Origin of the sequence: Bariatricus sp. TF06-38A (genome assembly GCF_027690675.1) — a bacterium.
Lineage (GTDB): Bacteria > Bacillota > Clostridia > Lachnospirales > Lachnospiraceae > Allocoprococcus > Allocoprococcus comes.
In genome coordinates, this window is the sequence record NZ_JAQFCE010000003.1 from 57672 (window position 1) to 273123 (window position 215452).

At 44.7% G+C, this 215452-nt stretch carries 203 protein-coding genes and 1 tRNA gene (1 of these 204 running past the window's edge); 161 read left to right on the forward strand and 43 right to left on the reverse strand.

The features are described from left to right. The 44 genes from PG418_RS04095 to PG418_RS04310 all read left to right on the forward strand — a co-directional run. Positions 1-585: the 3' end of a peptide chain release factor 3 gene (locus PG418_RS04095; RefSeq protein ID WP_498837096.1), read on the forward strand. It extends 1008 nt beyond the left edge of the window; the window shows 585 of its 1593 coding nt (coding positions 1009-1593); the start codon falls outside the window, past its left edge; the stop codon is at positions 583-585. A 320-nt stretch (positions 586-905) separates the two neighbouring features. Beyond that, positions 906-1289 carry an Asp23/Gls24 family envelope stress response protein gene (locus PG418_RS04100; RefSeq protein ID WP_008369274.1) on the forward strand — a complete coding sequence of 128 codons (384 nt, stop codon included), beginning with the start codon at positions 906-908 and terminating at the stop codon, positions 1287-1289. A 13-nt stretch (positions 1290-1302) separates the two neighbouring features. Then, a complete protein-coding gene (gene nusB / locus PG418_RS04105) occupies positions 1303-1695 on the forward strand; it encodes a transcription antitermination factor NusB (protein WP_008369272.1) in 393 nt (130 codons plus the stop codon). 9 nt (positions 1696-1704) lie between these two features. Beyond that, positions 1705-2970, forward strand: a complete 1266-nt coding sequence (gene xseA, locus PG418_RS04110; protein ID WP_498837154.1) for an exodeoxyribonuclease VII large subunit — start codon at positions 1705-1707, stop codon at positions 2968-2970. A 4-nt stretch (positions 2971-2974) separates the two neighbouring features. After that, positions 2975-3211: an exodeoxyribonuclease VII small subunit gene (gene xseB, locus PG418_RS04115; RefSeq protein ID WP_008369268.1), complete on the forward strand. Its 237-nt coding sequence runs from the start codon at positions 2975-2977 to the stop codon at positions 3209-3211. Next, positions 3201-4091, forward strand: coding sequence for a polyprenyl synthetase family protein (locus PG418_RS04120; RefSeq protein WP_055155885.1), 891 nt, complete (start codon positions 3201-3203; stop codon positions 4089-4091). Before xseB ends, PG418_RS04120 begins: the two co-directional genes overlap by 11 nt. 14 nt (positions 4092-4105) lie before the next feature. Beyond that, a complete protein-coding gene (gene dxs, locus PG418_RS04125) occupies positions 4106-5986 on the forward strand; it encodes a 1-deoxy-D-xylulose-5-phosphate synthase (RefSeq protein ID WP_498837155.1) in 1881 nt (626 codons plus the stop codon). 6 nt (positions 5987-5992) lie between these two features. Next, positions 5993-6826 carry a TlyA family RNA methyltransferase gene (locus PG418_RS04130; protein WP_008369262.1) on the forward strand — a complete coding sequence of 278 codons (834 nt, stop codon included), beginning with the start codon at positions 5993-5995 and terminating at the stop codon, positions 6824-6826. A 6-nt stretch (positions 6827-6832) separates the two neighbouring features. After that, a complete protein-coding gene (locus PG418_RS04135) occupies positions 6833-7669 on the forward strand; it encodes an NAD(+)/NADH kinase (protein ID WP_195255481.1) in 837 nt (278 codons plus the stop codon). Positions 7670-7672: 3 nt separating this feature from the next. Beyond that, positions 7673-8125 (forward strand): arginine repressor, encoded by a 453-nt coding sequence (argR, locus tag PG418_RS04140; RefSeq protein ID WP_008369259.1) that lies wholly within the window; start codon positions 7673-7675, stop codon positions 8123-8125. Positions 8126-8137: 12 nt separating this feature from the next. Beyond that, entirely contained in the window at positions 8138-9814 is a 1677-nt protein-coding gene (gene recN / locus PG418_RS04145; RefSeq protein ID WP_173686272.1) for a DNA repair protein RecN, read from the forward strand. Between the two features lie 80 nt (positions 9815-9894). Continuing rightward, positions 9895-10965 (forward strand): SpoIVB peptidase, encoded by a 1071-nt coding sequence (gene spoIVB, locus PG418_RS04150; RefSeq protein WP_022220248.1) that lies wholly within the window; start codon positions 9895-9897, stop codon positions 10963-10965. A gap of 117 nt (positions 10966-11082) precedes the next feature. Next, positions 11083-11868, forward strand: coding sequence for a sporulation transcription factor Spo0A (spo0A, locus tag PG418_RS04155; protein ID WP_022220247.1), 786 nt, complete (start codon positions 11083-11085; stop codon positions 11866-11868). 66 nt (positions 11869-11934) lie between these two features. Further along, positions 11935-13371 carry a glycogen synthase GlgA gene (gene glgA / locus PG418_RS04160; RefSeq protein WP_008369250.1) on the forward strand — a complete coding sequence of 479 codons (1437 nt, stop codon included), beginning with the start codon at positions 11935-11937 and terminating at the stop codon, positions 13369-13371. A gap of 73 nt (positions 13372-13444) precedes the next feature. Further along, positions 13445-14311 carry a methylenetetrahydrofolate reductase [NAD(P)H] gene (gene metF, locus PG418_RS04165; RefSeq protein WP_008369248.1) on the forward strand — a complete coding sequence of 289 codons (867 nt, stop codon included), beginning with the start codon at positions 13445-13447 and terminating at the stop codon, positions 14309-14311. A 15-nt stretch (positions 14312-14326) separates the two neighbouring features. After that, positions 14327-14974 carry a vitamin B12 dependent-methionine synthase activation domain-containing protein gene (locus tag PG418_RS04170; RefSeq protein WP_349123232.1) on the forward strand — a complete coding sequence of 216 codons (648 nt, stop codon included), beginning with the start codon at positions 14327-14329 and terminating at the stop codon, positions 14972-14974. Between the two features lie 12 nt (positions 14975-14986). Continuing rightward, a complete protein-coding gene (locus PG418_RS04175) occupies positions 14987-17413 on the forward strand; it encodes a homocysteine S-methyltransferase family protein (protein ID WP_498837097.1) in 2427 nt (808 codons plus the stop codon). A gap of 134 nt (positions 17414-17547) precedes the next feature. Then, positions 17548-17679, forward strand: coding sequence for a vanadium nitrogenase (locus PG418_RS04180; RefSeq protein WP_498837098.1), 132 nt, complete (start codon positions 17548-17550; stop codon positions 17677-17679). A 118-nt stretch (positions 17680-17797) separates the two neighbouring features. Continuing rightward, on the forward strand, positions 17798-20437 hold the full coding sequence (alaS, locus tag PG418_RS04185; protein WP_055155890.1) for an alanine--tRNA ligase: 2640 nt from the start codon (positions 17798-17800) through the stop codon (positions 20435-20437). Positions 20438-20595: 158 nt separating this feature from the next. Beyond that, on the forward strand, positions 20596-20772 hold the full coding sequence (gene rpsU, locus PG418_RS04190) for a 30S ribosomal protein S21 (RefSeq protein ID WP_004054229.1): 177 nt from the start codon (positions 20596-20598) through the stop codon (positions 20770-20772). Between the two features lie 64 nt (positions 20773-20836). Beyond that, positions 20837-21451, forward strand: coding sequence for a putative ABC transporter permease (locus PG418_RS04195; RefSeq protein WP_368282105.1), 615 nt, complete (start codon positions 20837-20839; stop codon positions 21449-21451). A gap of 220 nt (positions 21452-21671) precedes the next feature. After that, a complete protein-coding gene (locus tag PG418_RS04200; RefSeq protein WP_498837099.1) occupies positions 21672-22913 on the forward strand; it encodes an aspartate aminotransferase family protein in 1242 nt (413 codons plus the stop codon). Between the two features lie 98 nt (positions 22914-23011). Continuing rightward, positions 23012-23296 (forward strand): hypothetical protein, encoded by a 285-nt coding sequence (locus tag PG418_RS04205; RefSeq protein WP_022219906.1) that lies wholly within the window; start codon positions 23012-23014, stop codon positions 23294-23296. A gap of 71 nt (positions 23297-23367) precedes the next feature. Then, positions 23368-24624: a D-alanyl-D-alanine carboxypeptidase family protein gene (locus tag PG418_RS04210; RefSeq protein WP_498837156.1), complete on the forward strand. Its 1257-nt coding sequence runs from the start codon at positions 23368-23370 to the stop codon at positions 24622-24624. A 15-nt stretch (positions 24625-24639) separates the two neighbouring features. Further along, complete coding sequence (locus PG418_RS04215) at positions 24640-25533, forward strand: metallophosphoesterase (RefSeq protein ID WP_498837100.1); 894 nt, start codon at positions 24640-24642, stop codon at positions 25531-25533. Positions 25534-25565: 32 nt separating this feature from the next. Next, positions 25566-26333, forward strand: a complete 768-nt coding sequence (locus tag PG418_RS04220; protein WP_008369228.1) for a segregation and condensation protein A — start codon at positions 25566-25568, stop codon at positions 26331-26333. Between the two features lie 6 nt (positions 26334-26339). Then, positions 26340-26909 carry an SMC-Scp complex subunit ScpB gene (gene scpB, locus PG418_RS04225; protein ID WP_055155895.1) on the forward strand — a complete coding sequence of 190 codons (570 nt, stop codon included), beginning with the start codon at positions 26340-26342 and terminating at the stop codon, positions 26907-26909. Positions 26910-26985: 76 nt separating this feature from the next. Beyond that, positions 26986-28386 (forward strand): D-alanyl-D-alanine carboxypeptidase family protein, encoded by a 1401-nt coding sequence (locus PG418_RS04230; protein WP_498837101.1) that lies wholly within the window; start codon positions 26986-26988, stop codon positions 28384-28386. 239 nt (positions 28387-28625) lie between these two features. Continuing rightward, positions 28626-30614 carry a 2-isopropylmalate synthase gene (locus tag PG418_RS04235; RefSeq protein WP_498837102.1) on the forward strand — a complete coding sequence of 663 codons (1989 nt, stop codon included), beginning with the start codon at positions 28626-28628 and terminating at the stop codon, positions 30612-30614. 281 nt (positions 30615-30895) lie between these two features. Continuing rightward, on the forward strand, positions 30896-32383 hold the full coding sequence (locus PG418_RS04240; protein ID WP_498837103.1) for a peptide MFS transporter: 1488 nt from the start codon (positions 30896-30898) through the stop codon (positions 32381-32383). 43 nt (positions 32384-32426) lie between these two features. Further along, positions 32427-33530 (forward strand): hypothetical protein, encoded by a 1104-nt coding sequence (locus PG418_RS04245; protein WP_498837104.1) that lies wholly within the window; start codon positions 32427-32429, stop codon positions 33528-33530. A gap of 11 nt (positions 33531-33541) precedes the next feature. Next, on the forward strand, positions 33542-34621 hold the full coding sequence (locus PG418_RS04250; protein ID WP_498837105.1) for a M24 family metallopeptidase: 1080 nt from the start codon (positions 33542-33544) through the stop codon (positions 34619-34621). 577 nt (positions 34622-35198) lie between these two features. Beyond that, entirely contained in the window at positions 35199-36437 is a 1239-nt protein-coding gene (locus PG418_RS04255) for an amidohydrolase family protein (RefSeq protein WP_195255095.1), read from the forward strand. Positions 36438-36615: 178 nt separating this feature from the next. After that, positions 36616-38052, forward strand: a complete 1437-nt coding sequence (locus PG418_RS04260) for an acyl-CoA carboxylase subunit beta (protein ID WP_022219913.1) — start codon at positions 36616-36618, stop codon at positions 38050-38052. Positions 38053-38066: 14 nt separating this feature from the next. Beyond that, complete coding sequence (locus tag PG418_RS04265) at positions 38067-38846, forward strand: OadG family transporter subunit (RefSeq protein ID WP_498837106.1); 780 nt, start codon at positions 38067-38069, stop codon at positions 38844-38846. Positions 38847-38873: 27 nt separating this feature from the next. Then, positions 38874-39239 carry a biotin/lipoyl-containing protein gene (locus tag PG418_RS04270; protein WP_008369209.1) on the forward strand — a complete coding sequence of 122 codons (366 nt, stop codon included), beginning with the start codon at positions 38874-38876 and terminating at the stop codon, positions 39237-39239. A 36-nt stretch (positions 39240-39275) separates the two neighbouring features. Further along, complete coding sequence (locus PG418_RS04275; RefSeq protein ID WP_008369207.1) at positions 39276-40427, forward strand: sodium ion-translocating decarboxylase subunit beta; 1152 nt, start codon at positions 39276-39278, stop codon at positions 40425-40427. Between the two features lie 182 nt (positions 40428-40609). After that, complete coding sequence (locus PG418_RS04280) at positions 40610-42019, forward strand: oxaloacetate decarboxylase subunit alpha (protein ID WP_055155903.1); 1410 nt, start codon at positions 40610-40612, stop codon at positions 42017-42019. A gap of 183 nt (positions 42020-42202) precedes the next feature. After that, positions 42203-43102 (forward strand): MurR/RpiR family transcriptional regulator, encoded by a 900-nt coding sequence (locus PG418_RS04285; RefSeq protein ID WP_008369203.1) that lies wholly within the window; start codon positions 42203-42205, stop codon positions 43100-43102. Next, on the forward strand, positions 43099-44331 hold the full coding sequence (locus tag PG418_RS04290) for a BaiN/RdsA family NAD(P)/FAD-dependent oxidoreductase (RefSeq protein ID WP_211133452.1): 1233 nt from the start codon (positions 43099-43101) through the stop codon (positions 44329-44331). Before PG418_RS04285 ends, PG418_RS04290 begins: the two co-directional genes overlap by 4 nt. Before the next feature lie 79 nt (positions 44332-44410). Then, on the forward strand, positions 44411-45067 hold the full coding sequence (cmk, locus tag PG418_RS04295) for a (d)CMP kinase (RefSeq protein ID WP_195509398.1): 657 nt from the start codon (positions 44411-44413) through the stop codon (positions 45065-45067). A 285-nt stretch (positions 45068-45352) separates the two neighbouring features. Continuing rightward, on the forward strand, positions 45353-46774 hold the full coding sequence (locus tag PG418_RS04300; RefSeq protein WP_498837107.1) for a sugar transferase: 1422 nt from the start codon (positions 45353-45355) through the stop codon (positions 46772-46774). Positions 46775-46916: 142 nt separating this feature from the next. Further along, on the forward strand, positions 46917-48038 hold the full coding sequence (locus PG418_RS04305) for a glycosyltransferase family 4 protein (RefSeq protein ID WP_498837108.1): 1122 nt from the start codon (positions 46917-46919) through the stop codon (positions 48036-48038). A gap of 301 nt (positions 48039-48339) precedes the next feature. After that, positions 48340-49410 (forward strand): acyltransferase family protein, encoded by a 1071-nt coding sequence (locus PG418_RS04310; protein WP_498837109.1) that lies wholly within the window; start codon positions 48340-48342, stop codon positions 49408-49410. A 63-nt stretch (positions 49411-49473) separates the two neighbouring features. Here the strand turns inward: PG418_RS04310 and PG418_RS04315 are convergent, their stop codons facing one another. The 11 genes from PG418_RS04315 to PG418_RS04365 all read right to left on the reverse strand — a co-directional run bounded on the left by PG418_RS04315 (position 49474) and on the right by PG418_RS04365 (position 57894). After that, positions 49474-50982 carry a recombinase family protein gene (locus tag PG418_RS04315; protein WP_118653084.1) on the reverse strand — a complete coding sequence of 503 codons (1509 nt, stop codon included), beginning with the start codon at positions 50980-50982 and terminating at the stop codon, positions 49474-49476. Between the two features lie 89 nt (positions 50983-51071). After that, positions 51072-51248 (reverse strand): hypothetical protein, encoded by a 177-nt coding sequence (locus PG418_RS04320; RefSeq protein WP_165483719.1) that lies wholly within the window; start codon positions 51246-51248, stop codon positions 51072-51074. 133 nt (positions 51249-51381) lie between these two features. Then, positions 51382-51585: a hypothetical protein gene (locus PG418_RS04325; protein ID WP_044927990.1), complete on the reverse strand. Its 204-nt coding sequence runs from the start codon at positions 51583-51585 to the stop codon at positions 51382-51384. A gap of 507 nt (positions 51586-52092) precedes the next feature. After that, positions 52093-52515, reverse strand: coding sequence for an RNA polymerase sigma factor (locus tag PG418_RS04330; protein ID WP_182457315.1), 423 nt, complete (start codon positions 52513-52515; stop codon positions 52093-52095). A gap of 439 nt (positions 52516-52954) precedes the next feature. Continuing rightward, complete coding sequence (locus PG418_RS04335) at positions 52955-53416, reverse strand: hypothetical protein (RefSeq protein ID WP_118626713.1); 462 nt, start codon at positions 53414-53416, stop codon at positions 52955-52957. 5 nt (positions 53417-53421) lie between these two features. Beyond that, positions 53422-54237 (reverse strand): ABC transporter permease, encoded by an 816-nt coding sequence (locus tag PG418_RS04340; protein ID WP_118626710.1) that lies wholly within the window; start codon positions 54235-54237, stop codon positions 53422-53424. Positions 54238-54249: 12 nt separating this feature from the next. Further along, complete coding sequence (locus tag PG418_RS04345) at positions 54250-55044, reverse strand: ABC transporter permease (RefSeq protein WP_118626711.1); 795 nt, start codon at positions 55042-55044, stop codon at positions 54250-54252. Continuing rightward, entirely contained in the window at positions 55037-55963 is a 927-nt protein-coding gene (locus PG418_RS04350) for an ABC transporter ATP-binding protein (protein WP_007860248.1), read from the reverse strand. The genes PG418_RS04345 and PG418_RS04350 overlap by 8 nt, the downstream gene beginning before the upstream one ends. A gap of 134 nt (positions 55964-56097) precedes the next feature. Then, entirely contained in the window at positions 56098-57015 is a 918-nt protein-coding gene (locus PG418_RS04355; protein WP_118626712.1) for a sensor histidine kinase, read from the reverse strand. Between the two features lie 5 nt (positions 57016-57020). Continuing rightward, positions 57021-57713 carry a response regulator transcription factor gene (locus PG418_RS04360; RefSeq protein WP_117802754.1) on the reverse strand — a complete coding sequence of 231 codons (693 nt, stop codon included), beginning with the start codon at positions 57711-57713 and terminating at the stop codon, positions 57021-57023. Continuing rightward, the gene (locus PG418_RS04365; protein ID WP_097780854.1) at positions 57706-57894 is read right to left on the reverse strand and encodes a helix-turn-helix domain-containing protein; all 189 of its coding nucleotides are present in this window, start codon (positions 57892-57894) and stop codon (positions 57706-57708) included. The genes PG418_RS04360 and PG418_RS04365 overlap by 8 nt, the downstream gene beginning before the upstream one ends. Before the next feature lie 153 nt (positions 57895-58047). Here PG418_RS04365 and PG418_RS04370 point away from each other — a divergent pair, with 153 nt between their 5' ends. Beyond that, complete coding sequence (locus PG418_RS04370) at positions 58048-58407, forward strand: helix-turn-helix transcriptional regulator (RefSeq protein ID WP_036626676.1); 360 nt, start codon at positions 58048-58050, stop codon at positions 58405-58407. A gap of 169 nt (positions 58408-58576) precedes the next feature. Here the strand turns inward: PG418_RS04370 and PG418_RS04375 are convergent, their stop codons facing one another. Both PG418_RS04375 and PG418_RS04380 read right to left on the reverse strand, forming a co-directional pair. Next, positions 58577-59992, reverse strand: coding sequence for a relaxase/mobilization nuclease domain-containing protein (locus tag PG418_RS04375; protein ID WP_118653080.1), 1416 nt, complete (start codon positions 59990-59992; stop codon positions 58577-58579). 79 nt (positions 59993-60071) lie between these two features. Continuing rightward, positions 60072-60362, reverse strand: a complete 291-nt coding sequence (locus PG418_RS04380) for a CD1845 family protein (RefSeq protein WP_005927606.1) — start codon at positions 60360-60362, stop codon at positions 60072-60074. Positions 60363-60550: 188 nt separating this feature from the next. Here PG418_RS04380 and PG418_RS04385 point away from each other — a divergent pair, with 188 nt between their 5' ends. Beyond that, positions 60551-61378, forward strand: coding sequence for a hypothetical protein (locus PG418_RS04385; RefSeq protein ID WP_015553877.1), 828 nt, complete (start codon positions 60551-60553; stop codon positions 61376-61378). Between the two features lie 47 nt (positions 61379-61425). Here PG418_RS04385 and PG418_RS04390 read toward each other — a convergent pair whose 3' ends face one another. The 21 genes from PG418_RS04390 to PG418_RS04490 all read right to left on the reverse strand — a co-directional run bounded on the left by PG418_RS04390 (position 61426) and on the right by PG418_RS04490 (position 78763). Then, positions 61426-61767 carry a plasmid mobilization protein gene (locus PG418_RS04390; RefSeq protein WP_012741672.1) on the reverse strand — a complete coding sequence of 114 codons (342 nt, stop codon included), beginning with the start codon at positions 61765-61767 and terminating at the stop codon, positions 61426-61428. Continuing rightward, complete coding sequence (locus PG418_RS04395; protein WP_003500078.1) at positions 61767-61949, reverse strand: DUF4316 domain-containing protein; 183 nt, start codon at positions 61947-61949, stop codon at positions 61767-61769. Before PG418_RS04395 ends, PG418_RS04390 begins: the two co-directional genes overlap by 1 nt. A gap of 12 nt (positions 61950-61961) precedes the next feature. Beyond that, positions 61962-62552, reverse strand: coding sequence for a defense against restriction DarA-related protein (locus tag PG418_RS04400; RefSeq protein ID WP_243101484.1), 591 nt, complete (start codon positions 62550-62552; stop codon positions 61962-61964). A gap of 132 nt (positions 62553-62684) precedes the next feature. Beyond that, on the reverse strand, positions 62685-63086 hold the full coding sequence (locus PG418_RS04405) for a cysteine-rich VLP domain-containing protein (RefSeq protein ID WP_025543447.1): 402 nt from the start codon (positions 63084-63086) through the stop codon (positions 62685-62687). Next, positions 63087-63278 (reverse strand): hypothetical protein, encoded by a 192-nt coding sequence (locus PG418_RS04410; protein ID WP_025543446.1) that lies wholly within the window; start codon positions 63276-63278, stop codon positions 63087-63089. Between the two features lie 2 nt (positions 63279-63280). Continuing rightward, positions 63281-63928, reverse strand: a complete 648-nt coding sequence (locus PG418_RS04415) for a DUF4366 domain-containing protein (protein WP_118653076.1) — start codon at positions 63926-63928, stop codon at positions 63281-63283. Then, positions 63915-64181 (reverse strand): DUF4315 family protein, encoded by a 267-nt coding sequence (locus PG418_RS04420; RefSeq protein WP_005927622.1) that lies wholly within the window; start codon positions 64179-64181, stop codon positions 63915-63917. The genes PG418_RS04415 and PG418_RS04420 overlap by 14 nt, the downstream gene beginning before the upstream one ends. Before the next feature lie 22 nt (positions 64182-64203). Then, entirely contained in the window at positions 64204-65871 is a 1668-nt protein-coding gene (locus tag PG418_RS04425; protein WP_118653074.1) for a C40 family peptidase, read from the reverse strand. A gap of 279 nt (positions 65872-66150) precedes the next feature. Next, complete coding sequence (locus PG418_RS04430; protein ID WP_498837110.1) at positions 66151-68580, reverse strand: VirB4-like conjugal transfer ATPase, CD1110 family; 2430 nt, start codon at positions 68578-68580, stop codon at positions 66151-66153. After that, positions 68498-68884: a PrgI family protein gene (locus PG418_RS04435; RefSeq protein WP_003500106.1), complete on the reverse strand. Its 387-nt coding sequence runs from the start codon at positions 68882-68884 to the stop codon at positions 68498-68500. Before PG418_RS04435 ends, PG418_RS04430 begins: the two co-directional genes overlap by 83 nt. A gap of 44 nt (positions 68885-68928) precedes the next feature. Then, positions 68929-69582: a DUF7007 domain-containing protein gene (locus tag PG418_RS04440; RefSeq protein ID WP_118278676.1), complete on the reverse strand. Its 654-nt coding sequence runs from the start codon at positions 69580-69582 to the stop codon at positions 68929-68931. 9 nt (positions 69583-69591) lie between these two features. Beyond that, positions 69592-70233 carry a septation protein SpoVG family protein gene (locus PG418_RS04445; protein ID WP_158579726.1) on the reverse strand — a complete coding sequence of 214 codons (642 nt, stop codon included), beginning with the start codon at positions 70231-70233 and terminating at the stop codon, positions 69592-69594. A gap of 42 nt (positions 70234-70275) precedes the next feature. After that, a complete protein-coding gene (locus PG418_RS04450; protein WP_117762130.1) occupies positions 70276-71142 on the reverse strand; it encodes a VirB6/TrbL-like conjugal transfer protein, CD1112 family in 867 nt (288 codons plus the stop codon). A gap of 40 nt (positions 71143-71182) precedes the next feature. After that, entirely contained in the window at positions 71183-71398 is a 216-nt protein-coding gene (locus PG418_RS04455) for a Maff2 family mobile element protein (protein ID WP_016306504.1), read from the reverse strand. Between the two features lie 89 nt (positions 71399-71487). After that, on the reverse strand, positions 71488-73311 hold the full coding sequence (locus PG418_RS04460; protein ID WP_118653064.1) for a VirD4-like conjugal transfer protein, CD1115 family: 1824 nt from the start codon (positions 73309-73311) through the stop codon (positions 71488-71490). Then, positions 73308-73778 (reverse strand): PcfB family protein, encoded by a 471-nt coding sequence (locus PG418_RS04465; protein WP_025543433.1) that lies wholly within the window; start codon positions 73776-73778, stop codon positions 73308-73310. Before PG418_RS04465 ends, PG418_RS04460 begins: the two co-directional genes overlap by 4 nt. Before the next feature lie 91 nt (positions 73779-73869). Then, complete coding sequence (locus PG418_RS04470) at positions 73870-74919, reverse strand: DUF8626 domain-containing protein (protein WP_118653062.1); 1050 nt, start codon at positions 74917-74919, stop codon at positions 73870-73872. 14 nt (positions 74920-74933) lie between these two features. Then, positions 74934-75647, reverse strand: a complete 714-nt coding sequence (locus PG418_RS04475; RefSeq protein ID WP_118626794.1) for an antirestriction protein ArdA — start codon at positions 75645-75647, stop codon at positions 74934-74936. Between the two features lie 4 nt (positions 75648-75651). Further along, positions 75652-76737 (reverse strand): DNA cytosine methyltransferase, encoded by a 1086-nt coding sequence (locus PG418_RS04480; protein ID WP_118653060.1) that lies wholly within the window; start codon positions 76735-76737, stop codon positions 75652-75654. Next, the gene (locus PG418_RS04485; protein ID WP_173015368.1) at positions 76724-77080 is read right to left on the reverse strand and encodes a DUF7768 domain-containing protein; all 357 of its coding nucleotides are present in this window, start codon (positions 77078-77080) and stop codon (positions 76724-76726) included. Before PG418_RS04485 ends, PG418_RS04480 begins: the two co-directional genes overlap by 14 nt. A gap of 309 nt (positions 77081-77389) precedes the next feature. Next, a complete protein-coding gene (locus tag PG418_RS04490; protein WP_498837111.1) occupies positions 77390-78763 on the reverse strand; it encodes a ParB/RepB/Spo0J family partition protein in 1374 nt (457 codons plus the stop codon). Positions 78764-79095: 332 nt separating this feature from the next. Between PG418_RS04490 and PG418_RS04495 the strand changes: the two genes are divergently transcribed. The 20 genes from PG418_RS04495 (at position 79096) to PG418_RS04590 (ending at position 97622) form a co-directional block, all read left to right on the forward strand. Continuing rightward, positions 79096-80322 (forward strand): glycosyltransferase, encoded by a 1227-nt coding sequence (locus PG418_RS04495; protein WP_498837112.1) that lies wholly within the window; start codon positions 79096-79098, stop codon positions 80320-80322. Continuing rightward, complete coding sequence (locus tag PG418_RS04500; protein ID WP_498837113.1) at positions 80300-81154, forward strand: capsular polysaccharide synthesis protein; 855 nt, start codon at positions 80300-80302, stop codon at positions 81152-81154. The genes PG418_RS04495 and PG418_RS04500 overlap by 23 nt, the downstream gene beginning before the upstream one ends. Before the next feature lie 50 nt (positions 81155-81204). Continuing rightward, positions 81205-82134, forward strand: coding sequence for a capsular polysaccharide synthesis protein (locus tag PG418_RS04505; RefSeq protein WP_498837114.1), 930 nt, complete (start codon positions 81205-81207; stop codon positions 82132-82134). 28 nt (positions 82135-82162) lie between these two features. Continuing rightward, positions 82163-82696, forward strand: a complete 534-nt coding sequence (locus PG418_RS04510; RefSeq protein ID WP_498837115.1) for a serine acetyltransferase — start codon at positions 82163-82165, stop codon at positions 82694-82696. A 27-nt stretch (positions 82697-82723) separates the two neighbouring features. Continuing rightward, positions 82724-83917, forward strand: coding sequence for a glycosyltransferase (locus tag PG418_RS04515; RefSeq protein ID WP_498837116.1), 1194 nt, complete (start codon positions 82724-82726; stop codon positions 83915-83917). A gap of 36 nt (positions 83918-83953) precedes the next feature. Continuing rightward, positions 83954-85108 (forward strand): glycosyltransferase family 4 protein, encoded by a 1155-nt coding sequence (locus PG418_RS04520; RefSeq protein WP_498837117.1) that lies wholly within the window; start codon positions 83954-83956, stop codon positions 85106-85108. After that, positions 85105-86106, forward strand: coding sequence for a GHMP family kinase ATP-binding protein (locus PG418_RS04525; RefSeq protein WP_498837118.1), 1002 nt, complete (start codon positions 85105-85107; stop codon positions 86104-86106). Before PG418_RS04520 ends, PG418_RS04525 begins: the two co-directional genes overlap by 4 nt. 13 nt (positions 86107-86119) lie before the next feature. Further along, the gene (locus tag PG418_RS04530) at positions 86120-86806 is read left to right on the forward strand and encodes a D-sedoheptulose-7-phosphate isomerase (protein ID WP_498837119.1); all 687 of its coding nucleotides are present in this window, start codon (positions 86120-86122) and stop codon (positions 86804-86806) included. Further along, positions 86803-88002, forward strand: a complete 1200-nt coding sequence (locus PG418_RS04535; RefSeq protein WP_498837120.1) for an O-antigen ligase family protein — start codon at positions 86803-86805, stop codon at positions 88000-88002. The genes PG418_RS04530 and PG418_RS04535 overlap by 4 nt, the downstream gene beginning before the upstream one ends. Further along, positions 87999-89186, forward strand: coding sequence for a polysaccharide pyruvyl transferase family protein (locus tag PG418_RS04540; RefSeq protein ID WP_498837121.1), 1188 nt, complete (start codon positions 87999-88001; stop codon positions 89184-89186). The genes PG418_RS04535 and PG418_RS04540 overlap by 4 nt, the downstream gene beginning before the upstream one ends. Positions 89187-89199: 13 nt before the next feature. Next, positions 89200-90735, forward strand: coding sequence for a lipopolysaccharide biosynthesis protein (locus PG418_RS04545; RefSeq protein ID WP_498837122.1), 1536 nt, complete (start codon positions 89200-89202; stop codon positions 90733-90735). 23 nt (positions 90736-90758) lie between these two features. After that, entirely contained in the window at positions 90759-90941 is a 183-nt protein-coding gene (locus tag PG418_RS04550) for a hypothetical protein (protein WP_498837123.1), read from the forward strand. A gap of 131 nt (positions 90942-91072) precedes the next feature. After that, positions 91073-91288: a DapH/DapD/GlmU-related protein gene (locus tag PG418_RS04555; RefSeq protein ID WP_493314592.1), complete on the forward strand. Its 216-nt coding sequence runs from the start codon at positions 91073-91075 to the stop codon at positions 91286-91288. A 6-nt stretch (positions 91289-91294) separates the two neighbouring features. Next, positions 91295-92626 carry a D-glycero-beta-D-manno-heptose 1,7-bisphosphate 7-phosphatase gene (gmhB, locus tag PG418_RS04560; RefSeq protein WP_498837124.1) on the forward strand — a complete coding sequence of 444 codons (1332 nt, stop codon included), beginning with the start codon at positions 91295-91297 and terminating at the stop codon, positions 92624-92626. Positions 92627-92686: 60 nt separating this feature from the next. Continuing rightward, positions 92687-93589: a sugar phosphate nucleotidyltransferase gene (locus tag PG418_RS04565; RefSeq protein ID WP_498837125.1), complete on the forward strand. Its 903-nt coding sequence runs from the start codon at positions 92687-92689 to the stop codon at positions 93587-93589. A gap of 6 nt (positions 93590-93595) precedes the next feature. Then, positions 93596-94207, forward strand: coding sequence for a VanZ family protein (locus tag PG418_RS04570; RefSeq protein ID WP_498837126.1), 612 nt, complete (start codon positions 93596-93598; stop codon positions 94205-94207). 170 nt (positions 94208-94377) lie between these two features. After that, positions 94378-95682, forward strand: a complete 1305-nt coding sequence (locus PG418_RS04575; RefSeq protein WP_055296729.1) for an FRG domain-containing protein — start codon at positions 94378-94380, stop codon at positions 95680-95682. 251 nt (positions 95683-95933) lie between these two features. Continuing rightward, entirely contained in the window at positions 95934-96326 is a 393-nt protein-coding gene (locus tag PG418_RS04580) for a pyridoxamine 5'-phosphate oxidase family protein (RefSeq protein WP_498837127.1), read from the forward strand. A 121-nt stretch (positions 96327-96447) separates the two neighbouring features. After that, the gene (gene gloA2 / locus PG418_RS04585; protein WP_498837128.1) at positions 96448-96831 is read left to right on the forward strand and encodes an SMU1112c/YaeR family gloxylase I-like metalloprotein; all 384 of its coding nucleotides are present in this window, start codon (positions 96448-96450) and stop codon (positions 96829-96831) included. A 2-nt stretch (positions 96832-96833) separates the two neighbouring features. Further along, entirely contained in the window at positions 96834-97622 is a 789-nt protein-coding gene (locus PG418_RS04590; protein ID WP_498837129.1) for a hypothetical protein, read from the forward strand. A 302-nt stretch (positions 97623-97924) separates the two neighbouring features. Here PG418_RS04590 and PG418_RS04595 read toward each other — a convergent pair whose 3' ends face one another. Together PG418_RS04595 and PG418_RS04600 are read right to left on the reverse strand one after the other, a co-directional pair. Further along, the gene (locus tag PG418_RS04595; RefSeq protein WP_498837130.1) at positions 97925-98662 is read right to left on the reverse strand and encodes an NUDIX hydrolase; all 738 of its coding nucleotides are present in this window, start codon (positions 98660-98662) and stop codon (positions 97925-97927) included. Next, entirely contained in the window at positions 98608-99807 is a 1200-nt protein-coding gene (locus PG418_RS04600) for a hypothetical protein (RefSeq protein ID WP_498837131.1), read from the reverse strand. Before PG418_RS04600 ends, PG418_RS04595 begins: the two co-directional genes overlap by 55 nt. A gap of 234 nt (positions 99808-100041) precedes the next feature. On the opposite strand from PG418_RS04600, the gene PG418_RS04605 reads away from it, so the two are divergent. The 20 genes from PG418_RS04605 to greA all read left to right on the forward strand — a co-directional run bounded on the left by PG418_RS04605 (position 100042) and on the right by greA (position 117911). After that, the gene (locus PG418_RS04605) at positions 100042-100704 is read left to right on the forward strand and encodes a hypothetical protein (protein WP_498837132.1); all 663 of its coding nucleotides are present in this window, start codon (positions 100042-100044) and stop codon (positions 100702-100704) included. After that, on the forward strand, positions 100679-101647 hold the full coding sequence (locus tag PG418_RS04610; RefSeq protein WP_498837133.1) for a glycoside hydrolase family 25 protein: 969 nt from the start codon (positions 100679-100681) through the stop codon (positions 101645-101647). The genes PG418_RS04605 and PG418_RS04610 overlap by 26 nt, the downstream gene beginning before the upstream one ends. 96 nt (positions 101648-101743) lie before the next feature. Continuing rightward, positions 101744-103261 (forward strand): Y-family DNA polymerase, encoded by a 1518-nt coding sequence (locus tag PG418_RS04615; RefSeq protein ID WP_498837134.1) that lies wholly within the window; start codon positions 101744-101746, stop codon positions 103259-103261. Then, entirely contained in the window at positions 103258-103677 is a 420-nt protein-coding gene (locus PG418_RS04620) for a hypothetical protein (RefSeq protein ID WP_498837135.1), read from the forward strand. The genes PG418_RS04615 and PG418_RS04620 overlap by 4 nt, the downstream gene beginning before the upstream one ends. Positions 103678-103759: 82 nt before the next feature. After that, positions 103760-104797 carry a [FeFe] hydrogenase H-cluster radical SAM maturase HydE gene (gene hydE, locus PG418_RS04625; RefSeq protein ID WP_498837136.1) on the forward strand — a complete coding sequence of 346 codons (1038 nt, stop codon included), beginning with the start codon at positions 103760-103762 and terminating at the stop codon, positions 104795-104797. A 666-nt stretch (positions 104798-105463) separates the two neighbouring features. Beyond that, positions 105464-106894 (forward strand): DUF512 domain-containing protein, encoded by a 1431-nt coding sequence (locus tag PG418_RS04630; RefSeq protein WP_211134071.1) that lies wholly within the window; start codon positions 105464-105466, stop codon positions 106892-106894. Between the two features lies 1 nt (position 106895). After that, the gene (locus PG418_RS04635) at positions 106896-107570 is read left to right on the forward strand and encodes a YoaK family protein (protein WP_022220568.1); all 675 of its coding nucleotides are present in this window, start codon (positions 106896-106898) and stop codon (positions 107568-107570) included. After that, positions 107561-108235, forward strand: a complete 675-nt coding sequence (tsaA, locus tag PG418_RS04640) for a tRNA (N6-threonylcarbamoyladenosine(37)-N6)-methyltransferase TrmO (protein ID WP_211134070.1) — start codon at positions 107561-107563, stop codon at positions 108233-108235. The genes PG418_RS04635 and tsaA overlap by 10 nt, the downstream gene beginning before the upstream one ends. Then, positions 108232-109167, forward strand: coding sequence for a tRNA dihydrouridine synthase (locus PG418_RS04645; RefSeq protein ID WP_498837137.1), 936 nt, complete (start codon positions 108232-108234; stop codon positions 109165-109167). Before tsaA ends, PG418_RS04645 begins: the two co-directional genes overlap by 4 nt. Positions 109168-109432: 265 nt before the next feature. Next, positions 109433-109954 carry a CarD family transcriptional regulator gene (locus tag PG418_RS04650; RefSeq protein ID WP_055260490.1) on the forward strand — a complete coding sequence of 174 codons (522 nt, stop codon included), beginning with the start codon at positions 109433-109435 and terminating at the stop codon, positions 109952-109954. A gap of 42 nt (positions 109955-109996) precedes the next feature. Beyond that, positions 109997-110128, forward strand: coding sequence for a hypothetical protein (locus PG418_RS04655; protein ID WP_256170983.1), 132 nt, complete (start codon positions 109997-109999; stop codon positions 110126-110128). Between the two features lie 2 nt (positions 110129-110130). Beyond that, positions 110131-110859 carry an amino acid kinase family protein gene (locus PG418_RS04660; RefSeq protein ID WP_008372369.1) on the forward strand — a complete coding sequence of 243 codons (729 nt, stop codon included), beginning with the start codon at positions 110131-110133 and terminating at the stop codon, positions 110857-110859. An 11-nt stretch (positions 110860-110870) separates the two neighbouring features. Beyond that, complete coding sequence (locus tag PG418_RS04665) at positions 110871-111782, forward strand: DMT family transporter (protein ID WP_172680476.1); 912 nt, start codon at positions 110871-110873, stop codon at positions 111780-111782. A 436-nt stretch (positions 111783-112218) separates the two neighbouring features. After that, positions 112219-112914 carry a UMP kinase gene (gene pyrH, locus PG418_RS04670; protein WP_022220574.1) on the forward strand — a complete coding sequence of 232 codons (696 nt, stop codon included), beginning with the start codon at positions 112219-112221 and terminating at the stop codon, positions 112912-112914. 27 nt (positions 112915-112941) lie between these two features. Beyond that, a complete protein-coding gene (frr, locus tag PG418_RS04675; RefSeq protein ID WP_008372365.1) occupies positions 112942-113493 on the forward strand; it encodes a ribosome recycling factor in 552 nt (183 codons plus the stop codon). Positions 113494-113583: 90 nt separating this feature from the next. Beyond that, positions 113584-114303: an undecaprenyl pyrophosphate synthase gene (uppS, locus tag PG418_RS04680; protein ID WP_022220575.1), complete on the forward strand. Its 720-nt coding sequence runs from the start codon at positions 113584-113586 to the stop codon at positions 114301-114303. Beyond that, positions 114296-115093, forward strand: coding sequence for a phosphatidate cytidylyltransferase (locus tag PG418_RS04685; protein WP_008372362.1), 798 nt, complete (start codon positions 114296-114298; stop codon positions 115091-115093). The genes uppS and PG418_RS04685 overlap by 8 nt, the downstream gene beginning before the upstream one ends. Positions 115094-115111: 18 nt before the next feature. Further along, the gene (gene dxr, locus PG418_RS04690) at positions 115112-116257 is read left to right on the forward strand and encodes a 1-deoxy-D-xylulose-5-phosphate reductoisomerase (RefSeq protein WP_022220576.1); all 1146 of its coding nucleotides are present in this window, start codon (positions 115112-115114) and stop codon (positions 116255-116257) included. 3 nt (positions 116258-116260) lie between these two features. Further along, a complete protein-coding gene (gene rseP / locus PG418_RS04695; protein ID WP_498837138.1) occupies positions 116261-117289 on the forward strand; it encodes an RIP metalloprotease RseP in 1029 nt (342 codons plus the stop codon). A 118-nt stretch (positions 117290-117407) separates the two neighbouring features. Then, on the forward strand, positions 117408-117911 hold the full coding sequence (greA, locus tag PG418_RS04700; protein WP_008372359.1) for a transcription elongation factor GreA: 504 nt from the start codon (positions 117408-117410) through the stop codon (positions 117909-117911). A gap of 44 nt (positions 117912-117955) precedes the next feature. Here greA and PG418_RS04705 read toward each other — a convergent pair whose 3' ends face one another. Then, on the reverse strand, positions 117956-118678 hold the full coding sequence (locus PG418_RS04705; RefSeq protein WP_070098601.1) for a hypothetical protein: 723 nt from the start codon (positions 118676-118678) through the stop codon (positions 117956-117958). Between the two features lie 386 nt (positions 118679-119064). On the opposite strand from PG418_RS04705, the gene PG418_RS04710 reads away from it, so the two are divergent. The 14 genes from PG418_RS04710 (at position 119065) to PG418_RS04775 (ending at position 133001) form a co-directional block, all read left to right on the forward strand. Beyond that, entirely contained in the window at positions 119065-119820 is a 756-nt protein-coding gene (locus PG418_RS04710) for a nucleotide-binding protein (RefSeq protein WP_022220578.1), read from the forward strand. Between the two features lie 5 nt (positions 119821-119825). After that, positions 119826-121106 carry a nitrogenase component 1 gene (locus PG418_RS04715; RefSeq protein ID WP_008372356.1) on the forward strand — a complete coding sequence of 427 codons (1281 nt, stop codon included), beginning with the start codon at positions 119826-119828 and terminating at the stop codon, positions 121104-121106. Between the two features lies 1 nt (position 121107). After that, a complete protein-coding gene (locus PG418_RS04720) occupies positions 121108-122148 on the forward strand; it encodes a nitrogenase component 1 (RefSeq protein ID WP_055156577.1) in 1041 nt (346 codons plus the stop codon). Continuing rightward, positions 122149-124479, forward strand: a complete 2331-nt coding sequence (gene hypF / locus PG418_RS04725) for a carbamoyltransferase HypF (protein WP_455346682.1) — start codon at positions 122149-122151, stop codon at positions 124477-124479. A 403-nt stretch (positions 124480-124882) separates the two neighbouring features. Further along, a complete protein-coding gene (locus PG418_RS04730; protein WP_022220582.1) occupies positions 124883-125092 on the forward strand; it encodes a HypC/HybG/HupF family hydrogenase formation chaperone in 210 nt (69 codons plus the stop codon). Beyond that, entirely contained in the window at positions 125092-126144 is a 1053-nt protein-coding gene (gene hypD, locus PG418_RS04735) for a hydrogenase formation protein HypD (RefSeq protein ID WP_498837139.1), read from the forward strand. The genes PG418_RS04730 and hypD overlap by 1 nt, the downstream gene beginning before the upstream one ends. A 99-nt stretch (positions 126145-126243) precedes the next feature. Beyond that, positions 126244-127263, forward strand: coding sequence for a hydrogenase expression/formation protein HypE (hypE, locus tag PG418_RS04740; RefSeq protein ID WP_008372341.1), 1020 nt, complete (start codon positions 126244-126246; stop codon positions 127261-127263). Between the two features lie 51 nt (positions 127264-127314). After that, entirely contained in the window at positions 127315-127587 is a 273-nt protein-coding gene (locus tag PG418_RS04745; RefSeq protein WP_008372338.1) for a TM1266 family iron-only hydrogenase system putative regulator, read from the forward strand. Next, positions 127584-128351 carry a nucleotide-binding protein gene (locus PG418_RS04750; RefSeq protein ID WP_008372336.1) on the forward strand — a complete coding sequence of 256 codons (768 nt, stop codon included), beginning with the start codon at positions 127584-127586 and terminating at the stop codon, positions 128349-128351. Before PG418_RS04745 ends, PG418_RS04750 begins: the two co-directional genes overlap by 4 nt. Continuing rightward, positions 128345-129685 carry a nitrogenase component 1 gene (locus tag PG418_RS04755; protein ID WP_498837140.1) on the forward strand — a complete coding sequence of 447 codons (1341 nt, stop codon included), beginning with the start codon at positions 128345-128347 and terminating at the stop codon, positions 129683-129685. Before PG418_RS04750 ends, PG418_RS04755 begins: the two co-directional genes overlap by 7 nt. Further along, entirely contained in the window at positions 129682-130875 is a 1194-nt protein-coding gene (locus PG418_RS04760; RefSeq protein ID WP_055260498.1) for a nitrogenase component 1, read from the forward strand. Before PG418_RS04755 ends, PG418_RS04760 begins: the two co-directional genes overlap by 4 nt. 378 nt (positions 130876-131253) lie before the next feature. Beyond that, positions 131254-131778 (forward strand): prepilin peptidase, encoded by a 525-nt coding sequence (locus tag PG418_RS04765; protein ID WP_498837141.1) that lies wholly within the window; start codon positions 131254-131256, stop codon positions 131776-131778. 67 nt (positions 131779-131845) lie between these two features. Then, on the forward strand, positions 131846-132241 hold the full coding sequence (locus tag PG418_RS04770; RefSeq protein WP_082424107.1) for a helix-turn-helix domain-containing protein: 396 nt from the start codon (positions 131846-131848) through the stop codon (positions 132239-132241). Positions 132242-132296: 55 nt separating this feature from the next. Next, positions 132297-133001 (forward strand): IS3 family transposase, encoded by a 705-nt coding sequence (locus PG418_RS04775; RefSeq protein WP_156337652.1) that lies wholly within the window; start codon positions 132297-132299, stop codon positions 132999-133001. A 159-nt stretch (positions 133002-133160) separates the two neighbouring features. Here PG418_RS04775 and PG418_RS04780 read toward each other — a convergent pair whose 3' ends face one another. Beyond that, complete coding sequence (locus PG418_RS04780) at positions 133161-133967, reverse strand: ABC transporter permease (RefSeq protein WP_055156586.1); 807 nt, start codon at positions 133965-133967, stop codon at positions 133161-133163. Then, positions 133960-134727 (reverse strand): ABC transporter ATP-binding protein, encoded by a 768-nt coding sequence (locus PG418_RS04785; RefSeq protein ID WP_055156588.1) that lies wholly within the window; start codon positions 134725-134727, stop codon positions 133960-133962. The genes PG418_RS04780 and PG418_RS04785 overlap by 8 nt, the downstream gene beginning before the upstream one ends. 188 nt (positions 134728-134915) lie before the next feature. Between PG418_RS04785 and PG418_RS04790 the strand changes: the two genes are divergently transcribed. The 12 genes from PG418_RS04790 (at position 134916) to PG418_RS04845 (ending at position 149188) form a co-directional block, all read left to right on the forward strand. Further along, the gene (locus PG418_RS04790) at positions 134916-135578 is read left to right on the forward strand and encodes an epoxyqueuosine reductase QueH (protein ID WP_055248342.1); all 663 of its coding nucleotides are present in this window, start codon (positions 134916-134918) and stop codon (positions 135576-135578) included. 76 nt (positions 135579-135654) lie between these two features. Next, positions 135655-137034: an argininosuccinate lyase gene (gene argH, locus PG418_RS04795; RefSeq protein ID WP_498837142.1), complete on the forward strand. Its 1380-nt coding sequence runs from the start codon at positions 135655-135657 to the stop codon at positions 137032-137034. Positions 137035-137217: 183 nt separating this feature from the next. Further along, positions 137218-138303 (forward strand): aspartate-semialdehyde dehydrogenase, encoded by a 1086-nt coding sequence (gene asd / locus PG418_RS04800; RefSeq protein WP_008372310.1) that lies wholly within the window; start codon positions 137218-137220, stop codon positions 138301-138303. A gap of 100 nt (positions 138304-138403) precedes the next feature. After that, complete coding sequence (gene ppk1 / locus PG418_RS04805; protein ID WP_055248284.1) at positions 138404-140509, forward strand: polyphosphate kinase 1; 2106 nt, start codon at positions 138404-138406, stop codon at positions 140507-140509. 115 nt (positions 140510-140624) lie between these two features. After that, a complete protein-coding gene (locus PG418_RS04810; RefSeq protein WP_175305721.1) occupies positions 140625-142676 on the forward strand; it encodes a DNA topoisomerase in 2052 nt (683 codons plus the stop codon). Beyond that, positions 142673-143344, forward strand: coding sequence for an LbetaH domain-containing protein (locus tag PG418_RS04815; RefSeq protein ID WP_498837143.1), 672 nt, complete (start codon positions 142673-142675; stop codon positions 143342-143344). Before PG418_RS04810 ends, PG418_RS04815 begins: the two co-directional genes overlap by 4 nt. Positions 143345-143350: 6 nt before the next feature. Then, positions 143351-144154, forward strand: a complete 804-nt coding sequence (locus tag PG418_RS04820) for an MBL fold metallo-hydrolase (protein WP_055156598.1) — start codon at positions 143351-143353, stop codon at positions 144152-144154. Positions 144155-144546: 392 nt separating this feature from the next. Next, complete coding sequence (gene recA, locus PG418_RS04825; protein ID WP_173686341.1) at positions 144547-145617, forward strand: recombinase RecA; 1071 nt, start codon at positions 144547-144549, stop codon at positions 145615-145617. Positions 145618-145625: 8 nt separating this feature from the next. Next, entirely contained in the window at positions 145626-146237 is a 612-nt protein-coding gene (locus PG418_RS04830; RefSeq protein ID WP_498837157.1) for a regulatory protein RecX, read from the forward strand. A gap of 72 nt (positions 146238-146309) precedes the next feature. Then, a complete protein-coding gene (rny, locus tag PG418_RS04835) occupies positions 146310-147860 on the forward strand; it encodes a ribonuclease Y (protein ID WP_008372294.1) in 1551 nt (516 codons plus the stop codon). Between the two features lie 180 nt (positions 147861-148040). After that, positions 148041-148580, forward strand: coding sequence for an NUDIX hydrolase (locus tag PG418_RS04840; RefSeq protein WP_195254974.1), 540 nt, complete (start codon positions 148041-148043; stop codon positions 148578-148580). 65 nt (positions 148581-148645) lie between these two features. Further along, entirely contained in the window at positions 148646-149188 is a 543-nt protein-coding gene (locus tag PG418_RS04845; protein WP_243002775.1) for a stage II sporulation protein M, read from the forward strand. A 97-nt stretch (positions 149189-149285) separates the two neighbouring features. Here PG418_RS04845 and PG418_RS04850 read toward each other — a convergent pair whose 3' ends face one another. Further along, positions 149286-150593, reverse strand: a complete 1308-nt coding sequence (locus PG418_RS04850) for an oligosaccharide flippase family protein (protein WP_498837144.1) — start codon at positions 150591-150593, stop codon at positions 149286-149288. Between the two features lie 137 nt (positions 150594-150730). Here PG418_RS04850 and PG418_RS04855 point away from each other — a divergent pair, with 137 nt between their 5' ends. The 10 genes from PG418_RS04855 (at position 150731) to PG418_RS04900 (ending at position 161744) form a co-directional block, all read left to right on the forward strand. After that, positions 150731-151174 (forward strand): RrF2 family transcriptional regulator, encoded by a 444-nt coding sequence (locus tag PG418_RS04855; protein WP_055260503.1) that lies wholly within the window; start codon positions 150731-150733, stop codon positions 151172-151174. Continuing rightward, positions 151167-152351 carry a cysteine desulfurase NifS gene (gene nifS / locus PG418_RS04860; RefSeq protein WP_022220116.1) on the forward strand — a complete coding sequence of 395 codons (1185 nt, stop codon included), beginning with the start codon at positions 151167-151169 and terminating at the stop codon, positions 152349-152351. The genes PG418_RS04855 and nifS overlap by 8 nt, the downstream gene beginning before the upstream one ends. A gap of 35 nt (positions 152352-152386) precedes the next feature. After that, the gene (nifU, locus tag PG418_RS04865; protein ID WP_008372281.1) at positions 152387-152830 is read left to right on the forward strand and encodes a Fe-S cluster assembly scaffold protein NifU; all 444 of its coding nucleotides are present in this window, start codon (positions 152387-152389) and stop codon (positions 152828-152830) included. A 23-nt stretch (positions 152831-152853) separates the two neighbouring features. After that, a complete protein-coding gene (gene mnmA, locus PG418_RS04870) occupies positions 152854-153933 on the forward strand; it encodes a tRNA 2-thiouridine(34) synthase MnmA (protein WP_195488138.1) in 1080 nt (359 codons plus the stop codon). Positions 153934-154043: 110 nt separating this feature from the next. Further along, positions 154044-154847 carry a histidinol-phosphatase HisJ family protein gene (locus PG418_RS04875; protein WP_195488139.1) on the forward strand — a complete coding sequence of 268 codons (804 nt, stop codon included), beginning with the start codon at positions 154044-154046 and terminating at the stop codon, positions 154845-154847. 137 nt (positions 154848-154984) lie between these two features. Then, on the forward strand, positions 154985-155998 hold the full coding sequence (gene gap, locus PG418_RS04880) for a type I glyceraldehyde-3-phosphate dehydrogenase (protein ID WP_117834545.1): 1014 nt from the start codon (positions 154985-154987) through the stop codon (positions 155996-155998). 261 nt (positions 155999-156259) lie between these two features. After that, positions 156260-157453 carry a phosphoglycerate kinase gene (locus tag PG418_RS04885; RefSeq protein WP_022220114.1) on the forward strand — a complete coding sequence of 398 codons (1194 nt, stop codon included), beginning with the start codon at positions 156260-156262 and terminating at the stop codon, positions 157451-157453. A gap of 41 nt (positions 157454-157494) precedes the next feature. Then, positions 157495-158244 (forward strand): triose-phosphate isomerase, encoded by a 750-nt coding sequence (tpiA, locus tag PG418_RS04890; RefSeq protein ID WP_195488140.1) that lies wholly within the window; start codon positions 157495-157497, stop codon positions 158242-158244. A gap of 149 nt (positions 158245-158393) precedes the next feature. Next, positions 158394-159932 carry a 2,3-bisphosphoglycerate-independent phosphoglycerate mutase gene (gene gpmI, locus PG418_RS04895; RefSeq protein WP_055248296.1) on the forward strand — a complete coding sequence of 513 codons (1539 nt, stop codon included), beginning with the start codon at positions 158394-158396 and terminating at the stop codon, positions 159930-159932. 507 nt (positions 159933-160439) lie between these two features. Then, positions 160440-161744 carry an aspartate aminotransferase type Ic gene (locus tag PG418_RS04900; RefSeq protein ID WP_055248298.1) on the forward strand — a complete coding sequence of 435 codons (1305 nt, stop codon included), beginning with the start codon at positions 160440-160442 and terminating at the stop codon, positions 161742-161744. 364 nt (positions 161745-162108) lie between these two features. Here the strand turns inward: PG418_RS04900 and PG418_RS04905 are convergent, their stop codons facing one another. After that, positions 162109-166350: an acyl-CoA dehydratase activase-related protein gene (locus PG418_RS04905; protein WP_498837145.1), complete on the reverse strand. Its 4242-nt coding sequence runs from the start codon at positions 166348-166350 to the stop codon at positions 162109-162111. A 261-nt stretch (positions 166351-166611) separates the two neighbouring features. On the opposite strand from PG418_RS04905, the gene PG418_RS04910 reads away from it, so the two are divergent. The 10 genes from PG418_RS04910 (at position 166612) to PG418_RS04955 (ending at position 177295) form a co-directional block, all read left to right on the forward strand. After that, entirely contained in the window at positions 166612-167445 is an 834-nt protein-coding gene (locus PG418_RS04910; protein WP_172676475.1) for a DUF1751 domain-containing protein, read from the forward strand. A gap of 43 nt (positions 167446-167488) precedes the next feature. Next, positions 167489-168925 carry a pyruvate kinase gene (gene pyk, locus PG418_RS04915; protein WP_055156614.1) on the forward strand — a complete coding sequence of 479 codons (1437 nt, stop codon included), beginning with the start codon at positions 167489-167491 and terminating at the stop codon, positions 168923-168925. 20 nt (positions 168926-168945) lie between these two features. Beyond that, positions 168946-170247 (forward strand): diaminopimelate decarboxylase, encoded by a 1302-nt coding sequence (locus PG418_RS04920; RefSeq protein WP_022220112.1) that lies wholly within the window; start codon positions 168946-168948, stop codon positions 170245-170247. 93 nt (positions 170248-170340) lie between these two features. Next, a tRNA-Leu gene (locus tag PG418_RS04925) sits at positions 170341-170423 on the forward strand. A gap of 245 nt (positions 170424-170668) precedes the next feature. Then, on the forward strand, positions 170669-173293 hold the full coding sequence (gene polA / locus PG418_RS04930; protein WP_498837158.1) for a DNA polymerase I: 2625 nt from the start codon (positions 170669-170671) through the stop codon (positions 173291-173293). Between the two features lie 12 nt (positions 173294-173305). Beyond that, positions 173306-173896 carry a dephospho-CoA kinase gene (coaE, locus tag PG418_RS04935; RefSeq protein ID WP_055248320.1) on the forward strand — a complete coding sequence of 197 codons (591 nt, stop codon included), beginning with the start codon at positions 173306-173308 and terminating at the stop codon, positions 173894-173896. Between the two features lie 20 nt (positions 173897-173916). Further along, positions 173917-174714, forward strand: a complete 798-nt coding sequence (locus PG418_RS04940; protein WP_022219875.1) for an MBL fold metallo-hydrolase — start codon at positions 173917-173919, stop codon at positions 174712-174714. Positions 174715-174756: 42 nt separating this feature from the next. Then, positions 174757-175029 (forward strand): ACT domain-containing protein, encoded by a 273-nt coding sequence (locus PG418_RS04945; RefSeq protein WP_022219876.1) that lies wholly within the window; start codon positions 174757-174759, stop codon positions 175027-175029. An 11-nt stretch (positions 175030-175040) separates the two neighbouring features. Continuing rightward, positions 175041-176405: a PFL family protein gene (locus PG418_RS04950; RefSeq protein ID WP_055248324.1), complete on the forward strand. Its 1365-nt coding sequence runs from the start codon at positions 175041-175043 to the stop codon at positions 176403-176405. A 17-nt stretch (positions 176406-176422) separates the two neighbouring features. Next, complete coding sequence (locus tag PG418_RS04955; RefSeq protein ID WP_498837146.1) at positions 176423-177295, forward strand: DegV family protein; 873 nt, start codon at positions 176423-176425, stop codon at positions 177293-177295. Between the two features lie 76 nt (positions 177296-177371). On the opposite strand, the gene PG418_RS04960 is transcribed toward PG418_RS04955, so the two are convergent. Further along, a complete protein-coding gene (locus PG418_RS04960; RefSeq protein ID WP_498837147.1) occupies positions 177372-178670 on the reverse strand; it encodes a nucleotidyltransferase in 1299 nt (432 codons plus the stop codon). A gap of 200 nt (positions 178671-178870) precedes the next feature. Between PG418_RS04960 and PG418_RS04965 the strand changes: the two genes are divergently transcribed. From PG418_RS04965 to PG418_RS05020, 12 genes are all read left to right on the forward strand, one after another. Next, entirely contained in the window at positions 178871-180058 is a 1188-nt protein-coding gene (locus PG418_RS04965) for an acetate kinase (RefSeq protein ID WP_008372212.1), read from the forward strand. Between the two features lie 97 nt (positions 180059-180155). Then, positions 180156-180683 (forward strand): YceD family protein, encoded by a 528-nt coding sequence (locus tag PG418_RS04970; protein ID WP_055156626.1) that lies wholly within the window; start codon positions 180156-180158, stop codon positions 180681-180683. Between the two features lie 3 nt (positions 180684-180686). Then, on the forward strand, positions 180687-180869 hold the full coding sequence (rpmF, locus tag PG418_RS04975; RefSeq protein WP_008372209.1) for a 50S ribosomal protein L32: 183 nt from the start codon (positions 180687-180689) through the stop codon (positions 180867-180869). A gap of 141 nt (positions 180870-181010) precedes the next feature. Further along, the gene (gene plsX, locus PG418_RS04980) at positions 181011-182036 is read left to right on the forward strand and encodes a phosphate acyltransferase PlsX (RefSeq protein WP_022219879.1); all 1026 of its coding nucleotides are present in this window, start codon (positions 181011-181013) and stop codon (positions 182034-182036) included. A 21-nt stretch (positions 182037-182057) separates the two neighbouring features. After that, the gene (gene acpP / locus PG418_RS04985) at positions 182058-182288 is read left to right on the forward strand and encodes an acyl carrier protein (protein ID WP_008372189.1); all 231 of its coding nucleotides are present in this window, start codon (positions 182058-182060) and stop codon (positions 182286-182288) included. A 67-nt stretch (positions 182289-182355) separates the two neighbouring features. Then, positions 182356-183051 carry a ribonuclease III gene (gene rnc, locus PG418_RS04990; RefSeq protein ID WP_022219880.1) on the forward strand — a complete coding sequence of 232 codons (696 nt, stop codon included), beginning with the start codon at positions 182356-182358 and terminating at the stop codon, positions 183049-183051. Between the two features lie 7 nt (positions 183052-183058). Then, entirely contained in the window at positions 183059-186619 is a 3561-nt protein-coding gene (gene smc, locus PG418_RS04995; protein WP_498837148.1) for a chromosome segregation protein SMC, read from the forward strand. A gap of 16 nt (positions 186620-186635) precedes the next feature. Then, complete coding sequence (gene ftsY / locus PG418_RS05000) at positions 186636-187589, forward strand: signal recognition particle-docking protein FtsY (protein ID WP_022219882.1); 954 nt, start codon at positions 186636-186638, stop codon at positions 187587-187589. 4 nt (positions 187590-187593) lie between these two features. Continuing rightward, complete coding sequence (gene ilvA, locus PG418_RS05005) at positions 187594-188808, forward strand: threonine ammonia-lyase (RefSeq protein WP_008372180.1); 1215 nt, start codon at positions 187594-187596, stop codon at positions 188806-188808. A gap of 476 nt (positions 188809-189284) precedes the next feature. Further along, on the forward strand, positions 189285-190673 hold the full coding sequence (locus PG418_RS05010) for a hydroxymethylglutaryl-CoA lyase-like TIM-barrel protein (protein WP_215633646.1): 1389 nt from the start codon (positions 189285-189287) through the stop codon (positions 190671-190673). A 22-nt stretch (positions 190674-190695) separates the two neighbouring features. Further along, a complete protein-coding gene (locus PG418_RS05015; RefSeq protein ID WP_055248874.1) occupies positions 190696-191334 on the forward strand; it encodes a GntR family transcriptional regulator in 639 nt (212 codons plus the stop codon). A 19-nt stretch (positions 191335-191353) separates the two neighbouring features. Next, complete coding sequence (locus tag PG418_RS05020) at positions 191354-192550, forward strand: NADP-dependent isocitrate dehydrogenase (protein WP_498837149.1); 1197 nt, start codon at positions 191354-191356, stop codon at positions 192548-192550. 57 nt (positions 192551-192607) lie between these two features. Here PG418_RS05020 and PG418_RS05025 read toward each other — a convergent pair whose 3' ends face one another. Continuing rightward, a complete protein-coding gene (locus PG418_RS05025) occupies positions 192608-194515 on the reverse strand; it encodes an ABC-F family ATP-binding cassette domain-containing protein (RefSeq protein ID WP_022219886.1) in 1908 nt (635 codons plus the stop codon). A gap of 158 nt (positions 194516-194673) precedes the next feature. Here PG418_RS05025 and PG418_RS05030 point away from each other — a divergent pair, with 158 nt between their 5' ends. The 17 genes from PG418_RS05030 to rlmH all read left to right on the forward strand — a co-directional run bounded on the left by PG418_RS05030 (position 194674) and on the right by rlmH (position 215381). Then, positions 194674-195321, forward strand: coding sequence for a redox-sensing transcriptional repressor Rex (locus PG418_RS05030; RefSeq protein WP_022219887.1), 648 nt, complete (start codon positions 194674-194676; stop codon positions 195319-195321). Positions 195322-195401: 80 nt separating this feature from the next. Then, a complete protein-coding gene (locus PG418_RS05035; RefSeq protein ID WP_498837150.1) occupies positions 195402-196925 on the forward strand; it encodes an NAD(P)H-hydrate dehydratase in 1524 nt (507 codons plus the stop codon). After that, a complete protein-coding gene (alr, locus tag PG418_RS05040; protein WP_055156700.1) occupies positions 196922-198085 on the forward strand; it encodes an alanine racemase in 1164 nt (387 codons plus the stop codon). The genes PG418_RS05035 and alr overlap by 4 nt, the downstream gene beginning before the upstream one ends. 90 nt (positions 198086-198175) lie before the next feature. After that, a complete protein-coding gene (locus PG418_RS05045) occupies positions 198176-198523 on the forward strand; it encodes a type II toxin-antitoxin system PemK/MazF family toxin (RefSeq protein ID WP_022219890.1) in 348 nt (115 codons plus the stop codon). A gap of 22 nt (positions 198524-198545) precedes the next feature. After that, positions 198546-199388: a hemolysin family protein gene (locus tag PG418_RS05050; protein ID WP_118217805.1), complete on the forward strand. Its 843-nt coding sequence runs from the start codon at positions 198546-198548 to the stop codon at positions 199386-199388. 51 nt (positions 199389-199439) lie between these two features. Beyond that, on the forward strand, positions 199440-200174 hold the full coding sequence (locus tag PG418_RS05055) for a YebC/PmpR family DNA-binding transcriptional regulator (protein WP_022219892.1): 735 nt from the start codon (positions 199440-199442) through the stop codon (positions 200172-200174). Positions 200175-200197: 23 nt separating this feature from the next. Then, positions 200198-200959, forward strand: a complete 762-nt coding sequence (locus tag PG418_RS05060) for a CFI-box-CTERM domain-containing protein (protein WP_195368148.1) — start codon at positions 200198-200200, stop codon at positions 200957-200959. Between the two features lie 248 nt (positions 200960-201207). Continuing rightward, positions 201208-201939 carry a ClpP family protease gene (locus tag PG418_RS05065; protein ID WP_055260573.1) on the forward strand — a complete coding sequence of 244 codons (732 nt, stop codon included), beginning with the start codon at positions 201208-201210 and terminating at the stop codon, positions 201937-201939. A gap of 143 nt (positions 201940-202082) precedes the next feature. After that, positions 202083-204737 carry an FtsK/SpoIIIE family DNA translocase gene (locus PG418_RS05070; RefSeq protein WP_498837151.1) on the forward strand — a complete coding sequence of 885 codons (2655 nt, stop codon included), beginning with the start codon at positions 202083-202085 and terminating at the stop codon, positions 204735-204737. A 32-nt stretch (positions 204738-204769) separates the two neighbouring features. After that, positions 204770-206437: a formate--tetrahydrofolate ligase gene (locus PG418_RS05075; RefSeq protein ID WP_055156706.1), complete on the forward strand. Its 1668-nt coding sequence runs from the start codon at positions 204770-204772 to the stop codon at positions 206435-206437. A gap of 33 nt (positions 206438-206470) precedes the next feature. Continuing rightward, complete coding sequence (locus PG418_RS05080) at positions 206471-207844, forward strand: chitobiase/beta-hexosaminidase C-terminal domain-containing protein (protein WP_055248863.1); 1374 nt, start codon at positions 206471-206473, stop codon at positions 207842-207844. Between the two features lie 295 nt (positions 207845-208139). Then, positions 208140-209321: an iron-containing alcohol dehydrogenase gene (locus PG418_RS05085; RefSeq protein WP_022219898.1), complete on the forward strand. Its 1182-nt coding sequence runs from the start codon at positions 208140-208142 to the stop codon at positions 209319-209321. Between the two features lie 293 nt (positions 209322-209614). Next, positions 209615-210502 (forward strand): sulfide/dihydroorotate dehydrogenase-like FAD/NAD-binding protein, encoded by an 888-nt coding sequence (locus tag PG418_RS05090; protein WP_055156711.1) that lies wholly within the window; start codon positions 209615-209617, stop codon positions 210500-210502. Then, the gene (gene gltA, locus PG418_RS05095) at positions 210502-211887 is read left to right on the forward strand and encodes an NADPH-dependent glutamate synthase (RefSeq protein WP_022219900.1); all 1386 of its coding nucleotides are present in this window, start codon (positions 210502-210504) and stop codon (positions 211885-211887) included. The genes PG418_RS05090 and gltA overlap by 1 nt, the downstream gene beginning before the upstream one ends. A 255-nt stretch (positions 211888-212142) precedes the next feature. Further along, complete coding sequence (locus PG418_RS05100; RefSeq protein WP_498837152.1) at positions 212143-212817, forward strand: HAD family hydrolase; 675 nt, start codon at positions 212143-212145, stop codon at positions 212815-212817. Between the two features lie 2 nt (positions 212818-212819). Beyond that, positions 212820-214862 (forward strand): HelD family protein, encoded by a 2043-nt coding sequence (locus PG418_RS05105; RefSeq protein ID WP_498837153.1) that lies wholly within the window; start codon positions 212820-212822, stop codon positions 214860-214862. A gap of 39 nt (positions 214863-214901) precedes the next feature. After that, positions 214902-215381: a 23S rRNA (pseudouridine(1915)-N(3))-methyltransferase RlmH gene (rlmH, locus tag PG418_RS05110; protein ID WP_022219903.1), complete on the forward strand. Its 480-nt coding sequence runs from the start codon at positions 214902-214904 to the stop codon at positions 215379-215381. Positions 215382-215452 lie beyond the last annotated feature (71 nt).

Below are 215452 nucleotides of genomic sequence, written 5' to 3' on the forward strand. Positions count from 1 at the left end.
AGGAAAGTCCGTCTGTCACAGCCACAGCAGATGATGGCGAGTGAACGCCACATGATCGATACCGCTTATGGTGGAGACATCATCGGTGTATTTGATCCTGGTATCTTCTCCATTGGAGATACACTGACCAATTCAGCGGAAAAATTTGCATACGAAGGAATTCCGACTTTCGCACCGGAACATTTTGCCAGAGTACGCCAGGTGGATACGATGAAGAGAAAGCAGTTCATCAAGGGAATCAACGAGATCGCGCAGGAAGGCGCGATCCAGATTTTCCAGGAATTCAACACCGGTATGGAAGAGATCATCGTCGGTGTAGTCGGTGTCCTGCAGTTTGATGTATTAAAATACCGTCTGGAAAATGAATATAACGTGGAGATACGTCTGGAACCACTTCCATACGAACATATCCGCTGGATCGAGAATGAAGAAATCAATATGGACAAGCTGGTCGGAACATCCGATATGAAGAAGATCAAGGACCTGAAAGACAGACCGCTTCTCCTGTTTGTCAACAGCTGGAGCATCCGTATGGTGCTGGAACGAAACGAAGGACTGAAACTTTCCGAATTCGGACGTTCCTAAAAAACTTTCCAATAAGGATCTTTTATGTTACAATGAACGCATAGCGACGAGCGCAGGGAAGGGAAGAAAGTGATCGGCTGCTCGCAGACGAATCACTTTCAGCCCAGACCTATGTGAGTGCAACGAACATCGAGGAACCGAAAGGTTCCGAGATGAGCGCGAGGAGCGTAAAAAAGCGCAGGGAAGGGAAGAAAATGATCGGCTGCATGCAGACGAATCATTTTCAGCCCAGACCTATGTGAGTGCAACGAACATCGAGGAACCGAAAGGTTCCGAGATGAGCGCGAGGAGCGGAAGAACCGCAGACAGGAGGACTTATAATGAGTAAAGAAGAGAGAAATACCTATAAGATAGAATCAGATGAGAACCTCGGAGAAGTACAGATTGCTGATGAAGTAGTTGCAATTATCGCAGGACTTGCAGCAATGGAGGTAGAGGGGGTATCTTCCATGGCAGGAAATGCAACCAGAGAACTGATCGCAAAGCTTGGAATGAAGAGCCTTTCCAAAGGAGTAAAGGTAGACGTGCTGGAAGGTATCGTTACCGTATCCCTTGCCCTGAACCTCAAATATGGTAGCAGTATCAAAGATACTACTTTAAAGGTACAGGAAAAAGTAAAGGCAGCAATCGAGAATATGACAGGTCTTACCGTTGCAGACGTAAACATCCGTGTTGCAGGTGTGGACATGCCGGAAGAAGAATAATTGGAGAGAGAACATGCGAAGAAGTAAAGTCAGAGAACATATATTTAAAATGCTCTTCAGCATCGGATTTGATGCGGCTGATGCAGACGAACAGATCGAACTGTATCTGGAACAGGTAGAAGAAGCAAGTGAGGAAGAACGCGGATATATGCGCAAAAAGGTCAAAGATATCGCAGCACACGAAGAAGAAATCGATGCGATGATCAATGAACATACAACCGGTTGGAAAACCGGACGTATGAATAAAGTGGATCTTTCTGTTCTTCGTCTTGCCGTATATGAGATGAAGTGGGATGACGAAGTGCCGGTCAAAGTAGCGATCAATGAAGCAGTTGAGCTGGCAAAGAATTTTTCAGGAGATGAGGGACCGGCATTTGTCAACGGTGTACTCGGAAAGCTTGCATAAGAATCAGAAATCATGCGAAATGTATATACTGTAAAACAGGTCAATGCGTACATTAAGAATATGTTTACGCAAGACTTTATGTTGAATCGAATTTATATCAAAGGGGAAGTGTCAAACTGTAAGTACCATACTTCAGGACATCTGTACTTTTCACTGAAAGATGAGTCCGGAACGATTGCCTGTGTTATGTTTGCCGGGCAGCGCAGCGGGCTTTCTTTTCGTATGCAGGAAGGGCAGCAGGTAATCGTGCTTGGAAGCGTCAGCGTCTATGAAAGAGATGGCAGATATCAGGTTTATGCAAAGGAGATCGTACTGGATGGTGCGGGACTTCTCTATGAAAAATTTATAAAGCTCAAAAAAGAGCTGGAAGAAATGGGAATGTTTGCGCCGGAATATAAAAAGCCGATTCCAAAATATGTGCGGACAGTTGGTGTTGTAACGGCACCAACCGGAGCGGCAGTGCGCGATATTATCAACATTACCAGGCGGAGAAATCCATATGTGCAGATTCTTCTGTATCCGGCACTGGTACAGGGGGATGGCGCGTCTGAAAGTGTGGTACGGGGAATCCGTGCACTGGAGGAAGCAAAGGTTGATGTGATGATCGTTGGCAGAGGCGGGGGGTCTATTGAAGATCTGTGGGCATTTAACGAGGAAAAGGTAGCGCGCGCAGCTTTTGAATGCAGTGTACCGGTTATTTCGGCAGTAGGACATGAGACGGACACGACGATCATAGATTATGTAGCGGATCTTCGTGCACCGACGCCTTCTGCTGCGGCAGAGCTTGCAATCTGTAATTACCGGGAACTTCTGGAAACGATCCGGACAGAACAGGAAAGGATGCACCGAAGTATGAGGAGAAAGATGGAGGTTGCATCACTTCATACAGCGCGGTATGCAGAAAAATTCCGTTACTTAAGTCCGTCAGGGAAACTTAAGTCCATGCGCCAGCAGCTTGCAGACTATGAGGAGCAGATCCCAAAAGCCATGCATCAGCGGTTGGAACAGGAACAGGAGAGGACCCGGAAAGTGCAGGAGATGCTGCCGCTTCTGATAGAGCGGAATCTGCGGGAAAGCCGTCAGCAGCTTGCAATCCGGATCGAACGGATGAAGGGACTTTCTCCGCTTGCCAAGCTGAACCAGGGCTTTTCCTATGTACAGGGATCGGAAGGAACCGTAAAGAAAGTAGCGGATGTAAAAAAAGGAGACTGGCTTCGGATTTATGTGACAGACGGGCAGATCGAGGCACAGGTAACAGATACCAAGAAGGAGTAGGAAAATGGCAGATAAGAAAAACGAGATTGCAGAAGAAATGCCGGAAGAATCTCTGGAAGAGCTTTTTGCAAAGCTGGATCAGGTGGCAAAAGAGCTGGAATCGGGAGATACTTCGCTGGAAGAGTCCTTCGGACTGTATCAGAAGGGCATGGAAATGCTGAAGCTTTGTAATGAGAAGATTGATACAGTAGAGAAAAAAGTGCAGGTGCTGGAAGAGAATGGAGAAATACATGACTTTTAAAGAAGAAATGAAAGAAAGAACAGAAGTGATTGAAAAGCTTCTTGTAAAATATCTGCCGAAAGCAGAAGGTTACCAGAGCCAGATCATGGAGGCGATGGAGTACAGTGTGATGGCAGGCGGAAAGAGACTCCGCCCAATGCTGATGCAGGAGACATACCGCCTTTTCGGAGGAGAAGGAAAAGAAATCGAGCCGTTTATGGCAGCAATGGAGATGATCCATACTTATTCCCTGGTGCACGATGATCTGCCGGCAATGGACAATGACGAGTACCGTAGAGGAAGAAAGACAACGCATATCGTATACGGGGAAGCAATGGGAATTCTTGCCGGGGATGCACTTCTGAACTATGCGTTTGAGACGGCGGTAAAGGCATTTGAAATCGCACCTGAAAAGAGTCTTCTGATTGGAAAAGCTTTAAAAATCCTTGCAGAAAAAGCCGGTATTTACGGGATGATAGGCGGTCAGGTCGTGGATGTGGCTTCCTGCGGTGTGGGACTTGATGAAGGCATGCTGAACTTTATCTATGAACTGAAAACCGGAGCGCTGATCGAAAGTTCGATGATGATCGGGGCACTTCTTGCAGGTGCAGAGGATGCAGAGCTTGAGAAAGTGCAGAAGATCGCATCGGATGTGGGGATTGCTTTCCAGATTCAGGATGACATCCTGGATGTGACAAGTACTACAGAAGAGCTTGGCAAACCGGTCCACAGCGATGAAAAGAATGAAAAAACAACCTATGTTACATTAAAAGGTTTGGAAAAAGCAACCAGAGATGTGGAAGTTATTTCACAGGAAGCACTGGAGCTGCTTTCCGGACTGGACAGAGAAAATGCGTATCTGACACAGCTGATACGGGAACTGATACACAGGAAAAAATAAGCGGGGTGGATGAAGTGTATCTGGAGCAGATTCACGAAGCGAATGATATCAAAAAATTAAATGAACGGGAACTGGCAGGGCTTGCAGAAGAAATCCGTACCTTTCTTGTTGAGAAGATCAGCAAGACAGGAGGGCATCTTGCGTCCAATCTGGGTGTGGTAGAGCTTACCATGGCAATGCATCTCTGTTTTCAGCTTCCGGAGGATAAGATGATCTGGGATGTAGGGCATCAGTCTTATACGCATAAGATTCTGACCGGAAGGAAAGAAGGATTTGATGGTTTGAGAAAATACGGCGGTATGAGTGGTTTCCCGAAGAGGAAAGAAAGTGACTGTGATGCCTTTGATACCGGTCATAGCTCCACTTCGATTTCGGCCGGACTTGGATATGCCAGAGGGAGGGATATCCTGGGACAGGATTATTCCGTGATTTCTGTTATCGGTGATGGATCACTGACCGGAGGAATGGCTTATGAAGCACTGAATAATGCTGCGGAGATGAAGACGAATTTCATCATCGTACTCAACGATAACCATATGTCTATTTCCAAAAATGTCGGTGGAATGTCCAGTTATCTCGGGGAGCTGCGCACTGCCCAGGCCTATACCGACCTGAAGGATACCGTGGAAAATGTACTTGGCAGTATTCCGTTTGGCGGTGAAAAGATGGTGCAGCATATTAAGCGCACCAAGAGCAGCATCAAGCAGCTTTTGGTTCCGGGAATGTTCTTTGAAGATATGGGAATCAAGTATTTAGGACCGGTGGACGGGCATGACCTGAAGGCGCTGCGCCGTGCGTTTACCGAGGCAAAAAGGGTAAAAGGACCGGTGCTTGTCCATGTACTGACGAAAAAGGGGAAAGGGTATCTCCCGGCAGAAGAAAACCCTTCCCGTTTCCATGGAACAGGTCCGTTTGATATCCAGACAGGAGAGCCGATTTCCAAAAGTGGAAAGGATTCCTGTACAGATGTGTTTTCCAAGGTTATGCTGGATCTGGCAAAAAAAGATGACAGACTGGTAGCAATCACGGCGGCAATGGAAGACGGTACCGGCCTGGCAGCATTTCACAGATACTATCCGGACCGCTTTTTTGATGTGGGGATCGCAGAGGGACATGGCGTGACCTTTGCGGCAGGACTTGCTGCGGCAGGATTGCATCCGGTATTTGCTGTATATTCTTCGTTTTTACAGAGAGGATTTGACCAGATGATCCATGATGTCTGTCTGCAGAAGCTTCCGGTCGTATTTGCTGTGGACAGGGCAGGACTTGTGGGAAGCGACGGGGAGACCCATCAGGGGATCTTTGATCTTTCTTATCTGTCAATGATTCCGAATATGACCGTCCTTTCTCCGAAAAATAAATGGGAACTGGCGGACATGGTGCGGTTTGCGGTGAGACTTGGAGCACCGGCAGCAGTGCGCTATCCAAGAGGCAGCGCATTTGACGGATTCCGTGAATACAGAGCACCGATCGAGTATGGAAAGAGTGAGCCGGTCTATGAAGAAGAGGATATTGCGATCATCAGTGTCGGACATATGTTTGAGCAGGCAGTTCAGGTTCGGAAGCGTTTGAAAGAGATTGGATATAACTGTACCCTGATCAATGCCCGGTTTGTAAAGCCGGTGGATGAGGAGATGCTCCGGAAACTGACGGTGGAACACCGGCTGATCGTGACACTGGAAGAGAATATCCGCAGAGGCGGATTCGGAGAATTTGTGACTGCTTATCTGGCAGGTCTTGAGACAGACGCAGAGGTTCTGAATCTGGCACTGCCGGATGACTATATCGAACACGGAAGTGTAGACCTACTTCGCAGTGAGGTGATGCTGGATATTGAATCCTGCGTGGCCAGGATTATCACTGCATATATAGCAGAAGAGAGCAGGAGGGATTGATAGAGAATGAAAGAACGGTTGGATGTATTACTTGTAAAGAGAAATCTGGCATCCTCCAGAGAAAAGGCAAAAGCGATCATCATGTCCGGCAATGTATTCGTGGACGGGCAGAGAGAGGATAAAGCGGGAACTTCCTTTTCGGAAGAGGTTCAGATCGAAGTCCGTGGACATGCACTTCCGTATGTCAGCCGCGGAGGACTTAAGCTGGAAAAGGCGATGAAGAATTTTGATGTATCCATGGAAGGAAAGGTATGTACTGATGTGGGATCTTCGACAGGAGGATTTACAGACTGCATGCTGCAAAATGGAGCAGTCAAGGTGTTTGCCATCGATGTGGGACATGGTCAGCTGGACTGGAAATTACGTCAGGATGAAAGAGTGGTCTGCATGGAAAAGACCAACATCCGTTATGTACAGCCGGAAGATCTGGGAGAACCGATTGATTTTTCATCGATTGATGTTTCTTTTATTTCGCTGACGAAGGTACTTCTCCCAATCCGCAATTACCTGAAAGAGAACGGAGAGATCGTTGCGTTGATCAAGCCACAGTTTGAAGCCGGACGTGAGAAGGTTGGGAAAAAAGGTGTGGTAAGGGAAAAGAGTACCCATATCGAGGTCATCGAAAAAGTAACCGATTATGCAGTATCGATCGGCTTTGAAGTAGCAGCACTTGAATTTTCACCGATCAAAGGACCGGAAGGGAATATCGAGTATCTGGTACATCTGAAAAAAAGGCCGGAGGAAGAGGCAAGGATTGTGGAGAGCGTAGACATTCGGGGGACTGTCGATGCTGCTTTTGACACACTTGCAAAAAAGGATCCGGCTGAGGAGAAGAAATAAAAAGACATGGAAAAGTTTTACATTATCACGAATGATATGAAGGATGCAAATCGGAAGATCACCGTGAAAATAAAAAAATGCATTGAATCCTACGGGAAGAAATGTTATCTGGAAGAGCAGCCGGAAAAAGGAAATTTTTCAAAGATCAAGATTCCAAAGGATATTGATTGTGTGTTGACGGTAGGCGGAGACGGAACCTTTATCCAGGCATCCAGACGTCTGTTCGGGCGGGATCTTCCGATGCTTGGAATCAATATGGGTACCCTTGGCTATCTGACCGAGGTAGAGGTGCAGAATGTAGAAGAGGCTGTAAAACAGCTCGTAGAGGGCAATTATACGATTGAAGAGAGGATGATGCTGTATGGATCCGCTGCATACCGCAATGTAAGGGATGTGGCACTTAATGATATTGTCATGACGAGATCCGGCAGCATGAAGATTGTTCATTTTAATCTCTATGTTAACGGAGAGTTTCTGAACTCCTATGATGCGGACGGATTGATCGTGTCCACACCAACGGGTTCTACTGCGTACAATCTGTCTGCAGGAGGACCGATCGTGGAGCCGACAGCATCATTGATCGTTGTGACACCGATCTGCTCGCATGCACTCAATTCCCGCAGTATCGTTTTCTCGGACAAAGATGAGATCGTGATCGAGATTGGTGCAAAACGGGAAAATCAGATCGAGGAAGCAGTGATTGCATATGATGGTGCGGATGAAGTCCCGCTTCATACCGGTGACCGGATCCGGATCAAAAAGGCGTGGGAGACAGCGAAAATCGTAAAACTCAGCAAAGTGAGCTTTCTGGAAACATTACGTGAAAAGATGAAAGGAAACTAGAAGATGAAAGTAAACCGACATGCCAAAATTGTAGAATTGATCAACAAATATCAGATTGAGACACAGGATGAGCTTGCTGAGTATCTGAATGAAGCGGGATTTAAAGTGACGCAGGCAACGGTATCCAGAGACATCCGCGACTTAAAGCTCACCAAGGTTCCGGCAGAAAACGGCAGGCAGAAATATGCGGTACTCCAGAGTGCACAGAACGGAATGACTGAAAAATATGTGCGCATTTTGCGGGATGGATTCAGCTCTATGGATATGGCTCAGAACATTCTGGTACTGAAAACGGTATCCGGTATGGCGATGGCGGTGGCTGCGGCACTGGATGCGATGAACTGGAATGAGATTGTTGGATGTATTGCCGGGGATGATACGATCATGTGCGCTGTGCGGACCGTAGATGATACGATTCTACTGATGGAAAAGATCAAGAAACTACTGGAACAATAGACAGGAGAAAGAATGTTACAAAATTTGCATGTAAAAAATCTGGCGCTGATCGATGAGGCGGAAGTGGATTTCTCTGGTGGACTCAATATCTTGACCGGGGAAACCGGTGCCGGAAAATCAATTATCCTGGGGAGTGTCAGTCTTGCCCTGGGCGGAAGATATTCAGCAGATATGCTTCGTAAGGGAGCCGATAAGGGACTTGTAGAACTGACCTTTTATGTGGAAAATCCGGAAACGGTACGGAAGCTGGAAGAGATGGATCTTTCGCCGGACGGAGGGCAGATCATTATCACCAGACGGTTTAACGGAAACCGAAGTGTGAGCCGGATCAATGGAGAGACTGTGACACTGGGGCGGCTAAAGGAAGCAGCCCAGGTTCTGATCGATATTCACGGACAGCATGAGCATCAGTCACTGTTATATAAAAAAAATCATCTGGCAATTCTGGATGCATTTGCAAAAGAAGCCGGAGAATGGAAGAAAAAAGTGGCGGATTCATACAGGGAATACCGCCGGCTGGAAAAAGAACTTAAGGAAGCCGATAAAGACGAGGCTGAGAGAGCCAAAGAGATTTCTTTTCTTGAATTTGAGATTGATGAGATTGAAAATGCAGGAATCACTGCGGCAGAATGCCAGTCGGTAGAAGAAGATTACCGGCGGATGATGCAGGGGAAAAGAATCGCAGAGAATCTGGAAGAGGCGTATCTGTATACAGCAGGAGAAGGCGGTATAAGTGCGGCAGAAGCGATCGGACGGGCAGTACGTGCGGCAGCTGTGGCGGCAGAACATGATGACAAATCGGGAGAACTGTATGAACAGCTGGTCGAAGTGGAGAATCTGATCGGGGATTCCGGGCGCGAGCTTCGCTGTTATCTGGACAGTCTTTCCTTTGAACCGGAACAGTTCTATGAGACGGAGAGCCGGCTGAATCAGATCAATCATCTGAAGGTCAAATACGGAGATTCGGCAGAGGCAATCCTGCAGCATAAGGCGGATGACGAGGAGCGCCTCCTGATTTTAAAAAATTATGATGAATATTTAAATGAATTAAAGGGAAAACTGAAAAAATCAGAGGAACGTCTGCAAAAAGAATGCGAGGGTCTGTCGAAGATCCGTAAAAAAGAGGCAAAGCTTTTGCAGGCAAAGATCGCAGAAGGACTTCAGGATCTGAATTTCCTGGATGTCTGCTTTGAAATTCGGTTTTCAAAAACCTCCGGGTACACAGTAGAAGGAACGGATGAGGTGGAATTTATGATCTCCATGAATCCGGGTGAACCGACAAGACCGCTTGCAACTGTGGCATCCGGCGGTGAACTTTCCCGCATCATGCTTGCAATCAAGGCAGTCATGGCGGATAAAGATGAGATCGAGACACTGATCTTTGATGAAATCGATGTGGGGATCAGCGGTCGTACCGCACAGAAGGTTTCCGAGAAGATGTGCCTGATCGGCAGGAAACATCAGGTGATCTGCATTACGCATCTGGCACAGATTGCTGCAATGGCAGATACTCATTACCTGATTGAAAAACGGGTGGAAGATCAGATGACAAAGACCAAGATCCGGCAGCTTGACGGGGAAGAATCTGTGCAGGAGCTGGGAAGGATCCTTGGAGGCGCAAAGATTACGGATGCGGTGCTGGAAAACGCACGGGAGATGAAAATTCTGGCATCCGGTTTGAAAAAATAAGATTGAGCACATACTAGAGGCAGGAGAAAAAATCCTGCCTTATTTTTTGCGGAATTTTAGGAAGGAAAAAGGGGTGTGTAATGTCGGTTAGAAGTTATCGGAAAATGTTAAGTGTGTTATTAGCGGTAATTGTGGTTATAGGAGGCGGCTATTGCTACAGGGAATGGCGGGCTGAGAAAGCGGAGAGGGAGGCTTCGGTCAGTGAACTTTCGGGAAACCTTCTGATTCCGGGAGGGATGCCGGTTGGGATCTATATGGAGACGGATGGCGTGATGGTGCTGGGGACGCAGGAAATTAAGGGAAAAGATGGGATCGGTGTGAATCCGGCGAAGCATCTGGTGAAGGAGGGAGATTATATTGTCGGAGTTGATTCTGACAGTATTTATAATAAATCTGAGCTTATCGAACGGGTTAAAAAATTATCGAATAAGTCCGTCATCTTACACATTCGTCGAAAAAAAGTGTATATTGATGTACAACTTCATCCGACAAAAGATGAAGGCGGGGCATATAAACTTGGAATCTGGGTGCGTGATAACGCGCAGGGACTCGGCACAATCACTTTTCTGAATGCGGATAGTGAATACGGTGCGTTGGGACATGGAATACATGATGTAGATACCGGCAAACTGATCGAAATGTCAACGGGAAGATTATATGATACCAGCATTCAGAATATTAAAAAAGGTGAGAACGGAAATCCCGGAGGGATGGAAGGGATCATTGTCTACAATCATTACAATATTTTAGGTTCGATTACTACAAACACAGAGACAGGGATTTATGGGAAATTAGACAGGATTGAGAGAATATTTGACAGCAAAGAAGCTTATCCGGCTGTGGCAAAGGAAGAAATTCAGGTCGGAAAGGCGTATATCCGCTGTGCGGTAAGCGGAAAGACAGAAGATTATACAGTCAGAATCACAAAAGTTGACCTGGATGCCAGGGAGGTGAATAAGGGGATTGAAATTCAGGTTACTGACAAACGGTTACTTAAACTGACCGGTGGGATTGTGCAGGGAATGAGTGGAAGCCCCATCATGCAGAATGGAAAGATTATAGGCGCAGTAACACATGTTTTCGTACAGGATGCGACAAAAGGATACGGAATATTTATCGAAAACATGCTGGAAAATCTGAAAAAAGATTGAAATATGCGAACCTTGTCAGATTTCTGCGACACAATTTGCTTGTATTCGCAGAATACAGAAGGTTATAATAGGTTACATTCCAGTGCAAATTGTCACTTTAAGGAGGGGAAAGGCTTTATGGAAAAACTGAATGTAGCGATTGCTGACGATAACGAAAGAATGTTGAATTTACTAGGAGAAATTGTAGAAAGTGATAAAGATCTCAAACTGGTGGGAAAAGCCAGGAACGGAGAAGATATTTATCACATTATAAGAGATAAACAGCCTGACGTTGTACTTCTTGACCTGATCATGCCGAAAATGGATGGAATCAGTGTGATGGAAATGATAGGCGCAGATAAAACAGTAAAGAAACAGCCGAATTTTATTATTGTAACTGCGATTGGACAGGAGAGGATCACGGAAGATGCCTTCGAAAAAGGAGCAGCCTACTACATCCTGAAACCATTTCGCAATGAAACAATCCTTCAGCGGATCAAAAGCTCCGGACATGCGGAAAAGAGTGTAGCGCCTTACACAGATTATACCGTATATGCGGAACCTTCTGAGGAGGACCTGGAAACACAGGTGACAGAACTGCTCCATGAAATCGGAATCCCGGCACATATAAAAGGGTATCATTATCTGAGGGATTCCATTCTGATGGCGGTTGACGATATGGAAGTTTTAAATGCGATCACAAAGATCCTGTATCCGACAGTCGCGAAAAAGAACCAGACCACATCGAGCCGTGTTGAACGGGCGATCCGCCATGCAATCGAGGTTGCATGGAGCAGGGGAAAGCTGGATACCTTAGAAGCTCTTTTCGGTTATACAGTAAGTAACGGGAAAGGAAAACCGACCAATTCTGAATTTATTGCTCTGGTCGCAGACACGATCAGACTGAAATCAAAGCGCAGATAATTCTTTTCAAACTAATGAAATTGCGGTATAATTATAAATAAGCCGCGAGAGTAAGGAGGGTGTTAAATGAAAAAAGTATTATTTGTGTCATCTGAATCAGTTCCGTTTATCAAAACAGGAGGATTAGCCGATGTAGTGGGATCACTACCAAAATATTTTGATAAGAACAAATACGATGTACGTGTTATGCTTCCAAAGTATATGTGCATGAAAGACGAATGGAAAGATAAACTTTCTTACAGACTTCATTTCTATATGGATCTGAACTGGAGACAGCAGTATGTAGGGCTTCTTGAACTTCAGTACGAAGGAATCACTTTTTATTTCATAGACAATGAATATTATTTTAATGGTTCGAAGCCATATGGTGATATTGCATACGATATTGAGAAGTTTGCATTCTTTTCAAAAGCAGCCTTAAGTGCACTGCCACTTCTGGATTTCAGACCGGATATCATTCACTGTCATGACTGGCAGACCGGGCTTGTTCCGATTTATCTGGATAATTTCCGCTATAACAATGAGTTTTTCCGTGGAATCAAGACTGTGATCACCATACATAACCTCAAATTCCAGGGTATCTGGGATAAGAAGACGGTTATGGATATCACCGGACTTCCGGCATACTATTTCTCACCGGATAAGCTGGAAGCATATGACAATGCCAACTATCTGAAAGGCGGAATTGTCTACGCTGACCGTGTGACAACGGTAAGCAGCAGTTACGCGGAAGAGATCAAGACACCGTTTTACGGGGAGAAGCTGGAAGGACTGATGCAGGCAAGAGCAAACTGCCTGTCAGGAATTGTCAATGGTATTGATTACGGTGATTTTAATCCGGCAACAGATACCAACATTGCAAGAACTTACTCTGTCGAAAACTTCCGCAAGGAGAAAGTGAAAAATAAAATGGCGCTGCAGGAAGAACTCGGACTGGAGAGAGATCCGCACCGTATGATGATCGGTATCGTATCCAGACTGACCGACCAGAAGGGCTTTGACCTGATCGACTGTGTGATGGATGAACTTTGCCAGGATGCGGTTCAGATCGTCGTACTCGGTACCGGAGATGAGAGATACGAGAACATGTTCCGTCATTTCGCATGGAAGTATCCGGATAAGGTATCTGCACAGATCTATTATTCAGAGCCGATGTCTCACAAGATCTATGCATCCTGTGATGCATTCCTGATGCCGTCATTATTTGAACCATGTGGACTGAGCCAGCTGATGAGTCTGAGATATGGTACGGTGCCGATCGTAAGAGAGACAGGCGGACTCAAAGATACTGTAGAAGCTTACAACGAATACGAGAAGACCGGAACCGGATTCAGCTTCACCAATTACAATGCGCATGAGATGCTTGCAACCGTAAGATATGCAGAACAGATTTACTATGACAAGAAGCGTGACTGGAACAAGATTGTAGAGCGTGGTATGGAAAAAGACTTCTCATGGAAGAATTCAGCCAAGCTTTACGAAGAACTTTACGAAAATATGTAAAATGCATTCTGGTAATTTACCGGAAAATATGGTATCATGAAATGAAAAAATTTACAGAGGAGAAACATTCGTTATGAGGATTATAGACAAAATTAAAGCAGACGGAGTACATATTTCCTTTGAAGTGTTTCCACCGAAGACGGATGCGGGCTTTGAATCCGTGTTAAAAGCAACGGATGGGATCGCAGAACTTACCCCGTCATTTATCAGTGTTACCTATGGAGCCGGTGGTGGAACCAGTAAGAATACGGTTAAGATTGCAAGTCATATCAAGAATGACCTGAAGATTCCGGCACTTGCACATCTGACCTGTGTGTCCTCAACCAAGGAAGAGGTACATAAGGTTATCGGACAGCTTCAGAAAGAAGGGATTGAGAATATCCTTGCACTCAGAGGAGATATCCCGCAGGATGGACAGTTTCCGCTTCCGGGACAGTATTCTCATGCCTGTGAACTGATCGAAGACATCAAAAAAATGGGAGACTTCTGCATCGGAGCTGCATGCTATCCGGAAGGACATGTAGAGATGGAACACAAGAAAGATGATATCCGTTATCTCAAAGAAAAGGTAGATTGTGGAGTGGATTTTATTACCACACAGATGTTTTTCAATAATGATATTTTCTATAATTTCCTGTATCGTATCCGTGAACAGGGAATCATGATACCGGTGCTTCCGGGAATCATGCCGATCACAACGAAAAAGCAGCTCGCAAGAAGCTGTGCCCTTTCAGGAACTGCTGTTCCGCAGAGATTCCGTGCGATCGTAGATTATTTTGGAGATGATCCGGCAGCGATGAAGCAGGCGGGAATTGCATATGCGACCGACCAGATCATTGACCTGATCGCAAATGGAGTCCGCAATATCCACGTATATTCGATGAATAAACCGGAAGTAGCTGCTGCAATCATGCAGAACCTTTCAGAAATCGTAAAATAAAGGAACATAAGAAAGATGACAGATGCCAGAACGAAAGAAGCAATTCGTTATCTGGGATATGGAAGACATGCGGTAGATGAACAGACGCTTGTGCTGATCGATGTTTCCTTCGGGGAGCTCGATCAGACTACGCAGGCAAAATCCGTCTATCGCATTTTTGACTGTAAAGTTACAGGAGAAGACCAGGTGACGATCGGAAAAATGAATATTAAAAGCAGAAGTCTCGGAAAGAATCTCAGAGGCTGCAAAGAGGCAGTTGTATTTGGTGCAACACTCGGTACCAGTGTCGATATACTGATGAAACGTTATTCACTGACAGATATGGCGAAATCTGTCGTATTGCAGGCATGCGCAGCTGCATATCTGGAGGAGTACTGTGACGATCTGCAGCTTTCGATCGGAGAAGAGTTAAAGGCACAGAATAAATGGCTCAGACCGAGATTCAGTCCGGGATACGGTGATTTTGATATCCATCATCAGGACGATATCTTACGGATGCTGGATACGGCAAAGAAGATCGGACTTACCATGACAGACAGCTATATGCTCACACCGACAAAATCGGTGACTGCAATCATTGGGATCAGTGATACGCAGGAAAAATGCCACATCAAAGGCTGCGAAGTGTGTGAGAAGAAGGACTGCATTTACAGAAGAAATTAAGGAGCGTAGGGTATGAATATCAGAGAACGTTTGGGAAAAGAACTTTTATTTTTAGATGGCGGAATGGGAACTCTTCTGCAGGCAGAAGGACTTGCACCGGGAGAACTTCCGGAGACCTGGAACATCGAACATCCGGAAAAGGTGGAAGCGATTCACCGCAGATATTACGAAGCAGGAAGTGATGTGGTTCTTGCAAATACCTTTGGCGCTAATGTCTGCAAATTTCATGATGACAGATATACGGTTGAAGAAGTGATCCGTGCAGGGATTGCAAATGCAAAAAGAGCAGGAGAGCAGATTGGAAAAGAGACTTATGTGGCACTGGATATGGGACCGACCGGAAAGCTATTAAAACCAATGGGAGATCTGGATTTTGATGATGCTTATGAAGCATTTGCAGAAGCCGTCCGCTATGGAGAAAAGTACGGTGCAGACCTGATCCATATCGAGACCATGAGTGACACCTATGAAGTAAAGGCAGCCATTCTTGCAGCAAAAGAAAATTCTTCTCTTCCGGTATTTGTAACCATGATCTTTGATGAAAGAGGAAAGCTTCTGACAGGTGGGGATGTCCCTTCTGTTGTGGCAATGCTGGAAGGACTCCGCGTAGATGCACTGGGGCTGAACTGTGGACTTGGGCCGAAACAGATGCTTCCAATCCTGAACGATTTAAGAAGATATACCTCCCTTCCGATCATTGTGAAGCCAAATGCCGGACTTCCGAAGCAGAAGAACGGGGAAACGTATTACGATGTAGAGCCGGATGAGTTTGCCCGGATCATGCAGGAGGTTGTAAAAGGAGGAGCCTGTGTGATCGGCGGATGCTGCGGAACGACACCGGAGCATATTAAAAAGCTGGTAGAAAAATGCAAAGATCTTCCGCTGCGCGAGATCGAGAAAAAGCATGATACGATCGTATCTTCTTATGGACAGGCTGTGATCCTGGATGATATGCCGCGTATCATCGGAGAAAGAATCAACCCGACCGGAAAGAAAAAATTCAAAGAAGCACTGAAAAATGAAGATATGGACTACATTCTGAAAGAAGCGATCACGCAGCAGGATAAGGGCGCGCACATTCTGGATGTCAATGTAGGACTTCCGGATATTGACGAAGTTGCCATGATGGAAAAAGTTGTAAAAGAACTGCAGAGCGTGACCAGTCTTCCACTTCAGATTGACACAGTAGATGGAAAGGCTATGGAACGTGCAATGCGTATCTACAATGGAAAGCCGATGATCAACTCTGTAAACGGAAAGCAGGTTTCTATGGACGAAGTCTTTCCTCTGATCCGGAAATATGGAGGTGTGGTTGTCGGACTGACCATTGATGAAGAGGGGATTCCGAAGGATGCAGAAGGCCGTGTGCGTGTTGCAGGTAAGATCATCAACGAAGCAGCCAAATACGGAATCGACAAGAAAGATATCGTGATCGATGTGCTGACCATGACCATCAGTTCGGAAAAGGACGGGGCAAAGGTTACCCTGGAAGCATTGAAGAGAGTACGGGAAGAATTCGGGGTCAGAACCGTTCTTGGAGTATCGAATATTTCTTTTGGACTTCCAAGGCGCCCGATCGTCAACAGCTATTTCTATGCGATGGCAATGCAGAACGGACTGACGGCAGGAATCATCAATCCATCCTCAGAAGATATGATGAAAGCTTATCGTTCTTATAATGCACTGATGGGCTTTGATGAAAATTGTACGAATTATATCAGTACTTATGCGGGAACCACAGAGACGGTGACAGTCCAGACATCGCAGGCAGCTGCAGCAGCCGGAAATGCACCAAAAGCTGCAGGCGTTGAGATGACACTCAAATATGCGATCGAGAGAGGGCTGAAAGAAGAGGCGCATCATATCACCCGTGACCTGATCGGTACGAGGGAACCGCTGGATATCATCCAGGAGGAACTGATCCCGGCACTCAATGTAGTCGGTGAAGGTTTTGAAAAGGGAACCGTCTTCCTTCCGCAGCTTCTGATGAGTGCGGATGCTGCGAAGATTGCCTTTGCGGTTATCAAGGATGTGCTTGCTTCATCCGGACAGGAAGAAGAAAAGAAGGAGAAGATCATCCTTGCTACCGTAAAAGGTGATATCCATGATATCGGAAAGAATATAGTGAAAGTTCTTCTTGAAAATTATGGTTTTGATGTGATCGATCTCGGAAAGGATGTGCCGCCGGAGGCAATCGTAGAAAAAGCAGTTGAGGAGAATGTCACTTTGGTAGGCTTAAGTGCGCTGATGACCACAACTGTAGTCAGCATGGAAGAGACGATCAAACTCTTAAGAAAGAAGAAACCGGACTGCAAAGTCATGGTAGGCGGGGCTGTTCTGAACCAGGATTACGCGGATATGATCGGGGCAGATTTCTATGGAAAAGATGCCATGCAGTCCGTACACTATGCGCAGAAATTTTTTGGCATGGTGGAGTAGGAACTGCAAAGCAGATACAAAAGGTCGAAATTGTATGTGAAAATGCTAAAAAAGTTTGGAAAATTTTTTTGTATATGCTATAATATGCATAAATCAAGGAGAAAAGAAAATGATAGCATGGGAGGCATGACAAGATGGCATTTTTTTCAACACTGATCTCTACGGTATTGAAGATGCTCTTTATCGGAGTGTTTGCAGTCGGAGGGGCTTTTGCAGGCAAGAAGCTTCGCGAAAGAAAAGACGCAAAGAATTCAGAGACTAAGTAGAATGGAAAAAAGAAGGAATCGCAGAAAATGCGGTTCCTTTTTAAATTTCATTATATTGACAAGCCATCAAAATCTCTTTATAATTAGAATTTAGCTGATAGAAGCGAGGAGGATAAAGATGAAAGCTTACGGAGTTAACGAACTTAGACGCATGTTTCTTGACTTTTTTGAGAGCAAAGGTCATTTAAAAATGAAAAGCTTTTCGCTGGTGCCGCACAATGATAACAGCCTTCTGCTGATCAATTCAGGAATGGCACCGCTGAAACCATATTTTACAGGACAGGAGATCCCACCGAGACGCCGTGTGACAACCTGTCAGAAATGTATCCGTACAGGAGATATCGAGAACGTAGGAAAGACTGCACGTCACGGTACTTTCTTTGAAATGCTTGGTAACTTCTCATTCGGTGATTACTTTAAGACAGAAGCGATCCACTGGTCATGGGAATTCCTGACAGAAGTGGTTGGACTGGATCCGGATCGTCTGTACCCGTCCGTATATGAAGACGATGATGAGGCATGGAAGATCTGGAACGAAGAGATTGGTATTGCACCGGAGAGAATTTTCCGTTTCGGAAAAGAAGACAACTTCTGGGAGCATGGATCAGGTCCGTGCGGTCCGTGTTCAGAGATTTACTATGACCGTGGAGAAAAATACGGATGCGGTAAACCGGGATGTACAGTAGGCTGCGAATGTGACCGTTATATGGAGATCTGGAACAACGTATTTTCACAGTTCGACAATGATGGACATGGAAACTACAGCGAACTGAAGCAGAAGAATATTGATACCGGTATGGGACTTGAGAGACTTGCATGTATCGTACAGGATGTAGACTCTATGTTCGATATTGATACTTTAAAAGCACTGCGTGACCAGGTATGTGAGGTCGCAGGAGTATCTTATGGAGATAATGAAAGCACAGACGTATCTCTGCGTGTAATCACAGACCATGTGCGTTCTGTATCTTTCATGATCTCTGATGGTATTATGCCGTCTAATGAAGGAAGAGGATATGTTCTTCGCCGTCTTCTCCGCCGTGCATGCCGTCACGGAAGACTTCTGAACATTGCACCGGGATTCCTTACAGATCTTGCTGCAACTGTGATCGAAGGCTCTAAAGATGGATATCCGGAGCTGGAAGAAAAGAAAGACTTTATCATGAATGTCATCCGCAAGGAAGAAGAGCAGTTTGAGAAGACCATCGACCAGGGGCTTGTCATTCTGAATGAGATGAAAGAAAAGATGGCAGAAGAAGGAACAAAGACTCTGTCCGGAGAAGATGCGTTCAAATTATATGATACCTATGGATTCCCGATCGATCTTACCAAAGAGATCCTGGAAGAAGAAGGTATAGATATTGATGAAGAGGGATTTAAAGCCGCAATGGAAGTTCAGCGCCAGACTGCAAGAAAAGCACGTAAGGCAACGAACTACATGGGAGCAGATGCAACCGTATACGAATCCATCGATCCGTCTGTAACTTCTAAGTTTGTCGGATACGAGCATCTGGAATATGAATCGAAGATTACGGTACTTACCACAGAAGATGAGATCGTAGACGCTCTTTCTGACGGTGAGAGAGGAACCATCTTTGTAGATGAGACTCCGTTCTATGCAACAAGCGGTGGACAGGAAGCCGACCACGGTGTGATCAAATGCGGTGACGGTGAATTTGTTGTGGAAGATGTGAAGAAGATGCTTGGTGGCAAGATCGGTCATATCGGTTATATGGCAAAGGGTATGATGAAGGTTGGAGATCAGGTTACTCTGACCGTTGATTCGCAGAGACGTGTGCTTTGTGCAAGAAACCACAGTGCGACCCATCTGCTTCAGAAAGCACTCCGTACCGTACTTGGTACACATGTAGAACAGTCCGGATCTTATGTAGACGACAAGAGACTTCGTTTCGACTTCTCTCATTTCTCGGCAATGACACCGGAAGAACTGCAGAAAGTAGAAGATATGGTAAATGAAAGCATTTCCAGATCTCTGCCGGTTGTTATTAAGAACATGCCGATCGAAGAAGCAAGAAAGACCGGAGCACAGGCTCTGTTCGGTGAGAAATACGGCGACATCGTCCGTGTTGTAAATATGGGAGATTACTCTATTGAGTTCTGCGGTGGTACACATGTTGCCAATACAAGCGAGATCGGAGCATTCAAGATCCTGTCTGAAAGTGGTGTGGCAGCAGGGGTACGCCGTATCGAAGCACTTACATCCAAAGGACTGATGGATTATTATGGAGAACTGGAACAGTTGCTTCATGAAGCAGCCAAGCTCCTGAAAGCAACTCCGGATACTGTGTCTGAGAAGATCGCACACCTTCAGGCTGAGAACAAAGAACTTCACAGTGAAGTAGAAAGCCTGAAGAGCAAGCTTGCAAAAGATGCCATGGGTGATGTGATGGATCAGGTAGAAGAAGTAGCCGGCGTAAAAGTGATTGCTGTCAGCGTAGAAGATATGGACATGAACGGACTGCGTGACCTTGGAGACCAGCTCAAAGAGAAGATCGGAGAAGGCGTGGTCGTGATCGCATCCAGCGCGAACGGCAAGGTAAGCCTGATGGCTACAGCAACAGATGAAGCAATGAAGAAGGGTGCTCACGCAGGCAACCTGATCAAGGCAATCGCTTCCTGTGTAGGTGGTGGCGGCGGTGGACGTCCGAACATGGCACAGGCTGGCGGAAAGAACCCGGCTGGAATCCCGGATGCCCTTGCAAAAGTCAAAGAGGTACTGGCAGAACAGATAAAATAATGCCGGAAAATGACAGATTTATGCATATTTTTCCTATTTTTCAAAAAATTCTTGACTGAGATGAAAAATATGATATAATCTAATGTAGTGCAATAAATATACCCGAACAGTCGTATGATGCACAATACCAGGCTGGAGGGGAGGTTAGGTGTGAGACTATGTCAAATGTAATCGTTAAAGAAAACGAAACGTTAGATAGTGCTTTACGCAGATTCAAAAGAAACTGTGCCAAAGCAGGAATTCAGCAGGAGATTCGCAAAAGAGAACATTACGAAAAACCAAGCGTTAGACGTAAAAAGAAATCTGAAGCTGCTAGAAAACGTAAATATAACTAATATGTGCAGAACAATAATGGAGGGTTTATGATTCATAAACCCTCCATTTTTACAGGAAAATTTTATGTGGTGGAATAGGATAATATTTGGAATAGATGGATATGAGGTTGTGATGTGGTTTCTGACTTACAGCATGATGGGATGGCTGGTGGAATCCATCTATATGTCATTTTGTAATCATAAGATTACGAACAGGGGATTTGCAAAAGGTCCGTTTTGCCCGATCTACGGGTTTGGTGCTCTTACGGTGTTTTTTATATTACGTCCGTATAGCGACAATAGTATACTGCTGTTTTTCCTGGGATCGTTTCTTGCAACGACGTTGGAATTTCTGACGGCACTTGTGATGAAGCGCATTTTCGGTGAGATCTGGTGGGATTACCATGAGAAGCCATTTAACTACAGGGGGATCATCTGTCTGGGGAGTTCGATCGCATGGGGATTCTATACGTTGTTCCTTTTTATGTTCCTGCAGAACATAGTTGCAGCGTTTGTTGCCATGATACCGGTTCGTGCAGGGCGTGTAATTGGCAATCTGATCCTGATTGGATACATTATGGATTTTTCCGCGACAATTTATCGCCAGAAAAAAGAAAATCTTCAGGAAAGCATGGATGAGGAACAAATACAGCAGATTGAACAAGCAAAAGACAAAATGAAAGATAATTTTTTGACATAATTGTTGTTGACAAAACCATAGACTGTGGTCTATACTGTGTCTTGTAAACGACAAGGACGTCATGTACAGTTAGTACATGGCGTCTTTTTGTTTAGCGGTAAATTCCGAAGGGATTTCCTGCTAAACAAAAGGCACATTCTTTTACACATTTTTATTCGAAGTCCGGAACGAATAGCATGAAGTAGTATATGATCAAAAGAAGGAAAGCGAGGAGATTCTTATGAAACTCAAAGACACAGGACTCACAGCAGAAGAATTAAAGGACATTGTAAAAAAATATATGGTAGAAACCTATGCAAGATATGATTTTATCGCAGAACGTGCAGAAGGTATGTATCTCTACGATGAAAAAGGGGTAGCTTACCTCGACTTTTATGGTGGAGTTGCCGTAAATACACCAGGTAACAGAAATCCGAAGGTTGTCGCAGCAGTAAAAGACCAGCTTGATGACATCATGCATACATTCAATTACCCATACACAATTCCACAGGCACTTCTCGCAAAGAAGATCTGTGACACGATCGGAATGGATAAGATTTTCTTCCAGAACTCAGGAACAGAAGCCAACGAATGTATGATCAAGATGGCAAGAAAATACGGCGTTGAAAAATATGGCCCGGAACATTACCATATCGTAACAGCAATCAATGGTTTCCACGGAAGAACATACGGAGCACTTTCCGCAACAGGACAGCCGGATAACGCATGCCAGCTTGGATTCAAACCGATGCTTCCGGGATTCTCCTACGCAGAATATAACAACCTTGAAGATTTCAAGTCAAAAGTAACAGATAACACGATCGCGATCATGATCGAGCCGGTACAGGGCGAAGGTGGTGTACATCCGGCAACACAGGAATTTATCGAAGGACTTCGTAAACTCTGTGATGAAAGAGGTATGCTTCTCCTTCTCGATGAAGTACAGACCGGATGGGGACGTACAGGATTTCCAATGGCATTCATGGGATATGGTGTGAAACCTGACTGTGTAACGATGGCAAAAGCTATGGGAGGCGGAATGCCGATCGGTGCATGCTGCGCAAGCGAAGAAGTAGCTGCAGTATTTACATCAGGAACACATGGCTCTACATACGGTGGACATCCACTTGCATGTGCCGCATCTCTTGCTTCCATTTCTGAAATCCTCGACAAAGATTTAAGTGGAAATGCAAAAGTAATGGGTGAATACATGAAAGAAAAACTTGCAGAGCTTCCACATGTAAAAGAAGCAAGAGGAAAAGGACTTCTGGTAGGATGCGAATACGATATTCCGATCGCTCTTGAAGTAAAATGGGCATGCTTCAGAAGAAGACTTCTGATCACAGCGATCGGCGACAGCGTAAACCGTATGATCCCGCCACTGATCCTTGCAAAAGAACACGTAGATCAGGCAATCGAGATCATGAGAGATGCAATCAACGAAGCTGCTGCAAAATATGAGACAGATCAGATGACTGCATAGTATAGACATTCCTCCGACTTATTGATATAATTGTATAAAAAATAGAGTACCGGCACAGAAATCCCCCAGTTTCTGTGCCGGTTTTTGAGGTGAAAAATATGTTAGAAAGAATGCAGCTTTTTCCGCTGAATTTTTATAAAAAAGCGAAATTTAACGGAAGTATGGGAAAAATGAACTATCGCCTGGCGAAAGAAGAAAAAAAGACCGATGAGGAAAATTCAGAAACGATTCTTGTCGGAAGTATCTGGGAAGGACCGTTTATTTATGATAAGATTCCACAGGAAAAGATCACAAAGAGAGAATTCCCATTTGCAGAAGAAGGAATCTGTCAGGCAATGGACTGGTTCAATGAGGAAGGCGAAAAAATGAACCGGGAAGTGTAAAGAAAGGTTCTATTTTCCTGTCAGAAGGCTTATTTATATAGTATCGATGGATGGAAAAAAGGAGTCTTATGATGCGCAAATTTCTGGCAGGTCTGCTTGGCATGGTTCTGTGCGTGCAGACCGTATATGGGATCCCGGTCCGGGCGGCAGATGTTTTCGAGCCGGGAGAAAGACCGAAAGCTATGCAGGATGTGATCCGGCAGGAGGATCCGGAGCAGACGAACAGAGACAATTCGGGCAATCTGACCGGTCTGGAACTATCTGCTGAGTCTGCAGTTATTATGGAAGCTTCCGGAGGTCAGGTTCTCTTAGAAAAAAATGCGGATGAGAAAAAGCCCCCGGCGAGTGTGACAAAGGTTATGACGCTGCTTCTGATTTTTGATGCACTGGCAGACGGAACGATCACGCCGGATACCGAAGTCACAACTTCTGAGTACGCTGCATCGATGGGCGGATCCCAGGTATTTCTGGAAGCTGGTGAGAAGCAGACTGTGGATACAATGATCAAGTGCATTGCTGTGGCAAGTGCCAATGATGCCTGCGTGGCGATGGCAGAAAAGATTGCCGGGAGTGAACAGGCTTTTGTGGAAAAGATGAATCAGAGATCGGCAGGACTTGGAATGACGAATACCCATTTTGTCAACTGTAATGGACTGGACACGGAAGGGCATCTGACGACAGCGAGAGACATTGCATTGATGTCACGGGAACTGATCACGAAGTATCCACAGATCGAGGATTACTCAACGATCTGGATGGAAAATATTACCCACATTACGGCAAAGGGCAGCAGTGAATTCGGACTGAGTAATACCAACAAACTGATCCGGCAGTATGAATACGCAACCGGACTGAAGACCGGATCCACAAGCGGTGCGAAGTTCTGCCTGTCTGCAACGGCAAGAAAAGACGGGGTCAATATGATTGCGGTTGTGATGGCAGAGCCGGATTCTAAGACACGGATAAAGGATGCCATTGCCATGTTAAACTATGGCTTTGGGAAATGCAGTATTTACCAGGATGAAAAGGCACTGGAAAAAATTGTGTATGCCGAAGTGAAACATGGAATGCAGGAGAAGGCAAAGGGAGAGACGCTGGAGGGCTTCCGGTATGTGGATACCAGTGGATCAGATCTGTCTGCCGTGGAAAAAGAGGTACAGATACAGAAACAGACTGCCCCGGTAAAGAAAGGCGACCAGATCGGAGAAGTCATTTACCGGCTGAATGAGAAAACCATCGGAAGCGTTCCGGTTTATGCGACAGAAGGTGTCGGGGAGTTGACATTTGGGGGCGCATTCCTTAAAATTCTGGAAGAAATGATGGTATAACGAAAGAGGGAAGAGATGAAGACAACAGGGATTATCGTATTGATACTGGTGATTTTTGCAGCAGCAGTTCTTGCAGAAGTATGGCGGGAGCTGCACTGCTTCAAGATTACAAGATACCGGATCAGAACCAGTAAAATAAAGGGAGATGCCGGAAAAGTACGGATTGCTTTCTTAAGTGATCTGCATAATCATGTCTATGGAAAAGAGAATGAGGAGCTGCTTTTGGCGATCAGGGAAGCAAAGCCGGATCTGATCCTGTCAGGCGGCGATATGCTGGTCGGGAAAGCCGGAAGAGATTGGACACCGGCAGCGGATTTGATGAAAAAACTTCCACAGATCGCACCGGTCTGGTGTTGTAATGGCAATCATGAGCAGAGAATGCATGAGCAGCAGGAGATTTACGGCAAAGAATATGGATATTATGAGAATGAACTGAAAAAGGCAGGAATTCATGTCCTGGTGAATGGATCAGAAGAGATCCCGGTAAACGGGATGAAGCTGCGCTTATATGGGATGGAGATTCCATTTGGATGCTATAAAAAAGGATGGAAGGTGTGTCCGCTTACGACTGGCGAGATGGAAGAACGGATTGGCAGTGCAGAGACGGACGCATACTGCATTTTAATGGCACATCATCCGCTTTACGCAGAAACCTACTGGAAGTGGGGAGCAGACCTGGTGCTGTCCGGACATTTACATGGCGGGATTGCCAGACTTCCACTGCTTGGCGGTGTGATCAGTCCGCAGTTCCGTCTGTTTCCACGCTACAGCGGGGACTGTTATGAAAAAGACGGGAAATATATTGTGGTCAGCAAAGGGCTCGGAACCCACACGATCAATTTCCGCTTCTGGAATCCGGCAGAGTTAGTCGTACTTGATATCATCCCGGCTTTCCTGTATAATAAATAAGGTTATCGACAATTTGACTGGAAAGGATATCTATGGGAAAAGGAATACCGGTAAAGCTGCAGGTTTTTGAGGGACCTCTGGATCTGCTCTTACATTTGATCGATAAAAATAAAATAGACATCTACGATATTCCGATCGTAGAGATCACCAACCAGTATATGGAATATATCCAGGCGATGGACAGAGCAGACCTGAATGTCATGAGTGAGTTTCTGGTCATGGCGGCGACACTTCTGGACATCAAATGCAAGATGCTTCTTCCAAAGGAAGTCAATGAAGAGGGCGAGGAAGAAGATCCGCGTCAGGAACTGGTAGAGCAGCTTTTGCAGTACAAGATGTACAAATATATGTCTTATGAACTGCGTGACCGCCAGGTGGACGGAGAAAAGCTGTTCTATAAGGGAGCGACCATTCCGGATGAAGTAAAGGAATACGAAGAACCGGTAGATCTGGATACGCTTCTTGACGGGCTGACCCTGACGAAGCTGAATGATATTTTTCAGGATATCCTGAAAAGACAGGCAGATAAGACGGATCCGATCCGAAGTAAGTTCGGCAAGATCGAGAAAGAAGAGGTTACGCTTCCGGAGAAACTGGAATATGTTTATGAGTATGCAAAGGTACATCACAGATTCAGTTTCCGGGATCTCCTGAAAAAGCAGGCATCCAAGGTACAGATCATTGTCACCTTCCTGGCAGTGCTGGAGCTGATGAAGACAGGAGAAATACAGGTATATCAGGAACATACGTTTGATGATATCATCATTACATCGGACGAGGGACTGCGGCAAGGAGTATAGAAGAAAATGAGAACAAAACAGTTGGAGAGTATCATAGAGGCAATCCTGTTCACTATGGGAGATTCGGTCGAGGTGAGTAAGATCGCATCCGCGATCGAACAGGATGTGCCGACGACGGAGAAACTTATCCATAATATGATGGACAAGTATCAGAAAGAGGAGCGTGGCATCCGGATCATCGAACTGGATCATGCATATCAGCTCTGTAGCAAACCGGAGATGTATGAGTATCTGATCCGGATCGCAAAGCAGCCGAAAAAGTATGTCCTGACAGATGTCATGCTGGAGACGCTTTCGATCATTGCTTACCGTCAGCCGATCACCAAGCTGGAGATTGAGAAGATTCGCGGAGTCAAATCGGATCATGCGGTAAACAAGCTGATCGAGTACAATCTGGTCTGCGAGCTTGGGCGCCTTGATGCACCGGGACGTCCGCTGCTTTTTGGAACAACCGAAGAATTTCTGCGCAGATTCAGTGTGCAGTCTTTAGATGATCTCCCGGGCATTGAACCGGAGAAGCTGGAGACATTCAAAGAAGAAGCGGAAGATGAGGCACAGATCCGGCTGAATATTTAAAATGGAATCCATAGTATAAACGCCCGTCCCTGTTCATAAAATGGAACAGAAAAGAGCAGGAGGGAGACCGGGGCGCATGAAAAAGAAAGAAAAGAAGAGGAATGGAATACCGGCACGGACCAGAAGAGGGATTCTGGCAGCGTGCATGGTATTCTTTTTTAGTTTGCAGATTTTTCAAGGAAAGATGCTATGGAGAGAATCCACAGGAGAAAGTCCGGGTAAGGTCTTATCCGGGAAAGTGCTTGCGGAAGAAAATGAACGGACGCAGATAATGGAGACTACGCAGCAAAAGGAACCCGTCTCGGATGCGCAGACTGCACAGGAAAAAGAAACCCGTGAGCAGGAAAGGGAGCAGCTTCTTACCCGGCTCTATGCCCGTTCCGCTGCGCTGGTGGATGCGGACAGCGGCAGGGTTCTGCTCGGAAAAGAAGAGCATGTAATGCGCCCGATGGCAAGTACAACGAAGATCATGACCTGCATTCTTGCGCTGGAAAAGGGAAATCCGAAGGACCTGGTGACAGCCTCTGCAAATGCGGTCGCACAGCCGAAGGTTCATCTGGGAATGCACGAAGGGGAAGCGTTTTATCTGGGGGATCTTCTATATTCCCTGATGCTGGAATCCCATAATGATTCTGCAGTGGCGATCGCGGAACACCTTGCAGGATCCGTTCCGCAATTTGCCGGGTGGATGAATGAAAAGGCAGAAGAGATCGGATGCACTGAGGCACATTTTGTTACGCCAAACGGATTGGATGGAGAGGATGTGGGCGGTGTGCACAGCATTTCAGCTGCAGATCTGGCAAAAATCATGAGCTACTGTGTCCTGCGTTCTCCCAAAGCTGCAGAATTTCTTGCGATCACGCAAATGCCGGTATACAGCTTTTCTGATGCTGAGGGAAAGGGGAATTTTAGCTGCAGCAACCACAATGCATTTCTTCAGATGATGGATGGCGCGATTTCCGGGAAAACAGGGTTTACCGGGGATGCCGGATATTGCTATGTAGGGGCTTTACAGAGTGAGGGTCGTACATTTGTAGTGGCACTGCTTGCCTGTGGCTGGCCAAACAACAAGAATTATAAATGGACAGATACCAGAAAACTGATGGAGTACGGAATGGCACATTATCGTTATGATGAGGTGTGGAAAATACCGGAGCTTTCGAAAATACCCGTGGAAAACGGTGTTTCCCAAAATGGTTTGTTTGGAAAAGCAGCAGTGGAAGTGGAAATCAAAGGAAAAGAAAGTCCGGGTAAGATTCTGGTCGGAGATGATGATGTGGCAGAAGAAAAGACAGAAGTACCGGAAAAACTGGATGCGCCGGTGAAAAGCGGAACACCGGTCGGACAGATTACGTATCTCTTAAACGGGGAGAAATGGGGGAGCTGCCAGGCTGTTGTAAAAGAAACAGTCAGACGGAGAACATTTACCTGGATAGCCATGAAAATGTGTGAAATGTTTTACCAATTTAATTTTTAAAACACGAGAAGAATAAAATAGATCAAGAAAATTGCTTAAATTCATCAATGGACTTTCGCGATAAGATATGTTAGCATTAGCTAGACAACAAAATAAGACAAGAAAGTTGACGGATATTTGTGAAAAGTCAGGAATTAGGCAAATTGTGTGATTTTTATGAAAAATTTCTTGTTTTTTCATATGAACAGAAGAAAAAGCAGATGCCGCCCTTTCCAATTAAATAAAAGGAGAGAAACAAAATGGAAAATTGTAAAAAATACGAGAGACAATATTTTATGCCTCCGAAATTTGAATATGATTGGGTGAAAAAAGATTATGTAGATGCACCGCCAATCTGGTGCAGCGTTGACCTGCGTGATGGAAACCAGGCACTGATCGAGCCGATGAGTCTGGATGAAAAGCTGGAATTCTTCCAGTTATTGGTCGATGTGGGATTCAAAGAGATCGAAGTCGGATTCCCGGCAGCATCTGAGACAGAGTACCAGTTCATGCGTACCATGATTGAGAAAGACATGATCCCGGATGACGTGACTGTCCAGGTACTGACACAGGCAAGAGAGCACATCATCAAACGTACCTTCGAAGCTGTACAGGGAGCACCACATGCTGTGATCCACGTGTACAACTCAACCTCTGTTGCACAGAGAGAACAGGTTTTCAAAAAAGACAAAGAACAGGTAAAACAAATCGCCATCGACGGAGCAAAGCTGTTGAAACAGCTTGCTGATCAGACAGAAGGGAACTTTACTTTCGAGTACAGTCCGGAAAGCTTTTCAGGAACAGAGGTGGACTATGCAGTGGATGTCTGCAATGCAGTACTGGATGTATGGCAGCCGACAAAAGATAAAAAAGTAATCATCAACATTCCGACAACCGTAGAAAACGCAATGCCGCATGTATTTGCAGGACAGGTAGAATATGTAGATAAGAATCTGAAATACCGTGATGGCGTGGTGCTCAGCCTTCACCCACACAACGACCGTGGATGCGGCGTGGCAACTGCTGAAATGGGTATTCTTGCAGGTGCGGACCGTATCGAAGGAACCTTATTTGGAAATGGAGAACGTACCGGTAACGTGGATATCGTGACACTGGCACTCAATATGTTCTCGCAGGGTGTAGATCCGGGACTGGATTTCACTGACATTCCAAAGATCCGTGAAATTTACGAACGCCTGACCAGAATGCATGTCTATGAAAGACAGCCATATGCAGGAGATCTGGTATTTACCGCATTTTCCGGTTCCCATCAGGATGCCATCGCAAAAGGTATGGCATGGCGTGAAGCGGAAGAAAGAGATCACTGGACCGTACCGTATCTGCCGATCGATCCGAAGGACATCGGAAGAACTTACGATAAAGATGTTATCCGTATCAACAGTCAGTCAGGAAAAGGCGGTGTAAGCTACATTTTGAAACAGAACTTTGGCATCAGCGTTCCGAAAGAAATGCGTGAAGAAGTCGGCTACATGGTAAAAGATGTATCCGATAAAGCACACAAGGAGCTGACTCCGGACTGGGTATACCACATTTTTGAAGATCATTATGTAAATTACAAAGGAATCTTCTCTATCGATGAATGCCACTTCAAACAGGAAGATGGTATTATAGCAGATGCAACCATTTCCCATGCAAATGGAAAACGTGTGGTAACAGCAGGCGGTAACGGACGTCTTGACGCAGTCAGCAATGCGATCAAACAGTACTTTGGTATCAGCTATGAACTGAGCTTCTACGAAGAACATTCCCTGACACGTGGTTCTTCTTCCAAGGCATGTGCTTATGTAGGTGTCATCTGCAATGGAAAGACCTACTGGGGAGTCGGAATTGATGCCGATATCATCAAAGCTTCTATTGAGGCATTGACAGTTGCTGTCAATAAGATTGATGAACTGAAGAATGTGAATGAATGTAAAGATGAAAGAATGGTAGAGATCATGAACTATATCCAGGCAAATTATCTGGATGTATCTTTAGATGATCTGGCAGAAAAATTCTTCCTGTCCAAACCGTATCTTTCTAAATATATCAAAGAAAAATCCGGAATGACTTTCGGGGATATTGTCAAAAAAGTCAGAATGAAAAAGGCACGTGCCCTGTTAAAGAGCAGCAGCATGACCGTTGAAAATATTGCACTGACCGTTGGATATCAGAATGTGGAGCATTTCAACAGACTTTTCAAGAAGGCGTACAATATCACACCGGTACAGTTCCGCAACCAGAAATAAATAATACATAAAAATGACGAAAAAAGGGCGCAAAAAACGGAAAAAAGACGTTTTTGCGTTCTTTTTTGTCAATGTTTATGAATGTGAACAAAAATTCATATTTACAGACGAAAATATTGACAAAGTGAACAAAAAAAAGTAAGATACTTGTATGTTCAAAATAAAAAACAAAAGTTAAAAATTATGAAAAAAGGAGGAGTGAAGACATTTGAGGATGGGGAAATAATTAACGATTGTTTTTTGTTGAATGAATACAAAAGGTTATTTTGGAGGGAAAAATAATGAACGAACATGATGAGGCGTTAAGAAAACAAACCGCCTTTTTAGGACAGCCAAAGGGTGTGGGAACCCTAAGCTTTATGCAGCTTTGTAACTCTTTTGCAAACTATGCGATGAGTGCGGTACTGATTTACTACTTATACGCAAATGCACCGGAAGGACTTGGATTCAGCAAGGCAAATGCAGCACAGCTGATCTCTTTATATTCAACAGTTGTCGTACTGACAGGTATTGTCGGAAGCTTTGTCTGCGACCGTATCTTAGGATGCCGGAAGTCTTTATTTATAGCAAGATCACTTTCATTTATTGGATATGTATGCCTTGCATTACCACTTGGCGTTCCTGGCTATGGAATCGCTATGGGATGTCTGGCAATCGGACCGATGTTCGGTGGCAGATGTCTGGATGCTCTTCTTGGAAAATTCTATGATGAATCCGATGGAAGACGTGACAGCGCTTACACGATTTCTTACGTAATTTCCAACATTGGTGCAGCAGCTCCGGTACTTTCCGGTGCAATCGCAGCAGCACTCGGATACCATGTAGCATTCGCGGCATGTGCAGTCCTTGCATTCCTGGGTATCGTTGTATATGCAGTTACATACAAACCGTTCTTCGGTAATATCGGTATTGAACCGGATGATCCGCTTCCGGATGATAAGAAACGTTCTTTCATCACAAAGATGATCATTGTACTTGTTATCTGCGCAGTTGTTCTTGCAACGCTTTTTGCAACAGGAACATTAAGTATTTCTGTATTCTCAAATGTAATCAGTACTGTATCGATCATTATCCCGATCGTATACCTGGTAGTTATTTACAAAAGTAAAAAGACAGAGCCACATGAGAAGAAGAAAATCCTCTGCCTGGTTCCGCCGTTCATCTGTAACGCAGTTACCCTGCTGATCTGGACACAGACAATTTCAATCCTTGCAATCTTCTATGAAGAAAAGGTTAACCGTGTACTGTTCGGAATGGAAGTGCCTGCAGCATCTATGCAGACAATCCCAGCAGTATTTGCAGTTATCATCGGAAGTATCCTGACAGCAGTATGGACAAAACTCGGAAAGAAACAGCCATACGGAACCACAAAGATGGGTATCGGAACAATCTTCTGGGGACTTGGAGCTTTAATCATTGCACTCCTCTATGTAATCTATCCTGGAGATGCAAAAGTCAGTGCATGGTGGATCGTATTATTCTATGCAATCCTGATGCTTGGTGAAGGATTTACCTGCCCGATCGGTTACTCAATCACGGCTGTTGCAGCACCGAAGGCATTCATGACACAGATGATGACAATCTGGTCAATGTCACAGTCTACAGGAGCTGCTCTTAACACGCTGCTTACAAACTTCTACAAAGAAGGAAGCGAAATTCCGTTCTTCGTAGCAATCGGTTTGGGTGTATGTGCAGTTGGTGCGGTTGTAGCAATCTTCAGTAAAAAGCTTGCAGTCGGAATGGGACTGGACAAGAACGCAGAAGCATAAAAGATTAGGGAATAAGTTTATGTTTCAGGAGGATGAAAAATAAATGTCAGAGAATTGTAATTATGCACCGGTCGAAAAAGTCATTCTGATCGATGACAGAAGAATTGAGATTTATTGGGGCGAACAGATGCGCCGTGCTGATAATGAAAACGATTATCTGGTAAAATACAAAGGGAAAGTACAGGAACTGGTACACTGGACCAGTGATATGACATGGGATTATGGTACGGTATACCAGAAAGAATCCATGCGTACCACACTTTCCCTGGTTCATCCGGTTGATCCGGAATGTGCAGGAGAGGTTACCGTACAGGTTGTCGGAAAGCTGACTGATGTAAAAGACAGACCGGCAGACAATGAAAAGGTCTACCAGACCGTGTATCAGCCATATTATGTAGTCCACAAAAAAGGAACCTCCGGCATTGTAGTAAAAGCCGGAGAAAAAACAACACCGGCTGTAGTGGATAAAGCACTTGCAATTATTGATATGATGCTTGAAAAGATCCCGGAAGTAGCAGAAGAGCTTGTCCGCAGAGGTGCAGAGGTATCTGTGTTCGGACTGCTTGAGAATGCTTATGATGTCCCGGAGCACAGAATGGGATATCTGCTTGCAACCCGCCACGTGGCAGGTTACGGCGGTGAGATGACGAATCCGGCATCCTCTATTTCAGAGGCAAATGTAATCCGTCTCAGAACCGGAAGATATGCAACCAGTTATCCAAATGAGATGATCCTTGTGCATGAATTCGGACATGCGATCCATCTGGTTGGAATGAATGGTCTGAAAGACCAGACGCTTGCAGACATGATCCGGAAAGCATATCAGCATGCCAGCGACAATGGTTTGTGGCCGGACACTTATGCGATCAGCAATTACGAAGAGTATTTTGCAACCTTAAGTACTGTCTGGTTCAATGTCATGCAGGAAGGTGTTGACGGACGATGGGATGGTATCCGCGGACCGGTCAACACAAGAGAGGAACTGAAGGTCTATGATCCGGAAGGATATGAGCTGATGAAGCACATTTATCCGGAGAAGACACTTCCGGAACCTTGGCATTATAATGTAAACATCTATGATATTGATGGAAAACCATACAAATCATATGATGAAAATATGAAATTCAACTGGGATTTCATTCAGTAGGAGATGGAACAATGAATACACGCATACAGAAAATTGTAGATGCTGTAAAGAAAAATGGTCATGACGGAATTGTGATCAGCAAAGGCAGCGACATCAAGTATCTGACCGGCTTTACCGGAGAATATGGAGTTGCAGTCCTGCTTTTGACAGAAAAGAAAAACTATTTTGTAACCGACGGACGGTTTGAATTCCAGGCCGCACAGGAAACAGAAGGATTTGAAGTTGTTGTCTACGGTGAAGGACTGAATTACTTCAGCCAGACCGGTAAATTGGCGGCAGAAGCAGGGGTAAAACAGTGTGCAATCTGTGGAGCAGATCTTACGTTTGATGATTATCAGGATCTGGTAAGTCAGGCGCCTGATACCAAATTCGTTTCCGAAGGGTCTTATGTAGAACCTTTACGTGCGGTCAAGACACCGGAAGAAATCGAGACGATCGAACAGGCATGCCGGATTTCAGAGAGATCTTTCTATGCACTGCTTGATGTGATCAAACCGGGCGTTACAGAGATCGATATTGCAAATGAACTGGAATATCAGTTCAGAAGCCGTGGCGGCTCTGGATTCTGCTTCGAGACGATCGTAGCCTCTGGTCCGGATAACGGAGCAAACTGTCATGCGACAGCATCCGATAGAAAAATCCAGCTTGGTGATTTTGTGACGATTGATTTCGGGACTTATTATCACGGATACTGCTCGGATATTACCCGTACTGTTGCAGTAGGGAAAGCCAAAAATCCGGAGCTTTACAAGATGTTTGACGTAGTCAGAAAAGCAAAGGATGCTGGTCAGAACAGCCTGAAACCGGGAATGGTTATGGGCGAGCTCAGAGATATCATCGTGAAGGTAGTAGAAGATGCAGGCTATCATATTCCACACGGTCCGGGACACAACTTCGGACTGGATATTCATGAACAGCCGTATATCTGTACCGGCAGTAAAGTGACCCTTCAGCCGGGAATGGTTCATACGATCGAACCTGGAATTTACATTCCGGGAATCGGTGGCGTCCGTCAGGAAGATGATTTCCTGATCACAGAAGATGGATACCGCAGAATTACAAATATTACAGATGCTCTGATCACACTGTAATAAAAATGTTGTCATCCTAAAAAAGTATAAAGAATTGAGGAAATCCTTATCTGGTGGTTTGCCGGATAAGGGTTTTCTTTTTTTGCGGGGACGGTCTGCGAGGGGGAGGTAGTGGGGCAGATTTAGAAAAATATGGGGGTGAAGTCCATTGTGCAAAACATTGCGATGAGCCTCTGAAAGCGAAAATTGTGTCAGCAGAGGCTTCCACAATTTTTGAGTCTCATCTCCATTGCACAATAAGTGCCTTCACCCCTATATTTTTTTAAATCTGCCGCTGTAATCTTTGGACGCAGACCTGGGAATCGCAAAAATTTAATATTGATTGTTAAACGATGTTGTGAGTAAAATGAAAAGTGCAAGTGTATCCGTATAAAGTTTTGGACGTAAAACGGATTAAAAAATGCAAAATATTTAACAGATTCTGTGGAAAACGGTTGCGCCATTTAGGAAAAACAAGTATAATACACTTCAAAATGGTTGCACTTTAAAATATTAAAGAATGAATGCGACGAGAGAGGAGCAGCATGAAAGGGCTGCGTGTATTTGAAAAATAAAGGAATAAAAGAGGGACCAAGGGATGATTATCAGTACGAAATATCTGATTACAGGAGATGGAAAGACCGTTCTTACGGATAAGGCAGTCTATATTGGAGAGGACGGCAAGATCGGAAAAATCGCACCAAAAGAAGAGCTGCTGAAAGAATTTCCGCAGGAGGAAGTTAAGGAATATGGTGATGCGACACTTCTTCCGGGACTTATGGATATGCATGCGCATCTTGCATACGGCTATTCCCAGCCGGACAGCTTTAATTATGGGGCACAGCTGATCATGTTATATGCGTTGCAGCATGCGCAGGCTGCATTTGAAAGAGGAATCACCACGGTGCGGGATATGTCTTCAGCACATGGTGTATGCAAGAATCTGAAACTGGCAGAAAAGAAGGGGTTTATCGTGATCCCGAGAATCGTGCATACGGATACCGGAATCTGCATGACGGGCGGACATGCCTGGGATGAAGTCGAGGAAGCGGACGGTCCGTGGGCAATCCGTAAAGAAATCCGTAAGCAGGTTCGCGATGGTGCGGAATGGGTGAAGATCCTGACCACCAACCGCGAATCGTATCCGGAGCTTACCCAGGAAGAACTGGATGCGGCGGTGGATGAATGCCACAGAAGAGGAATCAAGTGTGGCGTGCATGCCGGAACCAATCCGGGGATCCAGATGTGCATTGATGCCGGATTTGACACGATCGAACATGGAACCTTTATGACGCTGGATCATGCAAAGCAGATGGCAGAAAAAGGTATTGCCTGGACACCGACTATCATGGCATATACTTATCTCTATGAACTGTGCAAGGAAAATATCGAGAAGAATGGCGATGCACCGGTCAGTGATCCGGTCATGCAAAAAGAGATGGAAAATTATGAATTCTTTGAACCGGCATACAAAGCGTACCGGGATCATTTTAAAGAATTTTATGATACGGGTGTGACGGTTCTTGCCGGCACCGATATGGTGATGTATCATTCTCCGCTCTTACCGCTTCCGAGAGAACTGCAATATATGGTGGAATACGGAATTACACCGGTGCAGGCAGTACAGGTGGCAACTTCCAATCCGGCAAAGGTTCTGGGTGTGGAAAAAGAACGCGGACTTGTTGCCGAAGGACTGGATGCAGATCTTCTGGTAGTTGGCGGTGACTTAAGCAAGGATATCACCAGATTAAAAGATGTAAAATTTGTTACACTTGGCGGAAAAAGAGTCTTTGAAGACGGCATCCGTTATGTCGGAACAGGGAATATGTTTATGTAAAAAAAAGGCTTCTGCGTTGCAGAGGCTTTTTTACACGTGAAAATTACTTGTCGAAAATTTAACAAAATAAGAGAAAACTTATCAAAAACAGTTGCGTATTGCATAGAAAGCAAGTATAATATACACGGCAGAAAATTTGATTTAATTATTAAATTTATAAAAATGGAGGGCTAGATTTATGAGCAACACAACATCATCAAACCCGGCGAGCTTAAGAATTGCCAATTTGCTCGATGAGGGAAGCTTTGTTGAAATCGGTGGACAGGTAACTGCAAGAGCAACAGATTTCAACATGCAGGAGAAAAAAGCTCCGACAGATGGCGTCATCACAGGTTACGGTGTAATCGATGGAAACCTGGTATATGTATACAGCCAGGACGCATCTGTACTGAACGGAACCATCGGTGAGATGCACGCAAAGAAGATTGCGAACATTTATGATATGGCAATGAAGATGGGCGCACCGGTGATCGGTCTGATTGACTGCGCAGGACTTCGTCTTCAGGAAGCAACTGACGCACTGAACGCATTCGGAAGCTTCTATTACAAACAGGCTATGGCTTCTGGCGTAATTCCGCAGATCACAGCAGTATTTGGCAATTGCGGTGGTGGACTGGCAGCGGCAGCAGCACTTTCTGATTTTACATTCATGGCAGAGAACGGAAAATTATTCGTAAACTCTCCGAACACCATTCCGGGCAACACCGCGGACAAATGCGATACAGCAAGCGCAAAATTCCAGAGTGAAGAATCCGGAATCGTTGACGGCGTAGGAAGCGAAGAAGAAATTCTTGGCGAGATCCGCTCACTCGTAGCAATTCTTCCTGCTAACAACGAAGACAACGATGCATATGATGAATGCACAGATGATCTGAACAGAGTATGTGCAGATCTTGAGAATGCAGCAGAAGATGCAGCACTTGCTCTTTCTATGATCTCTGACAATGGTGTATTCATTGAGACAAAGAAAGCTTATGCAAAAGATATGGTAACAGGATTCATCCGCCTGAACGGAATGACAGTAGGTGCTGTTGCCAACCGCTCAAAAGTATACGATGAAGAAGGCAACACAGCAGAAGAATTCGACGGCACACTCTCAGCAATGGGATGCAAGAAAGCAGCAGCTTTCGTTAAATTCTGTGATGCATTCGGAATTCCGGTACTCACACTTACAAATGTAAAGGGACTCAAGGCAACTGCATGCTCAGAAAAGAACCTTGCAAGAGAGATGGCAGCTCTCACTTATGCATTTGCAGATGCAACTGTACCAAAAGTCAATGTGATCACAGGTAAAGCATTCGGAAGCGCATATGTGACAATGAACAGCAAAGCAATCGGAGCAGACATGGTATACGCATGGCCGGAAGCTGAGATCGGGATGATGGCAGCAGACATGGCTGCGAAGATCATGTACACAGATGCAGATGCAGATACATTAAAAGCAAAGACAGAAGAATACAAAGCACTTCAGTCAAGCCCGCTTTCCGCAGCTGGAAGAGGATATGTAGATACCATCATCGAACCGGCAGATACCAGAAAATATGTGATCGGTGCATTTGAGATGTTATTTACAAAAAGGGAAGAAAGACCATCCAAAAAACACGGAACAATTTAGCGAGGTGAAGCAAAGTGAAGAAAAAGATTAGTTTAGTAGTCGCAGTTCTGGTACTTGTGCTCGGCCTTGCAGGCTGCGGGAATGCCAAGACCGTCAGCTATGACAAAGATACACTGATCCAGTCTTGTGATGCTGTTTTTGATATCATTGAGAGCGGATCCATCACAAGCGACCAGATCACAGAGATGTCAGACTGGAATCAGGGATATCTGATGGCACAGTTTGAAAACCAGACCGGTGTGCAGATGGAAGCAGACACTTTTGCAACTGCACTGGAAGGATGGAAAGCATCCCTGGAAGAATGCGGCGATTATGAAAGCCATAAAGACTATGAATTCGAGGCATCTTCTACAGGTGTTACGGTAACTGCACCGGCAACATTTTCTGACAGAAGTGCAGACCTGGAATTCGTATTCGATGAGAATATGACTCTGGAATCATTTACAGTCAATGCTCATTACGGCATGAGCGAAATCCTTGAAAAAGCGGGACTTAACACATTACTTGGTATGGGAACTGTATTCGTAATGCTTATTTTCATGAGCTTTATCATTTCCCTGATCAAATACGTTCCTGCATTACTTAACGGTACATCCAAAAAGAAAAAAGAAGAAGCTCCGAAGGCAGCACCGGCTCCGGCAGTGTCAGCAGCTGTAGAAGAGGCAGAAGAAATGGATGATACCGAACTTGTTGCAGTTATCGCAGCAGCGATCGCAGCAGCAGAAGGAACTACTACAGACGGATTTGTAGTACGTTCTATCAAGAGAAGAAAATCAAACAAATGGAATGCATAGTGCGAATAGAATCAGGAGGATTTAAAGATGAAAAACTATACAATCACAGTTAACGGCAACGTATATGATGTTACAGTAGAAGAAAACGGAAACGGAGCAGCTGCAGCACCAGTAGCAGCACCAAAGGCAGCTCCGAAAGCAGCACCGAAGGCAGCTCCAAAAGCAGCAGCCGGAGCTGGAAGCATCAAGGTAGAAGCAGGTGCAGCCGGAAAAGTATTTAAGATCGAAGCAAGCGTAGGACAGAAAGTATCCCGCGGTGATGCAGTTCTTATCGTAGAAGCAATGAAGATGGAAATTCCTGTTGTAGCTCCGGAAGACGGAACAGTTGCAAGTATCGATGTAGCAGTAGGTGATGCAGTAGAAGCAGGACAGACACTGGCTACATTGAACTAAGGAGCAACATCCTTTTGAAAAACAGGAGGTTATAACATGGAATATATCACTAACACACTGGGAAACCTCGTGCAGCAGACTGCGTTCCTCAACCTGACTTGGGGTAACTACATTATGATCGCAGTTGCATGTTTTTTCCTTTATCTTGCAATCAAGCATGGGTTTGAACCGCTTCTGCTTGTACCGATTGCATTTGGTATGCTCCTGGTAAATATTTACCCGGATATCATGCTTCATGCAGAAGATTCGGCTAACGGAACGGGCGGACTTTTGTATTACTTCTTCCAGCTGGATGAGTGGTCTATTCTCCCGTCACTTATTTTCATGGGTGTCGGTGCGATGACTGACTTCGGACCGCTCATTGCCAACCCGGCGAGCTTCCTCCTCGGTGCGGCAGCACAGTTTGGTATTTTCGCAGCTTATCTTGGTGCGATGGCTCTTGGTTTCTCTGATAAGGCAGCAGCTGCTATCTCCATCATCGGTGGAGCAGACGGACCGACATCCATCTTCCTTGCAGGTAAGCTCCAGCAGACGGCTCTGATGGGACCGATCGCCGTGGCGGCGTACTCGTACATGTCACTGGTTCCGATCATCCAGCCGCCGATTATGAAGCTTCTCACAACAGAGAAGGAAAGAAAGATTAAAATGGGACAGCTTCGTCCGGTTACACAGCTTGAGAAAATTCTGTTCCCGATCATCGTAACCATCGTTGTATGTATGATTCTTCCGACAACAGCTCCTCTGGTAGGTATGCTGATGCTTGGTAACCTGTTCAAAGAATCCGGTGTTGTAAGACAGCTGACAGAGACCGCATCCAACGCAATGATGTACATCGTAGTTATCCTGCTTGGTACATCTGTAGGTGCTACTACAAGTGCAGAGGCATTCTTAAATGTCAGCACACTTAAGATCGTACTACTTGGTCTGATCGCATTCGCATTCGGTACCGCAGCAGGTGTCCTGTTTGGAAAACTGATGTGCGTAGCCACACATGGCAAGGTAAATCCGCTGATTGGTTCAGCCGGAGTATCTGCCGTACCTATGGCAGCCCGTGTATCTCAGAAAGTAGGAGCGGAAGCAGATCCGACCAACTTCCTTCTGATGCATGCAATGGGACCGAACGTAGCCGGAGTTATCGGAACAGCCGTAGCAGCCGGAACATTTATGGCTATTTTCGGAGTAATGTAGCAACAGGAAGCGATTTGCTTGCTTGCAAGGGCAAATCGCGGTTGCTGTTGAAATGTCAGACTGTGCCATCAGGCACAGAAGGAAACCGTCAGGTTTCCTTAGCGCTGCGAGCAGCGCGTATCTGACAGTGAGATAACAATCCTGGAGCTTAATAAACCTTATAATAATTGGAGGAAGATATAATGGCAGCAATTGAAAAGAAACCGATTAAGATTACGGAAACAGTTCTGCGTGATGCGCATCAGTCCCTGATCGCAACAAGACTTACCACAGAACAGATGCTTCCGATCGTAGATAAAATGGACAAAGTCGGATATCATTCCGTAGAGTGCTGGGGCGGAGCTACATTTGATGCATCCCTTCGTTTCCTGCATGAAGATCCATGGTCAAGACTTCGTAAATTCCGTGACGGATTCAAGAACACCAAACTTCAGATGCTCTTCCGTGGACAGAACATCCTTGGATACCGTCCATACGCAGATGATGTAGTAGAATACTTCGTTAAAAAATCTGTTGCAAACGGAATCGATATCATTCGTATTTTTGACTGTCTGAATGACCTTAGAAACCTTCAGACAGCAGTAAAAGCAGCTAACGCTGAGAAAGCAGAAGCACAGATTGCGCTTTCTTACACACTTGGAGATGCTTACACCTTGGATTACTGGGTAGACATCGCAAAGAGAATCGAAGATATGGGTGCAAACTCTATCTGTATCAAAGATATGGCAGGTCTTCTTCTTCCGTACAAGGCAACAGAACTTGTCGGAGCATTAAAAGAAGCTGTTGATATCCCGATCCAGCTGCATACACATTACACATCAGGTGTTGCTTCAATGACATACTTAAAAGCAGTTGAAGCCGGTGTAGACGTGATCGATACCGCTATTTCACCGTTCGCACTTGGAACTTCTCAGCCGGCAACAGAAGTTATGGTTGAGACATTCAAGGGAACACCTTATGATACAGGATTTGACCAGAATCTTCTGGCTGAGATCGCTGATTACTTCCGTCCGATCCGTGACGAAGCACTTGACAGCGGACTTCTCAATCCGAAGAACCTTGGTGTTAACATCAAGACTCTTCTGTACCAGGTACCGGGTGGAATGCTTTCCAACCTTACTTCACAGCTCAAAGAGCAGGGAGCAGAAGACAAGTTCTACGACGTACTTGAAGAAGTACCGAGAGTTCGTAAAGACCTTGGTGAACCACCGCTGGTTACTCCGTCATCACAGATCGTTGGTACACAGGCAGTATTCAATGTCCTGATGGGCGAACGCTACAAGATGGCAACAAAAGAGACGAAAGACATCCTGAGCGGAAAATACGGTGCAACTGTTAAACCGTTCAACCCGGATGTTGTTAAGAAAGTACTCGGAGACAATCCGGAAGTTATCACATGCCGTCCGGCAGATCTGATCCCGGATGAACTCGGAACTCTTGAAAAAGAGATGGAACAGTACAAAGAGCAGGATGAAGACGTACTCAGCTACGCACTCTTCCCGCAGGTAGCTACAGACTTCTTCAAATACCGCGAGGCACAGGAGAAGAAAGTAGATGCTACAATTGCAAAAGACGGAAGTTATCCGGTATAATAACGACGAACTGACGAAAGCTGTTACAGACAGTATTTTGTGAGCAAAACGTAACCTCAGGAGCCATAAAATTCGAGTTGAATTTTATGGCTCTTTTGCTTATAATAAAAAGGGTTGTGACCTTATTTATAATAGAAGTAAATGATTTTATAAAAAGGCACGTTTCTTATTTGGAGGCAAATTGTGAGCACAAAAAATGAGTTACTGATTAGAATTGATGAGAGATATCCGAAGTTCAGCAAGGGACAGAAGCGGCTTGCGGATTACATCAAAGAAAATTATGATAAAGCAGCCTTCCTGACGGCTGCAAAGATGGGAGAGGCAGTCGGTGTCAGCGAATCAACGGTTGTCCGTTTCGCAACACAGCTTGGATATAAAGGCTATCCCGAATTCCAGAAAGCACTGGGAGAACTGGTGCGTACCAAGCTGAATTCTATCCAGCGTATGGAAGTGACCTACGGACGGATCGACCGGAGCGAGATCCTGGCGACGGTTCTGCAGTCTGATATCGAGAAGATCAAGCAGACATTGGAATCTGTGGACAATCATGCATTTGAGCTGGCGGTGGATACGATCCTTGCGGCAAAAAAGGTTTATGTGATCGGAATCCGAAGCTGTGCACCGCTGGCAAAATTCCTGACTTTTTATCTGAATCTGATCTGTGAGGATGTGGTAGAGGTCGATACCAACAGTTCCAGCGAGATTTTTGAGCAGCTGATCCGGATCGGGGAAGAAGATGTGATCATCGGGATCAGTTTTCCGCGATATTCCATGCGTACTTTAAAAGCACTGGAATTTGCCAGCAACCGGAAAGCAAAGGTAATAACCTTGACCGACAGTGTGAATTCACCGATGAATCTCTATTCTTCCTGCAATCTGATCGCCAAGAGTGATATGGCATCTATCGTAGATTCCCTGGTTGCACCGCTCAGTGTGATCAATGCACTGGTGGTTGCACTCTGTATGAAGAAGCAGGATGATGTCATCGAGACACTGGAGACACTGGAGGACATCTGGGACGAATATCAGGTTTATTCCAGAGATGAGCTGGAGCCTGTAGAAGATGAGGTAAGGATCAAATGAGTAAAGTACTGATCGTAGGGGGCGGAGCTGCCGGTATGTTCGCATCGATTTTTGCGGCGAAAAATGGCAATGAAGTCCACGTATTTGAGAAAAATGAAAAACTTGGAAAAAAGCTTTTCATCACGGGAAAAGGCAGATGCAATGTCACCAATGCCTGTGACGTGGATGAACTTTTCCAGAATATGGTATCCAATGAGAAATTCATGTACAGCAGTTTTTACGGATTTACCAACCAGGATGTGATGGATTTCTTTGAAAATGCAGGATTGCGTCTGAAGACAGAGCGTGGCAACCGTGTATTTCCGCAGTCGGATCATTCTTCAGATGTTATTCGCACGCTGGAGATGGAAATGAAGCGAAATGGAGTACACATCCATCTTTATTCCAATGTAGAAAAGGTTGTGGCAGAGGATGGAAGATTTTCCTATCTTGTCATGGCAGATGGAAGCAAAGAAGAAGGGGATGCCTGCATTATCGCCACCGGTGGTGTCAGCTATCAGACAACAGGTTCCACCGGAGATGGCTATCGCTTTGCAGAAGCGATGGGACACAAGATCACCGAACCTGCACCTTCCCTGGTTCCGATGAATGTCAGAGAAGAGTACATTCCGGCACTGATGGGGCTTTCCCTCCGGAATGTCCAGGCAACGGTCTATGACGGAAAGAAAGAGCTGTACAGTGATTTCGGAGAAATGTTATTCACCCACTTTGGAGTAAGCGGACCACTGATCATCAGTGCGAGTGCCTATGTAGGTAAAATCCTGCAGAAAAAGCATGAGTTAAAGCTGGTCATCGACCTGAAGCCGGCACTTTCCGAAGAGCAGCTGGATGCGAGAGTGCTGCGGGAATTTGATGCAAACCATAATAAACAGTTTAAAAATGCAGTCACCGGACTGTTTCCGGCAAAATTACTTCCGGTCATGATCCACTTAAGTGGCATTGATCCGGAGAAGAAGGTCAATGTGATCACAAAAGAAGAGCGGATGAATTTCGTCCATCTGATCAAGCATTTTACTGTGACATTGACCGGGCTTCGAGATTTCAAAGAGGCAATTATTACACGGGGCGGCGTAAAAGTCAAAGAAGTCAATCCGTCTACGATGGAGTCAAAGCTGGTACAGGGACTGTATTTTGCAGGGGAAGTGCTGGATTTGGATGCACTGACCGGTGGATTCAATCTGCAGATCGCATGGTCGACTGCATATGCGGCAGGAAGTAATATCTGGTAGTTTTTGGATTATAGATATCGCACAGCAATCCAGAGATGGCGTAAACAGGAAAATGTGAGTGAAACAGGGAGGATATAAAATGGGATATAATATCGCAATTGACGGACCGGCAGGTGCCGGAAAGAGCACGATCGCAAAACTGGTTGCAAAGGAACTGGGATTCATCTATGTAGATACCGGGGCAATGTACCGCGGACTTGCCGTACATTTTCTGAAAAAAGGGATCGTACCGGGAGAAGTAGAGAAGATTGAGGCAGCATGCGAGGATGTAAAGGTAGAGCTTGGTTATGAAAATGGTGTGCAGCAAGTCTATTTGAATGGAGAAAACATCACTTCACAGCTTCGTGAGGAAGCGGTTGGAAATATGGCATCCGTAAGCTCGGCAGTACCGGCAGTCCGTGCAAAGCTTCTGGATCTGCAGAGGAATCTTGCAAAAGAAAAAGATGTCGTTATGGACGGAAGAGATATCGGAACCAATGTACTTCCGAATGCGGACGTTAAAGTGTATCTGACTGCAAGTGTAGAATGCCGCGCAATGCGCCGGTTCAAAGAACTGGAAGGAAAAGGAGAAGCCTGTGATTTTGAACAGATCAGGCAGGATATCCAGGAAAGAGACGAGCGCGATATGACAAGAGAGATCGCACCGCTTAAGCAGGCCGAAGATGCAACGCTGATCGACAGCTCTGAGATGGGAATTGACGATGTGGTGAAGGCAATTATTGCACTGACAAAGTAGAAAATCTGTCAGAAATCAGATTGCAGCAGCAAAAAAAGGTGATTGTTGTATGGAAAGGGTAAAAATCTATAATTGAAAATACAATAATCGATAAATAATTAAAAAGTCATTAGTTTTTAGGAAAAAAAGTACACAAAACTAATGACTTTTTTTGTGCGGAAAGTCGATAAAATGTCGAAAAAGAGAATTGTACATGGAGATTGCTTTACCTTTTATACGAAATATGTTATAAATATTGGAAAAGAAAAATTACGCAAGTAATGTTTAAGAGGGTTGGGTTCACTTATGTACAGAAAGAAAACTTCCAGTTGGTTAAAACACTGGGATTTTATTTTGTTAGATTTAATATTGTTGGAATTATCTTATTTACTTGCTCACTGGTTATATCATGGGACTGCATATTACAGAGAAGCACCGCTTTACCGGAATGTGTTTTTTGCGATAGCGGCGATCGATCTGGTTGTGGGACTGATGATGGGAAGTTACAAGGGCATCTTAAGAAGAGGGTACTGGTTGGAGACTAAGGCAGTCGCAAAGCACGCAATCATCGTGACCGTGTGTGTGATTGCTTATTTGTTTGCAATGAAAGAGTCGAGCAATTACTCACGAGTTGTTATATTTGCATTCCCAATCATATCGATCTGCGTATTATATATAGGAAGGATTTTGTTGAAAAAATGGCTTTCCAAGCACAGAGGCCCTGCATCAGGGAAAAGAGCGATCCTTCTGATCGGTGGAAAAAAGAATTATAGAGAAATTGTGGAGGCATTTACCAGCAATCCCTACAGTGAGTTTCATGTAATGGGAATTGGAATTATTGATGCAAAAGAAAATGAAATTCCAAATTATCATGGATTCCCGGTATTTTGTGGAGAGAGTGCGATTGAAGATTTTGCACAGTTGAACTGGGTGGATGAAGCACTTTTCAGCATTCCGACAGAGCTTGCGCTTCCGGATAAAATGATCAAAAATTTCGGTATCATGGGAATTACCATACATATCAAGCTGGCAAGAGTTGCGGATGATTCTTCCAATCAGATTGTGGAAAAGCTGGAAGGATATACGGTGCTTTCGACCAGCATCAATATGGTAAGCGCCGGTCAGCTGATCTTCAAAAGGACGATGGATATCTGCGGAGGACTGGTTGGAATGCTACTGACAGGTATCATTTTTATCTTTGTAGCACCAATCATTTATATTAAGTCACCGGGACCGATTTTCTTCAAACAGGTGCGAATCGGAAAAAATGGCAAAAAATTCAACATTTACAAATTCCGAAGCATGTATATGGATGCAGAAGAGCGGAAGAAAGAGCTGATGGCGCAGAACGATATCAAAGATGGTATGATGTTCAAGATGGATAATGATCCACGTATCATCAAGGGAATCGGTAATTTTATCCGTGATTACTCTCTGGATGAATTCCCACAGTTCTGGAATGTACTCATAGGTGACATGAGCCTTGTGGGAACTAGACCGCCAACAGTGGACGAGTGGGAGAAATACGAGATGCATCACCGCTCCAGACTGGCATTCAAGCCGGGACTTACCGGTATGTGGCAAGTCAGCGGAAGAAGTAATATCACAGACTTTGAAGAAGTTGTAAGACTGGATACCGAGTATATTAAAAAGTGGAGTCCGGGGTTGGATATTATGATTCTGTTTAAGATCGTGGCTGTTGTGCTGGGGAAGGTTGGATCGAAGTAGGATTGTTGTAAAAGGTCAATAAAAAGCATACGAAATGCTGAAAAGGCTACTTCTTTTGAGTATGTAGAGTGCAGAAATGTCTACTCAACAAAAGTACATAGATATAAAGGAGCAGAGGGGACAATATTGGTTGGAGAACATTATGAAAGATAAATTTGCAGTGTCCATGTTCGGACAAAAAAGACTGTCCCGTGAGGGCGGGATAGAGATTGTTGTAAAAGAACTGTGCACCAGAATGGCACGAGATGGATGTCGGGTTACCTGTTACAACAGATCTGGTCATCACGTGAGTGGTGCAGAGTATGACAATAAAATTGAATATGATGGAATCCGACAGAAATTTGTTCCAACTATTGAAGGAAAAGGTCTTGCAGCGGTGAGTTCCTCTTTCTTTGCGGCTCTGTACAGTGCTTTTGGAAAATATGATGTGGTACATATCCATGCAGAAGGTCCAGCTTTTTTTTCATGGATTCCAAAGATGTTTGGAAAGAGGGTTGTGGTTACCATTCATGGTATAGACTGGAAACGGGAAAAATGGAAGTCAGGATTTGGCTCTAAATTCATCCGTCAGGGTGAAAAGAATGCTGTAAAATATGCAGATGAAATCATCGTTTTGAGTAAAGGTGTTCAGGATTATTTCAGAGATACCTATGGCAGGGAGACTCACTTTATTCCCAACGGTGTGAATCGACCAGAGATTAAAGAAGCAAAATTCATAACAGAAAAATTTGGTCTAACAAAGGATTCCTACATATTGTTTCTTGGTCGTTTGGTGCCGGAAAAGGGCATTCGATATCTGGTTGAGGTGTTTAAAGACATCAAAACAGATAAAAAATTGGTTATTGCTGGTGGCTCTAGCGATACGGATTCTTTTATGGTGGAATTGAAAGAGCTGGCAAAGGATGATAATAGAATCATTTTTACCGGATTTGTTCAGGGGCAGATGCTTGATGAATTATATAGCAATGCGTATATTTACACATTACCTTCTGATCTGGAGGGAATGCCATTAAGTCTGCTGGAAGCTATGAGTTATGGCAATTGCTGTTTGGTTTCTGATATTCCAGAGTGCGCAGAGGTTGTGGAAGATAAGGCATTGATTTTCAAAAAGTCGGATGTAGAGGACTTGCGAGAAAAACTGCAAGAGGCCTGTGACTATCCTGAAATGGTTATGAAAATGAAGAAGCAGGCAGCTGACTTTATCTGCGAGAAATATAACTGGGATGAAGTTGTAAAGGAAACGATGAAACTGTACAGGAGATAATAATAGACGAGAGTATTGATAATAAATAATCTCCTCTAACCGAACGCAGGTGGTGAGATGTACATAGTGAAAATGCTTGGAAAATAGCGTATTTACGGCATTTCTTGAGAGATGGGTAGAGCTGCGAGGGCGGTTTTTATCTCGCTACCTAGGTTCAGTAACAGCAGATGAAATTATCATAAGAACTTTCAGTATCACTATCTGCGTTTGTATGGAGCACTCTGGTTTATGAACAACACATTGGAAGTGCTTCATCTGAATGGAGGTAGTGAAATAGAACATAGAATAAGGAGAAATATGAATGGGACAAGCGAAAAGAATTGAATGGGTGGATATAGTTAAATACGTCTGTATCATCATGGTAATGCTTTCTCATCTTGAAACACGAACTGAGATTTGGAGTGCGTTTTACACACCATTTTTTTTGTCTGCTTTTTTCTTTGCCGCAGGGTATGTGTATAAACCGAATAGCAGTTTTGGAGCTTTTTTAGATAAAAAAATTCAGCAATTATTTGTGCCGTGGCTAGTATTCAGTGTTTTTGACATTTTTCTTTCACAGATAATTACATTCAACGAACATGATAACCTGCTTGAAGAATTGAAGTGGAATTTCCTTCAGATTAGAGGTCAAGGCGATCAGATTTGGTTTGTTGCAGCCTTATTTGTTACTTTTATTCCGTTCTATTTTTTTGTTCGGTTTTATGAATCTAAACCTCAAAAAATAAATGGGGGGGGGTACTGCAATAAGTGTGTGGTAGCAATTGCGTTAGCATGGCTTCTTTCACTTTCTAGTATTCTATACACACGACTGGTACCAGCTGATATCTTTCCTTGGAATACTACCTCACTGCCGTGGCATATTGAGTATATGTTCCAAGCTATGTTTTATATGGTACTGGGATATATGTTCCGCCATAATATGGAAGCTGAGTTTGATAAATACAATACTCTTAAACTTAGAATAGTAGCTTTGCTAGTATATCTGGTTTTGGTATTTGTTCCGTTCTTCGGCAAAGTAAAGATGCCAATGGTAGGGGATATTCTCTATCATTATCTTACGGTCGTTGTTGGAATTGCTACATTGATTTTAATTGCAAAGGAGATTAAAGCTAACAGGTATATTAATTATGTGGGACAGAATACATTGATTTATTTTGCTTTGCACGGAAAAGCTCTTAGTGTTATTCAGACATTATTAAAAAAGTTTGCGGTAGGCTTCTACTCGACGGTTTTAAATAATGTGGCACTTTCGTCAGTGTTCTGCTTGGGACTGTCACTTGTTCTGTCAGTTATTCTGATAGTTCCTACATACATTATAAACAGGTGGTTTCCTTTTATCGTAGGAAGGAAAAGTATAAAAATAGAAAAGTAAACATCGGTGTACAAGGGGTACAAACGAGATAAAATAGAAATGAGGGGCGATAGAGCGGAAATATCAGATTTTCCACTCTATCTGAACACGGTCGCTGGTGGCCTTGATTGTAGAGATCAAACCATCGGCGGCTTTTCTTTTGTCGTCAAAATCTATGCTGTCCCAGTTGTCGAGATAATAGGATAACTTCTTTATCTGCTGGGGAGATATGGTTTCAACGCTCAATTCAGCGATTGCCTTTGAAATGGTCTGGCGTCGGGTGTCCAGTTCTTCAATTTTTTTGTTAGCGTAGGCAAGCAAGGTCGCATTGGCTCCGGTCAGCGTATCCAGCAGCTTTTCAATTTCTGCCTCCACCTGTGCCAGCTCCACTTGATAGGCGGTCAGTTTCGGATTGACTTTTTCCTCCCTGCCGTGGAGTATCTGAAAATCTTTGAACTTTTCCTGCATGGTCGAGAAAATGAATTGCTCAAATTCTTCTTTGCGGATTTTCCCGCAGCCCGGACAGCCTTTGTTTTCCGTCCGTTTGGTACAGCGGAAATAGCCGGTGCTGTTTGGTACATGGGTGGCTTTCAGAGCATACCCACAATGCCCGCATTTGATTTTTCCGGCCAGCCAAGTGTTCTTCGGTTTCCGTCCCTGCTGGAAGGTGGTATTTTCCATAAGTTTTTTCCGGCATTTCAGCCATGTGTCAGAGGAAATGAGTGCTTCATGGGGAGCGATAACAAGTATCTGGTCTTTTAAGCACCTGTCCTTGTCCTCTTTCACATCCCGCCCCTGATAGAGATAGCAGCCGTTTGTTCCGGCAAAGTCAGAAGCGTCATTGACAATCGCTGCACCCTGACTCTTGAAAAATTCGTACAGCTCCAAATCGGCCTGTGCGTAAACGGGGTTTCTTAAAAGCTGGGAAAGAAATGTACGGAACATGGATTTTCCATAAATTTTTATGTCATGTTCCTCGAAGTATCGGGTAATATCTCCGAAGGAGGTTTCCGGTTCAGCGTACATTTCAAACATCAGCCGAACATGGTCGGCGGCTACGGGGTCGGCAACCATTTTCTTTGTGCGGATACCCTCTACCACAGTAGGCTCTAACTGATAACCGTATGGCGCCTGCCCGCTCATGTGAAAGCCTTTCAAGCAACGGGAATAGTAGGCGTCCGTGACGCGCTTCTGGATTGTCTCACGTTCAAGCTGGGCGAATACAATGCAGATATTCAGCATGGCCCGGCCCATCGGGGTCGAAGTATCAAACTTTTCCGTGGATGATACAAACTCCACATCGTACTCTTGAAACAGCTCCATCATCGTTGCAAAGTCCAGAATAGAGCGGCTTATACGGTCCAGCTTGTACACGATGACCCGCCGGACCTTTCCTTTGCGGATCTCGCCCAGCAGCTTTTGAAACTCCGGTCTGTCCGTATTCTTACCGGAATAGCCTTTGTCCTTAAATACCCGGCAGCTCCCGCCTTTCAATTCATACTTGCAAAAGTCGATCTGACTTTCAATGCTGATACTGTCCTTGCGGTCTACTGACTGTCTTGCGTAAATACAATCTTCTCTGATAAATTCCATATTGGGCTCCTTTCCTTGCTGGAATGGAGCTACCAACCTTACAACTATATTATACCATCAGCAGCCCCGGACAACAATGTTGCGAATGATTAGGGAAATCTGTCTCCATATTTGCGGAACACCTCATAAAGACAACGCTCAATTTCTTTTTTGCGCTGTGCTTTCTCCTTCGGGGGAAGTACCGGCGTGAGGCTTTCCAGCACAATGATCTTCCCTTGAAATGCGACAGACTTTGTTTCTCGTTCATAAGTGACAGCTTGCGTCATTGAAAACCTCCTTTGCGAAAGTGCGTGTATATGCCTGCCTTTCCCACTTGTCCCGTGGGGAAATGTCAAAAGACGGCACCCAGCAGGTGCCGCCCTTTGAGCTTTCTCCACTTCGGGTCGATGTGACCCGAGGTCAGTAAGGACTGGAATGGTACTTTTCTTTGGCGTCCTCCACGCTGTTGAGGTCAAATACTTCATAAAGCTGCCCCACAACACGCCGTATATCTTTCTTTGAAAATCCGCAGTCCTCCATTGCCATAATGACATAACCACGGCAGGCGTCATTGCTCCATTCGTCCGGTTCCAAGCCGGGGATCATTCCAAACGCATTTCCCATAAAGTGCTCCTTTTTTGAAAAGATGGGGAGCCACGCCGGATCGGTTGGCCTATCATCAGACAGCATTGCCGGGGGCTCCCCATAGGTTTTCATTTCATTTCAGACACACCGGACGGACATAGGCTTCATGCCCCATAGTATTTCAACTCTCCCCATTCTGATGGCAAGGCGTTCTCATTGCCTGCGACGGCTCACGGCTTGCAAGGCCGCTTCAACGCTCGGACTGTGACTAAACGCAAGTATCCGGGTTCTGCGCCTGTTCCGGTGGAGTCAGCCTTGCCCCACCTATGGCATGGACCTGTTCGCTCGCTCAGTTTTACAAAGACTGTATTCTTTGAAATCCGAGGTCATGGCGGGTCTGTCACACAGCGCGTTCCCCTTCGTATCCGGGTGTCTTTTTATTCAATTTTCAATCTGCATGAGGCTTGTCTGAACCTCTGGCCATTGTGACCCGAAGTGTTTTGCCTCTCATAAACCATTTCATTTTCCGGCCTAAATCGGTACGCCTTACAAAGAATTTTTCAAAATTTTTTCTAAGCGCCGCAGACCTCGCTCGATTGCGACACGAACCACTTTTTCATGGACGCCCTCTGCCCGGGCAATGTCCTGTTTGGTCATGCCGAGAATGAAATGAGCGTAAATCCGTTTTGCCTGTTTGTCCGGCAGACTGGCAATCGCTGCGTGAAGCTCCTGCATGGTCACTTTCCGTTCATACAGTTCATGGGGAGATAAGGCAACAAAGACAGCTTCATGCTCCAGTCCGTCATTCCGATCAAGGGAATAGTAGGCTTTGTGGCGGTATGTACGCAGCCGGTAGGCAGCCTCTCTACGATCAAACTCTTTGAACATTTCTGCAACTTCTTCCGATACTTCCATGAAGCAATCCGATGTATAGAATGGGTAATAGTCCCGCAAATTGATAATAGCCATATTGACCTCCGTTTCGGTTGTTAGTTGACGAGTGACCGAAACGAAGGCGGCGGGGAGCGACACAGGGGAATGACTTCGGGCCAACATGGCCCGAAGCGGCCCCATAAGAACGCAAAAGCGCCCGGGCGGCATGAAGCCACACGGACGCATGAAGTTACATATTCATTTATGTGTTGTCTAATTTCATATTCATAACCAGACTGTCCCGGAGGGGGAGCTACGCTTTTTTTAACTGGTGCAGATCATGGATACTGCGAAAAAGAGAAAAGGACACGGCAAAATAACCTCCCATCGGCTACCGTGTCCCTGCAAGTCGTCATTGGTTTGTGTAGACGCAAAGAAACGGCGGCTCTGAAAATCAAAGCCGCCGCTTCATAGGCGCGTGAAAATGTGTCTGCTCTACGACGGCTTTTTTCTTTTGCCGTCGTCCGGCAGAATGTTATTCAATATTTAATTCAATGCTTCCTGTGAAATTCTCACATTCAATGCCGATATAATTTCCACCATCAGGAAGTGTAATTGTGTCACTATAAGTTCCGGTTGCTTCAATCAAAGTGACTGCTTCATCAGATCCAGAAATCCAGAATACTTTTGCAGTACCTTCCGTAATCTCCAAGGTGCAATCAATGGATAGCTCCTTACCGGATTCTCTCTTTATGGAAGTTCCTCCGAACAAATACTCTGTATCTGAAAAATCCTCATAGTTGGCTGTATAGCTTCCTGTATAATCATCAATTCCTTTTTCTTTCGTACCTTGTAAGGATGAATTTCCGGTAAGCGCTATGGAACCAGCAGACTGAACAATATTGTTATACTGATCGAGAAATTCGTCTTTTGTACAACCTGAAAGCACAGAAGCACCCAATAGTATCAGGCATAATGATAAAACTATTTTCTTCACAGCTATCACCTTCCTTTCCTGCGTACAGCACGCTTTCCTTTTCCCTTGGCATTTGCCTGTTTACGGGATTTCATTTCTTTTTTGTTACTGGACATCAGTAACAACAGCACAGCCCAGAGACCCATGATGCCAACCCCAATGACCGCCAACAAGGGGGTTGCGGATGTGGTTGTTCCGGCATATTCACTCATGTCAAATCCCACTAAAATCAGCGCAGCAGAGAACGGATAGATGCTGGCAAGGATACCACTTTTGAAAAACAACATGCTGTATCCAAGGAAGAACGCCAGAATGGAACCGCCCAGATATGCCCCTCGGATCTGCCCAAAAATCAGGATCAGCGGCATACAGACCAAATAGGTCGTCAGAGCCGCTAACACGATCTGCGTACCTCCATGAAAAAACACTTCCGCTGTCAGTCCCGATAATCCAACCGTCAATCCAGTAATCAAGGTAATGCCAACGCTGTATATTCCCAGCAGAACTGCAAGCATACCGACTAAAAGTAACTTAGCTCCCAACATTTTCGGCATAGAAACAGGAATTGTCATGATGTTTTTCAGTGTATCATGAGTGGATTCTCTGTCTATAAGCCATCCTCCGATCATTACCAGTGAAATTGGAAGGAATATCTGAGTGTTTCCCCAAACAACATTTTCAAATAGTGCAGAAAAATCATAATTTGGATTTCGGTACTCTGCCTCCATAATCAACTGACTTCCATACTGAACCAAAGGACAGAGTGCAAGCGCCACCAGCCCTACCAAAAGAATCTGGCACCGGCGCAGTTTCAGTAATTCCGATTTTAATAAGTTCCACATAGTCACACCCCCTTAGATTTCCTGTCGCCGGTAAACAAATGCAATCAGCGCAAGAAATACAATGGCTTCCACAATAATCACACCGAATACCTGAACACCATTCAGAAAATACGGACTGACCCGTTCCAACAAATCTGCTAACTCCGCACTGGTCTGGCTTTGGTCATAAAATTGGAATGTCCAGCGGAAGGCCAGCGGCCCCGGAAACAGGGTTCCTATGTTCAAACCAAAAGGCTGTGTGAGAAACATATCGTTCGTGGAAAGGATAGAATTCGCAATCGTATAGAAAAAGGTAATCACGACAGACACGATATAGTTTTTATTAAGAAGAACAACGAGCAGAATACAGGGAAGTGCGCCCACCCACATAATCAGCCCTTCTTCAATTCCAACGCCAAACAAGGTCCAAAACCCAACCGGTTCCCAACCCTGAAACAACAAAACCACAAGATTTACCAATCCTCCAACTGCCATAAAGCCAACGGCAAACAACAGTAAAACCAGCATCTTGGACAGCACCAGCTTGGTTCTATTTACCGGTACGGTAACAAGGTTTTTCAGTGTGTCATTATCAAGTTCCTCAAACAACAGATTCGAAGCCAGTATCACAAGAAGCGGCATCAAAAGCAAATATGCACTAAGCTGGAATAGGCTGGACATCACTCCATTTACAGCATCCACATCAGTGTTTACATCTGCCAGAAAGAAAGCATAAGCCAATGGCATAAAAACAGAAAGCAGTAGGGAAATAAATACCAATGGCTTCCGTTTTAATTTCAAAAATTCGCATTTGATTAGTTTAAGCAATTCCTTCTCCCCCTGTCACACGCTTGAAGTAATCTTCAAGACTTTCTTCACAAGTATGCGCCTCCGATACCTCCAATCCGTTTTCTACAAAGGCAGTTACAATTTTCCCCACAGGCAGATCAAGGTTGTGCAGGCGCAGATTGTGGTCGTCCTGTATGGAGAAATGGTTTTCATGGAAATTGCGTTCCAAAATTCTTGCCGCCTGTGCAGTATCAGAGAGCGTAAAACGGATATGCTTACTGCTTTTTTGCTCCAGCTCAGCAAGGCTTTCTTCTTCCAGCAACGCGCCGTGGTCGATAATTCCAATATCGTCAGCCAGCAAAGAAATCTCCGAAAGAATGTGACTGGAAATCAAAATAGTTTTTCCTCTTGCGTCGCAAAGCTCCCGAATAAAGGAGCGTACTTCTGCAATACCGATGGGATCGAGGCCGTTGATCGGCTCATCCAAAATCAAAAGCTCCGGATCGTGCATAACGGCAAGGGCGATGGCAAGCCGCTGCTTCATACCAAGAGAATACTGTGAAAAGAGCTTTTTATCTTTGTAGGGCAGTCCTACCAGATCCAGAGCATCTTTGATAGCATGATTGTTTGGTACGCCCCGCAGAGTAGCAAAGATACGCAGGTTCTCTGTGCCGGTCAGATTGGGATAAAAACCAGGGGACTCAATCAAACTGCCAATGCGGGGCAGCAACTTCTTTTCATTTCCTTGCAAAGACTTTCCCCAGATTTTGACCTCACCGGAAGTAGGCTTCGTTAAACCCAACAGCATTTTCATGGTAGTGGTTTTTCCGGCTCCGTTTCTACCCAACAGACCATAAATTCTCCCACGCTTGACATGGATATTTAAGTCAGCCACACTCTTTTGTGAGCCGTATTGCTTCGTCAGATTTTTTGTTTCAATGATATAATTTGTATCCATATTCAAAACCTCCTGTTCTGTAAGGTATTCTATCATGCCAACCTTGCATTAACCTTGCCGCAACCTTGCATTAACCTTGCAATTTGAAATCCAGTAAAATGACAAAGGCTCCCGCCATAAAGACGGGAACCCGCTTAACTCTCCAAAGGAAAAAGCAACATAAATTCAGTTCCTTTTCCCGGCAAACTTTCAACTGTTATACTCCCACCCATCTTTTCTACAAGCTGATGGACAATAGAAAGACCAAGTCCGCTGCCTTTTTCGGAGCGTCCTTTATCACACTTATAAAGCCGTTCAAATATGTGTTTCAAATCTTCCTTCTCAATTCCCACTCCATTATCCGCCAGCAGCAGCTTCATGTTATTTTCCTTCTTTGATAGGACAATTTTGATTTTGTCTGCATGGCTGTGAGCAATTACATTTTGAATGAGATTGTTGACGATCCTCATATAGCTGTCCATATCCAATCTTACCCGGACAGGCTGTTCGGGAATATCAATGTCATAATCAACCTGTTTATCCTCAAAAATCGGTATCCAGTCAATCAGGATATTTCTTGTCAGCTCTGCGGCCTCAACGCTCTGGATTTCTAAAGCAAACTCGTTGGAATTTAACTTGAACCAGTCAAAGAGCACATCAATATATTCTTTCAGATCATGGGCTTTCCGGCGGGCGGTTTCAATATAATCATCCCGGTCTTTTCCTGTGACCAGTCCTTTGTGTGCAGCGTCAAGATACCCAATCAGAGTAGTAAGGGGCGTTCGCACGTCATGGGAAAGGCTCGTCATAAGTTGGCGGTTGGTTTCTTCTGTCTGCCGTACAGTTGAAAGTCTGCTTTCATAGGCCACAACGATCTCGTTGATTTCATAGGCAAGAGGTGCTGTCAGTTCATTTGTTGCAGATAGAATACGCCGGTTGCCATTTCCGTTTTTCACATCAACCAGCACATCGGTCATTTCTGCTATTTGTTTTTTTACACGCCGAACGAGAACGATGGAAGTCAATACAGCCACAACAGCAATCACAATGGACAAGAATACGATAATTTCCATGCTGACTACACCTCCTTATTAAACCGGTAGCCAATCCCTTTGACCGTTTGTATATACTTTGGGCTTGAAGGATTGACTTCTAATTTTTTACGAAGTCGGCTGATAATCGCCATAATGTTACTGTCATCATAGAAATATTCTTCACCCCATACTTCCTCATAAATCTGCTGTTTGGTCAAAATTTTTCCTTGATGCTTTGCACAGTACAGGAGCAAATCAAATTCCTTTGGCGGAAGTTCAAAAGTGCCGTTTGCCGTCGTAACAGAACGATTTTCAAGGTCAATTTGCAATCCATCAAAATCCAGTTTTTGCACAGCTCCGGCTTGATGATTAAAACGGGTGTAGCGGCGAATGAGGGACGCAATACGGGCAATCAGTTCGTCCATATCAAATGGTTTTGTCAGATAATCGTCCGCCCCGGCTCGTAAGCCCCGTACTTTAGAAATGCTGTCATTTTTAGATGTGAACATCAAAATCGGCAGACTGTTCTCTTTGCGGATTTCTTCCAGCGTTTCAAAGCCATCCATACCAGGCATCATCACATCCAGCACCACAAGCTGATACTCCTGCTCTCTTAATTTTTGTAAGCCCTCTTTTCCGGTATTACAAAAATCAGCTTCTATGTTTTCTGCTTGTACGCTACGTTTAATCAAAGCGCACAGTTCTCTGTCATCATCTATAATCAAAATTTTATTCATGGCGCAGTTCCTTTCCTTGTTTTGTCCGGCCATCAATCGGCTTCTCCACAGTTTTAGGGAGTAGCCAAACACCGGCCATTTTCACAGCGCCGGGGATACGCCCTCCGGCGCAATAATAATTTACCCTACGAGGTGTCACGCCCCACTTTTCGGCGGCCTCTTTCAATGTCATATAGTCCATTTCGCACCTCCACAGGATATATTATAGTTCTCTACCTCGAATAATACAAGTTAGAGCCTACATGGATGCGAAACAAAATACTACTTAATGTAAAATCTCATTACATTCTCATAATTCAACCCGAAATGTAGAATGATATAGGGTGATATGAGAATGAACCAAGATGAAAGAAGGTTTGACTTTCACGGCCTCGGGGCAGCTCTCAAACGAGCCAGAGAAGAAAAGGGCTGGACACAAGCCTATGTTGCGGAATTAGTAGACCGTGACTCCCGTACCATTATGAATATTGAGAACAAAGGTCAGTATCCCAGCTTCGACCTTTTTGTTAAACTCATTACTATGTTTGACGTTTCAGTTGACCAGTTTATTCATGCGGACGGAGGGGCAAGGTCAAGCTCTTGTAGAAAGCACATTGATGTACTTCTAAACTCCATGAATGAAAAAGAGCTTGTCGTGATAGAAGCCACAGCCGAAGGCATTAAGAAAGCCAGGGAAACGGAGGTTCCAGAATAAGGGCCTCTGTTTTTTTGCGTCATTTTAGGGGCTGTCGCTAAGTGGCAAGCAATGCCTCTGTGGCCACAAGTGGCACAAAGGCGGCTTGTTGGGGCTCGCCCCAAACCCGTATCTTCGGGCCAACATGGCCCGAAGTGTCAGCGTCGCTTTGCTCCTTATTTTCATAACCTTAACGCTCCTTTTCCTGCTTTCTTCCCGGCTCGGTGTAGCCCATCAGAGTGTCAATGTTCGCCTTGATCGTGACGATCTCCTGCATATCCCGTCGTGCCTTCTGGTATTCTCCATAGAGCTGTTTTTTCTTTGCTGTGAGCTTGCGGCCTTCCTCCTTCAGCACATCCATTTTAGGGAGCTTCGCCCCGCCCAGCAGAGAGCGCATTTCCGCTTGTGCAGCCCGGTACAGTTCAAGGTCGGCCTCATGCTCCGCAAGGAATTTCCGGCTGTACTTCGTCGCCTTATACTGCTCAAAGACTGGGCGGGTTTTGGCATACTGAACCGTTGCGGCCTTTAGCCCGGCATTGGTTTTCATGGCCTGCTCCGTCTGCTTGACCTGTTCGGAAATAACATGGAAACGGTCTGCCGCCTCGGTGGCTTTCTTCACCAACTGCTCATAATCGGTCAGGTTATTGTCCTGTATATAGGCAAGAGCGGCAGCCATCTGCTTAATGTTAAATACCTTCGCCCAGCGTTCATATCCCGGCCCCTTACCGGCAGCCAGCTTTGCTTGAATATCCACCGCCAGACTGATTTTCCGCTCCGAGCGCCCGGGGCGTTTTTCTTTGCCCTCAATGGCGGACAGAACATCTTGCAAGTCGTAGCCGTCCCCCAGCGTGGAGGCACGCAGACGGGTGAAGCGTTCCTGTCCCTGCCCGGTCAGCCGGAAGCTGATACCGCCGCCCCGAACCGTCTTGACCTCATACCCGGCCCGCTTCATCAAATTGAGAAATTCGTCCAAATCAGCGGGGCGTTCCGCCAACGCAGTATCAATGGCAAGGCGCAGCCTGTCCTGATAGGAAAGCGGCCCTTTCCGGTCTTTCTGCCACTCTCCATAGTTCCGATACTTGCCCTTGCTCCGGGGCTTCGGGTTCTCCACGATGGATAGCCCGTTTTCAAGGCACAGCCTGTCAGAGAGCCGCCGAAGGGCGAAGCTGGAGCCCCAAAAATTTCGGAATTTCCGGGTGCAGTCAAGGGTGGTGGAGTTGTAATAAATGTGACAATGGATGTGCTGCTTATCGGTGTGCGTGGTAACGATAAAAGCGTGCCGCCCCTTTGTCCAGCGCATAGCCAGCTCATAGCCGATACGGTTCGCCTCCTTCGGGGTGATCTCGCCCGGATAGAAGGATTGTCGTATCTGATAGCACAGCACATTATTTTCTTTCTTCTGTTCCCGGCCCGTCATAGCGGCATAGCTGGCCTTTGCCAAAAGGAACTCGTCCGCCACGGTGGCCGGATCACATTCATAAGCGGAGATATACTTTCCGCTTTCTGTTTTCTCCGGGTCCTTGCCATAGTCCAGACAATCCCGGATAGCCTCAGCAATCGTTTCGCCTTCGCCCGCATGGCGCTGTAACAAAGTTGTGGTAGCCAAAAATCATTCCTCCTTTCCATGAGAAAGGGGCGGCCCATTCAGACCGCCCCGACTTCGGGCCAGTATGGCCCGAGGCTGCTTAACTTGCCAGAAACCGGTACAGAGCGGATTTGCCTCCGTCCAGCGCCCAAAGAAGGGAGCCCGCCGCCGCTTGCAGTCCATACGGCGAAAGAAGGAAGGCAAGAAACAGAAATACAATCCCGCCTATGGGCGTCGGCGTGAAAAAGAGAGCGACACCCAGCACCGTCAGGATCACAGAGGCAATCGTCAGCAGGACGGCACAAATATCAAATAGGAACACCAGCAGAGCCGCCAGAAGGGACAACGCTAAAGCAAAGGGAGCAACCAATATTTTCAGCAGTATCTTCATCTTCAAAACCTCCTTTATCTATCCTTCCTACCTCTATTTTATCATGCCTGCCCGGGGACATAAATGTTGCGAAAGATTAGTAAATCCTGTCCTAAAACTTCGGGTCATGCTGGCCCGAAGCTTGATGGTTTTATCTAAAAAGTTATGATATAATGAAATCAATATTTTGGTTAGACGAGGTGATGAACATGGGGAACAGCAGAGACGACTTTACTTCAGCAACAAAGGAATTACTGGCAAATCGGGTTGGTAGAAGATGTAGTAATCCTGCTTGCCGAAAGTTGACTTGTGGGGCAAATACCAATCCTGAAAAAATTACAAATATAGGGGTAGCAGCTCATATCTGTGCAGCGGCTCAAGGCGGTCCACGCTATGACGCTTCTATGACACCCGAAGAAAGAAAGTCGTTTGAAAATGGAATTTGGTTATGCCAGTCTTGTTCTAAATTGATTGATACGGATATTACTCGTTATCCTAAAGAACTGCTACAAAGTTGGAAGCAGCTTGCAGAACAGACAGCAATTTTGGAAGTCGAAACTACTTCTTCCACACCTGCCTTTGAAAAAGATAAAGAGCTTGTCCAATTTTATTTGGAGTGCTTTGATCGTCCAGCCTTTCAAGATGACATTTATCAAGAAGGTCGAATGGAGGATTTTGATAAAGCGATTGAAGATACGCTAATTGCCTTGAATACAGGGGTACTAAGAACTCGTGATGGCTCCATATTAAAACAGGCTGATGGAAAATCTTCTGTCCAAAACTCTTTATGGAGAGAAAAACTCTATACTATCACTGATATGCTAACAGCAATTCGCAGACGATTGAAAATAGCCAAAAAGGAAAAAGCCTATTCGACATATGGCACAGGCGAAGATGTCGCTTATTGTTTCTATGATCGTGAGCTTGCTGAATGGCTTAATTCTACACGAGAAGAAATACTAAAAATTCTATCGTCTATTTGTAAAGAGGCTGGACTTCGGGAATTACATTTTCGGAAACATAGATATAGATGGTAAAAAGAACAAGGCGGCAGGTCCCAACATCGGAACCTGCCGCCCTCGTCTTACTTTGCCACCAGCTCGGAAAGCTCCCGCAGCACCTTTGACACCTCGCCCCACAGTTTTTCATAGTCCCGCTTCAATCCGTCGATTTCCTCCGGGTACACGCCATAGGTATGTGCGTGTATGGCAACCTGATTGAGATTGTTAGAACAGCGCCGTTGCAGAGAGATCAACTCTTTTACAGGTGCAAGGTCGATGTGCAGGATATATCCATTCAGAGCCATTTTCCGCACATAAGCCCCGGCGTTGGAAATGCCCGCCTCAGCCATCCGTTCATGGATGGCTGCCAGCTCGTCCGGCGTTACCATAACGTGCAGATGGACATTCCGCTTGCGGTTCTCCATCAGCGTTCCAACTCCCGGCCTTTCCGGCGCTCTTTGGGCTCCTTTACCTTATCAAGCGGTTTTGCGTCCAACTCCGGGGGCGTGGGTGGGATAGGCGTGTTGTTGGGTACGCCGTCGATCATGTTGCAGTTCTGCTCCGTGGAGAGCTCGGCGGTTTTCAGATAGTTGTCTTTTTCGTGCATGGCGATCCTCCTTTATCGTTCCTCATGGTTTTTATGGCTCCGCTTCTGGCCGGGCTCCTTCGGGGGTTCCTGCCCTCTGGTTCCTTCTTTGAGCCGGGCGGTAATGGATGGGCGCACCCGGTCAGGATTGCCCGGTGCTGGTTTCAGTTCATAATCCTCCATCTGCTTTTCGGTCAGCGGCTTTGCGTAGGTCAGTTCGCCCCATGCCATCAGCCTGCCGTCTGCCACAGGACGCCGCCTGTCGTCATCGTAGTTGACGATGGAAAGAGGCTGGTTATCCGGCGGCTTCGGGTAGGTGCCTATGTCCACGGGTCGCTGGGTGGAATAATAGCGGTAAACGCCCTCCGGTCCCAGCTCGGTATGCTTGACCGCCGCATGGTAAAGCTGCTGATAGTCGTCCACCCGGCGGTCAAAGTCCCTCTGCGCCCACGCCTGACTGGTTCCATAGCGGCCCCAGTAGTAATCCCGATGGCCGTTTTCCCCCTCGGTAAACTGCCAGGTCACAAAGGGGCTCGGCGCTCCCGGATTATGCCCCAGCGCAAAGCTGTGTCCGGTTTCAAAGGTGGCAGCTTTCAAAATCACATATCCTTGTACTGTCTCCAAGAGATCCCTCCTTTCTGTGCCTCGGGTCAACATGACCCGAAGTGCTGGATGTTACGAAATAAGAGGGCAGACCGGGGAGAAATGTAATAAGATATTCCCACCCCGGAAACACCCTCAAAAAAGCCCGGAATGTCAAGCCTTTGGAGGCGACAAATCGTAACAGCCGCCCGGCCTTTTCTCCCGCATTTTCCTCATGCGTTCCCGGCTTTTCCGACGGTTTCCTTCGGCCTTGCAGACGTCGGAGCAGTAGGCTTGACGCCCCTCGGGCAAAAACGCCTTTCCGCAGACCGCACAGGCCCGCAGTTCCGGGGAGATGCCTTCCGTTGTCAGCGCCGCTTGAAGCTCCGGGTCAAGGGGCAGGACAGCCTCACGGAAGTAACGGCAGTACGCCCCTGTCCAGCACTTGTGCAGCATATAACAGGCACAGTCCAGAGGAAGGCACAGGCCGCTTTCCCTGTCATAGTTGGCACACATCCCCGTGACCAGAGAACGGATTTTCTTCTTCTCGTCACGGGTCAGCTCCCGGGCGTCCATTTAAGACTTCGGGCCACAATGGCCCGAAGGGCGGGGCTCCACGATCAGCGCCCGGAATTTCTTCCGGCACTGTTTTTTCTTTCCTTTGCACTCCTTGTAGTAACGGCATCCCTTACAAGGGTTGTCATTGTCCCAGCCAGGGTGCGGTACTTCCTTCATCATTCGTTCAAAAGGGCTGCTTGTAAAATTCATTCTCATTCCTCCGTATCTTCCTCCCACGGCGGGGTATCTTCGTCCTCGGGTTCCTCTGCGATCTCCTCCAGCTCCCCGTCCTCATATTCGCAGTAATCATCTTCCAAATCCGGGGCCTCATGCTTCGGCTTGTAAATCTTGAAATAGTAACCAATCCCACCGCCGGCCAGCACCACCGCACCGATCAGGAGCAGAGAGAGAAGGGGGCTGTCCTTTTTCTCCGGCTCGGGTTCCGGTACTTCCTCCACCGGTTCGGTGGGCTTTGGCTCTGGCTCCGGGGTCACTTCTTTGGGCGGTTCCTTACCCTGTTCGGCAAGAGGCAGAAGGTCGTCTGTGGTAACGGTATTGAGGAAATAGACGTTCTCGCTGGTTTTCTGTTTGTCGATCACCAGATAAAACACGCTCTCGTCTGCTGTGGTGATGGTGTAGAACTCCTTTCCATCCTCGTCGGTGGCGTTGTCCACCACGGTTCCCGTCCCGTCCGGGGTAAAGGGGTTCTGGGTTTCCGGCTCTGCTTCGGTTTCTGCCAGGGAGGGAGCTGTCTCCGGCTGCGGCTCGCTGCTCTGTGCATAAGCCGGGACTGTAAAGATCAGGCAACACAAAAGGCTGGCAGCCATCGCCGCCAGCCTGCGGTATTTAATTTTCTTCATGGGCTGTGTCCTCCTTTTCGGGTGCCTCCGGCTTCGGGTCAGTATGACCCGAAGCGGTAAGGCTGTTTTTGGGGTCGTTCAAAAAAGCCATAAGCTGGGCGGGCGTCAGTTTGAGGGAGCGCACCGCCTGCACGATCTGGCTGTTTTCTTCCTCCTGTTTCTGCTTTTCCAGCTCCCGGATTTTGGCCTGCCACTCGGCAGCCTTCTCCCGGGCTTTTTCCAGTTCCTTATCGAGCTTGTCGATCTTGTTCATGCAAGGACTCCTTTCCTCTGGCTCACAAACGCCCGAAGGCATAGAAATGTGTCTGCCAGTAGCTTGAATTGATGTTTGCGTATTGGATGGGCGAACCACAATGAAGCATCATCCCGTCGCCCACATAAATCCCCACATGGGACACAGGGCCGGGGCTGTCATAGGTTCCCGTGAAAAAGATAATATCGCCGGGCTTTGCCTCGGAGGGGGAAATGATAGCACACTGGTTGTAAATGCCCTGCGCCGTGGTACGGGGCAGGTTGTGGACGCCGCTGGCCGTGTACACCCAGCAGACAAAGCCCGAACAGTCAAAGGAGGTGGACGGGCTGGAGCCGCCCCACACATAGGGCCAGCCGATGTACTTTGTGGCTTCTTCCATGAGCGCCGCAAAAGCCGGGTCATCCAGCGCCTCGCCGGGTATCTCATAGCTGGGGCCGGTATCTTCGCCGCCGTTGTAAATCCCTTCCCACAGATAGGGTTTGTTGCCTTTGAGCTGCTGCATAACGGTGTAGATTTCCCGCTGCTGTTCGTTAAGCCTCGGCAGGATCACGGCGGGCAGCGTCTTGTTTGTGAGGGTCACATTGAGAATGTAATACTCATAGGGGACTTCCTCGGTGGTGGTTTCCCCGGTCTCCGGGTCGGTGCTGGTTTCGGTGCGGTAGCGTATCTCGACTTTCTCCGTCAAGGTCAGCTCATACTGTGCCTCGAAGATCTCCCGCAGTTCGTCCTGCACCTGTTCCCGGAAATACACATGGTACTTTGCCGAGAGATAGGACGCCAGCTCATAGGGGTTATGGCCGATCTCGTCCACGGAATAGCGGTACTCGTCATAGCCGGGATGGGTGCTTTCGATGTTCGCTACCGTCTGCGCCAGCTCGTTTTCCAGTGCCGTGTAGTCCTCGTCCACGCCCAGCAGGTCCGTATCCTCCGAGGCGTAGGAGGTGCCGGATAACGCATTGGCAAGGCCGCTGCCAAGCGTGGGAAAGATAGAGCTTACCGCCGACACAAGAAAACAGAGCAGCAACAGCAGGAGCAGGACCAGCACCGCCACGGGATGACGGGTCACAAACTGCGCCGCCCGACGGGTCGCAGTTCCCGAAGCGGCAGCGGTTTTCTTTGCGGCCTTTGCGCCCTGTTTTGCAGCCGCCTTTGCTTCTTTGGAATACCGGCGTTTCAGTTTCCATTTCTGCTGCACACGGGAAAGCGGATTGCTGGCAAGTTCCGGGTGCTCGGAGGCCATCTTTTGAAAATCCACATTGGCCCGGGCTTTTATGTCCTTCCGTTCCCACTTTGCCACCTTCCGGGCTGGGTGTTCCCGCCAGCGGCGTTTGGCATAGCGGGTCAGTTTCCGGGCTCCGGCCTCTGCGGCCAGCTCGGATTTATGCGCTCCTTCCACGCCCACATTTTCATGTTCGACTTCGTTGATTTTGTTGTGGAGATAAAACCATGCCTCGGTGCGGGCTCCCCGGACAGCTTTCTTTGCAAGCCCCGGTGGCTTCTGCGCCGCCCGTTTCGCCTCGACCTTATCCAGCTTCTCCCGGGCCTTTCCCAGCTTTTCCCCGGCGCGCTCCGCTTTTGCCTGTGCTTTCTGGTACTTGTCCTTTTTGCTCCCGGCCTTCTCGGCGGAGCCCTCCGGCTCCTGTGCCTTGCCGGTATCCTGCGGCCCGCCCGCTTCATCTTCCTGCCTCATGCGGTCAGAGGGACGGCTTTTCCGGCTGTCCTCTTGAAACTTACCGCTTTTGGACTTCGGGCCATTGTGGCCCGAAGGACTGTCCTGCCCGGTATCCTCGTCCTTAAACCGCAGGCGTCGGGATGGTGCGGGGGAAGACCCTTCCCGTTCAGCCGGTCCGGGGCGATTGCTCCCGGTATCCTCCGTCGGCCCCGGCCTTTGAAAATTCCGTTTATCCGGTTTCTTTCCGATGATGTATCCTTCCTTTCCAAACCTCGGGCCATCATGGCCCGAAGTGCGTTATGCCCGGTTCATTTCCTGTTTTTTGTCCTCCGGGCGGGTGGTCATAATGGCGTACAGCTCGGTATTCTGCGGGAAGCGGTCAACAAACGGGATGGTGGTGTTCCCGAAGAACAGCAGCCCTTCGCCGGAATTGGTATGGGTCACATAGGAAAGCTGATGGGGGCTGATCCCAAGCTGTTTGGCTAAAATCTGCCGGTCCCCCTGTGCCTGCGAGAGAAGCACAAGGAAGTCCGAGTTTTCAAAGATGTTCTCGATCTCCGGGCTTGCCAGAAAATCCTTCACGTTCTGCGTTAAAGCACTGGGAACGCACCCTTTTTTTCGCAGCATTTTCCAGATCGCCACACAATAGCTTGCCGTCAGACGGTCACGGAGCAGCACATGAAATTCGTCGAAGTAGCACCATGTAGCGATACCGCGCAGGAAATTCATGGACACCTGCGAGTTTACCAAGTCCTGCATAATGAGCATGGCAATCGTCCGAAGCCCGGCCCCCAGCTTTTTTAAGTCAAGGCATACCAGACGGCGGTTTAAGTCCACATTGGTTTCATGGTTGAACACGTTAAGGGAACCCGACACATAGATTTCAAGGGCAGTTGCCAGCCGTACCGCCTCGCCCTCCGGCTGGGAACAGAGCAGGTCATACAGGGTTTGGAGGGTCGGCATTTTGCTTGTTTCCGGGTCCTGCAAATGTTCCCGGTACATCTGGCGTACACAGCGGTCAATGACGGTCCGCTCCACCGGCTGCAAGCCATCCTTGCCGCCAACGATCAGCTCCATCAGCGACAGGATAAAGTCGGCTTTCAGCGCCATCGGGTTTTCCTCGTCAAAGCTCAGGTCAATGTCCATCGGGTTGATGTGGTGGGGGCTGTCCGGGGCGATCTCGATGACCTGTCCGCCCAGCCGCTTGATAAGGGGCGAGTATTCGCCCATCGGGTCCACCACAATGATCCGGTCACGGGTGGCAAGGAACACGTTCACAAGCTCCCGCTTTGCGGCAAAGGATTTGCCGGAGCCCGGCACGCCGAGGAACAGGCCGTTGGGGTTTTTGAGATTTTTCCGGTTTGCCATGATGACGTTATGGGAAAGTGCGTTGAGCCCGTAATAGACGGCTTCGCCATCCATGCGGAGCTCCTGCGTCATAAAGGGAACGAAAATGGCCGTGGAGCTGGTCGTCATGCCGCGCTTGATCTCAATGCCGTTATGGCCCAGCGGAAGGCTGGAAAGAAAACCATCCTCCTGCTGGAAGTCCAGCCGCTTCAAGGTGCAGTTGTATTTCTGGACGATACCCGACACCGTGAACAGGTCATTGTCCAGCTCCCGGCGGGTCGGGGCCATGTTTACCACAAGGAAGGTCAGAAGGAACATTCGCTCATTCCGGCTCTGTAAATCTTCCAAGAGGGTCTTTGCGTCGTTGCTGTACGTTACAAGGTCGGGTGGAAGTATGTCCATGTCGTACCCTGACCGGGCTGCCTTCTTTTGTTCCTCCACCTTCATCTTGTCAATGTCGGAGACTTTGGCCTTGATGGATTTTACGGCGGCGGCCTGATCGACGGTTTGGATATGGAGAGTGATGGTCATTTCCGCATCCATTTCCAAAAGCTCCGCCAGCAGCTTGTCCGAGAGCTCCGAGGCCAAAATCTGCAAGTAGGAGGCAGCGCCCCAAGTCGTCCCCACCCGGAACAGACGGCTGAAACGGAAGTCGAAGCTGTCCGGGGCGATAAAGTCTTTGGTGGAAAGCCCGGTTTTGGGGATCATATCCCATGAAAACCGGAAGGGGGAGCCGCTGCCAGGGTGGAGCTGCCCGTGAAGAAGCTCCAGCCGTTCCAGCCCCGAAAGGGAGCGGCACTTGACGCCCAGCTTTTTGAAGTTCCCGCAAATGTCCGCCTCTACACGTTCCAGCCTTGACCTGGCGGTGGGAAGGTCGTCCACGTTCACGCCGAAGGTCAGGAGCTTTGTGCGGACAATGCCGTTGTTGCTTTTGGCGATCTGGTTTTCCAGCATTTCCACATACTCACACCGGACGCTGTTGTAATCATCGTCCTGCATGGGGATGTTCACGCTGTACCGGCTGCCCGGGCGGCTCCGGTGGTTGAGGAAGGAAAGCTGGAACGGAAGGCTGCTGTCAAAGTAGTTGAGGCAGGCGCTCCACCCGTCAAAGATGGCTGCCTGATCTTCGGACTGTGCGAGCTGGTAGTTGATGTCCTCGTATTCAATGGTTTTGGTGTAATAGCGGTCCGCTACCCGGCACACCCCGTCCCGGTACATTTCCCGGTAAGGGAGGGTCTGCTGGGCGGTGGTGGGAATGTTCTTTCCTTTCGTGAACAGGCCGGTAAGGCCCTGCTTTTCAGGCTTTCTGCCTGCGGGCTTTCCGGCCCTTCTGCTGTTTCGCAATCGGCTGCGCCTCCTTTCTGGCGCTAAGCAGCGCATAGAAGTTTTCGGTTTTGTAAGGCCGCACACGGGGATAGAGGAACCGGGTGCGGATGATGTTTTTCAGCACTTTTTCCAGCGGCAGACCGTCTCGTTCATACATAGCCAGAAAGAAGAACGGGAGCATGAGGCCGATCATCAGGAACATGGCGGCACTGTTCCCGATACTGCCACGGGAAAACAGGTAGGCCGGGAGGCCCACCGCCGCTGCGCTGGAAAAACAAACAAGCTGGCGCTTCGTTAGGTTGAAGGCCAGCTTTGTCTTGATTTTGGAAAGGTCTTTTGGTACTGGCACATAGGCCATTTTGGTACACCTCCTTTATTGCTTCGGGCCAGCATGGCCCGAGGTTATCTTGCGGCCTCTTTGGCCGGGGCTGTGCTGCGGGCAGCTTCGGCGGCCTCTCGTCCGCTCTGCCTTGCCCGCCAGTATTCGGGGTGATACTGCCGGATGGACTGATTGAGTTTTTCTTCAAACTGTCCTTTGTCCTTAATGCGGTCAGGGATGTTCCACAGTTTTTTGTCCAGCAGTTCCCGGAGCACCACACTTTCCTGTGCGTCCTCCTCATAGCAGATATAGCCCTTATCCTTGAAGCCGCACTTTTTCGCCGCCGGGGAGAGGACGGCGGCTACCTCGTTTGCCACCATCGTTCCGCCGTGGCTGGCGGTAGATACCAGAAACACCCCCGGACAGAGGGTTTCACAGCTTTGCACCTCGCCCCATGGGGAGCTTTTCGGCGCATGGAACATTCCGCCCGTCCGGCTCCGGTCCGCCTGCATGAGTGCTGCCTTTTCTAAGATGACTTTCAGTTCCGGGGAAAAATAGGCATATTCCCGAAGGACACGGGCGGCGTCCCCGCCGCAGGCGTTCATCAACAGGGTATAGGCGTCGCTGTCCGCTTTAGTACAGCGGCCCAGCAGTTTTCCGTCATAGTAGCAGGCCGCGTCATAGCCCGTCCGTTTGCGTGGCATGGTTCCCGCCTCCTTTCTGCTTCGGGCCAGCATGGCCCGAGATCAACGCTCTGCGCTGCGGCTGGATTTTTCCTTCGGAGGCCGTTCTGCCTTTGCCTGTTCGGCAGCCGCTTTCCCGGCTTTGAGCTGGTCGCTGATAGACGCACGCCCCACAGAGCCGCGCTCCGCCATCTGTTCCAGCTTTGCCTCATAGGCTTGCAGAACAGCGGTATTGAGCTGTTCTCGGAACTCCTTTGTGACAGGGTAGGCCATATCCCGGTAGCCGCCTTTGCCGTCCGGCTGGCTGGGCATCCCAAGAAAGAGGCCCTTGCTGCCCTGTACGATTTTCAGATTTTCCACCACAAAGCAGTCATTGAATTTCACGCTGGCAAAGCCCATCAGATTTTTCACAGGTTCGATGACCCGCACGCTTACATCCAGCTTCAACGGTGCGGTCGGGGTGGTGTTTGCAACCTTTTCCTGCATGGTTTCCTCCTTTCCGGCGGGAACAAGGTTCCCGTCCTTGTAGTCATAGCCTTCCGCCCGGAGTGCCGCCAGCGTGTCCGCCGATACGCACCCGGACAGTTTCAGATCGGTTTCCACCATAAAGCGCATGGTGTCTGCTTTAGAAAATTCTTCGGGGAGCTTTCCGTAGAAAGCCGGGTGCGGCTGTCCGTCCGCACCCTGTTTGTAACGCCGGGGCATACCGCCTCCTTTCCGCTTCGGGTCAGCATGGCCCGAAGTCTCTTAATGGCAGCCGAAGATGGATTTTGCAAGGCTGCCCGTTTTGAACAGGGTAAAACACAGCAACACCGTATATCCCACGCATCCCCAGATCGCCCCGATGGGGTCGCCGTCGGCGGCGATACTCTGGATCAGCACCGCATAGATGGCAACACAGACTAAGATCAACAGACCTTGAAAGCCCACCGCAAAGAGGGAGCGGAAATAGTTCTGCCCCATATGTCCGGTTTCCCTGTTGGGGACGGTGGCAAACGGGATAGGCGCTAAACTTGTGAGTAAATAAATTTCAATCATACGGCCATATACGATGACGAAGATCACGATGTTTAAGGCAATCATGGTAAGCTGGATCAGGAAGGATTGTAGCCAGAGTCCGAACAGAGGGCCTAACTCCATCGCCTCAAGCTCTGTCCGCAGACTGTCCAGCACATCCGGCGTGATTTCTGTCCCGTTCTGGATAATGCCCGCTGACTGCTGGATCACATGCTGGCTCACATCAAAGACCGCCAGCACGATATTGAAGGTATTCGTCAGGATCATCACAGCCACAAAGGTTTTGAACACCCACTTAAAAAACATCCATGTGTCAACTTCATGGAGGTTGTTGCGTTCTATGAGCATCTGTATCAGTTCATAGGTCATGACAAAAGTGAGGATGACCCCGGCGATTGGCAGAATGGCAGTTTCGGAGATCTGTCGTATCATGGAAAAGACCCCGGCGTTCCAGTCCGCCGGGGTCGTGCCTACCTGTGTGGCGATCTCGCCAACGCTCTGATTGACGTTATCGAAAAGGCCGTCCAGATTTCCCATGATACCATCGACGAGCAGACCTTTCAGCCATTCAACGATTGCGTCGATGATAAAGTCCATACATCAGCTCCTTTTCTGGAAAAGGGACAACGGGTGACACTTAGCTGAACAGGCCGGACAGCAGAGGGATAAGCTGAAGGCCGATCAGAACAACACCGCCGCCGGCCATAAGCTGCTTAATGCCCTGTGATTTTGCCGCAGGGTTATCCGACCCGTAACCTTCCAGAAGGTTGATGACGCCCCATACCGCCAGACCGGCGCCAAGAGCCATGACCAGAATTTTGAGAATGTCGATTGCCTGATTGAAAAATTCCATATACGTTCCTCCATTTTGTTTGTTTGATGATTTTGGGTACAAAAAAAGCCGCCCACATCGGCGGCGCTTCGGGTCAACATGGCCCGAAGTTACACAAACTCGTCGCTGTCCAGATCATCGAAATTCAACAGGTCAGCTTCTTCGTCCGTGTCGGAGCCGTCCACTTCGTACACCGTGTATTCGTCCTCCGGCTTTAGTCTCAATGGCCGGTGGCGGAACAGGCTTTCCAAGCGGAAGGCGTTTTTCTTTTTATCAAATTCGGCTGTGTACTTGTAATTCGGGTGCTTTTTCAAGTCATACTTCGGGGACAGGAAGGGCGGGAGCCCCCGAAACTGCAAGATACATTTATCCCCGGGCATGGTGGTGATCTCGCTGGTGGTCATCAGCTCCCGGCCAAGCCGCTGCATATTCTGGCTGTAACTTTCAGACTGTCCACGGCTTCGGCCCTCGGTCTGCATAGAGATGGTGGCCTTGCCCAGCCAGTTTTCCGAAATATCCTTTAGGGTGGAAGCCTCCCGGCCTCCGAGGAATACGATACTGTCCATGTTGCCCATGATGGTTTCGGAATGGTCTTTGTACAATGCCTTGCACTGGCTCATTGCCTGATAAAAAAGCGTCAGGCTGATCTCACGGGAGCGGATGACGGCCACGATCTTTTCCAGCCCCGGCACCTGTCCGGTATTGGCTGCCTCGTCCCACAGCACCCGCACATGGTAGGGCAGACGCCCGCCATAGGTGTTGTCAGCCCGTTCACACAGAAGGTTGAACATCTGCGAAAAAGCGAGGGCAACCAAAAAATTGTAGGTGGTGTCCGTGTCGCTGATAAGAAAGAACAGCGCCGATTTTTCGTCCCCCAGCTTATCAAGCTCCAGCTCGTCATAGGACATGATCTCCCGGAGCTGTGGAATGTCAAAGGGAGCCAGCCTTGCACCGCAGGAAATCAAAATGCTTTTGGCTGTCTTGCCGCTGGCGAGCTTGTATTTCTTATACTGCCTCACGGCGAAGTGCTGGGGGCTGCGGCGTTCCAGCCCGTCAAACATATAGTCCACCGCGTTTTTGAAGGTTTCGTCATCCTCCCGGACTTCCATGCTGCTTATCATTTCCACCAGCGTATTCATGTTGCGTTCTTCCTCCGGCCCCTCAAAGACGATGTAGGACACAAGGGCGCAGTACAAGAGGGTTTCTGCTTTTGTCCAGAACTCGTCGCCCTCCTTGCCGTCGCCTTTGGTGTTGGCAATCAGGGCGGTAACAAATTTCAAAACATCGCTTTCTGTCTTGATATAGGCCAGCGGATTGTAGTGCATGGATTTTGAAAAGTCGATACTGTTGAACACCCGCACCCTGTATTTCTCCCGTTGCAGAAACCGCCCGCACTGGTCGAGAGTGCCGCCCTTCGGGTCTACCACCACATACGAGGAATGGGCTTGAAGGAGCTGCGGGGTCAACCAGAACCTTGTCTTTCCCGAGCCGGACGATCCGATGACACAGGCGTTTAGGTTCCGGGCATTGGCGGGTATCTTCGGACGGGTGTTCATGGTAAGGAACTCCGTCCCGGTCAGAATGACATTGTTCTGAAATTTAGGGTCAACAAATGGCTTTATATCTTCCTTTGTTCCAAAGCGGGCGGTGCCGTACTCCGCATCCCGCCGGAATTTTTTCGCCTGCCTGATCTTTGACTGTATCAGCAGATACATCCCAGCCGCACCGGCAAGGCCCACCAGCAGGTCAATACCTCCCAGCCCCGGCCAGTAGGTTTCAAAGGCTTTGGGGAAGGTATCAAGCATCCCCATGAGCTTTGTCCCGAAGTCTGTGCCGGGGGCGATCCGGTAGGCCGTCCCGATTTTGGAGAAAAACCAGAACACAAAGAGGTACGGCAGGTTTGGGAGCACATATTTTCTGATCTTGTCACTCAACGTCCGTCCTTCACCGCCTCTCTGGTCCGCTGCTTTTCCTTTGCCTGCGTCCTGATTTGCTCCGTGAATTTCCGAAGCTGACCGAGGATGGAAGCCTTGTCCTGCTCTTTGTTCAGCACCTTTGCGCTGTACTTCTGGAAGGCCGCCGTGATAGCGTCCGCCTGATTGGCTTTGAAAAACAGCAGGTAATGACCGGGGCTCACTTTATGGAAAGCGTAGTCCACATGGAACTCCTTCGCGATCCGGTCAAAATCCTTTGGAGCTCCCACATAGGGCATGGCACTTTTGCCGCCATAGTGGTTCATCAGCTTTTTCACGCTCTGGCGTCCCTGCGGGGTCAGCGCCTTCTGGTGGTGCTTTTGCAGCGCCCGAACCACCTTGCCAAGAGCGGCAGCCAGCACTTTTCCTGTGAGCTTCGTTGTCCTGATCGAAAGGGCAACCGTTTTTTGGTTTACTTCTTCCTGCATAAAACCTCCTTTCCGTCGGGGTTCCCGCTATCCGGGAGGCCCCCGTACAATCTCGGGGAACAGAAAACCTCGGGCCAATGTGGCCCGAGGCTTACCGCTCGGCATCTCTGCCGGACGGAGCTTTCTTTTCCGGCTCCGTCTGGACTTTTTCGCCCTGTTCCCGCATGGTCTGCAAGATAGAGGGCTTCTTTTGAAGCTGGGAGGGCTTTTCGCCGGACAGCGGCTTGATACATTCCAGACGGTCAGCCGCCCGGATGGCGTTGTCCGTGAGCTGCCTCTGCCATGCGCCCACGCTGGGAGCCCAACGAAAGCCGCTGCTTTTCAGCTCGGCCCGGGTGTCCGCGTCAGGCTTTCCGTCAAAGAACACCTGCAAGCGGTTGTCCTCCCGGTTCATCTCCACACGGCCCCCGTCGAACTCCCAGCCGGAAAACTCCCGCTGCGCCTGTTTGAAAAGCTGTTCGATACGGGCCTTTACCCGGCGGATCTCCGCATTGTTGTTGGTAAGCTGGTAGCTTTCAAAGGGCCTCGGGTCGCTCCGCCAGCTTGACGCCATGCTTGCTTTCAGTTTTTCAATCTGGTCCGGCGACAGCAGCGCACAACCGTCCAGCTTGCCATGCTTGCGGTAATAGGCGTTGACCTCCTTCATAATGAGCTGGGAGCGTTCCAGCCCGTCCAGCTTCTTCTGGAGCTTTTCAATCGCTGCCGGGTCATCGGCGCTGATCCCGCCCATGCCGGTACTGCGTATCTTATCCAGCAGCCCTTGAATATACCGCCATTCCTCCATGTTGCTGTCCCGGGCCCGGTTCTGTTTTTCCTTCTTTCCCACCGGGAAATTGGCAGGTCCGGCGATCATCACAGAGGGAACCCTTGCGTCAATGGCAAAGCCCTGGTTCATGTTTTCGGCCAGCTTGCGGGCGTAGGTGTCCAGCAGATGGTCGATCTTCTCATGGTACATGGGGTCTACCCGGGATTTCTGCTGTTCCGCTATGGCGGCGGCCTTGTCCACCATTGCCCGGTATTCCGCCGTTGCGCTCCCTTCCTTGTAGTCGGAAAAGCTGTTCATTTCTTTTGCCCGGCGGGCGGCTCCTTCATTGATAGGGTAATAGTTGATGGTATGCACCTCCTTTATGCTTCGGGCCATGCTGGCCCGAAGTCTTACCGTTCTTCATGGGAAGTCTCCGCCTTGTCCTTTTTCGGAGCGGGTGGGGCTTCTTGAAACCGTTTGAGTGTAGCGAGAATGGAGTGGACAGGCTCGGCCTTTTCAGGATAGGCAAATATCCGGTGTTCCGGCGGAATGTCCTGCGGCCCGTGGTAATACTCCTTGAAGCCCTCCGGGACTGCCGACACATACCCACCGGGAGCGAATACGCCGCCCTCGTTGATACGCACATCCCGCCCGTATGCCTCATAATCGAAGTAGTTCTGAATGTGCTCCGGTATGTCGATAGTCCCAAGCTCGTCGGCGTAAAGACGGCCCAGCCCTTCATCATCGGAAATATCCGGGTAAAAGCGGTAAAGGTCAAGGTTCTGCGTCAGGTTTATCAAATCCTTCACGCTCCTTGTGTGGTTTCCCAAGACAAGAGCGGCTTCAAAGGTTTCCAGTCCGCCCTTATCCCGTACTTCCAGCAGGGCGTGGCCCAGCTCGTTCAGCTCGTCGATGTTCTCACATTCGTAGAGATAATCGTAGAGCCCCAGCACATCACTGTCAAAGCTGGTAAAGAACACTTCGCTGTACCGTTTCCCGTCTATCCCGATTTTGGCAAGGGCGGCCTGCAACTCCTGTGTCGTCATGGGGAAATGTACCGTTGTCCCTACCTCAATCCCCATTAAGGGGTATAGGGCTGTATTGGTTATATAGGCTTCAAACATGGGCTCATTCCTCCTTTCCGGCCCGGTCAGCCAGCACCTCATAAATCCCGGCCATAATGTAATCGGCGCAAGGGAGGGCAATCGCGTTTCCCAGTGCCTTGTAGCGTTGCAGAGGCCGGATCTCCACGCCGTCCGCCCCGTACTTTGTCCAGCCCTCTGGCAGCCCCATCAGCCGTTCGCTTTCCGTTTCCGTCAGAAAACGGATACAGCCGCCCTTCGGGTCGCCCTCATACCAGAAGGCAAAGGGCGTTACATCACTGGCTAAAAGAGTGGGAAAAGGGTCAGTTGGTAATCCGAAGCTGTTTCGGAAGGCCGTTTCTTCCTGCCTTTTTGCCGCTCCCCGCATACGGAAGCACTGAAAGGGGTGGATGACTGGTATCTGCCGCCCTGTTTCAAAAGAAGCTGTTCGATCTCCTTCGGCGGCGGCCCACCCGCCCTCTCCGCAAGGCGGAGGAAGTGGGAGCATTGGACGGGGCTTAAATAGTATGTCTGCGGCACGTCTGCCTCCAAAATCCGCCACGACGAAAATCCGCTGCCTTCGTGCCAGCCTTCGGGAGCCTGCCCAATACTGGGCGTCCATGAGTCGCCAGCACACATCAGGCGTTCCCCCTCGCACCATTCCGGCGTTTCCCCATCTTCCCGAAGGAGGCATTGGAACTTCGGTGTCCGAGAAGGCGGATAAGACGGTTCTAAAGTCCATCCGGTCATTTGTAGAAAACGCTCCCATGACGTTTTCCCAAACAGCGATAGCTGGATATAGGTTATCAGTAGCATCCCTCATTTCCTGTATGATACGAAACGCCTGATAGAACAGGCTTGATTTTGCCCCGGCAAGGCCGGAGCGGTTGCCGATCAGAGAAAGGTTCTGACAGGGGGAACCGAAGGTAATTACATGAACCGGCGGGATTTTCCCGCCGTCCACCTTCGTAATATCCCCCAAATGCACCATGTCGGGAAAGTGCCTTTTGGTTATGGAGATGGGCGCTTTTTCAATCTCACTGGCCCATACCGGACGGATACCGCACCGGGAAGCAGCCAGAGGGAACACGCCGATCCCGTCGAAAAGGCTCCCCAGCTTAATGTCCGGCATGGCCCGGGGTGCCGTGTCCCTTCACGGCAAGCACCCCTTCCAGTGTGGTCGCCGCAATGCCCAGCCGCCCGGCAACCGCAATATCATTTTTTACATCCTCGTCCACAGCGCTGCCGCAGACAATCAGGGTGTGGGAGCGCCGCAGCATATCCCGGCGCATATCAATCCCGGCCTTGTGTTCCTCGGGAACGCTGTCATTCAAAAACAGCGGCAGATACAAGAGCGGGCAGATCGGGGAAAAGCCCGCCTCATAAGCAAGGCGGCAGTAGTGGGTCGCCAGCTCCATATCAACATCCGGCTCGCCGCTCCATGCGGCGGTCAGGTATGCTAAAGGTCGTTTCATTGGTTGAACCTCCATTTCTGTTTTGGTTTAGGGAAAAGCAAGGTATCGCCCAACCCCTCCGCCCCTTCCCCCGGGAAGGGGAACAGCTCTGGAGAATTTATATCCCCGTCGCTTGATCGGGAAAAAGCATAACCGGGAGAAATCCGTCAAGGGTGCCTCTGGCACCGCCTGCGGCGGCGCTGCCCTTGACTGATTTTCCCGGCTATGCTACGGAATAACTGGCGACGGGGAATAATTTATATCTCCAGAGCTTCGGGGCGCGGGGCAGAGCCCCGCAATCCTCGGGCCACGTTGACCCGAAGTTTCGGCTTACTTTTCCTGTTCGTTTTTCTTCTCCGGCTTTTCGTGTTCCTTCTGCTGGCCCTTCCAGTCGTCCAGCAGCTTGATAATCTGGTCCTTCATTTCCCTCGGCGTAGTTTCCTTGCCGAAATACTTGCTCAGTTCCGCACCTGTCAAAATCACTTTGTCTACCTCCTTTTTGTCCTCCATCATAATGCCGTCGATCACGTCCCCGTTGAGTAGCTTCTTTTCGTCCAACTCACGCATACGCTTTGCCTGCGCCTGTGAAGGCGAGGACTGCTGGCTGTCAATGGCGACGGCGATATAGTTCTGGTTCTTCTTGCCGATATAGGAAAGCTCCACCGCCGTAGTAAAACCCAGCTTTTTTTCATCCATCAGCTTCATCAGGTCTGGAACCAGCTCATTGAGACGGATATACCGCTGCACCTGCTTGACGGCCATCTTGTTCCGCTCGGCCACGATCTCGTTGGAGCGTTTACCTGCGTCCTTCGGGTCAATCTGGCCCGAAGTGCGGGAGCCCTGGTGCTTGATGGCTTCAAGCTGCATTTTTAAGGCTTTGGCCCGCTCACTGGGGAGGATTTCTTCACGCTGGTTCAGATTGTCCTCCACCATCTGTGTGATGGCTTCATCATCTGTCAGGTTTCGGACGATACAGGGCATATCCGCATATCCGGCAAGCTCACTGGCTTTCTGGCGGCGGTGGCCGGACACGACCTCATAGCCGCCATCCTCACGGGGACGGACGATAGCGGGCTGGGTCACGCCCTTGTCCTTGACGCTGGACACCATAGCCCGCATTTCTTCATCATCCCGGACTTCAAAGGGATGGTTCTTGAAGGCGTGGAGTTCGTTCAGCTTGATATAGACGATCTGCTCCTTGCCCCGGCGTGGAGCATCCTTTGGCTTTTCGGGTCCTTTCGGAGCGGGAGCGGCCTGTATCGTTGGAGCCGTTTTTTTCTCCGGTTCCTTTTTGACCGCCTTTTCCGGTTTCTGTGCGGGAACTTTGGACTTCGGGGCTGCGTCCTTGTCCTTATTTGCTTTCGGGGGACGGCCCCGGCGCTTCGGCTGTTCCGGCTCTTTGGGTTTTTCCTCTGCTTTTTTCGGAGCCTCCGGCTGCTTTTCCGGTTTCTCCGCTTTTGCCGGGTCAGGCTTTTCCACGCCGGGAGCTGCCGCCCGTTCCTCGACTTTCTTTTCCTTCATAATTTCAGCGAAGTTATAGACAGAAACCTGTGGGTTCTTTACCTCTGGTTCCGTCTTTTTTTCCGGCTCCGGGGAAACGGAAACCTTCCCCGGCTCTTTTGGGGGAGCGGGAGGCGTTTCCTTGCCCGGCCCGCTATCCGTTACCGTCTGTTCCGGCGTTTTTGTGGTTTTATCATCTGCCATAAGCATTTACCTCCTGTTTTTTGGCATGAAAAAAGGGGCTCAACTTTTCAGTCAAGCCCCCGTGGGAAGTTCCTCCTTTCTCCGCCATGATACAAAAATACCGCCCGTAGTCTCGTTTGGGCGGTACTTTGTGTAAGATTGGCAGTCCATTATTAAGTTTTTTATTATGTTCCCTTTGTACACCGTTGCAAAAATGAAAACTTTAAAATGTCTTTTATCTCTACTTACATTAGGAAAAAGCGCTCTAGTTTAAGAACAACACAGTGGAAGTGCTTCAATTGAATAGGGATAGATATCAAAGATAATTACAGTATAAAAAAGGAAGTAAGAATATGCGGATTTTACTTGTGAATAAATTTATATTTCCCAAGGGTGGAGCGGAAACGTATACATTCGATGTGGGAAAAATGTTAGAAGAACATGGGCACGAAGTTCAGTACTTTGGGCTTGAGAATGAAAAAAATACAGTAGGAAATCGAATCGGTTCATATGTAACAAATATGGATTTTTCTCAAGGAATAAGGGCAAATTTAAATGCGCCTTTTCGTATTATTTACTCAAGAGAAGCACGAAAGAAAATTCGTGCGGTTTTAGATGATTTTAAGCCGGATGTTATACATCTCAATAATATACAGTATCATCTGACCCCTTCTATTATTCTGGAAACTAACAAATGGCGTAAAGAAACAAAAAAAGAATGTAAGATTGTTTACACGACACATGACTATCAGCTTGTTTGCCCCAGCCATGGAATGTTCGATGTGGATATGAAGCCTTGTGAACGGTGTTTGGATGGTCATTATATTCACTGCCTTCAAACTAAATGCTTGAAAAATTCCAGAGCAAAAAGTCTTCTTGGAACACTGGATGGATATATGTGGAAATATAGTAAAGCATACTCATATGTGGATGCCTATATTTGCTGTAGTTATTTTCTTAAATCAAAGTTGGACACGCAGAAAAGATTCCGTGATAAAACCATCGGGTTGCATAATTTCAAAAAAGAGATGCCGCACTTGGATAACATTCAAAAAAAGGGTTATGTATTAGAGTTTGGGCATCTGTCGCGAGACAAAGGAACAGATACTTTGCTTGAAGTAGCCAAGAAGATGCCAAATACAGAATTTGTGTTTATTGGCTATGGCCCGTCGGTTGATAAAATGAAGGATATTCCCAATGTGAAGTATCTGGGATTTAAGACTGGAGAAGAACTCTATCGCATTATTGCTGAGGCAGCAATCAGTATCTGCCCGTCTGAATGGTATGAAAACTGCCCGTACTCTGTTATGGAGTCGGTACTTTTGGGTACGCCTGTTGTTGGATCTAAAATGGGAGGTATCCCCGAATTAATTGAGCCTGGTAAAACCGGAGAATTGTTTGAAGCGGGTAATGTGGAAGAACTGATGAAGGCGATAAAGAAAGTTCTTCAAACACAAGATGTATTGGAAAGATATACAAAGAATTGTAGTCAAGTGAATTATGAAACGACAGAGAGCTACTATGTAAAACTGATGAAAATTTATCGAGGAGAAAAGAATGTGGAACAAATTTCTTCGTAACCCACTTCATATTGTCAAAGATTATGAGTTGAGAAAACTGCTTTGGCAATCGGAGGGTGGCACGGCGGTTTGTAAAAAATATCTGAAGTTCAGAGATACCGCTCCTGAAAAGCTGACATTTCCAGAAACCCAAGTGGATGAGCCTATTTGGTTATTTTGGAATACAGGGTTGGAGCAGGCACCTGAGATAGTGAAGACTTGCTATCAATCTATAAAAAAATATGCTGGCAGACAAGTTGTTTTGCTTACAGAAAACAATGTGCAGAACTATATAAATATGCCGGATTATCTGAATGAAAAATTAAAAAGCGGAGTCCTTCCATTAGCGATTTATACAGATTTGATGCGTGTAGCATTATTGGAGCATTATGGCGGGACATGGATGGATGCAACAATACTGCTAACAGATGAAATCCCACAGGAAATATTAAATAGTGATTTTTTCGTGTTTCATAATTCACTCGGCGAAATTGATAATCCCGTATTGTATCCGGTCTGGTTCATCCACGCCAAGCAACATAATAGAACGATTTGTGAGATTCGTAATGTTCTATTTGCTTACTGGAAACGAAATAATCATGTACCAGAATATTTGTTTTCAAATATTGTAATTACACAAATAATGAGGTCATCACCAGAGGTTGAGAAAAAGATGCCTTATTTGAATAGTGACTACAGCGAATATCTGGTTAGAGTATTAGGAGATAAGTTTACAGAGGAAAAATTTAATTGGATTAAGAGTCTTACTGGGATACATAAACTAACCTATAAATTAGAACCATCAATTGATAAGGAGGAAACAGTTTACCATTATCTGGTGCGGAATCTATGAGCCTTTTGAATAGTAGTTTCTGCAAGATAAAGGGAGACAATTAAATTATTATGCTGAATGACTACTATCAAAATATTGGCATGAAAGGATTTATTCAAAGATATGGAATTGTGAATGCCGTCAAACGAGGGGCATTTATGTTTATCAAATTGCATCTTGTCAAGGATTATGAGGTGCGGAAGGTATTGTGGCGGGAACGTGCTTCATCCAAGATAAAACCATATTTAAAGTGTAAAGACACAGATGTTCGGGGGCTTAGCTTTCCCAAAAATGATGTGGAGAATCCGATCTGGATTTATTGGAATAAAGGTATTGAACAGGCACCGATTATTGTTCAGAAGTGCTATGAATCTGTATGTAAACATTCCAATCAAAAAATCATTTTGCTGAATGATCAAAACCTTGCAGATTACATTCGATTGCCAGATTACATTGAAAAGAAAAAGGACGCTGGCCAGATTCCGATGGCTGGATATGCGGATCTGATGAGATTTGCATTACTAGAACATTATGGTGGAACGTGGATCGATTCAACGGTATATCTTACAGATCCTATTCCAGATATGATTTTAAATAGCGACTTTTTTGCAGTACGAAATTCACTGCTGCTGATAGATAACCCTGTGCTATATCCTGCATGGTTTCTTCATGCAAAAAAGGGAAACAAAACAATTCGAGAGATAAGAAATGTTGCTTTCGCATATTGGCTCAAAAACGAACATGTAATTGAGCATCTGCTGCCGAATTTGATTATCACTTTGGTGGTGAAGAGCAATCCGGAAGTTGAGCAAGCGATTCCATATATGAACAGTGATTATAGCGAGTATCTTGTTAAGGTTTTAGCCGATGATTATTCAGAAGAGAAATGGAATTGGATCAAAAAGCTTACAGGTATTCATAAGCTGACATATAAATTATCACCGGACATCGAAGCAGAAGGCACATTTTATAAGGCGTTGATTGAAAACAGTATAAAATAAATATTGCAAAGTGGGGTGGAAAAGAAGTATGGGCGCAATTGAGTTAATAAAAAGTGATTTGTTTCGCTATGCCGGAACAATATCATCTAAGGAATTTATTAAAACATATGTAAAAGAGTCTGGTTTTCGCTTTTCTGTGGCATTTCGATTGGTAAATGCTGGGGGGGTGTTAAAACTGCTTGGAATAATCCTATGGAAATTGAGAAATCACCAGCAGATCCAGATACTTAGAAAAACGATAATTGGATATGGACTATATATTAGCCATGGAGGACCTGTTGTTGTTAACCCTTCAACAGTTATTGGAAATAATTGCAATCTTTCTCAATTTGTAACGATTGGCTCAAATGAAGGAAAAGCAGCAGTAATAGGAGATAATGTTTATATTGGCCCTAATACTTGTATAGTTGAGGATGTATGTATTGGAGATAATGCTACGATTGGTGCAGGAAGCGTTGTTACCAAGGATATTCCATCAAATGCAACGGCGGCGGGAAACTATGCAAAAGTGCTGAATTTTAATAATCCGGGTAGATATATTCAAAACAGATATTTGGAATAGTGATTCGAAGAGTAGAAGAGGAATATTATGAAAAACATATTGTTTGTGATGCCGTCGTTAGGCAGTGGCGGAGCAGAAAAAAGTCTTGTGAATTTATTAAATCTTATAGATTATGAAAAGTATGCAGTGGATTTGCTGCTGTTCAAACGAGAAGGACTGTTTTTGTCTCAAATTCCTAATGAAGTACGATTATTACAGCCTACAGATTCACTGCAATATGCTTATAAAATTGATAGAGGGATGTTTAGCTCAGTTTCAGGTATTAAAGCTGGAATTCTAAGAGGGACAAGTACATTTATATGTAAATGTCTTTACAAGGAAAATGCAAGACAACAGAGATGGATAAAATTCTATAAACGGTACTTGTCCAATTTGGAAGAAGAATATGATATTGCTATTGGATTCTTAGAGGGCGATGCATCATATTATGTGATTGACAAGGTTAATGCAAAGAAAAAAATACTTTGGATTCATAACGATTTCAACGAAATAAAGAAATATGAAGATGCAAAGATTTACGAGAAGTATTTTCAAAAAGCAGACAGCGTTGTAAGTATCTCTGATAAATGTGTGCAGATATTAAAACAGAATTATCCTGCCATGGTAAATAAATTTTATTGTTTGCCCAATTTAACATCAGGTTCTTTATTGAAAAAAATGTCGGAAGAGTTCGAAGTATCAGAGTTTGAGAAAAATCAGTTTAATGTTTTGTCAATAGGCCGTTTAACAAGACAAAAGGGTTATGATTTTGCAATCGATGCAGTGAAAATCTTGAAAGAAAAGTATTCAGATATTCATTGGTGGATTATAGGAGCAGGTGAGCTTGAAGAGCAGTTAAAAAAACAAGTAAAAGACAATGATCTAGAGGAGTATATTACATTTCTGGGATTGAGAGCAAATCCATACCCGTATATTAGGAGCTGCGATTTGTTAGTACAGCCTTCCAGATGGGAAGGAAAATCAGTTGTTTTGGATGAAGCTAAAATACTAACAAAACCAATACTGGCAACTAATTATTCTACAATTAAGGATCAGTTGATGGATAAGAAAGAGGGACTGATTACTGATATAAGTCCTAATGCAATAGCAGAAGGAATAATTGAACTTAGAGAGAATTCTCAATTGTATAACTCCATTCAGTGTTACTTGGATAAACATGAGTATGGTAATGAAAAAGAGATTCTACAATATTATGAATTGCTAGAAAAACAAGGTAACTAGTGTGGGTATGAAAATATAAAAAAGAGGAACAATCGTATGAGGGTTTTGTTTATATCAAAAAGCATTCATGATGTATCAGGGGCAGGAGTAGGCTCAAGAATGCATTTGAATGTATTGAAAAAATTAGTTGGAGAAGAAAATGTATATGTAGTGGATGTTGGGGTATCTGAGACTGCCTGCAGAGAAGAAAAGTATATTGCATATGGAAAATATCACGGTATTTTAGATCGACTGAATAGGTGTTTAGAGGGAAACACATATTTATTCAGTAATAAGATTATAGGTGATATATGTCAATTGATAAAAAATGAGAGTATTTCTTTTGTTTTTGTTGATGATTCTTACTATGGAAATTTAGTAAAAACGATAAAAGAAAAATGCGATGCAGTGGCAGTTGTCACCTTTTTTCATGACGTCAAGGCAGAGTTGTTTAGAATTTGGATAAAAAACGCACCATGGTACGACAAAATTGATTTCAGAATTGGATTGACCCAGGAAAAGATCAGCACGACACATACAGACGCCAATATTGTCTTAAACCAAAATGAAAATAAGTTACTAAAAAGATATTATAATGTGGATGCGGACTTTTATTTTCCTGTATGCGTATCGAAAAATCACACGCAACAAATGGGCTTGAATCCATATTGTGGAAATAAAAAACATATTCTATTTGTTGGCACATATTATTTGCCAAACATTCAGGGTCTGCATTGGTTTTGTGATACGGTATTTGATAGTGTAAAAGTGAATTATGATATATGGGTAGTTGGAAAAGGACTAGAAAAAGTACGAGATGAGTTTAATGACAATGATATCCATGTGATTGGGTTTGTTGATAGTTTATCAGAATACTATAATTACGCAGATATGGTGATAGCACCATTAACAGATGGTGGAGGTATGAAAATAAAAACTGCAGAGGCAATCTCATATGGAAAGATGTTTTTAGGATCTTCAGAAAGTCTATATGGATACTGGGAGGAAATTCCAGATGATTTGAAAGATAAAGTTGTGTTTAAATGCGATACAGCGGAAGAATATCTGAAAGCTTTCAACAAGATAGATAGAAAGCCAATCTGTAAGAAAAATGATGAGCTGATTACGCTTTATGATCGACTCTATTCTGAAAATGCAGCTTATAATATCATGAAGGAAATTGTCGAAAAAACAACAGGAGCTAAACTATGATTATTACAAAAACACCATTCCGCATGTCTTTTTTTGGTGGCGGAACAGATATGGAAAGTTTTTTTAGGGAAAACGGTGGAGCTGTTTTATCTACCACATTTGACAAGTATTGTTATGTGAATGTACGCCATTTACCAAGATTTTTTGACTATTCTACGGAGTTGTCGTATTCAAAGACGGAGCGCGTGACAAACATTGATGACATTCAGCACCCTGCAATCCGCAATGCAATGAAAATGTTAGATATGCATGAGATTCGTCTTACATATGAAGCAGACCTTCCGGCACGTTCTGGCTTAGGAACGTCAAGTTCTTTTGCAGTTGGGATGTTGAATGCTTTTTATGCTTTGAAGGGTAAGTATGCTGACAAAAAGAAACTGGCAGATGAAGCCATTTATTTGGAGCGTAATCTTTGCCAGGAAGCTGGTGGTTGGCAGGATCAAATTGCTGCATCTTTCGGTGGGTTCAATCGTATTAACTTTAATGCAGACGGATATGAAGTCCTGCCTGTTATTATTTCACCAGAGAGAAAGAAACAGCTCAATCAGAATTTAATGATGTTTTTTACTGGGTTTACCCGCTTTTCTTCTGATGTGCAGAAAGCAAACGCAGCAGGAAAGCAGGATAAGACGACGCAGTTGAAAGAGATGTTGGCATTGGTCGATGATGCTGAACGTGTTTTGACAGATAAGAATGCAGATATTGATGATTTTGGCAGAATGCTGGATCACACTTGGAAACTTAAGCGTCAAACTGGATCGGCAGTTTCCACGAATAGTATTGATGAACTTTATGCAAAAGGCGTGGCGGCTGGTGCATTGGGCGGAAAATTGCTGGGTGCTGGTGGCGGTGGATTTCTTGTATTCTATGTTCAGCCTGAACGACAGGATGCGGTGCGCTGGGCGATGCGTGACCTGATGCATATTCCGTTTGCGTTTGAAGATGGTGGTACGAGGGTGATTCATTATACACCAGAGGCTTATGAACCAAACATGTAAAGAGGTAGAGGCAATGAAGGAGCTTAGAAAAAAACTGAAAGAACATGTCGAACTACTGATTGCGAGATATCCGATGTTAGAAGGTTGTGAAGATAGCATAATTCGCGCCTATTTTCTACTGGAAGAAAGTTATTCTAAAGGAAATAAATTGCTTGTCGCAGGCAACGGTGGCTCTGCAGCAGATTCGGAACATATCGTTGGAGAATTGATGAAGGGATTTAAACTTCCAAGAAAATTGGATGCAGAAATTTCTCAAAAATTAATTGATGAGAGTGAAGAGCTTGGAAAGACTCTCGTAGAGAATTTACAAGGTGCATTACCGGCAATTGCATTAGATGGTCATCCGGCGCTATCAACAGCATACATGAATGACTGCGAACCGTTACTTTGTTTTGCACAACAAGTTAATGGCTATGGGGTAGAGGGGGATGTGTTTTTAGGCATATCCACAAGCGGAAACAGCAAGAATATTCTGTATGCGGCTGTTACTGCACATGCAAAAGGAATGAAAGTAATTGGTTTGACAGGAGCAAAAAATAGTAAGCTTGAACAGATGAGCGATGTTTGCATTAAAGTGCCGCAGACAGAGACCTACATGATTCAAGAATTGCATTTGCCAGTATATCATTGTCTTTGCTTGATGTTAGAAGAGACTTTTTTCGGTGGTGAAAAGAACATAATACAAAGAGGAATGAGATGACAACTATTAAGGTTTCAAAAAATACGATTATCTTTACTTTTTTTTCATTGATTGTTTTGATGCCAGCTTACATTACTGATCAATTGTCATTTATTAAAATGTTGAGCAATGTTATAGCTGCCTGTATGGTATTATTTCTTGTCAAAGAAAAAATACAATTATCAAAATTTGGAGCAGTGGTTAGTGTTTATTATTTATATACTGTGATAAATAGTTATTTTCATGGGCAAGGAGAAATACACTTTTTGATATCAACAGCTAAAATGCTATTTTTTTTGTGTGTAGTTGATATAGTATTATCTAAGCGTTACGAGAAGACTATTACAATTTTATATGTTATCTTTCTAATTATTACTGTGGCAGATGTCCTTTCTGTTTTTTTGTTTCCGAATGGATTATATCAGACAACGACAATATGGAATGAATGGTCTAGTTCTGATGTAAAAGGATGGCTGTTAGGCAATAAGAATAATCATATTATTTGGTATTTAACAACGATTTATTTGTCGTATGTTAAATACAGAATGACAGATCTGAAAAAATATAAAGTAAGATGGTACATAGTAATGTTTATTACATTGGTGACTGTCATACATATCCAATCGTCAACGTCAATTGTAGTGGCAATTATAGCAGATGTTGGTGTGCTGTATTTTCATTCTAGAAAGAAACAGACAATTCATATTAATATAGTAATAGTAGGAATCGTCTATGTGATTATGCAAACCATAATACTCATGGGTAGCATCACTTTTTTACAACCAATTATTACTGGGGTGTTAGGAAAAGATTTGACGTTTTCTGGAAGAGTTACAGCATGGATGAATGCGAGCGTTTATATTTTCCAGAAACCGATTTCGGGTTGGGGACAAATGACGGCGGAAAGTGCCAAAAAGATGTTAGGAAGTGCTGCACTTGTTAACGCACATAATCAATGGCTGCAGATTTTATGGGAAGGCGGCATTATTCAGTTAGTCCTTTTAATGGTTGTGTTCGTAGTTATGATTAGAAAAATTCAACAATGCAGTGAGAAAACGATTTCTGATATTTCTAATCTTTTGTTTACCGTTGTTTTAATTGCTATGGCTTTTGAGGTTGAATTGGGTAATTTGGTTTCCTGGGTATTAATTGCACTATTTTACCATACAAATTGGTATTTTGATGAGCACAAAGAAAAACGGGAGAGTTTGGCATGAAAAAGATATTAATAAAGGGATACTATGGGTATCATAATTTAGGCGACGATTTTATATTATATTCGTTATTAAAAAGTTTGGATCGAGCAGCTAAATTGGAAGCAGGTGTAAAAGAGCCTTATCAAGTATCTGTAATTTCAAACGGAGATGATTATCAAGAATTATTTAAGAAATTCCATAATATAAGCTGTAAAATTATTCCTGAACGAAAATTTCGGAAACTTCATAAAAGAATAGAGCTAATAAAATGCGACTATTGGATTATTGGTGGTGGAGGGCTTTTCCCGGATGAAAATGCGGCGAATTTTCCGAGCCTTCTTAGTAGCATTCAATTTGCAAAGAAATTCAATGCAAAAGTTTGCATATACGGTATAGACATAAATTCGATTAATAGTTCTGAAAACAAAATCGTGTGGAAAAAGATTTCCCAATTAGTAGATTTCATTATTGTTCGCAATCATAAAAGCTATTGTTTACTTAAGGAATTAGGATGTACAAATGTTAAGGAATCAGTTGATATTACATTTGGGGTGGATACAGAAGCGGAAACTAAAAACGTGGATAGCTGTTTGAAAAAATTACATCTTGAACAGGGAAAATATAATTTATGGGCTATTCCTATGCCATGGTTTCCGAACGAATATGACGAGAAAGTACATGGGAATCGTTATAAGAAATTATTGGATAATTTATCAGAAATAGCACACAATCAGCATTTAAAAGAGAATATAAATGTTTTTTTGCCTTTTTATTATGACATGGATATGGGATTGATTAAAGATATGGTAGAGAAATTGAAGCTGCCATATGTAATTTGTGATAATTCTAAAGCACTAACGTTAGGGGAAAAGCGGGCATTATTTCGCTTTTCAAACTGCAATATATGTATGCGTTTCCATTCAGTAATGTTTTCTATTTATAATGGTCAAGCAGGTGTTTTTATCTCATATTCAGATAAAACATCTAATGTGATACGCATGATGGGATTAGAGGATTATTTGGTTGAATATGGCATTCGCAATAGTGCGGATTTTTATAAAGAGTTTGATTTGGATATGCAAAGGGTGAATCAAGTGATGGATAATATCTTCTCTGATGATAAAAAATCAATCGAAAAGATCACTTCGAAAATGAAGCAGGAAGCTGCTGTGGCACAAGAGGAACTGATTAAGTGGTTGAAATAGAGGAATATGCATAATGAGTAAAGAAAACAAGAGATTATTTCAAACAATTTTTATTTCTGGAATAGCTACAGTTTTTAGCTACTTGATTAATTTTCTGCTGACTCCTTACATATCAAATCATGTGGGAATTGAAGCATATGGTTTTGTTTCGATTGCAAAAACAGCAGTTTCGTATGCTCAAATTATTACAGTAGCTTTGACAACTTTTATTGTTCGCTATATTACGCTTAATTATCATAAAAACAAGATTGAAGAGGCAAATTCATATTATTCCTCATCAATCCTAGCATGTTTTCAATTATCGGGAGCATTGTTGATTTTTGCATTATTATGTATATTTAAATTGGAATATCTTCTGAAGATTCCGGAAAAATTGATTCCATCTGTAAAAGCTTTGTTTATATTCGTTTTTATCAATTTTGTTCTGACAACAATAGTTACGCCTTTAAATGCCAGTTGTTTCATAAAAAATCGCTTAGACTTAAACGGGATTGTTAAAATTATCTCCTACATAGCAGAGTCGGTAGTGCTGGTTATTGTTTTTAGGTATTGTACTGCAGATATTTGGGTTGTAGGATTTGGTTCATTTATTGCGGCAATTGTATTAGTTGGCGGAAATTACATTCTAAAGCAGAAGCTTACTCCGGAACTTAAGTTCAGAAAAAAACTTGTTTCTTATAAACGAGTAAAGGAAATGATGAGTAACGGGGTTTGGCAATCTGTTAATAGTTTAGGTAATACTTTAAATAGCGGGCTTGATTTATTGATTTCGAACTTGATGCTTACTGCTGTACAAACAGGGCAAATTGCAGTTGTTAAAACTATCGGAACGATGTTTTCTATGTTATATCAAGTGGTCAGTCAACCATTTCAACCACGTATGTTAAAGATGTATTCAACAGGAAACAAAGAGCAGTTCTTTAATGAGCTAACAAAAGCCATGAGAATATGTGGATATTTTTCTAATGTTGCATTTGCGGGTTTTGTAGTATTAGGGTGGACGTATTTTAAACTTTGGATTCCAAACGAAGATACAAATATATTGTATGTATTAGCTATTTTGACCATTATAAGTAGCGTGACAGAAGGCGTAGTACAACCTTTATATTATATCAACACTCTTACTTTAAAAAAGAAAATTCCATGCCTTGTGACGATAGGTGGCGGATTATTAAATGTCTTATTTATGTATCTCTTGCTGAAATACACAAATTTGGGAATTTATTCTATTGTTGTAACTACAGCAGTTATAATGACCGTAATTAATTTTGTATTTACACCAATGTATGCGGCATACTCTATAAAACTTCAACCTCTTGGAATATATAAAGTGCTGATTAGACATATATGTTCGGTTATAATTATGGTAGTGATTTTCAAAGGAATTACTTTAATTTATATGCCACACAACTGGGCTGGATTAATACTTGAAGCGTTGATAATGGCACTATTAGGCATAATAATTCATTGTGTGACTATGCTAAACAAGACTGAAAAAGATAAGGAATTAAAAAAATTGAATCAGATAGCTCAGAAAATAATACATTAAACGCAATTTGGAGAAAAAATAAAATGATATCAACAAAAGAAGATTTAAAAAACATAATAGCACTTGAAGAAAAGGAATATGGCAGAAGTAGCTTAATACGCCGATACTTACGAGAATTAAGAATTTGTGAGTACTATAAAAATTGTGCGGGGGGGGCACAACACGACTCTTATTTAAACTCCATAACTTTTATAGAAATAGGTTAGGGCTGCGATTAGGGTTTGAAATTCCGTTAAATGTTTTTGGAAAAGGACTACATATATTTCATACAGGAAACATTATCATCAATGAAACTTCATCTGTCGGAGAATATTGTAATATAATTGGATCAACTTGTTTGGGCAGTAAAGATGGTGGAAACGGTCCCACAATAGGAAATCATTGCGAATTAGGGATGAATTCAGTTGTCATTGGAAATGTTAAAATAGGAAATAATGTTTATATTGGAGCTGGGGCAGTGGTAACTAAAAGCTTTGAGCAGAACGGAGTTTCTTTGGCTGGGGTTCCAGCTAAAATTGTAGCAAGCAGAAAAGATAGTAAGAAAGCTGATTGAAAAATTATGAAAACAGTGATTATGGCCGGAGGGCGAGGAACTCGAATATCTGAATTATTCCCTGATATTCCGAAGCCTTTGATTCCGATAGAAGGTGTTCCAGTTCTTGAGCGAGAGATTATCTCGTTAAGAGATCAGGGATTTAAAGATATCATTATGACAGTTTCCCATATGGGAGACAAAATCATGAACCATTTTGGAGATGGCTCTAAACTTGGGGTTTCGATTCAGTACTACAATGAAGTCACACCGCTTGGAAATGCTGGTGCACTTTTTAAGTTGCGAGAGCAATTAGGGGATAGACCGTTTCTACTTTTGAATGCGGATGCCATTTTTGATGTTGATTTCAACCGGATGGTTAGATTCCATCAGGAACATGGTGGATTGGTGACATTGTTCACCCATCCAAATAACCATCCGTATGATAGCGGGCTCATCATTGCGGAAAAAGATATGTCAGTTAAATCTTGGCTGGCGAAGGAGGATGTTCGCCCTACATATTATAAAAATAGAGTCAATGCAGGTCTGCATGTAATTGATCCTAAAGTCCTTGATATGGTGTCGATTGATGCAGAAAAAATCGGTACTGTGGACAAGATGACAGGAAAAACTGTAAAAGTAGATTTGGATCGTCAGCTTCTAAAACCTTTGGCTGGAACTGGTAAGATGTTTTGCTATGACTCGCCAGAATATGTAAAGGATATGGGAACACCAGATCGCTTTCATCAGGTGGAAGAAGACTTTAGAGCTGGAATAGTAGCGGCTAAGAATCTTTCAAATAAGCAGAAAGCTGTGTTCCTCGACCGGGACGGTACGATTAATAAATATGTTGGATTCCTTAGAAACATTAATGATTTTGAGTTGGTTGAGGGTGTGGCGGAGGCAATCAAGAAGATCAATGCATCTGGTTATCTTGCAATTGTAGTCACAAATCAGCCTGTTATTGCGAGAGGAGAGGTGACGTTCCAAGAACTGGAAGAAATCCATAACAAGATGGAGACAGAACTTGGCTTGCAGGGAGCCTACCTTGATGCAATCTATTATTGCCCTCATCATCCACATAAGGGATATGAAGGTGAAGTTCCAGAATTGAAGATTGAATGTGATTGTCGCAAACCGAAGCCGGGAATGCTGCTGAATGCGGCTAGTGATTATAATATCGAGCTGAGCCAGAGCTATATGATTGGCGATGGTGAGAACGATGTTAAAGCTGGATTGGCGGCTGGATGCAAAGCTGTTCTGGTTAATGGAGATGGAACAGATGCTAAGAGTAAAGACTTTGGACAGGCCGACACATTGGCTTCAGTATTGGGATTTGTAGACAAGTATTTGTGTTGAGAAAAGCCTAGAATAATATTTATTGGTAAATTAAACTGCGAGTACAGAGAGGAGAGAGTTATGAACACAACATTACTTATCATGGCAGCCGGTATCGGTAGCCGTTTTGGAACAGGAATCAAACAGTTGGAGCCAGTGGATGATGCTGGACATATCATCATGGATTACTCGATCCATGATGCGATTGAAGCTGGATTCAACCATGTGGTATTCATTATCCGTAAGGATATCGAGAAGGAGTTCAAAGAGGTCATCGGAGATCGCATTGCCTCTATTTGCTCTTCTCATAATGTAACTGTTGACTATGCTTTCCAAGATATTAATGATATCCCGGGAACTCTGCCAGAAGGCCGGACAAAACCGTGGGGAACCGGTCAGGCCGTCCTTGCAGCGAAGAAGGTCATCAAGAATCCTTTTATTGTAATCAATGCAGATGATTACTATGGCAAGGAAGGCTTCAAGGCTGTTCATGAGTATCTGGTGAATGGCGGCAAGTCCTGCATGGCTGGTTTCGTTCTGAAGAACACGCTGTCTGATAACGGTGGCGTAACCCGTGGTATCTGCAAGATGGATGAGGATAACAACTTGACTGAAGTTGTGGAGACCAAGAACATTGTAAAGACTGCAAATGGAGCAGAGGCAGATGGTGTGGCTGTCGATGTAAATTCTCTGGTATCCATGAATATGTGGGGATTAACTCCTGATTTTCTGGATGTACTGGAAGAAGGCTTCAAAGAGTTCTTTGAGAAAGAAGTCCCGGGCAATCCTCTGAAAGCAGAGTATCTGATCCCTATCTTCATCGGCGAACTGCTGGAGCAGGGAAAGATGTCAGTGAAGGTTCTGAAAACCAATGATACATGGTATGGTATGACCTACCATGAAGATGTCGCAGCAGTAAAGGGCAGTTTCAAGGAGATGCTGGAGAACGGCGTGTACAAGGCTGACCTGTTCAGTGATCTGTAAACAGCGATGAAAGAAACGATTGATTTACTCGGAAAGATTCTCACAAACATCCTGACTGCTCTCTATGAGCCATTTGGATTTTCACTCCTGCTTTCCTTCCTAGCCATGTTTTTCTACCTGTATGCGTATGAACCTTCCGCAGCAGGTAAAGGATGGAAGAGTGCCATAGTGACATGGTATCAGAAATTCAAAGAGAGTGTATTCTTTCGGAAGCTGTTTCTATTGGCGTTCGTGACTTCACTTATTCTATTCCGAACTCTGTTAAATCGCGATTTGTGGATGAATCCTTTATCCGATGTCATGGGTGGCTGGGGCATCTGGGAGACTGTGAATGGCGAACAGAAGCTGACCACCGAGTGCATCGAGAACGTAATCATGATGGTACCGTTTTCAGCGGTAGCGATGTGGACATTCGAAGAAAAGTTGGAGAAAGGCTGGAAGAAGAAACTGTGGCAAAGCGGTAAAATAGCATTTATCTTTTCTGTAAGTATTGAGATGCTACAATTATTGCTTCGCTTGGGTACATTCCAGCTATCAGACATCTTCTATAACACAGTCGGCGGAGTGCTAGGCGGCGTGTGTTACTGTGGAATCATGAAGGTAAGAAAGCGTCTGTAAAACTGAATGAAATTGTGATATACAGGGAGCGGAAGCTCCCTGTGCTGCTCGAATGAATCACACACCTCTTTGTGGTGAGCAGTAGGCAACGCTGATATGGCGGCTAAGTGTGAGACGACTTTAAAATTGTTCAATGCAACTAAATGCTTGAAGTGTTAGGGGGATACAAAATGCTTTCATTTGATGAGAATGGATGGCTATTTCCTGATCCGTTAAAAAATATAACTCATGATATCGACAGTGCAGAGATTGATGATCTATTGAAATTAGCAAAGGAAGAAGATTATTGGTCTGCCGGCATAAGAGAAACTGTAAAAAAACGACTGGAAAAAGATAAAGATGATGTAAGACTGGATTGGATTGTCGAGGATTTAATGATAAAAAATACCGGAGGAACTGTTATTTCAATGCCTTTTGGTAAAGATATTATCACATTTAATAGTAATCGACATTTTTTTAGAGGGGAAAATCAACAGTACTTGAAATCTGTGCCATCACTTCGGAGGAGACAAGAAGGAAAAAGCAAATATGAATGTGAACTCATTAAGGGAATTGCTTTAATGCGGTCATTACAATTCGCAAAGTTTATATGGAAAATAGATGTCGTGCCCTATTGGGAAGCAAAATTGAGTGATATTAACATTGATGCGTTGGCACAACATTATGGTTTTGACACATGCCTGTTGGATTTAACAAACGATTTTAGAACTGCATTGTTTTTTGCAACGTGTAAGTATGACTATAAAACAGATTCTTATCGTCCTTTGACAAAAAAAGATATCGAAGCAACAGAAGATTCAAAATATGGTGTAATATTCCATTCACCTAACTGGGTGCTAGATTATTTAAACGGTGGAAGTTTCGAGTGGCACATGCGTCATTTGAATGATCATCGTGAAGAGCCATACAGCTTTTATTCAGGGGAACTAGATGGAATGGCTTTTCAAATTGGGTACCAACCACTTATGAGATGTCATCATCAAAGTGGGTACATTATGCCAATGATGAATGCGACTCCTTTACAGAGTGATAACAGATTTGAAAAAATAAGATTTTTACAGACAGAAGAGTTATCTAATAGAGTCTATGAGATGATGGATAAGGGAAAGAAGATTTTCCCGTATGAAGGTATTGGAAAAGCATTAGATATACTACATACAATACAAAAAGCAGTAATCTTTTCGGAGGATGACCTGCTGTATGCGTACGATTACGGCGTGGTAGATAAGAAAATGTTTCCGACAATTGATGATCTTAGGAAAGCGATTACAGCTTTTCAGGTTGATGGTGAATGCGTTTCAATTCAGAAGGATGAAATTAATTATCCAATCAGTCCGTCTGTTTTACAGGAAATAAATGCGGAATATAACGGTCGTAATCTGCTAGATGTTGTTGGAAATATGATTCACCAATATCCAGAACAACGTCGGTATAGAGAGCAACGTTGTATTGATATTTATGGAAAGCTCATTTGAGTATTGAGAAAATCGTGAGCTGGTAAGAGGTTCATTACGAAATTAAAGGAAAGAGGTTATCACGATGCCCAGAACGAAAGGCAGCAAAAACCGTCCCAAAATCAATACCACCAAAGACTACGCAACTCAGATCGCAGAGAAGCAAGAGATTATTAGCCAGCGGTATGAGTGCGGATGAGATCCTCGAAAAACTGAAATAAAACCATAAAACTATAAAACACACACGACCGTGTGGGAAAGGAAAGAATTAAATGGAAGAAATTGTAAAGTTCTTAAAAGAAGCTGAAACATATTACTTGGCAACAGTCGAAGGCGACCAGCCGAGAGTGCGTCCGTTTGGCACGGCACATATTTTTGAAGGCAAGCTTTACATCCAGACTGGCAAGAAGAAGGATGTTTCCAAGCAGCTGCATGCCAATCCGAAAGCAGAGTTGTGTGCATTCAAAGGCGGCGAGTGGATTCGCGTCGCTGGCGAACTGGTAGAGGATGACCGTGTGGAAGCAAGACAGTCCATGCTGGATGCCTATCCGAGTTTGAAGAAGATGTATGCCGTAGATGATGGCAACACTGAGGTGTTCTACTTCAAGAATGGTGTGGCTACCATTAGTTCTTTCACCCATGAGTCGAAAGTGATCAAGTTTTGATGATATGCCGTGTGGACAAACTGAACTCCAGGAGTTCGCACGGTATTTTTTGAAGATTACCGTATAGTTTATAACGAAAATAAAAGAAGAACAAAATTTAAAGAAATGGAGCATGAGAAAAATGAACTTATCTAAAATACACCACATCGCAATCATCGTATCTGACTACGAAGCCGCAAAGAATTTTTATGTGAACAAGCTGGGCTTCTCTGTTATCAGGGAAAACTATCGCCCGGAGCGTAAGGACTGGAAACTGGATCTGCGTGTCAATGAATACATAGAGCTGGAGATTTTCGCTGAGGAAAACCCGCCGAAGCGTGTGAACCGCCCGGAAGCATGTGGGCTGCGTCATCTTGCTTTCTGTGTAGAGAGTGTGGAGCAGACGGTGAATGAGCTGGCGGAGGTAGGTATTGAATGTGAGCCGATTCGTGTTGACGATTATACCGGCAAGAAGATGACTTTCTTCCATGATCCGGATGGTCTGCCGCTGGAGCTGCACGAATAAGCATGGGAAAGAAAAGAGCGTATAAATCTCGGAAGTCCGGTGGAGGCCGAAAGAAGCTGAAGCCAGAGTACGATGCCGGGAAAAATCTGAAAGAGCAGATGGAAAGTGCTGTGGCACTTTATGATTCTGAGATGTCCTTGCAGGCCATCGGCGAAGAACTGGGATTAAATCCAATCAAAGTAAGAAAGCTGCTCATCACGGCCGGTGTGTATGAATCAGAAGTGGCGGGGAAGGTGCAAGCTACCTTTCAAGAATACCGTGAAACACAAGACTACAAAACCTCCATACTCTCAACTGCAAACACCCTGAAACTTTCCAAAGCCTCCGTCACCTCGTACCTGCCATATCGGAAAGGTGTGTACTTCACAAGCACAGCAGAAAAAGGAAAGATCAGTGTCGGAGCAGAGCGGCAACGGAGATATAGAGCAATGAAGCGGTGGAGGGATGAGCCAACAGAAGAAAACTTCTGGGGTGTGGTTCTGGCCTATACTGGAGTAAAATTTAAGACCTACTCCGGGTTGCCATTCTCTTACGAAATTAAAAAGGGCAGGAACGGCGAGTACACAAAAGAACTGTGGATCGACCGCCGGGAGAACAGTAAAAGCCTGGCATGGAGTTCAGTACTGCTGGCACTGAAGAATATTAAAGAAGAAGTAGTAGAGAGACCCAAAGCTCTGGGCGATATTCGAGGCGTGACCTACATATACGGAATGTTCTATCGGTTCGGGCTAATCGATGTGCCGGACGAAGTGAAGGAGAAGATGGGTCATCCGAAAAAACGCAAAAATTAGGTCGCTATGTACAGAAGTGTGCAGTAATATGTGCCATAACTGAGGATGTGAATCTTAGTTTGGAAGGATGGCAGCATTATAGAAAAATTGAAAGAAATGCTAGAAGAGTACATGAAGAAAACGGAGCCGGAGTATTGTCCGCCAGTGGAGAACCTGCTTGATCTGATCTACGAGCATTACACGGAGAATAATCCGGCAGGGAACAGTGTGCTGTTTCTATGATATGTAAGCCTTGAAAAAATAGCACTCGGAGAAGTCAGTTGCAAAGTATTGTTGATTTCCGGGTGCTATCGTTAAATATTTTATTTTATATGTGATTGATACAATGCATATGCGCTCAAAGAAAATCCATCATCGATTTTCCCCTGACGAATCCAATCATCCATTTTATTGACAGGAATTTCTATAATCTGTTTAATTCCTTCGTGAATTAGCTGGTTTTGCTGAAAAGATTCGATTTCTACCAAATATACATCAACCCTGTTGCCTGTAAGTCCGCTGTCAGAAATTACGTTTCCGAGCAGAATTGGCTCATTGACGATGGTTGCGCCGATTTCTTCTTTTAGCTCTCTTGCCGCATTTTCGGATGAAGTTGAATTATCCTCTGAAAATCCTCTTGGAAAACTATACTGCATTTTTCTTGGTGCGTGTCGATACTGATTTAACAATAAAAAGTTATTTTTGTATTTCGGTATCATAACAACCCCGTTTTTTCCGTTTGGTGAAACAATTCGTTCGTAAGGAAAGAACTTTTTCGGAGCTTCAGAATTACTGCTTTTTATAGGATCTACAATCAGTGTATTGAAATTACTCTGATATACGACTCCGAATTTATAGCCATATAATTCTTCTAACTGCATCAGATTTTTTGTTATTGATTCATCATTCACATCTGCAATCGGATAGATCGAAGAATTTTTAAATAAATCTGCATGAGTCCCATTCTTTTGGTATTTTATGTATTTTTTTAGTTCAGGTGAAAGGACTAATGAAATAGGAACCGATTTATTTCTTTTTTCACCGGCCGCAATGTCTGCCATCCTGTGTAGCGAGCCGCTATTTTGAACTTGGGTAAAGCTTTCAGCTGTTCAAATTCTTTAAAATACATTGTTTCATCTAATAAATATTTTTCATCAGCAAGATTCCCATCATGCCAGTCTTGGTTTAAACGATTTAAAAAGTCAGAACGAAAAGTTGTTTTTTCACCGCTGAAATTTTCGGACAATTCATTTACATCATAATGCTTTGTAACATTACATATACTTAGCTCGCAGGCGTAATTATAGCAGATATTGATAATTGCCTCTGCATATTGATATGGAGTTTTGCATTTGGATGCATCTTCTTTGAATTTTTGCTTTATTTTATGTAAATAAACAGATCGGTCGTTGTTACCATTTTGATAACATGAGAGATTCTTTATAATATGGATCGCTTTATCCCATAATGGATCTTGTGGATTTTCAAATTCTGTTACAAATGTAATAATATTTTGCATTTTTAGTTTTTTATATTCTTCGGGAGCTTTCGGAGGAATATAAATATCGTGTAATGCGCTCAAACGTAGTACGGTTGAGAGCAGCCAATATAATTTTTGCAATATATTACGCATTTCCTGTACGACAGATTCTTTTGAATGGTTGACAGCTTCTTCATCGAATAAAGAACTTTGTTTTAAAATTTTCTTTTTTTTCTGAGTTCCTTCTGAGTTTTCCGGGCTTGTGGTTTCATCGTCTACAAGCTCTTCAAATAGTTCGATCAGCTCTTTTTCGGAGCGATTTGTACCTGTAGAATACTCAAATATTTCAGAAAGATCTGAATATAATAAACTTCGTTTGATTAAGGACAGAAGTCTTCTTTGAGAAGATTTTACAGGCAGGGCAGAATAGATAAATTGTTTTTCTGATTCAACAGAGTTGATCAAATACTGGGATAAACTTCGTATATCACCATACTGGGATATACGGATTGCACCATTTTCAAAAAGTCTGATAAAATATTTCTGGTATTCGGAATCTTTTAATAAACTAAAAAATCCTCTGGAATCCACTAATTGATTATAGGTCAGCACGACAATATTTCCGTTGTTGACAATTTCGTTATATAAAGCTTTTTGTCCGGCTATTATTTCTTCATCTGTTTTTCTTACTGAATCGAGTTCAAATAAATATACATATTCCCTCATAGAGTAGTCCTTTCTGCTTATCAGTTATTTTTAAGTATCTGATATACATAATTTTCGGCTATAATCTTCGGTGTGTCAACTTAAATATTGTTGGGATGGATATTCTGTTTGGAAAATGAGAAAATGGGAGAAGTAAGAGCGTTTACCATTGATAGTTGGAAAATATAGAATAGAATGATATAGTTTATAAGGATTTGAATTTCAGATATTTGTTAGAAAGAGAAGGAAAAAGCTATGTCGATTAAAGAACGAGAAGAGTTTTTATTTCAAAAATTAAGAGAAAAAGATGCCAGTATTGTAGCCGATGGAGTGATCTGCGAGCAGGTATTTTTAAATGCCAGATATAAGATCGTATATATCTTAAAAGAAGTAAATGGCGGAAAAAGCTGGGACCTGCGGGATTTTGTTTATGAGGGTGGAAGACCACAGACATGGGATAATATTGCACGCTGGACGGAAGGAATTCTGTCCTGGGAAAAAGAATTTCCGTGGTCTGAGATGGAGATAGACAATGAACAGAGACGCTTGAGGGAGTTGAAGAAAATAGCAGCGGTCAATTTGAAGAAAACTTCTGGTGGACATACTTCAAATAATGGTGAAATTTACAGGGCAGCAGTTGATCATCATGACATTATCAAGGAGCAGATTGATTTGTATAAAGCAGACTTTATTATTTGCTGTGGCACGGAGTATGCTTTTATGGATGCATGTTATAAGGACAGAGAAGTTGACTGGAAAATGACTTCAAGGGGAATCTGGTATTTCAGAGATGGCAAATCTGTTGTCATCTCATTTTCGCATCCGGAAGCAAGAGTGAAAGATGCGTATTTGTTTTATGCACTGACGGATGCGGTGAAGGAGATTATGCGCTGTGAAGAGTTTGAAGAACAACTATAAGGAGTATAAGAAAAAGCCTTTTGTGGCGGTTTGGTGTGATAAAAGTGCCGGAAAATACAGCGAAGAAAATGGAGATCAGATGAGAACAGCAAAATGGATTATTTTCGGAATGTTAGTAGCTTTGCTTGCAGGATGTTCTGGAAAGAAAACAGCAGAAACTTCTGCGGATGCAAAAAATGCGGAAAGTACAGATGAGAAAAATACGCTTGATTTTGTAGATGCACACGGAGAGCGTTATACGGTGGAAATCAATGAAGCAGTTGCGAAGAATCTGTATAATAAAGCACTTTTTGTAAAAAATGAAAATAAGATCAGCTATGAGGATAAGAAATATACTTCAAGGCTGGGCGTAGATGTATCTGTTTTTCAGGGAGATATTGACTGGGAGCAGGTGAAAGCAGCAGGCTATGAGTTCGCAATTTTGCGGATCGGATATCGTGGCTATGGTGAAGAAGGTACGTTAAATGCAGACGAGAAGTTTGAACAAAATATGGAAAATGCCAGAAAAGCTGGAATAGATGTGGGCGTTTATTTTTTCTCGCAGGCGGTAAATGAAGAAGAGGCAAAGGAAGAGGCTGATTTTGTTCTGGAACATTTGAAAGGGCAGGAGCTTCAGATGTCGGTTGTGTACGACCCAGAGCATATTCTGGAAGACGAAGCACGGACGGATGGTGTGACGGGAGAACAATTTACCCAAAATGCGAAGGTATTTTGTAAAGAAATAGAAGAAGCGGGATATGATGCCATGATTTACAGCAATATGCTGTGGGAAGCGTATGAACTGGATCTGGAAAAGCTGTTGGATTATCCGGTCTGGTATGCAGATTATGAAGAACTTCCGCAGACGCCGTATAGGTTCAGTATGTGGCAGTATTCCAGTACAGGAAGCGTGCCGGGGATTGAAGGAAATGTGGATCTGAATATCCAACTGCTTAAAAAATAAAAAATTTATAGTTGTAATCTTGTGGTCGGCGAAAAAATATAGTATAATTGGGAAAAGAACATATGTTCTCTCGAGAAGTGTTAGGAGGTGCAGCGAATGCCGGAGCAGACACGCAGTTATGTAGCAATTGATCTGAAATCTTTCTATGCTTCGGTGGAGTGCAAGGAACGGAATTTGGATCCGCTTACGACGAATCTGGTTGTAGCCGATCCGGAGAGGACAACGAAGACGATCTGTCTTGCTGTTTCTCCTGCGCTGAAAGCATATGGGATTCCGGGAAGGGCAAGACTTTTTGAGGTTGTCCGGAAGGTGAAGGAGATCAACGACGAGCGAAAGCGGAAAAATGGAGGACATGAATTTACCGGGCAATCCTGTGACACCGGGGAATTAAAGGCAGACCGAAGCTTTGCACTGGATTATATCACGGCGGTTCCGAGGATGGCACTCTATATGAAGTACAGCACCCGGATTTATGACATTTACCTGAAGTATGTTGCACCGGAAGACATACATGTCTATTCAATCGATGAGGTTTTTATGGATGTTACCGATTATCTGCATACTTACCGGCTGACACCGGAAGAACTTGCAGGAAAGATAATGCGGGAAATCTATGAGCAGACCGGGATTACGGCGACAGCTGGAATTGGTACGAATCTGTATCTGGCGAAGATTGCGATGGATATCATGGCAAAGCATAGCGAACCGGATGAGAATGGTTTCCGGTTTGCAAGTCTGGATGAGATGAGTTATCGCAGATCTTTGTGGAATCACAGACCGCTTACGGATTTTTGGCGTGTGGGAAGAGGCTATGCGAAAAAGCTGGAACAATGTGGACTGTATACCATGGGAGATATTGCCAGATGCTCGGTTGGAAAAGAGAATGAATTTTATAACGAAGAGCTTTTGTATAAAATGTTCGGTGTGAATGCAGAACTTCTGATCGATCATGCCTGGGGGTGGGAACCGTGTACGATTGCAGATGTAAAAGCGTATCAGCCGGAGCATAACAGTGTTGGTGCAGGACAAGTACTACATTGCCCGTATGATGCCCAAAAGGCGAAAATTGTGGTTAAAGAGATGCTGGACCTTTTGACACTTGATCTTGTAGAAAAGCATCTGGTTACGGATCAGATCGTGCTGACTGTCGGATATGATATCGAGAATCTGAGAAGTGGAAAAGGTTATACAGGGGAGGTGACAGTGGACCGGTATGGAAGAAAGATTCCAAAGCATGCACATGGAACAGCGAATCTACGAGAGTATACAGCTTCTGCGAGAATGATAACCGATGCAGTGATGGAACTGTATGACCGGGTTGTGAATCCGCATTTGATGGTGCGGCGGATTTCGATGGCAGCGAATCACGTATTGGATGAAAAGAAAGCGGCAGATAAGACAGAATTCCGGCAACTGGATCTGTTTACTGATTTTACCGGAGGCAATGAAAAGAAGCAGCAGGATGAGAAGCTTGAACGGGAGAAGAAGATGCAGGAGGCAGTGCTTTCGATTAAGAAGAAGTATGGGAAGAATGCAATTCTGAAGGGACTTAATTTTCAGGAAGGAGCCACTACCAAAGCGCGGAATGAGCAGATCGGAGGACATAAGGCATGACAGGATATGAGGATATCATTCATTTAGCGCATCATGTATCGGTCAGACATCCGCAGATGTCAAGGGAGGACAGAGCGGCGCAGTTTGCCCCGTTTGCAGCGCTGACCGGACATAAAGATGCAATCAGGGAGACCGAAAGACTGACCGAGCGGAAACGCAGACTCAGTGAGGATTGCAGACAGATATTGGATCTGTATTTACGGGAAGTATACCAGAGTCAGAAGCCACGGGAAGTGGATTTTGAATATTTTGTACCGGATCAGAAAAAGGAAGGTGGCTCCTACCAGAAAAAGTCCGGATGTATCCGGAGGATTGACACCTATCTGAATGAAATCGTATTACAGAGCGGGGACCGGATTCCGCTTGACGAAATCGTAGACATTGATGGAGTGATTGCCGCGGCTGACGAAGTGTGATAGAATAAATTTTATAATTTCATGGACAAATGCCCATAAATTCAGAAAAGATACAGAAAACCAGGCAGGGAGAATATAGAAAATGAAACCAGTTTACGAAAGATTCATTGAAAATCCGGATTTTACGAAACCGGATTTTGTCGAATTGATAAAATGTGCAGAAGATCCGGAGGCAGTCCGGAGACTGAAAGAGGAAGCAGTCCGTATCCGGGAGATTTATTACGGGAAAAAGGTATTTACCAGAGGGCTGATCGAATATACCAATTATTGTAAGAATGACTGCTATTACTGCGGAATACGTAAGAGTAATACGAATGCAAAGCGCTACCGTCTGACAGAGGATGAGATCATGGCATGCTGTGAGAATGGGTATGAGCTTGGATTCCGGACGTTTGTGCTACAGGGCGGAGAAGATGCTTATTATACGGATGACCGGATGGTAGAGATTATTAAAAAAATCAAGGAGGCATATCCGGAATGTGCGCTGACGCTGTCGATTGGTGAGAAGTCTTATGAGAGTTATAAAAGATTCCGGGAAGCCGGAGCGGATCGTTACCTGCTTCGCCATGAAACGGCGAATGAGGAGCATTACCGGAAGCTACATCCGGAGAAAATGAGCCTTGCTGTTCGTAAGAATTGTCTGTATGATCTGAAGAAACTTGGTTATCAGGTGGGGGCTGGCATGATGGTTGGTTCACCTTATCAGACGACAGAAGATCTGGCAGAAGACCTGGTATTCTTGAAAGAATTGCAGCCGGAGATGGTGGGAATCGGACCGTTTATCCCACATCATGATACGCAGTTTGCAAAAGAACCGGCAGGAAGTGTGGAGATGACACTGTTTTTGCTCGCTGTGATCCGAATCCTGCTGCCGAAGGTACTTCTTCCGGCAACGACAGCACTTGGGACGATGGATCCGCTTGGAAGAGAGAAAGGGCTACAGGCAGGAGCCAATGTCGTGATGCCGAATCTTTCACCGGTAAAGAACCGGAAGCAGTATGAGCTGTATGACAACAAGATCTGTACCGGTGAAGAGGCAGCAGAATGTCGCGGATGTATGGGGAGACGAGTAGCAAGTGTTGGATATGAGCTGGTGACAGAGCGTGGGGATGCAGTGTAGAATCGAACGGATTTTCTGTAAAAAATCACTAAAATCATGTTTCTGATTTTAAACAGATATTACAAAGAAGAAAATTTATTTTGAAAAATTAAAAGGAATTCGGAGAAAGAAAACATTTTTCGATACATTTCGGTGGATTTCGCAAGCTGTCAAACTGGTATTTTTAGTAGCAAAAGAATCTCCCTTTTTACCACTAGGAAAGTACACCGCAGATATGCTACTATATAGAAGTCGACAATACTTATACGCGTAAGAACAGGAGAAACTTGATTTAGCCGTTTCTAATAAAAGACCGCAAGCCTTTCTTGTAACATGCGGTATCAGAAATAGAATATTTTATTTTGAAGCATATGGAAATTGTATATAGATAACCATATATACAAACCGGACACCGGGGAATGGAACCGTAAAAGGTTTCGTTCCCCGGTGTTTGGTTGGAGAATGAAAGGTATCGTTTGAATTTATGGGTGAATTTTTGTTTCAGGCTTCTGTTTCAGGCTTCTGAATTTTATCCCTACCGAAATTTTCAGTTTTATGGTATGATGAAAAAGTATGTAATCATTGCAGAAAAAGTCGTTTATGATAAAAATATGAGGATTACATGAAAGAGGAAGCTAGCCTGGAAAAGGTCTTGTTTCCGATTCCGAATTTTGGGAGGAATATAATTTGAGTAAGAAAAATGAGTATCAGGGACATCTGATCCGTGAGGTTTACCCGGATTCAATTGCCGAGGCGATGGGGATCGAGCCGGGAGATGTCCTTCTACGAATAAACAACCAGAAAATAGAGGACGTTTTTGATTATCGTTACATGATCAAGGATGAGTATGTAGAAGTGCTGATCCGCAAGCCGGACGGGGAAGAATGGCTTCTGGAGATCGAGAAAGAGTATGATGATGACCTTGGCGTAGAATTTGAAAATGGTCTGATGAGCGACTACCGTTCCTGCAGCAACAAGTGTATTTTCTGTTTTATCGACCAGATGCCGCCGGGAATGCGTGAGACCTTGTATTTTAAAGATGATGATTCCCGTCTGTCTTTCCTGCAGGGCAATTATATTACCCTGACGAATATGAAGCAGAAAGATGTGGACCGTATTATCGAGATGCAGCTTGCGCCGATCAATATTTCTGTGCAGACAACGAACCCGGAGCTGCGCTGCAAGATGCTCCACAATCGTTTCGCCGGAGAAAAGCTGAAATTCCTGGATGATCTGTATGCCGGACATGTGGAGATGAATGGGCAGATCGTACTGTGCAAGGGAGTTAATGATAAGGATGAGCTGAAGCGTTCTATCGAAGATCTGATGAAGTATCTGCCGTTTATGCGGAGTGTGTCAGTGGTTCCGGCAGGACTTTCCAAATACAGGGAGGGACTTTATCCACTGGAGCTTTTTGATAAAGAAGAAGCGGAAGAGGTCATTGATCTGATCGAGAGCTATCAGAAGAAGGCGTATGACGAGTTTGGACTTCATTTTATCCATGCAAGTGACGAGTGGTATATCCTTGCAGAGCGGGATTTCCCAGAGGAAGGACGTTATGACGGATATATCCAGCTGGAAAATGGTGTTGGCATGATGCGGCTTCTACGGGATGAATTTTACCATGCCTTTGAAGAGCTTCAGGAAAGTGAAGAATATCCAAAGTTAAAAGAAGGGATCGCACGGACATTTACCATTGCGACTGCAAAGCTTGCGTATCCGACAATTCAGGAATTTGCAGACAGGATCACGGAAGCATTTCCAAAAGTAAAGATCACGGTTGCCTGCATCCGTAATGATTTCTTTGGTGAGACGATCACCGTATCCGGTCTGATTACCGGACAGGATCTGGTGGCACAGTTAAAAGAGAGAAAAGAAGCAGGAGAGGATCTGGGAGATACTCTGCAGATTCCAATCAATATGCTGCGAAGCGGAGAAGAGGTCTTTCTGGATGATCTGACGGTGCAGGACGTGGAAGCGGCACTTGGCATGACGGTGAAGGCAGTGGAGTCCGGTGGTAAGGATTTTCTTGACGCGGCACTGAATTTGGATTATCATACAGAACGAAACAATGAGAATTTTGTATACATCAAAGCATACGATAGGGAGGATGAGTAACTTGAAATTTTCAAAACAGATGTCAGAATCAATTAAACTTGGTGTGATCCTTGCGATTGCCGGTGGATTTATGGATGCCTATTCCTATATGTGCAGAGGAAAAGTATTTGCCAATGCACAAACCGGAAATATTCTGCTTCTTGGAATCAATATTTCAGAGAGAAACTGGCATATGGCACTCCACTATCTGGTTCCGGTGCTGGCATTTGCCATTGGAATCGCCCTTGCGGATCTGGTGAAAATACGGACGAAAGATCTGACACTTCTGCACTGGAGACAGATTTCGGTATTCTGTGAGGCAGTGATCCTACTGAGTGTCAGCTTTATCCCACAGGATTTTAATCTGGTGGCGAATGCACTCACATCCCTTGCGTGTGGGATTCAGGTGGAAAGCTTCCGCAAAATCCATGGAAACGGAATTGCAACCACCATGTGCATCGGAAACTTACGAAGTGCGACCCAGCATATGTGCAGTTATGCGAACACGAAGGATAAAGAGTATATCAAGAAAGGACTTTTGTACTATGGAATCATCTTCTTCTTTGTGATCGGTGCAGTTATCGGAAATGCCTGTGTGGAAATGTTTGCTGAAAAGGCACTTCTGATCGCTTCTGCAATTCTGGCAGTTGCTTTTGTGATGATGTTTGTTGATGGAGAAAAAGAACAATGCAAATAAAGCAGATCGCGTATATAAGATCTGATTTTGTGGAGAAATTCGGGATTCCGCGACAGAGTAATCTTGCGGATACCCGGGCAGAAATCCATTTTCTGCCGGAATATCAGAATGCGGACGCACTGCGGGAAATCGAGGCGTATGATTATCTGTGGCTGATTTGGGAATTTTCGGAATCTATCCGGGATACCTGGAGCCCGACGGTACGTCCACCGCGGCTTGGTGGTAACAGACGGGTGGGAGTTTTTGCCACCCGTTCTCCATTTCGCCCGAATCCGATCGGACTTTCTTCCGTAAAGCTTATTGAGGTGGAATTCCGGGAAAAAGAAGGTCCGGTGCTGATCGTGGGAGGTGCGGATCTTCTGGATATGACGCCGATCTACGATATCAAGCCCTACCTTCCATACGTGGATAGCCACCCGGAGGCAAAAGGCGGTTTCGCGGAAGAAAAGAAAGATTATAAATTGGATGTGAATTTCCCGGAAATGTATTTGGAACAGATTCCGGCTGAAAAAAGAGCAGCACTGATTCAGATCCTGGAGCAGGATCCGAGACCTTCTTATCAAAAGGACCCAGTCCGGATTTACGGCATGTCTTACGCGGGAATGGAAATTCATTTCCGGGTAGACAAAGAAACACTTTATGTGACGGGGGTGGAAAGGTCATGAAAATCTATCTGGCGCCAATGGAGGGCATTACAGGTGAGGTATACCGCAGGGCGTATCACACCTTTTTTGAACCAATGGATAAATATTTTACACCATTTTTAAATCCAAACCCGAAAGGCAAATTCAGCAGACAGGAATGGAATGAGATCCTTCCGGAAAATAATGAGGGCATGTATACCGTTCCGCAGATCCTGACCAACCGCGCCGAGGATTTCATCCGCCTGGCCCGGCAGTTGAAAGAATTCGGATATGAAGAAGTCAATCTGAACCTTGGCTGCCCCTCCAAAACAGTCGTCAACCGGAAAAGGGGATCCGGTTTTTTGTTTTATCCCGATGAACTGAATCATTTCCTTGCCGAAGTTTTCGATCAACTCGATATGAAAATCTCTATCAAAACAAGAAGCGGTAAATATGATCAGGAAGAGTTCGAAGAGCTTCTGGATATCTATAACCAATATCCTCTGGAAGAACTGATCCTTCACCCAAGAGTCCAGCAGGATTACTACAAAAACAAACCCGACTGGATCACTTTTGCCTACGCCTGTCGGAACAGCAAAAATCCTCTGGTCTATAATGGGGACATTTTTTGTGCGGAAAATTACCAAATCTTCCATCAAAAATTTCCCGAAACAGAATGCATCATGCTCGGAAGAGGAATTCTGATGAACCCATTTCTTCCGGCAGTTATAAAAGGGAAATCTACATTTGACACCAAGAAGATTGCTACATTCTGCGATCATCTTCTTGATGCCTATATCGAAAAATCTCCAGAAGAAAAAAACGCAGTAGTCAAAATGAAAGAACTCTGGTGGTATCTTGGCAAAAACTTTAAAAGCAGCGAAGAATATCTGACGCAAATCCGCAAAAGCCAGACCATCCGGGAATACCGGATGGCGGTTGAATGTTTATTGAAAGAGTGCCCATATGAATAAAGCGTATCTTCAAGAAACACCTTCCACCTGGAACAACGGTCAAGCGCCCCTTCCCCGGTTTTATCAATTTCTCGTACTGGGGCAGGACTCTTTTTGGGACGCATCTTGCGACAAAATCCCCCTATTTTCTAGTAAAATTGCATAAAACCACAGGCGTTAGCTTTGACTAAGATTCACAAAAATCTGAAAAACATTAGAATTTAAACTAATTTTCTGATAAAATAAAGAAGTAGAGATTCGGCAAGTTTAAGAAAGAAGGAAGAGAATGTACGAAGTAGGAGATTTGATTGTTTATGGCCGGACAGGAATTTGTGAAGTGACTGAAATTACGACGCTGAAAATGGATGGAGTGCCGAAGGACAAACTGTATTATATTCTGAGACCGGTACGTGAAAAGCGTGGAAAAGTATTTACACCGGTAGACAATGAGAAGATTGTCATGAGAAAAGTCATTTCCAAAGAAGAAGCAGAAGAATTGATCCGTGAGATTCCACAGATCGAAGGACTCTGGATCGGAAGCGAGAAGCAGAGAGAGGAAAAGTACAAGGAATGCATGAAAAGCTGCAAATGTGCAGAATGGGTGCGGATCATCAAGACCCTTTATCAGCGGAAGATGTCCCGCCTGAAGCAGGGAAAGAAGATCACGGCGACTGACGAACGTTATCTGAGGATGGCAGAAGGCAACCTGTATTCGGAGCTATCCATAGCACTTGGGATTCCGGAGAGCGGAATGGAAGCCTATATCACGAATCAAATAAATGAGACAGAGGAACCGGTACTTTGCTGATGCAAGGAACCGGTTCTTCCGGGTATAATGGATGTGAAAAAAATGGTGGTAGCAGCGAAAAAGGGTGATTTTACAGAACATTTGCCACTTCCTGTTTTTTGTGAAAAATGGGTTCTTCAAATAGAGATCATTCTATGCTATACTGTTTTAGATAAAACAAAAAATGAGGTGTAATCATGGATAAAGAATTAGAACTTGTGGAGCATAAAGCTTCAATCCTGATAGATGCATTACCATATATCAGAGACTTTAATCAGAAGACAGTAGTTATCGAGTACGGATGTGCCGAGTGGCTCAGCGGAGTGGAAGAGCAGAGACTGATGCAGGATATCGTTCTTTTAAAGAGCGTTGGTATGCGTCCGATCGTGGTACATGCTACCCGTATGGGACTGGACAAATTCCGTGAAAATAAGCGGATTGCCAAGCTCCTTGAACTCTGTGGAGTTAAGGCAATCGGTATCTGCGGCGTGGATACAGAGACGATTGGTCTGATGCTGGACAATGATTATATTCCGGTCATCGTGCCAAATGATATCGACAACGAAAGCGAATATATTGATCCAAGAGAGACTGCACTTGAGATTGCAGAGAAGATGCAGGCGGACAAGCTGGTTTATCTGTCAAAATATCCTGGAATCTACAAAGACGAAGAGAGAAAAGATATTTATTATAAGATTACCGTCCCGGAAGTAGAAAAACTGCGCAAAGAACGTAATTTCCCGAAAGAATTTGACGAGATCATCGGCTATGGTCTTCAGGCATCAAAAAATGGTGTCAACCGTGTACATATTCTGGACGGAAGAATCCGTCACGTTCTTCTGATCGAATTCTTCAGTGTAAACGGAGCCGGAACGATCTTCATTGAAACAGAAGCAAAATTATATCTTCACGAACTTGGCAAATAGGAGACGGCTCGATGAAGAAAATGACAGGAAAGAATACACTGATGCTCTTTTTGACCGCATTTATCTGGGGAACAGCTTTTGTAGCACAGAGCGTGGGGATGGATTATATCGGGCCCTTTACATTTACCTGTGTACGCTCTTTGATCGGTGGGATTTTTCTGATTCCATGTATCTGTTTTCTGGACAAATGGCGTGCGAAAAATGACGGAGCAGAAAGACAGAAAAAAGCAGATAGGAAAGAAGAAAAAAAGAATGTCATCCTGGGTGGAATCTGTTGTGGACTGGCACTTTGTGTGGCAAGTAACCTGCAGCAGATCGGAATACAGTACACAACGGTAGGAAAAGCCGGATTTATTACAGCACTTTATATTGTGCTTGTGCCGATCTTTGGAATTTTTCTGAAAAAGAAAGCCGGAGTGAGAATCTGGATAAGCGTGGCAATTTCTGTCGCAGGCTTGTATTTACTGTGTATTACCGATAAGCTGGTACTTGCAAAAGGAGACATTCTGGTATTGCTATGTGCAGTTGTATTTACCATCCACATTCTGGTGATCGATTATTTTTCACCAAAAGCAGACAGTGTGCGGATCGCCTGCACCCAGTTCTTTATAACCGGAGTTTTGTCGGCAATTCCAATGTTTTTATTTGAAACACCACGGCTGTCAGATATTTTCGCAGCAGCAGTACCGGTACTTTATGCCGGAGTTCTCTCAAGTGGTGTAGCCTATACCCTCCAGATCGTGGCACAAAAAGATGCCGATCCAACCGTGGCATCCCTGATCCTCAGTCTGGAGTCCGTGTTCTCTGTCCTCGGAGGCTGGGTGATATTAGGTCAGAAACTAAGTATCCGAGAAATAGCAGGATGCATTCTGATGTTCAGCGCCATCATCCTCGCCCAACTGCCAGGAAATAAAGAAGCATAGCTCTTCAATTGTTGAAATTGCGGAAAGCATACAACATTGTGGTGTCAAAGCAAAACCGCTCAGTGAGCCAAAGCTACCGCTTTCCGTTCGTTACATTGAACAAATGCCAAAACATATAAATCGGGGAAAACCAGCAGAATGTACAAAGGATTTTGTTTCAATTCCAATTGTTGTGCAATGGAGAGAAGACTCAAAAATCATTGAAGCCATTGCTGAAAATGATTTTTGCTTTCAGAGGCTTCACGGAATGGTTTGCACAACGGAAGTGAAATAAAATCCTTTGTACATTCTGCGTCAATCCCTCAATCCATAAAATTTTTGCGCTACCCACCCTCAATGTAATAAACTTAGAACTTCCATTTTAAACCCAGGTATGATATACTAAATCCAGGTATGCGAAAGTATCTTAAAAACCAAGAGACAGGAGCAAAGACAGATGAAAAGAGTTCTTTTAAAATTAAGCGGAGAAGCACTTGCAGGAGACAAAAAGACAGGTTTTGATGAGGCAACATGCATTGGCGTTGCAAAGCAGGTAAAGCAGATCGTAGATCAGGGAATCCAGGTTGCAATCGTAACCGGAGGCGGTAATTTCTGGAGAGGAAGAACCAGTGAGACGATCGACCGTACCAAAGCTGACCAGATTGGAATGCTTGCAACGGTGATGAACTGCATCTATGTATCCGATATTTTCAGACATGTAGGCATGAAGACAGAGGTTTTCACTCCATTTGTCTGTGGAGCATTCACTTCCCTGTTTTCAAAAGATGCAGCAGTGGAAGCACTGAACGAAGGAAAAGTAATCTTTTTCGCAGGTGGCACAGGACATCCGTATTTTTCAACAGATACAGGAGCTGTTCTCCGTGCAATTGAGATTGAAGCAGATGCAATGCTTCTTGCAAAAGCAATTGACGGAATCTATGACAGCGATCCGAAGGTGAATCCGGAAGCGAAGAAGTATGATGAGATTTCTATTCAGGAAATCATCGATAAGAAGCTTATGGCAGTAGATCTGACCGCATCGATCATGTGCCTTGAGAATAAGATGCCGATGCTGGTATTCGGACTGAACGAAGAGAACAGTATCGTAGAGACAATGAGCGGTAATTTCAACGGAACAAAGGTGACTGTATAAGCAGCACCCATTAAGGGAGGATAACATATGAACGAAAAATTAAAAATATACGATGAAAAGATGCAGAAAACCATCCATGCACTGGATACAGAGCTTGCTTCTATCCGTGCAGGACGTGCAAACCCGAATATTCTGAACAAATTAACGGTAGAATATTATGGAACACCGACACCGATCCAGCAGGTAGCGAACATTTCTGTTCCGGAAGCACGTATGATCCAGATCCAGCCATGGGAAAAGAAGATCATCAAAGATATTGAGAAAGCAATCCTGATGTCTGATATCGGAATCAATCCAACAAACGATGGTACTGTTATCCGTCTGGTATTCCCGGAACTGACAGAGGAACGAAGAAAAGAACTGGTGAAAGATGTTAAGAAAAAAGGAGAAGCATCCAAGGTTGCAGTCCGTAACATCCGCCGTGATGGAAATGATGCATTCAAGAAGCTGAAAGGCACAGACGTTTCAGAGGATGAAATTCAGGATCTTGAAGATCAGATCCAGAAGCTGACTGACAAATACATCAAGGAAGTTGATGCAGCAGTCGATGCAAAGTCAAAAGAAGTTATGACAGTATAAGAAGGAAAGATAAGGGGCGGCGAGATGTTTGGCGCCTCTTTTCCTTTTTTATATCAGCAAATTTAGTATCAATCAAGAGAGGGTTAAAAGATGAATGTACCGCAGCATATAGCCATTATCCTTGACGGTAACGGACGATGGGCGAAAGCAAAAGGGATGCCGAGAAACTACGGGCATGTGCAGGGCAGCAAGAATGTGGAAAAGATCTGTGAGGCTGCTTATAAGATGGGTGTCAAATATCTGACGGTCTATGCGTTTTCCACAGAGAACTGGAGTCGACCGAAGAGTGAAGTGGATGCACTGATGAAGCTTCTTCGTAACTATATGAAAACCTGTCTGAAGACGGCGGAAAAGAACCGGATGCGTGTCCGTGTGATCGGAGATAAGACAGGTCTGGATGAAGATATCCGTACCAGAATTAAGGAACTGGAAGAGGCATCAAAAAATAATGACGGACTGAATTTCCAGATTGCGATCAATTATGGAAGCAGAGATGAGATGATCCGTGCCATGCGAAAAATGACAAAAGACTGTGCAGATGGCAGATTTGCACCGGAAGAGATTACAGAAGAACTGTTTGAAGGATATCTGGATACACATGGGATTCCGGATCCGGATCTTCTGATCCGTACCAGCGGAGAACTCAGACTTTCCAATTATTTGTTATGGCAGCTTGCTTATACAGAATTTTATTTTACAGATGTTCCGTGGCCGGATTTTTCAAAAGAAGAATTAGAAAAAGCAATTGAGCAATATAATAGCAGAGACAGAAGATACGGCGGAATCAAGGAGGACGAAGAAAATGTTTAAGACAAGATTACTCAGCGGAATTGTACTGGTTATCATTGCATTTGCAACGATCTTCCTTGGTGGGGATGTATTGTTTGCAACACTTCTGATCATCAGTCTGATCGGAGTTTCCGAGCTTTACAAGGTTGTAAAGATTGAGAAAGCACCACTCGGAATCGTAGGCTATATAGGTGTAGTTGCATATTATTTCCTGATCCGTGCACAGAAAAAAGAAGATCTGATGATGTTTGCAATCATTTTGCTGATCCTTGTAATGGCAGTTTATGTATTTGCCTTTCCGAAATATGTGTCTGAACAGGTAATGACTGCGTACTTTGGCGTATTTTATGTGGCGATTATGTTATCCTATATTTATCAGACACGTCTGTTGAAAGACGGACTTTTCCTCGTGGGACTTGTATTTTTATGTTCCTGGGGATGTGATACCTGTGCGTACTGTGTGGGTGTACTGATCGGAAAGCATAAGATGGCACCGAAGCTCAGCCCGAAGAAATCCATAGAGGGCGGAATCGGTGGACTTGCAGGCGCAGCACTTCTCGGCGCGCTTTACGCTCTTGCAATCAATAAATGGGGTGGTGCTTCGGCAGGAGTCGGCGAATATGCGCTGATCTGTTTTGTTGGTGGAATCATTTCCATGATCGGGGATCTTGCAGCATCTGCGATCAAGAGAAATCATGAGATCAAGGATTACGGAAAACTGATTCCGGGACACGGTGGAATCCTGGACCGTTTCGACAGTGTGATCTTCACGGCTCCGGTGATTTATTATCTGGCAGTTGCACTGATGTAATCTGACAGGAGGATTCAAATGAAAAAAATAGCAATATTAGGTTCAACAGGTTCGATCGGAACCCAGACACTTGAGGTGATCCGTGAGAACAAAGATATCGAAGTGACAGGGCTTGCGGCAGGAACAAATGTGGATCTTCTGGAAAAACAGATCCGGGAATTCCAGCCAAAACTTGTGGCAATGTGGACAGAAGAGAAGGCAAAGGAACTGAAAAGCCGGATCCGGGATCTGGATGTAAAGGTTGTTTCCGGAATGGATGGACTTCTGGAGATTGCCACGATGGAGGAAAGTGAGATCCTTGTAACGGCGATCGTGGGTATGATCGGCATTCGTCCGACAATTGCAGCGATCAAAGCCGGAAAGGATATTGCCCTTGCAAATAAAGAGACACTGGTTACGGCAGGGCATATCATTATGCCGCTTGCAAAGGAATGTGGTGTGAAGATCCTTCCGGTGGACAGTGAACACAGTGCCATTTTCCAGTCTCTGCAGGGAAGCCATGGAAAGAATGAACTGAAGAAGATCCTGCTTACGGCATCCGGTGGCCCGTTCCGTGGAAAGAAGCAGGAGGATCTTCTGAATATCCGTGTGGAAGATGCTTTAAAGCATCCGAACTGGGCGATGGGACGTAAGATTACGATCGATTCTTCGACCATGGTCAATAAAGGACTGGAAGTGATGGAAGCCAGATGGCTTTTTAATGTGGATATTGATGATGTGCAGGTGGTTGTACAGCCGCAGAGTGTGATCCATTCTATGGTAGAGTATGTGGACGGAGCAGTGATCGCACAGCTTGGTACTCCGGATATGAAGCTGCCGATTCAGTATGCACTTTATTATCCGGAAAGAAGATTTCTTCCGGGAGAACGTGTGGATTTCTGGAGTATCGGACACCTTGATTTTGAAAAGCCGGATATGGATACCTTCTACGGGCTTGCACTTGCTTACGAGGCAGGGCGATGCGGTGGAACACTTCCAACGGTATTTAACGCAGCAAATGAACTTGCAGTCAGCCAGTTCCTGAACCGGGAGATTAAATATCTGGAAATTACAGAGATTATCGAAGACTGCATGAAAGCACATAAGACAATTGCGAATCCGACTGTGGAACAGATTCTGGACACAGAGCAGGAAACGTATGACAGAATCAGAAGCAGGAGGTAGCAAATGGGAATCGTACTGGCGATTTTACTTTTTGGATTCATCGTATTTTTCCATGAACTGGGACATTTTCTTCTGGCGAGGATTAATGGAATCAATGTGTATGAATTCTGGATCGGAATGGGGCCGACACTGGCACACAAAAAGATCGGAAATACAGACTACTGTCTGAAAATACTGCCGATCGGCGGTGCGTGTGTGATGGGGGAAGATGAGAAAGAGGATCTGTCAGAGGGAAGCTTCAACAGCAAATCGCCGTGGCACAGGATCTCGGTCATTGCCGCAGGTCCGGTATTTAACTTTATTCTTGCCTTTATTGGTGCATTCATTATTATCTGCTTTGTCGGTGTAGACAAACCGGTCATAGGAACGGTAAATGCAGAAACGCCTGCAGCTGAGGCAGGGCTTCAGGCAGGGGATGAGATTGTAAAGATCAATGATAAGAACATCCATATTTTCAAGGATATTTCTACTTACAATCAGTTTCATCAGGGACAGACGATGAAGATTGTATACAAAAGAAATGGCGAAAAGAATACGGTTTCCGTTGCCCCGGAGAAGAATGACAGTGGATATTATTTGATTGGAATTACGAGCAGCAATTATGTTAAGACCAATGTATTTGAGACTGCCGCATACAGTGCGTATAATGTTAAATACTGGATCAATCTGACGATTGACAGTTTGAAACAGCTTGTGACAGGACGGATCGGAGTGGATCAGTTATCTGGACCGGTGGGCATTGTGAGCGCGGTGGATACCACGTATAAGGAAAGCAAATCTGGTGGAGCATTGTTGATTTTTCTGAATCTTCTGCAGATGACGATCCTGCTTTCAGCGAACCTTGGAGTGATGAATTTACTTCCGCTTCCGGCACTGGATGGAGGCCGTCTGGTATTTCTGATCGTGGAAGTGATCCGCGGAAAGCGGGTGCCTCCGGAAAAAGAAGGGTATGTACATCTGGCAGGAATGGCACTTTTTCTTTGCCTGATGGTATTTGTGATGTATAATGATATCCGGAGAATCTTCTTTTAGGGATATTGGAAAATTTTACGAAGCACTTCGATTGGCTACAATTGAGGTGCTTTGTGTTAGGTGCATCAGTGGATGCATATTTTGATGGAAATTATTTTACAGAAAGAAGGGTGGAAAGATGCGTGAGCAGCTTACAGAAAGTGATGTAAAGAAAATTGAAGAGGAAATCCAGCATCGCAAGCATGTGATCCGTAAGGAAGCCATTGAAGCGGTCAAGGAAGCGCGTGCGCAGGGAGATTTAAGTGAGAACTTTGAATACCATGCAGCAAAAAAATATAAGAACCAGAATGAAAGCCGGATCCGGTATCTGGAAAGAATGCTGAAAAATGCGGAGATTGTATCCGATACTTCCGAAGAAGGTGTTGCCGGAATCAATAACCGTGTGACCGTATATTTTCCGGAGGATGACGAGGAAGAAACCTATAAGCTGGTTACTTCGATTCGTGGGAATTCAATTCATAATTATATCAGTACCGAATCTCCGATCGGAAAGGCAATCTTCGGGCATAAAGCAGGAGAGACTGTGAAGGTGAAGGTTAGCGATGATTATTCGTATGAGCTTGTGATACGGAAGATTGAAGATACGACGGATGATGAGGAGGATAAGATCCGGGCGTTTTAGTTTGAAGGTGGGAGCAAGGGAGCAGAAATTTCCCAAAAGCAATGTCAATGAGAAGAATAAAAACGGATCATGAGATTCCAGGCTTCATACAAAATCCCAGCCCCTGATATAGTCGCAAGGATATAGACCAGAATTGCAGAATTATTTCCGTAGAGTTCACCAATTTTCACAAAGAAAATCTGTTCCATCCGGTAATCTGGATTAATGTAGAAAAGATTAATTTCACCAAAGGGATCCAGAATGTGGTTCAGGTATTCGGCAATGAGAGCAAACAGAATATAGAGCAAAGTAATGCGGGAAAAAGAAGGCAGCAGACGGCGTGAAGAAGCGTCAATCGGCTGCCTTTTAATATTTTTTGGACAGGAAAGAGGAGTCATTGGTACAGATTTCTGTACCAGAAATATACTGGACAGGATTCCTGTGACAATTAGTAAAATATGCCAGAGATAGGAGTGAACTGTCAGGATCAGAAGCGGATAATGCATTCCACTGGTATCGAAAAAAACGGCAATTCCACCAAGAAGATTATAGGTGGAAAGGAAGCCGAGGATGGTATTTCTGGCAGATTCTGTGTGAAAAAATGGGTAGAGAACCAGCAGATACATCGGGAGGCTGCAGAGCTGGAATGGGAAGTACCACAGGTTGTAGTGCCCATTATTCATGACGAAGGTCAGGAGTAATTGTTTCAGGATTTCGCTGGTAAGCAGAAAAATGCCGATGAAGAATAAAACTTTTTCTATACAGTGTAGTGAAAATTTTTTTATCATATGGGCTCCTCAAAATTTTATTTTATAGGTGTAGTATACGCTGCAATAAAGTTTGTTACAAGATTTATGGGGAATTTGACTAGTTATTCATAGAAAAGTCCTGAAAAAATATAGAAAAATACCATGATAAAACATAGTTAGAATTGACTGACCTATAGGCGTGGAGATATAATTAAAAATAATGATGCAGACGGAGTGGAAGATTCCTATCTGAATGCTGAATGGAGATAATTTTATACAAGAGACTTTGACGGCAAGGTAGATCCGAGCGGGAAACAGTTGGTGATATACGAAGATGTATAGTGGGACTCGTCTACCGTTTTGGGAGGCGGGTTTTTTGTGTATACGATAAATTGCCTGCTTGGTTATAGAAAGGAAAAAGGATTATGTTAAAGGTTGCAATTTATGGAAAGGGCGGTATTGGAAAGTCTACGATTACGTCCAACCTGGCGGCAGCATTTGCGGCGATGGGAAAGAAAGTAATCCAGATTGGATGTGATCCGAAGGCAGATTCTACGATCAATCTGCTTGGCGGCGAGCCGCTCAGACCGGTGATGAATTATATGAGAGAAGAGGATGAAGAACCGGAGGAGCTTTCAGATATTGCAAAAGAAGGCTATGGTGGTGTGCTCTGCATTGAAACAGGTGGACCGACACCGGGACTTGGATGCGCGGGGCGCGGGATTATTGCCACATTCCAGCTGTTAGAAGATTTGCAGTTATTTGAAACATATAAGCCGGATGTTGTACTTTATGACGTTCTTGGTGACGTGGTATGCGGTGGCTTTGCAGCACCGATCCGGGAAGGGTACGCCGAAAAGGTTCTGATCGTAACTTCCGGAGAAAAGATGGCACTTTATGCAGCAAATAATATTTCAAGTGCGGTGAGGAATTTTGAGGACAGAAGCTATGCCAGAGTTTTCGGTATTGTACTGAACCACAGGAATGTGGAAAATGAGACGGAAAAAGTACAGGCATTTTCCGAAAAAAGCGGGATCCCGATCGTCGGGGAAATCCCGAGAAGTGATGAGATCATCCGCTATGAGGATCAGGGAATGACGGTGATCGAAGGGGACAAAGATTCCGCGATCAGTAAGAGATTTTTTGATCTGGCAGAGTTATTACTGAAGAGTGAGGAATAGAAGGTATGGCAAAAGAAGCATATTATTGTACCGTAAAAGAATTAAATAAACTGGGAAGAGATGCGATTCCGGCACAGCTCCGGTCGAATACACACCTGATCTACAGCTCACCGGCAACGCTTGCATTTAACTCACCGGGAGCAGAAGGATTCGGAGTAAAAAGAGCGGGACTTGCTGTGCCGGATTCGATCATGCTGATCGTGGCACCGGGCTGCTGTGGACGAAATACTTCGCTTATCAGCTCCATGAGGGAATATGATAACCGTTTTTTCTATTTGATGATGGACGAGACCGATATCGTAACGGGACGTCATTTGAAAAAGATTCCGAAGGCAGTAGAAGAAATCTGCAATTGCTGTGAAAAGAGACCGTCCGTTGTGATGATTTGTATTACCTGTGTAGATGCTCTTCTTGGGACGGACATGGAGCGTGTGTGCAGAAAAGCGGAAGAAAGAGCCGGACTTCCGGTTCGACCATGTTACATGTACGCGCTGACAAGAGAAGGAAGAAAGCCGCCGATGGTGCATGTACGTCAGTCTTTATATTCCCTTCTGGAGCCAAAGAAGAAAAAAGGAAATGTGGTGAACCTGCTTGGATTTTTCTCGCCGCTGATCGATGAGTGTGAGCTGTATGATCTTTTGCACAGCGCAGGAGTTAAGACCATCCATGAAATCTCCAGATGCAAGGACTATGAGGAATATCAGACCATGTCTGAGGCAAATTTTAATCTGGTACTTCACCCGGAAGCCAGATTTGCGGCAGAGGATTTTCATAACCGTCTGCAGATTCCGTTTATTGAACTCAGGAGACTCTACCAGACAGACAAGATCGCCAGCCAGTATCAGGCATTTGGGAAAGTGCTTGGGGTGACATTTTCTGATGAAGTTTATCGTGAAAAAGCGGAAGAAACCGTGGCGAAATTCAAAGAGAAACGGCCGGATGCAAGCTTTGCGATCGGGGAATGCATGAACGGAGATCCATTTGAAATGGCACTTGCGATGATCAAATATGGATTTAAGGTGCCGGAAATCTATGGAACATTGACAGCAGAGAACTTTATTTACCTGAACCAGTTATCCCAGCTCAGCCCGGAGACGAAGGTATTTTCCAATATGGAACCGACCATGCTGTACTACGATCCGGAAAAGAGCGGCGTGAATATGACCATTGGAAAGGATGCGGGATACTATCATCCGGATCAGCCGAATGTGATCTGGAATCAGGACAGACAGCCTTATGGTTATGCAGGTGTGACACGGTTGTTTGAAACCCTTTTGGAGGTGTAGTATGAGAGGACTTAGAAAATATCTGACACCATTTGCACCGGATCAGTCGGGCGCAGTGTCTGTGTTATATGAACTTGGCGGAATCATCGTCATCTGCGACGCGGGAGGATGCACAGGAAATGTCTGCGGTTTTGATGAGCCGAGATGGTTTGAACGGAAAAGTGCAGTATTCAGCGCAGGACTTCGTGATATGGATGCAATCCTTGGAAGAGATGACCGTCTGGTCGCAAAGCTGGTCGATGCAGCTGATAAGATTGATGCGAATTTTGCGGCGATTGTCGGCACTCCGGTTCCGGCTGTGATCGGAACGGATTACCAGGCACTGAAAAGAATGTGTGAAAAAAAGACCGACCTTCCGATTCTTGCCATTGATACCGACGGAATGGAGCTTTATGATAAAGGGGAAGAAAAAGCGTATCTTGCATTATTTACTGCATTTGCAAAGGAAAAATATGAAGTATGCAAAGAAAAAGTCGGTATCCTTGGAATGACGCCACAGGATGTAAGCGATCTGAAAGCAGCAGATAAAGTAAGAGAGGAACTGAAAAAAGAAGGAAAAGAAGCCATTTGCTATGGAATGGGCGATGGGCTTGAGGCAGTAGAAAGGGCATCGGAAGTTGGCAAAAATATTGTTGTATCTGCGGCAGCACTGGAAGTAGCCAAATATTTGGAAAAGACCTTTGGTACGCCGTATGAGATCGGTTATCCGGCAGCAGGTGAGTTGGTTCCGAATCTGGACTATCAGGGAAAGAAAATCCTTGTGGTACACCAGCAGGTGATGGCGGAAGCAATCCGGCAGGAAATTCTTAAAAGAGAGAATTCGGCAGAGGTGCAGACAGCAACCTGGTTTATGAGGAAAAAAGAGCTTGCCTGTCCGCAGGATGTGTCGTTGCGTGAGGAAGATGATTATATCGATCTTGTGAAAAATGGTGGATTTGATATCATTTTTGCAGATGCATGTATGGAAAAAATGGTTCCGGATTTTCAGGGAATCTTCGTAAATACAAGACATTTTGCAGTGTCAGGGAGACTGTGTGAATAGATGAAAAATGAAGTGACAAAACAGATCCGCGTCTATGGGATCGTGCAAGGCGTAGGATTTCGTCCGACTGTGAGCAGGCATGCAGCTACGCATCAGATCCGGGGCAGCGTGTCCAATAAAGGTCCGTATGTGGAAATCTTTGCGCAGGGACCGGAAGAGGCAGTGGATGGATTTATCTCAGATATTGAGAATAAGCCGCCGAAGCGGGCAGCAATTTTGAAAATGAATATTGAGCCGGTAGAAGAAGCAGAAGACTTTACGGAGTTTGCGATCATTGAAAGTGAAAAGACGAAAGGTGAGATTTTTGTCTCACCGGATATTGCAATTTGTGATGAATGCAAGGAAGAAATGTTTGATCCGAAGAACCGTAGATATCTGCATCCATTTATCAACTGTACCTGCTGTGGACCAAGACTTACGATCCTGGATGCCCTTCCGTATGACCGGGAGCGCACCAGCATGAAAGAATTTCCGATGTGTCCGGATTGCGCAAAAGAATATTATGATCCGGCAACCCGGAGATACGATGCACAGCCAGTCTGTTGTAACGAGTGTGGTCCGGAGGTCTACCTGATCGGCAGAGAAGAACGCGGAAGAGATGCGATCATTTACACCAGACGGACCATTGCAGAAGGCGGAATTGTGGCGATTAAGGGGATTGGAGGTTTCCACCTGTGCTGCGATGCGACTAATGAAGAGGCGGTGAAGCGCCTCAGAGAACTGAAAAAACGTCCGGCGAAACCATTTGCAGTTATGGCAAAAGATCTGGAATCTGTGAAAAGAGAATGCCTGATCAGTGAAGAACAGGAAAAAATTCTGACCGGACATCAAAAACCAATCCTGCTTCTGGACAAAAAAGAAGATGGTGAAGAAACACTTTGCGAAAGTATTGCACCTGGTAATCCAAAGGTTGGAGTAATGTTGCCGTATGCACCGGTACAGCTTCTGCTCTTTACCTATGATGATGGAATCCGGATGCCGTCTTTTTTGGTTATGACCAGTGGAAATACATCCGGTGCACCGATCTGCAGGGAGGACAAAGAAGCGATTCAGGAACTTTCCCGTCTGTGCGACTGTATGCTTTCCCACAACCGGAAAATCCGGATCCGTGCCGATGATTCAGTGATGGATTTTTATAAAAATGAGCCATATATGATCCGCAGATCCAGAGGCTATGCGCCACTTCCGACCATGGTTCAGATGTTGTGGAAAGGGCAGGTACTTGCCACTGGAGGAGAACTGAAAAATACATTCTGTATCGGTGTGGACGGCAGATTTTACCCCTCCCCTTATGTGGGAGATCTGGAAGATCTGCGCACCGTGGAAGCTTTAAAAGAAACAATCGGCAGAATGGAAACACTTCTGGAGGTAGAACCAAAGGTTGTGGCATGCGATCTGCATCCGAAATACAATGCGACAGTTGTTGCGGAAGAACTTGGACTTCCGGTTCTGAAGATACAGCACCATTTTGCACATATTCTGTCCTGTATGGCAGAAAATGACTGCGAAGATCCGGTGATCGGCGTTTCCTTTGACGGAACCGGCTATGGAACGGATGGGACCATCTGGGGTGGAGAAATTCTTCGTTGTGATTACAATGGATTTGAAAGACTTGGCAGCATTAAGCCATTCTGGCAGGTAGGTGGAGATCTTTCTGCAAAAGAAGGCTGGCGAATTGCCGGTTCTCTTCTCTATGAAGAATTGCAGGATAAAGAAAAAACGGTCGAATGGATGAAGAAACTGGAGCTTTGCACCGAACCGGAGGCAAAAGTACTGGTGACAATGACCGGACGACACCTGAATGCTGTTCGATCTACCAGTGCCGGCCGTCTCTTTGATGGAGTCAGTGCTATCCTCGGAATCCGGAAAAAATCCACTTTCGAGGGAGAAGCATCTACGGCATTAGAGTTCGCAGCAGAAGCTTACGAAAAAACAATGCAGCATCCATACGAACCCCTCATGCTTAAGCCATTTACAGAAACGGCAGAAGACCGCCTGATTCTAAATACCGGCGAATTAGTCAAAAACCTCGCAAAAAAACGTCTCGCCGGGGAAGACACCGGACAACTTGCATACGAGTTCCACCAAGAACTTGCAAGACAGATCATATCCGCAACCCTCACAGCAAGTCATCAGACCGGAATCCGGAAAGTTGCCCTAAGTGGCGGAGTTTTCCAGAACCGCTTACTACTACGGCTGGTAGAAGAAGGTCTGGTTAAGCAAGGTCTCATCACCCTGCACCATCACCTCATTCCACCAAATGACGGAGGATTGTCACTTGGTCAGGCAGCCTACGCAATGGCATATTTACAGAAGCATGAGATAAAATAAAACCAGACATAAAAATATTTTAAACAGAGTTAATCTAAAAACTATTACAAATTACAATAAAAGAGGAAAAGGACCACCAGGAACAAACAAATCAGGAATTGACAACAAGGCACTGCCTTGTCAATTCCCCCTTTGTCAACACGTTAAATTTTAGGAAGCGCCAGCAGGGAGAGAAAACAATTGGGACCGGCTGCATTTGCAGGAGCCCGAGCGTTCTCTTGGAAACTGCAGTGTTGCGTTATTTACAGAAATCCATCTGTTTGAGCGAAGCGAGTTATGGATTTCTGTAAATGCTCTTAGCAACACGAAGCCTTCCTAGAGAACACCGGACTCCGAAACCGCAGCCGGTCCCAATTGTTTTCTCTCCTTGCGTCCCTTCCCAAAAAAAGGAGGAATTACCCACATGTGTGTTGGATTATCAGCAAAAGTTGTAAAAATCAGTAACGGAACCGCCGTCGTTGACGCAGGCGGTGCAAAAAGAGAGGTTTCATCCAAGCTCCTGGAGAATCTGGAACCAGGTGATTACGTCATGGTCCACGCCGGAGTTGCGATCGCAAAGATCACAGATGAAGATGAAAGCGAGACCGATCAGCTTATGGAGGAACTGCTGTAATGGAAGAACAAAAGAAACGAACAGCCAGAGAGATCATAGAAAATTATGACGGACCGGCAGTGCGGATCATGGAAGTATGCGGAACCCATACCCATGAAATTTTCCGTCTGGGGATCCGAAAACTTTTACCAAAGCAGGTAGAACTGATCTCAGGACCGGGATGCCCGGTCTGCGTAACACCGGTCAGCTTCATTGATGAAGCAATTTATCTGGCGTTGGAGAAGCAGGTGACGATCTGTACATTTGGTGATCTGGTCCGCGTACCGGGAAGTCAGATGAGCCTTGCCGGAGCAAGAGAAAAAGGAGCAAAGATCCATATCGTTTATTCACCGGCAGATGCGGAAAAATATGCGAAAGATCATCCGGAAGAACAGGTGACATTTTTATCCGTTGGGTTTGAGACAACGACACCTGCAGGATGCCTTTCGGTTAAACAGGCAAAGGAAGATGGAATTTCCAATTATTCTCTTCTGGTTGCCAATAAGACGATGCCGGGAGCCTACGAGGCACTCAAAGGCAGTGCGGATGTATTTTTATATCCGGGACACGTCAATGCAATCACGGGGACTGAACTTTGTGAGGAACTGGTAAAAGAAGGAGTCAGCGGTGTGGTAGCAGGATTTACGGCAAAAGAACTGCTCACAGCACTTGCGGTCGCACTGGTACGCTTCCAGGAAGGAAAGCCGTTCTTCGTAAACTGCTATCCGAGAGTTGTCACCAGAGAAGGAAGCCGTGAGGCACAGAGGCTGGTGGATGAACTGATGGAAGGATGCGACAGCGAGTGGAGAGGTCTTGGAATCATTCCGGGATCCGGTATGCAGCTGAGAGAAGAATGGGAAGCATACGATGCCAGAAAGAAATACAATATGCCAAAGATCGAAGGAAAAGCAAATCCGGCATGCCGCTGCGGAGATGTACTGCAGGGAAAATGCAAACCGTCCGACTGCAAGGTGTTTGGCAAGGTATGTACACCGCAGCACCCGGTAGGAGCCTGCATGGTATCCGGCGAGGGCGCATGCTCGGCTTATTTCATGTATGATACCAGGGGATAAAGATCAGAACAATCCGGTATCAGGGAAACGAAGGAATGGAACACCGGAACAATCCGGTATCATATATACGGAAACGATTAGGAGAGAAGGAAGTTAAAAATGGAAAATAAAATGGACAACCAGACAGTAACTATGGCACACGGAGCCGGCGGAAAGCAGACTTCAGAGCTGATCGATAAAGTATTTGCAGCACATTTTGCCAATCCGGATCTGACTGCGGATGATGCGGCAGTTCTTACACCACCAGTCGGAAAGATGGCAGTATCTACGGATGGATTTATTGTATCTCCGGCATTCTTCCCAGGAGGAAATATCGGAAAGCTTTCCATCTGCGGAACAGTTAATGACCTTGCATGTATGGGAGCAAAACCACTTTATCTGACTTGTGCATTTGTAATTGAAGAAGGATTTCCGATGGAAAAACTGGAAGAGATTGCAGCAGCAATGGAGAAAACGGCAAAAGAAGCCGGTGTCCGTATTGTATCCGGAGATACCAAGGTAGCAGGAAAAGGACAGGTAGACGGTGTATTTATCACAACAACTGGAATGGGACAGATCGAGGACGGCGTAAAAGTCGGAGGAGAACTGGCACAGCCGGGAGACGCGATCATTGTGACCGGAGATGTGGGACGCCATGGTTGTACGATCCTTCTTGCAAGAGAAGACTTCGGAATCGAAGCGGATGTGACCAGTGACTGTGCACCACTATGGCATACTGTGGAAGAAGTGATAAATGCAACACATGATCTGCATGTCATCCGTGATGCGACAAGAGGTGGAGTTGGAACAGTACTTTATGAGATTGCGGGACAAAGTAATGTTGGAATCCGTCTGAATGCTGAAAAAGTTCCGGTTGCACCGGAAGTGAAGGGAGTCTGCGGAATGCTTGGACTGGAGCCACTTTACCTTGCATGTGAAGGAAGAATGGTCATTATGGCACCAAAAGCAGAGGCAGAAAAGATTGTAGAAGTACTGCACAAATGTCCGTATTCACAGAATGCGGCAATTATCGGAGAAGTAACTGCAGAGCAGCCGGGGAAAGTAGTCATGACTACAGAAATCGGAACGCAGGCACTTCTTCCACAGCCGGGCGGAGAATTGCTGCCACGTATCTGCTAAACAATCTGAAATGCGGAATCGGTGACATTTCAAAAAGAAAGGAGACTTTTCATGGACACCAGAGTAGCAGTCATTTCAATTATTGTGGAGAATCCTGCCGCGATTGAGGAACTGAACCATTACCTGCATGAAGCAGGAGAGTATATCATTGGAAGAATGGGAATTCCGTACCGGGAGAAGGGAATTAATATCATCAGCATCGCCATTGATGCACCGCAAGATATGATCAGTGCTTTGTCAGGGAAGATCGGGCGTCTGAATGGGGTATCCACAAAAACGGCGTACTCGAACGTCATTACGAAAGCGGAGGAAAAAGCGGAATGAAAAAGATAGCAGTGTACGGAAAAGGCGGGATCGGAAAATCCACAACTGTATCCAATCTTGCGGTGGCACTTGCCGAAAAAGGATACAAGGTCATGCAGATCGGCTGTGATCCGAAGGCGGATTCGACCATCCAGCTCCGACACGGAAAGGAGATTCCAACCGTACTGGAAATGTTCCAACAGAAGAAACAGAATCTAAAACTGGAAGATATGGTTACGGTTGGCTATGCAGGTGTGGTCTGTGTAGAAGCAGGTGGACCGACACCGGGACTTGGATGTGCAGGACGCGGAATTATCACCGCCCTTGAGAAGTTGGAAGAAACCGGTGCTTATGAGACCTACCAGCCGGATATCGTGTTATATGATGTACTTGGTGATGTAGTCTGCGGTGGCTTTTCCATGCCCATGCGAAAAGGCTATGCGGATCAGGTATTCATCATCACATCCGGTGAAAATATGGCGATCCATGCCGGGGCCAATATTGCAATGGCAGTAGAGAATTTCAGGAACCGGGGATATGCTTCCCTTGGCGGTATTATTTTAAATAAAAGAGAGGTTCCGAGAGAGGAAGAAAAGGTGCGGGAGCTTGCAGGGGATTTTCACACGCAGATCATTGGACAGCTTGACCGGAGCGAACTTGTGATGGAAGCAGAAGAAGCCGGTAAGGTTCTGCTGGAATACGCACCGGATTCTCAGATGGCAGAGGAATACCGGAAGCTGGCAGATCAGATCCTTGCAGTGTGCGGAGAGGAGAGACCATGTTAAAACGGGTAGGACATCCGGTGGATGAAAAAGGCGCGGCAGTAGCCATCAAGGATGCCACATTTCCGGTTCCATTTGCACCGGGGCTTGAATTTAACTCGCCGGTTCACGGCAACTGGAACATCGTACATACCGGAATGCTGATGCCGGAGGCAAGACAGATCTATGTCTGTGCAGATAACTGCATGCGAGGTGTGGTGCTGACAGCGGCGGAAATGAATGCGGCTGACCGGTTTTCCTTTGTGATCGTAAAAGAAGAGAATCTGTTAAATGGAAATCTGGAGGACATCACCATCGAAGGCGTGACGGATGTGCTGAATAAGTTGGAAGAAAAACCGAAAGCAGTTCTTTTATTTACCGTCTGTCTGCATCATTTTCTGGGATGCGATCTGGAACGGGTGTATCAGGAACTGGAAGAGAGGTTCCCAAAGATTACATTTATCCGCTGTTATATGGATCCGATCATGCAGAAGCATGGACCGACACCGGATCAGAAGCTGAGAAAAGCGATTTATGAACCACTTCCAAAGCGAAAAGCAGATGAAAAAGCCGTGAGTTTTCTCGGCAGTGATTTCGCACTGGAAAAAAATGCAGATCTGAAACGAATCGTCCGGGCACATCAGGGAATCTTCCGGGAACTGCCGGGATGTAAAAGCTGGGAAGACTATCTGGCACTTTCCGAAGGAAAACTTTTTGTATCTTCTTATCCACCATCTAAGTATGGTGCGGAAGCGCTTTCAGAGCGTCTGAAACGGCCATACCTGTATCTGCCGGGCAGTTTTGATTATGAAGAGATCACAGCACAGCTGGAAAATTTCTGCCAGGCAATGGGCTATGGAAAGCTGGAGGAAACGATTTCAGTAGAAGAGGAAATTGCTGCCTGTGAAAAGGCACTGGAAAAGGCGCATGAGGTGATCGGAGACACTGCGGTTGCCATTGATTATCTGTACCATCCACGTCCACTGGGACTTGCAAAGCTTCTGCTTACTCATGGTTTCCGGGTAATACGGATCTATCTGGATTCCATCAGTCCGGAAGAAAAAGCAGAATTTGAGTGGCTGAAGGAGCATGCACCGGATCTGCAGTTGATTGCAACGATCCAGGTGAAAATGCGTGTGCTTCCGAGAACATCGGATGAAAAAATACTGGCGATCGGACAGAAGGCGGCGTGGTTTACAGGAAGTCCGTATTTTGTCAATATGGTACAGGGCGGCGGTCTTTACGGATTTGACGGGATCCGCAGGACGGCAGAGCTTATGGCCGAAGCATTTACCGAAGAAAAAGACACGGAAGATCTGGTTGTGCGAAAAGGATGGGGGTGTGAAAGCTGTATATGAGACAATCTTATCGAATCATACCAATTTATACAGCGGATGTATCCGGTGTGTGTTCTGCACTTTATGAGCTTGGCGGCATGACAGTCATGCACGACCCGTCCGGATGCAATTCGACCTACAACACTCACGATGAGATCCGCTGGTACGATCAGGACAGTCTGATCTATATTTCCGGTCTGACAGAAATTGATGCGATCATGGGAAATGATGAAAAATTTCTGGATGATATCAAAGAGGCAGCAAGGGAGCTGCATCCGAAATTTATTGCCCTTGCAGGATCCCCAATTCCGTATATGAATGGAACCGATTTTCCGGCACTGGCACAGGTACTGGAAGAAGAAACCGGGATTCCTGCATTTGCAGTACCGACAAACGGAATGCATGATTATGTGTATGGGGCAGGAATTGCATTAGAGGAGATCGCGAAAAGATTTACCGGGGAAAAGACAGGACGGATTCAGGCACGCACCGTCAATCTGCTTGGTGTGACACCACTGGACTTTGGACCGGTATCTCATGTAGAGGTGCTGAAAGAGAACCTGAAAGCCTGTGGATGGAAGGTGCTGTCTATCTGGGCAATGGGAGATGAACTGGATGCATTTTTGCAGGCAGGAGAAGCAGAGGTGAATCTGGTGGTATCTTCGGTCGGGCTTCGTGCGGCGAAAGTACTGGAAGAAAAGTTCGGAACCCCGTATGTGGTTGGAACGCCGATTGGTTCTTATACAGAGCGGATTGCGAAAGCACTGGAAGAAAAAGAGCAGATACCATATCGAAAGGATCGGATGCAGGGTGAAATTGAAGAAATCATGGAGCAGAAGGGAAACAGAAATCCGGCATCGGGAGAAGAAATAAAGAAGCCTGAAGCGGCAGGCAGACAAAAGAAAGTGACTCTGATCGGAGAACCGGTGACCATGGAATCTCTGGCAGCAGGGATCGAACAGAAATATGGCTGTCCGGTGGAAGTTCTCTGCCCGCTGGAAAAAACAGAAGGTCTGCTTTGCAGACAGGACAGATGGATCTGTGGGGAAGAAGAGATGGAAGAAGCATTGAAAGATGCAGAAATCATTGTAGCGGATCCATTGTATCAGCCAATCTGTCCGAAGCATTGTATGTTTTATGAACTGCCGCATATTGCATTTTCCGGAAGAATTTATCTGAAAAGGCTTCCGGTGCTGGGACAACTGATTTAGATGCGGTAAAAATGGATCAAATTCTCACAAAAGAGATTGATCCATTTTTTGTTTCCGTTTTTTCTATAACAGGAAATTGCATTTCCTGTTATTAAAAGGTCTCCGTCAGGTTTCAAAATATTGTCATGATCAATTTTGTGACAGAAAAATTAAATAAAGCATTAAAAACAGTATCTTTTTTGCGAAAGAACTGATATAATTTATAACAAATCATTTAATTATGAGAGGATGTTTGTGGTTTTAGAAATCATATTATGGATAATAAGGTTCTTTTTCGGAGCTGGCATCTTCAGCTTCTTACATATTGTCATTGATAAATTAACATACGGGAAAAGCGCAATATGTGCAAAGAGCAAGAGGATTGCAAGATATTTCTTAGTGGAATTAACAGGTGGAGTATCCATGACCGGTTGTGCGATTGTATATGGTTGCGGGAAAATGGGTGTGATTTCTCTAAGAGGCGCAGTTTTTTTTATATATTTGGGAATACTGTTTGTGATTGCCTTGGTTGACTGGCATATACAGATGATTTATGATCGATTTCATATTATGATCTTGATACTTGCGGTTTTGGACTTTATGCTTTATCCGGAGATGGGAATTGCTACAAGACTGACCGGTATGGGAATCATATCAGTGCCGATGCTGGTGCTGGCACTTGCAATTCCAGGGGCTTTCGGAGGCGGAGATATCAAGCTGATGTCGGTAAGCGGATTGCTTATTGGTGGCGCGTCAATGATATGTGCAATGTGTATTGGGATTATAACAGGAGGTGCTTATGTGACACTGATGCTGGTACGAAAGAGGCTGAATAAAACAGATCAGTTTGCGTTTGGACTTGCAACTGCAATTTTTCTGGGAGATAAGATGGCAGTGTGGTATCTGCAGTTTGGGGCGGTATAGGCAGAAAATGATATGCTACCCTCATATAGGACAATGAAATATAAAAGTCCTATATGGGGGTATTTTCATGTTCAGAAAGAGTAAGATAGAACCAGTAGAAAAAGTAAAAATAGTCGAACGCTACCTTGCAGGAGAAATTGGCATACGGAAAGCAGGAAAAGAATTGGGAGTTGATCATCATAGTATTCGAAATTGGATTTCTATTTATCAGTATGATGGATCAACTGGATTACTCAATCAACCGAAAAACAGATCTTATTCAAAAGATTTAAAAATATCTGCTATAAATGATTATCTTAACGGAGAAGGATCTCTTCAGGATATTTGCACAAAAGACGGAATTCGTTCACACAGACAGCTTTCCGATTGGATTAAGGTGTATAATTCTGGTGGAATATTAAAAACCTCCACTGGAGGTGCTTACATGAAAAAGCAAAGAACACTACACTTGATGAGAGATTAAAAATAGTAACAGATTGTCTTGCAAATGATAAGAATTATGGTGCAATGGCACTCAAATATCTAAGCATTATCCCATAGATAGACTTTGTAAATATCTTAATGTTACACGTTCTGCGTATTACCGCTGGGTAAAATATCCGAAAAGTAATAATGAACTTCGAAACGAAAGACTATCCACTGAAATCCAAAGGATTCATAACCAGCATCCAGATATGGGATATCGAAGGATTCGTGATGAATTAGATGGACATAAAGGAATTCATGTGAATGATAAACGAGTGCTTCGTATTTGTAGGAAATACGATATAAAATCAAATATTAAATGGAAACCTAAGAGTTGTACCAGAGGAGACAGAAATCCTGATCACATAGCAAAAAACTATTTACACCGTGAATTTCACGCCGAAAAACCGAATGAAAAGTGGCTTACAGATGTTTCTGAATTTAAATACTACAACGGAATAGAAGTTCATAAAGTTTATCTGAGTGCTATTTTAGATTTATATGATAAAAGGATTGTTTCCTTTAAAATCAGCGATCATAATGATAATCCATTAGTTATGGACACGTTTGATGAGGCTGTTCGTCAGGAGGTAGATGCACACCCATTAGTTCATTCTAATCGAGGCTTTCAATATACAAGCGCACAGTTTTATACTAGATTAAAAAAACATCATATGAAGCAGAGTATGCCTAGAGTTGCCCACTGTATTGACAATGGACCAATGAAATATCATGAGCAATCTACAAAAGCAGCATAAAATATCGCCAGCCATAGCATGGCTGACGATACAAAAATTTATTATTTTTTATTGTCCTCTTGACGGGGAGCATACCAGAAATGATCTGAAAAGTATGGTTCCTTTTTGAAAAAGCGAGGGAGAAAGAAGAGACTTTCTCTGTGAAGTTTCTGATAAATATCAGGAAATCTTACACCGGCAAAGATACCACTTCTCGATCAGTCCGATCAGAGCATAGAGCAGCATGGCGATCACGCAGAGGATGCAGATGCTCATCAGCAGCCAGTCGAGCTTGAAGACCTGACTGCCGTAGATGATCATATAGCCAAGTCCTTCCCTGCCGCCGATAAATTCTCCGATGATCACGCCCACCAGACAGAGCCCGATATTGACCTTCATGGTGCTGATGATCGCCGGAATGCAGCTTGGGATCACTACCTTGGAGAGGGCATGGAGCCGGTTTCCGTGAAGAGTGTAGATGAGCATGATTTTATCTGGGTCTACTTCGGAAAATTCGGAATAGAGGTTCAGTATGCTCCCGAAGATTGCAACAGACATTCCGGCAATGATAATTGTTGTGCGGTTTGCGCCGAGCCAGACAATGAGAAGCGGAGCAAGCGCAGATTTTGGCAGGCTGTTCAGCACCACCAGATAAGGCTCCAGGATTTCCGAAAGCTTCCGGAAGAGCCAGAGAAGAACGGTGACAAAAAGGCTGAAGAAGATCACCAGGATAAAACTGACCAGGGTTTCGTAAAGAGTCACTCCGATATGACGGAAAATACTGCCGTCACCGGTCATTTCCAGAAAACACAGGGCAATCCGGGAAGGACTGCTGAAAATGAAAGAGTCGATCAGTCCTGTATTTGCCGAAAATTCCCAGAGAAAGAGGAATGTCAGCAAGATGGAGACTCTGGAAACAACAATGATCCGTTTATGTCTGCGGTGCATATTCAGGTAATGCAGCTGGTTTTTTGAAAGTTCATTCATCCGGGTTCAGCTCCTTCCAGATCAGATTGAAATAAGTCTTAAATTCCGGGGCATTGCGGCGGGCAAGCGGGGAAAGTCCCGGATCAGAAAAGGAAACATTGACCGTCTGCCCAATGGTTGCCGGACGGCTTGTGAGAACAAGGATCCGGTCAGCAAGACTGACCGCTTCGGCAAGGTCATGGGTGACAAGGATCGCTGTTTTTTTCTCTTTTTTGATAATCTGCCCGATATCATCACTGACATTTAACCGGGTCTGATAATCCAAGGCAGAAAAGGGTTCATCCAAAAGCATGATATCCGGCTTCAGGACCAGCGTGCGGATCAGCGCGGCTCTCTGGCGCATTCCTCCGGAAAGTTCGGATGGTTTTGCATTTGCAAAGGCATTCAGGCCGTATTGTGTAAGAAGGGCTCTTGCCAGTGCGCGGGAACGGGCAGTCAGTGCATGCTGGATCTCGAGACCGAGAAGAACGTTCTGATAGATGGTACGCCACTCAAGAAGTTCATCCTTTTGCAGCATATATCCGATGCCGGAAGTATTGTCCGGATGATAGCTGCCGTTTATTTTGATGAGACCTTTTTCCGGGGTGAGAAGACCCGCAATCAGGTGGAGCAGTGTAGATTTTCCGCACCCGGAGGGACCGACCAGAGCAATAAATTCCCCTTCGCGGACCGAAAAGGTGATGTCTTTCAGGGCGTAGGTTTCTCCTTCCAGTGTATGGTAAGCATAATGAACGTTTTTCAGTTCCAGTGCATATTGCATGATAATCCTCCAGATACAGAAACGATCATAAGTCTTTTACTTACAGTTTATGAGAAATAAGAAAAAGCGTGTGTGCATCTGGCTGGAATGGAGCGGAAAAAGAAAAACAGAGCAGAAAAGATATTGTGCGAAGAGAACAGCTGCACTATAATAAGAAACAAATCTGCAATATGAGGAGAGATGAACAGATGCAGAAAAAGAATTACCAGAAAGAACTGGATAAAAAGATAGAACAGATCGTATCGGAAAAGAAGGTTCCACGTCTGTTCCTTCACAGCTGTTGTGCACCATGCAGCAGTTATGTGCTGGAATATCTGTCGGAATATTTTGAGATTACGGTTTTTTATTACAATCCGAATATTTTTCCGGAATCCGAATTTGAAAAACGGATCCACGAACAGGAGAAGCTGATCCGTGAGCTTCCGGCGAAACATACGATCCATTTTCAGGCGGGAAATTATGACAGTGAAAAATTTTACGAGATGGCGAAGGGACTGGAGATGATTCCGGAAGGTGGAGAGCGGTGCTTCAGGTGTTATGAGCTCAGACTCCGGGAAGCTGCGAGATTTGCAAAAGAAGGCAGATATGATTATTTCACCACAACCCTTTCCATCAGTCCGCTGAAAAATGCACAGAAGCTGAATGAGATTGGTGAGCGGCTTGCCGGGGAATATGGAGTGGCTTATCTGGTTTCGGATTTTAAAAAGAGAAATGGATATAAGCGTTCAACCGAGCTGTCAAAGATCTACGGACTTTACCGCCAGGACTATTGTGGCTGTATTTATTCCAAAAATCAGAGAGAACGGGAAAAGAAACTTCGGGAGGAAGAGGAAAGTTCTGTGAAAAGTTAAGAGGGGAACTTTACAGAATCCGACATTCTATGGTACACTAAAGCACAGAATTACGTTGAAGAAAAGAGGGAAAGCTATGGCACAGTTATGGGGAGGACGTTTTACGAAAGAAACCGACAAACTGGTTTATAATTTCAATGCGTCCATTTCATTTGATAAACGATTTTATGAGCAGGATATCCAGGGCAGCAAGGCGCATGTTATGATGCTTGCAAAGCAGGGAATCTTGACAGACGATGAGAAGCAGCAGATTCTGGACGGACTGGAAAGCATCCACAGGGATGTAGAGAACGGAAAGCTTGAGATTACAGAGGAATACGAAGATATCCACAGTTTTGTAGAGGCAAATCTGATCGACCGGATCGGGGATGCAGGAAAGAAGCTGCATACCGGAAGAAGCCGTAATGACCAGGTTGCACTGGATATGAAGCTTTATACAAGAAGTGAGATCACCGCACTGCAGGGACTGGTTGTGGATATGCTCCGCGAACTTCTTGCGATCATGAAGGACAACACCGAGACGATCATGCCTGGATTTACTCATCTGCAGAAAGCGCAGCCGATCACACTGGCACACCATATGGGTGCTTATTTTGAAATGTTCAAAAGAGACCATATGCGTCTGAAAGATATTTACAAAAGAATGAATACCTGTCCGCTTGGATCCGGAGCACTTGCAGGAACTACTTATGATCTGGACAGAGCATACACCGCAGAGCTTCTCGGATTTGACGGACCGACACTGAACAGTATGGATTCGGTATCGGACCGTGATTATCTGATCGAGCTGATGAGTGCTCTATCTACGATTATGATGCATTTAAGCCGCTTCTCAGAAGAAGTGATCATCTGGAATTCCAATGAATACCAGTTTGTCGATATCGATGACAGCTACAGCACCGGAAGCAGTATCATGCCACAGAAGAAGAATCCGGATATTGCGGAACTTGTTCGTGGAAAGACAGGACGTGTATACGGTGCACTGACTTCGATCCTGACTACAATGAAAGGAATTCCGCTTGCTTACAATAAAGATATGCAGGAGGACAAAGAGCTGGTATTTGATGCCATCGATACCGTGAAAGGATGCCTGGCTTTATTTACCGGAATGCTCGCAACCATGAAGTTCAACAAAGAACGTATGCTGGAAAGCTGCAGACACGGATTTACCAATGCAACAGATGCAGCTGACTATCTGGTAAATCACGGGGTACCGTTCCGTGATGCACATGGAATCGTAGGAAAGCTGGTACTTTATTGCATCGATAAGAAGATTGCGTTAGATGATATGTCACTGGAAGAATATAAGGAGATCTCTCCGGTATTTGAAGAAGATATTTATGATGCAATCAGCATGGAGACCTGTGTCAATAAGAGAAATACGATCGGTGCACCTGGACCGGAAGCTATGAAAAAGGTGATCGCGCTTCACGAAGAGTATCTGGAAGAGTGCTAATCGTTATAAGGAAAATGAGCATTGCTGGTCACAGGTACTGGGAACAGTAACATGAACGTTAATAAGTAGACATAGTTTTTCAATTGTCAGGGTTGAAAAATGTCGGAAAATGCGCTATGATATACAAATCACGCGTACAAATGTGCGCATCAAAAAGACAAAACAGGAAATGAGGACATAAAAATGGATCAGAAATTAAGAGTAGGTATTCTTGGTGCAACAGGAATGGTAGGACAGAGATTTATCTCTCTGCTGGAAAATCATCCGTGGTTTGAGGTAGTAACACTGGCTGCAAGCCCGCGTTCCGCAGGGAAGACATATGAAGAAGCAGTCGGAGACCGCTGGAAAATGGACACTCCGATGCCGGAAGCAGTCAAGAAGATCGTTGTACATAATGTCAACGAAGTAGAAGAAGTTGCAAAGACAGTTGACTTTGTATTCAGTGCAGTTGATATGTCAAAAGATGAGATTCGTGCGATCGAGGAAGCATACGCAAAGACAGAGACACCGGTTGTATCTAATAACAGTGCCCACAGATGGACACCGGATGTACCGATGGTAATCCCGGAAGTAAACCCGGAACATTTTGCAGTCATCGAAGACCAGAAAAAGCGTCTTGGAACTACAAGAGGATTTATCGCAGTAAAACCAAACTGTTCGATCCAGAGCTATGCGCCTTGCCTTGCAGCATGGAAAGAATTCGGGCCAAAAGAACTGGTTGTTACAACCTACCAGGCAATTTCAGGTGCAGGAAAGACCTTTAAAGACTGGCCGGAAATGGTAGAAAATATCATTCCATTCATTGGTGGAGAAGAAGAAAAGAGCGAGCAGGAACCGCTTCGTGTTCTCGGCAGAGTTGAAAATGGACAGATCGTAAAAGCAGATTCTCCGAAGATCACATGCCAGTGTGTACGTGTACCGGTTCTTAACGGACATACCGCTGCCGTATTTATCAATTTTGAAAAGAAACCAACCAAAGAGCAGCTGATCGAAAAACTGGAAAGTTTCAAAGGCTTCCCGCAGGAAGCAGAGCTTCCGAGTGCACCGAAGCAGTTCATCCGCTATATGACAGAAGACAACCGTCCGCAGGTGAAACTGGATGTAGATTATGAGAACGGAATGGGAATTTCTATCGGACGACTCAGAGAAGATTCCCTTTACGATTATAAATTTATCGGACTTTCCCACAATACAGTCCGCGGTGCGGCAGGAGGAGCTGTTCTCTGTGCTGAGACACTGACTGCAAAAGGCTTTATCACAAAGAAATAGCTTTTGCAGGAAAGTTTAAAAGAAGTTAACTTTTCTTTCTTCTGATTCAGTGGTAGAATGAAATTATACCAGTGTAAAGGAAGAGTGAAGGTGGGCTAATATGAAAAAAGAAATGCAGAACTATACACAGAACAGAGAACTGTCCTGGCTGAAGTTCAATCAGAGGGTACTGGAGGAAGCAAAGGATTCTTCAGTACCCCTTCTTGAAAGAATGAAGTTTGTATCCATTTTTACAAGCAACCTGGATGAATTTTTTATGATCCGCGTAGGAAGCCTGTATGATATGTCGCTTACGGATAACAGCACGATCGACAGCCGTTCGGGGATGAATCCGAAAGAGCAGCTGGATGCAATCTTTGCGGCTGTAGCACCATTGTATAAAGAGCGGGACAAGACTTACTCGGAGATCAAGAAGCTGCTGAATCCATACGGTGTCTGTGGACTATCGATAAAAGAGCTGGAGCAGCAGGAAAAGAAGTATGTGAAAAAGTACTTCAAAGACCAGATCCTACCGATCCTGTCTCCACAGATCGTGGATGCCAATCATCCATTCCCACATCTGCTCAATAAGGAACTGTATGTGATCGCAAGTCTGAAGCAGAATGGAACTTCCATGATTGGAATCGTACCGGTTCCACAGTTTGTGTCAGACATTTTATATCTTCCGGGCCATGATATCCGTTATATTCGTATGGAAAAGGTGATCATGGAATATCTGGATGTGGTGTTCGACAAATACGAGGTATCGAACAAGAATTATATCTGCGTGACAAGGAATGCAGATGTGTCGCCGGACGATGAGGCACTGGAGATCAATGATGATTTCCGCCTGCTGATGCAGGAAACCCTTCACAAGCGCCGCAGAATGGCAGTGGTCCGCATGGAGACAGCGGAGCCGCTGGATAAGGAACTGGAAAAGTATTTCTGTGACAAATTTAAGATCACACCGGCACAGATCTACCGGACCAAGATGCCGATGAAGCTGGATTATATTTTTTCGATTATGGATAAGGTTCCGGCATCGCTGAAACGTTCTCTGATCGACGAACCGTTTACTCCGCAGCCGTCCCGCTATCTGACGGATGGAAAAGTGATTCCGCAGGTAAAGAAAAAAGATATACTTCTTTCTTATCCGTATGAGAGTATGGATCCGTTTCTGCGTATGATCAAGGAAGCGGCTTATGATCCGACCGTTCTTACGATCAGGATCACAATCTACCGTCTGGCAAAGAAGGCACGGCTGGTAGAGTACTTATGTGCAGCGGCCGAGAACGGCAAAGAGGTTACGGTTTTGATCGAGCTGAGAGCCAGATTCGATGAACAGAACAATATTGACTGGTCCGAACGTCTGGAAGAAGCAGGATGCCGTGTGATTTACGGATTTGAAGGTTATAAGGTGCATTCCAAGATCTGTCTGATCACTTACCGGAACCGTAACAATATCGAATACATTACGCAGGTGGGAACCGGAAACTACAATGAAAAGACAGCGACGATGTATACGGATGTGTCGCTGATCACAGCGGATAAGGGAATCGGAGAGGATGCAGCCGTCTTCTTCAAGAATATGTCCATTGGCAATCTCAATGGAAGCTATCAGCATATTATTGTTTCACCGACCAGTCTGAAACCAAAGGTGCTTTCACTGATGGACGAGGAGATCAAAAAGGGAACGAACGGACGGATCATCATGAAGATGAATTCTGTGACGGATGTAGATTTTATCCAGAAGGTTTCCGAGGCATCGAATGCAGGGGTGAAGGTGGATCTGATCGTCCGTGGGATCTGCTGTATTCTTCCGGGAGTCAAAGGGTACACAGAGAATCTCCGTGTGACCAGTATTGTCGGACGTTATCTTGAGCATCCGCGTATTTTCCTTTTTGGAACCGGAGCGGATCAGAAAATCTATATCGGTTCCGCAGATATGATGACGCGTAATACGGAAAAACGCGTGGAAGTGGCATGTCCGGTTTACGATGAAACTATCAGGAAACAGCTGACACATATGCTGAAGATCATGCTTGCGGACAATGTAAAAGCGCGGGAATTAAAGAGTGACGGCAAATACTACATGAAAGAAAAAGGAACTTCAAAAGTCAATTCCCAGGAATATTTTATGCGTGAAGCAATTACCGTCAGACATCCGGAAGGACGGACAAAACAAAGCTTCGTTGATAAAATCCGGAAGATTTTTCGAAGAAAATAATTTGTTTTATGTTCTGAATATGATATGATAAAAAAGTGGAGCTGGTATCAGCTTCACTTTTTAAACGCTGTGAGAGTTGCTATAGCGTGAAAATACAGGAGTACAAAATTATTATATGGGTAAATCGGTATATATTGCAGAAAAGCCGAGTGTGGCACAGGAATTTGCCAAGGCACTGCATTTGAATTTGAAAAGAAAAGACGGATATCTGGAATCAGATGAGGCGATCGTAACATGGTGTGTTGGTCACCTTGTCACGATGAGTTATCCGGAAGTATATGATGAAAAGTATAAGAGATGGTCTTTGCAGACACTGCCATTCATTCCGCAGGAATTTCTCTATGAGGTGATACCGGGAGTAAAGAAGCAGTTTGAGATCGTAAAAGGAATACTGACCAGGAAGGATGTAGACCGGATTTATGTCTGTACCGACTCGGGAAGAGAAGGAGAATACATTTACCGTCTGGTGGAACAGATGGCAGGCGTAAAAGGGAAAGAACGCCGGCGTGTGTGGATCGATTCCCAGACGGAGGAAGAGATCCTTAGAGGAATCCGTGAGGCGAAGGATCTGTCAGAATACGATAATCTGTCAGCTTCGGCTTATCTCCGTGCGAAGGAAGATTATCTGATGGGAATCAACTTTTCCAGACTTCTGACACTCAAATATGGAAACAGCATTTCAAATTATCTTGGGAATAAATACACGGTTGTATCTGTCGGACGTGTGATGACCTGTGTCCTTGGAATGGTCGTAAGGCGGGAACGGGAGATCCGTGAATTTGTTAAAACGCCGTTCTATCGTGTGATCGAATCGGTAAATGTAGACGGACATACTTTTACCGGTGAGTGGCGTGCAGTGAAAGGTTCGGCTTATTTTGAGTCTCCAAAGCTCTATAAAGAGAATGGATTTAAAGAGAAAGAGGAGGCAAAAAAGCTGATCGCTGTTTTGAAAGAGGGAACATCCCCTCTTACCTGCCGGATTGTATCCATCGAAAAGAAAAAAGAGAAAAAGAATCCGCCACTTCTGTTTAACCTTGCAGAACTTCAGAACGAATGCTCCAAACGGTTCAAGATCAGTCCGGATGAAACGCTCCGCATTGTGCAGGAGCTTTACGAGAAGAAGCTTGTCACCTATCCGAGAACAGACGCCAGAGTGCTTTCGACAGCAGTATCAAAGGAGATCACAAAGAACCTGAACGGGCTGAGTAAATACCAGATGGCTGCACCATATATGCAGGATATTCTGCATTACGGAGCATATAAAAATCTGGCAAAGACGCGTTATGTCAATGACAAGCAGATCACGGATCATTATGCGATCATCCCGACAGGACAGGGACTTTCAGCATTGAATTCGGTATCTGCAACAGCTCATCATGTGTATGATGTGATCGTCCGGAGGTTTCTGGGTATCTTCTATCCTCCGGCAGTTTATCAGAAAGTGGCGTTGGTAACACAGATCGGAAAAGAACAGTTTTTCTCCAACTTCCGTGTACTTGCGGAAGAAGGATATCTGAAGGTGGCAGGGGTCCCTGCCCCAAAGAAAAATGCAAATGGAAATGACGCGGAAGGAGATGGAAGTGATAACAATGTGGATCTGGATGCCGCATTTTTTGCATCCATCCAGAAGCTAAAAAAAGGTGATATCCTGGATGTGAAATCACTGGATATCAAAGAGGGAGAAACTTCACCGCCGAAGAGATACAATTCCGGTTCCATGATCCTTGCGATGGAAAATGCAGGTCAGCTGATCGAGGATGAGGAACTTCGTGCGCAGATCAAAGGAAGCGGGATCGGAACCAGTGCGACCAGGGCGGAGATCCTGAAAAAGCTCTTCAATATCAAATATCTGGCACTGAATAAAAAGACGCAGGTGATCACACCGACGCTTCTTGGAGAAATGATCTATGATGTGGTGTTGAATTCTATCCGTTCACTTCTGAATCCGGAGCTGACGGCAAGCTGGGAAAAGGGGCTTAACTATGTGGCAGAGGGAGAAATTACATCGGATGAATATATGACAAAACTGGATCATTTTATTGTCAGCAGAACCAACGGAGTACTGGGAATGAATAACCAGTATCAGTTAAGAAGCTGCTATGACAGGGCAGCAGCATTTTATAAAAAAGAAACCAAAGGCAGAGCATCGAAAGGAAAGAAAGAATGAAAGAAATGACGGTTAAAGAAATGTATACGCTGGAAGAGACAATCGCAAAGGATTTGTTTGAAGGAGTGACCTACCCGTGGGAAGTACTTCCGAAAATCAGCAGTTTTATCCTGGAACTGGGTGCGTCTCTTCCGGAAGAAGAGTATGAAAAACGTGGAGAAAATGTGTGGGTTGCCAGATCCGCAAAGGTTGCACCGACTGCATTTATCGGCGGTCCGACGATCATCGGAAAGGACGCAGAGGTAAGACACTGTGCGTTTATCCGTGGAAATGCGATCGTAGGAGAAGGTGCAGTTGTCGGAAATTCTACCGAGCTGAAAAATGTGGTCCTCTTCAATAAAGTACAGGTTCCACATTATAATTATGTGGGGGATTCAATCCTTGGATACAAGTCACATATGGGAGCAGGTTCTATCACATCTAATGTGAAATCCGATAAAAAACTGGTGGTTGTAAAGACGCCGGAAGGAAATATCGAGACCGGTATGAAAAAGTTCGGCGCGATGCTGGGTGACCATGTAGAAGTTGGATGTGGAACCATTCTGAACCCGGGAAGTGTAGTAGGACCGCATACCAATATTTATCCACTTTCTTCGGTGAGAGGATTTGTGCCTGGAGGAAGTATTTACAAATATGCAGGTGAAGTGGTTGAAATGAGACAGGAGTAATGACGGATGAAGCTTACAATACTTGGAACGGGAAATGCAACAGTAACGGAATGCTATAATACATGTTTTGCCCTCTCGGATGGAAACAGGCATTTTCTGGTAGATACCGGCGGCGGAAACCGTATTTTAAAGGTGTTAAAAGACACCGGGATCCAGCTGGAAGACATTCACGATATTTTTATTACCCATGAACATATCGATCATCTTCTGGGCGTGATCTGGCTGATACGGATGATCGGGCAGAAGAAGATCGGCCAGGGGAAATATGAGGGGAATCTGCGGATCTACTGCCATGAAGAGCTGGCAAGATCAATCCGCATGATCGCAGAACTTACGATCCAGAAAAAGGTGACGAAATATTTTGATGACCGGATTCTTTTTGTGCCGGTGCATCACGGAGAGACAAAGGAAATCCTTGGCTGTCCGGTCACCTTTTTCGATATTTTTTCCACGAAGGCAAAGCAGTTCGGATTTACGATGCTGCTTCCGAACGGAGTGAAGTTTACCTGCTGCGGTGACGAACCGTACAATGAGAAAGATTATGAATTTGTGAAAGGCAGTGACTGGCTGACCCATGAGGCGTTCTGCCTGTATGGAGAAGCAGATAAGTTCAAGCCTTATGAAAAGCACCACAGTACTGTGAAAGAAGCATGTCAGCTTGCCGAGGAGCTTCAGATTCCGCATCTGATCCTGTATCATACGGAAGAGATGCATCTTAAGGAGAGGAAAGAGCTTTATACGCGGGAAGGACGGGAGTACTATCACGGGAAGTTGTTTGTACCGGATGATCTTGAGGTGTTTGAGCTTTAGATTGCAGGACGGGCGGTCTGCGGGAAAATAGAAGACGGACGTGCTTTTAATAAAATAAACCGAACAGATTTAGTTGTGCAGGGCATTCCGATGAGCCTCCGAATGCGAAAATTATGTCAGCAGTGGCTTCCGAGAAGAAGTGTTCTGGTTGTGGGGGAAGGGGGAGATGTGGTATGATGGGGGAGTCAGAAGCTTTGGGGATCTGGGCGAGAAAGGTTTTCGGGAGGGGTTCGGTTTCTTCTCCGGGGAAGGTGAGACGTGTGGATCTGATTTAAAATGTAGTTGACAAACCAGAACATATGTACTAATATAGAACCAGAACAAACATTCGTTCGATGGAGAGCGTGGGCGAAGAATCTGGGATAAGGAGATTAATGATGGCGAATAATACAATGAATGATGAGAATAAAAAGAAAGCATTAGACGCAGCAATTGCAAAGCTTGAGAAAGATTTTGGTAAGGGAGCAGTTATGAAGCTGGGTGATCCGGCGGCACAGGTGCATGTTGAGACGGTTCCGACCGGTTCTCTGAGTCTGGATCTGGCACTTGGTGTTGGCGGCGTTCCGAAAGGACGTATTATTGAAATTTATGGACCTGAATCAAGTGGTAAGACGACAGTCGCATTACATATGATCGCAGAAGTACAGAAAAGAGGCGGCATTGCGGGATTTATCGATGCAGAGCATGCACTGGATCCGGTATATGCGAAGAATATCGGTGTAGATATTGATGAACTTTACATTTCACAGCCAGACAGCGGAGATCAGGCATTGGAGATTACTGAGACAATGGTACGTTCCGGTGCGATTGACATTATCGTAGTCGATTCTGTTGCAGCACTTGTTCCGAAGCAGGAGATTGAGGGTGATATGGGTGATACACATGTAGGTCTGCAGGCAAGACTGATGTCACAGGCACTCAGAAAGCTGACACCGGTTATCAGTAAATCAAACTGTGTTGTAATCTTTATCAACCAGCTGCGTGAGAAGGTTGGCGTTATGTTCGGTAATCCGGAGACAACAACGGGTGGACGGGCACTGAAGTTCTATTCATCTGTCCGTATGGATGTCCGCAGAACTGAGACTCTGAAGCAGGGCGGAGAGATGGTTGGTAACCATGTCCGCGTGAAGATCGTGAAGAATAAAATTGCACCTCCGTTTAAGGAAGCAGAATTTGATATCATGTTCGGAAAAGGAATTTCCAGAGAAGGAGATATCCTGGATCTTGCGACGAAGATTGATCTGGTCAATAAGAGTGGTGCATGGTATGCATACAACGGAGAAAAGATCGGTCAGGGACGTGAGAATGCAAAGTCTTATCTGGCAGCACATCCGGAGATTATGGAAGAGATTGAAGAAAAAGTCCGTGCGCATTACGGAATCGGTGCAGAAGGGCAGGAAGCAGAAGAACCGGCACAGGCTGCTCCGGCAGATGCTGAAGAAGTGATGGATGAGGAAGAATAAAACATATGATGAGAATTACCCGAATCGAGCCAGTTACAAAGACAAAGTATCGGGTATCTGTTGATGAGCAGTTCGCCTTTGTGGTTTACAAAGGCGAACTGTCCCGTTTTCACCTGAAAGAAGAGTGTGAATTGACAGAGGATACTTATGCAAAGATCAAAGAAGTCCTTTTGAAGCGGGCAAAGCTTCGTGCGATGCACCTGCTGAATGACATGGCAAGAACTGAATCCCAGCTCAGAGATAAATTAAAGTTGGGCGGCTATCCATCGGAGATCACCGAAGCGGCGATTACCTATGTGAAATCATTTGGATATATCAATGATGACGCCTACATTCGGAACTTTATAGACAGCAGGAAAGATAAAAAGAGCAGACGGGAGATTTATGCCCTTCTGAGACAGAAGGGCGTGGATATGAACCGGGCAGAAGAGATCATGGAAGAGATGTATGAAGAGCATTCCGATCAGGAAGCAATCCGGGAGCTTCTTCGCAAAAAACACTGGGACTTTGCCTGTACAGATCCGAAAGAAAAGCAGAAAATATATGGATATTTGGTGCGGAAAGGATTTCGTTACGAAGATATCCGTCAAGTAATACAAGTTTGCGATTGGAATGCTTGACATATTTGTGAAAACAGTATAGAATTTAAGTGTTGTATTTGTACAATGAAAACTAAATAAGGAGGTGCTCCTGTGCTGATACCTATAATTATTGCTGTAGTTGTTACGCTTATAGTAGTAATGCCGGTTACTTATTTTGTTACTGTTTCCAAGTTGAAGAACGATGCAAATTCTAAAATTGGGAACGCTGATGTAAAAGCAAGAGAAATTATTGATGATGCTTTGAAGACAGCAGAGACAAAGAAGAAGGAAGCACTTTTGGAAGTAAAGGAAGAGTCCATCAAGACAAAGAATGAACTTGAAAAAGAGACTAAGGAACGCAGAGCTGAACTTCAGCGTTATGAAAAGCGTGTACTTTCAAAAGAAGAATCTCTGGATAAGAGATCTGCGGCAATTGAGCAGAGAGAGACTGCATTTACTGCAAAAGAGACAGCGATGAAGCAGCGGGAGGCTGAAGTTGAAGAACTCAGCCAGAAAAGAGTACAGGAACTAGAAAGAATCTCAGGACTTACCTCCGAACAGGCAAAGGATTATCTATTAAAAACTGTTGAAGAAGATGTGAAACATGACACTGCCAAGATGGTGAAAGAGCTTGAAACACGTGCAAAGGAAGAGGCTGACAAGAAGGCGAAAGAGTATGTTGTCACCGCAATCCAGAGATGTGCGGCAGATCATGTGGCTGAAACTACGATCTCGGTAGTTCAGCTTCCAAGTGACGAGATGAAGGGTAGAATTATCGGACGAGAGGGACGGAATATCCGTACTCTTGAGACACTGACAGGAGTAGAGCTTATTATTGATGATACTCCGGAGGCAGTTGTTCTTTCCGGATTTGATCCAATCCGAAGAGAAGTGGCAAGAATTGCACTGGAGCGTTTGATCGTAGATGGACGAATCCATCCTGCAAGAATCGAAGAGATGGTTGAAAAAGCGCAGAAAGAAGTAGAGACTATGATGCGCGAAGAAGGAGAGGCAGCAGCACTTGAAGTTGGTGTACACGGCATCCATCCAGAACTGATTCGTCTTCTTGGACGTATGAAGTTCAGAACGAGCTACGGTCAGAATGCACTGAAGCATTCAATCGAGGTTGCTCAGCTATCCGGATTGCTTGCGGGCGAGATCGGGCTGGATGTCCGTATCGCAAAGCGTGCAGGTCTTTTACATGACATCGGTAAATCGATCGATCACGATGTAGAAGGTTCACATGTTCAGATTGGTGTAGACCTTTGTAGAAAATACAAAGAGTCGCCGCTTATTATCAACGCGGTAGAAGCACATCATGGTGATGTAGAACCACAGTCTCTGATTGCAGGCGTTGTTCAGGCAGCAGATGCGATTTCGGCTGCAAGACCAGGTGCAAGAAGAGAAACCTTGGAGACATACACAAACAGATTAAAACAGTTAGAAGATATTACCAACCAATTTAAAGGGGTTGAGAAGTCATTTGCTATTCAGGCGGGTAGAGAGATTCGCGTAATGGTAGTTCCAGAACAAGTATCTGATGATGATATGGTATTGCTGGCAAGAGATATTTCAAAACAGATTGAATATGAATTGGAATATCCAGGTCAGATTAAAGTAAATGTAATCCGGGAATCCCGTGTTACAGATTATGCTAAATAACACGATAATCAGAAAACGACAGCCGTCCAAAAGATTCAATCTTTTGGATGGCTGTATTTAATTTACGCGAGCAACGAGCCAAAGTCCGTGCTTGCACGAGGCCTTGGCGACTGCCGCGATAACTTGAGAAACTCGCGGAGCGTGTTTCTCATAGTTGTGTGAAAAGGAAGTGGAAAACGGATGAAAAAAGAAATCAAACGTGTAAAAAGAGAAAGGGCATATCAGGGAACAATTGTTGATGTATACAAAGATTATATGGAGTTTTCCAATGGAAATCATGAGGTGTGGGACTATATCCACCACAAAGGGGCTGCTGCTGTGATACCTGTGATGGATGACGGCAGACTCCTGATGGTAAGACAGTACCGGAATGCACTGGATCGCTTTACACTGGAGCTTCCGGCAGGAGGGCTGGACCAAGCAGATGAACCGGGACGAGACTGTTCGGCAAGAGAATTGGAAGAAGAGACCGGATATCACAGTGATGATCTGGAATGGCTGATCACGCTTCGAACAACTGTAGCACTTTGCAACGAAAAAATCGAAGTTTATGTGGCACGAAACCTGATCCGTACCCATCAGCATCTGGATGAGAATGAATTTGTGAATGTAGAGGCACATACGGTTGAAGAATTGAAGCAGATGATCTTTGAAGGAAAGATTGAAGATTCCAAGACTGTAGCCGCTATCCTTGCCTATGATGCAAAGTATAACAGATAAAGTGAACGCATAATTGACAACTCCGGACATATAATGAACTATGTGAAATTATTGGAGGCCGGAATGTGGAATTTTATCGGAAGAAATATCAGCTGCCCATGCTATATCTGATCGGTTTTGGAATGGGTATCTTATATGCTAATTTTATTGCGAAAAATTATGTTACGATGACTGGAATTTTCCATGAATATTTTCTAAATCAGTATACACAGGTGAAAATCATAAATGAAGATTACCTGTGGTACCTGCTCAGATGGAGAGTGATGCCTCTGGCGTTAGCGGTCTGTGTGGCAAATCTGGGGTTTCGCAGACTGACAGCAGCCGGAATCCTCCTTTGGACAGGCTTTGCAGCAGGGATACTGTCTGTGGCGGCAGTTTTAAGGATGGGCCTTTGCGGAATGCTGCTGTGTATTGCCGGTATTTTCCCGCAATATATTTTTTATGTACCGGCATATCTTCTATTGATCCGGTATTATTATCGTTATCCGCAAAGTGAATGGAATGGAACAAAAACAGGATTTACTGTTATGATGATCGTGGCGGGAATTTTGTCTGAGGTGTATTTAAACCCTGGGATTGTCCGTTGGTTTGTGAAGGTTCTTACATAGCAGGAATGTGTTCAGCCACATTTTAGCGTCAGGTGATAGAAAATGGCAGAAAGCCCTCTTACTGAACAATTCGGTAAAGAGGACTTTTTGCCGTTTTTTATCGCCCTTGTTTTATCAGGAGAAACATGCAGCAGCCAAATGTAAGAAGCTGGCTTGCAAGCAGTGCCCACAGATAGCCAAGAATCCCGAACTGCGGAATCAGAAATAGAACACCACAGATTCGTACTGCCAGGGTGAACAGATTGATCAGAAAAGTTTTTCCGGCAAGATCCAGACCATTTAACACACTGATCAGTGCGGTGTTACTATAGAGAAAAGGACAGATAAATGCTAGTGTTAAGATATAATTTCCGGCTTCTGGTGTATGAAAGATCCGTCTGCTGATAAAGCCGGATGCGGTAAAGAAAAATAGCAGGCAGGCAAAACCAAGAAACAGGCAGAAAAAAATAACTTTCCGCAAAAGCTGCGGAAGAGCATGCTTTTTCTGAGCATCCGGCATACTGGCAACTTCGGGGAGGAGCATTGTGGAGATGGAATTGGTGAGGGCAGATGGGAATAAAATGCAAGGAAGGGCAATTCCGGTCAGAATTCCGTAGGTGCTAAGAGAAGCGGAGATACTCATTCCATACTTTTGCAGGGCAAGTGGAATAGAAATTGCTTCCAGACTCTGAAAAAGATTCAGAAGGACTCTGCTTGCGGTCAGTGGAAGGGCAGAAAAAAGCAGGGGAGGAACAGCAGAAAGAGCCGGCTCCCGGTGTGAGGATAAAGGTTGCCCGGCAGTTCTGAGCTTATGGATGCAAAGAAAAGCGGCTGCAATTTCACCACCGACAATTCCGAGGACAGCAATTGCGACAGATGGTGTAAAAGCGGTATGAGCATCGGCTGTATAGAGGAAGATAACAAAAAAGATCCGGACCAGCTGTTCAAATAATTGGGAGAGGGCAGGAAGCCGGATCTGCTTGAGCCCCAGAAAGTAACCACAGCTGCAACTGTGCAGAGCTGCAAATGGAAGTGCATATGCTATCAGGAAGATGAGAGAGGCGCATCGGGGATCACCAAGTATGACTGTGGTGAGGAAAACAGCATTTTTCTGCAACAGAAAAAGACAGCAGATGGAAAGAAAAAGAGAACAAAGCAGTGCTGCTTTCAGGTAAGAATAAGCTTTTGCAGACTGCTTTTTTGCAGAAGAGGCGGCAACCAGGCGCGCCAGAGCCGTCTCGATCCCTGCTGAAGTTGCAGCATAAGCAAGTGTGTAGACAGGGAAAATCAGCTGATACAGACCGATTTCTTCTGCAGGGAAAGATCTGCTGAGAAAAATACGGTAAAAAAATCCCATTACACGGGTGAGAATGCCGACTACAGTAAGGATAAAAGTTCCTTTCAGGAGAAAATGTTTTTGTGACATAGCAGCTCCAAAGGCATTTTTGTTTTAAAATATATGCAAGAAAGAGCCTTGACAGAACATAACAGAGGTGATATTCTCAATTTGCAAGAAATCCTAGTAAAACAGTGGGATATAAAAAATAAAGAGAAGGTGATGGATTGAAGATCTCAACGAAGGGTCGTTATGGTTTGCGCGCCTTTATCGATCTTGCGTGTTATGGCGCAGAAGAACCGGTTTCCATCAGCAGTATATCAGCCAGGCAGGAGATATCGGAACGATATCTGGAACAGCTCATGGCGAAGCTGAAAAAGGCAGGTCTTGTCAAGAGTATCCGTGGAGCGGGAGGAGGATATCGGCTGGCAAAGGATGCGGCGGAAGTTTCTGTTGGTGATGTGCTCAGAGCACTTGAAGGAGACCTGGAACCTGCGACTTGTGCAGCACTTCATTCGGAAGACAGCTGCGAGATCCAGGGCAGCTGTATCACGAAATATGTCTGGAAGAAAGTCAATGAAAGCATGGCACAGACGGTAGACAGTATTATGATAAATACCCTTGTGGAAATGAATAAAGAAATAAAGAAAGAAGGACAAAAAGATGAGTAAATTAATTTATTTGGATAACGCAGCAACAACAAAAACTGCACCAGAAGTTCTGGAAGCAATGCTGCCATATTTTACAGAGCAGTATGGCAATCCTTCTGCGATCTACAGCTTCGCATCCCATAACAAAGATGTTGTGGCAGAACAGAGAGAAAGAATCGCAAACGCACTCGGTGCAAAGAGCAACGAAATTTATTTTACAGCCGGCGGATCAGAGTCTGACAACTGGGCACTCAAAGCAACCGCTGAGGCTTATCAGAATAAAGGAAAACATATTATCACAACTAAGATCGAACATCATGCGATCCTGCATACAGCAGCTTATTTGGAAGAACGTGGGTTTGAAGTGACTTATCTTGATGTGGATGAATACGGAAAAGTAAATCCGGCAGATGTGGAAGCAGCAATCCGCCCGGATACCATCCTGATCTCTGTAATGTATGCAAACAACGAGATCGGAACAATTGAACCGATCAAAGAGATCGGTGAGATCGCCCACAAACATGGTATCCTGTTCCACACAGACGCCGTACAGGCTTTCGGACAGGTCCCGATCAATGTAGATGAATGTCATATTGATATGTTAAGTGCCAGCGGACACAAGCTGAACGGACCAAAAGGAATCGGATTCCTCTATATCAGAAAAGGCGTGAAGATCCGTTCCTTTGTTCATGGTGGGGCACAGGAAAGAAAACGTCGTGCAGGTACAGAAAATGTTCCGGGTATTGTTGGAATCGGTACAGCAACAAAACGTGCTATCGCTACGATGGAAGAACGTACAGCAAAAGAGCGCGAGATGAGAGATTATCTGATCAAACGTGTGATGGAAGAAATCCCGTACACCAAGCTGAACGGACATCCGACAGACCGTCTGCCAAATAACGCAAACTTCTGCTTCCGTTTCATTGAGGGCGAATCTATGCTGATCCGTCTTGATATGGCAGGAATTTGTGGATCCAGTGGATCTGCATGTACATCCGGATCTCTTGATCCATCCCATGTACTTCTTGCAATCGGACTGCCGCACGAGATTGCGCATGGATCTCTGCGCCTGACTCTGAATGAAGAGATCACAAAAGAAGACATTGATTATGTAGTAGATCAGCTTAAGACAATCGTAAGCGATTTACGCGGAATGTCACCGCTTTATGAAGATTTTGCAAAAAAACAGAATAAATAATTCGATAAAAAATACAGCTTTAGGAGGAATTTACAATGTATACAGAGAAAGTAATGGATCATTTTCAGCATCCACGTAATATGGGAGAAATCGAGAACGCAAGCGGAGTGGGTACTGTTGGTAACGCCAAATGTGGTGATATCATGAGAATCTACCTTGATATTGATGATAACGGAATTATTAATGATGTAAAATTTAAGACATTCGGATGTGGCGCGGCTGTTGCAACAAGCAGTATGGCGACAGAACTTGTAAAGGGAAAACATATTTCAGAAGCAATGCAGGTAACAAACAAAGCCGTTATGGAAGCACTTGACGGACTGCCGCCGGTTAAGGTACACTGTTCTTTACTGGCAGAGGAGGCAATCCATGCAGCACTGTGGGATTATGCAGAGAAGCACGGGATCAAGATCGAAGGACTCCAGAAGCCGAAGAACGATATCAGTGAAGGTGAAGAAGCAGAAGAGGAAGAGTATTAGAATTTTCTGCAGGAGAAAAGAGAATGGTAAAAAAGAAAGTGGTAGTCGGAATGTCAGGTGGTGTCGACTCATCGGTAGCGGCATATCTTCTAAAAGAACAGGGATATGATGTGATCGGTGTGACGATGCAGATCTGGCAGGACGAAGAATCGAAAATACAGGAAGAAAACGGCGGATGCTGTGGACTCAGCGCGGTAGATGATGCCAGAAAAGTTGCGGCACAGATCGGCATTCCGTATTATGTGATGAATTTCAAGAAGGATTTTCAGGAGAAGGTAATCGATTATTTTGTGGATGAATATTTGCATGGCCGGACACCAAATCCGTGCATTGCGTGTAACCGTTATGTAAAATGGGAATCTCTTCTTACACGGAGCATGGAGATCGGAGCAGACTATATTGCAACAGGTCACTATGCGAGAGTAGAACAGTTGCCGAACGGACGCTATGCGATCCGGCATTCGGCAACCTGGTCAAAAGACCAGACCTATGCGCTTTATAATCTTACCCAGGATCAGCTGAGAAGAACGCTGATGCCTGTCGGTGAATACGAAAAAGACCAGATCCGCGAGATCGCAAAAGAGATCGGATTGCAGATTGCGAACAAACCGGACAGTCAGGATATCTGTTTTGTATCCGATGACGATTATGCATCTTTTATTGAAGAAGAAAGTAACCAGAAAATCCCGGAAGGTAATTTTGTAACACCGGATGGAAAGATTCTGGGACGGCATAAAGGAATCATCCACTATACGATCGGACAGAGAAAAGGACTTGGACTTTCTCTTGGGTATCCGGCATTCGTGCTTGAGATCCGTCCGGATACGAATGAAGTTGTGATAGGGACGAATGAAGATCTGATGACGACGCGTGTCCGTGCAAATAAGCTAAACTTTATGACAGTAGAGGAGCTGGAAGGTGAGATGCGCGTATTTGCCAAAATCAGATACAACCATAAAGGGGACTGGTGCACAGTCCGCAAAACGGGAGAAGATGAGATAGAGTGCATCTTTGAGACACCGCAGAGAGCGGTTACACCGGGGCAGGCACTGGTACTGTATGATGGAGATTATGTACTTGGAGGCGGAACAATTCTGGGATAGCTCAGAATTGTTCTGTTTTTTGGTATATTGGGACCGTACTGCAATCCAACAAATGATTTGCGGGAAAGCCGGGTGGATTTACACATGAAGAATGACAAGGAGGGGAAATTATGAGAGCGGACTGCCATATGCACACTTATTTTTCCGGAGATTCAGAGGCAAAACCGGAAGATATGGTTCTTGCAGCAATCGATAAAGGACTGGAAGCAATCTGTTTTACGGATCATGAAGATATTGATTATTTTTGTGATGATATTGAATTTGTGTTTGATCCGGAAACCTATTTTAAAGAGCTTGGAGCACTGAAGGAAAAGTATAAAGAGAAGCTGGATATCCGGATCGGTGTGGAGTTTGGACTTCAGCCACACCTTGCGAAGAAAGCAAAAACATTTACCGCGGCAAATCCGTATGATTTTGTGATCGGATCCATGCATGTGGTTGGTGGGAAGGATCCTTATTATCCTGAGTTCTTTGAGGGAATTTCGGATGAAGAGGCCTACCGGATGGCACTTCAGGAGACAATAGCCGATATCAGGGCTGTAGCGGATTTTGATGTGCTCGGACATCTGGATTATGTGGTACGCTATGGAAAACATCGGGAACAGGAATATTCTTACGGCAGATTTGCGGATGAAATAGATGAAATCCTGCGGTATCTTATTGAACACGGAAAAGGGCTGGAAGTCAATACGGCAGGACTGAAGTATGGTCTTCCTTTTGCACACCCGCATCCGGATGTGTTAAAAAGATACAAAAAGCTGGGGGGAGAGATCATCACCGTCGGCGCAGATGCACATAAACCAGAGCATGTAGGGTATGATTTTAACATAGTTGACAATATTCTCGAAGCATGTGGTTTTAAATATTATGCAGAATTCATAAAAAGGGCCCCGGTTTTCAGAAAAATAAAGTGAAAAAAGGGGATTGAATTTTTGTTCTGAATTTAGTACAATAAATTACAGTTGATAAATCTTAAACAATGATAAGATTTGTCAAGAAAAATGTAACTGTTATATACAGTAATACAATTTATCTTTAGGAGGACTAAATCATGGCAGTAAAAGTAGCAATCAATGGATTTGGACGTATTGGACGTCTTGCATTCAGACAGATGTTTGGAGCAGAGGGATTTGAGATCGTAGCAATCAACGACCTTACATCTCCTAAGATGCTGGCTCACTTATTAAAATATGATTCAACACAGGGAAAATATGAATTAGCTGATAAAGTATCTGCTGGAGAAGACTCCATCACAGTAGACGGAAAAGAAATCAAAATCTACGCTAAAGCTAATGCAGCTGAACTTCCATGGGGAGAAATCGGAGTAGATGTAGTTCTTGAATGTACAGGATTCTACACATCTAAAGCAAAAGCTCAGGCACATATCGATGCAGGTGCTAAACACGTTATCATTTCTGCACCGGCAGGAAATGACCTTCCTACAATCGTTTACAATGTAAACCATACACAGCTTACAAAAGATGACGCAATCATTTCTGCAGCTTCTTGCACAACAAACTGTCTTGCACCAATGGCTAAGGCTCTTAATGACCTTGCTCCGATCAAATCTGGTATCATGTGCACAATCCATGCTTACACAGGTGATCAGATGACTCTTGACGGACCACAGAGAAAAGGTGATCTGAGAAGATCTCGTGCAGCAGCAGTTAACATCGTTCCTAACAGCACAGGAGCAGCTAAAGCAATCGGACTTGTTATTCCGGAACTTAACGGAAAACTTATCGGATCTGCACAGCGTGTACCAACCCCTACAGGATCTACAACAATCCTTACAGCTGTAGTTGAAGGAAACGTAACAGTTGAACAGATTAACGCAGCTATGAAAGCAGCTTCTAACGAATCATTTGGATACAACGAAGATCAGATCGTTTCTAGCGATATCGTAGGAATGAGATTTGGTTCTCTTTTCGATTCTACTCAGACAATGGTACTTCCGCTTGACAACGGAACAACAGAAGTACAGGTTGTTTCTTGGTATGACAATGAAAACTCTTACACAAGCCAGATGGTAAGAACAATCAAACACTTCGGAACATTACTTTAATCCGTAACGTTTGTTTGGACAGGCTGAATTGATTCTTACTGGAATATTCCAGAGTTAGACTCAAGCAAGGGTCCGGTCTACATGGACCGGGCTCTTTTATTTAACAGGAAATTCTGATGGAGCTTCCTGCTAAATAAAAGGCACTATGTGCCCAAGATGTGTATTCGTGTGAAAACGCAGATTGTCGCAAGCAACTGCGCTCAGCACGGAAATGTGCCCGGCACATTCCATTTAAACGAAATGTAAACAGGAGGCAGGATTATGCTTAACAAAAAATCTGTAGATGATATCAATGTAAAAGGGAAAAAAGTCCTTGTAAGATGCGATTTTAACGTACCGCTGATCGATGGAAAGATCACAGACGAGAACCGTCTTGTTGCAGCACTTCCTACAATCAAGAAACTGATCGCTGACGGAGGAAAAGTAATCCTCTGCTCACATCTTGGTAAACCGAAGGGAGAACCGAAACCGGAGCTTTCTCTTGCACCGGTTGCAGTAAGACTTTCAGAACTTCTCGGACAGGAAGTAAAATTCGCAGCAGATCCTGAAGTAGTAGGACCAAATGCAAAAGCAGCAGTTGAAGCTATGAAAGATGGAGAGGTAATCCTTCTTGAAAATACACGTTACAGAGCAGAAGAAACAAAGAACGGAGATGAATTCTCTAAGGAACTCGCTTCTCTTTGTGATGTATTCGTAAACGATGCATTCGGAACAGCTCATCGTGCACACTGCTCTAACGTTGGTGTTACCAAATATGTTGATACAGCAGTTGTAGGATATCTTATGCAGAAAGAAATCGATTTCCTTGGAAATGCAGTAAACAATCCGGAAAGACCGTTCGTTGCAATCCTTGGTGGAGCTAAAGTTTCAAGCAAGATTTCTGTAATCGAAAACCTGATCGATAAAGTAGACACTCTGATCATTGGTGGAGGTATGTCTTATACATTCAGCAAAGCACAGGGCGGAACCGTTGGAAAATCTCTTCTTGAAGAAGATTACTGTGAATATGCACTGAACATGATTCAGAAAGCTAAAGACAAAGGCGTAAAACTCCTTCTTCCGGTAGACAACGTAATTGCAGATGATTTTTCAAATGATGCAAATATCAAAGTTGTTAAAGCTGGCGAAATTCCGGAAGGATGGGAAGGACTTGACATCGGACCAGAGACAATCAAGATCTATGCTGACGCTGTAAAAGATGCAAAGACAGTTGTATGGAACGGACCTATGGGTGCATTCGAGATGCCGAACTTTGCAAAAGGAACAGAAGAAGTCGCAAAAGCACTTGCTGAGACAGATGCAGTAACAATCATTGGTGGTGGTGATTCGGCAGCAGCAGTTAACCAGCTCGGATACGGCGACAAGATGACTCACATCTCTACAGGTGGTGGAGCTTCCCTTGAATTCCTTGAAGGTAAGGAACTGCCAGGTGTAGCAGCTGCTAACGATAAATAAGCAGCGTCTGTAATTAAGATAAAATAAGGGAGATTATTGCAATGGCAAGAAAGAAAATTATTGCAGGTAACTGGAAAATGAATATGACACCTTCAGAGGCAGTAGAGCTTGTGAATACACTCAAATCTCTGGTTGTGACAGAAGAGGCTGACGTGGTATTCTGCGTACCTGCAATCGATATCATTCCGGTTGTAGAAGCTGCAAAAGGAAGCAACATCCAGGTTGGAGCAGAGAATATGTACTTTGAAGAAAAAGGTGCATACACAGGAGAAATCTCTCCGAACATGCTTACAGATGCTGGTGTTAAATATGTTGTTCTCGGACACTCTGAAAGAAGAGAATACTTCGCAGAGACAAACGAGACTGTGAACAAAAAGATGCTGAAAGCATTTGAACACGGACTTACACCGATTATGTGCTGTGGAGAAACTCTTGAACAGCGTGAACAGGGTGTGACAATGGACTTCATCCGTCAGCAGGTTAAAGTTGGATTCCAGAATGTAACAGCAGATCAGGCTAAGACAGCAGTTATCGCTTATGAGCCAATCTGGGCAATCGGAACCGGTAAGACAGCTACAACAGAGCAGGCTCAGGAGGTTTGCAAAGCTATCCGTGCATGTATCGCTGAAGTTTATGATGAAGCTACAGCAGAAGCAATCCGTATTCAGTACGGCGGATCTGTAAATGCAGCTACAGCACCGGAATTATTCGCTCAGCCGGATATCGATGGTGGACTTGTAGGTGGTGCTTCTTTAAAACCAGATTTTGGTAAGATTGTAAACTGGAAATAGTCAATTATACCAAGGCGCAGGCAGAAATGCCTGCGTTTTTCAGCTGTCAAAGTTTTAACAAGTGCTTGCAAGCATATGTAAAATCATGTACAATATTTAACTGAAAGAGAAATCAAACACTTTAAGACAAAATGAAGGAGTGTAAGACGATGAGTAAAAAACCAACAGTTTTGATGATCTTAGACGGTTACGGTCTGAGAGATGAAAAGAAAGGCAACGGTATTGCAGAGGCAAACACACCGGTTATGGATAAATTAATGGCTGAATATCCGTTTGTAAAAGGAAATGCAAGCGGACTTGCTGTAGGACTTCCGGACGGTCAGATGGGTAACTCGGAAGTAGGTCATATGAATATGGGTGCAGGACGTATCATTTACCAGGAACTCACCAAGATCACAAAAGCAATCGATGATGGTAATTTCTTCGAAAATAAGGCACTTCTTGCAGCCTGTGAAAATGCGAAGAAGAACGGTACAGCTCTTCATCTGATGGGACTTGTATCTGATGGTGGTGTACACAGTCATATTACACATATTTATGGAATTTTGGAACTTGCAAAGAGACAGGGGCTGGACAAAGTATATGTTCACTGCTTCCTTGACGGACGTGATACACCTCCGGCATCTGGGAAAGAATATGTTGAACAGTTAGAAGCAAAGATGAAAGAAATCGGTGTAGGTGAAGTTGCAAGTGTTTCCGGACGTTACTATGCAATGGACCGTGACAACCGTTGGGACCGTGTAGAAAAAGCATACGCAGCACTTACACGCGGCGAAGGTGACACAGCAGCATCAGCAACAGAAGGAATCCAGGCTTCTTACGACAAAGAAGTAACTGACGAATTCGTAGTACCATTTGTAGTGACAAAAAACGGTACACCGGTTGCAACTGTAAAAGACGGAGATTCTGTGATCTTCTTTAATTTCCGCCCGGATCGAGCAAGAGAAATCACCAGAACATTCTGTGCGGATGATTTTGACGGATTTGCCAGAGGAGAACGTATCAAGACAACTTATGTATGTTTTACAGAGTATGATGAGACAATTCCAAATAAAATGGTTGCATTTGTAAAAGAAGGCATCACGAATACATTTGGCGAATTTCTTGCAGCAAACAACATGACACAGGCAAGAATCGCCGAGACAGAGAAATATGCACATGTTACCTTCTTCTTTAATGGTGGAGTAGAAGAACCAAACAAGGGAGAGGACAGAATCCTTGTCAAATCGCCTAAGGTTGCAACTTACGATCTGAAGCCGGAGATGAGTGCGTATGAAGTATGTGACAAGCTTGTAGATGCAATCAAAGCGGACAAGTACGACGTAATCGTAATTAACTTTGCAAACCCGGATATGGTTGGTCATACCGGTGTAGAAGCAGCAGTGATCAAAGCAATTGAAGCTGTTGATGAATGTGTAGGAAAAGCAGTTGATGCAGTGAAAGAAGTTGGTGGACAGATGTTTATCTGCGCTGACCACGGAAATGCAGAACAGCTGATCGATGAAGAGACAGGAGAACCATTTACCGCTCATACAACGAACCCGGTTCCGTTCATTCTTGTAAATGCAGATCCTGCATATAAGCTTCGTGAAGGCGGATGCCTTGCAGACATCGCTCCGACGCTGATCGAGCTGATGGGAATGCAGCAGCCAGCAGATATGACTGGAAAATCATTATTAGTAAAATAGTAAATATATTTGCCCGGAATCATGAAAATGGTTCCGGGTGTTTTGTGTATACGATGAGCCAAGTACAGATTTGTGCTTGCACAAGAATCTGTACTTGGCGAATGTACATCACCTGGCTGTTAAGCGAGATAGTGTACAAAGTATACGAATCGAGTAGGAGTCAGCCTACTCGATTGTCAGAAGAGCAAAACATACTGCAGGAGAAAAGAAAATATGCTGCATATAAATCTGATCTACTCTTTTTGAAAAGCATCGAAATGGAAAAATGCATGAAATGAAAAACAAAAATTCAAAAAAACACATTTAAATCAACAAAAATCACGATATGTCATATTTATATGCAAGAATTGGTTGACGAAAAATCATTTTTCCTATATACTTACTACTTGTAGTGAGTTTTGATGTTGTCAAAACAGCTGAAAGAAACTGCAGATGGCAGATTTCGGAAGTATAAAGTACGGCAGGAAACACACAATGATTAGTTGATGATTATGGGAGGTTTTCAAGATGACTGCATATAGAGATATGAGTAGAGAAGAACTGCTTGAATTAAAGAGCAGACTGGAAAAAGAATTTGAAGATGTTAAAGGAAAAGGTCTGAAACTGGATATGTCCAGAGGTAAACCGTCCAAAGCACAGCTTGATCTTTCTATGGGGATGATGGATGTACTTAAGAGCACATCAGATCTTGTCTGCGAAGAAGGAGTAGATTGCCGTAACTATGGAGTGATCGATGGAATCAAAGAAGCAAAACAGCTTCTTTCTGATATGATGGAAGTACCGAAGGACAATATTATCATCTTTGGTAACTCCAGCCTGAACGTAATGTATGATACTGTTGCAAGAGCGATGACACATGGTATCATGGGAAGCACACCTTGGGCAAAGCTTGACAAGATAAAATTCCTGTGCCCGGTACCTGGATATGACAGACATTTTGCAATCACCGAACATTTTGGAATTGAGATGATCAATATTCCAATGACGTCGGATGGACCGGATATGGATCTGGTAGAGCAGTATGTGGAGAATGATCCGGCTGTAAAAGGTATCTGGTGTGTACCGAAATATTCTAACCCACAGGGAATCACTTATTCTGATGAAACCGTACACCGTTTTGCGAAATTAAATCCAGCGGCAGAAGATTTCCGTATTTTCTGGGATAATGCATATGGAATCCATCATTTGTATGAGGATAAACAGGATTATCTGATCGAGATTTTGATGGAATGTAAAAAAGAAGGACATCCGAATATGGTTTACAAATTCGGTTCTACTTCCAAGATCAGCTTCCCGGGTTCTGGTATTGCAGCAATTGCAGCATCCGATGAAAACCTTGCGGAAATCCGCAAGATGATGTCCGTACAGACCATCGGTCATGATAAATTAAACCAGCTCAGACATGCGCGTTTCTTCGGTGATATCCATGGAATGGTTCAGCATATGAAGAAACATGCAGATATCTTAAGACCGAAATTTGACACCGTATTAAGTGTACTGGAAAGTGAGCTTGGCGGACTTGAGATTGGTTCCTGGATAGCACCGCGAGGAGGATACTTCATTTCCTTCGATGCGTTGGATGGATGTGCCAAAGCAATCGTAGCAAAAGCAAAAGAAGCCGGACTGATTATGACAAAAGCGGGAGCAACCTTCCCATACGGAAAGGATCCAAAAGACAGCAATATCCGAATTGCACCGTCCTTCCCGACACCAGAAGAACTGGAAGTTGCGGCACAGGTATTCGTACTCAGCGTAAAACTGGTAAGTATTGATAAAATTCTTGGCGAAAAAGTAGAAGTTGAAGAAGCTTAATATATGTGAGAAACAGTGGATTTTCCCGAAAAGGAGTCCGCTGTTTTTTTAAATAAAGGTTGTGTGGTCGATTTTACAAAAGAAAGTCCTGCAATTTCCTAAATCCTAGTTCTCACCATCCAAAAAACTTTTGCATATGTAAAAAAAGTTACCAATACACAGACCAGAGGAATCCAAAATATTCCCCACACATGAATTTGCACTATGGAGTTCAAGACTCAGGAATCGTGGAAGCCTTTGCTGAACACGATTCCCGCCCTAAGAGGCTTGAACGGAATGGTTAGTGCAACTGAATGCGTGGGGAATATTTTGGATTCCTCTGGTCGTCCCATTAGAACCTATTATTTTTACATATCCAAAAGTCTTACATCTTCTTCTGCGCAGTCGAAAGCATCAGTTTGATGCGGTTCAGCTGGTTTACTTCGCTTGCTCCCGGATCATAATCGATTGCAACGATGTTGGATTCCGGATGACGGCGACGCAGTTCTTTAATAACACCTTTTCCGACTACGTGGTTTGGCAGACAGGCGAAAGGCTGTGTGCAAACAATGTTTGGTGCACCGCTGTGGATCAGCTCCAGCATTTCTCCGGTAAGGAACCATCCTTCACCGGTCTGGTTTCCAAGAGAAACAATTTCTTTTGCCATCGAAGCCAGGTGTTCAATATGTGATGGTGGATCGAAGCGTTTACTTGATTTTAATGCATCAACGGCAGGCTTGCGGAACCATTCCAGAGCTTTGATTCCGAGATTACCCATGTGGGCGGTTGATTTCTTCATGCCGAGATGTTCTGCTTTAAAGTTTGTATTGTAGAAGCAGTAGAGTAGGAAGTCGGTCAGATCCGGAACCACGGCTTCGGCACCTTCCTGTTCAAGAAGATCTACCAGGTAGTTATTGGCAGCTGGAAGGAATTTAACAAGGATTTCTCCGACAACTCCGACACGTGGCTTTTTGACATCTTTTAATGGAAGAGAATCAAAATCTTCTACAATCTGGCGGCAGAGACGCTTAAACTCGTGTCTGCTTGGATAGCCTTTCTTGATAAATTCGATAACTGTCTTTTCCCATTTCTTATGCATGGTATTGGCAGAGCCTGGAACAGCTTCATATGGGCGGACACGGTACAGGCAGCGCATGAAGAGATCACCAAATATCAGACCATACACACCTTTCAGTACAAGTGGAAGGGTGATCTTGAATCCAGGATTGCTTTCAAGCCCGCTTAAGTTGATTGAAATAACAGGGATATGTCCGTAACCGGCTTTTTTAAGAGCACGCCGGATAAATCCGATATAGTTGGAAGCACGGCATCCGCCACCGGTCTGCGAAATAATGACAGCCAGGTGGTCGGTGTCATATTTGCCGGAAAGGATAGCCTCCATGATCTGTCCGACTACCATCAGAGACGGGTAGCAGGCATCATTGTTTACATATTTAAGGCCCATGTCAACTGCATGCTTGTTATCATTTTTCAGTACTTCCAGTTTGTAGCCTGCTTCCTGGAAGGCTGGCTCAATCAGTGAAAAGTGGATCGGTGACATCTGTGGACACAAAATGGTATAGGTTTCCTTCATTTCCTTTGTAAAAGGAATTTTTTCGATATTTGCCGGACGAATGGTGCGCTCCATATGCTTCTGCTCGCGGACGCGGATGGCGGCGAGAAGAGAACGGATACGGATACGTGCAGCACCCAGGTTATTAACCTCATCAATCTTAAGAGAGGTATAAATCTTGTCGGAACCGGTCAGAATATCTGCAACAGCATCGGTTGTTACGGCATCAAGACCGCATCCGAAAGAGTTCAGCTGGATCAGATCCAGATCATCTCTTGTCTTTACAAAATTGGCTGCTGCGTACAGTCGGGAATGATACATCCACTGATCCATAACAATCAGCGGACGTTCTACCGGATTCAGATGGGAGATAGAATCTTCCGTCAGAACGGCAAGTCCGTAGGAGGTGATCATCTCCGGGATACCGTGGTTGACCTCCGGATCGTAATGGTATGGACGACCGGCAAGTACAATGCCGCGGGTTCCTGTCTTTTCCATGTAAGCGAGTGTTTCTTCACCTTTTTTGCGGATGTCCTGACGGCATGCAGCAAGTTCTTCCCATGCAGCATGAGCGGCATTTTTGATTTCTTCTGCTGGAAGATTCTTTGCAGAAGTAAATTCACGGACCAGTCCGTCTGTGATTGTCTTTTCGCTTGTGAGGGCGAGGAATGGATTCATGAAATCTACTTCACCGTGTACGATCGGATCCATATTGTTCTTGATGTTCTCCGCGTATGAGGTGACGATCGGGCAGTTATAATGATTGTCGGCATCGGCAAATTCACCACGTTCGTATGGTATACAAGGGTAGAAGATAAAGTCTGCACCCTGGTTGATCAGCCACTGTACATGTCCGTGCGCCAGCTTTGCCGGATAACACTCGGATTCGCTCGGAATAGATTCAATACCAAGTTCATAAATCTTATGTGTAGAAGCAGGAGAGAGTAACACATGATATCCCAGTTTTGTGAAGAAAGTAAACCAGAACGGATAGTTCTCATACATGTTGAGAACTCTTGGAATACCAACCGTTCCACGTTTTGCTTCGGATGGATCTAATGGCGTGTAACCAAAATAACGTTCATTTTTATAAGCGAAAAGGTTTGGCACATCACTCTTTGCTTTCTCTTTTCCAAGACCGCGCTCACAACGGTTTCCGGAAATAAAACGACGTCCGCCACTGAATTTGTTGATGGTCAGACGACAGTTGTTGGTACAGCCGTTACATTTTGCCATTGAGGTTGTATAGGTAAGTTCATTGATTTCATCAATGGAAAGCATGGTTGTATTTTTACATTCTTTGAAACCATAGCGTTCTCTTGCAATCAGTGCAGCCCCAAAAGCACCCATGATTCCTGCAATATCCGGACGGATTGCCTGACATCCGGCGATGGTCTCAAAGCTTCTGAGTACGGCATCATTGTAGAATGTACCACCCTGTACAACAATTTTTTTACCAAGCTCAGATGCATCGGATACCTTGATAACCTTGAAAAGAGCATTTTTGATAACCGAATAAGCAAGTCCGGCTGAAATATCGGATACTTCAGCACCTTCTTTTTGTGCCTGTTTTACCTTTGAGTTCATAAATACGGTACAACGAGTACCGAGGTCAATCGGATGTTTCGCAAAAAGTGCTTCATGTGCAAAATCCTCTACGGTGTAGTTCAGGGATTTGGCAAAAGTCTCGATAAAGGAACCGCATCCGGAAGAACATGCTTCGTTGAGCTGTACGCTGTCTACAGTCTGATTCTTGATCTTGATACACTTCATATCCTGACCACCGATATCGAGGATACAGTCTACATCCGGTTCGAAGAAAGAAGCGGCGTAATAGTGAGATACGGTTTCAACTTCGCCTTCATCCAGAAGAAGTGCGGCTTTAATGAGCGCTTCTCCGTAACCGGTTGAGCAGGAGTGAACGATCTGTACGCCTTCCGGAAGCTGGCTGTAAATATCCTTGATCGCACCGATGGTCGTACCAAGAGGATCACCGTCATTGCCATGGTAGAAGGAGTACAAAAGAGTACCGTCTTCTCCGACCAGAGCGGCTTTCGTGGTGGTAGAACCGGCATCGATTCCAAGGTAGGCATTACCGCGGTAGCTGGCAAGATCACCAACCGGCACCTGATGCTTTGCATGGCGGTTCTTAAATTCATTGTAATCTGCTTCGCTGGAAAAGAGCGGCTGCATACGCTCAACTTCAAAGTCCATTTCAATATGGGCATCCAGCTTTTTCTGCATCTCACCAAGAGAGGTGACTACATCCTTTTTAGAGTTCAGCGCAGAGCCGACGGCTGCAAAAAGATGGGAATACCTTGGTGCGATAATGTGTTCGTCATCCAGCTTGAGAGTACGGATAAACGCTTCTCTCAATTCAGAGAGGAAATGAAGCGGTCCACCGAGGAAAGCAACATGTCCGCGGATTGGTTTTCCGCAGGCAAGACCACTGATGGTCTGGTTGACGACTGCCTGGAAAATAGAAGCAGACAGGTCTTCTTTGGTAGCACCGTCATTGATCAGCGGCTGGATATCTGTCTTGGCAAATACGCCACAGCGGGCTGCAATCGTATAAAGTGCTTTGTAATTTTTGGCATATTCGTTCAGACCGGTTGCATCTGTCTGGAGAAGGGACGCCATCTGGTCGATGAAAGATCCGGTACCTCCGGCGCAGATTCCGTTCATACGCTGCTCAATATTTCCATTTTCAAAATAGATGATCTTGGCATCTTCGCCGCCCAGCTCGATCGCTACATCGGTCTGTGGTGCATAATCCTGAAGAGCGGTGGAAACGGCAACAACCTCCTGGACAAAAGGTACGCCAAGATGCTTTGCCAGAGTAAGACCACCTGATCCGGTAATCATTGGAGATACCTTGATCTGACCGAGCTTGTAGATAGCACGACCAAGCAGATCAGAAAGGGTTTCCTGAATATTGGCGAAGTGACGCTCGTAATCAGAAAACAGAACATCATTATTACTGTCCAGAACTGCGATTTTAACAGTTGTAGAACCGATGTCAATCCCCAGGGTATGTAATTCTGTCTGATTCATGATTTAACTACTCCTTATTACAATTAAAAAATTTGTCTGTGTTATTACCTATTAAATGTAGTTCGCAGAGAACTACAGTATCTTACATTATACGACAGAACCAACGAAAATACAAACAGAAGTTATGTATGGCATTGTAGAAAAAAGTGCCTGGAAGTGAACAAAAGATGTAAATTATGTGAAAAGAGAGTAAAGAGGTGGAATGGAATTGACAAAGTAAAAAGCAGACGATAAAATAACATACGTGGAAGGAGGTTTTGAATGAAGAACTGGTTAGATAAAATGGAGCGCAGGTTCGGGCGCTATGCAATTAGAAATCTTACGATGTATCTGCTTGCAGGTTATGCAATCGGATATCTTTTGAGTTTTACGATGCCACAGCTTCTTACCTATTTTACACTGGAACCGGCACTGATTTTGAAAGGGCAGGTGTGGCGACTTCTAAGCTGGGTGATCATCCCACCGAATGACAATATTATTTTTGTTATCTTTATGATGCTGTTATACTATTCCCTTGGTAATACGCTGGAAAGCTACTGGGGGGCATTTCGTTACAATGTTTACATTTTCTCAGGAATATTATTTACAGTTATTGGAGCTTTTATTGTGAATGGACTGATCGGAGGCATTACCGGATTTGGAAGCCTTTACAGTACTTACTATATCAATATGTCCATTTTCCTTGCATGTGCATCCATCATGCCGGATTATCAGCTTTTGCTTTACGGCATTATCCCAATCAAGATGAAGTGGCTTGCAGTTCTGGATGTGGTTCTGCTTGCGGTAGACGCAGTGCAGGGCGGTCTGATCATACGGATCGTGATCATCGCATCGCTTTTGAACTTTATTATTTTCTTTTTCTGCAACCGGAATCTGCGTGGACACAGTCCGAAACAGGCTGCCCGCAGAAAGAAATTCCAGAAGCAGATAAGCCGTCCGCAGAATCAGTATGCAGGCGGTGCAAAGCACAGATGTGCAGTGTGCGGTCGTACGGAACTTGACAATCCGACACTGGAGTTCCGTTATTGTTCAAAGTGTAACGGGAATTATGAATATTGCCAGGACCATCTTTTCACACACGAACATGTGAAGTAGAGTTCTAACATAGAATCAAATTGAATAATAAGAGGAGGAAACAATGAAAAAAACCAAGATTGTTTGTACAATGGGACCAAACACCAACGACAGAGAAATGATGAGAAAGCTGATCCAGAATGGAATGAATGTGGCACGTTTCAATTTCTCACATGGTGATCATGAAGAACAGAAGTTCAGAATGGATATGCTCAAAGAGCTTCGTGAAGAGGAACATACAAACACTGCAATCCTTCTGGATACAAAGGGACCGGAAATTCGTACAGGAATCCTGAAAGATGGAAAGAAGATTACTTTAAAAGAAGGAGAAACCTTCACTCTGACAACAGAAGATATCGTAGGAGATAATAAGAGAGTATCTATCACATATAAGGGACTGGTACAGGATATTTATAAAGGCTGTACCATTCTGATCGACGATGGCCTGATCGGACTTCGTGTAGAGAGCAAGACAGAGACAGAGATTGTCTGTTCTGTAGTAAATGGTGGAGAACTTGGCGAAAGAAAAGGTGTTAACGTACCGAACGTAGCCATTCGTCTTCCGGCTATTACAGAAAAAGATAAGGATGATATCCGTTTCGGTGTAGAGCAGGATATTGACTTTATCGCAGCATCATTTGTAAGAAATGCAGAGTGTGTACTTGAGATCAAGGCATACTTAAAAGAACTCGGCGCTCCGTATATTCCAATCATTGCAAAGGTAGAGAACGCAGAAGGTATTGAGAATATTGATGAGATTATCCGTGCGGCTGATGGTATCATGGTGGCACGTGGAGATCTTGGTGTAGAGATCCCGGCAGAGGAAGTGCCGCATCTCCAGAAAATGATCATCCAGAAATGTAATGACAACTTTAAGACTGTTATTACTGCAACACAGATGCTGGATTCTATGATGCGTAATCCGCGTCCGACAAGAGCAGAAGTGACGGATGTTGCCAATGCGGTATACGACGGAACAGATGCAGTTATGCTTTCCGGAGAGACAGCACAGGGGAAATACCCTCTGGAAGCACTCCAGATGATGGTTCAAATTGTAGAGACGACAGAGGAACATCTGGACTATGATTCCATTCTTGTTAAAGCCGGAGATCATCTGAAGTCAGGTGTGTCCAGTGCAATCGGATATGCTTCTGTACTTGCGGCAGCGAACCTGAATGCAAGATGCATCATCACTCCATCTGTATCCGGTGCAACAACAAGGGTTGTATCCAACCTTCGTCCGAGACAGGAAATCCTTGGAATTACACCGAACGAACGTACCCTTCGCCGGATGTCGATCTACTGGGGCGTAAGAGGATTGAAGTCTCTGGAATTCCATACAACAGATGATATCTGCAGTGGGGCAATTGATCTTGCACAGGCAAAGAAATGCGTGGACAGTGGAGATATTGTTGTCCTGACAGCTGGTATTCCTTCACCGAGCGTACAGCGTGAAAAGGGTTCTGTAAGTAATATGATGCGTATTGCAACCATCGACTAGACGAAAGAGAGATGAACAGAATGAAAAAAGAACCATTCGTAACAAAGACACAGTTAGATGAAATCGTAAAAGAATATCCGACTCCGTTTCATCTTTATGATGAAAAAGGGATTCGTGAAAATGTAAAAGCACTCAAAGAAGCCTTTGCATGGAACAAAGGATATAAAGAATATTTTGCAGTAAAGGCAACTCCAAACCCATATATCCTCAATATTTTAAAAGAATATGGATGCGGATGTGACTGCTCTTCCTATACAGAGCTTTTAATGTCTGAGTCTGTCGGACAGGTTGGAGAAAATATTATGTTTTCTTCCAATGATACACCGGCAGAGGAATTTGCACTTGCTGATAAGCTCGGCGCGATCATCAACCTGGACGATATCACACACATTGATTTTCTGGAAAAGACGATCGGAAAGATTCCGGAGACAATCAGCTGCCGTTATAATCCGGGTGGACTTTTTAAAATTTCCAACAGCATTATGGATAATCCGGGAGATGCCAAATACGGTATGACAACTGAACAGATTTTTGAGGCATTCAAGATCCTGAAGTCCAAAGGCGCAAAAGAGTTCGGTATCCATGCATTCCTTGCAAGTAATACTGTAACTAATGAATATTATCCGACACTTGCACGTACTTTGTTTGAAGTAGCAGTTAAGCTTCAGAAAGAGACCGGTGTACATATCAAGTTCATCAACCTTTCCGGTGGTGTGGGAATTCCTTACAAACCGGATCAGGAACCGAACGATATCAAGGTGATCGGTGAAGGTGTAAGAAAAGTGTACGAAGAGGTTCTTGTTCCGGCTGGAATGGGCGATGTGGCGATTTACACAGAACTTGGCCGTTTTATGCTTGGACCTTATGGATGCCTTGTGACAAAAGCAATCCATGAAAAGCATACGCACAAAGAGTACATCGGTGTAGATGCATGTGCCGCAAACCTGATGCGTCCGGCTATGTATGGTGCCTACCATCACATCACTGTCATGGGAAAAGAAAATGAACCATGCGATCATACTTACGATGTGACTGGTTCTCTGTGCGAGAATAATGATAAATTTGCAATCGACCGTCAGCTTCCGAAGATTGACATGGGAGATCTGCTTGTGATCCATGATACCGGAGCACATGGATTCTCTATGGGATATAATTACAATGGACGTCTTCGTTCCGCAGAAGTTCTTCTGAAAGAGGACGGAGGTACACAGCTGATCCGCAGAGCAGAGACGCCGATGGATTACTTTGCAACTTTCGACTGCTTCCCGGTTTATGAGGAACTTAAGAAGAATACGGAAGAAGCGGATAAGCTTGGAAAATAATTTCAAATAGTTTATTTTGAAAAAATACTTGCGAACCGAAGATAAGTATGATATGATTATTTTCGGTTCGTGATTAAAAAACATGAATTTTATGCCGGCATGTCGGAATGGCAGACGAGGCAGACTCAAAATCTGTTGCGGGTGACCGCGTGCGGGTTCAAGTCCCGCTGCCGGCAGTTGATAATTAACTGGAATTGAATAAAAGATATGAGAAGTACATTGCGATGATTCGTGATGTATTTTTTCGTATATACACAATTGTTGTGGCACATTTCGTGTATCTGTAATTTTGATGAGGATCTTTTTTACCCCTTCATGTATTGAAAATATCAAAAAAAAATGTCATAATGAGATGTTGTATATTTGAACGAATAGATAGAAAAGATAGAAGTAAGTGATGAGACTTACAGAGAGGCAGTTGATTATGAGCAAAATCGTATTGATAGACGGACACAGTATTCTGAACAGGGCGTTTTTCGGACTTCCGGATCTGACAAATGCGGAAGGACTCCATACGAATGCAATATATGGATTCTTAAATATTATGTTCAAGATCCTGGAGGAGGAAAAGCCGGAGTATCTGACCGTTGCATTTGATGTGCATGCGCCGACTTTCCGCCATAAGATGTTTGAGGCGTATAAGGGGACGAGAAAGCCGATGGCAGAAGAACTCAGACAGCAGGTACCGTTGATGAAGGAAGTTTTGCATGCTATGGGAATCCGGACGATCGAGCAGGAAGGGCTGGAGGCAGATGACCTTCTTGGAACGCTGTCCAAAAGATGCGAGAGAATGGGGATGGAAGTGGTCATTATTTCCGGAGACAGAGATCTTCTCCAGCTTGCTACAGACCATGTTGAGATCCGAATTCCGAAGACAAAACGGACCGGAACTGAGATCGAGAATTATTATGCAGTGGACGTAAAAGAAAAATACCAGGTGACACCGACAGAATTTATCGATGTGAAAGCATTGATGGGAGATACTTCAGATAATATCCCAGGGGTGCCGGGAGTCGGAGAAAAGACGGCGACCAAGATTATTGTAGAATACGGATCTATTGAAAATGCCTACAAGCATGCATCCGAACTGAAGCCGCCGAGAGCATCGAAAAATCTGGTGGAATACTGGGATCAGGCACAAATGAGTAAGGTGCTGGCGACAATCGATGTAGACGCGGATTTTGCTTATGAACTGGAAGAGGCGAAGCTTGGAAATCTTTATACAGAGGAAGCTTATGTCTATTTCCAGAGACTGCAGTTCAAGAATCTGCTGAATCGTTTTGATGTGCAGAGTGAGAATTCGATTGAAGATGCATTTGTGATCGCTGTGGGAAAAGAAGAAATTCAGAAAATCTTTGCGGAGGCAGAAAAAGCGCAGACGGTGGGAGCCGTTCTTTACAAAGACACCAGAAATGTACTTCCGCTGTTTGCAGGAAATGCTGAGATAGGTGGAATTGGAATTTCGTTTGGAAAAGAGAAGATCTACTGTATTCCGGCAGGAAATGGATACAGCATGGAGGAACTTCTGGAGGCACTTGTACATGTGGCACAGCATGCCGGACGGTTTGTGGTGTTTGATCTGAAGTCATCCCTGCCTTATCTGAAAGGATTAGAAGGAGCAGCAGAGGAGAAGTGCTTTGACAGTATTGTAGCAGCTTACCTCCTGAATCCGTTGAAAAATGATTATGGATTTGAAGATGTGGCACAGGAGCATCTTGGATTGATGATCGATCCGAAGACAGAACTGGAAAAAATGGTCTGTTATGAAGCCTATGCTGCATTTGCGTCATCGGAAGTTTTGGAAGAAAAGCTGAAAAAAGAGGAAATGTGGAAGCTTTTTACAGAAATAGAGATGCCGCTTGTATTTACTCTGTTCCACATGGAGCAGAATGGGGTGCGTGTAGAAGCAGAAGAACTGAAAAGTTATGGAGAACAGCTTGGCGGAAAAATCGTACAGTTGGAAAAGGAAATTTATGAGCTTGCCGGGGAAGAATTTAATATCAATTCACCAAAGCAGCTGGGCGTGGTCCTTTTTGAACATCTGTCCCTTCCAAATGGAAAGAAGACGAAAACAGGATATTCGACGGCGGCAGACGTACTGGATAAGCTGGCACCGGATTATCCGATCGTGGCAAAAATCCTGGAATATCGTCAGCTTGCCAAGCTGAAATCGACTTATGCAGATGGACTTGCCGTGTTTATTCATGAAGATGATCACCGGATCCATGGAAAATTCAACCAGACAGTCACAGCGACCGGACGTATCAGCAGTACAGAGCCAAACCTGCAGAATATCCCGGCGAGGGTAGAACTTGGACGGCTGATCCGTAAAGTATTTGTGCCGGAAGAGGGGTATGTGTTTGTAGATGCTGATTATTCGCAGATAGAACTGCGTGTGCTGGCACATTGCTCCGGAGATGCAGCACTGATCGAAGCATACCGGGAGGCAAAGGACATTCACCGGATCACAGCTTCTCAGGTGTTTCATACTCCGTTTGATGAAGTGACCGATCTGCAGAGGCGAAATGCAAAAGCAGTCAACTTTGGTATTGTCTATGGGATCAGTTCTTTTGGACTGAGCCAGGATTTAAGTATTACGAGAAAAGAAGCGGCCGAATATATTGACCGTTATTTTGAAACCTATCCGGGCATCAAGAAATTTCTGGATGATGCAGTTGCTCATGCAAAAGAACAGGGATATGTTGTGACCTTATTTGGCAGAAGAAGACCGGTTCCGGAGCTGTCTTCCAGCAATTTTATGCAGAGACAATTCGGGGAACGTGTGGCAATGAATTCTCCGATCCAGGGAACGGCTGCAGATATCATGAAAATCGCAATGATCGCTGTGGACAAAGAGCTTCGCATGAGAAACATGAAATCCAGGCTGGTTCTGCAGGTACACGACGAACTTCTGATCGAGACATGGAAGGAAGAGGAAGAGGAAGTGCGGGAGATCCTGAAAGAAGGCATGATGCATGCGGCAGATCTTTCCGTTCCGCTTGAAATTGACATGCATAGTGGAAAAAATTGGTATGAGGCAAAATAGAAGGAAACAGATATGAGAAAAATAGGAATAACAGGAGGTATTGGTTCCGGGAAGAGCAAAGTACTCGACTTTTTAAGTGTAGTGTGCGGTGCGGTGATCTGCCAGTCAGATCTGGTGGCACATCAGGTACAGCTTCCGGGAGAAAAATGTTATCAGAAGGTCGTGGAGACGTTTGGGAAAGAAATTTTACATCCTGATGGAACGATTGATAGGAAAATTCTTGGCAGAATTGTGTTTGATCAGCCAGAGAAACTGCAAAAGCTTAATGCGATCGTGCATCCGGCGGTCAATGAAAAGATCCGGGAGGAAATGCAGAAGGCGCAGGAAGAGGGAAAAGAGCTTTTTATTCTGGAAGCCGCACTCCTTACGGAACCGGTATATCGTGAGATGTTGGATGAGATCTGGTATATTCATGTGCCACAGGAGATCCGGATGGAGAGACTGAGAAGTTCACGCGGATATTCAGATGAAAAAATGTATGCGGTGTTTGCAAATCAGCCGTCGGAAGAGACATTTACAGCGGTTTCGGATCTTGTGATCGAAAACGGCGGAACCTTTGAAGAAACGGAAAAACAGATAGACTTGGCACTGGGAAGAGGCTAAGAACAGGGAGAAGAAACAAGATGAGATTATGCAGCATTGCCAGTGGCAGCAGCGGAAACTGTATTTATGTGGGGAGCGATCGAACGCATCTGCTTGTAGATACAGGAATCAGCAAAAAACGAATTGAGGAAGGCTTAAAGGAACTTGAAATAAAAGGGAAAGAGCTGGATGGAATCCTGATTACCCATGAACATGCAGATCATATTCAGGGACTTGGTGTATTCAGCAGAAAATATGAGATCCCGATCTATGGAACACCGGGAACGATTCGGGGAATCCGTGATTATAAAAATCTCGGGAAAATGCCGGAAGGACTTTACCATGAAATCCAGGTAGATAAAGAATTTAAGCTGGGTGATATTGACGTGCATCCATTTGCTATTTCCCATGATGCAAATGAACCGAGCGGCTACCGCTTTGAGCAGGATGGAAAGAAGATCGCGGTAGCAACGGATCTTGGAAAATACGATGAATATACGGTAGAGAACCTGAAGGATTTAAATGCGGTTCTTCTGGAATCTAACCATGATATACATATGCTGGAAGTCGGTCCTTATCCGTATTACCTGAAGCAGAGAGTTCTTGGGGACAGAGGACATTTATCAAATGAATTGTCAGGACGGCTTCTTTGTGATATACTACACAATAACTTGCGGAGTGTATTGCTGGGGCATTTGAGCAAGGAGAATAATTACGAAGAACTTGCATATGAGACTGTCAAGCTGGAGGTCACTTTGGGGCAGAACCCGTATAAGGGGGATGATATACCGATCGCAGTTGCAAAAAGGGATCAGGTGTCTGCAGTGATCGAGGTTTAGAAAAAGAAAGTATGCAGAATTAGATTCAGGAGGACAGGCAGAATGAAGAAATGCATTATTACAGTAGTCGGTAAAGATTCGGTCGGAATTATTGCGAAAGTATGTACATACCTGGCAGAGACCAATATCAATATTTTAAATATTTCCCAGACGATCGTGGATGGGTATTTTAATATGATGGCGGTTGCAGATGTGGAAAATTCAAAAAAAGAACTGGATATCGTAGCGGTAGAACTTCGTGATATCGGCTTACAGATCGGTGTCAATATTCATTGTCAGAGAGAAGAGATTTTTGAAAAAATGCACAGAGTGTAAGGAGAACTGCTATGATTAATTTTTACGAAGTAGTAGAAACAAACCAGATGATCGAAGAAGAAAATCTGGATGTAAGAACAATCACATTGGGTATCAGTCTGATGGACTGTATTGACTCAGATCTGGACAGACTGAATGAAAAGATATATAAAAAAATCACAACACTTGCAAAGGATCTTGTATCGACAGGAGAGAAGATCGAAAGTGAATTTGGAATTCCGATCGTTAATAAGCGGATTTCCATTACACCGGTTGCACTTGTTGGCGGTTCAGCCTGCAAAAAACCAGAGGATTTTGTGACGATCGCAGAGACACTGGATAAAGCAGCAAAGGAAGTCGGTGTAAACTTTATCGGAGGATACTCTGCAATCGTATCCAAGGGAATGACAAAGAGCGATGAACTCCTGATCCGTTCCATTCCGATGGCAATGGCAAAGACAGAGCGTGTGTGCAGTTCGGTCAATGTAGGTTCGACAAAGACTGGTATTGATATGGATGCAGTCCGTCTTTGCGGCGAGATTGTAAAAGAGACAGCAGAGGCGACAAAGGACAAGGATTCGATTGGCTGTGCAAAATTTGTAGTTTTATGTAATGCACCGGATGATAACCCGTTTATGGCAGGGGCCTTTTTAGGTGTTACCGAAGGAGATGCCGTGATCAATGTCGGTGTCAGCGGACCTGGTGTTGTAAAAAGAGCGATTGAAAAATGTCGTGGCGAGGGCTTTCAGGAACTTTGTGATACGATCAAGAAGACCGCATTTAAGGTGACAAGGGTTGGTCAGCTTGTAGCCGGAGAAGCTTCCAAAAGGCTTGGTATTCCGTTCGGAATCATTGACCTGTCACTTGCACCGACACCGGCTGTTGGCGATTCAGTAGCGGAGATTCTGGAAGAAATCGGACTTGAGAGAGTTGGCGCACCAGGAACAACAGCAGCACTTGCTATGCTGAACGATCAGGTGAAAAAAGGTGGCGTTATGGCGTCTTCCTATGTAGGAGGTTTAAGCGGAGCTTTTATTCCGGTCAGTGAGGATAAAGGAATGATCGATGCAGTCAATGCCGGATCTCTTTGTATAGAAAAGCTGGAGGCGATGACTTGTGTCTGCTCGGTAGGACTTGATATGATCGCTATTCCGGGTAAGACGAAAGCTACTACGATTTCCGGGATCATTGCGGATGAGATGGCGATCGGAATGGTCAATCAGAAGACAACGGCGGTTCGTGTGATACCTGTAGTTGGAAAGGATGTTGGAGATATGGCAGAGTTTGGTGGTCTTTTGGGATATGCGCCGATCATGCCGGTCAATGAATTTGACTGCAGTGCATTTGTGAATCGAAAGGGAAGAATTCCTGCACCGATACATAGTTTTAAAAATTAGAAAGAGGTAAAGAGAGCATGGGGAAAGTTGCGATTGTAACAGATAGTAACAGTGGAATTACACAGGCAGAAGGAAAGGAAATGGGAATTTACGTACTTCCGATGCCATTCTATATCAATGAGGAGTTGTTTTACGAGGATATCACACTCACGCAGGAGGAGTTTTATGAAAAACTGGCAGGAGATGCAGATATTAAGACTTCCCAACCGGCTCCCGGAGATGTAATGGATATGTGGGACAAGGCGCTGGAGGAATATGATGAGGTTGTACATATTCCGATGTCAGCCGGTCTTAGCAGTTCATGTGAGACTGCAATCATGCTTTCCCAGGACTATGATGGAAAAGTACAGGTCGTAAATAATCACCGGATTTCTGTTACGCAGCGAAGATCGGTGGAAGAGGCGAAAAAGCTTGCAGATGCTGGAAAGAGCGCGGCAGAAATTAAAGAACTGTTAGAAGCGATCCAGTGGGACAGTGATATCTATATTACAGTAGATACTTTAAAATACCTGAAGAAAGGCGGCAGACTTACACCGGCAGCTGCAGCGATTGGAACGGTTCTGAACCTGAAGCCAGTTCTCCGTCTTAAAGGAGAAAAGCTGGATGCGTTTGCAAAGTCAAGAGGATGGAAGAGTGCAAAGAAGACGATGATCAAGACAATTAATGAGATTCGTACTTCAGAATTCGGAGATTGTGATGGAAAAAAAGATCTGTATCTGGATGCAGCTTACACAGGAGACCGCAAGGAGGCACAGGAATGGCTGGATGAGCTTCATGAAGCATTTCCGGAGTTTGAAATCCGGATGGATCCACTGTCGTTGAGTGTGGCATGCCATATCGGACCTGGAGCCAGGGCGGTGACTCTTACCAAAATTCTTCATGTGAACTAAATGAGAAAGAGACTTTTTGCACAAACATGCGTAGTAGTGATGTGCAAAAAGTCTCTTTTTTGACAAAGGGGAAGGGTTAAATAATTTGCAACTGCTTCTGGTATTCATTTGTAAAAGGTGTGCCAAATTTCTCGGTAATTATGGATTCATACAGGTCTGATGCGAAAATGTCCAGGTTCAGGAGGACCTGGGTGGCGGAGGTGAGATCTCTGGCATCTGCGAGCTTTGTGATCAGAGGGATGGTGGCATACTCTTTGATCTCTTTAAGAATTTGAGTATCTTTTTTTTGAAAACCGAGTACGCGGGCATAAAGGGCGGATGTGGATGACCGCTCTTTTTTGGCTTTGCCGGAAATGTTGCCGGAATCTTCTGCAAAACAGAAAGGAGGCTCATGTCGGAAGGTGTCCTTTTCTATGCCGAGCAGGATGTGCAGCAGGGCGCGGCTGATCCGGGTGTAGGTAAGCTCTCTGGTTTTCAGAAGATCGCAGAAGGAACTCCAGGTAGCAAAATCATTTCTCTGATTGATGATCCGGTTGGCGAGGTCTTTGCTGACATCAAGGTAATCGGTCAGAGAGGAAGCACTCTCACAGAGCAGTCGATACTTTAGCAGGAGCGAAAAATCATCCTGGGTAACCGGAAGTGAGGACTGGTAATTCTTTCGCAGCAGATCTGAAGAAGCGGGCGGAAGTTGTCCTGCGACGGATGAGAAAGCATCTTCTGGTAAAGATGGATTCAGAATTCGGTTGCGGATCGCAGTTGCGGAACTGAAGGTTTCGCAGAGGGCAGTATCGTGGTAGCCGGATCCCTCGCGGGGAATTGCGAAAGGCTGGATCGGACTTTTGAAATACCGGAGCGCTTTTAAGTATTCAATCCCAAGGGTATTGTTTGGTGAGGACAGGATTTCGGCAAGGGACGGATCCTTTGTATAGACACTTAGAGCAGTCTGGCGTGCCTGCGGAAACGGTCGGCCTTTTCGCAGCTCATCCTGCAGGAGCTGCCGGTAGACTTCTGGCTCTTCGGAAAGAATCCGGGCAAGCCGATTGAGTTTTTTGATATCGCCACACTCACTGCCAAAGCAGAGATAGGAAATACAGCCAAGACTGTTAAAAATAGAAACGGCACCTCTTGCAAACAACTCTGCACTGCCACAGGAAAAAAGGACCGGGAGTTCCAGAATGAGTGATGCACCGCCAAGAAGGGCAGCTTTTGCCCGCAAATGCTTTGGCGCGATAGCAGGGGCGCCACGCTGGACGAAGTCACCACTCATAAGGACAACTGCCGCATCTGCCCCCGTTTTTTGAAGTGCCTGGTCTATATGATACTGATGTCCGTTGTGGAACGGATTATATTCTGCGATGATACCGACGATTTTCATACTTTTAACTAAAATCTCCTTTGTGTTGTTTGTGAAAAGATTATACTATAAAAAGAGTTTTTGTGCAAAAAACATTGTACTGGAAAATATTACGTGAAAAAAATAACATTACTTGTATACAATGTGTGCAAGGAGTATAATTAAGAATAGAGTGTGAGTTCTAATAAAGAAAATTCTAGTACCAGAAGGGAGAAACATCAATGAATGTATTAGTAATCAACTGCGGAAGTTCATCACTGAAGTTCCAGCTCATCAACTCAGAATCGGAGGCGGTTCTCGCAAAAGGTCTTTGCGAAAGAATCGGTATTGACGGAAGACTTACCTATCAGCCGGCAGGTGGCGAGAAGAATGTATCTGAAAAGGCTATGCCTACACATACAGAAGCAATCCAGTTCGTAATCGACGCGCTGACAGATGCAGATACAGGTGTTGTTAAGAGCCTTGACGAAATCGGAGCAGTCGGACATCGTGTTGTTCACGGCGGAGAAAAGTTTGCAAAATCTGTAGTTGTAACACCGGAAGTAAAAGCTGCGATCGCAGAGTGCAATGACCTTGCACCACTTCACAATCCGGCAAACTTAATCGGAATCGAAGCTTGTGAAAGTCTGATGCCGGGCACACCACAGGTTGTTGTATTTGATACTGCTTTTCATCAGACAATGCCTGAGAAAGCTTATATGTATGGACTTCCATATGAATATTATGAAAAATACAAAGTAAGACGTTACGGATTCCACGGAACAAGCCACAGCTTCGTATCTAAGAGAGTAGCTGAGATTGTTGGAAAACCATACAACGCAACAAAGACGATCGTATGCCATCTTGGTAATGGAGCATCTGTTTCAGCAGTGCTTAACGGAGAATCAGTAGATACCTCTATGGGACTTACTCCGTTGGAAGGTCTTGTAATGGGAACACGTTCCGGAGATATTGATCCGGCGATCATGGAATTCATTGCTAAGAAAGAAAACCTTGACATTGCAGGAATTATGAATGTCCTGAACAAGAAATCAGGTGTGGAAGGTGTATCCGGTGTATCCAGCGACTTCCGTGATCTTGAGGCAGCAGCAAAAGCAGGCAACAAGCGTGCAGAACTTGCAATCGACGTATTTGCATACAGAGTAGCAAAATATGTTGGTGCTTACACAGCAGCAATGAACGGTGTTGATAATATCGTATTTACAGCAGGTATCGGTGAGAACTGTGCACTTGTAAGAACAAAAGTCTGCAGCTATCTTGGATATCTTGGAATTACAATCGATGAAGAAGCAAATGGAAAACGTGGAGAAGAGATCGTAATCTCTACACCAGATTCCAAAGTGAAAGTTCTTGTAGTTCCGACAAACGAAGAACTTGCAATTGCAAGAGAGACAGTTGCACTTGTATAACAGAAGAAATTAGAAAAAACCTTAAAATCTGTAAATCATCCTTGACAAAAAGAATTTACATGGTATAATAGTTTAGGTGTGAACAGGAGAAAGAATTATGTTAATTGACCTGTCCGAAGTCTTATCTGAACCGCATAAGTCCATTGACGAAGTGGTCGGCACTGAGATGAAAGAAGTGAAGGTGAACGGAAGCAGATTTCCGGTAAGCCGGACACAGCCTGTGCATATTCATGTCGAGTATGCCGGCGAAAAAAAACTTCATATCAGTTGTGAGACAAGTCTTACGGTAATCATTCCGTGTGACAGATGTCTTACAGATGTACCGACAGATTTCACGCTTTCCTTTGAAAAGCAGGTGAATACAGCTCTGGCAGACGGAGAAGATGATGGCGAATCCGATGAAGCGAATTACATTGACGGATATCATCTTGATGTGGAGCAGCTGCTCTATAACGAGATTTTAGTAGGGTGGCCGATGAAAGTTCTATGTAGCGAAGACTGTAAAGGGATTTGCAGTGTATGTGGTCAGAACTTGAATGAGGGAAGCTGCGACTGCGAAGACACCAGTCTTGACCCTAGAATGTCAGTTATCCGCGATCTTTACAAGAATTTTAAGGAGGTGTAACCTATGTCAATTTGTCCAAAGAATAAATCTTCTAAAGCAAGAAGAGACAAGAGAAGAGCAAACTGGAAAATGAGCGCACCGAATCTGGTGAAATGCAGCAAATGTGGAGAACTTATGATGCCACACAGAGTTTGCAAAGCTTGTGGATCTTACAACAAGAGAGAAATCGTTACTGTAGAAAACTAATTAAAAAAGGCTATAGTACAGGAGTTAGGCGTATTGCTTAACTCCTTTTCTTTTTTCTAATTTTCCTAAATCTGCTAAATATTATTGATTTTTACGGTCATGTCTAGTAGAATTGGTTTAGTAATGCTGGGAGGTAACAGTATGAAAGAAATAACAAAAGTTGTTGTCGATGCAATGGGCGGAGACAACGCACCGCATGAGATCATCAAAGGTGCGGTCGAGGCGGTCGGGAAGTCAGATGCGATCCATGTGATCCTGGTCGGAAAAGAAGATGTCATCAATCAGGAACTTTCCGGGTACACATATAATAAAGAACAGATTTCGGTTGTTCATACATCGGAAGTAATTGAGACAGCAGAACCGCCGGTTATGGCGATCCGTAGAAAGAAAGACTCATCCATTGTGGTAGGTCTTAAGATGGTGAAGGATAAAGAAGCTGACGCTTTTGTTTCAGCAGGAAGTTCCGGTGCGGTTCTTGCCGGGGGACAGCTTCTGGTTGGACGTATCAAAGGGGTGGAAAGGCCACCGCTTGCACCACTGATCCCGACAGAAAAAGGATTCTCCATTTTGATCGACTGTGGGGCGAATGTAGATGCAAGACCTTCACATCTGGTGCAGTTTGCCAAGATGGGTTCGATCTATATGGAACATATTATGGGAGTCAAGAATCCGAAGGTTGCGATCGTCAATATCGGAGCTGAGGAAGAAAAGGGTAATGCCCTGGTCAAGGAGACTTTTCCTATGCTGAAAGAATGTAAGGATATTAACTTTATCGGAAGCATTGAAGCGAGAGAAATCCCTCACGGACAGGCAGATGTTATCGTCTGTGAAGCATTTACCGGCAACGTGATTCTGAAACTCTATGAAGGAGTAGCATCGGTTCTTGTAAGCAAGATTAAAGGTGGTATGAAGCAGAATCTCCGCGGCATGATCGGTGGACTTCTGGTTAAGCCGGTGCTGAAAAAGACTATGAAGGATTTTGACGCAAGTGAGTACGGTGGAGCACCACTGCTTGGACTCACCGGTCTGGTAGTAAAGACACACGGCAGTTCCAAGGCAAAAGAAGTCTGCAATTCAATTTTGCAGTGCGTAACCTTCAAAGAAGAAGGAATCAATGAAAAGATCAAAGAATGTATTCAGGCGGAAGAAAAATCCGCACAGGAATAAGCTCAGAAAGGATTAAGAATTATGGAATTTGAAAAACTGAAAGACATTATTGTTGATGTGATGGGATGTAACCCGGATGAAATTACGATGGACACTACATTTGTAGATGATCTGGGAGCTGATTCGCTTGATATTTTCCAGATTATTATGGGAATTGAAGATGCATTTGATATCGAAATTGAAAATGAAGATGCAGAAAAGATCGCAACAGTAGGTGATGCTGTAGAACAGATCAAGAACGCTGTTAACTAGGGAAAATGATTACAGGGGACATCCCCATTTTTGGGGAGTGTCCTTTTTTAAAATTGGAGGAGCAATCATGAGCAGAAATGTAAAGGAACTGGAAGAAAAAATCGGCTACAATTTCAAGGACAGCCATTTGCTCAGACATGCTGTGACGCACAGCTCTTATGTGAATGAAAAGCATATGAAGAAGGCAGACTGTAATGAACGTCTGGAATTCCTTGGAGATGCTGTTCTGGAACTGATTTCAAGCGAATATCTTTTTTTCGAGAACCAGACAATGCCGGAAGGAGAACTGACTAAGTTAAGAGCAAGCATGGTATGCGAGAAGGCACTTGCATTTTGTGCGCGGGATCTGGAACTTGGAAGTTATCTGTTGCTTGGGAAAGGTGAGGACGCGACCGGTGGAAGATTCAGAGAGTCTATTACCTCGGATGCATTGGAAGCACTGATTGGTGCGATTTATCTGGATGGTGGTTTTGCTAATGCGAAAGAGTTTATTTTAAAATATATTTTAAACGACCTGGAAGGGAAACGGCTCTTTTATGATAGCAAGACTATCCTGCAGGAAATGGTACAGGGCGGTCAGGAAAAAGGAATTGTCTACCAGCTGGTAGGAGAAGAGGGACCGGACCACAATAAATCCTTCCGTGTAGAGGTTGTGATCGGCGGAGAAGCCTTTGGATGTGGTATCGGAAGGACCAAAAAGGCTGCCGAACAGGAAGCGGCTTATCAGGCAATCCTGAAGCTGAAAGAAGGAAAGGTACAGTAGGTGAAGCATGTATTTAAAAAGTATTGAAGTACAGGGATTCAAGTCTTTTGCAAATAAGATTGTCTTTGAATTTCATAACGGGATCACCGGAATCGTCGGACCGAACGGAAGTGGGAAAAGTAACGTGGCGGATGCCGTCCGCTGGGTACTCGGAGAGCAGAAGGTGAAGCAGCTCCGTGGAGGTACGATGCAGGATGTTATTTTTTCCGGTACGGAAAACCGGAAACCCCTCAGCTACGCATCGGTTGCGATCACACTGGATAATTCAGATCACAAACTCCCGGTGGAGTTTGAAGAGGTTAAAGTCACAAGAAAGTTGTACCGTTCGGGGGAAAGTGAATATCTGATCAATGGCAGTGTCTGCAGGCTCAAAGATATCAATGAGATGTTTTATGATACAGGTATCGGAAAAGAAGGATATTCGATCATCGGACAGGGACAGATTGACAAGATCCTGAGCGGTAAGCCGGAAGAGAGACGAGAGCTTTTTGATGAGGCGGCCGGGATTGTCAAATTTAAGCGCCGCAAGGCGTTATCTCTTCGCAAACTGGAAGAAGAGCAGAGCAATCTGGTCCGTGTCAATGATATTTTGGGAGAGTTGGAAAAGCAGTTTGGTCCGCTTCAGAAACAGTCGGAGACAGCGAAGGAATATCTGAAAAAGAGAGAAGAACTGAAGCATTATGACATCAATATGTTCCTGGTGGAGATGAAACGTCTGAAGGGGCAGATCCGGGAAAACGATGAGAAGCTGAAGATTGCGCAGGATGAACTCACTGAAGCCGGCAAAAAGCATGAAGATATGAAGGCACAGTATGAGAAGATCGAGCAGGAAGTAGATGAGATCGACGCCGGAATTGAGCATGCAAAAAGCCAGAGAAATGAGACAACACTTCTGAAGCAGCAGTTGGAAAACCAGATCGAGCTTTTAAAAGAGCAGATCAACAGTGTCCGTATGAATGATGAACACTATGAAAAACGCGCAAACGATATTCAGGCAGAGCTTGCAAACCGTGAAAGGCAGAAATCCGAACTGGAAGAAGAAAAAGCAGAGATCGACAGACATCTTGCAGCTGCATCTGAGAGACAAAAGCAGGCAGGAGAGGAGCTGACTGCCCTGCAGAGCCGGATTGCAGAGATGACAGTGGAGATTGAAAAGAATCAGAACGATATCCGTGAGCTTCTGAATAACCGTGCATCCACGAAGGCAAAGCTGCAGCATTATGAAACGACGCTTGAACAGATCAAGGTACGCCGGGCACTGCTTTACAAACGTCTGGTAGAAGCGGAGAGTGATGTACAGAGGCAACAGGAACTTGCCGCGCAGTATACGGAAGAACTGAAAGCAGTATCAGGGAAGATCACGGATTCTGTAGAACAGATCAAAAACTATGAAACAGAGATTGCCGGACTGCAAAAAGAGATCGGACAGGCAAATGAAAACCTGCGAAACAGGCAGAATGCTTATCACAGGGAGTACTCTCGTCTGGAGTCTCTGAGGAACCTTACGGAGCGTTACGATGGTTATGGGAACAGTATCCGTCGTGTGATGGAGCAGAAAAGCCGTGAGCCGAAAATCCTGGGGGTTGTGGCGGATCTGATCAAAGTAGATAAAAAATATGAGACTGCGGTGGAGATCGCACTTGGAGGCAGTATCCAGAATATCGTTACTGCAGACGAAGAGACTGCAAAAAAAATGATTGGTTATCTGAAGCAGAACCGGTATGGACGTGCAACTTTCCTTCCATTGACAGCGATTCGTGGGGGACAGGGATTTGTCAGGGCAGAAGCCCTTCGCGAGCCGGGGGTGATCGGCACGGCGGATAAGCTGGTAACGGTAGAAGATAAATTCACATCTCTTGCAGAGCATCTTCTTGGAAGAACGCTTGTGGCAGACAACATTGATATCGGGATCCGTCTGGCAAGAAAGTATCGTCAGTCTCTGCGTATCGTTACGCTGGAAGGAGATCTGATCAATCCTGGCGGAGCAATGAGTGGTGGAGCATTTAAGAATTCCAGTAATCTGCTCAGCAGAAGACGTGAGATTGAAGAACTGGAAAAGACGGTTGTGCGTCTGAAAACAGAACTCCAGAAATCGGAAGCAGAAGTTGCGGCCGCAAAGGAGAAGCGGACGGCGCTGTATGCAAAGGTGGAAGAGATCCAGCAGGAATTGCAGAATGACTATGTGGTTCAAAATACTGCGAAGATGAATCTGGACCAGGTAAAAAGCCGTCAAAATGCGACCAGAGAAAATTCAGAAGGAATTTATGCGGAGCGCAAAAAACTGGAAGAACAGGTTCATGAGATCGAGGAAAACGAAGAATCAATCAAAATGGAACTGGAGACCAGCCAGCAACTGGAGGACGAGCTGACACGCCAGATGGAAAGCTCACAGAAGTGGCTGGAAAAAGAGCGTGAGGCAGAAGCGACAGAAGTGCGCAAAAATGAAAATATTCACCTCAGTTTTGCTGCATTGGAGCAGAAAAAAGATTTTATCGAGGAGAATTTTGTCCGTATCCGGGAAGAGATGGGAAAATTCCAGGAAGAGCTTGCCACTTTAAATGCAAGCAAAGGAGAGAATCACGGTGAAATAGAGCAAAAAGAAGCACAGATTACCGAGATCCGGCAGACGATAGAGAATTCAAAGGAATTATTTGAGGAAATCAACAAAGAGATCGAAGAATCGCAGAAAAAGCGGGAAGAACTGAATCAGAAGCATAAGGCATTCCTGAAAAAGCGAGAAGATCTGGCAGCTCATATGGCAGAGCTTGATAAAGAATCCTTCCGGCTTACCAGCAAGAAAGAAGGCTACGAGGAAGCTTTGGAAAAGCAGATCAATTATATGTGGGAAGAGTACGAACTGACGTATAATCATGCATTGGAAATCCGGGATGAGAGTCTGACAGATCCTGCCGAGATGCGAAGGCGGATCCAGGAATTAAAGACGGAGATCCGGAAACTCGGATCGGTGAACGTCAATGCGATCGAAGATTTTAAAAATCTTTCCGAGCGGTATGAATTTATGAAAACGCAGCATGATGATCTGGTAGAGGCAGAAGCAACGCTCAAGAAGATCATTGAAGAGCTGGACGAGGCGATGCGCAAGCAGTTTACTGAGCAGTTTGCAAAGATCAGCCAGGAGTTTAATCAGGTGTTTAAACAACTGTTCGGTGGTGGAAAAGGAACTCTGGAACTGATGGATGATGAGGATGTGTTGGAAGCCGGAATCCGGATTATTGCGCAGCCGCCGGGTAAAAAACTTCAGAATATGATGCAGCTTTCCGGTGGAGAAAAGGCGTTGACGGCGATTTCGCTGCTGTTTGCAATCCAGAATCTGAAACCTTCCCCGTTTTGTCTGCTGGATGAGATCGAGGCGGCACTGGATGATTCTAATGTCACGAGATTTGCACAGTATTTGCACAAGCTGACGAAAAATACACAGTTTATCGTCATTACACACCGTCGTGGTACGATGACAGCGGCAGACCGGCTGTATGGGATCACTATGCAGGAAAAAGGGGTATCAACGCTGGTATCTGTGGATCTTCTGGAAGATGAGCTTACAAAGTAGTGGATAGGAGGATATGATGGCAGAAGAAAAAATGGGATTTTTTAAGCGTCTGGTAGCAGGACTTAACAAGACGCGCGATAATATCGTGTCTGGAATGGACAGTATTTTTCATGGATTTTCAAAGATAGATGAGGACTTTTATGAGGAACTGGAAGAGGTTCTGATCATGGGAGATCTGGGGGTAAAAGCGACTTACGCGATTCTTGATGATCTTCGTAAAAAAGTAAAAGAACAGCATATCAAAGAGCCGATTGAGTGCAGACAGCTCCTGATCGACAGTATCAAAGAGCAGATGGATGTAGGCGAGACAGCTTATGAATTTGAAAACCAGACTTCTGTTGTTCTGGTGATCGGAGTAAATGGAGTCGGAAAGACGACTACTATCGGAAAACTTGCCGGTAAGATGAGAGGTCAGGGCAAGAAAGTTGTGCTTGCTGCAGCAGATACTTTCCGTGCAGCTGCGGGCGATCAATTAAAGGAATGGGCACATCGTTCGGATGCAGATCTGATCGGCGGACAGGAAGGTGCAGATCCGGCAGCCATCGTTTATGATGCGGTAGCGGCTGCAAAAGCGAGAAAGGCAGATATCCTTCTGGTGGATACAGCCGGAAGACTTCACAATAAAAAGAACCTGATGGAGGAACTGAAGAAGATTAACCGTGTGCTGGAAAGAGAATATCCGGAAGCATACAGGGAAACTTTGGTCGTTCTGGATGCAACGACCGGACAGAATGCACTTTCACAGGCAAAGGAATTCAGTGATGTTGCGGATATTACAGGAATTATCCTGACTAAGATGGATGGAACGGCCAAAGGTGGAATTGCAGTTGCAATTCAGGCAGAGCTTGGAATTCCTGTTAAATATATAGGTGTCGGTGAGACAATCGATGATCTGCAGAAATTCGATTCCGACGAATTTGTACAGGCATTATTTACAACAGAAGAAAAGAAGGAAGAAGGAGAAGAATAATAATATGCTGACATTGGAAAAATTTGAAGAAGCAAGCGAGATCGTAAAACGTGTGACACGTCCGACAAAGCTTATCTACAGTGAGTATCTCAGTAGCCAGACCGGGGGGAAGGTCTATTTGAAACCGGAAAATATGCAGTACACAGGTGCATACAAATTAAGAGGAGCTTATTACAAGATCAGCACACTTTCTGAGGAAGATCGTGCAAAAGGTCTGATCACAGCTTCAGCAGGAAACCATGCGCAGGGTGTGGCATATGCGGCAAAAGCGTTTGGATGTAAGGCGACGATTGTTATGCCAACTGTCACTCCGCTGATCAAGGTAAACCGTACCAAAAGCTATGGCGCCGAGGTTGTTTTACACGGAGATGTCTATGACGATGCCTGTGCAAAGGCCTATGAGCTTGCAGAAGAGTACGGATATACTTTTGTACATCCGTTTGATGATCTGGATGTAGCTACCGGACAGGGAACGATTGCAATGGAAATTGTCCAGGAACTCCCGACCGTTGATTATATCCTTGCACCGATCGGGGGCGGCGGACTGATCACAGGTGTATCTACACTTGCAAAAATGCTGAATCCAAAGATCAAAGTGATCGGTGTGGAACCGGCAGAAGCAGCAAGTATGACTGCTGCAATCGAAGCAGGACATACCGTAACACTTCCAAGTGCCAACACGATCGCAGATGGTACAGCAGTAAAAAAAGTCGGGGAACAGAACCTCCCATACGTCATGGAAAATGTAGACCAGATCGTAACTGTAGAAGACGATGAACTGGTCGGAGCATTCCTTGATATGGTGGAAAACCATAAAATGGTAGTAGAAAACTCCGGTCTTCTTTCCGTTGCAGCTTTAAAACAGCTGGATCTGAAAGGTAAGAAAGTAGTATCTATCTTAAGTGGCGGGAACATGGATGTTATTACCATGTCTTCAGTTGTACAGCACGGGCTGATCCAGAGAGACCGTATCTTCTCTGTATCGGTACTTCTTCCAGATAAACCGGGTGAACTGGTAAAAGTGGCACAGACGATTGCAGAAGAGCAGGGAAATGTGATCAAACTGGAACATAATCAGTTTGTAAGTATTAACCGGAATGCGGCTGTGGAGCTTCGTGTGACACTGGAAGCATTTGGAACCGATCATAAGAACCGGATCATTGCGGCATTGGAGGCAGCCGGGTTCAGACCGAAGCTGATCAGTGCGAAGTTATATTAGAATGTTTAAGAGGACAGTCTTATCCCCTGGTGAGGGATGAGGCTGTCTTTTTTTGAAAATAAGGTTGTTAGGGCGGGCGAGAAAAAGAATCTCTTCCAATCCAGGTTGTGCAAACCATTCCGATGAACCTCTGAAGGCGAAAATTATGTCAGCAGAGGCTTCCATAATTTTTGAGTTTCATCTCCATTGCACAAAATAGGATTGAAAGAGATTCTTTTTCTCGCCCGGCCAATGAACGGTATTGGTAAAAAGGGCAGGACTGCTTCATAGTGAGGGAGAGGGGATAGAGACTGCAAATGTGATTGGGTGCTTGTTAAAGACGGGAGATATAGATGAAAAAATATGGAAATTTAACCAATTAGCACTTTAATTGAATGAAATACTGTGTTAAAGTCACGAAATGAGGAAAATGGGGTTGACATCGAAGGTATAGTTGTATACAATAATACAAAAATACAGGTCAGGGAGTGACGGTTATGGAAAATAGGAAGGTTTATCTGGATAAGCATACAAATTTATTGCAACTTGAGGAGCATATGTACCCGCTGGTAGACGTGGACACACCGAATGTGTTCCGGAACCTGTTTCATTATGATGAGATTCCGAAGATTGCGTTTAATGATCGTATTGTACCGCACAGTATGCCGGATGAGATCTGGATCACGGATACGACATTCAGGGATGGACAGCAGTCGAGAGCACCCTATTCAACGGATCAGATTGTAACCATTTTCGATTATATGCACAGGCTTGGAGGTCCGCAGGGGAAGATTCGTCAGAGTGAATTTTTCTTATACAGCAAGAAAGACCGGGATGCTGTATATAAATGTATGGAAAGAGGTTATAAGTTCCCGGAGATCACAAGCTGGATCCGTGCAAATAAAAAGGATTTTGAGCTGGTAAAAGATCTGGGAATGAAGGAAACCGGAATTCTGGTAAGCTGTTCGGATTATCATATTTTTTATAAACTGAAGATGACAAGACGAGAGGCGATGGAACATTATCTGTCAGTTATACGTGAATGTCTGGAGACCGGTGTCAGTCCAAGATGTCATCTGGAAGATATTACCAGATCGGATATTTATGGATTTGTCATTCCATTCTGTCTGGAACTGATGCATCTGATGGAAGAATATCAGATTCCGGTGAAGATCCGTGTCTGTGATACAATGGGATACGGAGTCAACTATCCGGGGGCTGTGATTCCTCGTTCCATTCCGGGTATCATTTACGGACTCAGAGTACATGCAGGTGTACCGAGTGAACTGATCGAATTCCACGGACATAATGATTTTTACAAGGCAGTCAACAATTCAACAACGGCCTGGCTTTATGGAGCATGTGGTGTGAACTGTTCCTTGTTTGGAATCGGTGAACGTACCGGCAATACGCCGCTGGAAGCGATGATTTTTGAATATGCGCAGCTTCGCGGAACGCTGGATGGTATGGATACAACGGTGATTACTGAACTGGCAGAATATTATGAAAAAGAGATTGGATACCAGATTCCGCCGCGTACCCCGTTTGTCGGAAAGAATTTCAATGTAACCCGTGCGGGGATCCATGCAGACGGACTGTTAAAGAACGAAGAAATCTACAATGTGTTTGATACCGGCAAGTTTCTGAACCGTCCACCGCTGGTTGCTGTGTCAAATACTTCCGGTCTTGCAGGTATTGCACACTGGATAAATACATATTATCACCTGAAAAATGAGAAACAGGTAGACAAGAATTCCATTTTAGTTGTAGAATTGAAGAAGTGGGTTGACGCGGAATATGAATCCGGCCGTGTGACCGTACTCACAGATCAGGAACTGATCCGGGAGATTGAGAGAATCTGTGACGAAAAGGGGATTACAATCTAACGAAATTCAGGAGAGAGATAAAATGGAAGAGTATTCATTGAGAAGTCAGGTTTTTCAGACCATCAGAGATGACATTCTGAAAGGTAAGTATGAAGAAAATGACGAACTCAGGGAAGCAACATTGGGGAAGGAACTTGGAGTTAGCCGTACACCGGTAAGAGAGGCACTTAGACAGCTGGAACTGGAGGGACTGGTGAACATCATCCCAAATAAAGGAGCTTATGTTACCGGTATTTCCGATAAGGATGTACATGATATTTATATGATTCGTTCCATGCTGGAAGGATTATGCGTCCGTTGGGCAACAGAACATATTACACAGGAGCAGCTGGAAGAATTGGATGAGATCATTCTTTTATCCGAGTATCATATGGATAAAGGACATTCCGATCAGCTGACAGAGCTGGATGGAAGATTCCATCAGATTCTGTATGAGGCATCACAGAGCAGGATTCTGGATCATGTGCTTTCAGATTTTCACAAATATGTACAGCTTGCAAGAAGGACTTCCGTTAAGACAGAAGAGCGTGCGATCAAGTCGATTGGTGAGCATAACGAGATCCTGAATGCCATCAAGGCGAAGGACGCGGAAAAAGCCGGCAATCTGGCAACGATCCATATTATGCATGTTATGGAGAACCTGCATATCGAAGAAAAATAGCCAAAAAGGAGACGAAGTTATGAGTAAAATTCAGATGACGACACCGATTGTTGAGATGGACGGAGATGAGATGACCAGAATTCTCTGGAGGATGATAAAAGATGATCTTCTTCTGCCGTATATCGATCTTAAGACAGATTATTATGATCTTGGATTGGAACACCGCAATGAGACAGATGACCAAGTTACAGTTGATTCGGCTAATGCAACAAAGAAGTACAAAGTAGCAGTCAAATGTGCGACCATTACACCGAATGTGGCAAGAGTAAAAGAATATGGACTCAAAGAGATGTGGAAGAGTCCGAACGGAACAATCCGTGCGATTCTGGATGGAACGGTATTTCGTGCTCCGATCGTGGTAAAAGGAATTGAACCATGTGTAAAGAACTGGAAGAAGCCGATCACGATTGCCCGTCATGCTTATGGGGATGTATATAAAGGAACCGAGATGAAGATTCCGGGACCTGGAAAGGCAGAGCTGGTCTACACGGCACCTGACGGAACAGAGACAAGAGAGCTGATCCATAATTTCGATGGAGCAGGTATTATCCAGGGAATGCACAATATCAATGCATCGATTGAAAGTTTTGCAAGAAGCTGTTTTAGTTATGCACTGGATACAAAGCAGGATCTTTGGTTTGCAACAAAAGATACCATTTCCAAAAAATATGACCATACTTTCAAAGATATCTTCCAGGAGATCTTTGATGCGGAGTATAAGAACCTTTTTGACGAAGCGGGAATTGAATATTTCTACACACTGATCGATGATGCGGTAGCCCGTGTAATGAAGTCAGAGGGTGGTTATATCTGGGCATGTAAGAATTATGACGGGGATGTGATGAGTGATATGGTTTCCTCAGCATTTGGTTCACTTGCCATGATGACATCTGTACTGGTATCACCGGAAGGCTTTTATGAATATGAAGCTGCACATGGAACAGTACAGCGTCATTATTATAAACACCTGAAAGGGGAAGAGACTTCAACAAACTCTGTTGCAACAATTTTTGCATGGACAGGAGCTTTGCGCAAGAGAGGAGAACTGGATGGGAACCAGGAACTGATGGATTTTGCAGACCGTTTGGAAAAAGCAACGATTGATACGATTGAAGAGGGTTATATGACAAAGGATCTGGCAATGATCACAACTCTTCCGGAGGTACATGTACTGAACAGTGAAGGGTTTATTAAAGCGATTGCAGAAAGATTATAAAAAGAGCAGGGAATGCATGAAGGGCGTATCTCTGACAGGAAAATGGGAAGAACCGGCTTATTCAGCTAGTTCTTCCCATTTTTCATAGAGTTCTTCGAGTTCTGCTTCGTTTGCTGCTTTTTCTTTTGCCAGTTCCTGGCATTTAACAGAATTTGTATAGACTTCTTCCTGCATCATCAGTTCATCGATTTTGCCATTACGTGTTTCCAGAACACCGATACGTTCTTCTGTTTTCTTCAGGTCGTTCTGCCTTTTACGGAGACGTGCCTGTTCTTCTTTCTGCTCCTGCCAGCTTAGTTTGGATTCGGAAACCTGCGCCGGTGCGTCTTCGGAAGCAGCTGTGGAAACAGCCGGGGTCAGAAGATCTTTTTTCTCCAGATAATAATCATAGTTGCCGATATAATTTACAAAGGTATTGCCGGTCAGTTCCAGAATACGGGTGGCAGTCTGGTTGATGAAATAACGGTCGTGGGATACATAAAGTATCGTACCGGTATAATCGTTCAGAGCCCGCTCAAGAATTTCCTTGGAAGTGATGTCCAGATGATTGGTTGGCTCATCGAGGATCAGAAAATTTGCATTGGAGAGCATCAGCTTTGCCAGAGATACACGTCCCCTTTCACCACCACTTAAATCACCGATCAGCTTGAAAACATCATCTCCGGTAAAAAGAAAAGCCGCAAGCATGTTCCGGATCTGTGTGTTGGTAAGTGTCGGATAATCATCGGAAATTTCTTCAAAGATCGTCTTATCCATATGAAGGACGTGGTGTTCCTGATCGTAGTAACCAATCTCCACATTGGCACCCAGTGTAAAGGAACCGCTGTCTGCCTGGATCACATTGTTCAGAATCTTGAGAAGCGTAGTTTTTCCGGTTCCGTTGTCGCCAATGATGGCTATATGTTCCCCACGCTTGATCTCGAAACTGATATCGGTGAAAAGTGTCTGTGGCGGAAAGGCTTTGCTTAATCCTTTGACAGAAAGGACATCATTGCCACTGACACGGGAAGGCTCCAGCTTCAGATGGATGTCAGTGTTGATCTCCATCGGTTTGTCTACAAGCGTCATCTTGTCCAACATTTTTTCCCGACTTTCGGCACGCTTGATGGATTTCTCACGGTTAAATGAACGGAGCTTTTCAATCACGGCTTCTTGATGTTTGATCTCACGCTGCTGATTCAAGTATTCTTTTAATCTGGCTTCTCTGAGCTGTTCTTTTTTGACAGCAAAATCAGAATAATTGCCCATATAAGTATGAAGCTGTCCCTGCTCGACTTCAATCACCTTTGTAACCACACGGTTCAGGAAATAGCGGTCGTGGGATACGATAAGAACAGCACCCGGATAATTCAGAAGATAGGTTTCCAGCCATGCGATGGAGTTCATATCCAGGTGGTTTGTTGGTTCATCCAGAAGCAGGACGTCAGGCTTGGTAAGAAGGAGTTTGCCAAGAGATACACGGGTCTTCTGACCACCGGATAAAGAATCTACGGGTTTAGTAAATTCTTCTTCTGTAAATCCGAGACCTTTTAGAACGCCGGTAAGCTCACTTTTATAAGCGTAACCGTCTGCGTGCTCAAATGCAGAAGTCAGTCTCTGATAAGTGGCAAGACGTGCTTCAAGAGCATCTCCGGAAAGAGACGGAAGCTCTATCTCGATTGTACGGATCTGCTTTTCCATCTCAATGACTTCGGCTTTTGCCGTGCGGACTTCTTCATAAATGGTATTGCCGCTTTCCATCTCCTGATGCTGTGCAAGGTAGCCGAGAGTTTTGCCTTTGGTAAGAACAACCGTCCCTGCATCGGGAGAAAGCTGTCCTACGATCATCTTGAGGATCGTGGATTTGCCGGCTCCGTTAAGACCTACAAGAGCAGCTTTTTCATGGTTCTCTATATGAAAGGATCCGTCTTTTACGATGACCTGATCCCCAAAACTTTTTGACAGATTATGACATGCCAGTATCATTTTTATATCCTCCTGTTAAAGTGGCAATTATGTTACTGCTCACAGTAACATAATTATAGCTGAAATACGACAAAAAACAACTATAAAATTTGACTTTTTCACTAGATTCTTATATAATTAAAAATAATGAGTCAAAAAATAGGAAGGTGGAAGTGAAAGTGGCATCAAGAGAAATATCTCAGGCAGTAATAAGGAGACTTCCGCGGTATTATCGTTATTTAGGGGAACTACTGGAGAGCGGAGTCGAACGGATATCATCCAATGAATTAAGTAAAAGAATGAAAGTAACTGCTTCACAGATCCGTCAGGATCTGAATAATTTTGGTGGATTTGGACAGCAGGGATATGGCTATAATGTAAAGTATCTTTATACAGAGATAGGTAAGATCCTTGGACTGAACGAGAAACATAAATTCGTTATCATTGGAGCAGGAAATCTTGGACAGGCACTGGCGAATTATGCAGCATTTGAAAATCGGGGATTTGTTTTAAAAGGGCTGTTTGACGTAAACCCAAGGCTTGCCGGATTGACGATCCGTGGAGTTGAGATCCGTATGATGGATGAATTGAAGGATTTTGTGAAAGAAAACGATATTGAGATCGGGGTTCTTACGATTCCGAAGACAAAAGCAGTAGAGGTTGCCAATCTCCTGGTAGATAATGGAGTTAAGGCTATCTGGAATTTTGCGCATACAGATCTGAATCTGCCGGATAATATTATTGTTGAGAATGTTCATTTGTCTGAAAGTCTGATGAGATTATCTTATAATATCACCAGATACAATGAAGAACATGAAGGAAAGTAGGCAAAGCAGACCAGAAGGCAGAGGTGCAGGAAAATTTTTTCCTGCACCTTTTTGAAAATTAAATGTATGGGAGACCGGATATGAAAGAAATACTGACAGCAGATCAGATGAGAAGATCGGATCAGAGAATGATACAGAAGATGCAGGTCCCGTCCCTTGTCCTGATGGAACGGGCGGCACTTCAGTGTGTGGCTGCGATGAAAGCAGAAGACATAGATTTGTCGAAAGCATTGGTCGTGTGTGGAAGTGGCAATAACGGTGGTGACGGATTCGCAATTGCAAGGATGCTCGTAGAAGAAGGAAATCATCCAGATGTAGTATTGGTCGGAAATTATGACCATCGTAGTGAAGAAACAAAAATCCAGATGAAAATTCTGGAAAATCTGGGAATATCTGTAGGAAACAGTTTGCCACAGAAAGAATATAGTGTTATTATAGATGCCGTATTCGGTATTGGCCTATCCCGTGAAATAAAAGGCAGATACGCAGAGGTGATTGATCAGATGAATCGGATGACTGCCTGTAAGGTGGCAGTCGACACTCCTTCAGGGATCCGTTCGGATGATGGAAAAGTGCTTGGAACGGCATTTAAAGCAGATCTTACAGTGACCTTTGCGTTTCAGAAGATGGGACAGATCCTATATCCGGGATGTGAGTATACAGGAAAGCTTGTTACAGCGCCGATCGGAATTACCAGACCGGAGTTTTTTGCGGAAGAAGAAATCTGCATGGCACTTGAAAAATCCGATGTGCCGGCAATGCTGCCGCAAAGGAAACCGGATTCTAATAAAGGGACTTATGGAAAGGTTCTGATGATTACCGGAAGCAAAGGAATGTCCGGTGCAGCATATTTAAGTGCCAGGGCAGCATATCTTTCGGGAGCAGGTCTTGTCCGGATTTATACGGAGGAAAGTAACCGGGCAATCTTACAGGAACTTTTACCGGAGGCGGTAATGACGACCTATTCTCTGGATGAGACAGAATCATTTGAAGAACTTCCGGATTTGCTGGAATGGGCGGATGTGCTCTGTATTGGATGCGGACTCGGTATGGGACCGCATTCGGAGGAATTACTGAAAAAGGTGCTTGAGAATAATAAAACCCCGGCTGTTATTGATGCGGACGGACTGAACCTTCTGGCAAAGACCGATGAGTGGGGGACCGAACAGATTCGGATGAATCCTTCCGGATATGTACTTACTCCACATATGAAAGAAATGTCCAGACTGACCGGATACAGCGTACAGGAATTAAAAGACAACAGAAGAGAGCTATTAAGGAAATATACAGAAAAAGTCCATGCTGTCTGTGTACTGAAAGACAGCAGGACACTTGTGAAAGCGCCAGAGGGAAGGCTTATGATCAATACCACCGGTAATGCGGCAATGGCAAAGGCCGGATCGGGAGATGTGCTTGCAGGAATGATCACCGGACTTATGGCACAGCATATGAGACCGGATGATGCCGCTGTGCTTGGCGTTTATCTGCATGGCCTGTGCGGAGATCATGCCAGAAAAGAACTTGGCTCTTACAGTGTGCTTGCGGGTGATCTCTTGAAAATGCTCGGCAGAACACTTAAGGAATTGGAGGATATGACAGAATGAAGAAATACAGCAGACTGCGTGCGGTGATCGATCTGGATGCGGTGATGTATAACATGGAAATGATGCATGCAAATATAGAAAAAGGAACCAAGATGGTCGTGGTCATCAAGACAGATGGTTATGGTCATGGAGCGGTGCCGATTTCAAGAATGCTGGAAGATGTGGACTATGTCTGGGGCTATGCGGTCGCAACTCTGGATGAAGGTGTTGTACTCAGAAAAGCCGGCATTCAGAAGCCGATTCTTTGCCTGGGATGTATTTTCCCGGACCAGATGGAAGAGATGATCCGTCATGAGATCCGCATGACAACCTACAGCTATGAGCTTGCGAAGCTTGCGGATGAGACCGCATACCGTATGGGGAAGAAGGCATATCTGCACATTAAGATCGATACAGGAATGTCAAGACTTGGCTTTCCGGTAGCGAAAGAAAGTGTAGAGGAGATCCTTAAGATCGGCAGACTTGTTTATACGGATTGCGAAGGAATGTTTACCCATTTTTCAAAGGCAGATGAGACGGATAAGACCACGACACTGGAACAGATCCGTGCTTTTCTGTGGATGAAAGAACATCTTGCAGCAGAAGGTATGGAATTTACTTATTATCACTGTGCAAACAGTGCAAGTATCATTGATATGCCAAAGCTTGGAATGAATCTGGAGAGAGCCGGGATTTCTACCTATGGACTGTATCCGTCAGATGAAGTCAATAAGGAGGCAGTTCCGCTCCGGCCGGCAATGGAGCTGATCGCGCATGTGACTTATGTGAAATGGATTGAAAAGGGTACGGAAGTCAGCTACGGAGGCACCTTTGTTGCCCCGAAAAGGATGCAGATCGCCACGATCCCGACGGGATATGGAGACGGATACCCAAGAAGTCTTTCCAACAAAGGATATGTTCTGATCCATGGTCAGAAGGCGCCGATCCTTGGCAGAGTCTGTATGGATCAGTTTATGGTAGATGTGACCGGAATTCCGGATGTGAAATTTGGTGACAGGGCAACACTGGTCGGCCACGATGGGGATGCTTATCTTTCAATAGATGAACTTGCCAACCTGAGCGGTAGATTTAACTATGAATTTATCTGTGATATCAATAAACGTGTTCCGAGGGAATATCTGCGTGACGGAAAAGTTGTAGAGCAGGTCGATTATTTCTAAAATGCGGGGATGCACTTCGAAAGAGATATGAATACAGCAGGAGAAAGCTGGCAATAATGAAAGTATCTTGATAAGCGGAGTGTGAAAGAAGTGCAGATCAGGCGTGGAGATATTTATTATGCGGATTTAAGTCCGGTAGTCGGTTCGGAGCAGGGCGGTGTGCGTCCGGTTCTTGTCATCCAGAATGATGTCGGGAACCGGCACAGTCCGACCGTTATCTGTGCCGCGATCACTTCAAGGATGAATAAAGCGAAGCTGCCGACACATGTGGAAATCGATGCAAAAAGGTACAGAATCGTCAAGGATTCTGTTGTCCTTCTGGAGCAGATTCGGACGATCGATAAACAGAGACTGAAGGATTACGTGTGCCGGGTAGACAAAGAGCTTATGAGAAAAGTCGATGAAGCGCTGTGCGTCAGCCTGATGCTTCATACATAAAAGAGGAGAAGTATGGAAAGCAATGGAAACGGAAGGTAATTTACTTCAGAAAATGAAAAATGTATTTTCTGACAATGAAGATAAAGAGAAAATTGCAGAAGAAATCATTGAAAAAGTACTGGAAGGCTATGAAAAAGGTGTTCTGACAAGACGTGAGATGAAGATGATCACCAACATTTTTGAATATATGGATTCGGATGCAAAAGATATCATGACGCACCGGAAAAATATCGTAGCACTGGATGGAGAGGAATCTCTGGAAAAAGCACTTACCTTTATGCTGGAGGAGAACAAATCCAGATTCCCGGTTTATGAAGAAGATATTGACAACATTGTGGGGATTCTTCATATCCGGGATGCGATGCAGAGCTACCTGGACGGTCCGGCAAGGGAAAAACCGGTGCATGATCTGAAGGATGCCATCCGTCCGGCAGGATTTATCCCGGAAACAAAGGCGATTGACAAACTGTTTCAACAGATGCAGCAGGACAAGAGCCATATGGTGATCGTGCTGGATGAGTATGGACAGACATCAGGGATCGTTACGATGGAAGATATTGTAGAAGAAATCGTTGGAAATATCCAGGATGAGTATGATGAGGAAGAAGAGCTGATCATCAAACAGGCAGATGGTACATATATCGTGGATGGTATGACACAGCTGGAGGATCTGGAAGAGCTTCTGGGAATCAGTTTCAACGAAGAAGATTACGATACGATCAATGGTTATCTGATCGACTGCCTGGACAGAATTCCTTCGGAAGATGAAGAATGTCAGGTGGAATTCGGAGGCTATCTGTTCCATGTATTGTCAGTTGATAATAATACAATACGCAAAGTCCTTGTCAGTAGGACAAAAAAGTGATAAAATAGTACAATTGAGAATAGTAAAAATACTGAAGAGAGGTAAAAAGTAATGTCAGGACATTCAAAATTTGCGAATATCAAGCATAAAAAAGAAAAAAACGACGCAGCAAAAGGAAAAGTATTCACGAAGATCGGTCGTGAAATCGCTGTAGCAGTCAAAGAAGGAGGCGGAGCTGATCCGGCTAACAACAGCAGACTCCGTGATGCGATTGCAAAGGCAAAAGCAAATAATATGCCAAATGACAATATTGACAGAAGTATCAAAAAAGCAGCCGGAGACGGAGATGCTAACAACTACGAACACATCGTATACGAAGGATACGGACCGAACGGAACTGCAATCATCGTTGATGCACTTACTGATAACCGTAACCGTACTGCTTCTAATGTAAGAAGCGCTTTCACAAAGGGAAAAGGAAATATCGGAACCAGTGGATGTGTTTCTTTCATGTTTGATCAGAAAGGACAGATCATTGTCGATAAAGAAGAATGTGAACTGGATGCAGATGATCTGATGATGCAGGCACTGGATGCAGGAGCAGAAGATTTTTCGGAAGAAGAGGACAGCTTTGAAATTCTTACAGATCCGAATGATTTCAGTGAGGTTCGTCTTGCTCTGGAAGAAGCGGGTATTCCGATGGCAAGCGCAGAAGTTACAATGATTCCACAGACATGGGTAACTTTGGACAACGAAGAAGATATCAAGAACATTCAGAAGACACTTGATCTTCTTGAAGATGATGATGATGTACAGGAAGTATATCATAACTGGGAAGAAGCATAGGATCGATTCCGGGAGGAACCTGAATGAATCAGAGTATACAGAATGGACTGAATGACCTGTTTGACCAGATTATTCCGATTTCCGGAGATTTCAATAAAAAGACTTATGCGGATTCGTTTAAAAATGCATACGAGAAGTATAAGCCGCTTTTTACTGAGATTGCACAGGAATGCGAGAATTCGGAAGACAGACAGGAAGAGATTGAAGAGATTGCTGCTGTTCTGCCGGATAGAATGCGGGAAGTACTGGATCAGGAAAGTTCAAAAAGAAAAAAAGAAAATGTACTTATGAAATATAATCTGGGCATGGTTACGTATGTGATCCCGATGTTCCGTTATGGCAGAATGGATGCTTGTGAAGAGATTGTAGACTGCATGATCGAACGCTGGAATGATCATGATCTGGAACTAAAGATCAGTAAATCGGAATTCGAGCAGATCCAGGGAGGCTTCAAATCACGTCTCTGCTATATTACTACAGCCGTATGTGCAAGTCTTGGCAAACCTGATGACTGTTACGAACTGAATCTGATGAGAAGATACAGAGATGAATATCTGGTGAATCAAAAAGGCGGCGAAGAAATTGTTGCCGAGTATTACGATATTGCTCCGACAATCGTAAACCGGATCAACCGGATGGAAAATTCAGAAGATGTATATGCAGATATCTGGAGCCGTTATCTTCACCCATGTGTTTCCATGATCGAATCCGATAATCTGGAGGCATGCCGCAAGATTTATACGGATATGGTATATAGCCTGCGCAGGAAATATTTATTTTCATAATGTTTAAATCAAAGAGAATGTGCCGAGTCGCATTCTCTTTTGCATATACAGTGAATCAGGTACAGATTTGTGTCGGTACAAGAATCTGCGATTCATTTCTGTGGCGAAAATCCTGCATATTTTCATAAGCATTGTCCATACTAAGCTAAAAAGAACGGAGGAATGCGGCAATGAAGATACAGGAAGAAACGGATGTAAAAGAATACCAGATACGCAAGAAAAAGAGCAGGGAACAGACTGTAGAAAATATGGAAAATAAAGAAAAGGCAGTCAGAGAGACAGAGCCGGAAACCACAAAGGAAGAAGATGAACATGTTAAAGAAATGGGAATGCTTTCGCTTGACCGACGTCGGAATCATCAGATCGAGCTACTCACGATCATCGGCGAAGTAGAAGGGCATGAGACGGTTTCCGGCAGTACAAAGGCAACCAAGTATGAGCACCTGCTTCCAAAGCTGGCACAGATTGAGAACAGTGTTCAGACTGATGGTGTGCTGATTCTCTTAAATACACTGGGCGGAGATGTGGAGGCGGGACTTGCGATTGCGGAAATGATCGCGTCCTTAAGCAAACCGACAGTATCTCTGGTACTTGGAGGGTGTCATTCTATCGGTGGCCCTCTTGCTGTGTCGGCAGATTATTCTTTTATTGTTCCAAGTGGGACGATGATCATTCACCCGGTGCGGACAAGCGGAATGTTCATCGGTGTGGCACAAAGCCTGCGGAATATTGAAAAGACGCAGGACCGGATCACCGGATTTCTTGCAGAGCATTCCGGAATGTCACAGGAGCGGATTGAAGAACTGATGCTGGATTCCACACAGCTTGTCAAAGATGTGGGGACAATGCTGGAAGGGAAACGTGCAGTGGAGGAAGGACTCATTGATGAAGTTGGCGGAATAAGAGATGCATTAAATAAATTGCATGAAATGATTGATGAAAAAATGGAAAATACTGATAAAAATTATGAGATGACATAAGGCGAAGAGGATGCTATAATAAAATAGTATGTACAAGTATACACTTTTGATGACTGATTCCGGATACTATATCTGGGGAGAGAGGAGAAGGAATCGGTCATTTGATTACAAGATAAAGAGTATAAATACAAGGGGGAAGTTTGATGGCTTCAAAGACAACCGGAACAAAGAAAAATGCAAAGCAGAGCACGGCGAAAAAGCGGCAGCCTACGAAGAAGACAAGTGCAAAGTCTGCGAAATCTGCGAAGACAACCAGAAAGAATACCACATCAAAAGCTGTGCCGCAGGAAGAATCATTTCTTGCAACGGAGATTCTGATCTGGGTGACACTTGCGGTAGGGATTCTGCTCACAATCAGCAATTTCGGACTTGCAGGTGCATTTGGAAGAAAGATTGCAGCACTGCAGCAGGGAATGATGGGTTGGATGGCGTATGTATTTCCACTGCTTTTATTTTGTGGAGTCGCGTTTGTGGTTTCCAATAAAGGAAACAGGATCGCATATATTAAGACTGTTGCAGGCGTTGTATTACTGGTTCAGTGCTGTGTGCTCTTTGAACTGATTGATGAAAAAGGCGGATCTGTTGGAAAGGCAATTGCGGTCAGACTGGTGCCGGCAATCGGTAAAGTTGGTACATATGTTGTCGTGATCATTTTAATGGTGATCTGTGTAGTCCTTATCACAGAAAAGTCTATTCTAAAAGGAATGAAGATCGGCGGGGAAAAAGCGTATGACCGTGCCAGAGAGGACATGCAGAAGCGTAAAGAAGAGGCTGAGGAACGCAGGGCAAGACGGGAAGCTATGCGTGTTGATTATCAGGTAAGCGGCGTTTCCTTTAATTCGACAGTTGGAGGAAAAGAGAACGAGGCAGAAAAAGCAGAAGAAAAAGCCAGAAAAGAAGCAAAGGAAAGCACAGAAAAGAAAGCTACCAGACGCAGCCGGAAAGATATGAGCAGCGTGCTTGCCGGTGCAGAAGAAGCGGCTGCAAAGCACATTATGGAACAGACTGGGAAAATTGCACTGGATGATGTAGTGATCAATCGTGCGATGCCCCTTTCCGCTACAGAGCTGATCCCGGATCCGGAACCGGTTCCCCTTGAGCCGGTGAAAGAAAAACTCCCGAAGTTCTTAAAAAGAGCGATGCAGGAAGCAGAAAAAAAGACGGAGTCCGGTAAAGATATACAGACAGATGTGGCTGAAGAAAATTTATCAGCGGTGCAGACAGAAGACGGAATAAAAAGACAGGTCTCCGGAAATTCAAAAGTTAAGGCAGATATCCCAAAAGAGGTGGCTGCTGTTGCAGATACGATTGCAAAAAGTGAGAAACCGGTCAGGGAATACCGCTTTCCACCTCTTAGTCTGTTGAAGCATGGAAGTAAAACCTCCGGAGATTCGGATGCGCATCTGCGGGAGACAGCAGCAAAGCTCCAGAAGACACTTCAAACCTTCGGTGTGAATGTTACAATCACTAATATCAGCTGCGGACCTTCTGTCACACGCTATGAGTTACAGCCTGAGATGGGGGTGAAAGTCAGCAAGATCGTAGGACTTGCGGATGACATCAAGTTGAACCTGGCGGCGGCTGATATCCGTATTGAGGCACCGATCCCGGGAAAAGCAGCGGTCGGCATTGAAGTTCCGAATAAGGAAAATACTGCAGTTATGCTGCGTGATCTTCTGGAATCAGATGAATTTAAGAAAAGTAGATCACGGATCGCATTTGCGACAGGTCGTGACATTTCAGGTAAAGTGGTGGTATCAGATATCGCAAAGATGCCGCATCTGCTTGTCGCAGGAGCTACCGGATCCGGTAAATCTGTCTGTATCAATACGATCATTATGAGTATTATCTACAAAGCAAAACCGGAGGATGTGAAGCTGATCATGGTAGATCCAAAGGTGGTGGAATTAAGTGTATATAATGGAATTCCACATCTGATGATCCCGGTTGTAACGGATCCGAAGAAGGCAGCAGGAGCTTTGAACTGGGCGGTTGCGGAAATGAACAGACGTTATCAGCTTTTTGCCGAGTATAATGTCCGTGATCTGAAAGGTTACAATGATAAAGTCGAGAACATTAAAGATATTGATGATCCGAATAAAGCACAGAAACTTCCACAGATTGTAATTATTGTAGATGAACTTGCAGACCTGATGATGGTTGCACCTGGAGAAGTAGAAGAGGCAATCTGCCGTCTGGCACAGCTTGCGCGTGCGGCAGGACTTCATCTGGTTCTTGCAACGCAGAGACCATCGGTTAATGTCATTACCGGTTTGATTAAGGCAAATATGCCATCAAGAATAGCATTTTCTGTATCATCCGGTGTGGATTCCCGTACCATCATTGATATGAATGGCGCGGAGAAGCTGCTTGGAAAAGGCGATATGTTGTTCTATCCGGCTGGCTATCAGAAGCCGGTACGTGTTCAGGGGGCTTTTGTTTCTGATAAAGAAGTCCAGGCAGTGGTTGATTTCCTAAAAGAGAACAGCGGAGGCGCAGCCTACAGTGAAGAGATCCAGAAGCAGGTGAATAGTAATCAGAATGTATCTGCGGGAGGAGCATCTTCCGAGGACGACAAAGATGTCTACTTTGTAGATGCAGGAAAGTTTATCATTGAAAAAGACAAAGCATCGATCGGAATGCTCCAACGGGTGTTTAAGATCGGGTTTAACCGTGCGGCGCGGATTATGGATCAGCTTGCCGAGGCAGGAGTCGTAGGAGAAGAAGAAGGTACCAAACCAAGAAAAGTACTGATGTCTATGGAACAGTTTGAGCAATACATAGAAGAATCAGTTTAAGAAACGCAGAAGAAAAAAGGGAGGATATAATTATGAAGACAGACATTCAGATCGCACAGGAGGCAGAGATGCTCCATATTCGCGAGGTTGCAGCAAAGGTTGGAATTGAAGAGGAAGACCTTGAGTTTTACGGCAAGTATAAGGCAAAATTATCGGATGAACTGATGGAAAGAGTAAAAGACAGACCAGATGGAAAGCTGGTACTTGTTACTGCAATCAATCCGACTCCGGCGGGAGAGGGGAAGACGACGATTACCGTTGGACTTGGAGAGGCAATGGCAAAGCTCGGTAAAAAAGCTCTGATCGCTCTGCGCGAGCCATCTCTCGGACCTTGCTTTGGAATTAAAGGCGGTGCTGCCGGTGGCGGTTATGCACAGGTTGTACCGATGGAAGATCTGAATCTTCATTTTACCGGAGATTTTCATGCGATCACATCGGCAAATAACCTGCTTGCAGCTCTTCTTGACAACCATATCCAGCAGGGAAATGCTCTTGGAATCGATCCGAGACAGGTTGTGTGGAAACGGTGTGTAGATATGAATGACCGTGTACTGCGTAATGTAGTAGTTGGTCTTGGAAATAAAATGGACGGAATGGTAAGAGAGGATCATTTTGTGATTACGGTTGCGTCCGAAATTATGGCAATTTTATGTCTGGCAGACGATCTGGAAGATCTGAAAAAACGTCTTGGCAGAATCATTGTTGCCTATACATTTTCCGGAGAACCGGTTACAGCTGACCAGCTTCATGCAACCGGTGCAATGACAGCACTGTTAAAGGATGCGATCAAGCCGAATATTATCCAGACTCTGGAACATACACCGGCACTGGTACACGGTGGTCCGTTCGCAAATATTGCACATGGCTGCAACAGTGTACGTGCAACCAAGATGGCACTTAAGCTGAGTGATATCACGATCACAGAAGCGGGATTCGGTGCGGATCTGGGTGCAGAGAAGTTTATGGATATCAAGTGCCGTATGGCGGGACTGAAACCGGACGCAGTAGTTCTGGTTGCAACGGTACGTGCATTAAAATACAATGGTGGCGTGCCAAAAGACGAACTGAACAAAGAAAATCTGGATGCTCTTGCAAAAGGAATTGTAAATCTTGAAAAGCATATTGAGAACCTGCAGAAATTCGGCGTTCCGGTTGTGGTTACCTTGAATTCATTTGTCAGTGATACTGAAGCAGAATACGAATTTATCCGTAAGTTCTGCGAAGACAGAGGCTGCGAATTTGCCCTTGCAGAAGTATGGGGTAAAGGCGGAGACGGCGGAAAAGAGCTGGCAGAGAAAGTATTACAGACTCTGGAGACAAAAGAAAGCCATTATCATCCGATTTACAGTGATGAGTTATCAATTGCAGAGAAGATCGAGACAATCTGCAAAGAGATTTACGGAGCAAAGAGTGTTGTATATGAACCTGCTGCAAAGAAACAGCTTGCACGAATTGAATCAATGGGCTTTGGCAAGTTCCCGGTATGTATGGCAAAGAACCAGTATTCTCTGTCCGATGATGCGAAGCTTCTTGGACGTCCGGAGAACTTTGATATCCATATCCGTGAAGTCTATGTAAATGCAGGAGCAGGATTTGTTGTTGCTCTTACCGGAGCAATCATGACCATGCCGGGTCTTCCGAAAGTACCTGCAGCAAATGGAATTGATGTAGAAGACGGTAAAATTACCGGATTGTTCTAAAAGAAGTATGATACCAGAAGGAGACGAAAGACAATGAAATGTATGCACTGTGGAGCAGATTTGCCTGAAGATCAGTTGATTTGTCCTAGATGCGGCAGGGAAATACAGATCGTGCCTGATTATAACCCACTTGATGATATGCTGACTGCTCAGTTAAAAGGAGGCATTACACAGACAATGTCGCTTCATCTGGGTGAGCAGGAAAAGCAAGATGTCAGCTATTCTGGTGTGGCAAATCCGGTATATGAAAGACGGGAAAGTGTTGGAGGAGAGACCAGGTGTGTGGGAAATTCAGGAAGTGTTGGTCGTCGCCAGCAGGAAACTGTGACCAGGCGTGGAAGAGATGCGGTGGTCAGACGCAGTGATGTCAGACCGGCTACCGGACGTGTGGGTCAAAGAGAAGATGCGCGGGAACAGACGAGAAGAGCGTATGAAGAAGAACGCAGATTGCGGCGTATGCGGGCAGAAAAGAGAAAAGAGCGCGCCAGAAAAAAACGTCGGAAAATGCTGCTTATGTTACTGGCGGGGTGTATTGTTCTGGCAGGACTCATTTTCTTGTTTTATCAAAATTCATATACCGGAAAAGTAAAGAAAGGATACCGGCTTCTGGCAGCTTCCGAATATGAGAACGCACTCACTGTATTTGAAAAAGCAGCTTCTGGAAGTCCGAAGAAAGCAGAAGCTTATACAGGGATTTCAAAGGTTTATATTGCCAAGGATGATCTGGATCAGGCAGAAGAAGTTTTTACAGACGAGATTGCAAAGCAGTCCGGAAATGCAGAAATTTATCGTGCAGCGGTAGAATTTTATATTGATACCAAACAGGAAGAAAAGGTATCACCGCTTCTGAATGCATGTACCAGTGATACGGTTCTTGAAGCACTGAAGGATTATGTGTCAGGTGAACCGGAGTTTAGTCTGGATGAGACAGAGACATATGATGAAGTGCAGGCACTGGAACTGACCGGAAAAGGAAAAGCAATCTACTATACGACAGACGGCTCAGAGCCGACAACTTCAAGTACGAAATATACGGAACCGATCAAGATCGGTGAAGGTGAGACGACGGTGAAAGCAATTTCTGTTAATAAGAAAGGAATTCCAAGCCTGACAGAAAGTAAAACTTATAAAGTTGAGTTCCCGATTGCAGATGCGCCGGCGGTGACTCCATCGACCGGGCAGTATAACCATGTCCAATCGATCAGTGTAGTTGTACCGGATAAGTATACGGCATATTACACGACGGATGGATCAGATCCGGATCCGGAGAATAATTCTGCGACGCAGGAGTATACCGGGCCGATCGTAATGCCGGCGGGAAGTACGATTTTCAGCTTTATTCTGCAGGATCAAAAAGGCAGATTAAGTGATGTCACAAGAAGAAATTATGAACTGAATACAGATTAAAACCCGATTATAAGAAGAGAGTATGCCAAGCCGTCTGCTTGTCAGAGCATGACTGGTAAAGCGTACTCTTTTTCGATTACTTTCATTTTTGAAAAATTTGCGTAAAATATGTGAAATATATCACAAATCAATTATTTTATGAATAGGGTAGAAATAATATGGTTTATTAAAAATGTATAATTGTATGGAAATAAGTACAATTTATTTGTGGTAAAATGTTGCAAAAAGCATAGAATTGAGATACAATATGATTGTCAAAAAGATAACATACTTTAAGGGCAAAGGAGTGTTTGAAATGAGCAGATTTACATTACCAAGAGATATTTACCATGGAAAAGGATGTCTTGAAGAACTGAAGAACCTGAAAGGAAAAAAAGCAATCCTGGTTGTCGGAGGAGGCTCCATGAAGCGTCAGGGATTCCTCGACAGAGCTGAGAACTATCTGAAAGAAGCAGGAATGGAAGTAAAGCTTTTTGAAGGTGTTGAGCCAGATCCATCTGTTGAGACCGTTATGAAAGGTGCAGCAGTTATGCAGGAGTTCCAGCCGGACTGGATCGTAGCTATGGGTGGCGGATCACCGATTGATGCTGCAAAAGCAATGTGGGCATTCTATGAATATCCGGATGTTACATTTGAAGATCTCTGTATTCCGTTCAACTTCCCGGAACTGAGAACAAAAGCAAAATTTGCTGCAATTCCGTCAACATCAGGAACAGCAACAGAAGTAACAGCATTCTCCGTTATTACCAACTATCAGACCGGAGTAAAATACCCACTTGCCGATTTTAATATTACACCGGACGTTGCAATTGTAGATCCGGATCTTGTCATGGGTCTCCCAGTAAAGCAGGTTGCTTACACAGGTATGGATGCACTGACACATGCGATCGAAGCTTATGTATCTACCTTGAACTGTCCATTTACAGATCCGCTTGCACTGCAGGCAATCGAGATGGTTCTGGATTACCTTCCGGCATCTTACAAATGTGATATGGTAGCAAGAGAGCAGATGCATTATGCACAGTGTCTTGCAGGAATGGCATTCTCCAATGCACTTCTTGGAATCGTACATTCTATGGCACATAAGACAGGTGCGGCATTTTCAACCGGACACATTCCGCACGGATGCGCAAATGCAATTTACCTTCCATATGTAATTAAGTATAATGCAAAAGATCCGGTCGCTGCAAAACGTTATGCAGAAATCGCACGCAGAATGGGACTTCCGGGTACATCTGAGAAAGCGCTGATCAACAGCCTGTGTGCAAAGATTGATGCATTTAATGTAGAACTGAATATTCCGAAGACACTGAAAGATTTCGGTATTGACGAAGCAGAATTCAAAGAAAAAATTGCAAAGATTTCAGAACTTGCAGTTGGTGATGCATGTACAGGATCCAACCCACGTCCGATCGATCCGGCAGCTATGGAAAAACTTTTCAACTGTACATATTATGGAACAGAAGTAGATTTCTAAAAAAGAGAATACAGTTCTTACAGAGACAGACGGCCTCGATACTGACCGTCTGTCTCATTTTATATCCGGTCAGCAGGTACAAATTCGTGCCGGCACAAGATTTAATACGGTTGAAAAATTTGGTAACCGGAAGAATTTTGGCAGATTTATAGAAGAAATATTAGTACTTATAGATAAAAAAGATAGTTATATTTATGACATAAATAATTTTTTAACAAATTAAAAAGAAATACTTGCTATTTACTTTGCAATAATTTATCATAAAGAGAGTAAATATTTTAGGAGGCAATGCAATGTACAAGATAAGAAAAGCTGAAAAACTGGCTGATAAGATTTATCTTATGGATGTAGAAGCACCACGTGTGGCAAAGCACTGTGAGCCAGGACAGTTCGTAATTGTCAAGATGGATGACAAGGGGGAAAGAATTCCGCTGACAATCTGCGATTATGACAGAGAAGAAGGAACAATTACCATCGTATTCCAGACAGTAGGAGCATCTACTGAGAAGATGGCACAATTAAAAGCAGGAGACTCTTTCAGAGATTTCACAGGACCACTCGGATGTCCATCTGAACTGATTTCAGAAGATATTGAGAGTCTGAAGAATAAAAAGATCTTATTTGTAGCCGGCGGTGTTGGTGCAGCCCCTGTATACCCGCAGGTTAAATGGATGCACGCACATGGGATCGATGTAGATGTTATCGTTGGTTCTAAGACAAAAGATATGCTGATTCTCGAAAAAGAGATGGAAGCTGTTGCAGGAAATTATTACCCATGTACAGATGACGGTACATACGGACATGCAGGTATGGTAACAACAAAGATCGAAGCACTTGTTGCAGAAGGTAACAAGTATGATGTCTGTGTTGCAATCGGACCGATGATCATGATGAAATTCGTTTGTCTGCTCACAAAGAAACTCGAAATCCCGACTATCGTCAGCATGAACCCGATCATGGTAGACGGAACAGGTATGTGTGGCGCATGCCGTCTCCATGTAGGTGATGAAATCAAATTTGCATGTGTAGACGGACCGGAATTTGACGGACATCTCGTTAACTTTGATGAAGCAATGAAGAGACAGCAGATGTATAAGACTCAGGAAGGCAGAGCTATGCTGAAATTACAGGAAGGTGACACACATCACGGTGGATGCGGTCATTGCGGAGGTGACGAATAATGGCAGACGTATTAAAGAAAGTACCTGTAAGAGAACAGGATCCGAAGGTACGTGCAACAAATTTTGAAGAAGTATGTTATGGATATAATCAGGAAGAGGCAATGGAAGAAGCAAGCCGTTGCATCAACTGTAAGAATGCTAAATGTATTCAGGGATGCCCGGTAGGAATCAATATTCCTGCATTTGTTCATGAAGTAAAAGAAGGCAATATCGAAGAAGCATATAAGATTATCGGACAGTCTTCTGCACTTCCTGCTGTTTGTGGACGTGTATGTCCTCAGGAATCACAGTGCGAAGGAAAATGTATCCGTGGTATCAAAGGAGAATCTATTTCTATCGGTAAGCTGGAAAGATTCGTTGCTGATTACGCTCTGGAGCATGACATCAAACCGGTTGGAGCTGACAAGAAGAACGGACACAAAGTTGCCGTTATCGGTTCAGGCCCTGCAGGACTTACCTGTGCAGGCGACCTTGCAAAGCTTGGCTATGATGTAACTGTATTTGAAGCACTTCATGAACTCGGTGGAGTACTTGTATATGGTATTCCGGAATTCCGTCTTCCAAAACAGAAAGTCGTTGCAAAAGAGATCGCAAAAGTAAAAGAGCTTGGTGTTCACTTTGAGACAAACGTTGTAATCGGTAAATCTACTACAATTGATATGCTGATTGAAGACGAAGGATTCGAAGCAGTATTTATCGGATCAGGAGCAGGACTTCCAAAATTCATGGGAATCCCGGGAGAAAATGCCAACGGTGTATTTTCTGCAAATGAATACCTGACAAGAAGTAACCTTATGAAAGCGTTTGATGATTCTTATGATACACCGATCGCAGCTGGTAAGAAAGTTGCAGTTGTTGGTGGTGGTAACGTAGCAATGGATGCTGCAAGAACAGCACTTCGTCTTGGAGCAGAAGTTCATATCGTATATCGTCGTAGCGAAGAAGAGCTTCCGGCCCGTGTAGAAGAAGTTCATCACGCAAAAGAAGAAGGTGTACAGTTCGACCTACTGACAAACCCGGTAGAAGTCCTTGAAGAAGATGGATGGGTAAAAGGAATCAAATGTGTTCGTATGGAACTTGGTGAACCGGACGCATCAGGAAGAAGACGTCCTGTACCGGTTGAAGGTTCTGAATTCGTGATCGATGTTGATACAGTTATCATGTCACTCGGAACATCACCGAACCCGCTGATTTCTTCTACAACAGAAGGACTGGAAGTTAACAAGTGGAAATGTATCGTTGCAGACGAAGAACACGGAAAGACTTCTAAAGAAGGCGTATACGCAGGTGGAGATGCCGTAACAGGTGCAGCTACAGTAATCCTTGCTATGGGAGCCGGAAAAGCTGGTGCAAGAGGTATCGACGAGTATCTTTCAAATAAATAAGGGTTATGACCGCAGTTTCCTTTGATAGGGACTGCGGTTTTTGTATAGGTTGTGTAGACCACTTTGAAAAAAATAATCGTTCCAATTCAAGTTGTGCAAAGGGGAGAAAACTGGCGGTTATAAAGGGCGGAGAAATAGACGCTGGTTTGTGTGTTTTGGCTGATTTTAAAGGAGGTTTGGAGATTAGGGTTTCTGGACAAGAAGAGTTAAAAATGGTACAATAAAAAAAGTATTATTTTGTGAAAGAGGGTTATTATGAAGTATAAATATATCTTATTTGACTTGGATGGGACGATTACGGAATCGGGACCGGGGATCATGAATTCGGTGGAGTATGCGCTGAATAAAATGAACCGGGAGGTTGGTGAGCGGGATACTTTAAAGAAATTTATCGGACCGCCGTTGACGGAATCAATGGAGAAATATTATGGGATGTCTGAGGAAGAGGCACTGCTTGGAGTAAAGTATTACCGGGAATATTATGCGGTGAAAGGCATTTTTGAGAATTCGGTGTATGAAGGGCTTGCGGAGACGCTGGAATCCTTGAAAAATGAAGGATATATACTTGCAGTGGCGACTTCCAAACCGGAAGAGTATGCAAAAAGGATTGCAGACAAATTTGACTTTGCAAAATATTTTGCAGGGATTTACGGGGCTACGATGGATGGATCACTGATCCGGAAGGCAGATGTGATCCGGTATGCGTTGGATAACCTGGGCGTAGAAAGGGAGAATTACGATCAGGTCGTTATGGTCGGTGACAGAAATAATGATATCTACGGTGCAAAGGAGAATGGGATCCAGGTGATCGGTGTCCTGTATGGATACGGAGATCTTGTGGAGCTTCAAAGTGCCGGTGCAGATTACATTGCAAAGATGCCGGAAGAGATTGCACAAATCATCGGAAGATGTAATCATGAGAGGGTTTGAATATGAGTAACAGCGACGCAATGAACAGTGAGATTCGGTTTCTGGAAGAGGTTGAAGAGAAACTGAAGACACGCATTACCGAGATCAACGCATCGTTTCTTGAAGGAGAAAAACAGATTGAGAGCATGCATGATTATTATTGGGAAAACTATACGGAAATGGATGAGTATGGTTATGAAAATTATGATAATCAGCAGGCACTTCTCGGAGAAGTTAATGCGAACAATGAGCGTCTGATGAAAAAACAGCGCCTTAAGAAAATGATCGACTCCCCATATTTCGGAAGAGTGGATTTTCTCTTTGAGGGGGAAGAAGAAAGCGAAAGTTTTTACATCGGAATCGGCAATTTTGCGCCTAAGGCAGGAATGACGCCACTGATCTACGACTGGAGGGCGCCAGTGAGCGGTCTTTTTTATGATTATGACAGAGGACAGGCTTCTTATGAAGCACCGGGAGGAACCATTGAAGGGGAGATTACTTCCAAATGGCAGTATAAGATCAAGAAAGGAAAGATGGTTTATGCATTTGAAAGTGACACCAAGATTGATGATGAGATCCTGAAACAGGAGCTTGGAAGTAACGGGGATGTACAACTGAAGAATATTGTCCGTACTATCCAGAAAGAACAGAATGAGATCATTCGGAATGTAAAGGACAAAGTTCTGGTCATTCAGGGAGCCGCAGGAAGTGGGAAAACCTCCGTTGCACTGCACCGGATTGCATATCTTTTGTATCACGACAGGAAAAATTTAAAAGCATCGGATATCCTGATCCTTTCACCGAACAGCGTATTTGCGGATTATATTTCCCACATTCTGCCAGAGCTTGGAGAAGAAAATATCCAGGAGATGAGTTTTGATCTGTTTGCGTACAGAGAATTGAAAGGAATCGTATCGGACTGTGAGGACCGTTATGATTATCTGGAGAAGCTGATCCATTTTCCGGAGATGGGAATCCGGGAGAGCTATCTGAAGAAGCAGTCTGCCGGATTTGTCGGAGAGATGGAAGGCTTTCTGGCAGTTCTGGAAGATCAGCTGATGGATTTTAAGCCGGTTAAGATCCGTACTCTGGAAAAAACCGAAGAGGAGCTGATCCATCTGTTCTATTTCAAATTTCAGGATATTCCGATCCTTGCAAGAATGGATGCGGTGATGGAATATCTGGTGGATGAATACGAGACATTGTATAACCGGAATCTTCCGGAAGATGAGGTAGAAGAGATCCGGGAGAAATTCAACCGGATGTATGTCACCCGTGATATTTACAAAATATATAACTGGTTTTTGGAGGACAGTGGGTATGAGACACTGGCAAAAATTCCGTATGAGAACAGAAAACTCCAGTATGAAGACGTATTTCCGGTACTTTATCTCAAATACCGGATGCTTGGAGGAACCAGACATAAGCATATCAAGCATCTGGTGATCGACGAGATGCAGGATTATTCATATTTGCAGTACGTGGTACTGTCCCGGCTGTTTTCCTGCCGGATGACGATCCTTGGCGACCGGGCGCAGACACTGGACAGTCAGATGCAGGATGTACTGACATTCCTGCCGAAGATTTTCGGACGTACGATCCGCAAGATCATCATGAATAAAAGTTACCGGAATACCATTGAAATCGCAGAGTATGCAGCGAAATTTACCGGGGAAAAGGATCTGGAATATCTGGAGCGTCATGGCAAACCAGTGACCGAAAAGACATTTGATTCGGATGAGGAACTGTTAAATGAACTTATCCGGGAGGCAGATGCCGGAATGGATAAATATGAGACCGCCGCAGTTCTGACGGAGACGATGGACGAGGCGTATACAATGACCAGGATGCTTTCAAACCGTGGACTTCCGGTAAACTGTATTGACCGGGACAGCAGTACCTTTGAAAAAGGCGTGACAGTAACGACTTTCTATATGGCAAAAGGACTGGAATTTGATCAGGTATTCGGCGTGTTCCCGAAGAAAGAAAATCCGATGACCGGGCAGGCAAAATACATCTGTGCAACAAGAGCACTGCATGAGCTTTATATGTATGAAAGGGCATAATTGTACAGACTGATACAGCGAAAGAGAGGAAGGAACAGGATGAAGATAACCGTACTGACGGTTGGAAAAATAAAAGAAAAGTATCTGCGGGATGCGATCGCGGAATATACGAAGAGACTGAGCCGCTACTGCAAGCTGGAGATCATTGAGGTGGCGGATGAAAAGACACCGGACAATGCCAGCGAAAATGCAGAGGAAATGATCCGGCAAAAAGAGGCCGAACGTCTTTTGAAATATATCCGTGAGGATGCATATCTTATTACACTGGAGATAGGCGGAAAGCAGCTGACCTCCGAAGAATTTTCAGAGAAAATTGAAAAACTTGGCATTCAGGGAACCAGTCACATTATTTTTGTGATTGGCGGATCCATAGGGATCGGGAAGGCAGTTCTGGAAAAATCGGATTACGCACTTAGTTTTTCAAAAATGACATTTCCGCACCAGCTGATGCGTGTAATCCTGCTAGAGCAAATTTACCGTGGATACCGGATCATGTCGGGAGAACCCTATCACAAATAGAAAAGAGGTCATTAACAGTTAAATATAAATTATAAAATCATATAAGTAGATATTGAGTTTTATAAGATATT

Excerpts from the sequence above, each read along its gene's own strand:
- PG418_RS04100 (WP_008369274.1), top strand. The coding sequence starts at position 906 with ATGAGTAAAGAAGAGAGAAATACCTATAAGATAGAATCAGATGAGAAC.
- nusB (WP_008369272.1), top strand. The coding sequence starts at position 1,303 with ATGCGAAGAAGTAAAGTCAGAGAACATATATTTAAAATGCTCTTCAGC.
- xseB (WP_008369268.1), top strand. The coding sequence starts at position 2,975 with ATGGCAGATAAGAAAAACGAGATTGCAGAAGAAATGCCGGAAGAATCT.
- PG418_RS04120 (WP_055155885.1), top strand. The coding sequence starts at position 3,201 with ATGACTTTTAAAGAAGAAATGAAAGAAAGAACAGAAGTGATTGAAAAG.
- PG418_RS04130 (WP_008369262.1), top strand. The coding sequence starts at position 5,993 with ATGAAAGAACGGTTGGATGTATTACTTGTAAAGAGAAATCTGGCATCC.
- PG418_RS04135 (WP_195255481.1), top strand. The coding sequence starts at position 6,833 with ATGGAAAAGTTTTACATTATCACGAATGATATGAAGGATGCAAATCGG.
- argR (WP_008369259.1), top strand. The coding sequence starts at position 7,673 with ATGAAAGTAAACCGACATGCCAAAATTGTAGAATTGATCAACAAATAT.
- recN (WP_173686272.1), top strand. The coding sequence starts at position 8,138 with ATGTTACAAAATTTGCATGTAAAAAATCTGGCGCTGATCGATGAGGCG.
- spoIVB (WP_022220248.1), top strand. The coding sequence starts at position 9,895 with ATGTCGGTTAGAAGTTATCGGAAAATGTTAAGTGTGTTATTAGCGGTA.
- spo0A (WP_022220247.1), top strand. The coding sequence starts at position 11,083 with ATGGAAAAACTGAATGTAGCGATTGCTGACGATAACGAAAGAATGTTG.
- glgA (WP_008369250.1), top strand. The coding sequence starts at position 11,935 with ATGAAAAAAGTATTATTTGTGTCATCTGAATCAGTTCCGTTTATCAAA.
- metF (WP_008369248.1), top strand. The coding sequence starts at position 13,445 with ATGAGGATTATAGACAAAATTAAAGCAGACGGAGTACATATTTCCTTT.
- PG418_RS04170 (WP_349123232.1), top strand. The coding sequence starts at position 14,327 with ATGACAGATGCCAGAACGAAAGAAGCAATTCGTTATCTGGGATATGGA.
- PG418_RS04175 (WP_498837097.1), top strand. The coding sequence starts at position 14,987 with ATGAATATCAGAGAACGTTTGGGAAAAGAACTTTTATTTTTAGATGGC.
- PG418_RS04180 (WP_498837098.1), top strand. The coding sequence starts at position 17,548 with ATGGCATTTTTTTCAACACTGATCTCTACGGTATTGAAGATGCTCTTT.
- alaS (WP_055155890.1), top strand. The coding sequence starts at position 17,798 with ATGAAAGCTTACGGAGTTAACGAACTTAGACGCATGTTTCTTGACTTT.
- rpsU (WP_004054229.1), top strand. The coding sequence starts at position 20,596 with ATGTCAAATGTAATCGTTAAAGAAAACGAAACGTTAGATAGTGCTTTA.
- PG418_RS04195 (WP_368282105.1), top strand. The coding sequence starts at position 20,837 with ATGTGGTGGAATAGGATAATATTTGGAATAGATGGATATGAGGTTGTG.
- PG418_RS04200 (WP_498837099.1), top strand. The coding sequence starts at position 21,672 with ATGAAACTCAAAGACACAGGACTCACAGCAGAAGAATTAAAGGACATT.
- PG418_RS04205 (WP_022219906.1), top strand. The coding sequence starts at position 23,012 with ATGTTAGAAAGAATGCAGCTTTTTCCGCTGAATTTTTATAAAAAAGCG.
- PG418_RS04210 (WP_498837156.1), top strand. The coding sequence starts at position 23,368 with ATGCGCAAATTTCTGGCAGGTCTGCTTGGCATGGTTCTGTGCGTGCAG.
- PG418_RS04215 (WP_498837100.1), top strand. The coding sequence starts at position 24,640 with ATGAAGACAACAGGGATTATCGTATTGATACTGGTGATTTTTGCAGCA.
- PG418_RS04220 (WP_008369228.1), top strand. The coding sequence starts at position 25,566 with ATGGGAAAAGGAATACCGGTAAAGCTGCAGGTTTTTGAGGGACCTCTG.
- scpB (WP_055155895.1), top strand. The coding sequence starts at position 26,340 with ATGAGAACAAAACAGTTGGAGAGTATCATAGAGGCAATCCTGTTCACT.
- PG418_RS04230 (WP_498837101.1), top strand. The coding sequence starts at position 26,986 with ATGAAAAAGAAAGAAAAGAAGAGGAATGGAATACCGGCACGGACCAGA.
- PG418_RS04235 (WP_498837102.1), top strand. The coding sequence starts at position 28,626 with ATGGAAAATTGTAAAAAATACGAGAGACAATATTTTATGCCTCCGAAA.
- PG418_RS04240 (WP_498837103.1), top strand. The coding sequence starts at position 30,896 with ATGAACGAACATGATGAGGCGTTAAGAAAACAAACCGCCTTTTTAGGA.
- PG418_RS04245 (WP_498837104.1), top strand. The coding sequence starts at position 32,427 with ATGTCAGAGAATTGTAATTATGCACCGGTCGAAAAAGTCATTCTGATC.
- PG418_RS04250 (WP_498837105.1), top strand. The coding sequence starts at position 33,542 with ATGAATACACGCATACAGAAAATTGTAGATGCTGTAAAGAAAAATGGT.
- PG418_RS04255 (WP_195255095.1), top strand. The coding sequence starts at position 35,199 with ATGATTATCAGTACGAAATATCTGATTACAGGAGATGGAAAGACCGTT.
- PG418_RS04260 (WP_022219913.1), top strand. The coding sequence starts at position 36,616 with ATGAGCAACACAACATCATCAAACCCGGCGAGCTTAAGAATTGCCAAT.
- PG418_RS04270 (WP_008369209.1), top strand. The coding sequence starts at position 38,874 with ATGAAAAACTATACAATCACAGTTAACGGCAACGTATATGATGTTACA.
- PG418_RS04275 (WP_008369207.1), top strand. The coding sequence starts at position 39,276 with ATGGAATATATCACTAACACACTGGGAAACCTCGTGCAGCAGACTGCG.
- PG418_RS04280 (WP_055155903.1), top strand. The coding sequence starts at position 40,610 with ATGGCAGCAATTGAAAAGAAACCGATTAAGATTACGGAAACAGTTCTG.
- PG418_RS04290 (WP_211133452.1), top strand. The coding sequence starts at position 43,099 with ATGAGTAAAGTACTGATCGTAGGGGGCGGAGCTGCCGGTATGTTCGCA.
- cmk (WP_195509398.1), top strand. The coding sequence starts at position 44,411 with ATGGGATATAATATCGCAATTGACGGACCGGCAGGTGCCGGAAAGAGC.
- PG418_RS04300 (WP_498837107.1), top strand. The coding sequence starts at position 45,353 with ATGTACAGAAAGAAAACTTCCAGTTGGTTAAAACACTGGGATTTTATT.
- PG418_RS04305 (WP_498837108.1), top strand. The coding sequence starts at position 46,917 with ATGAAAGATAAATTTGCAGTGTCCATGTTCGGACAAAAAAGACTGTCC.
- PG418_RS04310 (WP_498837109.1), top strand. The coding sequence starts at position 48,340 with ATGGGACAAGCGAAAAGAATTGAATGGGTGGATATAGTTAAATACGTC.
- PG418_RS04315 (WP_118653084.1), bottom strand. The coding sequence starts at position 50,982 with ATGGAATTTATCAGAGAAGATTGTATTTACGCAAGACAGTCAGTAGAC.
- PG418_RS04320 (WP_165483719.1), bottom strand. The coding sequence starts at position 51,248 with ATGACGCAAGCTGTCACTTATGAACGAGAAACAAAGTCTGTCGCATTT.
- PG418_RS04325 (WP_044927990.1), bottom strand. The coding sequence starts at position 51,585 with ATGGGAAATGCGTTTGGAATGATCCCCGGCTTGGAACCGGACGAATGG.
- PG418_RS04330 (WP_182457315.1), bottom strand. The coding sequence starts at position 52,515 with ATGGCTATTATCAATTTGCGGGACTATTACCCATTCTATACATCGGAT.
- PG418_RS04340 (WP_118626710.1), bottom strand. The coding sequence starts at position 54,237 with ATGTGGAACTTATTAAAATCGGAATTACTGAAACTGCGCCGGTGCCAG.
- PG418_RS04350 (WP_007860248.1), bottom strand. The coding sequence starts at position 55,963 with ATGGATACAAATTATATCATTGAAACAAAAAATCTGACGAAGCAATAC.
- PG418_RS04355 (WP_118626712.1), bottom strand. The coding sequence starts at position 57,015 with ATGGAAATTATCGTATTCTTGTCCATTGTGATTGCTGTTGTGGCTGTA.
- PG418_RS04360 (WP_117802754.1), bottom strand. The coding sequence starts at position 57,713 with ATGAATAAAATTTTGATTATAGATGATGACAGAGAACTGTGCGCTTTG.
- PG418_RS04365 (WP_097780854.1), bottom strand. The coding sequence starts at position 57,894 with ATGGACTATATGACATTGAAAGAGGCCGCCGAAAAGTGGGGCGTGACA.
- PG418_RS04370 (WP_036626676.1), top strand. The coding sequence starts at position 58,048 with ATGAACCAAGATGAAAGAAGGTTTGACTTTCACGGCCTCGGGGCAGCT.
- PG418_RS04380 (WP_005927606.1), bottom strand. The coding sequence starts at position 60,362 with ATGAAGATACTGCTGAAAATATTGGTTGCTCCCTTTGCTTTAGCGTTG.
- PG418_RS04385 (WP_015553877.1), top strand. The coding sequence starts at position 60,551 with ATGGGGAACAGCAGAGACGACTTTACTTCAGCAACAAAGGAATTACTG.
- PG418_RS04390 (WP_012741672.1), bottom strand. The coding sequence starts at position 61,767 with ATGGAGAACCGCAAGCGGAATGTCCATCTGCACGTTATGGTAACGCCG.
- PG418_RS04395 (WP_003500078.1), bottom strand. The coding sequence starts at position 61,949 with ATGCACGAAAAAGACAACTATCTGAAAACCGCCGAGCTCTCCACGGAG.
- PG418_RS04405 (WP_025543447.1), bottom strand. The coding sequence starts at position 63,086 with ATGGACGCCCGGGAGCTGACCCGTGACGAGAAGAAGAAAATCCGTTCT.
- PG418_RS04410 (WP_025543446.1), bottom strand. The coding sequence starts at position 63,278 with ATGAATTTTACAAGCAGCCCTTTTGAACGAATGATGAAGGAAGTACCG.
- PG418_RS04415 (WP_118653076.1), bottom strand. The coding sequence starts at position 63,928 with ATGAAGAAAATTAAATACCGCAGGCTGGCGGCGATGGCTGCCAGCCTT.
- PG418_RS04420 (WP_005927622.1), bottom strand. The coding sequence starts at position 64,181 with ATGAACAAGATCGACAAGCTCGATAAGGAACTGGAAAAAGCCCGGGAG.
- PG418_RS04425 (WP_118653074.1), bottom strand. The coding sequence starts at position 65,871 with ATGAGGCAGGAAGATGAAGCGGGCGGGCCGCAGGATACCGGCAAGGCA.
- PG418_RS04430 (WP_498837110.1), bottom strand. The coding sequence starts at position 68,580 with ATGCGCTGCTTAGCGCCAGAAAGGAGGCGCAGCCGATTGCGAAACAGC.
- PG418_RS04435 (WP_003500106.1), bottom strand. The coding sequence starts at position 68,884 with ATGGCCTATGTGCCAGTACCAAAAGACCTTTCCAAAATCAAGACAAAG.
- PG418_RS04440 (WP_118278676.1), bottom strand. The coding sequence starts at position 69,582 with ATGCTGGCCCGAAGCAGAAAGGAGGCGGGAACCATGCCACGCAAACGG.
- PG418_RS04445 (WP_158579726.1), bottom strand. The coding sequence starts at position 70,233 with ATGCCCCGGCGTTACAAACAGGGTGCGGACGGACAGCCGCACCCGGCT.
- PG418_RS04450 (WP_117762130.1), bottom strand. The coding sequence starts at position 71,142 with ATGGACTTTATCATCGACGCAATCGTTGAATGGCTGAAAGGTCTGCTC.
- PG418_RS04455 (WP_016306504.1), bottom strand. The coding sequence starts at position 71,398 with ATGGAATTTTTCAATCAGGCAATCGACATTCTCAAAATTCTGGTCATG.
- PG418_RS04465 (WP_025543433.1), bottom strand. The coding sequence starts at position 73,778 with ATGCAGGAAGAAGTAAACCAAAAAACGGTTGCCCTTTCGATCAGGACA.
- PG418_RS04470 (WP_118653062.1), bottom strand. The coding sequence starts at position 74,919 with ATGGCCCGAAGCATAAAGGAGGTGCATACCATCAACTATTACCCTATC.
- PG418_RS04475 (WP_118626794.1), bottom strand. The coding sequence starts at position 75,647 with ATGTTTGAAGCCTATATAACCAATACAGCCCTATACCCCTTAATGGGG.
- PG418_RS04480 (WP_118653060.1), bottom strand. The coding sequence starts at position 76,737 with ATGCCGGACATTAAGCTGGGGAGCCTTTTCGACGGGATCGGCGTGTTC.
- PG418_RS04485 (WP_173015368.1), bottom strand. The coding sequence starts at position 77,080 with ATGAAACGACCTTTAGCATACCTGACCGCCGCATGGAGCGGCGAGCCG.
- PG418_RS04490 (WP_498837111.1), bottom strand. The coding sequence starts at position 78,763 with ATGGCAGATGATAAAACCACAAAAACGCCGGAACAGACGGTAACGGAT.
- PG418_RS04495 (WP_498837112.1), top strand. The coding sequence starts at position 79,096 with ATGCGGATTTTACTTGTGAATAAATTTATATTTCCCAAGGGTGGAGCG.
- PG418_RS04500 (WP_498837113.1), top strand. The coding sequence starts at position 80,300 with ATGTGGAACAAATTTCTTCGTAACCCACTTCATATTGTCAAAGATTAT.
- PG418_RS04505 (WP_498837114.1), top strand. The coding sequence starts at position 81,205 with ATGCTGAATGACTACTATCAAAATATTGGCATGAAAGGATTTATTCAA.
- PG418_RS04510 (WP_498837115.1), top strand. The coding sequence starts at position 82,163 with ATGGGCGCAATTGAGTTAATAAAAAGTGATTTGTTTCGCTATGCCGGA.
- PG418_RS04515 (WP_498837116.1), top strand. The coding sequence starts at position 82,724 with ATGAAAAACATATTGTTTGTGATGCCGTCGTTAGGCAGTGGCGGAGCA.
- PG418_RS04520 (WP_498837117.1), top strand. The coding sequence starts at position 83,954 with ATGAGGGTTTTGTTTATATCAAAAAGCATTCATGATGTATCAGGGGCA.
- PG418_RS04525 (WP_498837118.1), top strand. The coding sequence starts at position 85,105 with ATGATTATTACAAAAACACCATTCCGCATGTCTTTTTTTGGTGGCGGA.
- PG418_RS04530 (WP_498837119.1), top strand. The coding sequence starts at position 86,120 with ATGAAGGAGCTTAGAAAAAAACTGAAAGAACATGTCGAACTACTGATT.
- PG418_RS04535 (WP_498837120.1), top strand. The coding sequence starts at position 86,803 with ATGACAACTATTAAGGTTTCAAAAAATACGATTATCTTTACTTTTTTT.
- PG418_RS04540 (WP_498837121.1), top strand. The coding sequence starts at position 87,999 with ATGAAAAAGATATTAATAAAGGGATACTATGGGTATCATAATTTAGGC.
- PG418_RS04545 (WP_498837122.1), top strand. The coding sequence starts at position 89,200 with ATGAGTAAAGAAAACAAGAGATTATTTCAAACAATTTTTATTTCTGGA.
- PG418_RS04550 (WP_498837123.1), top strand. The coding sequence starts at position 90,759 with ATGATATCAACAAAAGAAGATTTAAAAAACATAATAGCACTTGAAGAA.
- gmhB (WP_498837124.1), top strand. The coding sequence starts at position 91,295 with ATGAAAACAGTGATTATGGCCGGAGGGCGAGGAACTCGAATATCTGAA.
- PG418_RS04565 (WP_498837125.1), top strand. The coding sequence starts at position 92,687 with ATGAACACAACATTACTTATCATGGCAGCCGGTATCGGTAGCCGTTTT.
- PG418_RS04570 (WP_498837126.1), top strand. The coding sequence starts at position 93,596 with ATGAAAGAAACGATTGATTTACTCGGAAAGATTCTCACAAACATCCTG.
- PG418_RS04575 (WP_055296729.1), top strand. The coding sequence starts at position 94,378 with ATGCTTTCATTTGATGAGAATGGATGGCTATTTCCTGATCCGTTAAAA.
- PG418_RS04580 (WP_498837127.1), top strand. The coding sequence starts at position 95,934 with ATGGAAGAAATTGTAAAGTTCTTAAAAGAAGCTGAAACATATTACTTG.
- gloA2 (WP_498837128.1), top strand. The coding sequence starts at position 96,448 with ATGAACTTATCTAAAATACACCACATCGCAATCATCGTATCTGACTAC.
- PG418_RS04590 (WP_498837129.1), top strand. The coding sequence starts at position 96,834 with ATGGGAAAGAAAAGAGCGTATAAATCTCGGAAGTCCGGTGGAGGCCGA.
- PG418_RS04595 (WP_498837130.1), bottom strand. The coding sequence starts at position 98,662 with ATGGCAGACATTGCGGCCGGTGAAAAAAGAAATAAATCGGTTCCTATT.
- PG418_RS04600 (WP_498837131.1), bottom strand. The coding sequence starts at position 99,807 with ATGAGGGAATATGTATATTTATTTGAACTCGATTCAGTAAGAAAAACA.
- PG418_RS04605 (WP_498837132.1), top strand. The coding sequence starts at position 100,042 with ATGTCGATTAAAGAACGAGAAGAGTTTTTATTTCAAAAATTAAGAGAA.
- PG418_RS04615 (WP_498837134.1), top strand. The coding sequence starts at position 101,744 with ATGCCGGAGCAGACACGCAGTTATGTAGCAATTGATCTGAAATCTTTC.
- PG418_RS04620 (WP_498837135.1), top strand. The coding sequence starts at position 103,258 with ATGACAGGATATGAGGATATCATTCATTTAGCGCATCATGTATCGGTC.
- hydE (WP_498837136.1), top strand. The coding sequence starts at position 103,760 with ATGAAACCAGTTTACGAAAGATTCATTGAAAATCCGGATTTTACGAAA.
- tsaA (WP_211134070.1), top strand. The coding sequence starts at position 107,561 with ATGCAAATAAAGCAGATCGCGTATATAAGATCTGATTTTGTGGAGAAA.
- PG418_RS04645 (WP_498837137.1), top strand. The coding sequence starts at position 108,232 with ATGAAAATCTATCTGGCGCCAATGGAGGGCATTACAGGTGAGGTATAC.
- PG418_RS04650 (WP_055260490.1), top strand. The coding sequence starts at position 109,433 with ATGTACGAAGTAGGAGATTTGATTGTTTATGGCCGGACAGGAATTTGT.
- PG418_RS04655 (WP_256170983.1), top strand. The coding sequence starts at position 109,997 with ATGGTGGTAGCAGCGAAAAAGGGTGATTTTACAGAACATTTGCCACTT.
- PG418_RS04660 (WP_008372369.1), top strand. The coding sequence starts at position 110,131 with ATGGATAAAGAATTAGAACTTGTGGAGCATAAAGCTTCAATCCTGATA.
- PG418_RS04665 (WP_172680476.1), top strand. The coding sequence starts at position 110,871 with ATGAAGAAAATGACAGGAAAGAATACACTGATGCTCTTTTTGACCGCA.
- pyrH (WP_022220574.1), top strand. The coding sequence starts at position 112,219 with ATGAAAAGAGTTCTTTTAAAATTAAGCGGAGAAGCACTTGCAGGAGAC.
- frr (WP_008372365.1), top strand. The coding sequence starts at position 112,942 with ATGAACGAAAAATTAAAAATATACGATGAAAAGATGCAGAAAACCATC.
- uppS (WP_022220575.1), top strand. The coding sequence starts at position 113,584 with ATGAATGTACCGCAGCATATAGCCATTATCCTTGACGGTAACGGACGA.
- PG418_RS04685 (WP_008372362.1), top strand. The coding sequence starts at position 114,296 with ATGTTTAAGACAAGATTACTCAGCGGAATTGTACTGGTTATCATTGCA.
- dxr (WP_022220576.1), top strand. The coding sequence starts at position 115,112 with ATGAAAAAAATAGCAATATTAGGTTCAACAGGTTCGATCGGAACCCAG.
- rseP (WP_498837138.1), top strand. The coding sequence starts at position 116,261 with ATGGGAATCGTACTGGCGATTTTACTTTTTGGATTCATCGTATTTTTC.
- greA (WP_008372359.1), top strand. The coding sequence starts at position 117,408 with ATGCGTGAGCAGCTTACAGAAAGTGATGTAAAGAAAATTGAAGAGGAA.
- PG418_RS04705 (WP_070098601.1), bottom strand. The coding sequence starts at position 118,678 with ATGATAAAAAAATTTTCACTACACTGTATAGAAAAAGTTTTATTCTTC.
- PG418_RS04710 (WP_022220578.1), top strand. The coding sequence starts at position 119,065 with ATGTTAAAGGTTGCAATTTATGGAAAGGGCGGTATTGGAAAGTCTACG.
- PG418_RS04715 (WP_008372356.1), top strand. The coding sequence starts at position 119,826 with ATGGCAAAAGAAGCATATTATTGTACCGTAAAAGAATTAAATAAACTG.
- PG418_RS04720 (WP_055156577.1), top strand. The coding sequence starts at position 121,108 with ATGAGAGGACTTAGAAAATATCTGACACCATTTGCACCGGATCAGTCG.
- hypF (WP_455346682.1), top strand. The coding sequence starts at position 122,149 with ATGAAAAATGAAGTGACAAAACAGATCCGCGTCTATGGGATCGTGCAA.
- PG418_RS04730 (WP_022220582.1), top strand. The coding sequence starts at position 124,883 with ATGTGTGTTGGATTATCAGCAAAAGTTGTAAAAATCAGTAACGGAACC.
- hypD (WP_498837139.1), top strand. The coding sequence starts at position 125,092 with ATGGAAGAACAAAAGAAACGAACAGCCAGAGAGATCATAGAAAATTAT.
- hypE (WP_008372341.1), top strand. The coding sequence starts at position 126,244 with ATGGAAAATAAAATGGACAACCAGACAGTAACTATGGCACACGGAGCC.
- PG418_RS04745 (WP_008372338.1), top strand. The coding sequence starts at position 127,315 with ATGGACACCAGAGTAGCAGTCATTTCAATTATTGTGGAGAATCCTGCC.
- PG418_RS04750 (WP_008372336.1), top strand. The coding sequence starts at position 127,584 with ATGAAAAAGATAGCAGTGTACGGAAAAGGCGGGATCGGAAAATCCACA.
- PG418_RS04755 (WP_498837140.1), top strand. The coding sequence starts at position 128,345 with ATGTTAAAACGGGTAGGACATCCGGTGGATGAAAAAGGCGCGGCAGTA.
- PG418_RS04760 (WP_055260498.1), top strand. The coding sequence starts at position 129,682 with ATGAGACAATCTTATCGAATCATACCAATTTATACAGCGGATGTATCC.
- PG418_RS04770 (WP_082424107.1), top strand. The coding sequence starts at position 131,846 with ATGTTCAGAAAGAGTAAGATAGAACCAGTAGAAAAAGTAAAAATAGTC.
- PG418_RS04780 (WP_055156586.1), bottom strand. The coding sequence starts at position 133,967 with ATGAATGAACTTTCAAAAAACCAGCTGCATTACCTGAATATGCACCGC.
- PG418_RS04785 (WP_055156588.1), bottom strand. The coding sequence starts at position 134,727 with ATGCAATATGCACTGGAACTGAAAAACGTTCATTATGCTTACCATACA.
- PG418_RS04790 (WP_055248342.1), top strand. The coding sequence starts at position 134,916 with ATGCAGAAAAAGAATTACCAGAAAGAACTGGATAAAAAGATAGAACAG.
- argH (WP_498837142.1), top strand. The coding sequence starts at position 135,655 with ATGGCACAGTTATGGGGAGGACGTTTTACGAAAGAAACCGACAAACTG.
- asd (WP_008372310.1), top strand. The coding sequence starts at position 137,218 with ATGGATCAGAAATTAAGAGTAGGTATTCTTGGTGCAACAGGAATGGTA.
- ppk1 (WP_055248284.1), top strand. The coding sequence starts at position 138,404 with ATGAAAAAAGAAATGCAGAACTATACACAGAACAGAGAACTGTCCTGG.
- PG418_RS04810 (WP_175305721.1), top strand. The coding sequence starts at position 140,625 with ATGGGTAAATCGGTATATATTGCAGAAAAGCCGAGTGTGGCACAGGAA.
- PG418_RS04815 (WP_498837143.1), top strand. The coding sequence starts at position 142,673 with ATGAAAGAAATGACGGTTAAAGAAATGTATACGCTGGAAGAGACAATC.
- PG418_RS04820 (WP_055156598.1), top strand. The coding sequence starts at position 143,351 with ATGAAGCTTACAATACTTGGAACGGGAAATGCAACAGTAACGGAATGC.
- recA (WP_173686341.1), top strand. The coding sequence starts at position 144,547 with ATGAATGATGAGAATAAAAAGAAAGCATTAGACGCAGCAATTGCAAAG.
- PG418_RS04830 (WP_498837157.1), top strand. The coding sequence starts at position 145,626 with ATGAGAATTACCCGAATCGAGCCAGTTACAAAGACAAAGTATCGGGTA.
- PG418_RS04840 (WP_195254974.1), top strand. The coding sequence starts at position 148,041 with ATGAAAAAAGAAATCAAACGTGTAAAAAGAGAAAGGGCATATCAGGGA.
- PG418_RS04850 (WP_498837144.1), bottom strand. The coding sequence starts at position 150,593 with ATGTCACAAAAACATTTTCTCCTGAAAGGAACTTTTATCCTTACTGTA.
- nifS (WP_022220116.1), top strand. The coding sequence starts at position 151,167 with ATGAGTAAATTAATTTATTTGGATAACGCAGCAACAACAAAAACTGCA.
- nifU (WP_008372281.1), top strand. The coding sequence starts at position 152,387 with ATGTATACAGAGAAAGTAATGGATCATTTTCAGCATCCACGTAATATG.
- mnmA (WP_195488138.1), top strand. The coding sequence starts at position 152,854 with ATGGTAAAAAAGAAAGTGGTAGTCGGAATGTCAGGTGGTGTCGACTCA.
- PG418_RS04875 (WP_195488139.1), top strand. The coding sequence starts at position 154,044 with ATGAGAGCGGACTGCCATATGCACACTTATTTTTCCGGAGATTCAGAG.
- gap (WP_117834545.1), top strand. The coding sequence starts at position 154,985 with ATGGCAGTAAAAGTAGCAATCAATGGATTTGGACGTATTGGACGTCTT.
- PG418_RS04885 (WP_022220114.1), top strand. The coding sequence starts at position 156,260 with ATGCTTAACAAAAAATCTGTAGATGATATCAATGTAAAAGGGAAAAAA.
- tpiA (WP_195488140.1), top strand. The coding sequence starts at position 157,495 with ATGGCAAGAAAGAAAATTATTGCAGGTAACTGGAAAATGAATATGACA.
- gpmI (WP_055248296.1), top strand. The coding sequence starts at position 158,394 with ATGAGTAAAAAACCAACAGTTTTGATGATCTTAGACGGTTACGGTCTG.
- PG418_RS04900 (WP_055248298.1), top strand. The coding sequence starts at position 160,440 with ATGACTGCATATAGAGATATGAGTAGAGAAGAACTGCTTGAATTAAAG.
- PG418_RS04905 (WP_498837145.1), bottom strand. The coding sequence starts at position 166,350 with ATGAATCAGACAGAATTACATACCCTGGGGATTGACATCGGTTCTACA.
- PG418_RS04910 (WP_172676475.1), top strand. The coding sequence starts at position 166,612 with ATGAAGAACTGGTTAGATAAAATGGAGCGCAGGTTCGGGCGCTATGCA.
- pyk (WP_055156614.1), top strand. The coding sequence starts at position 167,489 with ATGAAAAAAACCAAGATTGTTTGTACAATGGGACCAAACACCAACGAC.
- PG418_RS04920 (WP_022220112.1), top strand. The coding sequence starts at position 168,946 with ATGAAAAAAGAACCATTCGTAACAAAGACACAGTTAGATGAAATCGTA.
- coaE (WP_055248320.1), top strand. The coding sequence starts at position 173,306 with ATGAGAAAAATAGGAATAACAGGAGGTATTGGTTCCGGGAAGAGCAAA.
- PG418_RS04940 (WP_022219875.1), top strand. The coding sequence starts at position 173,917 with ATGAGATTATGCAGCATTGCCAGTGGCAGCAGCGGAAACTGTATTTAT.
- PG418_RS04945 (WP_022219876.1), top strand. The coding sequence starts at position 174,757 with ATGAAGAAATGCATTATTACAGTAGTCGGTAAAGATTCGGTCGGAATT.
- PG418_RS04950 (WP_055248324.1), top strand. The coding sequence starts at position 175,041 with ATGATTAATTTTTACGAAGTAGTAGAAACAAACCAGATGATCGAAGAA.
- PG418_RS04955 (WP_498837146.1), top strand. The coding sequence starts at position 176,423 with ATGGGGAAAGTTGCGATTGTAACAGATAGTAACAGTGGAATTACACAG.
- PG418_RS04960 (WP_498837147.1), bottom strand. The coding sequence starts at position 178,670 with ATGAAAATCGTCGGTATCATCGCAGAATATAATCCGTTCCACAACGGA.
- PG418_RS04965 (WP_008372212.1), top strand. The coding sequence starts at position 178,871 with ATGAATGTATTAGTAATCAACTGCGGAAGTTCATCACTGAAGTTCCAG.
- PG418_RS04970 (WP_055156626.1), top strand. The coding sequence starts at position 180,156 with ATGTTAATTGACCTGTCCGAAGTCTTATCTGAACCGCATAAGTCCATT.
- rpmF (WP_008372209.1), top strand. The coding sequence starts at position 180,687 with ATGTCAATTTGTCCAAAGAATAAATCTTCTAAAGCAAGAAGAGACAAG.
- plsX (WP_022219879.1), top strand. The coding sequence starts at position 181,011 with ATGAAAGAAATAACAAAAGTTGTTGTCGATGCAATGGGCGGAGACAAC.
- acpP (WP_008372189.1), top strand. The coding sequence starts at position 182,058 with ATGGAATTTGAAAAACTGAAAGACATTATTGTTGATGTGATGGGATGT.
- rnc (WP_022219880.1), top strand. The coding sequence starts at position 182,356 with ATGAGCAGAAATGTAAAGGAACTGGAAGAAAAAATCGGCTACAATTTC.
- smc (WP_498837148.1), top strand. The coding sequence starts at position 183,059 with ATGTATTTAAAAAGTATTGAAGTACAGGGATTCAAGTCTTTTGCAAAT.
- ftsY (WP_022219882.1), top strand. The coding sequence starts at position 186,636 with ATGGCAGAAGAAAAAATGGGATTTTTTAAGCGTCTGGTAGCAGGACTT.
- ilvA (WP_008372180.1), top strand. The coding sequence starts at position 187,594 with ATGCTGACATTGGAAAAATTTGAAGAAGCAAGCGAGATCGTAAAACGT.
- PG418_RS05010 (WP_215633646.1), top strand. The coding sequence starts at position 189,285 with ATGGAAAATAGGAAGGTTTATCTGGATAAGCATACAAATTTATTGCAA.
- PG418_RS05015 (WP_055248874.1), top strand. The coding sequence starts at position 190,696 with ATGGAAGAGTATTCATTGAGAAGTCAGGTTTTTCAGACCATCAGAGAT.
- PG418_RS05020 (WP_498837149.1), top strand. The coding sequence starts at position 191,354 with ATGAGTAAAATTCAGATGACGACACCGATTGTTGAGATGGACGGAGAT.
- PG418_RS05025 (WP_022219886.1), bottom strand. The coding sequence starts at position 194,515 with ATGATACTGGCATGTCATAATCTGTCAAAAAGTTTTGGGGATCAGGTC.
- PG418_RS05035 (WP_498837150.1), top strand. The coding sequence starts at position 195,402 with ATGAAAGAAATACTGACAGCAGATCAGATGAGAAGATCGGATCAGAGA.
- alr (WP_055156700.1), top strand. The coding sequence starts at position 196,922 with ATGAAGAAATACAGCAGACTGCGTGCGGTGATCGATCTGGATGCGGTG.
- PG418_RS05050 (WP_118217805.1), top strand. The coding sequence starts at position 198,546 with ATGGAAACGGAAGGTAATTTACTTCAGAAAATGAAAAATGTATTTTCT.
- PG418_RS05055 (WP_022219892.1), top strand. The coding sequence starts at position 199,440 with ATGTCAGGACATTCAAAATTTGCGAATATCAAGCATAAAAAAGAAAAA.
- PG418_RS05060 (WP_195368148.1), top strand. The coding sequence starts at position 200,198 with ATGAATCAGAGTATACAGAATGGACTGAATGACCTGTTTGACCAGATT.
- PG418_RS05065 (WP_055260573.1), top strand. The coding sequence starts at position 201,208 with ATGGAAAATAAAGAAAAGGCAGTCAGAGAGACAGAGCCGGAAACCACA.
- PG418_RS05070 (WP_498837151.1), top strand. The coding sequence starts at position 202,083 with ATGGCTTCAAAGACAACCGGAACAAAGAAAAATGCAAAGCAGAGCACG.
- PG418_RS05075 (WP_055156706.1), top strand. The coding sequence starts at position 204,770 with ATGAAGACAGACATTCAGATCGCACAGGAGGCAGAGATGCTCCATATT.
- PG418_RS05080 (WP_055248863.1), top strand. The coding sequence starts at position 206,471 with ATGAAATGTATGCACTGTGGAGCAGATTTGCCTGAAGATCAGTTGATT.
- PG418_RS05085 (WP_022219898.1), top strand. The coding sequence starts at position 208,140 with ATGAGCAGATTTACATTACCAAGAGATATTTACCATGGAAAAGGATGT.
- PG418_RS05090 (WP_055156711.1), top strand. The coding sequence starts at position 209,615 with ATGTACAAGATAAGAAAAGCTGAAAAACTGGCTGATAAGATTTATCTT.
- gltA (WP_022219900.1), top strand. The coding sequence starts at position 210,502 with ATGGCAGACGTATTAAAGAAAGTACCTGTAAGAGAACAGGATCCGAAG.
- PG418_RS05100 (WP_498837152.1), top strand. The coding sequence starts at position 212,143 with ATGAAGTATAAATATATCTTATTTGACTTGGATGGGACGATTACGGAA.
- PG418_RS05105 (WP_498837153.1), top strand. The coding sequence starts at position 212,820 with ATGAGTAACAGCGACGCAATGAACAGTGAGATTCGGTTTCTGGAAGAG.
- rlmH (WP_022219903.1), top strand. The coding sequence starts at position 214,902 with ATGAAGATAACCGTACTGACGGTTGGAAAAATAAAAGAAAAGTATCTG.